The sequence below is a fragment of the Bacillus sp. BS1807G30 genome (assembly GCF_040047675.1).
GTDB lineage: Bacteria > Bacillota > Bacilli > Bacillales > Bacillaceae > Bacillus > Bacillus altitudinis.
In genome coordinates, this window is sequence record NZ_CP157353.1 from 346,029 (window position 1) to 576,714 (window position 230,686).

Genomic DNA, 230,686 nt, shown 5'->3' on the forward strand with positions numbered 1-230,686 from the left:
ACGAACATGAAAAACAATAGAGAGATTCCTGTGAGACAGCGAAATATTGTCCTCATTGGCTTTATGGGCGTTGGGAAAACAACCATTGGGCAGCTGGTTGCCAAAAAGTTATATAGAGATTTTATTGATGTTGATCAGGAGATTGAGAAAAAGTACAACATGACGATTCCAGAAATGTTTCAGCAAAAAGGAGAAGATTTCTTCAGACAGGCTGAAAAGGACTATATCGTCGATTTATGTGAACATACTCAGCTAAAGATCGTGTCTCTTGGAGGCGGTGCGTTTAAACAGGAAGAAATCAAACGATCTTGCTTAAAGCATTGTACGGTTCTTTTCCTTGACCTATCTTGGGAGAATTGGAAACAGCGGCTGGATATTTTAATTGAAAACCGTCCTGTTCTTCATAACCGTACGCTTGACGAGATGAAAGAACTGTTTGAAGAGCGCCGGGAAATTTATTCCCTTCATAACTCAAGAGTGGAAACAGATCATCTAGAAGCTGAAGAAGTCGCCAATTATATTGTCGACACACTCAAGCTTGGCTGGGATTTATATTCGAAATAAAAAAGTCTACCGCTTTAGGGTAGACTTTTTTCTATAGGATCAGTGTTTAATCCCTTGAAGCAGTGCAGCTTTTAGGCAAAAGGATGTTGGCTGACGATGTTCGTCGAATTGCAGTTGAAACAGCTGTTTCGTTTCATCGTCTGCAGCATGAAGGTGGGCAACGATCTCCTTTTGAACATTCTCTGGTGTACGTCCACGTATGATCCAGTCCTGATATTCAATATGCAGATCCCAGTAACGGATATCTTCTTTCGTCAGATGGTTGTCAGCGAAAAGCTCTTTCCATTCTGATAACGAGCTTTCTCGCACATGGGAAGGATCTCTCAGTCTATTTAAATGATTAATAAATGAATCCTGTACAGGGTTTTCGGGTGCATAATGATCGACAAGTAGAAATTTGCCGCCTTTCTTTAAGACTCGGCTGATTTCAGACATGGCTGCCGGGAGATGTGGGAAGTGATGAGCAGCAAATCGGCATGTGACGAGATCAAATGATGCATCAGAAAAGGGCAATGCGTCTGCGGATGCCTGCTCAAACGTAATGTGGTTCAGCTGTCGCTCTTTTGCAAGTGCTGTAGCAACCTCAATCATTTTGTGCGTGACATCAATCCCGATTCCTTTAGAGATGACGTCTGAAAAGGAAAAAACGGTATGACCTGCCGCGCAGCCGATATCAAGTAGGTGCTCATCGCCCTTTGGTTTCGTCGCCGTTTTCATCCATTCAAGCTCTTTTCCAGCTGCAAAGATGGGTGAATCTCGGTAGTTCTCTGCATTTTGTGAGAATTGTTTCTCTGCTTTTGAATATGGATTCATTTCTTTACCCCCTTTTTGTTGTTTCTTTATCGTAGGGTTCTTCTTGTGATTTGTCTAAGACATAAAAGATATGATATGAATAGTTAAAACCTATGAGGTGAGAGAAGTGGATATACGAATGATGGAATATGTCATGGAAGTGTACCGGCAGCAAAGCTTTACAAAAGCAGCGGAAAAACTTCACATTGCACAGCCCTCATTAAGTCAGCAAATTAAAAAACTTGAGGAAGAATTAGATACTCCCCTGTTTATTCGGAAGTATGGACAAGTCACTCCTACACCTCAGGGAAACCGATTGATCAAAAGAGCAGAAACCATTTTGAAGGAACGAGATGATTTATTGCGTGAGATGGGGGAAGCTGCTTATGAGGTGGGGAAAGAACTGATGATCGGTGCGCCAGCTGTTACAGGGGGATATGTCCTGCCAAGTTTATTAAAAACCTATTGTCAAACGTATCCGCATGTTCACGTTCATTTGATAGAAGAATCGCCTCGTGAGCTAGAAAGACGTTTACTCACTGGGAAACTGGATCTGGCGATTCTTTCTTTGCCTGTCGAGCATGAATCATTGAAAACAAAACAAATGCTGACCGAGCCGCTTCTTCTCGCCATTCCGCAAACGGCTCAACCGTGGTTGACAGATGAACTGAATGAAATCATCAATCAAGCGGATCAAGAAGGGTCTGTCCCGTTTCGTCTTCTGGAAGATGCCCCATTTATTATGCTGAAAGAGGGATATGGCTTTCGGCAAGTGGTCACGGAACTGTGCCGTCATCATGGCTTTCGGCCGAGGATTGCATTTGAAACGAGTCATATTCAAACAGCTCAGGCATTGGTTGAAAATGAGCTAGGGGTGACAGTGGTGCCGAAAATGGTGGCACAAGAGGAAAGGAAAGCAGTCACTTATTTACACATTGATTCATGCCCAACCCGCACACTTGTGTTTGCATATGTGGAAGAAAGATATTTAACGAAAGCCGCTCAAGCCTTCATGGACCTTCAACAGAATCAAGGAAAAGCTTAAACAAACGTTTAATCAAACGTAAAAAGCAGGGGAGCCCCCTGCTTTCTAATATAAATCCAGACGCTGATCTGTCATGACGGGGATTTGTTGTCTCACTTCATCTACGAGCTGAAGATCAATGTCTGCATAATAAATGTCTTCTTCATCATTTGTCTCAAGCAGAATGCGTCCGAGCGGGTCAATTACCATGGAGTGACCAGGGAATTCAGTGTCTCTGCTTGTGCCCGTCCGGTTCACCGCAATCACAAATGACTGATTCTCAATGGCTCTTGCGATGAGCAGACTGCGCCAATGGTCCACTCTTGCTGACGGCCATTGAGCGGTATTGATAAGCACCTTCGCCCCTTTGTTCACGAGCGTCCTAGAAAGCTGAGGGAAGCGGAGGTCATAGCAGATCATGGTGCCAATCTTGACATCTTCATCATAGTTAAATAAACCAAGCTGATGACCGGCGGTTAAATAGTTGTGTTCATCCATTAAGCGGAATAAATGAATTTTATCATAATCTAACAAAAGCTCACCTTGACGGTCAAACACATACATCGTGTTGGTGATATCTTCATTTGTTGTCCGCTTATTCAAGACACTCCCTGCGATGAGATATACTTGGTGTTTACGAGCAAAGGAAGAGAAGAGTTGTTTTGTCCGCTCACCATCTGCATCGGCAAGCTCATCCGCTTGTTCCAGCGCATAGCCGGTATTCCACATTTCAGGTAGAATAATCAAATCAGGCTGTTGACGGATGGCTTCTTCTAAAAATGCTTCTGCTTTCTGAAAGTTTACATCAGGTTCTCCTATTTGTACGTCCATTTGAATCAGGGCGATGTTCATGTCGGTCGTCCTCCTTTATTCGTTTCATGCAATGAATGGTTCGGTGATATTGCCTGAAGCATCTAGTCTTCAAGCCAGTTTCTTTATCATAAAGCTTTCAGTCATCTTTGCCAATAGAAATGTCAGAAGGTTTTGTTAAATGACTTTCTCAATCAAGAAATGAGTGGTATGATACTCATAACTAATAAAACAAAGGGGAATAGTATGATATGCAATTGTTCGATTTATCACTAGAAGAGCTAAAAAAATATAAACCAAAGAAAACAGCACGTCCTGATTTCTCAGACTTTTGGAAGAAATCGCTCGAAGAACTGCACCAAGTGGAGGCAGAGCCAACACTTGAATCTTATGACTATCCAGTGAAAGGCGTCAAGGTGTACCGCCTGACGTATCAAAGCTTTGGACATTCTAAAATTGAAGGCTTTTATGCTGTGCCTGATCAAACTGGTCCGCATCCAGCGCTCGTTCGTTTTCATGGCTATAATGCCAGCTATGACGGCGGCATTCACGACATCGTCAACTGGGCGCTGCATGGCTATGCGACGTTTGGAATGCTTGTCCGTGGTCAAGGTGGCAGTGAAGACACATCAGTGACGCCAGGCGGACATGCATTAGGGTGGATGACAAAAGGCATTTTATCGAAGGATACGTACTATTATCGAGGTGTTTATCTAGATGCTGTTCGTGCACTCGAAGTCATTCAGTCTTTCCCCGAAGTAGATGAACACCGTATCGGCGTGATCGGTGGAAGTCAGGGGGGTGCATTAGCGATTGCGGCCGCAGCCCTTTCAGACATTCCAAAAGTCGTTGTGTCAGACTATCCTTACTTATCAAATTTTGAGCGTGCAGTTGATGTTGCCTTGGAGCAGCCTTATTTAGAAATCAATTCATACTTTCGCAGAAACAGTGATCCTGAAGCTGAAGAAAAGGTATTTGAAACATTAAGTTACTTTGATTTAATCAATTTAGCCGGCTGGGTGAAACAGCCAACATTGATGGCGATCGGTCTGATTGATCAAGTGACACCGCCATCCACCGTGTTTGCGGCATACAATCATTTAGAAACAGATAAAGAGCTGAAAGTGTACCGATATTTTGGGCACGAGTTTATTCCTGCTTTTCAAACAGAGAAGCTGTCCTTTTTACAAAAGCATTTGCTTCTATCGACATAAGAGCATGACAAAGAGCTAAAATGACATTCATTTTAGCTCTTTGTCTTTTTTCAGCTATTGGAGCGATCAGCTTAATAACTGGTGTTCTGTCTTGTTTTTTCATCAGGTACTAATGCTGTAACGATGAGGGTAAGGGCTGTGATGATGTGAAGGATGAATCCTAGAATCGGAATCCATGCAAGGCAGGATGTGACAATTCCAATGATACTTCCGATCATTGGTCCCTGGTCTCGCTTCGATAAGACGAGTGTGATAATATGCAGAATAAGCATGACCATGAGCGGTGAATAGCCATTGCTGATAACGAATAGACCTCCGATCACAGGGATAGCAAGGCAAGCTTCAAAAATCCCAGTGATCCATTTCATAATGCGAGATATAGACATCAGATCCAACTCCTTTTTCATATATGTCTTATTCGTATTTTCCCAAAAGGTGAAGAAGTCATGCAGAATTCTATAGAAAGAGTTGATGGACACTTGAGAGAAAGAATTAAGGAAGAGCTGAAAATCATCGAAGAAACGTATGACGTCAAGATTTGCCTCGCCGTTGAATCGGGCAGCAGGGCATGGGGATTTCCTTCAACTGACAGTGATTATGATGTTCGCTTTTTATACGTTCCACGGAAGGAATGGTACTGGGCGATGGAAGAACATCGAGATGTCATAGAACGACCGATTGATGACATGCTTGATATCAGCGGCTGGGAGCTGCGAAAGGCGCTGCGTTTATTCAATAAATCGAATCCATCCATTATGGAATGGCTGTCTTCTGACATCATTTATGCTGAATCCTTCTCTCTAGCCAAGCAGCTGAGAGAATTAAAGGATCGAGCGTTTTATCCCGCAGCATTGATGTATCATTACCTCAATATGGCGAAGCGGAATGAAAGCCGGCATTTAAGAGGAGAGCAGGTGCGAATCAAGAAGTATTTCTATGTGCTCCGTCCACTGCTTGCCTGCCAGTGGATCGAACGCTACCGGACGGTTCCACCCATGGACTTTCATGAATTACTCAAGGAGCTAGTGGAGGAAGGCCCGCTGTTAGCAGAAATTCACGAACTGCTCAAACGTAAAATGGACGGAGAAGAAATGGATGTAGAGAACCGTCTCGCTCATGTCCATCCATTTATTGATCAAGAGCTGGTGCGTTTTGATGAATTGGTGAAAAGCTACAATCAGCCGAAAGACAATCTGATGCAAGAATTAAATGAGCTTTTGCAGTCTACCCTTGATGAGGTGTGGGCGTAGGAGGGGAGAGTCAGCCGGATAGCGGCAGACTCTTTTTTTATCTCTTATTGTGATAAAACCACAAAAAAAGTCAGAATTTTTGTCATCTTCAAATATTGTAGCGGACAGCTCATGAGCCTTACAATAAAGACATAGCTTACAAAGAGTGGGAGGTGCCCTTTATGGAGTCGGTCACAAGAAATTTCTTCTTGTTTTTGTCAAAGAGCAGTCTCTTGAACCATATTGCTCGTAATTGGGGAAGTGCTGTTGCATCAAAGAAAATCATCGGTGGGAAGGATTTTGAGAGCGCTATCCCTGTCATCAAACGATTAAACGATCAAGGTATGGTCGTAACGGTTGATCACCTCGGTGAGTTTGTCACAAAGGCAGAGATTGCAAATGAGCGGACGAATGAGTGTATTCAAACCATTCAGCGAATTGCAGAGGCGGGACTCAATTCCCACGTGTCACTTAAAATGACATCGCTTGGCTTAGATATTGACGATGACCTTGTGTATCGCAATATGAAAAGCATTTTAGATACGGCAGAGAAACACCGTATTATGGTGACAATTGATATGGAGGATGAACAGCGCTGTCAAAAAACGCTGGACATTTTTAAAGAAATGAAATCTCAATATGAGTATGTCAGTACGGTTTTGCAGGCGTATTTGTACAGAACAGAACAAGATCTTGATGACCTAAATGAGTTGCAGCCATTTTTAAGACTTGTAAAGGGTGCCTATAAGGAATCCGCCGAAGTGGCGTATCCAAACAAAAAAGACGTCGATCAGAATTACAAGAAGCTGATCGAAAAGCAGTTACTCTCAGGGAATTATACAGCCATTGCGACACATGACGATCAAATGATCGAATTTACGAAACATATTGTGAAAAAACACAATATACAGACAGATCAGTTCGAATTTCAAATGCTGTATGGCATGAGATCAGAAACGCAGCAAGCACTCGTGAAGGAAGGCTATCAAATGAGGGTCTACACCCCGTATGGACGAGAGTGGTATGGCTACTACATGAGACGTCTTGCAGAACGACCGGCAAACATTGCATTTGCTTTAAAAGGGATGACGAGAAAATAATTTGAAACGGGAGCGTGACAAAGATGACAACACCTTACAAGCATGAACCATTCACGGATTTTAGCCAGGAAGAAAATCGCCAAGCGTTTGAACAAGCATTAGCCAAAGTAACAGAATCGCTTGGGCAAACCTATCCGCTTGTGATTAATGGAGAAAGAATCGAAACAACAGACAAGATTGTCTCGATCAATCCGGCGAAGAAGGAAGAAGTCGTGGGTACCGTATCAAAAGCTGGGAAAGAAGAGGCAGAGCAAGCGATTCAAGCTGCGGCAAAAGCGTTTGAAACATGGCGCTACACGTCTCCAGAAGAAAGAGCCGGCGTCTTATTCCGCGCTGCGGCAAGCATTCGCCGTAAAAAGCATGAGTATTCAGCCCTTCTCGTAAAAGAAGCAGGGAAGCCTTGGAATGAAGCGGATGCAGATACAGCAGAAGCCATTGACTTCCTAGAGTATTATGCCCGTCAAATGCTAGAGCTTGCGAAAGGCAAACCGGTGAACAGCCGCGAAGGGGAACGCAATCAATATGTGTACACACCAACTGGCGTGACGCTTGTCATTCCACCATGGAACTTCTTGTTTGCGATCATGGCAGGAACAACCGTTGCACCAATCGTCACAGGGAATACAGTCGTATTAAAGCCAGCAAGTGCGACGCCTGTCATTGCTGCCCGCTTTGTAGAAGAACTGGAGCAAGCAGGTCTGCCGAAAGGTGTTGTCAACTTCGTGCCAGGTAGCGGAGCAGAAGTAGGAGATTACTTAGTAGATCATCCGAAAACAAGCCTTATTACATTCACTGGATCAAGAGAAGTGGGCACACGTATTTTTGAACGTGCGGCAAAAGTGCAGCCAGGACAACAGCATTTAAAGCGTGTCATTGCTGAAATGGGCGGTAAAGATACCGTGGTTGTAGATGAGGATGCAGATGTCGAATTAGCCGCTAACGCCATTTTCACATCAGCCTTCGGATTCTCAGGTCAAAAATGTTCAGCTGGGTCTCGTGCGGTCGTCCACGAGAAGCTGTATGACCAAGTCGTTGAGCGAGTGAAGGAAATCACAGAAACGAAAACAACAGCGAATCCGTTATCAGCTGATGTGTACATGGGACCTGTCATTGATCAAGCTTCCTTTGACAAAATCACGGAATATATCGAAATTGGCAAGCAAGAAGGCCGTCTAGTCACTGGCGGAACAAGTGATGATTCAGAAGGGTACTTCATTCATCCAACCGTGTTTGCAGATCTAGAGCCAACATCTCGTTTAATGCAAGAAGAAATCTTTGGACCTGTCCTAGCTTTCTCAAAAGTCTCAAGCTTTGATGAGGCGCTTGAAGTAGCCAACAACACAGAATACGGGTTAACCGGTGCGGTCATTACAAATAATCGTGATCATATCAACCGTGCGAAGCAGGAGTTCCATGTCGGGAACCTTTACTTTAACCGTAACTGTACGGGAGCGATTGTGGGTTACCACCCATTTGGCGGCTTTAAAATGTCAGGAACTGATTCAAAAGCAGGCGGTCCAGATTACCTTGCTCTGCACATGCAGGCCAAAACGATCAGCGAAATGTTTTAATATGGAAAAGCATGAACTCGTGCCGGCGAGTTCATGCTTTTTTTACCTGTCTACGACTTGTTTCTATACAAATCTGACTGGAAAGAAGTATGATAAATGTATCACTTAATCAGGGAGCAATCGGGATGGAAGAGATATTAGAAAAGCTTCATACATTTTTTGATGTCGATAAATTAATTGCATTTATTAGTGGTTATTTAAAAAAACCAGTCATTTTAGAAAGTACTGAATGTCAGCTGCTTGCTTATAATTCTTACAGCATCCAGCAGTTCGACCCAGTCAATCAGCAAACCATTTTCTCAAAGGAATGTCCGGGAGCTGTGGTGGATTGGTTAAAAAAAACAGGGGTCATTGAGCAACTATACACAGATTCAAATCCTTTTTATGTGAATGGTCATGAGGAGCTCGGGTTTAATCGACGAGTGGCTGTGAGCGCCAAGCACAAACAAGAGGTTGTCGGCTTTATTTGGGTGCAGGACATTGAAGATTCTCTCTCTCAAGAGGAGCTGCAATTTTTACACGAGGCATCGTTTCAGGTTGGAAAAGTCATTTATAAAAATAAGAAACAGCTGGAGAAAAAGGAAGGCAAGATTGAAGAGTTCTTCAAAAAGGTCATGGATGATCATTTTTATACAGAAGAAGAGCTGAAATGGGAAGCTGAGAATTTAAGCATTCCACTGCCAGCTGTCTTTACTGTGATGGTTGTTCATGCCGCCGATAATAAAAGTGAGACGGCAGAAGATGTGAAGGATGTGATTAGAACCTATTTACAGCTAGAAGACAAGGTCAATCACGTCTACTCTGTGCAAGCAGACATCGTCGTGATATTAGGCAGTTTGTCAGATCGACACTCACCAAAAGCGACCGCTGCGGATGTCGTCGCCCATCTTCAATCGAAAACGCATACACACCCATCTCCTTTATATATTGGGATGGGAAGAGAATATCGAGATGTCATGAAAATGAGCACCAGTCGATTTGAAGCGATAGAAGTCGTGAAAGCAGTGAAGATTGTCGGGGGGCAGGAATTGATTCCATACGATTACGAGCATTTGGGGGTCTTCCGGTTTTTAGATTCTATTTACAGTCACCAAAAAAAGAAAAACGACTTTAATCCAGATTTGTTGCGCCTAAAGGAAAAAGACCGTGACAGCCAAACATCATTTTTAAAAACCTTAGAGGTCTACTTATTGAATAATTGCAAGTTGAAACCAGCTGCAGAGCAGTTGTTTATTCATCAAAATACACTAAACTATCGAATGAAACAAATTTTTGAAATGACGTCTATTGATTTAAGTCATTTTAGCCAGCGATGTGAGTTATTTATTGAATTGATGCTGATGAAAAAAGATCAATAGGCGTGGACTCCGCAGGTGCAAAGGATGACCTGCGGATTTTTATGCGAGATCATAAAATGGCATACAATTGCCTTATTTCGTTGTATGATAGATAAAGATTTTATGAGGAAAGTGAAAGGAGGGCCACCTTTGGGATCAGTCACCTTGGCCATTTTGATTTTCATCATGACCCTCGTCCTTGTCATTTGGCAGCCAGGACGTTTAACCATTGGATGGTCAGCGTGCGGGGGAGCGATTCTTGCTCTTGCTTTTGGGGTCGTTCATTTGGGCGATGTATGGGAAGTTACCCAAATTGTCTGGAACGCCACCTTTGCATTTATTGGAATTATCATCATTTCATTGATTTTAGATGAGATTGGTTTTTTTGAATGGGCGGCACTTCATATGGCAAAAGCCGCAAGAGGGAACGGGGTCCGCATGTTTATTTATTTAACATTGCTCGGCGCTGTGGTAGCAGCTTTTTTTGCCAACGATGGAGCGGCACTTATCTTAACCCCGATCGTTTTATCTGTGGTCAGAGCGTTGAAGCTGGATGAGCGTATGATCCTGCCATTTGTCATGGCAAGCGGCTTTATTGCAGATACGACTTCTTTGCCATTTGTCATTAGTAACTTGGTCAATATCGTATCAGCCGATTATTTTCATATTGGCTTTCTTGAATATACAGCAAACATGTTCGTTCCAAACCTTGTATCGCTTGGCGCTAGTATGCTTGTGCTGTATGTGTTTTACCGCAAACTCATCCCGAAAACGTACGATGTTTCGCAGGCGAAGGAACCAGCTTCGGCCATTCGTGATCTGCGCATGTTCCGGTTATCTTGGTATGTGTTAGGATGCTTGCTTATTGGATATTTTGCTGGGGAATTGGCAGGCATTCCGGTGTCAATCATTGTAGGAGGCATTGCCATTGCTTTCTTATGGCTGGCGAAACGGAGTCCACAAGTAGCGACAAAACGAGTCGTCAAAGAAGCACCTTGGTCGATTGTGTTTTTCTCTATCGGCATGTATGTCGTGGTGTATGGGTTGAAAAATGTCGGCCTGACAGAAATTTTAGCGGCGTGGATTGAACAGGGGGCGTCACACGGTTTACTTGCGGGAACGATGTTTATGGGGGTCCTGGCAGCAGTGCTATCTTCTGTCATGAACAATCTCCCAACCGTTTTAATTGATGCGATTGCCATCGGTCACACAGATACAGCAGGTGTGATGAGAGATGCACTGATTTATGCCAACGTCATCGGCTCAAACCTTGGCCCGAAAATGACCCCAATCGGTTCATTGGCGACATTGCTGTGGCTTCATGTCTTGAAGAAAAAAGGTGTGCATATTTCTTGGGGGGCATACATGAAAGCTGGAATCATTCTAACCATACCGACTCTGATCATCACGTTATTGGGGTTGTATGTGTGGTTATGGCTGATACATTAAAAAGCAGATCCCATGGATCTCAGCGCATAGACAAACCCTCGCATTCTTTGTCAGTCCTGCGTGCTGGTGCTCACGAATGTCAAATTCGCTCCGCGCCAGTACTCGTCCTTCCTAGACTGCAAAGGTTTTCTATCACGCTGAAAAGAAAACAAAGGGCTAAAATCAAGTTCATTTTAGCCCTTTGTTAACAATCTGAGCAGATCCCACGGATCTGTTTTTTGTTGTTATAGATATTTTGCATAGCGTTTTTCCAAAAAGTCTTGGAGCAATGAGACCACACTGCATATGCCCCAGTAAATCAAGGCAACCAATATATACATGGTCATATAATCGAATTCTCTTCCGCCCACAATTTTTGCTTGCTGGAAGAGTTCTGGCACAGTAATCATTGCCGCTAGTGAGGAAGCTTTGATTAAATCAAGCATGACGTTGGTCAGGGGCGGCAGTGCAATGCGCACGGATTGAGGCAAAATGACTCCGCGCATCGTTTGCCAATAGCTGAGACCAAGTGATTTGGCGGCTTCCACTTGACCACTTGGAACAGAGGAGAGGGCCGCCCGGTTAATTTCGGCAATGTATGCAGCACTATTGAAGCTGAATCCAATAATAGCAGCAGTGACAGCTGTAAATTCAATGCCGATGTAAGGGAATCCGAAATAAAGGATAAACAAAATGACCAGAATGGGAACCCCTCGCATGAATGAAATATACAGCCGTGCAGGCAGCCGAAGGAACCATGTATTTGCCATTCTAGCAAGGGCAATAAAAAAGCCTAGAATCGTACCAAAAAACATGCTCACAAAAGAAATGAGCAGCGTCAGCCAGATGCCTTTCATCACAAATGGAAATGACGCTTTTGCCAGTGCAGGATTAAAGATATATTCTAAATGAATATCTCCCACGGCTGCGGCTCCTTATTTAGAAATGTCGACATCTTCGACATCAACATCAATTTTCTTTGAGACGTCAGCATGATTAAAGAATTTCTCCGAAATCTTTTTCATGGTTCCGTCTTTTTTCATCTCTTTTAATACACGATTTAATTCTTTTTGAAGCTCTGTATTGTCTTTTTTCATCACAAACCCTTGTTCATTCGGCATGTATTTTAAGTCTGGATGGATCGTAATATTTAGCTTAGGGAATGCAGCAAGCGCCAGTGTTTGCAAGTAGTAGTCATTTAAAATGACATCTGTACGGCCGTTTGCAACATCCTTTAAATATTGCTCGTTTGTGGCATTATCATAGATGACTTCTTTTGCACCATACTTACGGGCAACATCCATATAAATGGTCGTTGCAGCACCTGCTGCTTTCTTTCCTTTTAAATCCTTTAGCGTTTTAATACCTGACAGATCATCTTTTCTGACGATAGCGGTTCCATATGAGTATTTATAAGGTGTTGAAAAGGCGAACTTATCTTTCCTGTCATCTGTGATGTCGATATCGTTTGCAGCGGCATCCACCTGACCTGAATTAATGGCACTGAGCATACCGTCATAACCCATTTCTTTAAATTCTACTTTTACGTCAAGGCGCTTAAATGCTTCTTTGACGACTTCCACTTCATAGCCAGTCAATTGATCCTTGCCGTTTGATGTATCATGGTAAGACGTAGGATACAAGGTGCCTGAAGTAGCGACCACGATTTTCCCTTTCTTTTGAATCTGATCCCACTTTGATTCTCCAGACTGAGATGAGCCTGATTGATTGCAAGCAGACATGACAAGCATGAGAGCAGACACAACAAGCAGCACCCATATAGGTTTTCTATGATAAAAACGACTCATTTAAGAATCCTCCTCTATTTTTTATACAAAACAAAACATAGCACGCTTTTTCAGTTAGGACAACGTTTTCAGATGAAAAGCGAAAAAGTAAGAATATTATGTGCAATTTGATGGGATGAATAATGTATAAAAAAGGAAAGAGTGCGCAAATTAAAATCGAATAAAGGAGGGAACGACAGAGATGAAAAAAACAAGTGGTTTGATCATACTAACGATGGTGCTATTATTTGGTTTTCAGGTGAATACGGCTCATGGAGAAACACCCCAAATGGAAAAGCGCCCCGTCACGCATCAAGTAAAATTAACGACAGAGCAACAAAAACAAATTGAAGTACTTGAACAGCAAATTTTGTCTAAACGAAAAGAAGTGATCGAAAAATACGTTCAGTATGGTGTGTTAACGAAGGAACAAGGCACGCACATCACAAAACGAATGGATGAACATTACAATCACTTAAAAAATAACGGGTTTGTTCCATTACTAAAAAAACCACAGCACCATCGACCATAAGTTTAAGAAAACCGGCAGCAAGGTGCCGGTTTTTATTGTTTATGTGTTAAAAGGTCAGCGTCTCACCATCTTGAGGGACAAAAATGGCCTGATCTGCATGATTCTCTTGAATGTAAGATTTTAATGCGGCTCTTGTTAATAAACAATGATTCACGGCTTCAAGGTGACAGGCGATGATTTGAGCTTGTGGTTGAGTATGGTGAATGTCTACAATCTCTTCCTTTGTCATCGTAATTGGATCGCCCTCTAAAAATTGGGCAGCCCCACTATTGACCACAATAATATCTGGCTGGCATGTATTCACAACCTCTTTCGGCTCATCACACCAAATGGTATCTCCTGCAATATAAAGAGTAGGCTCATCAGGATGAGAGAAAACAAAACCGCTCACTTGTCCCATCCGTTTAGCGGTTTCTCCTGTCCCGTGCTGCCCGCCAGTTCGTTTGATATGAACACCGCAAACATCCATTTCATCTTCAATGCATGTAACATGCTGAAATCCAGCTTCTTTTACTTCCGTGCGATCTTTCTCTGATTGAGTATAGATCGGCAAAGTTTGAGCTAATCTCTTTTTTGCCTCGTCGTCAAAGTGATCTACATGTAAATGAGTGAGCAGGACAGCATCCGGCTGTAATATCTTGTCCAAATCAATGTTTGCAGGCAGCTCAACAATTGGATTGTTTGCATGTTGATTGGCAGTATGCGGGAATGGTGGATAGGTTCCTTTTGCTGCTAAAAAGGGATCGATTAAAAATGTTGACGAACCATATTGAAGGTATAAAGTAGCATTACGAATGAGTGTTATTTTCATTAGAAAGGCCTCCTTTTTTTCTCATTAAGTTTACAGTATATTAAAAGAGCCTCATGTGACAGAGGATCATGAAAGTCTTTCAGCGGAACGACTTGATTTTTGAAAGAGGTGAGCCAATGCTAGACAAAACAGATATGGATATATTAAAAGAACTCTCAAAGAATAGCCGATTGACGATGAAAGCACTTGGTGAAAAAGTCCATTTAACCGGTCAAGCTGCTAAAAATAGAGTTTTAAAGCTTGAAGAAGAGGGGATTATTGAAGCCTATACCATTTCAATTAACTGGCGGACACAGCAGAACATCCAAACATTTTTGCAGCTCTTTACCCGAAGTCATGATCATGAACCGCTTTTATCGTTTCTCCATCAAAAGGAAGAAATCAAAAACCTGTTTAAAATTAGTGGAGAGGGCTGTTATATGGCTGAAGGACATTTCTCCAGTCATGATGAGCTTGATCAATTTTTAACGGAGCTAACAAAGCATGCAAATTATAAATTGTCTATCGCTGTAAAACGTCTCACTCATCAAGAATAGATGAGGCGCAGGAGGAAATAAACGATGAAAAAATTAATCGAACATCAGGCTGAACCGATCACAAAGGAAAGAATCAAAGCGGATTTGGTTCAACTCGGTGTGAGGCAGGGCATGACCTTATGTGTCCACTCATCCTTGTCATCTATTGGCTGGGTGAATGGAGGGGCCATAGCAGTTATCCAAGCTATGATGGATATTTTAACAGATGAAGGAACACTGATAATGCCGGCACAAACATTAGAGCTGTCTGATCCTGCTGATTGGATCAATCCGCCTGTTCCTTATTCTTGGTGGAAACCGATCAAAGACACGATGCCTGCATTTGATCCGGCTTACACAGCTCCAACAGCAATGGGAAAGGTAGCGGAGACCTTTTGGAAATACCCAGGCGTAGAAAGAAGCAATCATCCTCATTTCTCATTCACCGCCTGGGGGAAAAGGAAACATGAAGTGTTGAACCACCATGCGCTTCCTTATGGTTTAGGAGAAAATTCACCTCTTGGACGTATGTACGATCTTGATGCAAAAGTGCTGCTAATTGGCACGTCATTCGAGAGTGTTACAGCTTTTCACTTAGCTGAATATCGAATCTCACAGCAAGACCTCATGACACGAGGGGCCCCCATTTTAGAGGATGGTTGGAGGGTGTGGAAAGAGTATCAAGATATCATCACAAGAGAAGAACTATTTGAACAGATTGGTCGTGACTTTTTACAATCAGAATGTAGTTATAACCACAGTCAAATCGGGCTAGCCAATTCGTATTTATTGCCGATGAGAGAATCAGTCGATTTTGCAGAAAAATGGCTTGAGCAGTACGACCAGGCGTGATCTAAGCAGTCTGAAAATCAAAATAATAGAGATCTTGATCAGGGTGCTCAGATATATAGCAGGTGAGCTGATAGTCTCCTTTTGGAATGGAGAAAGACAGTACCTGTGCCATGACGCTTGTCAGATAAACCTGATCACTTGAATGAGTAAATGGCACTGTGATGACTCTATTAACGGATGATGGAGGCTCATGGCTGTTTAATGTCACGATAATAGAAGCCTTTCCGTTATTGATACCTTCAAAAGAAATACCTCGATCCCCAGTTGCGAATCCTTGAAGAATATCGTCATCTGTCCAATCAATCACAGGTGGCGTCGTGCTTCCAGTGTATACGGTGATTTGGTGATAGGAGATAGATAGGGGATACGTTTGATTTAAATCATTCATATAGATAACTCCTTTATTCATAAAATTTGTCCAGCTCGCGATCATGTTGAAAAGTGAATGTTTGAAAGTAAGATAATTGAAGAGAATGTTAGGCAGCAAGACGATTGTCGCCGTCTTGCGCTACTGTTTGAGGGATCTAGATGTGAAATTGTGAAACCATTTCTTTTAGGTCTCCTGCTAAATGGGCAAGAGCCTCTGATGAAGCTGTTACTTCTTCCATTGCTGCAAATTGTTCTTCTGTTAAACCTGCTACTTGTTGTGAATGTTCACTCGCCAGTTTAACGCCTTCTGTGATAGAGGCAAAGGTCTGCTTCGCATCATTTGTATAAGCTGCGATTTTTTTGGATGCATCTGATAAATGTTTAATGCCATCTGCCATTTCCTTCATTGACTGCTGAATGTCAATAAATGAATCCTCTGTATGAGAAATAAGAACAGCCCCTTGAGCCGCTTCCTCTCGTACTCGTTTAATGGCACTCGTCGAATGATTCATCTCTTTTTGTATTTCGGAAATGAGATGTGAAATCATGTTGGATGATGTTTGCGATTCTTCTGCGAGCTTCCTCACTTCGTCTGCCACAACGGCAAAACCTTTTCCATGTTCACCTGCGCGTGCTGCCTCAATGGCCGCATTAAGAGCAAGTAGATTTGTTTGGTTAGCGATATCTGTAATCACTTTGGAAATTTGATCAATCTCGGCTGAACGTGTTTCCAGTGCTTGAATTGCTGTACCATTCTCTTCAATTGATTTTGCAATAGATGTCATTTGTGAATTGACTTCACCGATATTTTGTACACCTTTTTGGGCCATTTCTTGTGCGGACTGGCTTCTTGTTGCCATTTGTCCCGCATTTTCAGTGATGTTTACCAGCTCGTTAGATACTTGTCTCATCGTGTGCTCACTAGCTGTCATTTGGGCTGATTGCTGTTCAGACGATTGAGCGACTTCTTGAATGGTATGGGTAATTTTTTCTGATGCTGCACTCGTTTCTTCTGCGCTAGCTGACAGCTCCTCAGAAGAGGTGGCTACTAATTCAGATGTTTTGATTACATTCAAAATGGTGTGATTTAATTTCTCACGCATCTTATTAAAGTGACCTGCCAGCTCAGAAAGTTCATCGCCTGTGTGATCTGTCACGTTGATGGTTAAATTTCCTTCGCCTGCACTCTTAATAGCAGATGCCATATGTTTGAGACGTGTCTGAATCCGCTTTGTGAAAATAGAAATAATGATAACAGAAACAATTAAACTTAACAGTAGAACCGTGACAAATTGAATAAAGAAAGACTGAAGCATTTGTGAAATCATGCTTTGATTTGCACCGGTATAGAAAATACCAATCGTTTCCCCTGTATCATTTTTGATGGGCATATAAGCCGTTTGGTAGTCTTTCCCGGCAACATTGGCTGTTCCGTAATAATTCTCGCCTTTATCCAAAACAGCGGCCTTTACTTCAGGTGAGACTTCGGTTCCTACAGCTCGTTTCCCGTTTAACATGACATTTGTGGCAACACGGGTATTTCCTTGGAAAATCGTGATTGTATCACCAGTATATTCGGCTAATTGATCAACCAATGTGTCATGGTTATTGATTTGAGTATTTCCTTTGTAAAGCTTGCCATCTTTTATCTGCCACGAGCCAGCAACCTTTTCAGTTAGGTAAGCGTATCCTAGCTTTAGATCGCCTTTTGCTTTTTCGGTGGCCATTTGCTTAATGTTCTCTGTCATTTCGCGGTTCACTACATAACCAACAACTGCTGAAAATACGATGAGGACACTTAAAAAGATCAGCATTATTTTGGCGCCAAGCCTCAGTTTTCCTTTTTTCTTCATGCTTTTTACTCCTTTAGGTATAAGGTAGGGGTATCCCTCCTTAAGGATTATCGGCATGAAAAAAATGTTTGATATACGTGAATGCACTTACACAGAAATTTTTGTTGTGAAAAAAGGAAAGATAGTGCTACTCGATAATAAATTGGATTCTTGTGCCATCAGGATCATCTGATAATTGATGACTTACCCAAGAGCCTGCCCCCCTATTATCCGAAGGACGTACATATTTGACAGAAGCCCCTGCTCCACCTTCTTTACACATCGCCATTGGCCATTCATCACGATCATAACCACGCTTTGTTGGAATGCCATGAAGTGATTTGTCTCTTTGCTCATCACTATTTTTTCGATCAATGGTGCAAATGGAAGAATGACCTTCGTCAATAGCTTCTTCTATGTGCTTCGCGGTTTCTGGATATCGATCTGATGGAAAGTGAATGGTTTTGTCATAAGAAGAGTTTGTCGTCTCTTGTTTATGTTGCCCTAGTTGGACATAGCCTGTCGCTATACCAATGACAATCAATAAAAGCAAGAGAATGGTTTTAAGAAGTTTCATAGATGCTAGCTCTCTTTCTCTTTAGCGTATTTTGTAAACAGAAGTATAGCAGAATTACTTACCAATTTCTCCTCGTTTTGAAAAAACGTCTTTTAAAGTTCGAAAAACGGTTTTTACCTGTTTATGCTCTTTTCATCGTTGTACAAACTCATAAAAATTTAATTTTGCTGCTCAAAAAACATATATGCTGATGCAAAATGGCTTTATGATTGGTTTTTGGGCTAATTTCAAGATTTTAACACACAGAAATTTCAAAAAAATAAAATTGACTAGACCGATATGCTTTAATAATATGGAGTCAAATATCAAAAAATGTCGTAATTTATCAAAATATGATTCTAATTACATTGCAGGAGGGAAGTACAAATGGCGGATGTCTCTTATCGGCTCGGAATAGACATAGGTGGAACATTTACTGATTTATCGCTGATGAATGAAGCGACAGGGGAGCTGACTGAACTCAAGACACCTACAGTGACAGATGACCCAGCTCAAGGAATTATCAATGGGCTGAAACTTCTAAAAGAAAGAGGTGTCGATTTATCCAAAATACAATATCTCGTACACGGGATGACAATCGGTCTTAATACATTATTGCAGAGAAAGGGAGCAGATTTAGCCCTTTTTGTAACAGAAGGTTTTCAAGACATTTTGTCATTACAGCGTTTACGTCTACCCATCCCTTATGACTTCAATTCTCAATTGCCAGAACCATTGATACCACGAAAACATGTATATCCAATCTCTGAAAGGCTCATACATGATGGTTCGATCAAAAAACCTCTCCAACTGCAGCAATTAGATGATGCTGTCCAGCAGGTCATGTCTAAAAAACTAGCAGGCATTGTCATTTCTTTTTTACATAGCTATCAAAATCCAGTTCATGAATTACAAGCTAAAGCCTATATTCATCACCATTACCCACAGTTAGAAGTCCTGACGTCTTCTGAATTATGGCCCCAAATGAGGGAATATGAACGGACAGTGATGTCTGTTGTCAATTTGTACATTCAACCAAAGGTGAAACAATATTTACAAACGTTGAAAAGCCGCTTGAAAGAAGAAGGTGTACCAATTTCTCCATACATTACCCAATCAAATGGTGGTTTAATGGATGCAGAAAGTGCAGCCACTTCACCCGTTAAAACACTTTTTTCTGGCCCGGCAGCTGGTGTAATTGGTGCGGCAAGAATTGCAACTTCTGCAAAAGAACCCAATTTAATTACGTTTGATGTTGGTGGCACAAGTGCAGATATCTCGATCATTCAAAATGGGCAGCCTACAATGGCTCAATCGAATCAGCTTTCAGGATTTCCGATCATTCTTCCATCTGTTGCAATGTATTCGATAGGGGCTGGCGGAGGTTCTGTCGCATGGCTTGATCAAGGCGGGCTTCTTAAAGCAGGACCGGAATCAGTTGGCTCGCAGCCTGGACCTGCTTCGTATGGAAAGGGAAAAAAGGCTGCTTTAACCGATGCATTTCTCATATGCGGTTACCTCAATCAAGATCGGTTTGCCGGAGGACATTTACAATTGCAGCGGTCTGCAGCGGAAATAGCCTTTCAGCCAATTGCTGATCAGCTTCATAAAACGGTCGAACAGGCGGCTGACCAGTTGATTCAAGTGGCTGTTGCCAATATGTACACAGAACTAAGCAATGTCATGGAGCAGCAAGGGTTTGATCCTAGAGATTTTAGTTTGTTGGCATTTGGCGGGGCAGGGCCTGTTGTTGCGAATTTCCTTGCGAGAGAAATTCATGCAAAAAATGTGGTCGTCCCTCCAAGTCCAGGAACATTATGTGCGCTAGGTGCACTTACAGCCGATTTTATCCATGATGCTGTGTTGTCTAAGAAAATCTGCTTACAAGACTATACGATTGGCGAATTAAAACTAGATTATGAAATGCTTTCTCGCAAAGCAACGGATTGGTTCAGCCAGCAAAACATTCAACATATCAAACAAACGTCCATTTTGTTATTAGCAGATGCCCGCTATCAAGGACAGGCATTTGAGATTGAATTGCCATTATCGGTGGATTGGCTAAAGCAGGAACAAGACGTCTATCACCTGATTGAAGCTTTCCACAACCTGCATGAGCGTCAATATGGCCATAGAGATGATCAGGCGAACATTGAATTTACTCATTTGCGAGTTCGGGTTATAGGTGAAACGCCTCCACTGCCTTTCTCTCCTGTTGATGAAAGCAGCGGACAGCCTTTAATACCACAATCATACAGACGAATCTTTATAGAAGAAAAAGAGTACGAAGCATCTGTTTACAATCGGAGTACTTTGTCATTAGGTGCTGTTGTGAAAGGACCTGCCATCATTGAGCAAGATGATACGACAACATTGATTTTGCCAAACTGGGCAGGCAGCATAGACCATTCAGGAAACTTGGTGATTTCAAGGGAGGCGGCTTTACATGGGAACTGATCCAGCAAAGCTTGAGATGATGAGGAGTTATTTTAATGCGATTGCATCAGGCATGGGACATGTCATTGAGCGGACATCCTTTACAACATTCGTAAAAGAATCGGCGGATTTTGCCACAGCATTAGCCACGCCTTCTGGGGATTTCTTTGTTTACCCAAAAACAGTCGGTGTCACGATCTTTTTAGGGCTGAGTCTCAAAAAAGCGATTGAAGAAAGCGGACCGATGCAGCCGGGTGACATTATCATCACAAATGATCCTTATACGACAGACGGTTTAGCGACTCATTTGCCAGATGTCCATATCATCAAACCCATTTTTATAGAAGATGAAATTGTCAGCTATGCCTGGTCTTTTGTTCATGTAAGTGATGTGGGAGGTCTTGTCCCTTCAAGCATTTCTCCAACTGCAACAGATGTTCATCAGGAAGGATTAAGAATTCCACCAGTGAAAATCTATGAAGGTGGAAAAGAGAATCAGGTTGTTCGTACCTTTTTAAGAGCTAATAGCCGGGCGAGTCATTTAAATGATGGCGATATTAATGCGATGATTGCCGCTGTTAATACAGCAGAAATCAGACTAAAAGAAATGATCGAGAAATTTGGAAAAAACGAAGTGAAGCAAGGAATGATTGATCTGCTGAAGCAAGCAGAGGATCGCGCAGGCAAAGTAATTGAAGCCATCCCTGATGGAACGAGTGAATTCGCTGATTACTTGGATGATGATATGATTTCGGACGTGCCGATCCGATTAAAGATAAAGCTGACGGTCAAAGGGAAACAGCTGACACTGGACTTCTCTGAGTGTGACCCGCAAGTTAAGACAGCTTTTAATCTTGTCACCAATGGTCAAAAGCACTCCTTCTTGTATCAAGGGTTGATCAATTACATCATTAGTAAAGATCCTTTTATTCCGATTAATGGTGGGATTACGTATCCGATAGACGTGATTTCACCTAAAGGAACGCTTGTCCATCCAGAATATCCGGCTTCTGTCGGTATTCGGCATTCCATTACAATGAGACTGTATAATGTCGTGCTAGGTGCTATTGGTAAGCTGTTGCCTGAAGCAGTGCCGGCGGCAGGTGCAGGTCAATCTGCTATCGTCGTTCTCTCTGTTCCTGATGATCAAACAGGAGGCAGAAAAATGTCTGTGGTCGAACCGTTAGGCGGAGGCGGCGGTGCTCAAAAAGGGACTGATGGAGTAGATGGAATTGATCATTCGTCAGGATTTTTAAAAAATACACCCATTGAGAGCTTGGAACAGCATATTGATATTCATGTACACCGATATGAACTGCTGCCAAACACAGGTGGAGCAGGGGAACATAGAGGGGGACATGCAATTGGTTTAGAATTTGAAATGATCAAGCCAGAATCGATGGTGACGGCACGAGGAATGGAACGAATGAAGTTTCAACCTTGGGGGTTAATGGGCGGACGTGCAGGAGCAATTGGTGAGGTGAAATTGACCAAACCAAATGGGGAGACACAAAACCAGCCGAAAATTGATGTCATGCGTCTTGAAAAAGGCGATATTGTTCAATTGGTTTCACCAAGTGGAGGAGGATGGGGGAATCCATTTTCTAGAACGAAAGAAAAAGTCCTTCATGAAGTGGAAGCAGGGCTATTAAGTGAAGAAAGAGCACTTCAGCAATATGGCGTCAAAGTCTATCGAGATCATAATGAATGGAAAATTGATGACGAACAGACGAGCAGGCTTCGTGAAAAGATGAATGATGCTGATGCTGTCGCTTGGGATTTTGGAAAACAAAGAGCAGCTTATGAGAAAGTGTGGACGGACGAAGCCAGCAGTGAGCTTGCTGTGCAGCTTCGTTCATACCCAGCAAATGAGCGTACGCACTATAAACATGCGGTTCATTCTCATTTTAGTCATAGACAGGAACCATTAACAAAGATGGATATTATTCAAGCACTTCATCAGTTGAATCAACAAAAAGGGGGAAACGAATTATGAAAAGAAGATTAATGACCATATTTGCAGGTGTCCTATCCATCATGTTACTGCTGTCTGCATGCGGTGGAAATGGGCAGGACCAAAGTAAACAGCAGCAGACTGTGATCGTTGGTGTCTACGGAGGGGATTGGGAAAAGAATATTAAGCCAATCCTCGAAAAGTTTGAAAAGGATACAGGCATTAAAGTACAAACGGTCTCTGGGGCAGATTCTGAATGGTTTACAAAATTAAAAGCATCTAATGGTAAAAATCCACCGTATGATTTGCTTATTTTACAGCCTGATACGATTCAAAGAGGTATTGCGGCAAACGTTCTTGCGCCTATTGATGAAGATCAAGCACCGAATGTGAAAAAGCTTTATCGTTCTGTTCAAAAGAAACTCACTGTTGATGGAAAACAATATGCAGCAGGCTTTAGTATGGGACAGCTTGGAATTGCTTATAGAAAAGATCTTGTCAAACAGGAGCCAAACAGCTGGACAGATTTATGGAGCGATCAGCTGAAAGGGAAAGTGGCGATTTCTTCCCCAACTTATTCAGCGGGCTTACAATTTTTCTCTGCACTTGTCCATGCTCAAGGAGGGACAGAATCAAATCCTAAGGATATTGATAAAGCATTTAAAAGCCTCGCACAATTAAAAGGGCGTGTAGCTGCTTTTCCTGATAACCCAGGGTCTATTCAAACGCTGTTAGAACGTGGTGACGTGACGGCAGTTCCATATTGGGATGGCCGAGCATTTGCACTTGAAGAAGAAGGGATGGATATTGGATTCTCATATCCGAAAGAAGGCGCTGTGGCAGCAGTTGCGAGCTGGGCGTTAACAAAGGGAAGTCAGCATGAGGAAGCGGCTTATAAGCTATTAAACTACCTTAGCGGGAAAGAAGCTCAAGAAGCCTTCTCAGAAAAATCTTACTATGGCATGTCGAATTCTGATGTGAAATACGGAGACAAAATTAAGGGGAAAGTGAAGGTTGGCGAAAATTATTATAGCAAGCTGACTTGGGTAGATTACGAAACAGCGACTTCGGAGCTCGGTCAATGGACAAATCGATGGAATGAAGTATTAGGCGGAGGAAAATAGGTGATCGCATGAGTGGAATCAATTTAGAACATATCAGCCAGCATTTTGGCGAGCAGATTGCTCTTGATAATGTCAGTCTTACGGTAAAAGAGGGAGAGTTTTTCTCCCTTCTTGGCCCTAGTGGCTGCGGAAAATCAACTTTACTCAATATCATTGGTGGTTTTTTAGAACCGACAAAAGGAGTCGTCTATATTGGTGATCAGGATGTGACGACTTTACCTCCTTATCAAAGAAAAACGGGGATGGTCTTTCAAAGCTATGCACTTTTCCCACATCTCACCGTATTTGATAATGTTGCATATGGGTTAAAGGTTCAAAAGAAAAAGAAAGCGGAAATCAAGCAAAAGGTGATGGAGAGTTTGTCTCTTGTTCAATTAGAGTCATTTGCCAAACGTATGCCGCACCAATTAAGTGGAGGTCAGCAGCAACGGGTCGCCATTGCACGGGCACTTGCCATCCAGCCTGCCGTTCTTCTTCTGGATGAACCACTCAGTAACCTAGATGCAAAACTAAGAAAAAATATGCAGACGGAGCTGCGAAATATTCAACGGAATGTCGGGATTACGACTATTCTTGTGACGCATGATCAGGAGGAAGCCTTAAGTCTTTCCGACCGAATTGGGATATTAGGTGAGGGGAAAATTCAGCAGATTGGGACACCTTTAGAAGTATATCGTCAGCCAAATAATCGTTTTGTTGCTGAATTTATCGGACAGGTCAATCTATTTGAAGCGGAATATGATGAAGTTACTTCCACATACACTGTTCCACATTTCATTCAATCAAACGGGAAGCAAGTTCAGCTAAAAGTTGCCGCATTTAAAGAGAAGAGCGAGAAGCATTTACTCATGCTGCGTCCTGAGAGAATCAAGTTATCTTCTGTCGGGGAGGAAGTTCAGCCAAATCATGTCACAGGCGTGTTGGCAGATGTCAGTTATATTGGGCACTCTTTACGTTTGGTCGTTGGGCTTAATCAAGGTGAAATCATTGTCCATGCATCAGACGCAGCGTTTCCCGAGCTGCCTCAAGTTGGAGAAACTGTGCATATTCATTGGCAGCCTGAAGATATTGTGTTCTTAGATTCGAAGGTGCATGTGTGATGCGAATCAAAAAAAAGAATCAGCGCTTTCATTGGTTTATGCTGCTGCCAGCTTGTTTGTTTCTAGTTGTATTCCTTCTTGCTCCGCTTGTGATGATGTTTGTCCTCAGTTTTCGTGATGTGGATTCGATGATGAATACGTTACAATCCTATAGTTTGTCTCAATATTTACATGTATTTACGACAGATGCATATGTGAAAGCAATTGGAAGTACTGTGTGGGTGGCCTTACAGACAACGGTGATTTGTTTATTGATGGCATATCCAGCAGCTTATGTGCTAGTGAAAGCACCTCACCCAAGGTTGCGGGCTTTTTTCTATATCTTACTTGTATCGCCGCTTTTGACGAGTGTCGTCATTCGGACATTTGCATGGATCGTGCTTCTTTCGCAAAATGGCTTGATCAATGGCATGCTGATCGATTTACATCTGATTGAGAAACCGCTATCGATGCTGTGGAATATGAATGCGGTCATTATTGCTTATGTTCAAGTGATGCTGCCTTTTGCAGTGCTGCCTATTGCAACGAGCTTAACTGATATGGACCGTCACTTAAGACCGGCTTCTATGAGTCTTGGTGCTGGTCGTATTCGGACATTTTTTCATGTGACCTTGCCGCTTACGATTCCAGGCATGATCACCGGAGCAATTATTGTCTTCTCACTTGCAGCAGGAAGCTATATTACTCCTTTGCTAGTCGGCGGACGGATGCAACCGCTCTTGCCACTGTCCATTTATCAGCAGGTCATGCAGGTGTATAATTTGCCTCTTGCCGCTGCGATGTCCTTTACTTTATTGATTTGTGTGCTAGCGGTCGTCAGTCTATTAAGCTATTTATTGAAGCGTTGGGAGGCGAGGATGCATGCGTAAAAAATCAATAGGTGACCGTTTGCTTTCGGTTCTGATATGGACCGCAGGCTCACTCGTTTATCTCTTTTTAACCGTACCTGTTCTTGTCATTGTTCTTTCTGCTTTTAGTCCGAATGCTTTTCCTGAATTCCCGCCGACTTCGTTTTCCGTTCGCTGGTTTCATGAGGTCGTGTCGAATCCAGAATGGATGGAATCTTTGCGTATCAGCGTGATTCTGTTATTGATTGTGACGCCACTTACTGTTCTTTTAGGAACGATGGCTTCTTATGCTTTAGCAAGGCTTTCCTTTAAGGGAAAGGAAGCTGTTCAAGCCTTTATTTTGTCACCTCTTATGATTCCTCAAGTGGTATTAGGGATTGCGATGCTGTATTTGTTTACAGCTATGGGCTTTACAGGGTCTTTGTGGGCATTAGTCATTGGGCATGTCATCATTGGTTTTCCTTATGTGGTACGAACCGTGGGTGTCAGTGTTTCAAATCTTGATCCACGTCTTGAGCTAGCTTCCATGAATCTTGGTGCAGGGCCCATACGTACTTTCTTTCGTGTGACACTGCCCTTGATCAAGCCTGGTATTATCGCAGGTGGGGTGTTTTCTGCTGTGACATCATTTGGTGAAATCTCGATTAGTTTGTTCGTTTCTTCACCTCAAACCATTACGATTCCCGTGAGGACGTTTAATTACATTGAGCAAACTTTTGATCCGAGTGTCAATGCGATATCTGTCATATTTATTATCATTTCTATCATTGCGTTGCTCATTATTGAGAAAACGATTGGTCTGTCTAAGGTGATGTAAATATAATGAAGAAACAAGGAGCTGTCATTTGAAATGACAGCTCTTTTTGTATTGTTTTTTATGGTAAAAATATTCAAAGTTTTATGGAATATAGTTCTTAAGGTTTAAGAAAATGCGAGGCGTGATAGGAGACCTCTCTCCTACATTTTCGGTCATATTTGAAAAATTTAAGGAAAAACATGAAATTTTTGCGGTAATTGGTCATTTATTTTCGGTGGAACGCAACTATTATTAGTTATTTTCGGTAAATATCGTAAATTATGATGTGATCCCTTCGGCATAACGCATGAATCTTTACACCCATTTTTCGGTGAAAAAAACAATAATTTCATATAAAGTGGACGTAAATAGAAAATATCTAAAAGAAAAGAAGAAAAAGGCAAATCTATGGAAACATAGAGACGCAAAGCCATGTCCTAAGGTAAAAGTTGCTTTTTTACTATGGTCGGCAGGTTACCGAATCAAAATGGGAGTCCCTCCGTTTTATTCGGGGTGGGCTCCTTTTTTGTTATTCCGTCTATTTTAATGAAATAGACTTGGTTCTTTTGATATAGAGGGTGCAGGGTATCACAGTTGGTGGAGAAAACATAGAAGAGCGGAGGATGAGAATGAGTACAGTTTATTACCCCTTAACACATGCGCAAAAGCGAGTATTCTACACGGAAAGATTTTATCCAGGCACAAGTATTTCTAATTTGGGTGGGTTTGCCAAGTTAAGATCGGTATCAGGTCTAAATCCTTCTTTGATCGTCGATGTGCTTCAAGCGTACATTCGTGAAACTGATTCTCTTCGTTTAAGGCTGGTGTATCGACATGAGCAGGAGGAGCCCGTTCAATATATCAAACCATATGAAAAACAGCCGATTCGTTTGGTGAAAGGCTGGAGTGAAAAGGAAGTCAGAGCGTGGGCGAACGAGGAGATTCGTGAGCCGATGGAACTGATTGATCGTTCCTTAATTGAATTTACGGTCTTTCAAATCAGTGATCAAGAGTGCTGGCTGTTCTGTAAAGCACATCATATTGTGGCTGATGGTATTTCAATTATCTTGATGGGAAACCGAATCATTGATCTATACCATGACATGCTGCAGGGGACAGACATCTCCCCAATTGAAGACATTTCCTTCGTTGATCACATCATGAGTGAGCAAACGTATGAATCTTCTAAACGTTTTCAGAAAGACCAAGCTTTTTGGAACGAGCAATTTTCCAATATTCCAGATTTCGCTTCTTTAACACCGCATAAAGGTTACGAGATGAGCTTACATGCGGAGAGATTTTCAGGGGATATTCCTGATTCTTTAAAGGAGAAGCTTCGAGTCTTTTGTGAAGAAGAGAAAGTCAGTATGCTTTCTATGTTTATGTCCGCTGTCTATATTTACTTGCACCGATTTAGCGGCATGGAGGATGTGGTCCTTGGAACTTTTATGGGCAATCGGACAAATGCAAAGGAAAAAAAGATGATTGGGATGTTTGTGTCGACCATTCCGATGCGCGCATCTGTGCAAGGATCCCTCACGTTTCTTGATTTCGTGAAGCAGGTCATGGCGGATCAGATGAAGATCTTGCGTCATCAAAAATATCCTTACAATGTGCTCATGAATGATTTAAGGGAAAGAGATGGATTTACAGGACGCCTGTTTGATATTTCTTTAGAGTATCAGGTCATGCAGTGGCAGAAAAAAGAGAATCTTTCGTTCATTACGGAGCCGATTTTTAGTGGAAGCGGTATGAATGATATATCGATTCATGTGAAAGACCGCTGGGATACAGATACATTGACCATTGATTTGGATTACCGTACAGATCTATTTAGTGAAGACGATATGAGTAAGCTGTTTGATCGATTGATTATTTTGCTGGAGGCGGCAGTCTCTCAGCCAGATCAGCTGATTGGGGCTCTCTCTTTACTGCCAGCAGATGAACAAAAGCAACTGCTTCAATTATCTAAGGGAAAAGCATTTGATTTACCAGAAGCGAAACCAGTTCACCACTTATTTGATGAGGTAGCTAAAACGTATTCAGAACGGGCAGCTGTGGTAGCGGAAAATGGAACGTTCACTTATGGAGAGCTGTATCAAAAAGCGGACAAACTGGCACGATTTTTACAGATGAAAGGTGTCTCGCGTGATGTACCAGTTGCCGTTTTAATGGAACGGACGGCAGATGCGATGGCTGCCATTTTTGGGATATTAAAAGCTGGCGGTGCATATGTACCGATCGATCCGGCATTACCTGAGGAACGCATTCAATTTATTGTAGAAGATTCTGGTGCTTCTATCGTTTTAACAGAAGAATCGTTTGTTCAGCGATATTCATCCATTGCGGAAAAAATGATTGTCCAGCAGCATATGGAATTAGAAGATCGTCCGCTGCCTGAGCTGATCGATCAGACGACATCACAGGATTTGGCTTATCTCATTTATACATCGGGTACGACTGGAAAGCCGAAGGGAGTGATGATCGAGCATCTTCAGCTGCATCATTTGGTTCATGCCCTGCATCACGAAGTGTATGAGGGGGCAAATCAGCTTCAAGTGGCACTTCTTGCACCATTCCATTTCGATGCATCTGTTAAACAAATCTTTGCTGCTCTTTTATTTGGACATACGCTTCATATTGTGCCAAGAGAAACGACACGAAACGGTGTACAGCTAGCGACTTATTACAAAGAACATCAAATCAAAGCAACAGATGGAACGCCAGCACATGTGCAGCTTTTACTTGCAGCGGAGTTGGATGGGCTTGCACTGACTCACATGCTGATTGGGGGAGAAGCACTCCCTGCGAAAGCAGCGCAGGCGCTGATTGAAGCTGTGCGTGTCAGCCAGCCCGATTTTGCATTGTGGAATGTGTATGGTCCGACAGAAACGTGTGTTGATGCGGCGGTTCACCGTCTAGATCTCAGTGAGCTGCAGAAGTCAACAGAACAGCGCTATGTGTCAATTGGAAAGCCACTGGGCCATCACCGGATTTATATTTTAAATGAACATGAACAACTACAGGTGCAGGGAGCTGTGGGAGAACTATGCATTGCGGGAATAGGAGTTGGTCGGGGCTATGTGAATCAGCCTGAATTGACGGAGAAGGCATTCAGACGAGATCCATTTTTTCCTGAAGACCGGATGTATCGCACAGGTGATGTAGTGAGATGGCTTCCAGACGGCACAATTGATTACCTTGGAAGAATAGATGACCAAGTAAAAATAAGAGGTTACCGCATCGAAACAGGTGAAATTGAGGCAGTCATGGAGCAGGTAGACGGAGTCGATCAGGCTGTCGTCCTTGTCGTGGATGAACCGGACGGTGGAAAGGCTTTAAGTGCTTACTATCAAGCACGACAAGAATTTCTTTCCGTGGACACCCTGCAAGCCGCTATCAAACATCAGCTGCCAGCTTATATGATGCCGCTTTATTTCAAGCAGCTTGAGGCATTTCCACTGACAGTTAGCGGAAAAGTCGACCGGCGTGCGCTTGCTGCATTAAAAGGAGATAAGGCTGTCAGTGCTGTTTATGTAGCGCCTAGAAACGATGTAGAAACGAAGCTTGTTCGTTTGTGGGAAGACGTTCTTCATCAAGAGAACATAGGTGTGTACGACTCATTCTTTGACATAGGCGGGCATTCACTCAAAGCGATGAAAGTTCTTACACTCGTTCAGCGGGTTTTTCAAGTGGAGGTCCCTTTATCTGTTTTATTTGAACAGCAAACGATTGCAGCACTTGCTGTTTATATTGAACAAGCGGAAAAGTCTTCACAAGTGGTCATACCGAAAGCACCGACTGCCGCCGATTATCCACTGTCACCAGCGCAGCAGCGTGTTTATATGGTGACTCAACTGGAGCAGAGCATCGCCTATCATATGCCTGCCGTTGTGAAATTAAGAGGAACGCTGCAACGAGAGAAGTTGGAGGGAGCTTTTGAAAAACTGATCGCACGTCATGATGTGCTGCGCACTTCTTTTCATACAGTCAAAGGAGTCCCTCGTCAGCGGGTAGCTTCATCCGTCCCATTTCAAATAGAACAGGTGACAGGCAGCACGATGGAAGAGAACATGCGTCAATTCGTCCGACCTTTTCATCTTGAGCAGGCTCCGCTTTTGCGTGTTGGGCTACAGTCTTTACATGACCAGGAGCATCTTCTCTATTTCGATATGCATCATCTGATTTCAGATGGTCTTTCAATTGATTTGATGCTGCGTGAGCTGTCTGACGCATATGAGGGATTAGTGAAAGCGCCATTGAAGCTTCAATATCAAGATTATGCTGTTTGGCAAGAACAACAGGCAGAGCAAGGCGGTCAAATCGATGAAGCATTCTGGCTGAAAGAATTTTCAGGAGATATCCCTGCTTTGCAGCTGCTAACTGATTATCAGCGTCCGGCTGTCCAGTCTTTTGCTGGAGATCGCGTTCTCAGGAACATCGATGAGACGTTAACAGGCCGTTTGCAGGAGCTTGCAGCGAATCATCATACGACGCTGTATACCGTGTTGCTTTCTGCTTACTATACATTGCTTGCGAAATACACAGGTCAAAAGGAGTTTGTGGTGGGGACGCCAACAGCAGGCAGGGTGCATGCAGATTTGAATGACATGATCGGCATGTTTGTCCAAACACTTGCTTTACGTTCAGAGGTAGATCCGAACGGTTCAATGACGCAGTTGATTGAGCAAGTAAAGGAAAAGACGATGAGGGCGTTTGAGCATCAGCAATATCCATTCGAGCGGCTGCTTGAAAAGCTAAATGTGCAAAGAGATTTTAGCCGCCATCCATTATTTGATACGGTCTTTACTCTAACGCCAGATCATTCAACAGCCCAGCATATTGGAGAGATGAAAGTCGAAGTTGAGGAAACCAATTTCCATATTGCAAAGTTTGATCTCACACTTCAAGCGATGGAGTCAAGTCATGGTCTTTCCTTCGTCCTCGATTATAGTACGGCGTTATTTAAACGAAGTACAGCCGAGCAGCTGCTCAAGCATTATGTTTATCTTCTGGAGCAGATGGTCGAAGTGCCGGAGCAAGCGATTCAATCATACCGCTTACTGTCTGAACAAGAGGCAGAGGCTCAATTGAAGATGTGGAACCCGTTACCTACGCCTTATCCTGTGGAAGAAACCATTGTGACGCAATTTGAATCGCAAGTAGAGCAGCACGGTCATCAGCCTGCTTTGCAATATAAAGACGTGGTTCTTTCTTATCAAGAGCTGAATCACAGAGCGAACCAGCTGGCTCATTATTTACGTGAACATGGTTTTGGAAAAGGGATGACAGCGGCTTTATTCTTTGAACGTTCCAATGAGATGGTGTTGTCGGTTTTAGCTGTGCTAAAGGCTGGCGGTGTATATGTGCCAATCGATCCTGACTTCCCTGATGAGCGCATCAAGCACTTTTTGACAGACAGTGGTGCACAGTTTGTCCTGACCCATCAGGTGCTGCGTCATCGTTCTGTGCTTACTGCGTTTGAAGGGAAAATCATAGAAACAGAAGATCAAGCCGTTGATCAGCAGTCAGAGAGCAATCCAGTTGTATGTGTTTCGCCTTTGGACTTGGCGAATTTAACCTATACATCTGGTACGACAGGCAAACCTAAAGGGAACATGGTGACGCATCGGAACATTTTGAGAACAGTGAAGCAGTCGAATTATCTTACCATTCATCATGAAGACACGGTGATGAGCCTTTCAAACTATGTATTTGATGCATTTATGTTTGATGTGTTTGGCGCTTTATTGAACGGAGCGAAACTCATTGTTTTGCCAAAGGATAACATCTTAAATATGAATGAGCTTTCTGGCGCGATTGAGAAGGAAAAAGTCAGTATTTTAATGATCACGACCGCTCTATTTCACTTACTGATTGATATGAAAAAAGGCAGCCTGAAAAACGTCAGAAAAGTGCTGTTTGGCGGGGAACGTGCTTCTGTGCCGCATGTTGTGGCAGCCCTTGAAACGGTTGGAGAAGACAAACTTATTCATATGTATGGACCTTCTGAAAGCACGATTTTTACAACGTATTATCCGGTCAATCACATTGAAGAACAAGCACTGTCGATTCCGATCGGAAAGCCGGTGAGTCAAACGGCTGTTTATATTGTCGATGAGTTTGGACATGTGCAGCCGCCGGGAGTAGCTGGAGAGCTTTGTGTCGCAGGTGACGGACTGGTCAAGGGGTATTATCGCCAGCCAGAATTAACGAGCGAAAAGTTTGTTGAAAATCCTTTCCGATCTGGTGAAGTCATGTACAAAACGGGCGATCTCGCACGATGGCTGTCAAATGGAGATATTGAATTTATTGGGCGAATAGATCATCAAGTCAAGATTCGAGGTCAGCGTATAGAGCTTGGCGAAATTGAACACCAGCTATTGCAGCATCCGCAAGTGAAGGAAGCCGTTGTCATTGCGATATCAAATGATACATTGTGTGCATATTTCACAGCAGAAGGTGCTGTTCCACTGTCGGATTTACGTGAGCAAGCAGGACGAGAACTCCCTGTTTATATGATGCCAGCTTTCTTCATGCAATTAGACGAGCTGCCACTAACGGGGAATGGCAAGGTAGATAGACGGGCATTACCGGTACCTGATGTAAGTGAGCAGGCGGCAAATGAATACGTCCCTCCTCAATCAGATACAGAGCGTATATTGGCACACATTTGGGAGGAAGTTCTTGAAGTGCCGAAAATCGGCAGACGTGATCATTTCTTTGAATGCGGAGGTCATTCACTGCGTAGCATGAAAATGTTGAACAGGCTCTATGAAGAGATGCATGTGGAATGTACGTTGAAAACTTTATTTGAATCACCCACTTTAGAGGCGTTTGCCCATGCGGTGGATCAAACAGATCGAACTGAAATCAGACGAGTGGAAAAAGCGGAAGAAGCGGCTTTTTATCCTGTGACATCTGCCCAGAAAAGATTGTTTGTTCTGCAAAAAATGACAGATGCCGAGCAGAGCTATCATATGCCAGCTGCTTTAAAGCTTGAAGGTGTATTTGATGAAAAACGATTTAAAAAAGCCATTGACCAGCTTGTTCATCGCCATGAAGCATTCCGTACGAGTTTTGACTTCGTTCAGGGTGAACCTGTTCAGCGAATTGAAACGAATGTTTCTGTGAACATTGAAAACATCGAAGGGGAAGGCCGAGACATTCAGCAATTAATGAATGATTTTATCCGTCCATTTGATGTAGAAAAAGCGCCGCTGCTTAGAGTGGGACTTGTGTCTGAATCGGAGAGTGTTCATTATCTGTTGATTGATATGCACCACATCATTTCAGATGGTGCGTCTGTCGGTATTTTAATTGAAGAGCTATCGATCTTGTATCGAGGAGACGAACTTGATGAATTGCCTATTCAATATAAGGATTATGCGGTCTGGTTAAACAGTGAAGAATCTCTTGCGAAAAAAGAGGCTGAAGCGGCGTTTTGGTTGGAACAATTACAAGGAGAACTGCCTGTTTTGGCGTTGCCTGAGGATCTTCCGAGACCAAAGGTTCAGACGTTTGAAGGGGGCCGCGTCGAATTCTCTATAGACGGTGCGCTTAAATCGCAATTGGATGAGCTGGTTAGATCACTCAACAGTACAACGTATACAGTACTGCTTGCTTGCTACAGTACGCTTTTAAGCAAACTTTCGAGACAAGAAGACATCATGATCGGTTCTCCAGTGGTGGGCAGAACCCATCCTGATATTCAATCAGTCATCGGCATGTTTGTGAATACGCTGGCACTCAGAACAAAACCAGAAGGACACCAGACATTTTCTCAATTTGCGTCAACAGTTCATGAGCTTGTGTTAGCGGCAAATGAACATCAACTTTACCCATTTGAAGAATTGGTGGACCAAGTACAAACGGTTCGCGACACAAGCCGCCATCCAATCTTTGATGTGGTGTTCTCGATGGAAAATGCAGATATTCGTGACCTGTCGATGGATGGACTTGATATCATTCCACAGCCGTTCAATGAGAACATAGCCAAATTTGACTTAACCTTAACTGGAAACGAATCTGACGATCAAATCGAGCTTGTGTTTGATTATAATTCTTCTATCTTTGAACGGTCGTCGATTGAGAAGTGGAAGGAGTATTTCCTTTACTTGATCGAACAAATGGTGTCAGCACCAGATCAATTATTAGATCAGATGCAATTATTATCACCAGCGCAGCAGCGACATCTGCTTGATGAATGGTCCGGACCTGTCCTAAATGTCCCGACAGATCAAACGGTTCATGCATTGATTAAGGCGAAGTCACAGGAAGTACCTCATCAAAAAGCTGCAACTTTCTGCGGCACAAGCTGGACGTATGAAGAGCTGAACAACCGGGCGAATACAGTCGCCGCAAGACTCATTTCCAGCGGCACAAAACCGGGAGACCGCATCGGCATTCTCACGCGTCCATCGCTCGAGATGACAGCCGCTGTTCTCGGTGTGCTCAAGGCAGGTGCGGCATTCGTGCCGATTGATGCCGATTATCCAGCGCAGCGCATTGCCTACATGCTGGAAGATTGCGGGGCAGAGGTCCTTCTGATTCAGAAAGAGCTCACTGCACCACCTTCTTTCACAGGTCATACCCTCTTCATAGAAGAGGCAGTAGAAGGAGAAGCGCACGAGATTCAGGTTCCTATCAAACCAACGGATCTCGCTTATATGATTTACACATCTGGAACGACTGGACAGCCGAAGGGTGTCATGGTCGAGCACCAGTCTCTTGTCAATCTGGCCTACTGGCACAATGATGCCTTCCAGGTGACGAAACAAGACCGAACCGCCAAATATGCCGGCTTTGGCTTTGATGCCTCCATTTGGGAGATGTTCCCGACGTGGATCGCCGGCGCAGAGCTCCATATCATCGACGAAGCGATTCGCCTCGATATGATCAAGCTCAATTCGTATTTTAATCACGAAGGCATCACCATTGCGTTCCTGCCAACACAGCTATGTGAGCAGTTTATGTCGATGGACAATCATTCTCTCCGTTACTTACTGACAGGCGGGGACAAGCTGAAACAGGTGAAGCCCGTTCCATACAAACTCGTCAATAACTACGGCCCAACAGAAAATACGGTCGTGGCGACAAGCGGGATCATTGATCCAGATCAAGGCACGCTTCCTATCGGAACAGCGATTGCCAATACTCGTTTTTACATTATGGGTTCGTTATATGACCTCTCGCCGCAAGGCGTACCGGGTGAACTTGTGATTGCGGGGAAAGGACTGGCAAGAGGCTACTGGAATCTCCCAGAGGAAACGGACAAACGGTTTGTCCCAGATCCGTTTTATCCAGGAGAGCGCATGTACCGTACAGGTGATTTGGTGAAATGGACAGAGGATGGCGAGCTGATCTACCTCGGCAGAAAAGACCATCAAGTGAGCATCCGCGGATTCCGTATTGAGCTGTCAGAAATTGAAGCGCAGCTCCTTGCGCTGGATTCAGTCCAAGAAGCCGTCGTGACAACGGTCAAAGACGCAAGTGATCAAGACGCTCTTGTCGCTTACGTCATCACAGATAAAGAAACGGGCACTTTGAAAGAAAGCTTAAAGCGCACCTTGCCAGAATATATGGTGCCATCATGGATCATTAAGCTAGACCAACTGCCGATGACGGCAAATGGAAAAGTGGATCTCAAAGCACTGCCAGCACCTGATATGGAAGCGAATCAAACAGCATACGAAGCGCCAAGAGATGAAGTGGAAACACTGCTTTGCGGCATTTGGGAAGATGTGCTTGGCGTCAGCCAAGTTGGTATTCACGACCATTTCTTCTTCCTTGGCGGAGATTCGATTAAAGGCATTCAAATGGCAAGCAGACTTACGCAAGCGGGCTGGAAGCTCGATATGAAACTGCTTTTCCAATATCCAACGATTGCGGAGCTCCGCCCATATATCGAAGAAGCGGATCTTCTCACAGCCGATCAGTCAGCTGTCGAAGGAGAGGTGATTTTAACACCGATTCAGCGCTGGTTCTTTGAACGGAACTTTGATCACCAGCACCACTGGAATCTCTCAATGATGCTTCATGCACCAAAAGGGTTTGACTTGGCTGTCACAGAACAAGTTCTGCAAAGGCTGCTCTCACATCATGATGCACTGCGCATGGTGTTCAGACAGGAGCACGATGACATTCTGCAATACAATCAGCGGGAGCTGACAGAACCATTTTCAATTATTTCTTGTGATGTTTCAAAAGCGCAAGATGTGAAACAGGCGATTTCCACATACGCCAATGAGTATCAGCGTCAACTGAATCTTGAAAAAGGTCCGTTGATGAAAGTGATTTGTTTCCATACAGAAAACGGTGATCACTTACTCATGATCACACATCATCTAGTGATTGACGGCGTTTCATGCCGGATTTTACTAGAAGACTTTATGTCTCTTTATCATCAGGCAGAAAAAGGAGAAGCGATGGTTCTGCCGCCAAAAACGCACTCTTTCAAAGAATGGGCAGAAGCGGTTGAACGATACGCGCAGTCACAGCTGCTAAAAAACCAAAAGGAGTATTGGGCAGCGATTGAAAATAGACCGTTTACGACTTTACCTGTTGACCATGAAGTAAAAGAAAGAAAAGTCGCGGATACGAAAGCGGTCAAAATGCAGCTGACAGAAGCAGAAACCGAGCATCTGTTAACGAATATCCATCTTCCGTACACAACAGAAATGAATGATATTCTTTTATGTGCGCTCGGGCTGGCCGTTCAGGAATGGACAGGTCAATCTCATGTACATGTACAGCTTGAAGGTCATGGAAGAGAGGACATTTTATCAGGATTAGATATATCCCGCACAGTTGGCTGGTTTACGAGCATGTATCCAGTCGTTCTTGAAGCGAAACCAAATCAGACCATTGCAGACGCTATCAAAGGAACGAAAGAGATGCTGCGGCGTGTACCGAATAAAGGGATTGGTTACGGTATTTTAAGATACATGACACCATCCGAACCGTCAGTCAAACACGTGCAGCCTGAAATCAGCTTGAACTATCTCGGGCAGATTGATCAGGAAGTGACGACAGAACTCTTTGGGCCCTCAACCTATGATATGGGCCGTCAAGCAAGCCCTGAATCTGAAGCTGTTTATAAGCTGAACCTCAGCGGTCTTGTTCAGCACAATCAATTCATTCTGTCGTGCTCATATTGTGCAAGTGAATATGAAGAACAAACGATACAGCAGTTCATCGCATTGTTGAAGGAGAAAATCAGATCCATCATCACCCATTGCTTAGCGCATCAAGAGCGAGAATTTACGCCAAGTGACTTCTCGGCTGTAGACCTTGAAATGGATGAAATGGACGATATCTTTGACATGCTCGAGGAGAAATTGACCTAACACCACTAGATCAGTCATGAAAAAGGGAAAGGAGGAATGAAATAGATGAGTCAATTTAAAAGGGATCAAGTTCAAGATATGTACTATCTGTCACCGATGCAAGAAGGAATGCTGTTTCATACCCTCCATCATCAAGAAAAAGGCTTTTATGTAGAACAACTGGATATGAACGTGAAGGGCACACTTCGGCATGATTTGCTTGAGAAAAGCATGAATATCATCGTGGAACGGTACGATATTTTTCGTACCGTGTTCCTCCACGAAAAAGTGAAGCGCCCTGTCCAAGTTGTATTAAAGAATCGACCTTTCCAGCTTGATGTTGTGGACATACAGGACCTTTCTGAAAGTGAACAGCTTGAACGTATTGATCGTTTTAAACAAAAGGATCAGCTGAGAGGATTTGATCTCTCAAAGGATCTGCTCATGCGGGCCTCTGTTTTTCAAACGGGTCCTTCAAGCTATCGCTGGATATGGAGCTATCACCATATCCTTCTAGATGGCTGGTGTTTTGGTCTAGTTGTGCAGGAATTGTTTGCGATTTATCATGCACTTTTGCATGACATCCCTTACAGGCTGGAGCCAGTCAAGCCATATAAAGAATATATTCATTGGCTGGAAAAACAAGATAAACAAGCCTCACTTGAATATTGGACGCAATCTTTGGCTGGCTTTGAGGGGCAATCGACTTTTAAAGAACAGCGAAAGCAAACAAATGAGCATGAATTAGGCGAAATCGAATGGGCCATGAGTAAAGAAGAAACAGCTGCTTTATCAGAGTTAGCCTTGCAGCAGAATGCCACGTTAAGCAGTGCGCTTCAATCGGCTTGGTCCATTTTACTAAGCAGGTATCAGCGCTCAAACGATGTGTTGTTTGGAACAGTTGTGTCAGGACGTCCGGCAGATTTGGCTGGTGTGGACCGGATGGTGGGGTTGTTCATCAATGTCATTCCAAGACGAATCCAGCTGACAGACCAAATGACGTTCCGTTCTCTATTATCAGAGACGCAGCAGCAGTCTTTAGCGGCTGAACCGCACCAATATATCCCGATTTATGATATTCAGGCTAAGGCGGGTCAGCAGCAGCTCATTGATCATATTGTGGTGTTTGAGAATGTCCCTGCTGCAAAGAAAGACGAGCAGGAGTCACTGCTTGGCTTTACAGTAGAAGACATGAATGTCTATGAGAAATCGAACTATGATCTCAATTTACTGGCGTCGCCCGGGGAACAATTGCAGCTGAAGCTGGCCTTTAATCAGCGTGCATTTGATCCTGCATTTGTTCATAAATTAAAGGATCAGCTGACCCTTTTGATCAAAGGGGCCATCAAACATCCAGATCAGTCAGTTCATACACTGACACTTGTGACAAAGCAGGAAAAACAGCGAATGTTAGAGGAATGGAATGCACCTGAGCTGGAGCATGATCAGCTTTATTTGACAAAGTGGTTTGAGCATAATGTCCGAAAACAGCCGAATGCAGTGGCATTATCAGCAGGTGATCACACGATGACATATGCGGAGCTGAACGAACAAGCAAATCGACTGGCAAGGCATTTACAAAAAAATGGGGTGGGTCATCAAACGGTGACCGCCATTTTAGCAGAGCGGACACCTGAACTCATTGTTAGCTTACTCGCTGTCTTAAAAGCAGGTGCCACCTATGTGCCGATTGATCCAGATTATCCAGAAAGCCGTATCCAATATATGCTGAAAGACAGCGGAGCGACGCATCTTCTGACTCATTCATCCTTTATCAGTCAGACGAGGTCACTCGCATTTGATGGCACGTATCTTTTTGCAGATGATCAAGAAATTTTACTGATGAGCTCAGAGAATCTGCCACTTGAAGCAGGTTTAAATGATACGGCATACATCATGTATACATCAGGAACAACCGGACAGCCAAAAGGCATCATGACGACCCATTCCAATATTGCCCGGGTGGTCAAAAATACGAATTACTTAACCATTTTAGAAACAGATACATTGCTGTCGTTATCAAATAGCGTATTTGATGGCTTTACATTTGATGTATATGGTGCGCTTTTAAACGGAGCAAAGCTTGTCCTGCCGCAAAAAGAAACCATTTTAGATATGGGGAAGCTCACTGAGCTGATAAAAGGAGAGCATATTTCTGTCATGTTTGTTCCAACCGCTTTATTCCATCTTCTCGTTGATGAAGGAACAGACTGGATGCGCAGTGTGCGTAAGGTGCTGTTTGGGGGAGAGAGGGCATCGGTTCAGCATGTGAGAAAAGCCTTTGATGTGATGGGAAAAGGCAGATTGTTGAATGTATACGGACCAACCGAATCAACGGTTTTTGCCACGTATTATCCGATAGATGAAGCGATCCCTTTAGAGGCACATTCTATTCCAATTGGGAAGCCGCTCAACCAGACGGGCGCTTATATATTGAGTGAGCACAGACAGCTTCAGCCGATTGGAATGGTTGGAGAGCTTTGTCTGAGCGGCAAAGGACTGGCAAAAGGGTATTTGAATCGTCCTGATTTGACAAAACAAGTCTTTATCGCCCATCCATTCGCTGCGGGTGAGCGCCTGTATCGCACGGGGGATTTAGCTTACTTTCGAGAAGACGGTCTGATTGAGTATGCAGGCAGAGTCGATGATCAGGTGAAAATTCGCGGGCACCGAATTGAATTGACAGAAATTGAAGCCAACCTTCTCATGCATCAAGGTGTAAAACAAGCTGTACTCCTAGCGGATCATGATGAAACAAATCATACAAGACTGCTTGCCTACATCACGTGTGATGATGCATGGAAAGGGAAACTCGATGACATCAAATCAGGGCTGAAAGAGCGTCTTCCAGCTTATATGCTGCCTCATGAGCTGATTGAACTGGAGAACCTCCCACTTACGCCAAACGGGAAGGTTGATAAACGCCAGCTACCAAAACCAGAGGCGCCGCAAGGAAACCGCCGTGTGAAACTGCCCGCAAATGAAGTGGAACAAAAGCTGCTTTTGATGTGGCGGGAAGTACTTGAACGAGAGGATATTAGCACAGATGACCATTTCTTTGAGCTTGGCGGACATTCTTTAAAAGCGATGTCTCTATTGTCCAAAGTATCAAAAGAGTTTGAGGTTCAGGTGCCGATCCATTTGTTGTTTGAGACCCCGACGATTGAAGCGCTTAGTCGTTATATTCAGCATCAGGACGGGGAAACCGCTGGCTATCTTGTATTCAATGAATCTCAAACATCAACAGTCTTTGCTCTTCCGCCATTACCAGGCTACGGCTTTATCTATCAGGAAGCAGCAAAAACGCTTGATGATGTTCGGTTGATCGCCTTTGATTTTATTGAAACGAATAACCGAATGGCGCAGTACGTTCAGCATATTCAGCACCTTCAGCCAAAAGGGCCGCTGACGTTGATGGGGTACTCAGGCGGATGTTACCTCGCCTTTGAGCTTGTTCAAGCGCTTGAACAAGTAGGGCGGACAGTCGAGAAGGTCATCATGATCGATTCCTATAAGAAAATTGGAGAAAGTGATTTAGAAGGACGATCCATTGATGATGATATTGAAGCGATTGTTCATCAAACGAAACAAAGCGAACTTGCTCAAGGGGAGATCGTTCAAGAAGCGCTTGCCCAAAAGACGCGCGCCTACTATGAAACGTTTGTTAAGGGGGTGAATCAAGGCAAAATACAGGCAGATATTACGTTCATCCAATCTGAAGAACAAATAGCGATCCCGGACTGGATGGAAGAGTGGACACAGGCAACGGCCGGATCTTTTACCCAATACCAAGGCTATGGCCGGCATGCTGATATGTTCAAACATAAAGAATGTGCAGCTCAAAATGCACAGCTGATCAAACATATTGTCAATCAAACAAATAGAGAACGAGTCTTGTAAACTTTAGATTAGGCAGGATGCAGCCTTGCAGTCCTGCCTAACAAAAAAGGAAAGGAACTCATATGAAACCATCAACCATTAACCAAACGAGTATACATGAATCAATGGATGCGATTTTACAAGATGTAAAAACAACCATTTTACAAACCAACGAAATCGAACGCTTCGCTGTTTTTTCACGTGAAAAAACCATTCGACCGCGGCCGTATCACCTCTCTCATTTATTTCTCGACAAGCACATTGAGCAGGAGGCCGCAGCGGAAACGATACAGACGAAAACGGCTGTACCTGCTTTGGCCGACATGCCGCCCGCTCTTTCCTATGGAGGGGATCTCGACGTCACACAAGGCGCACAGACCTTACAGGACGTCTTAACAGAGGCTGCAAAAACGACAAATGGGCTTACGTATATCGTGAATAGCAAGAACGAACTCACACAATCTTATGCGCAGTTGAAAGGAGACGCCGAGAGGGTTCTGACTGGGTTAAGGGCACTGGGGCTTAAGGCAGGCGATCCTGTTTTCTTTCAATTCTCATCGAATCATGCCATGGTCACTGCCTTTTGGGCATGTGTATTAGGCGGATTTGTTCCAACGCTTGTGTCGGCTGCCCCAACCTATCGGGAGATGAATGCTGCAGTGAAGAAGCTTCATCACGCTTGGAAGCTGCTCGAGCATCCGCTCATCCTAACAGATGACTCACTGATCGAGGAGGTGCAAGGGTTAGCCTTCCTGTGGCATACAGACCAATTACGTGTCGCAGCAGTTGAGCCGATGCTGACATTAGAAAGAGATACAGCCGCTCACCCTGCCGCGCCGGATGATTCCGTCTTCTTTATCTTAACGTCTGGAAGTACAGGGATGCCAAAGTGTGTAGAGCATTCCCATAGAAGTGTGCTGGCGAACGTCAAAGGAACAGTGGCAGCGAATCAATTTACACAAGAGGATGTCTCGTTAGACTGGATGCCTTTAGATCATATTGGCGGCATCGTGATGTTCCACCTTGTCAATGTGTACACAGGCTGCGAGCAGATTCGGGCAAGAACAGATGACTTTATCGCTCAGCCGTTGCGGTGGCTTGACTGGATGGACCGCTACCGTGCAACGAAGACGTGGGCACCTAACTTTGCATTTGCGATGATCAATGATTATGAGAAAGAGATTTCATCAGGGTCTTGGGATCTGTCGGCGGTGACCTGCATGATCAATGGGGCAGAGGCGGTCGTTCCAAAAACCATCCACCGATTTCTACATTTGCTTGCTCCGCACGGCTTAAAGGGAGATGTGATCAGACCGGCTTTCGGCATGTCTGAAATCTCATCAGCGGTTGTGTTTTCCTTTGCGATTGAGCGTGGAGATGAAAACAGCGGGGTTCTGACTTTTGAGGAAACGTCGCTGACAGAGCAGCTAAGACCAGCAGAAGCACGTGAGACAGGAACCGTCAGCTTTACAGAGCTGGGCAAACCGATTCCAGGTATCACGATACGCATCGTCAATCATCAGCATGAGCTTCTTCCAGAAGATCATATTGGCCGTGTGCAAATAAAAGGTCCAACCACCATGAAGGGTTATTACCGGAATGACGAAGCGAATCAAGAAGTATTTCAAGCGGATGGCTGGTTTCACACGGGTGATTTAGGTTTCCTGCACGAAGGAAGGCTGACACTAACCGGTAGAGAAAAAGACATGATTATCATCAACGGGAAAAACTATCACAACTATGAAATTGAAGCCATAGCAGAGGAAGTACCGGGAGTAGAAACGAGCTTTGTGGCTGCTTGTTCTGTCCGAATGGAGGCTTCTGCATCCGATGAACTGATTCTCTTTTTTACACCGAAGCTGTATGAGCCGGCTTATATTATGAGGGCAAGTCAACACATTAAATCCCATATTGCAACAAAAATGGGCTTGTCTGCATCTCGAATCATTCCTGTCCAGAAGCATGCATTTCCCAAAACAAGCTCTGGAAAAATAGAAAGGGCACAGCTCAAGACAAGATGGCAAGAAGGCGAATTTGATGAAATGATCATGGAAATGGACATGAGACTTGAAAATGAACATACCTTGCCTGATTGGAGTTATCAAAAGAAGTGGATACCTGCTCCACTTGATGCAGCTGACAAGCAGATCATAGGGGACGTTGTGATCTTTGCAGATCCATTAGGACTGGCAGATCAATTGAAATCTTTTGCAAACAGTGAACAAACATACATTACGGTTGAACCGGGTCAAGCGTTCAAACAACTCACACACACTCACTTCATCATCCACCCGAATCGGCCGTCTGACTACGAACAACTCTTTGAGACGCTCCGTTCGTATGGCGTTTCGGTGAAACACATCATTCACCTTTGGAACTATACAAACCAAGAAGACAAGCTTTATGTGGACAAGGCAAAACAAGCGCAGAAAACGGGCAGCATGAGTGCATTATTTTTAACAAAAGCCATTTCCGTCTATGAGGAGCAGGTGGCCATCACTTTTGTCTCAGCCCATGCGATGAATGTGCCGGAGGATCAAATCCACGATGTAGAAAAAGCAACGACAGTAGGACTGATGACAGCAATTCAGCATGAATGGCCGTTTATCAAGGTGCAATGTCTTGATTTTTCTCTAGCAGAATCGGTATCTAGTCATTCCCATGCAATGGCGATAATGGCAGAACTCACACATGACCAAAACCGTCATGTCGCTGCTTATCGTCAAGGTGTTCGTTATATTCCCTTTTTAGCACCTCTTCATTTGGAAAAGGAACAGAAAAGGAAAGAGCCGCCATTTGAATCATCTGGGCTTTATGTCATAACAGGCGGGCTAGGCGGAATTGGCCGTTTAGTTAGTGAACACCTGCTGACATCTTATCAAGCACATCTCGTGCTGCTTGGAAGAAAAGAGAGAGAGGCACTTTCTAGTGACCAGCAAGAGACATTGTCTTTGCTAGAAAAGCAGGCAAAATTGCATGGCGGCAAGGTTCTTTATGAGAAAGCAGACATCACGGCTGAAAAAGAGGTGGAAGCGATCATCTCTAGACATGAGGTCGCTGGAAATCGAAGGCTGGATGGCATCATTCATTTCGCAGGTATCATTCAAGAAGAACTGCTTGCTGATATGACATCTGTGTCTCTGAATGACATGTACGAAGCGAAGGTATATGGAACGATTGCGCTTCATGAAGCTGCCTCCAAACGCAGGAATGTTTTATTTCTTTCCAGCTCGTCAGCCCGAACGCTAAAGGGCGGTATGACTGTCGGCGCCTATTGCGCTGCCAATGAGTTCGTGGAACAATTTGCTCATTATCAGAAGCTGACATCTACAGTGAAGCCATATTGCTTTAGTTTCAGCATGTGGGACGAGATTGGAATGAGTGAAGGCTCCATGATAAAAGGCATGTTAAAAGAAAGAGGTTATCTCCCAATTTCAAAGCAGGCAGGCTTCCAAACGATGCTCGCATGTCTGATGACAGATGCTCCGCTCATTTATACGGGATTGGATCGATCGAAGAAAGAGATTCACGAGATGGTCCATGCGGATGCGGAGATGCAAACAGAGCAGACCTTTTACGTCTTTTTCAAAACTGATCAAACAAAGGCGGTGGAAGAGCGGCTTTATCAATCGATTCATACATGTTTACAGTCCCGTCTATCTGGTGAATATGCCGTGCATTTGTTTCCTGAGGAATATTGGAAAGAAACAGAAGATGGAACGCCAGATGAGGCATATTTTCATGAATTAATAGAGGAAAGCGGAATGGATTCAGACAACAGAGCACCTCACACAGAAACGGAGAAACTGCTCGCACACATTTGGTCAGAGTTGCTCGATGTCTCGGATGTCAGCTGCGGCGATCATTTCTTTTTACTAGGAGGTCATTCGCTGAAGGCGACGCAAATGCTGTCTGCGGTTAGACAAAAAACAGGGTTTGACGTACCGCTTGCTGTGTTGTTTGAACATACGAGACTCGGAGAATTAGCAGACTGGATCGATTCAAATGCCAAAGCAGATGAAGTGATTCCGATGAGAAAAATGGAGAAGGGTCAGGAAATTCCGATGTCTTATGCCCAGCAAAGACAGTGGTTCCTCTATCAATTAGAGCCGGATCTGCCATTTTACAATAATACGATTTCTTTTCGGATGAACGGGCCTTTAGATATCAAGGTGCTTCAGGAAAGTCTACATCATATGGTGGAAAGACATGAATCGCTCAGAACGTCCTTTACGATGAGCGGGGATGAACCGGTACAGGTCATTCATGAACAGATGGCCCTTCCAGAGCTTGAGGTGATGGACCTTTCAGGCATAGCGTCACAGGAAGAGAAAGAACAAAAAGCGGCTGAATGGGCGAAAGAAGAGGCATCCACACCTTTTCAATTAGAACACGAAGCGCTCTTTCGAGTAAAGCTGATTCGACTTTCACCCGCAGAGCATATCTTGCTTATGTCCATTCACCACATCGTGTCAGATGGCTGGTCGATCGGCATTGTTGCAAGAGAATTATCCGAGTGGTATACAGCGGCGATCGAAGGGCGGGAGCCTCACTTGCCGGCACTGCCAATTCAATATGCGGATTACGCACTGTGGCAGAAGGAGTATTTGACAGGAGAACCACTAGGTAAGCAGCTTGCCTATTGGAAGGAGCAATTTGCGGCACCTGTTGAAGATTTGGTATTGCCGTATGATCATCCGCGGCCGGCCGTTCAATGCTACAAAGGGAAGACGAAAACATATCAGCTGTCGAAGTCACTGTCTAAAAAGATTGAGGCGCTATCCAAGAAAACAGACAGCACACTGTATATGACCTTGCTGTCGGCTTTCTCTACTCTATTACATCGATTGTCTTCACAGGACGAGTTTGTCATTGGCTCGGTCATTGCTGGGAGAAATCGAACGGAAATGGAGCATTTAATCGGATTTTTCGTGAATACATTGGCGCTTCGGATCGACCATAGCGGGAATCCAGCCTTTACGGAATTATTAGAGCGAGTGAAGGAGACAACCGTCGGTGCTTATGCACATCAGGATGTGCCGTTTGAGATGGTGGTCGATGAATTGAATATTGTGCGTGATGCCAGTAAGCAGCCGCTGTTTCAGGTCATGTTTGTTCTGCAAAACCTACCGCTTGAAGCTTCTCCAATGGGAGAGGCGACGTCGGTTTTAGCCATTGAAGATAATGATACAGCGAAATTTGATCTATCCCTGTTTGTGTTTGAAGGAGCTGAAGGTCTTCAGTTAAAACTTGAGTATCATGCGGATTTGTTTTCTGATGACACGATGGAGCGATTCCTCGCATACTACGAGCACCTGCTTGAAGGAATTTGTGAAAATCCAGCGCAGCCGATCAGACAAGTGAATTTCCTGCCAGAGAAAGAAAAGCATCAATTGCTCTATGAATGGAGCGGAAAGACTGATCAACCAAAAGGTCCGCTACTCATGACGGAACGATTTGAAGCGCAAGTGAAAAAGACACCTCATGCAGTGGCGCTTGAGTTTCAAGGAGATGAGTGGACGTACCAGGAGTTACACGAGAAAGTCAATCGTCTAGCAGGCTATTTGCAGCAGCGAGGCGTGACGCCGCATGAACCAGTTGGACTGCTCATCGACAGATCGCCTGAAATGATTCTTGGGGTGCTGGCCATTGTGGAAGCAGGCGGGGCTTATGTGCCAATTGATCCTGAATATCCAGATGCCCGCATTGATTATATGCTGAGAGATACAGGTATTCAGCTTTTACTGACAAAAAATGAATGGCTGAAAAAAGTATCCATCAATCAAACGGAACTCATTTGTCTTGATCAAGGGTATGAAGAATTTTTACCAGAAGCAGAAGTCATGCCCGCTGTACTAAGACCTGATGGACTTGCTTATATCAATTACACATCGGGGTCAACTGGACAGCCAAAAGGAGTACTGATCCCGCATCAAGCGGTCGTCCGGCTTGTGTGTGAAACAGACTATGTCACCCTTGATGAACAAACGCGCATTTTACAAATCGCCAGCTTCTCTTTTGATGCTTTTACGTATGAAATATGGGGAGCCCTTTTAAACGGGGGAAGGCTCATACTGACGGATCGAAATACCATTTTATCAATGGATACATTAGCGGAAGCACTAAAAACTTATCAGATTACAACAGGGTTCCTGACTGTGCCGCTGTTCAACCGTTTAACAGAAGAACATCCAGAAGCTTTATCTGGACTTCATGCATTATTGGTCGGCGGAGATGCCTTATCAGCTGCTCATATCCGAAAAGCACTACCGTATTTGCCTGAAGGGCTTTTAAATGGTTATGGACCAACAGAGAATACAACATTCTCCTGTGTGCATCACATTCGAGCACTGGAAGAAGATCAGGCGACGGTCCCGATTGGACAGCCTATTGCTTATTCACAAGCTTATGTATTAGATGACCAAATGCAGCCAGTTCCGCAAGGCGTCATCGGCGAAATTTATGTTGGCGGCACAGGGCTAGCACTTGGTTACCTTGGAGATGAAGAAAAAACAGCATCATCATTTATCCCGCATCCTTTCCAAGAAGGAGCGCGTTTATATAAAACAGGCGATATGGGCCGCTGGCTGTCAAATGGCATCATTGACTGTCTTGGAAGAATCGATCATCAAGTGAAAATTCGTGGACACCGCGTGGAATGTGGAGAAATTGAAGCCGCTATGCTGACATTTGATGACATCACAGAATGTGCCGTTATCCCGCATCAGCATGAGAGTGGTCATAAGCGATTGATCGGTTATTTTGTCCAAAAAGGCGGCATGACTTCGCAAGACATTCGCCAAAACTTAAAAGACATCCTGCCAGATTATATGGTGCCAAGCCTATTAATAGAGCTGGATGAATTACCGCTCACGCCAAATGGAAAGGTAGACCAAAAGCGTCTTCCGCCGCCAGAGTGGAGACAAGAAGAAGTAGAAACAGCCATTGATAAAGCAGCTACTGAGGAAGAACGTGTGTTAGAAAAAGTGTGGTCTCAGCTGCTAGGCGCTCCTTCTATTGGCGTCCATGATAACTACTTTGAGCTTGGCGGAGATTCCATTATTGTCATACAAATGGTGGCACGCTTAGCACAGGAAGGCTACGTCATCCAGCCGAGAGATGTATTTGAAAAACAGACCATCTCACAACTCGCACAAGCGATGAGAAAGGCAGAGGTCTCTACGGTCTATGATCAATCACCTGTGACAGGAGAGGTTCGTCTTCTCCCGATTCAATCATGGTTCTTTGAGCAATCGATGACCAATCAAGATTATTGGAATCTATCGGCGCATATTGAAATGAAGCGATCTGTTCCACATGAACAGTTAACACAGGTTCTTTCAAAACTGGTCGATCATCACGATATGCTGAGAGCTATATATACAAAAGAGGCAGATGGCACATGGATTCAAACCATTCGTGAGCCTGGTGTCACACCTTGTGTCACATTCTTTGATGTGACGGATGTGTCTCAAGAGGAAGCACGGGAACAAATCCGCTTGGAGACAAGTGCCTGTCAAGGAACATTGTCATTAGAGCGAGGAGAAGTGATCAAAGCGATTCTTTTCCATACAGGTGAAGACACGTCTGAGCTCTTTATTGCTGCACACCATCTCGTCATGGATGGCATATCATGGCGCATGATACAAGAAGATGTACTAAATGGATTGAAACAGCTTGCTACGGGGCAGGACATCATATTTGCGAAAAAAACCGCCTCCTATAAGCAGTGGGCAGATGCCTTATATGAATATGCACAAACCGATCAATTACAAGCGCAGGCCTCTTTTTGGCAAAAAATCAAGGATCAAGAGGAAGAAGGTTCTCCTTTCCAACTGCCTGAGCTTTCTAATATAGAAGAACATGCAGAGATCCTGTCGGTTCAGCTCACAAAGGAACAAACAGATAGGTTACTTAGACAGGCCTCACAAGCATACCGAACAGAGATTAACGATTTACTGTTATCAGGACTCACGCAAGCCATTGGAAAGCCAATGCTCATCACGTTAGAAGGGCATGGACGCGAGGATTTATTTGAACAGATGGATTTGTCACGGACAGTCGGCTGGTTTACAAGCTCTTATCCTATTTTTATTCCTTTTATTCAAACCGATGTTGCAAGACAAATCAAAGACGTCAAAGAAACCTTACGAGCTGTGCCGCAAAAGGGAATCGGCTACGGTTTGCTTCAATATATGACAGAATCTCGTTTACTCAAAACGGTAACGCCGCAGATGAGCTTTAATTACCTTGGTCAGTTAGATCAGGCAGATGGCGAAGCCAAGCTTTATATAGCAGACGAACGAAATGGACATGTTCACGATCCGAAAGCAGAAAGACAGCATTTGATCGATGTGTATGGATATGTGACAGATGGTCAGTTGCAGATGAATTTTATGATCAATCGAGAACTGCTGCAAGATCAAGAGGTGCGGTTGTTACCTGAGCGTTTTAAAGAAAAAATGGAGATCATCTTGACGCATTGTGTTGAAACGAGCGGCGGCTTTACACCATCTGATTTTCCGATGGTTCAGCTCACGCAAAAGCAAATAGATGAACTTCCAGACAATGTAGTCGATGTGTATCCGCTGTCTCCAATGCAGCAAGGAATGCTGTTTCATGCACTGCTAGATCAAGCCTCACAAGCTTATTTTGGTCAGGTGCATATGACACTCGAAGGCTTAACAAACGGCGATGCCTATGAACAAGCTTGGAATCTTCTTGTAGAACGTCATTCCATTTTGAGAACAAAATTCGCTTGGGAAGGGCTGAAGGAGCCTGTTCAGTTCATTCAATCAGAAGGAAGCATCCACCTCACTCAGCACGATGTGCGCCACCTGAGTGACGAGGAGCAAGAAGAGACAATCGAACACTTTTTAGTATCTGATCGTTCAAAGGATTTCAATTTAGACCATATAGATGAACCGCTGATTCGGATTGCTTTATTCCGTTGTGATGAGGAAAGATGCACGTTTGTCTTTAGTTTTCATCACATTTTAATCGATGGCTGGAGTTTGTTCAGCTTTATTCAGGAATCCTTTGCGCTGTATCGCTCTCTTGTGGACGAACGAGAGATCAGTCTTTCTACAGTCCGTCCATATAAAGATTTTATCGAATGGCTGCAAAAGCAGGATCAAGAGAAGGCGCAAGAATTCTGGCAACGTTATATGTCAGGCGTAGAGGAAGCGACACCGCTTCCAGGAGACGGCGACGGACATGCTTCAGACCAAGAAGCAAGCATGGCGCAGTCCAGCGTCAAATTGACGCCAGAGATGCAACTGAAGCTGGAGAAGATGACAGGCAAGCAGAAGGTCACGTTGAGCACACTGATTCAATCAGCGTGGGGACTGCTCTTGCACCTTCATTCAGGCGCAGAGGATGTCATATTTGGGGTGACCGTATCTGGCCGGCCAGCCGACTTACCAGAAGTGGAAAGCATGACAGGGCTCTTTATTAACACATTGCCGCTTCGTCTGCCGATCCATTCGGACTGGACGATTGCGCGATTGCTCGCCTATACACAGGAAACCGTTTTTCAGATGAGAGAATACGAGTATACTGTACTGCCAGATATTCAGCAGATGACGGAAATTCCAAATGGAGAGGCATTGTTTCACAGCATTGTCGTGTTTGAAAACTATCCGATTGAATCCATTGAGCCGTATGGCGTACGCATTTTAGACATCGCCAGTCATGAAGAAACAAATTATGACTTAACCCTTGTCGCAGTGCCGGGAGATACGCTGGAGCTTCGGATCACATACAACTTACATCAATATACAGAAAAGCAAATACAAACGCTGATGCAACAGCTGATTCACACACTTGAAGCCATGACAGAACAAGTGGATACGCCGCTATCTTCCTTCACAATTGTGACAAATGAGGAAAAAGAGCGGATGATCAGTGATTGGGCGAAAAACGCACATGTCAGCGTGCTATACCCAGACCAAGAAGAAATATATGCAGGCGTACATGATTCTACCTATGAAACGGAAATATATGTCCTGAATGAAGAACATCAGCTCATGTCGGTTGGATTTCCTGGAGATATTTTTATCGGCGCAAAAGAGATCAAAGCACTTTTTGGAGAGCTAGCCGATTGGATGGAGGCGCATAAAATTCCGCATCCATTCAAACATCAAACAGGCGAATACCTTTATCCGACAGGGGATGTCGGCGTTTGGACGGAAGAAAGCAAGATTCAGATTTTGGATTGGATGTAGGAGGAGAAGAAGAATGCTAGTTAGTAGACGAAAAGGAAATGCAGCAAATCATATTGTCAGGATCAATGGAAAACGAATCGATCTCAAAGCATTAGAGAAAGTCTTCATGCTTCACTTTCCACTAAAGGAATGTGCGCTCATCCCGAAGAAAAATCAAGAAGGAGGCCTATCGCTTGTGCTTTTTGCACAGGCGAAGGACCCTTCGCTCACAAGAGAGGATTTGATGAAAGGCCCGCTTCATCCTGATGAAGTGCCAGCCACACTCGTCCTAGTCCCTTCCTTGCCGCGAAAAGAAAGTGGAGCGGTCGATACCGAGGCACTGCTTGCCATTGATGTACTAGATGAAGAGGAACGAAGAAAGATAGAAGAGCGCACGAAAGCCATAGATGGAGTAGAGGAAGCAGCCGTTTTGATAGAGAGTCAGACAGAAAAACAAACACCCTATCATTTAGATGACCTCTTCCCAGATAGACAGCGTACAAATGGAAACGAATCGTTTTCAAAAGATGAAGTCAGCCAAACCATACAATCCTCCGCACAAGAAAAACCACCAGCTCTTGTTTATGGAGGTGATGTGATCAGAAAACCTGGTACACCAGTCACATTGACAGAGGTACTGATCCGAGCCGCCTTTATGTCACCAAATCGCGGAGTCACGTATCTCAAAGAAGGCGGTCATGAGGTGATCCAGACTTACCCGGAATTGCTCACAGGAGCGGAACGTGTCCTATCTGGATTAAGGGCAGCCGGACTTTCAAACGGCGATCAAGTGCTGCTTCAATTGAAAGATCATCAAGATTTTATCACAGTATTCTGGGGCTGTATTCTCGGTGGAATCATTCCAACCCCAGTCTCTGTACCGCCTGTGTATGATGAAATGAATCAAGGCGTGAACAAGCTCAAGGGCGTGTTTCAGCTGCAAAATGAGCCATTCATTATTACAAACGAAGCGAGTGCTGAGGACATTGCAGGACTGCGTAAAACATTTGAATCAAAAGCGATTCCGATTTTAACAATCGAAACATTACTTGCCTGTGATCCAGATGAACAGCATTATGAGCCAGAGCCGGATGAGCCTGTGCTTCAGCTGCTGTCCTCAGGAAGTACGGGTGTGCCAAAGTGTATCCGGCACAACCATCAAAGCATTTTATCTAGAATCATTTCCTTTGAGCAGGCAAATGGTTTCACGCATGAGGATGTATCCATGAACTGGATGCCGCTTGATCATGTAGGGGGCATTGTCATGTTTCATGTACATGATGTCTACCTCGGCTGCCAGCAAATTAGTCCATCCATTGATCAATTTATCGAACGGCCGATGGTGTGGCTGGATTGGGTAGAAAGATACGGTGTCACAAGGACGTGGGCGCCAAACTTTGCCTTTGCGATGATGAATGAATATGAAGACGACATTCGCAAAGGGAGCTGGGATCTCTCCACCTTGACCTATATCATGAACGCCGCCGAAGCAGTTGTTCCTAAAGTGACGCAGCGTTTCATGCACATCATGGGTGAGCACGGATTAAGCCGCCATGCGATGGTGCCGGCTTATGGCATGTCAGAAACATCATCAGCCATTGTCCAGTCAAAAGAATTCATGCGTCATGATGATCAGGGTGGACAATTGACCATTGATCAGACCTCATTAACAAGTGAGATTCAATATGTGACGCACGATCATCCGCACAAGATGACCTTTACAGAAGTCGGTGCACCCATCCCTTCTGTATGGATTCGGATTGTAGATGAGCATCACCATGTGCTGCCAGAAGATCAAGTCGGCCGCTTGCAGGTGAAGAGTCCAACGATTATGATGGGCTACTATCAAAATGAGGAAGCGAATGAAGAAGTATTTGCGGAAAACGGCTGGTTTCATACAGGAGATTTAGGATTTATTCATGAAGGGCGCCTAGTCCTCACAGGGCGAGAAAAGGATATCATCGTCATCAACGGAGCGAACTATTTGAATTACGAAATTGAAGCCGTTGTGGAAGAGGTTGAGGGGGTTGAAGTCACATTTGCCGCTGCGTACGGCATTTACAATCCCGAATCAAGTAATGACACACTCGCCGTCTTTTTTGTTACGCAGAAGGATTCGATAGAGGATCAAATCACAATGATTCAGCAGATTAGAGAGAGCATCATTCGCAAAATGGGAATCGAACCTGATCATATCATTCCGGTGAAAAAAGACCAATTTCCGAAAACAGAAAGCGGAAAAATCCAACGTGCCCAACTAGGTGCGGCACTGAAAGATGGGGTATTTCATGACATTGAACGTGCACTTGATCTTGCTTCGGAAAATGAACAAACCCTCCCAGATTGGTTCTTTAAACGTATTTGGGTAAAAGAGAATATCGGTCCATCTCAGCCGATATCCACTGATCATGTACTCGTATTTGAGGATGAAAAAGGGCTTTATCCATCGCTTTATGCCCAATTTGAACAAATGAACCTGCCTTATGTTTCTGTGAAAAAGGGTCATGAATTTTTACGCCTGTCAAAAGGGATGTATCAGATGAACCCTCGAATCAAGGGGGATTACGTCAGGCTTGTGGCGGCGCTTGAAGCCGATGAATTAAAAATTGACCGTATGCTCCACTTGTGGAATGTGTCAGACAAGGAGATGATTGCCAGCCCTGCGCAGTTCAAAGAACTGAATGCAAGCACCAGCCAATCCATTTTGTATTTGTATCAAGCATTGAGACAAGAAAATAAAGAGCCGATGCGTCTCGTTGTTGTCACAAAAGGTGGTCAATTTGTAAAACCGCAAGATGAGCTTCATGTGGAGAAAACGTCTCTTGCTGGATTATTAAAAACCATCCCGCAAGAATGGGAAGGGGCAGAAGTGTCTCACCTTGATATTGAAGCGGAGAATGTGGAACAGGATGCCAAGCATATTGCGGACGAACTAGGTGCGATTCATTTAAAAGCAGAAGTGTCTTACCGGCATGGCCAGCGCCTCGTACCAAAGCTGGAAAAAGTGAATATGATGACGGCACCTCAGACAGAAGGGTTTTTAGAATATGAAGGCTTGTACTTGCTGACTGGCGGGCTTGGCGGTATTGGATTTGAACTGTCTAAGCAAATGCTCCAATTTGGCTTGAAGCTCGTGTTAATTGGACGGACATCCCTTGAAGAAGACAGAGAAAAAGAGGCGTCATTCTCACAACTTAAAGATCTGGGAGACGTCCTTTATGTACAAGCCGATGTGACGAATTTATGTGACGTCGAGCAGGCGATTTATGAAGCAGAAAAGCATTTCGGACAGTCGATCCGAGGAGCGCTTCATTTAGCCGGTGCTGGCAATGTATCTGAGCACTTTCAGCATGTGGATACGTACACACTGGCTCATACAACAGAAGAAGATTTCGTCAAAGAACTTTCAGGGAAGGCAGACGGTGCTTGGGTGCTGCAGGAAGCTTTCAAGCATGATCCGTCAGTGCCACTCGTCTTTTTTGGATCAGTGAATGGCTTTTTTGGTGGTACCACATTTGGCGCATATTCTGCGGCGAACAGCTTTTTAGATGGACTCGCACATGCCCTTACCTATCATGAGGGAAGAAGAGCGATTTCGTTGAATTTCAGTATGTGGGATAATCTTGGTTTGTCTAAGGGACATACTGGGGCTGCGCTAACCGTTCGCAAGGGCTTTCAATTGATTGGAAAAAAACAAGGACTCCATTCATTATGTCTAGGTGTTCGGCTGAATGAAGCGCATCTATTTATCGGCCTAGATGGGGCCAATCAAGAAATTGCTGAACATCTTCAACCAGCACCAATCCCACATTTTGAAAAGAAACTGTACTATACGGTGCAATCAGGCAAAGAAGTGGATGCTGACAAGATCACAGGCATCATAGAGGGGAAATGGGACATCAGGCAAGTGGAAGATATACCGAAAAAACAAGATGGCTCTATTGATCACGAAGCCCTCAAACAGTTCCATCACAAACACGCACAGCCGTTTGAAAAGCAATTGCCAGAAACGAAGACAGAGCAGGTGCTTGCGGCCATATGGGAGGATATTTTAGAAGTCGATCGTGTGTACAAAGAGGATCAATTCTTTGACCTTGGTGGACATTCATTAAAGGCCACTCAAACGATTTCACGTATTAATCATGAGTTTTCACTAAAGGCGCCGCTAAAAATATTGTTTGAAAGCAAGAATCTAGCACACTTGGCACAAATGGTCGATGACATCAATGAAGCACCAGCCATTCAGGAAGCCAGCATTCCAAAGATGGAAAAACGAACAAGCTATGAGCTGTCACACGCTCAAAAGCGGATTTGGTTCTTATCTACATTAGAAAAGAGCCATCATTACAATATATTAGGTGCTTGGAAGCTGATGGGCCAATTACACATCCAAACGTTAACAAAGGCGATCGGTCTCTTAACAAAACGTCATGAAGCACTGCGCGCAACATTTCAAACCATTGGCGGCAAGCCGGTTCAAGTCATCCGTGAAGACCTTCCGCCATCAGTAACCGTTGCGAATTTCTCATTATTTAATGAAAAAACAAGAGCGAGAAGATTGGAACAGCTGATTCAGCAAGAGGCGAACCGCATCTATGACTTAGAACGGGGACCGCTTGCACAGTGGACAATTGTTGATATGGGGAAAGAGGAATATTACTTGCTTTGTGCGCAGCATCATATCATTTCCGATGCATGGTCGCTCAGCCTGCTTATTCAAGAATTAGAAGTCGTGTATGGTGCGCTATTATCAGAGGAAACGCCTGAGCTACCTGCACTTGAGGTTGAATGGACCGATTATGTTCATTGGGAGAATGAGCAATTAAAGAACCACCAGAAGGCTCAGAGCTATTGGCTTGAAACGTTACAAGGAGAGTTGCCGGTATTAGAGCTCCCGTTTGACCGTCCTCGTCCGCCGGTTCAAACATTTAATGGGGCTACAGAGCAAATCGTGATAGATGAACCGCTTGTTCGTCGTTTACATGCCTTGTCGAGGCAGCAGGGGACAACACTATTTATGACGATGTTGTCAGCCTATTATGTCCTGCTTCACAAGTTGTCTGGACAAACAGATGTCATTGTTGGATCGCCGATCGCTGGCCGTGATGTCGAACAATCAGAGAAGCTCGTCGGCATGTTTGTCAATACGTTGGCGCTGAGACAGGACGTTTCAAAAGCCGATACCTTTGCCGATTTACTGGCAAAGGTGAAAGAAATGACGTTAAAAGCCTTTGAGCATCAGCATTATCCATTCGACAAGCTTGTGGATGACCTTTCAATTGATAGAGACCTAAGTCGTTCACCAATTTTCCAAGTCGCCATGGGGTATGTCACTGATTCGCTGGATATCAACCTAAAAGGACTGACATCGGAACAAGTGATGGTCCATCATACCGTCTCTAAATTTGATCTCACCTTGCATGTATTTGAGCAGGAGGACAAGCTGTCTATCCATGTGGAATATAATACGGATTTATTTGAGCAAGAAACGATCCACCGTATGATGAATTATTATCTCAATCTGTTAGATGGCATGACGGCTCAGCCTGAACGGACATTCGCTGACTTTTGCGTCATGGACAAAACAGAACAGGATGCCATGATCATAGGGAAAAATCAAACTGACACGCCTTATCCAAAGCGTACGCTGCAAGAATTATTTGAAGAACAAGTGGAGCGTGACCCGCACCGGATTGCTGTATTTTATATGGAAGAGCATATGACGTATCAAGATTTAGACGAGAAGGCGACAAAACTGGCTGCCTATTTACAATCAAAGGGCGTTGGACCCGGTTCACTTGTCCCGATGCTGTTTGATCGTTCGTTTGACATGATGGTCTCAGTTCTAGGGATCGTCAAGTCGGGTGCTGCTTATGTACCGATGTCACCTGAGTATCCAGATGCCCGCATCGGTCTGATCGTTCGCGATACACAAAGCGATATCATCTTAACCCAGTCGCATCTGATCAATCGTTTAGACGGTCTGAGCGGCACAAAGATTGAAATGGACAAGCCGTTACCAGAAACAGACGCAGTGTATCAAAGGGAAAAATCGATTGTAGGAGAAGACCAGCTTGCCTATGTTAACTACACTTCAGGCTCAACAGGCACACCAAAAGGCGTGATGCTTCCTCATGCAGGTGTGGTCCGCTTAGTGAAAGAAACAAACTATATTGAGCTTGGTTCAGAAGATAAAATGCTTCAGCTGTCTAACTATGCATTTGATGCCTTTACCTTTGAATTATGGGGAATGCTGCTCAATGGCGGTCAGCTGGTTCTGATCCCGAAATATGCTGCTCTGAATATGGACGAATTAACTCGGTTAATCAAAACGCATCAAGTCACAGCCAACTGTTTGCCAACTGCATTATTCAACCGGCTGATTGAGCATGATCCAAAAAGTGTAGCTGGATACCGTACATTACTTGTTGGCGGAGAAGCCATGTCTAGTGAGCATGCACGAAAGGCATTGCCGCATATGAAGGGTGTGCTGATCAATGCTTACGGTCCAACAGAAAACACAACATTAGCGACCACTTATCAAGTCACACACGTACCGGAGGATGCTAGATCAGTGCCAATCGGTGTGCCAGTCGCCAACTCAACGGTTGTCATACTAGATGATCATCTCAATCCAGTACCAACAGGCGTAAAAGGAGAAATCTATATCGGCGGAACAGGGCTGGCGAAAGGGTATCTGCATGACCCAGAGCGTACGGAGGAGCGGTTTATTGACAATCCATTCCCGGCATTAAAAGGCGACAAACTGTATCGTTCCGGTGACCTAGGGAAATGGCGGTCTGATGGCAGTATTGAATACCTTGGCCGAAAAGACAACTTGGTGAAAATTAGAGGCTACCGAATTGAATGTGGAGAAATTGAGACAGCCCTGCTCAAACACCCACAAGTAAAAGAATGTACCGTCATTGCCAAAACGTACGGCAGCTCAAAACGGCTGGCAGCCTACCTTGTCACAGATGGAGGAGAGCCTGTTCCCGGATGGAAAGCATTTTTACAGGAAAGCCTGCCAGGCTATATGATTCCAAGTTACTTTATCGTACTTGACGCAATTCCCGTCACAACGAATGGGAAGGTCGATCAAAAAGCATTGCCGGAGCCGACAGACGCAGTCTCATCCTCACATGAAGACGATCAACCGGTAACAGAAACACAGCAGCTGATTGTGACAGCTTTCAGTGAAGTGCTTGGTGTCAAACGAGTAGGAATTCATGATTCATTCTTTGATTTAGGCGGAGATTCGATTATGAGTATTCAAGCCGTTGCCAAATTAAAAGAAAAGGGTGTCCGTGTTGATCCGAAATGGATTTTCATGCACCCAGCGCCAGTGCAGTTAGCGGCATATTTGGACACCGTGCCAGAAACAGGCGAGCCTGTCGAAAGAGCGCCGAAAGACTATGTGATCGAGTTGAAAAAAGGGGATCCGGCTGAACCGAGAATTTTCTTTGCACCGCCTGCTGGTGGAACGGTGATGGGGTATATCGATGTGGCCAAGCTCATGACACATGAAGGAGCTGTTTACGCCTTGCAGTCTCCAGGCTTGTATGAGGATGAAGAACCACAATTCCTTCATTATACAGAGCTTGTCACCATTTTTATTGAAGCCATTGAAACATTCTATCGACCAGGCATTGATTATTTGGCAGGGCATTCCATGGGCGGACATCTTGCTTACGGAATGAATCAGAGACTCTGTCATGCAGGAAAAGCGCCAAAAGGATTGATCATTTTAGATACGGTTCCGGTATTAAGAGATGAGGCAGATCAAGCGCTTCATGCCGATATGAACGAAGAAGAAGTGAAAATGCTTGCCCTCGTTCTGGGTATGGGGAACCTCGTCGGCATCAAACCAGAAGCATTACAAGGGCTCAGCTTCCAAGAAGTGAAGCAGAAAATCCTCAAAGAAGCAGAAAAGGATGAAGTCGTTCATCAATTTATGAATGATCACTATTTAGATAAATACTTGCAAATGCAGACACATAATACCATCATGTCTCAAGCCATTGAATTAGAAAAAGACCCATTCTCTGTGCCGTTTTATATTATACAAAGCAGCGATCACGCCACAGATTTCCAGAAGAAATTTGCCGATTGGGAAGCTTACACGAGAGAAACGTGCTCGTATTTTCAGATAAAAGGCGACCATGTGACCATGATGAAAAGACCGCAGGCAGATCAACTTGCGCAGATTCTTGAAACGATCGTAAAGGGGTAAGGACGTATGAACCAATTATTTAAAACCTTTGAAAAAAAATCAGATATGATTCAGCTTATTTGTTTTCCTTTTGCAGGCGGATATTCCGCCTCTTACCGTCCGCTCTTTGAAAAGCTGAAGGACACGGCCGAAGTGACAGCAGCAGAGCCTCCGGGTCATGGAACGAACCTCATGCCGCTTGAGTCAAGCATTGACCGGTTGGCTGAATTGTATAAAGAAGGGCTGACAGGTAAATTAAACCGTCCATTTATTTTGTTCGGACATTCCATGGGCGGACTTGTGGTGTACAGACTAACTCAGCTACTAGAAAAGGAAGGCATCGATCCGGCAGCAGTTGTCATTTCTGCCATTCAGCCGCCACAAACAAAAAGACAAATATTGACCCATTTATCGAATGAAGCATTTGTTCAGCATATCGCTGAAATGGGCGGGATTCCAAAGGAATTGTTAGAGAACAAGCCAATGATGGATTACTTTACACCATCCTTACGTGCCGACTATCAAGCATTAGAATCCTTCCAGCATACAGACAAAACAATCATTGAATCACCCGTTTATTTATTGAACGGAAAGCAAGATAAAAAATGTATGGAAGACGCAGCCGGCTGGCTAACATGGGCAAACGCCATCGAACGCACTGATTTCGAAGGAGGCCACATGTATATCAACACACACCTCGAGCAGTTCGCAGAACATATGAGGCATGTCATTGAGCAGACAACAAAAAGGCAATTCATCAGCCAATAAAAGAAAACAACGGCCCCGTCAAACGAGGGCCGTTTTCTTTATGAATTCCCCTTCCTCACCACATTCCCGCCAATCACTCCGCCAATGACGAGCACAGCTCCGATGAGGTGAACCATATCAATCGTTTCATGTAAAATAAGCACGCCAGCGGCAATGGTAATGAAAGCAGAAAGATTGTTAAAGATACTCACCTTTGCTGCTTCAAGGTGGGAAAGAGCATAGTTTGATAAATACGCTGTGAGCAGTGATGAGAGAATGCCTAAAAAGAGCATAGACCATACAAAGGATGGCTGCGTAAACGGACTGAAAAACTGCGGTAGTGTAGCATGTACCGAGTGCCGAATGAGAGCAGCAGCATTAAAGAAGACAAATCCAAAGAATGTCATCACGAAAGTCAGTTCAATGACATGGAATCGCCGTGTCATCACCCTGGCAAATACGCTATAGGCACTGGATGATAAGGCTGAAAGTAAGATTAGCACATAACCAATGAGATGAGAATGTTTCACATCAATTCCCTTCACCACAAAGAGGAGCATCACCCCGGACACAGAAAGAATGGTAAACAGCACCTGAATCGAGGTAGGACGTTCTTTTAAACACCATGCTGCAAGCACCATTGTCAAAATGGGGATGGTCGCCTGAATAATGCCAGCCTCTGATGAAGAGGTGAACATCAGCCCCCACACTTGAAATGCAAAAAACAACACAGGATAAAGCAAGGAAAATGGCACAATGTAAATAAGATCACGCCATTGAATGGAAAAACGGTACTTTTTTCGTAAAAATGGAAATAACAAAAGAGCGGCTGCGAAAGAAACGGTAAATCGGTGTGCCAATACATCAATCGGATTCGCTGATGCTAAAGCCACTTTGACAAACAAGAATGAAAAACCAATTATACAGGCGTATGCGATCGAGGCAGCATACGCTTTTTGTTTTGACATATCCATCAGAATTCTCCTTACAAGAGCATGCATGCTTCAGTTGAATTGACCGGTTCTGTCTTTTTATCGTAAACGGATCAAGTAAAGTGTACAATAAGAGTTATTGATATCTGTACCGGTACAAGGAGGGTAGTACTGTGAGGAAATATGATCAGCTTGTGTTGAATATAAAAAACAAAATCGAGAGCGGTGAATACAATGCTGGAATGAAAATCCCATCCATTCGTCACTTAGCGGCTCAATATGCTGTGAGCAAAAGCACTGTCATAAAAGCACTAGACACGTTAGAGCGTGAACACTTGCTGTACTCTGTAGAAAGAAGTGGCTATTTTGTCGTAAAAACCAATCAGTCAGCCGTTAAGAAGGGCAGCACATGGATTGATTTTGCTTCCTCTGCGCCTGATCCCATTGTGTTTCCGTATGTCGATTTTCAGCACTGCATCAATCAAGCGATTGATCTGTATCAAAATGATTTATTTATCTATGGCACCACCAATGGATTACCATCTTTACTGCCAATCATTTCAAAGCGTTTAACGGATTATCAAGTGTTTGCCTCTCCAGAACAGATCGTTATGACCTCTGGTATTCAGCTGGCTTTATCGATTTTAAGCACCATCCCGTTTCCAAATGGAAAACAGACCATATTGGTCGAACAGCCAGGCTATCACCTATTCCTCCAATACTTAGAGAAAAACCAGCTGCCTGTCCGGGGGATTCAGCGTACGGAAAAAGGACTCGATCTTCAGGAATTGGAGCGTATCTTCCGAGAGGAGGATATTCGCTTTTTCTATACGATGCCAAGGTTTCAAAACCCGCTTGGAACGAGTCTGTCGAAACAAGAAAAAATAGCGATTGCAGCCCTTGCCGAAGCATATGATGTCTATATCGTTGAAGATGATTATTTGGCTGATTTAGAATTCGATACAAAAAGAGACCCGATCTATTCATATGATCAGGCGGGGAAGGTCATTTATTTAAAAAGCTTCTCAAAAATCATTTTTCCAGGGCTTAGAACAGGTGCTGTCGTCTTACCAAACGAGCTGATTGGCCCCTTTAGTGAACATAAACGGCTGATTGATATCGACAGCTCGATGCTGTCGCAGGCTGCTTTAGAAATTTATTTGAAAAGCGGGATGTTTGAGCGTCATAGAGAAAGGATGCAGGCGACCTATAGAGCTCGATCCAAACAACTTGTGGCCTGTTTGAAACATGATGAAGGCGCTTATGAGCTGGGAGAAGAGGAGCCAGCGACCCATACCCACATTCGTGTCGACCGGTCCATTCCGATGAATCAGCTCATTCAGCAGCTAAAAAAGGCTTCTGTGATGGTTCAGCCGATTGACCGCCATTTCATTTCTACTTATCAAAAGGAGCCTATACTTCAGCTGAACATTTGGCATGTAAAAGAAGAGGAAATCGCACGAGGCGTCGATTTGCTAAAGTCATCACTTCAACAAATCACACGTTATTAAGGCGAGACAGCATGTTCTCACAAGTGAGTATCTCGACGTGCTCAGCCGCAGCGGGTTTTCTTGTACAAACTGCCATTTGGTAGGCAGGATCAAGTGAATATGTTTGGACAACGCAAGGGTCTTCGTGATCAGGTAATCTCAAAGTAGCCTGTCCATCCTCTGACAAGCGAGCGGTAAAGGATGAAAGACCATAGGATATTCCCTTCCCTGTCAGCTTGATAAAAGCCTCCTTCATGGACCATAGATGAAAGAAATAGGCTTCCTGCCGTTCTACCGGCTGTGAGAGTAAATCTTGATATTCGTCAGCTGAAAAAAATCGTTTGGCAATGGCTAAATCAATCGGTTTGATCTCTTCAATATCAATGCCAACAGGCGCATCATCTACTGCGCCCACGACCCAATCACCAGAATGAGAAAGATTAAAATGAAAAGAAGGAATTTGCCGGACAACAGGCTTTCCGTTCCCTTCTGTTTCAAAAATGATCTGTTCCATTGGCAGTGCGTACATCTCATGAATGATGTGACGAATCAGTACCTCACCTAACAGCGTTCTTCTTGCATCGATCAAAAAACGAAAGCGCTCAGCGGCGGCGCGTTTTTCAAATGACACAAAAGGCTTCAGCTGTTCTATTTGTTTTCGTGCATTTTTATCATCTAAAGGTTGTAATTGAATAGCGAAAATCTTCATAACGGACCTCAATTTTTTACATTTATTGTACCATTGGATGAACACCTTGCGAAGCATCCTTTTCAATAGAAGGGTAAAGTTGGTCTGCACAAGAAAAGCCATTCTTTTCATAGAATGGCTTGTTCTTATCGGGTAAGGGTTTGAACAGGTTTCTCCGCTGTTTTTGTAATGAGCAGCTGCAGAAGCCGAGTTGATTGCGGCAAGGAAAAGCGAAGGACGAGTCCTGTAAAGATGGCGGTCAGAATCGTTCCAATGCCAATCGGTCCGCCGAGCATCCATGCAAATAGAAGCACGGTTAACTCAATACCATTTCGAACCCACTGTACGTTCAGCCCCGTTTTTGCTGAGATGAGCAGCATTAATGAATCCCTTGGCCCAGCGCCAAGATTAGCTGAGACATAAATGCCAACGCCATACCCAGACACAATCACGCCCGTAATAAACACATATAAAGCAGGTAAATACCCATGTGGTGCAGGTAATACTGCATTAAAGAAATCAATAAACACGCCGATCAGCACCATATTGAGCAGTGCGCCGATCTTTGGAAAAGATTTCGTGAAAACAGATGTCAGTGTCACAATGAGTGCACCAATAATGATGGACCATTGTCCAATGGTTAAACCAAAATGCTGAAACAGTCCATAATGAAAAGCGTCCCAAGGACCAATGCCAAGGATCTTTCCTTTCACTGTCAGCGATAGTCCAAAAGCAAGTACAATCAATCCAACAAAATAAAAAAACCAACGTAAAAGATGTTCCCGCTTCAAAAGCTTTCCCTTCTTTCTTAAACACTCGATTTCAATCGTAACATACTCGCACGCCCCTTTAAATGGCTTTGCTCAATTGTAATCGCTTACTCGATAAAAAGAATTTTTTCCATAAAAAGAGCAGAAAACATCAAATGTTGGAGCAAGACTTTTGAATTGTTTTTTTTAACAAAGCGAACCAATAATTAACAATTTTTATGAAAATAAGAAAAAAATTCAATATAAAATGACAAAAAAACAACCCTTATCCAATTAAAGAATATTCAAGATAAAATAGAATAGATTGTATGTAAATTGCGTCGTTAGGCCTGTTTTTATTGATAGATAAAATATTTGATACACGATAAAAAAACTTGTTTTATTGGAAAAAACATAGATGGATCAGATGTCGAAAGCTGTATATGACCAAAGGGCTATTTTTGTCGAAAATAGTCTTTTGGTCATGTTGAGGGTTCTGAAATGTTACTGATATTCTTTACCAAAGTGTGGGAGGTGAACTGGTACATACCATTATGATTTAGAGCAGGGAAAAGGGGATGTTAAAAAAAATGAACATAATAAAAAGAACGAGTCAATTATTTCTTATATTGGTGCTGATTGCTGGGAATTTATTAACAGTTTCGCCACCTGTTACGAAAGCCGCTGGGACGGTGGTTGTCAATAACGCAGATTCCTACATGATTGGAAATGGGAAGTTAGTTCTTTATCAGCTTGATGGGCAAAATCCAACAAACGTAAAGGCTAGTGTACAGGTGAAGGGAATTAATTCGACTGTAGTGAACGGTGTTGCTGTGAATGACCAAGAAAACACTGTGTATGCAACTACGACAGCAAGTGGAGAGCCAGTTCTTTATAAAATAAATGCGACCACTGGACAAGCAGAGCGTGTAGGTGTTTTAGGCGGAAGAGCGCCTAATGCCGTTGTTTATAACGGTAAATATATTCATTCGTATGAGGTTGGTGGAGAACCCTACCTTGCAACGTACGACTTAGCAACTGGTCAAAAAACGGCCAAGAAAATTGTTGGTTATGACGTTGGCCCTGGCATTGGCGGAGACATTGGCGGAGACCTTGTAGTCGATAAGGATGGCTATCTTTGGTTCGCATCTAATACCAGTGGGTCCATTGCGCAAATGAATCCTGAAACAGCTGAAGTCATTCGAGTGATTCCAATCACAAATGCAGATGGTAAACCTATTGAGGGAGGAGTACGAGGAATTAGCTTTTTGCCAAATGGGCAAATGCTATTACAATCAGGAAAAGATGACTCTATTGGTCATTCCACTCTTTTTACACTTGATGCGAAAACATTAAGTACAACATATTTAGGCATTGCAGGTGATTCATTATCTTACGACTTAGCTTCACGTGTGAAGCCCGAATTCGATCCATATCCGCCTAACCTTGAATCAGAAAAATCGGTTGCTTTACAGAAAAAAGCAGAAGGCAACACAGATGAAAAGAATCCAGAAGTAGGCGACACTTTGCTTTATACAATTAGAGCAAAAAATACGGTGCAATACGGCGTTCTTAAGAATCTGACCATATCAGATAATCTTCCGAGTAGTTTAACCTATGTTTCTGGATCTCTTAAGGTAGACGGTACAAGCGTAACTGATGCCAAAGATCAAGACAAAGGTGATTATACAAACGGCACTGTGACAGGTCAAATAGGTGATGTGAAAGACACTGATTGGCACACCGTGACATTTGAAGCGAAAGTAGCAAAAGGTCAAGCTGGCAAGGATATTCAAAATACAGCGAATGTCGAAGGGGATAATACACCACCAGACAAACCAACAACAAACATAGAAATTTATCCTCGTGATCCAAAGCTTGAATCAGAAAAATCAGCGGTCTTACAGAAAAAAGCAGATGGTAATACAGATGAGAAGCATCCAGAAGTAGGCGACACATTGCTGTATACCATTCAAGCCCGTAACGCTGTTGAAGATAGTGTAATAGAAGACCTTGTGATTTCTGATAAGTTACCTCAAGGATTATCTTATGTACCAAATTCTCTACAGGTAGATGGGAATCCAGTCACAGATACAAAAGATGACGACAACGGTGATATGACAGATGGAACTGTCACTGGAACGTTCGGTGAAGTGAAAGATGTGAAATGGCATACCGTGACGTTTGAAGTCACAGTTGAAAAAGGTCAGGCAGGCAAAGACATTCAAAATACAGCCAATGTCACAACCGGCAATACACCGCCAGACAAGCCGACAACGAATATAGAAATCTATCCTCGTGACCCGAAGCTGACTTCTGAAAAATCAGCCGTCTTGCAGAAAAAAGCAGATGGCAATACAGATGAGAAGCATCCAGAGGTCGGTGATACCCTTCTTTATACGATTAAAACAAAGAATACGATAGAAGACAGTCTCGTTGAAAATTTAGTGATCTCAGACGAACTGCCGGAAGGATTAGCGTATGTGCCGAATTCCCTTGAGGTAGACGGACAAGCGGTCACAGATGAGAAAGATCAAGACAATGGTGATGTCACAAACAGAACCGTCTCAGGACAATTCGGTGACATTAAAGATACAGACTGGCATACAGTGACCTTTGAGGTCACGGTTGAAAAAGGACAATCTGGTAAAGATATTCAAAATACAGCCAGTGTCACAGGTGACAACACACCTCCAGATGATCCGACAACAAAAACAGAAATCTATCCTCGTGACCCGAAGCTGACTTCTGAAAAATCAGCCGTCTTGCAGAAAAAAGCAGAAGGTAACAAAGATGAGAAGCATCCAGAAGTGGGAGATACCCTGCTTTATACAATTAAAACAAAGAACACGATAGAAGACAGCCTTGTGGAAAATCTAGTGATCTCAGATCAATTACCAAAAGGGCTGAAGTATGTCGCTGGGTCTCTTGAAATTGATGGAGAATCCGTTACAGATGTGAAAGACGACGATAGCGGTGACTACACAGATGGAAAGGTCACCGGTTATTTTGGTAATGTGAAGGACACAGACTGGCATACCGTGACGTTTGAAGTGACAGTTGAAAAGGGACAGGCTGGTCAAGACATTCAAAACACTGCCGAAGTAACTGGTGAAAACACGCCGCCAGATGATCCAACAACGAAGACAGAAATTTATCCTCGTGATCCAAAACTAGCATCAGAAAAGACAGCGAGCATTCAGAAAAAAGCAGAAGGGAACACAGATGAAAAAACACCACAGGTAGGCGATACCCTTCTTTATACGATCAAAACAAAGAATCTTGAAGAGGACAGCATCGTCGAAAATCTCGTGATTTCAGATAAACTGCCAGAAGGTCTTGAATACGTCGAAGGGTCATTAAAAGTAGATGACCAAGCCGTCACAGACGCAAAAGATGCCGATAACGGAGATTACACAAAAGGTACAGTCACCGGACAATTTGGTGATATCAAAGACACGGACTGGCATACTGTGACGTTTGAGGCGAAAGTAGCCAAAGGACAAGCAGGTAAAACCATTCAAAACACAGCGAAAGTAACAGGCGAAAACACGCCGCCAGATGAGCCGACAACCGAAACAAATATTGATCCAAGAGATCCAAAGCTTGAATCAGAAAAAACATCTGAGATCTCTCAAAAAGCAGAAGGCAATACAAATGAAAAACAAGTTCAGGTAGGCGACACCCTTCTTTACACCATCAAAACAAAAAATAGTGTAGAAGACAGTATCATCAAAGATTTAGTCATCGCAGATCAACTGCCAGAAGGTCTTGAATACGTCGAAGGGTCACTAAAAGTAGATGGACAAGCTGTCACAGATGCAAAAGATGATGACAACGGAGACTACACAAAAGGCACAGTCACCGGTCAATTTGGTGATATTAAAGACACAGACTGGCATACGGTTACTTTTGAAGCGAAGGTTGCTAAAGGCCAATCAGGTAAAAGCATTCAAAACACAGCGAAAGTAACAGGCGAAAACACGCCACCAGATGAGCCGACAACGGAAACAAACATTGATCCAAGAGATCCAAAGCTTGAATCAGAAAAAACATCTGAGATCTCTCAAAAAGCAGAAGGCAATACAAATGAAAAACAAGTTCAGGTAGGCGACACCCTTCTTTACACCATCAAAACAAAAAATAGTGTAGAAGACAGTATCATCAAAGATTTAGTCATCGCAGATCAACTGCCAGAAGGTCTTGAATACGTCGAAGGGTCACTAAAAGTAGATGGACAAGCTGTCACAGACGCAAAAGATGACGACAACGGAGACTACACAAAAGGCACAGTGACCGGTCAATTTGGTGATATCAAAGACACGGACTGGCATACGGTTACTTTTGAAGCGAAGGTCACGAAAGGATCTGAAGGTAAAACCATTCAAAATATCGCAGTTGTGAAGGGTGATAATGTTGACGAACCAGACAAACCTGAAAACTCAACAGCGGTAGTACCGCCGCCGCATGTGCCAGGGGTGCCAGCAAATCCAGAGCAGCCTTCTCATTCAGAACCGGATACACCTGGTCATCATCTTCCGAACACTGCAACAGAGATGTACAACCTTTTACTAGCAGGATTTGCACTTGTACTAATAGGTGCATCCCTTATTGTATGGAAAAGAAGAAAAAGAAACGGATAATCGTCCATGTTTCAAAAAATCATCTCAGCTCTATTGATTACAGCAGGTATTTGTCTTGTGATTGTAGGATATATGAAAATCGTTGATGGACAAAGACAAGTAGATCAGTCATTCCAGTCTGCACAAGCAGCCATCCAGCAAAAGGGGAAAGCGGATTCCCCTTTTGTGCCGAAGGCTGGTGAAACCATTGGGCTCTTGCACATTCCAAAGTTAAAAGCTGAGTTACCAATTGTAGAAGGAACAGCGGCGGAGGATTTGGCAAAGGGAGTTGGTCATTATCACGAGAGCTATTTTCCTAATGAACAGGGACAAATCGTTTTATCTGGGCATCGTGATACTGTGTTTAGACGAACAGGAGAACTTGTGAAAGGGGATCAACTCGTTATTGAGCTTTCATACGGTCGATTTACCTATGAAATTGAGAAAACAAAGATTGTGAAAAAAGATGATCAAAGTATTATTACACTACAACAGGAAAAGGAAGAACTTATCCTCACCACATGTTATCCTTTTTCTTTCATTGGTCCTGCACCAAACAGATATATCATATATGGGAAGCGTGTTTAGCCATTGGATCAGCCTGCAGCTCCTTCTTTCATTAACCGATTAGAGCGCTTAATCCCTGGATAAACAGGGAATCGTCTATATCATATCTAGAGATGCAGGGGGGGTCAATTTGTTAAGTAAAGACTATGTAAAGTATATAGATAACGTCGGAAGAATTGTCCTGCCAACAGATATAAGAAAAAGGTTGAAAATTCATCCCCGAGATATGGTGGAGATCTATCAAGAAGAAGGTCACATTGTGATGAAGCCGTATTGGCAGGACAAGCCCTGTATCGTCACAGGAGAAGTGACAAACTCCAACAAAGTGCTATCGGGTGGAGTGGTCATCAGTCCAGAGGGAGCGAGACTGCTCCTTCAAGACTTATTGGCGCTTCGCCTGAAAAAAGAGATATAAAAAAAGGCTGTTCTCATCAAGTGAGAACAGCCTTTTTGATCATACTGGATTCAAAATCCGGTTTAAAAATTGCTTTGTTCGTTCTTCCTTTGGTCGTTTGAAGATTTCTTCAGGAGGACCTTGTTCGACGATCACGCCGCCATCAATAAAAATCACTTCGTCCGCCACTTCTTGGGCAAACTTGATTTCATGTGTGACAACCGCCATCGTCCAGCCTTCTTTCGCTAAATCTTTCATGACCTTTAAGACTTCCCCGACAAGCTCAGGATCAAGCGCAGAGGTTGGTTCATCAAAAAGCATAAGCTCTGGCTGAATGGCAAGTGCACGGGCAATGCCGACACGCTGCTTTTGACCGCCTGACAGCTGGAAGGGATACAAATCTTTTTTATCCTCAAGTCCTACCTTTTGCAGGAGCTGAATCGCTTCTTTTCGCACCTCTACTTTTGGCCGGCGCTGGACTTGGACTGGACCTTCCATCACATTCTCAAGAACAGTACGATGCGGGAACAGATGATAATCTTGAAACACCATGCCTGACTTCCGGCGAAGCTTGAGCAAATCAGCTTGTTTATTTTTTTTAGAAAAATCAATCGAGAAATCATCGAAGGTAAAGGAGCCGGCATTTGGAATTTCAAGTGCATTTAAACAGCGAAGCATCGTTGTTTTCCCTGAACCTGATGGACCAAGAATCGCCACAACCTGCCCTTTGTTGATCGTAAAATCAATCGACTTTAAAATCTCATTTTCACCAAAGGATTTGTTTAAGCCTTTGACTGTTAGCATGTCGTTCCCTCCTTACCTTGCGACATATCGATCAAGTCGTTTTTCAATTTGGTGTTGAACGAGCGATAGAATGAAGCAGAATACCCAATAGATCAGGGCTGCTTCCATATAAATAAATAAAATTTGATCCAAGTTCGCCGCAGCAATTTCCTGTGATTTACGGAACATCTCTGCCACAAGGATTTGGGAAGCAAGCGATGTATCTTTCACCAAACTAATGAAAGAATTAGACAGCGGCGGAATCGATACACGCACTGCCTGCGGTAAAATCACGCGGACGAGCGTTTTGCGATGGGTCATCCCAATCGAATACCCCGCTTCCCATTGTCCTTTTGGAACAGATAGGACGGATGCACGGATAATTTCCGAAGCATACGCACCTACGTTTAAAGAAAAAGCGATGATAGCACTTGGATATGGATCAAGTGTGATATTAAATGTCGGAAAGAAATAGAAAATAATAAACAATTGCACAAAAAGCGGCGTTCCGCGAACGGCCGACACATAGATGGAGAAAATCCATCTGAGGGCTTTGATTTTAGACATTCTAGCAAGAGCTGTCACAAGCGCGATAAAAAGACCAATAATGAAGGCAATGATGGCAAGGGGGATTGTATAATAAATCCCCTGCATCACCATTGGCCAAAAAGATTGCTGAAGAAGATCCCAAGGAATGACGACTCCTAGGGTATTACTTTGTAACATCTTCACCAAACCATTTCTTAGAAATCTTAGCAAGTGTACCGTCTTTCTTCATTTCTTTTAGTGCGCCATTCACTTTGTCAACGACTTCGCCGCTGCCTTTTCTGAAGGCAAAATACGTTTCTTGTGGATCTCCTGTTTCAAATGCAACTTTTAGGTTTTTGTTACCGCTTGTTTTCAAGTAATTCAAGACAGCCAATTTATCATTGAACGTCAAATCAGCACGTCCTTGCTGAATCAATTGAATAGATTGTGCAAGACCTTCAACGCCTTCAATCTTAGCGCCAGCATCTGTTGCTAGTTTATTGTAGTTACTTGTTAACGATTGTGCTGCTTTTTTGCCTTTGACATCAGATAGTTTCTTGATGTCGTTGTTATCTGATTTTGTCACAACAATAGCTTGAGATGTCGTGTATTTATCAGAGAAATCATATTGATTTTCACGTCCAGTTTTACCAACTTGGTTCGCTACCACATCAAAACGTTTAGAATTCAGACCAGCAAACATGCTGTCCCATTGTGTTTCTTTGAATTCTGGTTTTAAGTCAAGACGTTTTGCGACTTCTGTGATGACCTCGACATCATAGCCAGTTAGTTTATCTGTCTTTTTGTCATGGAAGGTGAAAGGAGCATATGTACCTTCTGTACCGATGGTTAATACGCCTTTATCCTGAATGGATTTCCAAAGGTCACCTGATTCCTTAGACCCAGATTGTTTATTTGCGCTGTCGTTTGCAGCTGATCCGCATGCCGTGATCAATGCAACACAAGCGCCTAAAATAATGGCAAAGAACATTTTTTTCATTTTATTCCCCACTTTTCTTGTTGGTATTTACAACATATGATCTTACAGAGAAGCAACCTAAAAGTAAAGCATTTGAAACTAGCTTGAGCGAATCTCACCAACTTTATGCCCGCAACCCATTTCTTTCAAACCTAAAAAGTCATTCATCTTATTTGTGCGAACATTACTAAAATAAAGACTTTGAGACAGTGACCATAGAAGGAAGCATATTTATTATAAAAGATGTATAATTAGTAGGTTGTTTTGAAAATGGAATAATCACATGGAGACATGTTTTGATAACAGAACATCTTAGAAGAAGGAGGGCATCATTGTGGATGTTGGACAAAATCAGCCCGAACAATTGAAAAGGGCGATGACCTCCCGCCATTTATTTATGATTTCTCTTGGCGGTGTCATTGGGACAGGCTTTTTCCTTGGAACAGGCTATACGATTGGACAAGCAGGGCCAGTTGGAGCCGTTCTTTCCTATATAGTGGGCGGATTGATCATGTATTTAACCATGCTGTGTCTTGGAGAGTTGTCAGTCGCGCTTCCTGTGTCGGGGTCGTTTCATACGTATGCGACGAAATTTGTGAGTCCTGCAGCAGGATTTGCTGTTGGCTGGATTTATTGGCTTGGCTGGGCAGCCACCGTGGCGCTGGAATTTTTATCAGCAGGGCAGCTGATGAGACGCTGGCTTCCACAAGTGGATGTGTGGATATGGTGTCTCATATTTGGGCTGTGTTTGTTCTTATTAAATGCCAGGTCAGCGAAAGCGTTCGGGGAGTCGGAGTTTTTCTTTTCAACCATTAAGATTGTCGCCATCTTACTATTTATTGGCGTAGGCGGAGCGGCGATGTTTGGTTTTATTCAAACGACGAGCGGGGAACCAGCTCCTTACTTTAGTCATTTTGTGAGTGACGGTCTGTTTCCGAATGGCTTGCTCGCAGTAGTCGTCACGATGATCACGGTGAATTTTTCGTTTCAAGGAACGGAGCTGATCGGGATTGCGGCAGGAGAAAGTGAAAATCCAGAGAAAACCGTGCCTCGCTCGATTCATCAGACGGTTTGGCGCACACTTGTCTTTTTTGTTTTATCTATTTTTGTCTTAGCGGGTATGGTGCCTTGGAAAGAAGCGAGTGTGCTGCAAAGCCCATTTGTCACTGTGTTTGAGAGAACGGGCATTCCTTATGCGGCAGATATCATGAACTTTGTCATTATCATTGCTTTATTATCTGTGGCGAACTCTGGCCTATATGCCTCTACGAGAATGCTGTACTCTTTGTCGAAGGAAGGAATGGCAGGCAAGGCGTTTAGACGAGTCAATCAGCGGGGCATCCCGATGAATGCCTTACTGCTCACTTTCCTGTTTACAGGTATTTCATTATTATCAGGCTTCTTTGCAGAGAAAACCGTTTTTGCTTGGATCGTGTCTATTGCAGGCATGAGCGCCCAAACCGGCTGGATTACGATTACATTATCACAACTGCTTTTCCGCAGAAGATATTTGAAAGCAGGCGGGAAGCTGGAAAACCTAAAATTTAAAACCCCTCTTTATCCGGTACTGCCGATCATTGCGATCACGCTGAACTCGATTGTGCTAATCAGTCTTGCCTTTGATGCGGAGCAGCGGATTGGGCTGTATGTCGGCGTACCGCTCATGATCATTGGATATGTTGTCTATCACCGCTATGTGAAAAAACATCAGGTGAAAAGTGAACCGCTCCAGTTGCAAATCCACGGAGATGATGAGATTCGGTTTTAATTCAAAAAAAGAAGCCTTCCCATTTGGGAGGCTTCTTTTTCAAATTAATGCACGCCTTTCATCGCTTTCTTAATCACCGGTGTAAGCAGAAGCATAACGCCACATAAAACGATGGCGAGCATGCCGATGATCCCGAAATAGACGGTTTCTGGCACTTTATCAAACAGCTTGACCACTTGCGCATTAATCGCCTGTGCCATTGCATTCGAAAGGAACCAAAGGCTCATCGTTTGCGCTGAGAAGGCAGCAGGTGCCAGTTTTGTTGTCGCTGAAAGCCCAACTGGTGATAAGCAAAGCTCTCCGATGACGACAAGGAAGAAGCTTAGAACGAGCCATAATGGACTCACAAGTGTATTCGGACCAGACATGTAGGCAGGAATGATCATGATGATGAAGGATAATCCTGCGAACAGAAGGCCAAGTGAGAATTTAATCGGGGTAGACGGCTGTTTCTTACCGAGTCTGACCCATAACCAAGCAAATACTGGTGATAGGAGCACAATAAAGATTGGGTTCAATGATTGGAACCAAGAAGAGGCTAATGTCATGCCAAGGAAATTCAAGTTTGTTCGCTGATCTGCATATGTGGCTAAAATATTTGAGCCTTGTTCTTGAATGGCCCAGAACATCACCGCAGCTAGGAACAATGGAATATAAGCGAGGACCCTCGACTGCTCCACTGCACTCGTTTTTTTACTAAAATACATCACAATAAAATAAACAATTGGAATCAGCACACCAAGGACACTGACAAACCAAGTGAATAGATTAATCGTGAGCGCTCCTGTTTGAATGCCGATGACAGCAAAAACAGCAAGTACAATCACGATCAATGTACCGAAAATTTTGAAGTTCTTGCGTTCAGCAGCTGATAGTGGATTTGTGACATAAGTGCCGGCAAGTCCAAGATTCGGCTTTTTCGTGATGACAAACGTAATCAGTCCAACAAGCATACCAACGGCAGCGAGTGAGAAACCAAGGTGGAAATTCACTTTTTGACCGAGTGTTCCGACAATTAATGGGGCGATAAAACCACCCATATTGATCCCCATATAGAAAATACTGAATCCAGAATCCCTGCGAGGGTCTGTTTTTGTATACAGGTCACCGACTATGTTTGATACGTTCGGCTTTAGGAGGCCTGTCCCAATAATAATCAGCCCCATACTAATAAAGAGCGCTGTTGCTCCGCTAGGTAGTGCCAAAATGACATGACCAAGCATAATGAATACCCCGCCATAAAAGACCGTATTGGACGAACCAAATACTCGGTCGGCAAGCCATCCGCCAATAATGCCTGACATATAGACAAGCGCACCATAGACAGACATGATCGAATTAGCGGTTGTCTGGTCGAAGCCAAGACCGCCTTTTGTCACCTCTGTGTACATATAATAAATAAGCAGTGCACGCATGCCATAATAAGAAAAACGCTCCCAAAATTCAGTGAAAAACAGTGTGTAAAGTCCTTTAGGATGTCCAAAAAACCCTTTTTGAGGAACACTTTTAACAATTTTATCGTGGTCAATTGTAGACATGGCATAGATCCTTTCTTAAAAAAAGAGATATGAGAAAAATGATATTCTTGTATAGTTCTTGTGTCAATATAAAACTATTCTAAAACAGGAAAATGTTAGTTCAATAGGCGTAAAGACTCAAAAAAATGAAAAATTCGCTCAAGTGAAAATCATCGGAAAGTTATTCCAGAAGAATTTATATAAAATTTGAAATATCGTACAAGCAAACCTTTTCCACATGCATAGGATGACAAGAGGACATGTGTAAAAAGGAGGGGTTTTCATTGGGGGATGTAAATGAATCTGATCTGAAGAAACCCATTGTCAATGTATTAGACTTTGGCGTGATTGCTGACGGGAAAACGGACTGTACAGCGAAACTGAACGAATGCCTGGAATGGACAAAAGCACAGGGCTACTCCCACGTCTGGCTGCCGAGTGGAACGTATGTCATAGATGCGGTGTATAGGGGAGATCGATTTTTCCCTTTTCGTAATGCCGGTATACGAGTGCCAAGTCATATTTGTATTGAGATGGCATCAGATGCCGTCATCAAAGTGAAACCAAATGATTCGTGGGGATATGCAGCCTTTTATATAGGAGAGGTAGAGCATGTGACCATTCGGGGTGGACGGATTGAAGGCGACCGTGATGAGCATGTGTACAAGTCACTCCCGCCAGAAAGAAAAACACATGAATGGGGCTTCGGGGTGTGTATTGAAGGTGCTTCCCATGTGAATATCGATCGTGTTCAAATAATCAATTGTACGGGAGACGGTATCATTGTCAGTCCTCACGGTTTATTGACCCATATCGAATCGTACTCGCCTGCTTCGTCTATTCATATTTCTGGCTGCACCATCACTGACTCAAGGCGAAACAATATGTCTATTACAGGCTGTGATGGTGTCATTGTGGAAGACTGTTTGCTTGAAAGGGCAGGGGTAAACGGGGTCGAGCCAAAAATGGGCATTGATATTGAAGGATACGGGGAGAATACGACCAACCTGGAAGAGCCGCTAAATATTCAGATTCGAAACAACATTGTCAGAGGCGGCGCAGCAAGCTCTATCTATAATTTCAACGGCTATGGTGTGATCATTGAAGGCAATCAAACGGACAGCAGTATCTCCTATGGCTTCGCCACTGAAACGATCATTGCAAATAATTTGATTCGTGCAGTGGGAGGGGGCGTGACAAAAGCAGGGATTACGAGTTTAGGAGTGCCGCTTGATCAATCGGAAAACAATGTGATCATTATTGGCAATATGATTGAAGGATTTGAAAAGGGGATTGATGTGAGGGGAGACAGCGTGCACATCACAGGTAATAAAATCAGTCTTTTTGAAGATGCGGCTGTGTCTGTCTATATGGCCAATCGTATTTTAATAGAAGGAAATCATATTGAGTCAGGGACAAACACACGGCTTAGAAGTACATCGCTGCGTATTTATCAATCAGACAGCATTGTTTTTTCAAACAATACCGTCTACTCTGTCATCGATGCGGCGATGGTCAGAGGAACGAATATCTTAATTCAACATAATCAATTCAAGGAATTCAGCCGAGGGATATGGGTGCAGGAAGGAGAAGCGGGGATCAACGGCAATCACTTTATTCAAGAAGGACATTCACAGCTCGCATCTTCGTATACGATCAGCGTGACAGGAAATGCAAAGGCTTTCATATGGCAGAATCGTTTTAAGCATTATCAAAACTACGCTGTCTACAGCAATTCGACCGCTCCTTTAGAGATTAAAGACAATTCCTTTGAAGAAACGTCCTTATATGTGGTGATGTATATTAAAAATGGCTCACCTCAAATTGGAGATAACCGCTTTTATTTAAATCGTTCGATCGGACAGCCGACAGCCGTTTTTCTTGATGAGGTTGTCTCAGCACGTGTGCTGCGGAATAACATCATTAATCTCTCTCCTCAAAAAGCGATTGCCGTCCGCACCGTATCTTCCACTCATTCGGTGATTGCCCATAATGTACTGGAGCGCAGTCAATTGATGACACACTCCACGGACCGGCTCATCGGAAATATTGAAATTGATCCGCCGTAAACGCCTGTAAATCCCTTTTTTTGGAGGTTCAGAAGGCGGTTGACAATCATGTAAAAAGGGCATATAGTAATAATTATTTTTCATTTTTCACAACATTTGCCCTTTTTTTATGGATAAAACCGATTAATTCAATCAGAAAAATGTATCTTGTAAAAAGAACTGCTTGATACAGGAAGATATAGAAAGGATGAAGAACAAGTGTCACAGCCGAAACGGAAGCTCAAGCTAGGCGTATTCATCGCAGGAACTGGACATCATGTCGCCTCTTGGAGACATCCGAAAGCAGTACCAGACGCAGCCATGAATCTTGATTACTTTAAACAATTAGCGAAAAAGGCCGAGGAAGGGAAGCTGGATTTGCTCTTTTTAGCCGACAGCTTATCAATTAATCATACATCTCATCCAAATGTATTAACGAGATTTGAACCGCTCACCCTGCTTTCTTCGATTGCAGAGTCTACCTCAACAATTGGTTTAGCAGCAACAGCATCAACTACATACAGTGAGCCATTCCATATTGCGAGACAGTTTGCCTCACTCGATCATTTATCAGGCGGACGAGCGGCATGGAATGTGGTCACATCTTCTATTGAAGAAACAGCGAAAAATTTTAGCGGAGAAGAGCATTTAGCGCACCACAAACGATACGAGCGAGCTGAAGAATTCGTCGATGTCGTCAAAGGTCTGTGGGATTCTTGGGAAGAGGACGCACTTGTCAGAAACCAAGAAACAGGAGAATTCTTTGAGTCTAGTAAGCTTCATGAGCTGCAGCACAAAGGTGAATTCTTCTCCGTAAGGGGTCCGCTTAACGTATCACGCACCCCTCAAGGACAGCCGGTGATCATTCAAGCAGGGTCTTCTGAAGATGGTCAAAAGCTTGCAGCTAAAACGGCTGAGCTTATTTTTACGGCACAAAACGATCTCGACAAAGCGAAGGAATTTTACCAAAGCTTGAAGGGAAAAGTAGAGGCTGCTGGACGAGCTAGAGAGGATGTCAGCATCATGCCGGGCATCTTCCCAATCATTGCCGATACAGTAGAAGAGGCAAAAGCGAAGTATGAAGAATTACAAGAGCTGATTGTTCCAGAGATCGGCCTTAGCATTTTACAAAACTACTTAGGGGGTATTGATCTTTCGCAGTATCCACTAGACGGACCGCTTCCAGAGATTGATCCAAGCGCATCAAATGCCGTGAAAAGCCGCTTTGACCTTGTGATGAATATGGCGAGAAAGGACAACCTGACCATTCGCCAGCTCTACCAATCTGTTGCAGGTTCCCGTGGGCACCATATCTTCATTGGAACACCAGAGCAGCTAGCAGATGTGATGGAGACATGGCTCGTTGAGGAAGCAGCCGACGGTTTTAACGTGATGCCGCCATTATTGCCAGAAGGACTTGATGCCTTCGTAGATCGCGTCGTTCCGATCCTTCAGGAAAGAGGCCTGTTCAAAACAGAATACACAGGACAAACTTTACGAGAAAATCTCGGATTAAAACAGCCAAAAAATCGCTACACGACATAAAGGTGAGGTGACTAACGTTGGGATATACGTTTCGTCTGGCAACTGAGGAAGATATAGAAGCGCTGCTTGAACTGACAACAAGAGCCTACGAGCCAATTCGTGAGCTCGGCATCCAGTTCCAAGCAGCACATGCAGATATCGCCCTCGTTCAGAAAAATGTACAAAAGAACCTTTGCTATGTAATGGAAGAAAACGGAGAGCTTCTCTCGACCTTATCACTCCGTATGCCGTGGGGAGAACAGCCAGGACCATTCGGCGTTCCGCATATATGGTGGTTTGCTTCAGAACCAGCGGCAAAAAAAGGCACAGGCTCAGCCTTGCTTGAGTGGGTTGAAACTGAAGTGCTAAGGGACACACTAAAGGTACCGTATGTCTCTCTCGGTACAGCTGATAAGCATCCGTGGCTCATGGACATGTATGAGCGTAAAGGCTATGTCAGAGCAGGTGAAAAGGATTTAGGCAAAGGTCATATCACCATTTACTTTAAAAAACAATTAAGATCAGATATTACACAACCATAATAGGAAAGAAGGGTGTACGAACATGAAAAACAAAAAGTGGCTAGTTGTTTTATTTGCGGCAATGCTTGCGGTGTTAGCAGCATGCGGCGGGGGCAATCAGAGTGAAGGCAAAGACGAAAAAGTGCTTAAAGTGGGCGCTACAGGCCAAAGCTATCCATTTGCTTATAAAGAAAACGGCAAACTAGTAGGATTTGATGTCGAAGTCACAGAAGCCATTGCGAAAAAACTAGGCTACAAACTAGACTGGCAGCTGAGTGAATTCAGCGGACTCATGGGTCAGCTGACATCTGGGAAGCTGGATACCGTATCAAACCAAGTTGCGATTACAGATGAGCGTAAACAAACGTTCAATTTTACAGATACGTATGCATACGCAGGAACACAAATCATTGTCAAGAAGGACAACAAGGACATTAAAGGACTTGATGACTTAAAAGGAAAAACGGTGGCGGCTGTTCTTGGCTCAAACCATGCCAAAAACCTAGAGAGCAAAGACCCAGACAAGAAAATCAACATCAAAACATATGAAACACAAGACGGTGTATTAAATGAAGTCGCAAATGGCCGTGTAGATGCTTACGTCAACGGACGCAGTGTCTTGTTAGCTCAAATTGAAAAAACAGGACTTCCACTCAAAATCGTCGGCAACCCAATCGTATATGAAGAAGTCGGCTACCCATTTGCCAAAGATGAAAAGCACGACAAGCTAAGAGAAGAATTCAATCAAGCGATCAAAGAATTAAGAGAAGACGGAACACTGAAGAAATTGTCTGAGAAATATTTCAAAGACGATGTCACAGTGCCAATTAAAAAATAACAACAGCGGCGGTGAAAAGCAGACATGAATCACATTGATTGGCAGTATATGGTGACGGTTTTTCCAACCTTGATTCAATACTTGCCGATAACGATCTTCATGGCGATTGTCTCCATGGTATTTGCCATTATCATTGGTGTGGTATTCGCTCTTATAACGAAAAACCGGATACCTGTCTTATACCAATTTGCCAAGCTGTATATTTCTTTTTTCAGAGCGGTTCCAACTTTGGTTCAGCTCTTTCTCATTTATTTTGGTCTTCCGCAGCTATTCCCTGCGATGACCTCAATGGATGCCTTAACAGCGGTCATTATCGGTTTAAGTATTAAAAACTCAGCGTACTTAGCAGAAATTTTTAGAGCGGCTCTTAATTCAGTGGATGAAGGGCAGCTTGAGGCCTGTTTATCTGTCGGCATGACAAGATGGCAGTCTTACGTCAGAATTATTTTCCCGCAGGCCGTCAGAAATGCCATTCCAGCGACGGGGAATACCTTTATTGGTCTTTTAAAAGAAACATCGCTTGCCTTTACCATTGGGGTGGCAGAAATGTTTGCCCAAGGAAAAATGATTGCATCGGCCAACTATAAGTACTTTGAAACGTATTTAGCGGTTGGAATTGTGTATTGGGTGCTCACCATCATTTATAGTTTCCTGCAAGACCTATTTGAACGAAAAATCAGCAAACCTTACCGGAATTAAGGAGGTGTGGACATGATCAAGCTCACTAATTTGAAAAAATCATTCGGCGACCTTGTCGTCTTAGACGGAATTAATCTTGACGTGCAAAAAGGGCAGGTTGTGGCCATTATCGGACCTTCTGGCTCCGGTAAATCAACATTGCTGCGCTGTCTAAATCTATTAGAAACGCCAGATGAAGGCACGATTGAAATTGGCGATGCGAAGCTGAATGCGTCTAAATATACACGTAAAGAAGCCCATCACCTGCGTCAGCAAACGGCCATGGTGTTTCAAAACTATAATTTATTCAAAAACAAAACAGCCCTGCAAAACATTACAGAGTCACTGCTTGTGACGAAAAAAATGACAAAACAGCAGGCAAATGAGATCGGCATGGAGCTATTGAAACAAGTAGGGCTAGAACAAAAAGCTGACAGCTATCCGGTTACACTATCCGGCGGTCAGCAGCAGCGAATCGGGATTGCCCGTGCGTTAGCGGTCGATCCACATGCGATTTTGCTGGATGAACCAACGTCAGCACTAGATCCAGAGCTTGTCTCAGGTGTGCTTCAAGTCATTAAATCCATTGCCATTCAAGAAACAACGATGATCATCGTGACACATGAAATGGCGTTTGCAAGAGAAGTAGCAGATCATGTGATTTTTATGGCAGATGGTCATATCATTGAGCAGGGAACGCCAACCGAACTATTTGACGAAACGAAGAATGAACGAACAAAACGATTTATCCAAAAAGAAGCAGCGGCTGAAGAAGCATAAGCTGCTTTTTACTCTTTAGAGGGGTGAGTATCAGTGAAATCATTAGGAAATCAAGCTTTAAACAAACGTTTAATTAACATACGCCGAGCGCTTCATGAGCATCCAGAGCTGGCATTTGAAGAATATGAAACGACAAAAAAACTACGAGGCTGGTTACAAGAGGAAGGGATCACTGTACTCGATTTTCCAGATCTTCAAACAGGGGTCGTTTGTGAAATCAAAGGAGAACAAGAGGGACCAACGATTGCTCTGAGAGCCGATATTGACGCACTTCCAATTGAAGAAGCATCTGGCGAACCATTTTCTTCAAAGATACAAGGGAAAATGCATGCATGCGGCCATGATTTCCATACCGCTTCGATTTTTGGTGCGGCCGTCCTATTAAACGAACGGAAACATGAGCTCAAGGGAACAGTGCGCATTTTGTTCCAGCCGGCTGAGGAAGTGGCGCAAGGAGCGAAACACGTCATAGAGGCGGGCGTCTTAAATGGAGTGGATGCGATATTTGGTATGCACAATAAACCTAACCTGCCAGTTGGCACCATCGGGATAAGAGAAAAAGCATTAATGGCGAGCGTCGATCGGTTTGAAATTGACATTAAAGGGACGGGTGGTCATGCTGGAATTCCAAATCACACAATTGATCCGATTGCCATCAGCGGTCAGATCACAAGCGCCCTACAGCAAATTGTCAGCCGCCGCATTAGTTCTTTGCATCATGCGGTTGTCAGCATCACACGTATTCAAGGCGGCACATCATGGAATGTGATACCTGATCGCGTCGAGATGGAAGGGACCGTTCGGACGTTTGAACCTGAAGTGAGAGCGATGATTCCAGATCTCATGAAACAAATCGTGAGCGGTATCGCAGAAGGGTTTGGCGCAAAGGCAGAAGTGAAATGGCATCCGTATTTGCCTTCTGTGATGAATGACGAGCGTTTGACAAAGGTTGTGGAAGAAACGGCAGGAGCGCTTGATCTCGCAGTAGTAGAGGCAGAGCAGTCACCAGGCGGAGAAGACTTTGCTCTTTACCAAGAACGCATTCCAGGCTTTTTCGTCTGGATGGGGACGAGCGGTACCGAGGAGTGGCATCATCCTGCCTTTACGTTAAATGAAGAGGCAATCCCAGTCGCTGCTGCTTTCTTCTCCGAGCTTGCGGTTCGGGCGTTGGAGTCAAGAACATGGAACTAACGAAACAGCTCGCAGAGGCAGTGCTCTTTGCTGATCCGCTGCAAGATCAACAGGCCGTTCAAATGGCTCGAAACGGTCTGTTAGACGCTGCGGCAGCAGCGCTTGCTGCAAAAGAGGATGAAGGGATTCAGAAGCTCATGGCGCTGGTGGAACAAGAAGGCGGCGCGGCTCAAATTCCCGTCATTGGACAAGGGAAGAAGGTCAGCCGTCAATCCGCAGCCATGCTAAATGGCTACTTGATTCACGCCCTTGATTATGATGATGTGCATTCTGATGTGAGAGGACACCCAAGTGCGGTGATCATTCCGGCCTTGCTTTCCCAGCTGACCAACGGGGAGGCGTACGGTGATCGATTTCTAGCAGCCTACATTACTGGCGTCGAAGTGATGGCAAGGCTAGGTGAATCCATCGGCAAATCGCATTATGAGCGGGGCTGGCATAATACCGGAACTCTCGGAGCCATTGCAGCGGTCTGTGCGATTGGTTATTTGAAACAAGTTTCACAGAAAGAGCTGGCGAAAGCGATCGGCTTTGCAGGTGCGCAATCAGCTGGAATGCGAAAGCAGTTTGGGGCTGATATGAAACCATTACAAGCTGGCCTCGCCGCTCAAACCGCCGTATGGTCCATGGATTTAGCTTGCTCAGGTTTTGGCGGGAGTGAATCGCTTCTGGATGGAGAGCTGGGCTTCTTTTCTCTCTATGGGGATCAGAAACTAGCGGAAAGACGTTTGCTAGAAGACTATGGCACTGCGTGGCGTATCGTGTCGCCAGGTCTATGGTTTAAAGTGTATCCGTTCTGTTCAGCGGCACATCATGCAGCCGATGCGATCGAGTCATTAGTACAAGAATACAATTCCTTACAGGAGAAGATCGAACAGGTCGACGTCATGTTTCCGCCTGGCGGTGATGCCGCACTCACGGAGCGGGCACCTTTGACGGGAGAAGAGGGACGATTTAGTGTCGAGTATGTCATCGCACTAGCGGTGTTTGGACAACCTTTATCACTGGATGCTTTTACGAAAAAAGCCATTTCACCAGAGCTGCGGACATGGATGAAGCGGGTAAATAGAGTATATGATCAAACGATAAAACCCCATCCAGACGCAGTGCCAAAAGGGCGATTTACGATTGTAAAGCTCAACTTATCTGACGGGTCCACCATCAGCAAACGGGTCGATATCCCTCGGGGAGCACCAGGCTGTGCGTTATCGACAGAAGACATCATACAAAAGTTAAGCAGCGTCACCAGCACATCTCAGGCAAAGCAGCTTTTACAGGCGGTTGAAGAGGGGAATGACGCTGCTTACTTGCAACTGCTGGCATGACAAGGAAAAGGGCTCATCAATCAGATGAGCTCAGCGTGTAGACAAACCCTCGCATTCGCCCGCAGTCCTGCGTGCTGGTGCTCACGAATGTCAAATTCGCTCCGCGCCAGTACTCGTCCTTCCTAGACTGCAAAGGTTTTCTATCACGCTGAAAAGAAGACAAAGGGCTAAAATCAAGTTCATTTTAGCCCTTTGTCAACAATTTGGGCTCATCAATAAGATGAGCTTTTTTTCATAACAAAAATCAATGAGGTTCACCTCGACACCCAGCTCCATCAAAAAGTATGAATAAAAGATGACCAAAGCATGATAAGTTCATGAAATCGTATCAATCCAATTGAGATTTGAGAAGGAACATGTAAAATAAAGCTACATAAAGAAAAACAAAGGCAACAGCGGAGGCTGATGATGAAAATATTAATGATTGAAGATAACCAGAGTGTTTGTACAATGACGGATATGTTTTTTCAACGAGAAGGATTTCAAGCGGAATTCGTCCATGATGGATTAGAAGGATTGAATCGATTTAAGCAAGAGGAGGATTGGGATCTGCTCATCTTAGATGTCATGCTTCCTTCAATGGATGGTCTGACCATTTGTCAAAAAGTCCGCCAGATCAGTGATGTTCCAATTATCATGCTGACAGCAAAGGAAACGGAATCTGATCAGGTGCTGGGCTTCGATCTTGGGGCTGATGATTATGTGACAAAACCCTTTAGTCCGCTCACCTTAATGGCAAGAATCAAAGCAGTGAAACGACGTTTTGCTCAAACAACATCTACTCAAGAAGGAGCGAAAGAGGATAAACGGCTGGAGACCGAACATTTTCAGTTAGATAAAAAAACGAGAGAAGTGTTTCTAGAGGGGAAACGGATCGAAAATTTAACGCCAAAGGAATACGATTTGCTGTGCTTTTTTATACAGCATCCTCGGCAAGTATTTTCACGAGAACAATTGCTTGAGCAAATTTGGGGATACCAATTTTATGGTGATGAACGAACGGTTGATGTTCATATTAAGCGGTTGCGCCAAAAAATCGGAGACGGGCCTAAGCCCTTTCTGTATACGGTATGGGGCGTAGGGTATAAGTTCGATGAAGATTAAATATTTTTACCAGTTGCTGATTAGTCACCTTGGGTTATTGCTCATTGCCATCATTATTATCAGCACCCTCATGTCTCATTTTGTAAAAGATATTGCCTATCAAAACAGAGTAGATGAAATGAGTTCTTATGGGAATGAAATTTTGCAGAATTTTAAACAGCTGCCAAAAACCGAGATGGTTTTCCGCCTGCGTCCATTTGAAGATATTCTCTCGACAAGACAAATTCGCTTTTTCGTGTTTGATGAGAAAGGGGATGTTTTGTCTCAGCAGCAAGGGATGCCACCGCATGAAGCTTTGTTGACAAAAGATTTATGGGCCAAGCTCTCAAAAGGAGAGCAAATCATTGTCAAGCGGAGTGATTCACGCCGTCTTGATCAAGAAGCATCGCTTGTGGCACTTCCTGTGATGGAGGACGGAGAGCTAAAAGGCGGTGTCGTTCTCATTGCCCCTATCCAAGGAGCGGAAGAGCTGGTTGCTCAGATGAATCGTTATCTGTATATCATTGTGTTTGTGGCACTGACAATTACCTTTATTCTCAGTCTGTTTTTGTCTAAATTTCACGTGAACCGAATCAAAAAACTGAGAGAGGCAACAGAGAAGATCGCTCAAGGCGATTACAACATCAATCTTGAAAACAAACACCTTGATGAAATTGGTACACTCAGTGAGGATTTTAATATGATGGCCAAACGCCTCCAACGATCAAGAGAGGAAATTGACCGGCTCGAAAAGCGTAGGCGACAATTCATTGCGGATGTGTCTCACGAATTGAAAACACCGCTGACGACCATTCGAGGATTGGTCGAATGGCTGAATACTGCCGATGTGCCGGCAGAAGAGAAAGAGAAATGCTATGCGCTCATCACTGATGAGACAAAACGAATGCTGCGCCTCGTCAATGAAAATATGGATTATGAGAAAATCAGGTCGAATCAAATCACCCTTCAAAAATTTCACTATCCACTCATTGATACGTTTGAAGTGATTAAGGAGCAGCTGAGCCGAATGGCTGAAGAGAAAAACAATCAGCTCATTGTAGAGGTTCACCCTGAACAAAAGGTATACGCAGATTATGACCGGCTCATTCAAATCCTCGTCAACATCACAAAGAACGCCATTCAATTTACAGAAGGCGGCCGTATTTCTTTGAGAGGGAAAGAAGAGAATGGGGAAACGATCATTGAAGTAGAAGACACGGGAATCGGCATTGCACCTGAAGAAGTCAAACACATTTGGGAACGTTTTTATAAAGCGGATATTTCGAGAACGAATACACCATATGGAGAATACGGACTTGGCTTGTCTATTGTCAAGCAGCTTGTGGACTTGCATGAAGGACATATCGATTTAAAAAGCGAAAAACATAAGGGAACAACATTTATTATTCGTTTACCGCTACCACAAGAAAAGGGCTAAACTCCGTTTAGCCTCAGCGTGTAGACAAACCCTCGCATTCGGTGTCAGTCCTGCGTGCCGGTGCTCACGAATGCGAAATTCGCTCCGCGCCGGTACTCGTCTTTCCTAAACTGCAAAGGTTTTCTATCACGCTGAAAAGAAGAAAAAGGGCTAAACTCGGTTTAGCCCTTTTTGGTGTATCATCACTTATTCTGTTTTGGAGAACGTTAAGCCGATATGAGCAAGTGCCTGCGGTAAATCCTTACGAATGGTGATGTCTTTAAATGAAATATTCGATTGAATCGCACTCAGCGCAAGGTCTTGCTTAATTCCTGTTAAAACAGCTGAAATGCCTAAAAGTCTTAACGTTTGCGCATAGCTGACCAAGTATTGAATGCTTTGTTCATTGAGTCGTTTTGTCCCTGAAACATCAATGACCAAATGAGAGAGCGACAGCCTGTAGCTTTCCTGTAAAATGGTTTCTAAAATATGCTGCGCACGTGTCTCTTCGATATCACCAAGAAGAGGGAGCACAGCGACACCGTCAACAACAGGTACGATCGGTACAGATAATTGCTGAATCTGCCGATTGGCCTGGTCGAGTTCTAAGACGTAACTCAACAAAGATGCCATCGTTTCAAACATATGAACATGCTCTTCTGTAAATTGCTGCGGCCTTAGATCAAGTCCACAAATGGTTCCATAGTTCGTACCATCAGTAAAATCGATGGGAACCCCAATAAATGATCCGCCTTGCAGCTGTTTCGTGACGTCTAAGTTTTTTGAACGCTCGTCCAAGCGGATATCAGGGATCAACAGCGTATCGCGATGATCGACCGCCAGCTTGCAAAATGTCTTCTCGTAAGGATTTTCTTCCCCTTCTTCAAGAAGCTGCTCGTCGTGATTTAGCACCTTCACAATCTGATTGGTGTTTTGATCATTTTTAGCAATAAACAGTGTATTCACATGAATGAATTGACTCATCATGTTTAAAATACTTGTAGAAGCATCATGAAAATTGCGAAACTGTTTTAATAGTTGTTGACGAGGCATGGATTAGGACTCCTTGTAGCTCCGATCAATGTCCGGAACAATAGTTGATTTGTCTCTATCATACAAAATCAAACGAGAAATAGATATACTTTAATGCGCAAATCAGCTCGAATCATGCGAGATCAAAAAGACTGCCGATCCGGAGATCTGACAGTCTGCTGATTAAATGGAGACGGGCACCGTGGACATAGAGAAAAATTCCTCATATAAGGCTTGAACGGCTTCTTTTTCTTGAGCTGCTTTGACGCCAAACATCATGCTCACCTCTGAAGATCCTTGATTGATCATTTCAATATTCACTTTGGCTTTTGACAGCGCTTTTGCCGCTCTTGCTGTTGTACCAACATTATGACGCATCGCTTCTCCTACGACCATAATAAGCGAGAGGTTCCGCTCTAAAACCACTTCATCTGCATCAAGTACAAGCTTTAATCGGTCTAAAAGCTCTTGTTCAATCTGCTGCGCCTCCAGCTGATCCTGCCTTAAAATAATGGTCATATCATCAATGCCAGAAGGCACGTGTTCATACGTAAGTCCATATTCCTCTAACGTTTGCAGCACCTTACGTCCAAAGCCTACTTCTCGGTTCATCAAATACTTACTGATATAAATACTGCAAAATCCATTGTCTGATGCGATTCCCACAACAGGGCCATTCGTATGATCCCGTTGATTCACAATTTTCGTGCCTTTGGCCGCTGGATTATTGGTGTTCTTAATCTGAACAGGAATACCTGCCCGAAAGGCTGGAATAAGTGCTTCATCATGAAATACAGAAAAACCCGCATAGGACAATTCACGCATTTCACGATACGTCAGCTCTGTGATTTCCTTTGGCTCATGAACGATTGTTGGATTGACGGCGTAGACTGCATCCACATCCGTAAAGTTTTCATACACATCTGCCTTCAGTCCATTTGCCAAAATGGAACCGGTAATGTCTGATCCACTGCGGGAAAAAGTGACGATATCACCCGCTAGACTAAAACCGAAAAACCCAGGGAACACAATGATGCCAGAGCGTTCTCTTAATTTGTACAAATGATCATACGATTCTGGGAGGACTTGCGCTTGACCAGGCTCGTCGCTGACAAATAGACCGGCTTCTTTTGGATTCACATAGTGCGCTTCGACGCCTTGATGCTGAAAGTAGGCTGCAATCAGCTTTGCGTTATTATCTTCACCGCTTGCTTTGATCGCATCAAGATAACGCTCAGGATGAGAAGAATCAGCCTGTAATAACGTGTTTACATCTTGCCGGATGGTGTCAATAATGTCATCACCTAACCCCAGCTCATCCGCAATCGAGGCATATCGCTCGATGACAGCTTCTTGTAAATCGTGTGCTTCACCTAAACGTAAATATTGTTCACCGCAGCTAATTAATAGATCGGTGACCTTCGTATCCGTTGAATGCCGTTTTCCTGGTGCGGAAACAACGACTGCTTTTCGAGCTGGATCTGCTGTGACAATGTCAAATACCTTTTGCAGCTGCTTGCCAGAAGCAAGAGAACTGCCACCAAATTTAACGACCTTCAATGCATACATCTCCTATAGTAAAAATTTTCTCACAAATTGAATAGTTTCTATTATCAACTCTTTTCTTCAAATTATCAAGGTTTTTCTTCTCTATATGAACAAATGTGTTTTTAGGGAGGACGTTATGTGTGAATATATGAAAAAAGAGCCGGCGATATGCCGAGCTCTTTATCTTTATGAAGAAGAGGACGAAGAAGATAGCTCCTGCTTCATCACTTTGTTTTCACGTTTTTCTTTTAAGAAGAATGAGAGGACAAGTCCAATCACCGCAATAGCACCAGACACGATAAATGACGTATTCATGCCATGAACGGCTGACTTCATTGGATCGGATAATGCTGCATTGGCAGCAGAGCTGCTCATAATGGAGACAAGCACAGCCGTCCCGATAGAGCCGCCCATTTGTCTCATCGTATTATTCATTGCTGTCCCATGCGGAATCAGATGCGGTGGTAAAGAGTTAATACCGGCTGTTGTCAGCGGCATCATGATCATCCCAACCCCGATTAAGCGAAGCGTGTAGGCCACTGTAATGAGGGTAATCGATGAATCAAGACTGAGCATCATAAATGGCAGGGAAGTGACAGCTAATATCGTAAACCCGCCTAGAGCCAGCCCTTTACCGCCTACTTTGTCAAAAATTCGTCCGATAATCGGTGATAGGAATCCCATAAAGAGAGCCCCTGGCAATAAGATCAGCCCTGTATCAAGGGCAGATAACCCTCTGACATTCTGCGTATAGAGCGGCAGAATCGTCTCTGTTCCAATGAGTAAAGCAAAGACGAGCATACCGAGGAAGGTCGTTAAGCTAAAGATCGCAAACTTAAAGACGCCAAACTCAAGCATCGGTCTTTTCAAATTCGACTGACGCAGGATAAAGAAGAACAAGCTCACAGCGCCGACAATGAGTGAAATAAGAACGGTCGCACTCGTCCAGCCATACGTTCCAACACTTGAAAATCCGTACAGCAGTCCGCCAAATCCGAAGGAAGACAGGATAACCGATAAGACATCGATACGAGTGTCTCTTTGCTGTGTGACATTTTTCATTAAGAAGAAAGCAAGAATGAGATCAATGATACCGATTGGTAGAACAATATAGAATAAGAACTTCCAGCTAAAGGAATCGACAATCCAGCCGCCAAGTGTTGGTCCAAGCGCCGGTGCGAATGAAATCACTAGTCCGACCATACCCATGGCTTGCCCGCGTTTTTCTTTTGGGAAAATGGTTAAAAAGATCGTTTGCATGAGCGGCATCAAAATCCCTGCGCCAGCTGCCTGCACGATACGTGCTGCAAGTAGCACCGGGAAATTCGTGGCGAACGAAGCAAGAATGGTACCTGCTGTAAAAATGCTGAGAGCCGTTAAGACTAAGGAACGGCTTGAAAATTTCTCAATTAAAAAGGCCGTAATTGGGATGAGAATCCCGTTTGTCAGCATAAAGGCTGTGGTCAGCCATTGGCCTTTACTGACATCAATATTGAACTCTTCCATGATATGTGGGATCGCTGGAATGAGAAGCGTTTGGTTTAAGATTGCAACGAACGCCCCAACGAGGAAAATCCCAACAATCACAGACCGGTTATACGATGTTGTTGATTGGTTCATATTATCCCTTCTTTATCTATAAAATAATGCTTTTCAGCTGTGACACGTTTTGTGATAAAACGCTGTGTTTGCCTAAATAATCAAGCAATGAGCTGATTAAAAAGGTTCTCGGTTGGTCCTTTGACAGTTCTTGACTCAGCAGCTCAAACGCAGAGAGGAGATCGTCCTTTTCTTCTCCGTTTGAGAGTGTGTGAAGCTCTTGTTTCATCTTTGTTAAGTACGAGATGACAAGCTTTTCTTCATCATATTCTTCCTGTGTGGAAAGCAAATAAGAGTCCATCAGCTGATCTGTTAGCACAGGCTTAATGGAGCAAGGCTTTATTGATACACGGTCCATTACACCGATGATCATTTCGGCGGCATTTTCTAATTGGATGTTCTTGTGCTCAATCGCCAACATCAAGATGAATTCTCTCATTAATCCGTTGAGGACAATCACAAGATCCCACACATAAGGCGCAACAGATTCACCATATGTGCTTAAAATCATGTCTCTGTGCCGCTGCATGATAATGGAGCGTGTCTCACGTAAATGCTTAATGACGATGGGCGAATGCTGTGAAAAAGCTTCAAAGGACAGCATATTCAAAAATTTATGATTCTCTTTAAACTCTTCAAGCTCAAGCTTAATCTTTTTTGTGAATTTTTCCTTTTTGGACAGCGTCGTTTCGGAATGAATGATCTGAGAAATCTCTCTCATTTTGCGCTGATTGTATTTAATCAGTTCCAATAGAAGAGCTTCCTTTGAATCAAACAGTTTATAAATAGACGCTTTTGATATTTTACAGGCATCAGCAATTGACTGCATGGAGACACTCATATAGCCTTTTTGAGAAAATAATTTCTTCGACACCCGCAAAATCTCTTCTTGCTTTTCGTTCATCTTCATAAGTCCTTTCCGAATCGGCAAAACCATATGGTCACAATGGAAACCGAGTGGTCACTTTTGCTATGATAACAAAACCAATGGCACATGACAAGAAAATGAACTTAAAAAAATACATGTCTCAATGACATGTATCCGATTGTTGACACAGGGCTAAAATGAACTTGATTTTAGCCCTGTGTCTTTTTTGTCATAGGCGAGTAACGAGATTGTATGTTAGAACAAAATACGATACATTTATCGTATGAATAATCCAAACCATCCAACCCAAGAAAACATGAGACTCATTTCTGTGCTGCAAGCATTGGCTGACCCTGTTCGGCTGGAGATTGTCCGCTGCTTAGCGGAAGCGGGTGAGAGAACATGCGGTACGTATCATATGAACATTGCCAAGTCCACGCTGTCGCATCACTTTAAAGTACTAAGAGAGGCAGGCATCGTGAAAGTGAGAATTGACGGGAAGCACCGTTACTACTCTCTCAGAAAGGATGACATTGATACCGCTTTTCCAGGCCTCTTGTCATCCGTATTAGCTGTAGACAAGGAGCGGTGGTAAGAGAATCTTGCATCAACAAATGACAAATCCCCAAGGCATTGTAACCTTGGGGATTTGTGATGCGTCTCGTGTAAAACGGAATTAGGCCATTGAATGAGCCATAGACAGATGGACAATGTCATAAATGTGAATCTGCTGCTCTATATTCTCTGGTAATGAGTCCAGAAAAGAATATTTGACGCATTTCCATTTATCGGGGTTATATACGATGACTTCACCCTTATTGTCGTTAAAATGGGAAAAGAGATGGGAGATATCTAGGTTTTCCAGGCAATCAGTAGGATGAATCGTCACATACTCTTCAAGAACGAATGTGCTACGATGAAAATCATCTGTTAAATGAACGGAATACGTGATGCCAATATTAATTTGTTTCCAGCCAAAAGAACGTAAAATATGATCAAATGACCCCTTAAACACAAAATCCGTCATCCCCTCAGATTGTTTCCAAATATACAATGGGCAATAGCTGTTGTGTAAACTCCTATGTTTGTCTTTTTCAGTGATCAAATAAGCTTTAAATAATAAATCCTGATATCCATCTGTTTTCCATCCATTGTTTCGTACTCTTTTTCTAATGATATTCATATCATAATCCGCAGGCAGATCCACATGATATTGCATGGCATGCATTGAAACACTCCCTTTCAATAGCCATCATAATGGACTTCAAACCAGTTGAATAATACATATTTGTGTTATTGTTATCACAAAAAGTGATAGGTGATCATGATGAATATAAATGATTTGATTATTTTTATAGAGGTGTATCAAAAAGAATCGATTAATCAAGCGGCTAAAGCTTTAGGGTATGCGCAATCCAATATTTCTCAAAGAATCAAAGCGCTTGAAACTTTATATGATTCAACATTTTTTATCCGGCATCATCATGGAATCAGTTCAACAGGACAGGGGGATTTATTTTATCAATACGCTCAAAAAATCGTAAAAGAAACGAAGTCCATTCAACAAAAATTGACTTCAAAGAAAAAGACCGTTTTATGCTCCGAACTTCTATTTAACGTTTTATATGAGCAACATGTTTTAGAGGATATTCAAGCCACTGATTTTATCATTGCTTCATCAAGTACGATCAACAAAAAGTTAACAGAGGATGTGTATGATCAAATTATTTCTTTTAATCAAATGGAAAAAGCGGAATATCAATTAAAAGAGGTAAAGAGCTTGGCATTGAACGTATATGGAAAATCCAAAGAGATATACGATGATGATATTTCATTGGTCGTGAATCGTGATCAGCTTTGCCCATTAAGACATGAGGCCACGCGTATGCTGGGTGATCGAACCCTATTTGAGTTAGATTCGTTTGAAGGAATGATCAAAATTGTTGAACAGGGAGATGGTATTGCGTTACTGCCAACAAACTTAAAAAGCCTTCAAACACTCGTGAAATTGCTAGAAAAAAATATTCACATCAACTATTACGTTTATGAAAGAATGTGATCGTAACACTCCTCTATGGGTATAGTTCCGTCAAAGGAGTGCCACGATTCATCTACATGAGCTGTTTTATTTCCCATAAATCGAGTCATACAGACGTTTCACCGCTGGCTTAATATCCTCTGGCCGCATATGAGAGAAACCGAGGACAAGCGGGACAAAGCCTTCTTTGTGACCAGGCACATGCTCATCAAGGGTAAAACGGTCCATCCCATACATTTTCAGCTTTCGGTCTTTGGCACGCTGTAAAATCTCATGCTGCGTCCGATCTGAGCGGAATTCTGCAATAAAATGCAGCCCTGCATTTTCCCCGATAATCCGTACGTTGTCACGAAAGACAGTTTCGAGCTCCCCAATGAGCTGTTTTCGTTTTTCCTCATATAGCCCATTCATTCTTTTAATATGCCGCTGATAGGCGCCATCTTTTATAAAATAAAGAAGGGTGTATTGTGTAAAAAGGTTGGCCGTTTGGATGAAAAAGTGCTGTTCTTCCTTATAGCGTCTTAATAAATGCTGTGGCAGCACCATGTAGCTTATCCTTAAGCCGGGCAGCAATGATTTCGAAAAGGTCCCCATATAAATGACTTTGTCATATCGATCAAGGCTTTGTAGCGCCGGTATGCTGTCTGTGCCGTACTTAAATTCACTGTCATAATCGTCCTCAATGATATAGCGGTCTGGCTGATCAGCTGCCCAGTTTAACAGTTGTATCCGCCGGGAAATTGGCATGATCACACCTGTTGGAAACTGATGAGAAGGTGTAATGATCAAGACATTCGGCTTTTTTTTGTGAATGTCGCTCATCCGCACCCCTTTTCGATCAATGCCAATCGTTTCAATGCGGTGATGATTGTTTTTCAGCATTTGATACAGTCTGCGGTAGCCGGGGTTTTCTAATCCGTATATTTGATCAGCTGGAAGAATGCTTGATAACGAATGAATGAGCGACTGTGTACCCGCACTTAAAATGAGCTGCTCAGGGTAGCATTTGACCCCTCGTGCAAGTCCAATTAGCCGGGCAATCGTTTCCCGCAGCTCATAGACGCCTTGTGGGTGCGGCAGCTCACCAAAGGCTTCTTGGTGGAGATGAATCGCTTTTTGTTCACTTTTCAGCCAACTTTTAAAAGGAAAATTGGCTGTATCAACAGAAATATGTGAAAAGGAATACCAGTCATTTCGCTCAATCGAATTCTCTTTTAAATCCGCTGGAAGGGAAGAGGGTTTCAGTTGACCTGATTCATGAAATGTTTCAAGTGATTCCACAAAAAAACCTTTCCGTTCAACTGAATATAAATATCCTTCGGCAAGCAGTTGTTGATAGGCGCCATTCACTGAATTGACGCTGACATTTAAGGTATCGGCTAACTCTCGTTTAGACGGTAATTGATCGTGCGGCTGCAGGTTGCGGTTTAAAATTTCCTCTTTAATTTTTGTATAAATTTGATGATAAATAAATCCGTTTTCCCCTGATTGATCTAGTTGAATTGTCAGCATCTCGCCATGTCATCCTCTCTGATACCATGAAAAAAATGATATTGGTACTTTCTATCATACCAAAAAATATTCAGAATAATAAAAAAGACATAAAGGGGATGGATGACAATGAGTCAAACGACAACAAACCGTTTTTCAACAGAGGAATGGCAGGGGAAAAGAGATCAATACGTCGCAAGAGGCGTAAGTAATGGCAACCGTCATCTTGCAGCGAAAGGGAAGGGAGCCGAGCTTTTCGATATCGACGGCAATCGTTTTATCGATTTTGCAGGGGCCATCGGTACATTAAATGTAGGACACTCCCATCCAAAGGTTGTGGAAGCAGTCAAAGCGCAGGCAGACAGCCTGATTCACCCAGGATTTAATGTCATGATGTACGAATCCTATATCGAATTAGCAGAAAAGCTATGCCACCTCACACCAGGCGACCACGACAAAAAAGCCATTTTCTTAAATTCAGGTGCAGAAGCAGTTGAAAATGCAGTGAAAATTGCCCGTAAATATACGAAAAGACAAGCGGTTGTCTCATTTACAAGAGGGTTCCACGGAAGAACGAATATGACGATGAGCATGACAAGCAAGGTCAAGCCTTATAAATTTGGATTCGGCCCATTTGCATCAGAGGTCTATCAAGCGCCGTATCCTTATTACTATCAAAAACCTGAAGGATTAAGCGATGCAGCCTACGACGAATACATCATTGATCAGTTCAATCAATTCTTTGTCGCAACCGTTGCACCAGAAACGGTCGCTTGTGTGGTCATGGAGCCAGTCCAAGGGGAGGGCGGATTCATTGTACCATCGAAGCGTTTTGTACAACACGTCGCTTCATTCTGCCAGCAGCATGGGATCGTATTCGTGGCAGATGAGATCCAAACAGGATTCGCAAGAACAGGGAAATACTTTGCGATTGAACACTTCGATGTGGTGCCAGACTTAATCACTGTGTCAAAATCACTTGCAGCTGGCCTGCCGCTGAGCGGTGTCGTTGGCAGAAAAGAATTACTGGATGCAGCGGACCCAGGGGAGCTAGGGGGAACGTATGCTGGCAGTCCATTAGGCTGTGTTGCAGCTTTGGCTGTACTAGATATTATTGAAACAGAACAACTGAATGAACGATCTGAACACATTGGACAAGTCATTGAGGACAAAGCGAATGAGTGGAGAAGTAAGTACTCATTCATCGGGGAAGTCCGGCGATTAGGGGCAATGGCGGCCATTGAAATTGTGGAAGATCAAAAAACGCGTACACCAGATAAGAAGACAGCCGCAGCGATTGCAGCCTATGCAAACAAGCACGGACTACTCTTATTAACGGCAGGGATCAATGGGAATATTATTCGCTTTTTAACACCACTTGTCATCACAGATGAGCTGCTGCAAGAAGGACTAGGGATCATCGAAGACGCCTTCACAGCACGCTAAACAACAAAGGGGGATGGTTGTATGCAAAAACAACAAATGGCTAAAACCATGTCGCAGTCAGACGTACTGTTTTTATCCATTGGTGCAATGCTTGGCTGGGGCTGGGTTGTACTTTCGGGAGATTGGATTTTAACAGCTGGATTTTTAGGAAGTGTGATTGCCTTTGTCATAGGGGGCATTCTCGTCATCTTTATTGGACTAACGTATGCAGAGCTTTCCTCTGCGATTCCAGAAACAGGCGGAGGACTCGTCTTTGTCCAGCGGGCATTTGGGATCAAATCAGCGTTTGTCTCCGCATGGGGCGTATTGTTCGGTTATGTGTCCGTGATTACGTTTGAAGCTGTCGCACTTCCGACAGTCATTGACTATGTCATTCCAACACAGCATGTTGGTTTCCTATGGAATATAGGAGGATGGGATGTTTACTTTACATGGGTATTGATTGGATCTGGCGGTGCGTTGTTTTTAACAGCTCTCAACTACATTGGCGCAAAGCCTGCTGCTATTTTTCAATCGGTGTTCACAGTGGCCATTATCCTGACAGGTTTTCTTCTATTAGGCGGAGCTACATTTAATGGAGATTTTGCAAACCTTGAGCCGATGTTTCAAGGCGGGGTTGGCGGTCTGATGGCTGTGTTAGTGATGATTCCCTTTTTATTCGTTGGGTTTGATGTCATCCCGCAGGTAGCGGCGGAGATTAACGCACCGAAGAAGATCATCGGGAGAATTTTGATTATCTCCATTGTGAGTGCGGTTGTATTTTATCTGCTCATTGTCTTTGGAGTAGCGGCAGGGTTGTCAAAAGGTCAGCTTGAGGCTTCATCACTAGCAACAGCAGATGCCATGGTACAGCTTCTTGGTCATCAGGCGTTTGGGACTGTGCTTGTCATTGGTGGTGTAGCAGGCATTGTGACGAGCTGGAATGCATTTATCATTGGTGCAAGCCGTATCCTATACGCAATGGCGGAAAGAGGCATGATTTCCAAATGGTTTGCGTATATTCATCCGAAGTATAAAACACCGACAAATGCCATTTTGTTCTTAGGTGCATTGGCCTTTTTTGCACCATTACTTGGCCGCCCTGCCCTCGTGTGGATTGTCAATGCAGGCGGTGTGGGCATCATCGTTGGGTATTTGATTGTGTCCATTGCCTTTATGAAACTTCGCAAGACAGAACCTGAGCTTGAGCGTCCATACCGCATTAAATATTGGCGGACGACCGGCGTTTTAGCCATTGGCCTTAGTTTCCTTTTTCTTTCATTTTATTTTCCAGGGATGCCGGCTTCCTTATCATGGCCAGCTGAATGGATATTGCTTTTAGGTTGGGCACTCATTGGGTATATACTATATGTAATGAATCCAAGAACGAAGGAGAAGGTAGAGCATGACAAACGAACTCAAAGTGTATAATCCTGCAACCGGAGAAGAAATTGCCTCAGTTGCTCAGCATACAAAAGAACAGATTGAAGATGCGATCACTCGCTCACACAAAGCATTCAAAACATGGGCAAAAACGTCAGCCCATGAACGTGCAAATATCATTCGCAAGTGGTTTGATCTCATGATCGAGCATAAAGAAAGACTTGCAAAAATCATCACAGAAGAAAACGGGAAGCCGTATCAAGAAGCATTAGGGGAAATCGTCTATGCCGCTGGATATATTGAGTGGTACGCAGAGGAAGCAAAGCGGATTTACGGCAGAACGATCCCGTCTCATACGACAAACAAACGCCTATTTGTCACAAAGCAGCCAGTCGGTCCTGTTGCGGCCATTACACCGTGGAATTTCCCTGCGGCGATGATTACAAGGAAGGCGGCACCAGCGCTTGCGGCGGGCTGTACGTTTATCGTGAAACCTGCTGAAGACACGCCGCTTACGGCCATTGAGCTTGTGAAATTAGGCCATGAAGCCGGAATTCCAGAGGATGCCTTGCAATGGGTGATTGGAGATGGAAAAGAAGTGGGGGAAATCTTCACAGATAGTCCATTGATCCGCAAGATCACATTTACTGGCTCAACACCAGTTGGAAAACATCTCATCAAAAACAGTGCGAGCACGGTTAAACACGTTTCTATGGAACTTGGCGGTCATGCCCCGCTGATCGTAGATAAGGACGCCAACCTTGAATTGGCTGTGAAACAAGCAGTGGCATCTAAATTCCGTAATGCAGGTCAGACGTGTGTTTGTGCCAATCGCTTAATCGTCCATGAAGAAATTCATGAAGCATTTGCGCAAAGCTTTAGCAAAGAAGTGGAAAAGCTGAAAGTAGGAAATGGGTTTGAGGAAGGAACGTCCATCGGACCGATTATTAATAAGCGAGGTTTTAATAAAATTGTCGACCAAATTCAAGATGCTGTGGATAAAGGGGCGAAAGTTCTTGTCGGCGGCGATACACATTTTGACGATGAGAAGTCGTATTATTTTGTTCAGCCGACGGTGCTAACTCATGTCGACCCTTCCATGAACATTATGCATGAAGAGACGTTTGGTCCAGTTGCACCAATTACGACATTTAGCACTTTAGATGAAGCCATTGAATTAGCAAATGATACACCTTTTGGACTTGCGGCTTATTTCTTTACAGAGAATTACCGCAATGGTCTCTATATATCTGAGAATCTAGATTACGGGATTATTGGCTGGAATGACGGGGGACCATCCGCTGTGCAGGCACCTTTCGGCGGTATGAAAGAGAGCGGTATTGGCCGTGAAGGCGGCATCGAAGGCATCGAGCCTTATTTAGAAACAAAATATGTGTCAATTGGTTTAGACGAATAACATGTGAAAAAGACTGTCCGAGAAGCCTCGGCAGTCTTTTTTATGTTAAACAGCCGGTGGGAAAAGTTGATCCACCGTTTCTTTTGTTTCTTTGAGAATCTCGTGGATGTCGTCTGCAGATGCTTGTTCCATGCTGCTGAACAAGAGCCGTTCGACTGGCTCAACGCCGATCAGATCGAAGGCGGCTGTATCTGTCGTCATGTGATGGCTGGGGGTGATGATCATATTTGAATCAAGAAAGGTCCTCGGTGCATCATGCGTATTAATAATGACCCCTTTTTTGTCTCGAAGCAGATTTTTCACCACTCCGTTTTCATTGATCTCATACGCAAACCCCTCTGAAAAAACGCGCTCCACATAACCCTTTAGCATCGCCGGCAAGCCTGTCCACCATATTGGAAAGATAAACGTGAGGACATCAGCTTGTTGAATCAGCTTTTGCTCTCTTTGAATCGGTGCCGGCACATGTCCGTTTCTCATGGCAACCTTTTCTGCTGTTGTCAGCTCTGGCGGAAAGCCAATGCTATACACATCACGAACCGTCACATGATGACCATTGTTCAAAAGAGTGCTTACAACAAGATCTAATAGGGTTTGATTTAAGCTTTGCTGGGGATGAGCAAATATGATTAGATGGTTCATCTCATAGCCTCCTAGGTGGTCATGTGTCTCATTATGGCACGCACAAGTATCCTATTCAATCCTATATTGGAAATGATAGGTTGGGAAAATAAAAAGCGACCGCTTGAAAAAACGATCGCTCATGTAAGGTTTATTTCTTTCTAAAAGTAAGTCCAAGTGCAATCAATGCCACAACTAAGCCTGCAATGGACAGACCAAGAACAAGTGGTGAAGAAGAAGCAGAGGCTGTTTCAGATGCCTTTTCTTCTTTTGGTTTTTCTTGACCATGTGAATCCGTTACGGTATTAGACGCAACAATGTTTGTGATCGAATGAGGCTTATCAGCGTCCTTGTCGCCAGTCCATTCAACTACTGTTCCATCCTTGTAATATTGATAGGCATCCCATGCCGCTTCGCTGGCTTTTTCAGGGTTTTTTGCGACAAACACGAATTGCTGGAACTGGCCAGCAAGGACACCATCGCCAGTTGCTTCCCAAGTGACTCTTGTGACTTTTCCGTTTTTCTCTTCAGTTGTTGTTTTCCAGCCAGGCACTGGCTCGTATTGCTGGAATTCTACGCCTTTAGGCATCGTGATGACAACCTTTGTTGTCGGACTGTCGCTTTCAGAAGGTACTTTTAACGTATAGGTTTCCCAAGCATTCGTTGCAGATGTATCAGGTTTGACTGTCACGTGTGCACTCACAGGAATCGCCAGTAAAAATGAAGCGAGAAGCATTGGTAATAAAGCTTTAACGTATTTTTTCATATGATATGAACTCCTTTTAGTTTCTTCTAATGAATGTCGTATCGATGTTGTCAAAAGAACCAGTTAATGCATGAATCTCAATTTTCCAAGTGCCTTTTTCATTTAGTAAGAGGTTTTCAGCCGAGAAGTGTCCATTCTTTAATCGCTGCAGCTGAAATTCGTTTGGCGTTTCATCACCGAACAAGGAGACTTTGTGGATCTTAGCTGTCACAGATTGAATGTCTGTGATCGTTTGTCCATCCTTCTTCGTAAATGCCACCTCGAACGTGTTTTTACCTGGAGCATTCGGGGTAATGCTCAAAGACACAAGGTCACGATGCTCCACCTGATTGGCTCCAAAGAATGGCTCTGGTGCAGGCGGCGGAGGGCTTGGGATATTGGTGAATACGGCTGTTAATAGTAAAATAGCGATCCCAATGATCCACTCTGCTCGTAAAGATACGTTTCGTTTCTGCTTCTTTTCCCATCTCAGCATCAAATAATGGACGAGCCCAAGGAGACCCATGATGATAAATAAACCAAGTTTGATTAAGAAGGTGCGTCCATAAGCTGATTGGAAAAGGGCATCAAATGATTGCAGAATAAAAATCGCATTCACAAACCCAGAAAACACAATCAGTCCAACTGAGAGCAGTGCCCACGGATGAAAAGCTGTCAGGGTGCTGCGTATGAGCGGCTGATCTTCATTCGGCAGTTTCTTCATCAAAAGAAGGACAATGGCTGTTAAGCCGCCGACCCAAATAGATGCAGAAATGAGATGAATGAAATCAAGTGACGTTGTCAGTATTTTATTATCTGTAGCGGCTGGATGACCGATTTGTGCTTTCAGCCAAAGAAGCACGATGAAAATGAGCAGTGGAAACAGCCATACCCGGAAGGAAGTGAAGTTTCCTTTTTTCATCGCCACAATTGTCCAGATCGTCAGTAGAACAAATGACGCCATTAGCATCATCCACAGACTCCCACCCGAAGTCGACGCAATGGTTTCTTGTAAAAGCGATGGTTGAAATGCCCCTAAAAAGGACACGTCTGCCGCTGATTTTGTTTGAATCGGCAGCTGGAACAAGAGTGCTCCGCCCATCATGATCAGTGAAACAGTCAAAAGTCGCTTCATTCGCCGGGCTAAAACGTCGGTTATGGGCGCTTTAAACCATAGAAGCCCAAATAAAATGGTTCCAAGAAATAAGCTAAATGACGTATACAGAAAGGCTTTGTCAATGGTTGAAGCCATATCAATGGATTCACTTGATTGTCCTTGATCTAATTGATCAAATCCTCCATCCGCTTTTCCGATACTAAATGGAATCATGCCAGACACAGAGTGCCCATCGGCTGATACCGCATTCCACTGAATGGTGTAAATGCCTTTTGGTAAATTCTTTTTTAAAGCTGCTTCCATGATCTTTTGCTCTTTGATGACCGTATCTCCTTGATCCACACGATCCCCTTTTGCATTAAACACCTTAATGGCATGAAATCCGCTTTCGATTCCTTCACTAAAGGTGATCGAGACTGCAGAAGGCTGCTGATCCAGCTCTTCATTTGCTACTGGATTTGAGCTCACCACATATGCATGAGCAAATGCTTCTTTTGGCATGAAAAAGGAGAACATGAAGATGAGCAGCAGAAGCCACTTACTATATTTCAACAATGTGAATAACCGCCTTTCTACCTATGAAAATGTCTCATGTATCAGAAAGAAAGCGGCAGTAAACTGTGAGTCACAGAAAAACCGCTCTTTCTATTGTACCGCCCACTCTAAAAGGTAAACGAAACAAATAGCAAGATGGTTCACTTTTTCTGTGTCATGTCTGCGCAGACGTTTCTTGAATGTTTGATCAATATAAGCCTATTCGATTTAAGTAGAGGAAACAAGAAGTGACCATTTAAAAGTTGTGAAATTCCAATGAATTTTGCGCCAAAACAACAGTAGATTCAACTTTTACCCCGCTATCATCTATGGTATGCCGAGAGGTGTCACATTATTTTTCAATTTTGTCACACACTAAGTGACAAAGTGACATTTAGTTTCAATTGAAGGAAAAGTGAAAGCGTTTTACGATAGGTATAAGGGCTTCACTGACTCTTGTTCTTATATCTTTTGACCTATAAAGCCCGAAATAAAGGGAGAGAAGAAAGGGGTTTTCACAGATGCAGGAAAAAAGCGGATTCCGCGTGAAAGTACAGCGCTTTGGAAGCTATTTAAGCGGCATGATTATGCCGAATATTGGTGCATTTATTGCATGGGGACTTATTACAGCTTTGTTCATTCCAAGTGGTTATCTTCCGAATGAGCAATTAGCTACACTCGTTGGACCGATGATTAACTACTTACTGCCGCTCTTAATTGGTTACACAGGCGGTAAACTCGTCTATGACCATCGAGGCGGAGTGCTCGGTGCTACGGCTACGATTGGGGTCATTGTTGGCTCAGACATTCCAATGTTTTTAGGTGCCATGATCATGGGGCCGCTGGGCGGTTATCTTATTAAGAAAATCGACCAGCTGTTCAAAGACCGAATCAAATCTGGCTTTGAAATGCTTGTGAATAACTTTACGGCAGGTATCCTCGGTGCCATTCTTGTTGCCATTGCATTCTATGCTATCGGCCCAGTGGTACTAGGTCTGAATAAAGCCCTTGCGGCAGGTGTAGATATCATTGTCAATGCTCATTTACTACCGCTGGCAAGTATCTTCATTGAACCTGCAAAAGTATTATTCTTAAACAACGCGATTAACCAAGGTATTTTAGGTCCGTTAGGGGTCGAGCAAGCAGCGAAGACAGGGCAATCTGTTCTGTTCTTGCTTGAAACAAACCCAGGGCCAGGCTTAGGTGTTCTTCTTGCGTATATGTTCTTTGGAAGAGGAAATGCGAAACAGTCTGCACCAGGTGCCATTGTCATTCAGTTCTTAGGAGGAATCCATGAAATTTACTTCCCGTACATCTTAATGAAACCAAAACTCATTTTGGCTGTCATTGCAGGGGGAGCAAGTGGTGTCCTGACGTTCACATTATTAAATGCAGGATTAAAAGCTGTGCCGTCACCAGGAAGTATTATTGCGCTTATGCTGATGTCTCCAAAAGGCGGTCACCTTGCCGTTTTAGCAGGGGTTGTCGTAGCAGCTATCGTATCGTTCCTTGTTGCATCTGTCATTTTGAAAGCGTCTAAAGAAGTTGACGAAGATTTAACAGCAGCAACAGAAAAGATGCAGGACATGAAAGGCAAGAAAAGTGCAGCAGCCGCTGCTCTTACGGCACAAAAAGAAGACTCTCAAGCAAACGAGCAAGCAGCATCTCCAAGTGATGTCAATCCAGATGACGTGAATAAAATCATCTTTGCCTGCGATGCAGGGATGGGTTCAAGTGCAATGGGTGCGTCCATTCTGAAAAACAAAGTGAAAAAGGCAGAGCTTGATATCGATGTGACAAACACATCGATCAGCAACATCCCAGACGATGCGGATGTGGTCTTTACTCATAAAGATTTAACAGACAGAGCAAAGGCAAAGCTGCCAGGCGCTGTGCATATCTCAGTGGATAATTTCTTAAACAGCCCGAAATATGATGAGCTGATTGAGAAATTGAAAAAATAACATGACGAAACGGGTTGAGTCCAATTTTTCCTAATTGAACTCCCCGTTTTGGTTGTTTTCCTGATTTTTATTCTAAAAAAGGTGTGTGATCATGTATGAAACAAGTACTTTCTAAAGACAATATTTTTCTAAACGAACAAGCAGGTTCTAAAGAAGAAGCCATCAAAAAAGCAGGCGAAGTCCTCGTAGCAAACGGCTATGTCACAAGTGATTATGTCGACAAAATGTTTGAAAGAGAAAACATCTCTTCTACATTTATGGGGAACGGTATTGCGATCCCTCATGGAACAGAGGATGCGAAAGCGGCTGTCCTTCATTCAGGGATTTCCATTATCCAAATTCCAAATGGTGTGGAATATGGTGAAGGAAATGTGGCGAAAGTCGTCTTTGGGATCGCTGGGAAAAACAACGAGCATCTTGATATTCTTTCTCAAATTGCGATTGTCTGTTCAGAAGAAGAAAATGTAGAACGGATCATTCATGCAAAGGATCAGGATGAACTGATCGCCATCTTTAACGAGGTGAACTAACATGAAGGCACTTCATTTTGGAGCAGGGAATATTGGCAGAGGGTTTATCGGATCTTTGTTAAAGACATCAGGCTTTGAGCTTGTCTTTACCGATGTGAATGAAGAGGTCATCAATGAGCTGAATGAAAGAGGAGAATACACGGTTGAACTCGCAGCACCAGGGCAGAAGCAAGAAGTAGTCGGGCCAGTATCAGCGATCAATTCTTCGCAAAACCCAGCGGCATTAACAGAGGCCGTTGCCACAGCCAATTTGATTACAACAGCTGTTGGACCAGCCGTATTGAAGATCATTGCCTCATCGATTGCTGAAGGATTAAAACAAAAAAAGCCGGACCATATCATCAACATCGTGGCATGTGAAAATATGATTGGGGGAAGTGCTCATTTAAAAGAAGCGGTGTTCTCTCATTTAACAGCAGATGAGCAAGCAGCGATATCACAAACCGTTGGCTTTCCGAACGCTGCGGTTGACCGCATTGTTCCGATTCAGCACCATGAGGACATTCTCAAAGTGTCGGTTGAACCATTTTTCGAGTGGGTCATTGATGAGACGGGCTTTATTGGAGATGTTCCTCAAATTGACGGAGCGAATTTTGTCCAAGATTTGACGCCGTATATTGAACGGAAGCTCTTCACCGTCAATACAGGACATGCACTAGCGGCTTATGTCGGGTATCAGCAAGGCGTAAAAACCATTAAAGAAGCTGTTGATACACCAGACATTCGTCAGGTAGTCGAAGGTGCCCTTCATGAAACGGGCAGTTATTTAATTGACGCATATGGCTTCCGAGAAGAAGAACATGATGCGTATATTCAAAAAATCATCAAGCGATTTGAAAATGCTTTTATTTCCGATGAAGTGACTCGTGTCGCACGCTCTCCGATTAGAAAGCTGGGAGCAGATGACCGTTTAATCGGTCCAGCGAAAAAGATCAAGCAGCCAGTGTACTTAATCAAAGGGATCGCTGCTGCTTTGGCTTACGACTTTGCAGAAGACGAAGAAGCGGTTCGCTTGCAGGCATTAAGGAAAGAAAAAGGCATTGAAGGTGTGCTTCAAGAGGTATGTGGACTCAAACCTGAAGACGATCTCTATCAAGACATCCTCAAAGAAACCGAGCGATAATCAAAAAATCCCTTTCTAACGTGAAAGGGATTTTTCTATGACTTTTTTAATACTTTCCCCTGCATGACGATATATGTAGTAAGGGGGAATTAGAACATGAAAAAGAAAGCGTTTGCTTCGAGAAGTGTCTTTTTTCAATTGATGTCAGCCATTATCGTTATTACAATTTTAACAGGCGGACTTGTAGGAACAACGGGGTATTTTTTAGCGAAAAATGTCTTAATTGATGCAGGGAAAGCAGATTTAAAACACATCGTAAATGGAGCGATGGCCACTCTTGAACAATTGAACGACCGTGTGGAGAACAAAGAACTGACGCTTGAACAGGCGCAGGAACAAGCCCGTATTTACTTGAGCGGGCCTAAAAATGACAACGGCAAAGGGTACCAATTTCAAAAATCAGATTTTATCTATAAAAATAAAGGCTACCTTGTCGCATATGGAGCCGATTATTCATCACAGGTTCATCCGGTTAACGACATTGGCGTCATCCCAGATGATACGACAAACCGTCAAAAAATGGTCGCTGGAGCCACAGCAAAAGGCGAGGATGCACACTATATCACCTATATGGATAAAGACGATGCCACGGGGGAAGAAAAGCAAAAACTCGCTTATATGAACCAGTTTACACCGTGGAATTGGAGTATAGGAATCGCCGTATTTCAGGATGAATTTTATAAAGAACTAGAGCAGATGAAGCTCTATATTATTCTCATTACAGCAGGTGTCGCTCTTTTAAGTATGGGTGTCTTTTATTTGGCAGCCCGAGGTAAAGTGAGACTGCTTAAGCAAGTCACGGCTGCTTCAAAAGAAATTGCGGCGGGCAATCTTGAACGCACCAGCTTAAAAGAAACCTCGGATGAAATTGGGCAGTTGGCAAAAGGCTTTAATCATATGTCAGGAGAGCTTAGAGCACTTGTGAGCGGTTTGCAGGAAACGAGCAGCCAGCTCGTCGAATCTGCGACAGATCTATCCGCCATCTCTGAAGAAACATCCGCCAGCAGTGAAGAAATTGGCCGAGCAATTGGAGATATCTCAACTGGGACCCTTCATCAGGCATCAGACCTTGAGGTAGCCAATCAACAAATGACTCAGTTCAATCAATCCATTGAAAACGTCAAAGAACAAAGCGACCAGATCAAACGAATTTCAGACCAGTCGAACCAATCTTCCCAGCAGGGTCAGCAAATTGTCCAGCAATTAAAACAATCAAATGAGCAATCCATTCAGGCATCTCAAGGCATTCGATCAGGGATTGAGCAATTAAGTACAAAAGTACAAGATATTTCACAAATCACAGATACCATTGAAAGCATTTCAAATGAAACGAACTTACTGGCCCTGAATGCGAGCATTGAAGCAGCTCGTGCAGGAGAGCATGGCAAAGGATTCTCGGTTGTGGCGAGTGAAGTGCGGAATTTAGCTGAACAGACAAAGCAATCAGCTGTTCAAATCCAGCAGATGATTCAAGGCATTAAAGAAGAAACGACGTCTACAGCTGGCATGATGTCCAAAACAATGGATCGTTTTGCCGAGCTTGATGAAGCGGTTCACGCAACAGAACAAGAATTCAATTCCATCTCTACATCGATTTCACAAACCATCGTTGAAACGAATACGATGGCAAAAGAGCTGAACACATTACTGGAACAAAACGACCTCATCACAAAAGCGATGCATGGTGCAGCGCATATTTCTCAAGAAAATGCCGCTGCGATTGAAGAAATCACTGCATCTACTGACGAACAAGTCACCGCCATCTCCAATGTGGCGAAGGCAGCAGAAAGGCTCAATGAGCTAAGCATGCGATTGAATCAAGATATTGCACGTTATCGTTTATAAGGTATGGTCAAACGGACGTCGAAAAGTCGATGTCCGTTTTTTATTTAGACGACTTTCGTCCGTATTGCCCGTCGCTTTTGATTTGTTTGGTACGTTCGATAGGCTTTCCAAGCATTGGCACATAAAAGCCCTGTGAGTAAGTAAGATAAGCTGTTAAATAAATAGAAGTCCACACATGAAACGACAGCACACAGGATACCAAAGATGATTTGATCACGATTCTTTGCGGGTGAAGTAGGTGGATCAGTCAACATAAAGAACGCAAGGAACAAGACGGCATTCAAGTAGGGCGTCATAAAAGCAGATGAAGCATCCGTTAAGCCAATGAACCCCAATATGAGGTGAATAAGGCCGTATGCGGCTAGAAAGGCGAAAACTTGCGGGAACTTTTGTACGCGGCTTGTCACCAAATAACCGCCGACCATCACAAGGATTATGGTCCACCAAGGTAGAAGAGACATACCGCCCCACCAGCTTTGATTGGAAGAAAATAAAATGACTGAGAGCCATAAACCAAATGCGGCTGGATTCAAAATTGGTTTCTTTTGATAAGTGATGACATGCTTAGATAAAATGGCCGCTGTGGCTGTGAAAACAGATACAGCAAAAGAAGTGGCTGGACTTAGAACAATGCCAATAATCAGCCCTGTGAGCAGAGCTCCATCAGGGAATGTGTGTTTATTGTTTTTCAAAATCACTCTTGAAATAAAAACGTCAAGAATCAGTGCTGTCCCAATGCTAGTGGCAACTGTAGTGAGACCACTAAGAAATCCAGTGTGCAGACTCCCGGCGGCTAGAAGAATCAAAAGAATGGCGATGGCATACCGTTTCGGCGTCCGAATGTAAGTTTTTAGTGAAGGCGATGATTTCAACAGTGTTTGGTCTGTGGTTGATGCTGGCTGTAATTCCATGATTGAACCTCCTTCATCTCCGGTGTTAGGGTCATATCAGCATCTTGATCCACCATTACGGCAGGTATTTCATGTTCGGCTAAAAATGAATAACCCTCTTCTCGACCTAATAAAAAAGCAGCTGTCGATAGACTATCGGCGAGCATACCGAGTGGTGCAATGACGGTACAGCTTAACAAACTTTGTTCAGACTGTTTCGTTTGAGGGTGAATCAAATGGTGCGTATGAGGATCATAACGGCTGATCCGTTCATAGCTGCCAGATGTACAAATCGCACAATTAGTCGTTTGAATGACCGAGATGTTGGTCTGTTTGTGAATGGGATGCCGAATCCCAATTGTCCACTCTTCTTGTTGTTCGTTAAATCCAGATACCAACACATCTCCGCCAGCATTCATCATAAAGCCTTCCCATGCTTCAAGTTCTTTTGCTGCAAGATCGCATGCGAATCCCTTTGCAATAGAACCAAAATCCAAAATAAGCGGTTTGTTCAAATAAATCGTCCGATTCATCTCGTTTAACTGGACGTCACGGTAATGAACAGCTGTATGTGGTACGTCATGTGATGAAAAAGTTTTTCCTGTCGTATATAAACGATCGAATCCTTTTTGTTCCATGATTTTTCCGATGGTTGGATCATACTTGCCATTTGTTAACTCGGCTAACTCTAACGCATAGGCTGTTAAATCGAAAAGCATTTCACTGACAACTACCTCTTGCTTTGAACGATTGGCTAACTTCATGACTTCAGAATCAGAGCGGAAACGGCTAAAACGATGCTCGATATCGTAAAAAATGGAAAAGGCACGGTTGATGTCTTCTAAAACAGCCCGTCGATCTTCTTCATAGGCAACCACTTGAATATTGATAACAGTTCCCATAGCCAGCATGGATTTTTGAAAAGTAATGAGTTTTTGTTGTCCTAACCATTTCATCATAGTGTCTCCTCTCTATGCCTTTGCCTGCTCTAAAGCCTGAGCAACGGCTGTTTCAAAATCCTGAGTACTTAATGTTGCGCCGCTCACCGTATCTACATCAGCACTTTGTCTAATGACCACTTCATTGGGTAATGATGAAATGGAGCTTTGTCCGTATCTAGTGTTATCACTCGTAATCTCGACAGAAGTGATATTTCCTTGTTTGATGGTAACAGATACACTGATAGAGCCAATCTCATTTGATCCAGTACCAGAGAAAGTACCATCCTTGAGTTCAGTTTCTGAAGTGGTATCTTCTGTTTGAGTGGCGGTAGTATCTGATGTGAGAGATGTATCGTTTGAAGAAGCGTCTGCTTGTGTATTTGATTGTGCTGTCTGAACGGCTTGCGCGTGATGGGTAGTTGCATAACCAGTGATGTATAAGCTGCTGATGGCTGCGGTGCAAAGACTAATCATTTTCTTATTTATTTTTGCCATGATGTATCCTACCTCCTATTACGATCTACTATATAGAAGAAATTTGAACAAACCATGAACAAGAAAAGAACGATTTTAGATAATAGGCAATAAGAATCAAGATATTACACGTTATCATTTATTTTTGACTGTGGTTCATTTATCAGGTAGGATGAAATAAATCTAAACCTTGCTCACGCAATCAAAAGGAGTGTTTCGGCCATGAAAAAGAAAATATTGATGTTCTTACCTTGTGGCTACGGATACTCCACTGCTGTTTTCTTTTAGAATAGACAAAAATTGGTGAAGTCTGTCTACAGGAGGAAAAACACGCAGAAAAATCATAGTGAGTGAGGGATTTACATGGAAAAAATCACGAGAAAAAACCCGGAAAGTATGCCGAAACCCGTTGGCAACTACAGTCATATCACAAGGGTGCCAAAGGGTGCGGGGTTATTTGTGACATCAGGTCAAGTAGGGACAGGAGCGGATGGACAGATCCCATCAAGCTTAAACGACCAAGTCACCAATACGTTTGAAAATATAAAGAGAATCCTTGCATCAGAAGGATTGAATGAAGAACACGTCATCAAAGTCAATATTTGGGCAACAGAAGAAATTGATTGGGATCATCTATATCCACAGTGGGATGCAATCTTCAAAACGGCATATCCATCAATGACCGTTGCCTATGTGACTGCATTAGGGTGGCCAGAGCTGAAAATCGAAATAGAGCTATGGTGTGCAGATATTTAATCAAAAAAAGAACAGTGCAAACTGTTCTTTTTTTGATGAGTATTTATGAAACAACTTGGAATCGCTTTGTAATGAATGCACCGAGAAATGCACAGGCTGTGTAGATGATGACCCAAATGAGAAAGGTTTTATTTCCACCAATAGAGGTGAACATTAGAATCACACTCGCTACCAGCACAATCAATGTAGGAAACCAAATGTTCTTTAAAAACAATGTGCCGAAAATGCCAATCAGCACAGAGATCATAGGTAAACCAAATATAACGAATAAGACAAAAACAGCCATGTTGATCACTCCTTTGAACCAAATCAACTATTTACATAAAAACATATAATAGTGCAGCACCCATATGCGGAAGGGCAAAGATGATGAAAAGAAACGCCGTATCAAGACGAAACATCCGGTGTTCTTTTGTTTCAGAGTGATAGGCCGCTCGTGCCTCGTCCCCGTTGGTCCATGCACCCATAAGAAATCCAGACACGACGAATGCAATAATAGAGATTCCACCACTGACAAACCCAATCCATTCATGGTGCTGTAATATGAGCGCCGCACTGCAAATCACCAGCATGGAGCAAACACCAACAAAAAAAGCATGTTTCTTTCTCATTACGCTTCACTCCTTCGGACAGCTATTAGGAGACCGCATCACATATTTCAATGAAATGTCCATCAGGATCAGACACATAACTGACCGTTTGTCCCCACGGCTTCTTAGCAGGTTCCTTGATGACAGGTACCCCTTTTTCCTTCAAAGACGCAATGGTTTCATTCACATCATCCACAACAAAGCCAATCTCAAACGTTTGTGATGAGCTGACTGCCTCTGGAACAGGCAGCCCAAGTGCCTCTTTCACATCTTGGCGTGAATTAATCGATAGGGTGACTTCTCCTGTATCAAACTCAACATAGGATTCAACCCTCAATTTAATCGGGAAACCGAGGATATGATGGTAGAACTGAATACTTGCTTCAACATCGTTTACATATAGAATGGTATATTTCATTTTCATGTGGAAAGCTCCTCTCTTCATATACGTGTCAAAACCGGAAAGGTTTCCCACTCATTTTACCACATAGGTCATAAGATTCATTGAATTCCAAAAAAACCAATATTTTCACCTCAATCGTCTTGAAAAACAAAATGTGGTGACATATGATAAAAATGTAAAATGAGAAAAAATAGGGGGAACTTACATGTTAAAAAAAATCATGGTCACTGTCTTGTCTTTCGGTCTTTTACTTAGCTTTACACAAGTTGACACACACACAGCGGATGCAAAGACAGTCAAGTACAAAAACTGCAAAGCACTCAACAAAGTATATAAAGGCGGCGTGGCAAAAAGCAAAAATACGAAAAACAAAGGTGGAAAAACGAAGTACAAGCCTTATGCATCAAAAGCACTTTACTTAAAAAATAAACACCTTGACCGTGATAAAGACGGCATTGCGTGTGAACGTTAAAAAGACCTGTCACAAGGTCTTTTTTCTATGGGATCAAACTCGTCCCTTTGTGCCATCTTCATCTTTATATTAAAATAAAGATAGATTCAAAAAATGATACAAAGTGGGGTACTCAATTTGTCAACACAAGCTGATAAGAAAGACATCCGATTGATTGCCATTGATATGGATGGCACGCTGTTAAACAGTGAGCACGTCATTCCTGAGGAAAATAAACAAGCCATTAAAGAAGCAGAAGCCAAAGGGGTCCATGTGGTGATTAGCACAGGACGTACGCTGATGACATGCCGAGAGCTGGTCGAGCCGCTGAAACTCTCTTCCTATCTTGTCACAGCGAACGGAAGTGAAATTTGGGATTCAAACTTCCAGTTGATCGAACGAGAACTACTGCATCCCGATCACGTTCAGATGATGTGGGATCTAAAAAACAGATACGAAACCGATTACTGGGCATCTACTGTGGATAAAGTGTGGAGAGGAGAATTCCCAGAACGCATTCATGACCACGAATGGCTGAAATTTGGTTTTGATATTCATGACGATGCTGTTCGTGAGGAAGTCCTCCATACATTGAAAACAAATGGACAGCTAGAAATCACGAATTCCAGTCCAACCAATATCGAAGTCAATGCAGCAGGCATTAACAAAGCGGCAGCTCTTGCAAAAGTTGCAGAACGCATTGGCTGTACAATGGACAACGTCATGTCACTTGGCGACAGCCTGAATGATATGGCGATGATTCAAGAAGCCGGATTAGGCATCGCAATGGGCAATGCACAAGAAGTTGTGAAAGAAGCGGCTGATTGGATTACGGCTCCTAATACAGAGCATGGGGTAGCAAAAGCCATCCAGCATTGGGTGCTGTCTAAATAAATGAGTAGAAAAAGTGAGAGGATATGACCTCTCACTTTTTTTGTTTTCTACTAGTTCTATTGTTATATTTTCTGACAATTTCATGTGCAGTCTATCCAAAGTTGGTATAATCAATATAAATTCGAATATTCGGACTTTCTATTCCGCAATTCGGAACGACAAGGAGGGGTTCTATGTATCAAGTGGATATTAACTGTGATTTGGGAGAAAGTTTTGGTCAATACACGATCGGTTCAGATGAACAAATTCTTGAATATGTTACCTCAGCCAATATTGCATGCGGTTTTCATGCGGGAGATCCAACTGTGATGAGAAAGACGGTTAAAATGGCACTGGATAAAGGGGTCCAAATTGGTGCACATCCAGGTCTGCAAGATTTAGTCGGTTTTGGCAGACGTCCAATCGCGATCTCAGCAGAGGAGGCCTATGATCTTGTGATCTATCAAATTGGTGCACTATCAGCCTTTCTGAAAGCAGAAGGCGGTACGATGCAGCACGTCAAACCACACGGCGCCCTTTACAACATGGCGGCTAAAAATACTGAATTATCTGAATCAATTGCGAAGGCTGTGTATGATATTGATCCTAACCTTGTGTTATTTGCGCTGTCAGGCAGTGAACTTGCGTCAGCAGGGGAAAGAATCGGTCTTCAAGTGGCACATGAAGTTTTTTCTGATCGGACGTATCAACCAGACGGGACATTGACATCCCGCCGTGAACCTCATGCACTCATTGAAGAGGATGAAAGGGCAGTTCAGCAGGTCATCCGTATGGTAAGAGAGGGGAAAGTGCGGACAGTGCAAGGGGAAGATGTTCAGCTCAAAGCAGATACGGTGTGCATCCACGGAGATGGCAGTCACGCGCTTCAATTTGCAAAAACCATTACAGCGAAGCTAAAAGAAGCCACTATTCAACTCAAGGCCTTTCGATAAATCGTCATCAAAGGGGGAAACAGCATGAAAAGAGAGAAAGCCAAACAGATGAAAGCTCCAAAAGGGAACCGTTCTATGCTGATGGGCGCAGCCTTTTTAATGGCAACGTCCGCCATTGGACCGGGATTTTTAACACAAACAACGGTGTTCACACAGCAGCTCGCAGCTAGCTTTGGGTTTGTCATCTTGATTTCTATTTTGCTAGACATTTTTGCGCAAACAAATGTATGGCGTATCATTGCCGTCTCGGAAAAAAGAGGACAGGACATTGCCAATATGGTTCTGCCGGGTCTCGGATATGTGTTAGCCTGTTTGATTGTCATTGGGGGTCTTGCCTTTAATATTGGAAATATCGCTGGTGCGGGTCTCGGTTTTCAGGTCATATTCGGCGTCGATCCCCGCATAGGGGCTGGGGTCAGTGCAGTCATTGCCATTCTCATTTTTGTCATCAAAGAGGCAGGAAAAGCGATGGACCGATTCACACAAATCGCTGGTTTTGTCATGATTGGTCTGATGCTGTATGTGGCTATTTCCACAGCACCGCCAGTTGGAGAAGCGGTCATGAGAACTTTCGTGCCAGAGAAAATTGACATGTTATCAATTGTCACACTTGTCGGCGGGACAGTTGGTGGCTATATCGTTTTTGCTGGTGGTCATCGTCTGCTGGATGCTGGCATTAAGGGGAAGGATGCATTGCCGCAAGTGACGAAAAGTTCCATTTTCGGTATTTTGATCACATCCGTGATGCGTGTGGCTTTATTTTTAGCCGTTCTAGGAGTTGTCTCAAAAGGCTTACAGATTGATCCATCGAACCCGCCTGCGTCTGTTTTTCAATTAGCATCTGGAAATGTTGGATATAAAATGTTCGGGATTATTATGTGGGCTGCCGCCATTACCTCAGTCATTGGAGCAGCATACACCTCCGTTTCCTTCTTTAAAACCTTCTCACCAAAAATCGAGAAAAATCAACGAGGCATTATCGTTGGATTCATTGCGCTCTCGACCATTTGTTTTATCACGATTGGAAGACCTGTGAACATATTGATTTTGGTTGGGGCCATCAATGCATTGATCTTGCCGCTTGCACTCGGAACATTGCTGATTGCTGCCTATAAAAAAGAAATTGTCGGTGATTATCGCCATCCATTCTTTTTGACAGCAACAGGTGCGTTTGTTGTTGTCATCATGGCAATCATGGGCGGATATACCATCATGAATGAAATTCCAAAACTATGGAGCTGATCACATGAAAGCATATCAAACCTATAAGCCGTCACAAATAAGGGAATTGATTCGTAAGCAGAAGATCACAGGACCAACGGCTGGCTTTGCTGAGGGATTTGCGCAAGCCAACTTAATGATCGTCAAAAAAGAGCTGGCCTTCGATTTTCTTTTATTTTGTCAGCGGAATCCGGCTTCGTGCCCTTTGCTTGATGTGCTCGACCCAGGTGATCCAGTGCCAAGGCGTTCAGCACCTGATGCGGATATTCGAACGGATTTCCCTAAATATCGTGTTTACAAAAAAGGGGTTCTTCAAGAAGAGGTAACAGATATTTCTTCCTATTGGGAGGATGATATGGTGGGCTTTCTCATCGGATGCAGCTTTACGTTTGAGCATGCACTGATGCTGAATGACATTCCTGTCCGCCATATTGAAGACGGTCATAATGTACCAATGTATCAAACGAACATTCCATGTGAAAGGGCAGGTGTATTCCATGGTCCGATGGTTGTCAGTATGAGGCCGATCCCAGCGCATCAAGTCACAAGAAGTGTTCAGGTGACGTCTAGATTCCCATCGGTACATGGCGGTCCTATCCATATAGGTGATCCAGCTGTGATTGGCATTGAACATGTAGATCAACCAGACTTTGGAGAACCATCTGTGATCAAAGAAGGTGAAGTCCCGGTGTTTTGGGCATGTGGTGTGACGCCGCAAGCCATTGTCATGCACACTAAGCCAGACATTGCGATCACCCATGCACCCGGTCATATGTTTATCACAGATGTAAGAGATCAAAAGCTCGGTGTCCTGTAGAAAGAGAGGTGTCATAAGAGTGGCATTTTCAACGATAAAAGATACGATCACGTTCCACCCGCTAGGAGACGCAGCCATTGTCATCCAAGCCGGGACTGACATAAGTGAAGACATTCATGAGCGTGTGAAGCAGCTGTTTTCATGTATTGAACAGCATCCATTTGACGGATATGTGGAAGCTGTTCAAGCCTTTACAAACGTGACCGTCTTTTATGAGCCCTATAAGGTGTATCAATCTGCTCAGCTTAAGCAACGTGCAATCTCTCCGTATGAATGGGTCAAAGACTATATTGAAAACCTCCTTGAAGACAACTGGCAGGAGGGGAATCAGGCAAAGCGCCGGATCGTCGACATTCCTGTATGTTATGGAGGAGAGCTCGGTCCTGACTTAGAAGAAGTCGCCCGTATCAATGGTTTGACGCCTGAAGAAGTTGTACGTATTCACACATCCGGGACGTATCTTGTCTATATGATTGGGTTTGCTCCTGGGTTCCCGTTTTTAGGCGGACTTTCTGAAAAAATTGCAGCTCCGCGTAGAGAAACACCAAGAATGTCGATTCCGAAAGGGTCTGTGGGTATTGCGGGGAAGCAGACAGGGGTTTATCCGATATCTACACCCGGAGGCTGGCAGCTCATTGGACAAACCCCTTTATCCTTATTTCGGCCGAATGCTGAGAGACCTAGTCTACTAAAGGCAGGGGACGAGGTTCGATTTGTTCAACTGTCTGAAAAGGAATTTTTCAGCATGAAGGAGGAAGATCGTTGAGTATGCATGTCATCAAGCCAGGAATGTTCACCACCATTCAAGATAAAGGGAGAATAGGCTATCAGAAGTACGGTGTTTTAACGAGCGGCGGCATGGACCCGCTCTCGCTCCGAATCGCCAACATCCTCACTGGGAATCAAGAAAACGAAGCGGTGCTGGAAATCACATTAATGGGGCCCGGTCCAGTGTTGACATGTCAGAAGGATCAGCTGATCGCCGTGACCGGTGCTGATGTGGAGGTTGAGATTGACGGGGAACAAGTGCCTCTATGGAAACCGCTCTTCATTCGAGCAGGAAGCACGATCACCTTTGGCCCTTGTAAGAGGGGATGCCGCTCCTACCTCGCTGTAGCCGGTGGATTTGATGTTGAGCCGGTGATGAAAAGTAAAAGTACGTACGTCAGAGCGAAGATAGGCGGGGTAGAAGGGCGTCCGCTAGAAAAAGGAGACGTCCTGCCGATTGGAGAACCGTCACCACTGGCGGTGAGCCTCGTTCACATGTTAAAAAGCAAAGGGGAACGTGCGCCAGACTGGACAGTCAATCATGCTCATTTTTTGCCTCTCGGGAAATCACCAGTCATTCGGGTGCTGGCAGGCAGACATCTATCTCATTTTCAGGAAGAATCGCAGCAAGCTTTTTTCGAACGGTCTTATCAGGTCACTCCCCAATCTGATCGTATGGGATGCAGATTGAAAGGAGAACCGATACGTTTAAAGCAAAAGCTTGAATTGATTTCAGAAGCGGTTGCTTTTGGCTCTATTCAAATTCCTCCTGACGGCCAGCCGATTATTCTGCTCGCAGATCGCCAGACGACAGGTGGATATCCCCGTATTGGTGAGGTGGCAACAGTCGATTTGCCGCTCATTGCGCAGGCGATGCCTGGAGCGAATCTCACGTTTCAACAAATTGACCGCCAAGAAGCAGAGCAAGCCTTATTCACACAAGAAGCAGAAATGAAGGACCTGACGGCAAGATTAAAACTCGAAGCATTTTCGTTTTAGAAAAGGTGAGAAACATGCAGAACACAAATAAAACCGTTGTGAAATCAATGGAGATATTACGGCTTTTTATCACACACGAACAATTAACGTTAAATGACATGATTGAGCTCTCGAGCATGCCCAAAACATCTGTACACCGAATGGCCAACTCGTTAGCCGATATGGGATTATTAGAAAAGCATCCTTCAGGTGTTTACCGATTAGGATTGATGTTCCTTGAATACGGTCAGCTTGTCGCCGATCGCCTCGATATCCGTAGAATTGCAAGGCCCTTTATGGAAAACTTGCGTGATGAGGTAGGTGAGGCTGTTCAGCTCATTATTCGTGAAGGAGATGAAGCCATTTATGTGGAGAAAATGGAAGGAACGCAGCCTGTCCGGCTCTATACCGCTGTCGGAAGAAGATCCCCATTATATGCGGGAGCTTGTGCGAGAAGTATTCTTTCCTTTTTGCCAGAGGAAGAGAGACTTGCCTATATTGATTCGGTAGAGCTCGGGAAAATCGGGATCGGAACCATTACCGATAAAGATGTCCTGCGAAACATGATCGAAGAATCAAACAGGCGCGGATATACGTTAAGCTATTCAGAGCTTGAAAACTATACTGCGGCTATTGGAGCGCCCATTTTCAATCATCACGGAGAAGTGGCAGCAGGCATTAGTATTGCGGGGTTTGAGGCAGGCTATCAAAAGGAACGGCTTCCTTATTTAATTGAGCAGGTCAAAAAAGCGGCCAGCGGCATTTCAAAAGAATTAGGTTTTGCATCTGAACAAATAAAAAGCCAATGACCGTTAAAGATCATTGGCTTTTTGCGTGTTCATGATTAGAAAGTTTTACCTAAAGCTTTTGCACGTTCGATCGCATCTGCTTTAATTTGTTCTGCTTTTGCAGGCTCAGCATTGTGACCTTCAACAATAAGACCTTCGAAAGAAGGAATACCGAAGAAGTTTGCAATTGTTCCAAGGTAACGGTGACCTGCTTCTAGTTCAGCAGCAGGACCTTCAGTGTAGTATCCGCCACGTGCTTGGATGTGTAGCGCTTTTTTGTCTGTTAGTAATCCAACAGGACCTTGCTCAGTGTATTTGAATGTTTTACCAGCTACAGCAACAGAGTCGATGTATGCTTTAAGAACTGGTGGGAATGAGAAGTTCCAAAGTGGTGAAACAAATACGTATTTGTCAGCAGAAACGAATTGATCGCTTAATTCGTTTAGGCGAGCAACTTTCGCTTGCTCTTCAGCTGAAAGTGTATCGAAGCCAGCACCAGATTGAAGCTTGCCCCATCCAGCGAATACATCTGCATCAATGTGAGGAATGTTTTCTTTGTACAAATCGATATGTACAACCTCGTCACTTGGATTTGCTTCCTTATAAGATTCGATAAATGCTTTAGCAGTAGCCATACTGTAAGAAACTGTTTCATCATGCGGATGTGCAGTGATGTATAAAACTTTTGCCATGTTCATTCAATCCTTCCTGTTTCAATGATTTTTTTAGCGTATCCCAAAGATACACTGAATATGTGGCATCTTTAATCATATTGGAATGCTATGAAAAAGATGTAACAAGCACAGTTACATAAAAACTGATATTTTCATTGTAATCACTATATAGTTTGAAGTCAAGGTATAAAGTCTTGAAATCAAGATAAAAAGTTTGTAAATTTTTCTGAAACGCTTCAAAGCTGCGATTTAAGCAAAAAAACCCTACTCCCATTGAACAAAAAATGGATCGATATCGCAAGTAAAGTGTTTGTAAATGCGCCCATCCTGCGTTTTTGAAAAAAAGGTGGATGCCTTTAAGCCATCTGCTACAAGCATTTGTTCTTCTTTTTCGTATATATAAGAGAAGGCAGGAGAGAGTGAGGGATAAGAGTGGGACGATCCTATGTTGCGATTGGAGATTCCTTAACGGTTGGGGTGGGGGCACGTTTATTTGGCGGCGGTTTTACGGAGCGATATGCGGCGAAGCTTGAAAAGAAGCTGCATATACCGGTGAAACTGTCCGTATTTGCGAAATCAGGGTTAACAACGGAAGAGATCTTGCAGCTTTTTCAGCGGTCTGATGTAAGACGGGCGATTGCTCATGCTGACATCATCACCATCACAGGCTGCGGGAATGATCTTGTTCAAGCTGTTCTGCAGTATGAAAAAGGGGAAGATGAAAAGACACTGCTGCAAGCGTCTATGCATTGTCAGGCGAATTTTAGCAAAATGGTTCAAGAAATCGCTCTGATAAAAAGAGGGCAGCATCATCCATACTGCGTATATTTATTGAATTTATATAATCCTTTTCCTGAGATTCCGATCGCCGAGAGATGGCTGAAGCAATACAACCATCACCTTCGCCAGCTTGCTGCGAATCCACATGTAGAAGTGGTGGATATTTACGGTGTATTTGAAGGACATCAAAGCGCATACTTATCGATTGATCAATTTCATCCAAACCACAAAGGATATGAAGCAATGGCAGAAGCGCTGTTTCAACAATCCGCTAAGCAACTGTGATCCCTCGGGATTGCAGTTTTTTCATTCTTTTAAATGAAGGGCTGTTTCGATATGATAAAAGAAACAAGACAAAAGAGGTGGATGCATGCAGGAGATGAGTGCGTATTTTCATGAATTGAAAGGAACAGCTTATGAGGTAGGAAAGCAGCAGGCTATTTGGCTGAAGGAGCGCCCTTTGCTTAAGAAACAATACATTCAATCAGAACCGTTATCAAAAGAGGCTGTGAAGGAAACAAAGCAGCTAATTCGACCGTTTCTTCCTCAGTTAGAGGAAGAACTCACGGGATTTTGTGATGAAATGCAAATGGATGAAAGCAATTTGACCTTTTTCTATTCTTCGCATCTTCAGCCAGGCTGTTCCCATTGTGTGATGCAGGGAAATGAGGCTGCCAATCAACAAACGGTGATGCTACGCAACTATGATTTTTCTCCGCTGTTTGATGATATGCGTCTTGTATCTACACATGTGAAGGGCTCAGCAGTCCATACAGGCTCATCATTAATCTTATTTGGCAGATCTGATGGGATGAATGAGCATGGTCTATCGGTCACATTTTCTGCATGCGGTCCGCCTATTGGCAACGAACCAGGCTTAAAGCCGCCGGCTGTTGCTGGCTTGCAAGTATATCATGTCATTCGTGCTGTGCTAGAGTCCTGTAAAATGGTGGAGGATGCCGTACGTTTTGTACAGGAAATGCCCGTCGCGTCAAATGTTCACCTAATGCTTGCCGACCGGCAGGGAGAGGCGGCTGTGATTGAAATGATTGATGGGCAAAAAAAGGTGAGAAGGCCGGAGCGTGGATTTATTGCGGCTACGAACCATCCGCTTGCTGATCACACGGCAAAAGGGTTGACGAAACATCATTCTGTTGTCAGGTACGACATGTTAATTCAAGCTTTAGAAGAACAGCCGTCAAGCGAGTCTCTTACGGAACTATTTCAGGCAGAATACCCTGCTGGTCTGACTGTGCACAATTATGAAGAGCTGTTTGGGACGATGCGAACCGTCATGTTTCGGCCGGAGGAAGGGACGATGGAGTATTGCTTTGGCTCTCCCATCTATAATCCTACCTATTCATTAAAGGTCGGGGGCACACTGCCATTTCATGAACAAACGATTCAATTTCATCAAAAGGATTATGGACCATCATTTTGGAGAAACGTGTGAGTCTTTCATTTTGTCACAGCCTGTGTGCCAAATTTAGATCAACTTCAGGTTGCATCAATTAGTGAAAGCGTTTTATATTAAAGTGTGACAATAGACCTATTTAAGCAGAAGGAGGCATTTCATGTACATAACGGCACGAGAACAGAAAGTGATCAAATATATGATTCAGCAAAATCGTTATGTCACCATTCGTGAGATCGCCGATTCTGTTCAGGTAAGTACAAGAACCATTCATAGAGAACTTAAATCCATTAAACCTATTTTAAAGAATTACAACCTATCACTTGATAAACAGCCGGGGAAGGGCTTGAAGGCGGTCGGTGAACAGGAAGACAAACAGCGGCTTCTGTCTCATATTTCAAATGAAGATCAAATTGAATATAGTTCTGATGAACGGAAGCTCTTAATCCTGTGTGCCCTGCTCGAAGCAAAGGAACCGGTGAAATTATATACACTTGCAGCCGACTTGCAGGTTACAAATGCGACCATCAGCTACGACTTAGATGAACTGACGGACTGGATCGCTCCTTACGGTTTACTGCTCATCCGCAAGCGCGGGTACGGCATTGAATTAAAAGGACCGGAGGAAGCCAAGCGGAAAATTGTCGGGAACCTGATCGTCGACCGTCTCGACATTCAATTATTTCTCGAAACGATTGAGATGAATATTAAACATCGAACGAAAGCGACTGAAAAGGTGTTTGGGGTAGTCAGTCGAGGACAGCTGCTCAAGGTAGAAAGGCTGCTCTTTCATTTGAAAAACAGACTCTCTCTCTCGTTGTCAGATAGTGCCTATATTGCACTTGTCGTTCACTTAACCTATGCCATTGAACGCATTCAAATCGGTGAAACCATTCGGATGGAAGAGGAAGAATTGCTTGAATTAAAGCGGACGAAGGAATTTGAATCTTCACTCAGAATCGCACGAGCATTAGAACGCATGTTTAATGTAGAGATTCCTGAAGCTGAGGTTGGATACATGACCATCCATTTGCGCAGTGCAAATCGAAGCTTTACGGCAGAATACCGCATTGATGAGATTGAGTTAGATATCGCGCTGAGAACGAAGAAACTCATTGACTTTATTTCTCATAAAACAGGCTATCATTTAAATGAAAACGATTCATTGTATGAGGGACTCGTGTCTCATCTTGAACCAGCTATGAACCGATTAAAAGAAAAGATGCGGATTTACAATCCGCTCACACAACAAATAAAAAAAGACTACTTCTTGCTGTTCATGGCGATTGAAGAAGGTGTGGAGCGCTTCTTTCCTGAGATCGAATTTCCAGAGGATGAAATTGCCTTTATCGTGCTTCATTTTGGTTCGGTGCTTGAAATTAAAAAAGAAGAAACAAAGATTCATGCATTGGTCGTTTGCTCAAGCGGCATCGGTTCGTCCAAAATGCTCGCATCACGATTGAAAAAAGAATTGCCTGAGATCGCCAAATTCGATCTATCTTCCTTAATGGAGTTAAAGGAAATCGACGCTGCGAGCTATGACATGATCGTATCAACCGTTCCGATCCCCTATGAGCATATTGATTACATTATGGTCAGCCCGCTCTTAAACGAGGATGACGCGGTGCGGGTCAAGTCTCATATTAAACGAAAAATTCCTTATCTGATTGAGAAAAAAAGAGCGCAGGAATCTGCAAAAGAATCGGTGGAGGAAACGGTTGATATGATAGGAATGGCAGAGCAAATCACGAATTATATGTCAGTGATTCGCAGCATCTTGTCCCATTTTACAATAGAAAATAAGAAGACGACGGAGCAGCATGAGTCAACAATGAGAGAGCTGATGCGTCAGGTTGAAAGTCAAGGCTATTTAGAACGTGCAGACGAAGTGACAGCCGGTTTACTTGAGCGTGAGCAGCAAGGTGGTTTAGGCATTCCAGGAACCGAGTTTGCTCTTTTTCACTTAAAGCATGATCTCATTAAGAAACCGGTCTTTCATATCTATGATCTTGATGAGGCATACGAGATCAAAAGCATGGATGGCGGGCAGCAGCTCATGTCCAGAATGCTCCTCATGCTGGCCCCGCTAGAGCTTGGCAAAGAAGGGTCTGAAATGTTTAGCCTGATCAGTTCATCCATCATTGAAAGCGAAGAAAGCATGGCACTTTATGGACAAGGAACAAAGGAAGAGATTGAACAGAAATTACATCAACTTTTTTATCAATTTGTCAAAGAGGCAAAATGGTAAGAAAAAGCCGAGAGCTTATTCGCTTCTCGGCTTTTTTGCTGTGACACAGACAGCGAGGGTGGGACGAATCTCCTCATATTCAACAGAAAACTGATCAAATCCAGCAAATTCTAAGTCATTGAGGATGCTTTCGCCCATTTCTTTTGTTCGATTGGCGTCCGCTCCTTTTTCTCTTGGCTGCATCACAATGACGAGTTTTCCGCCAGGTTTCAAGGTGTGATAAAGGTTGAGTGCGCCAGCCTTTGGGTCATCCCAAATCGTATAATTGTTAACAGAAAGTACTTTGTCATACTGATCTGCCGGGAGGCGCGTTTTTTCAATTTTCCCGACATACAGCCGGACCTGCTTCTCTTTGGATCGTTTCTTTATACGCGAATGCGCCTGTTCCTTCATAGTTGAAGAAGCATCTAGTCCATCAATGTGAAGATCGTCATAATGCTTGAGCATATGTTTGATGCTATAGCCGGGGCCGTAGCCTATTTCCAAAATGTTTTCACCATCTGATAAATCTAAATGCTGGATCGCCCATTGATTCAGTGCCTTGTTTTCATTTGCCATAATAAAACCTGCGATGCTTCCGAGCCAGCCTTTTGGTCTGCTAAAGGTTTTAGAAATGGTTGATAGCATGTGAGAACGCTCCTTTTTCATGTTTATGTAACCGATTTTTCCCACCCTGAAACCTGTCAGTTTTCAAAACGCATTGATGACGCATAGGGATGTTTGAGTAAAAAAATGAAGTGGTAATGAAAGGATACATCAACAAATCAAGGAGGAGCTTACACATGGATTTACGTGAATACTTAACAAATGGCATTCCGCGCCAAACGCAGGATCAGCAGCCGGGCAGTGAAAGAGAAATGAATCCTGCGCCGATCTATGAGGATGAATCGTATAAAGGGTCTGGTAAGCTAAAAGGAAAAGTAGCGCTGATTACAGGTGGAGACAGCGGAATTGGACGTGCCGTTTCTGTCGCGTATGCCAAAGAAGGAGCTCATGTCGCGATCGTATACTTAAATGAACATGAGGATGCAGAGGATACGCAAAAACGTGTAGAACAGGAAGGCGTTAAATGTTTAACGATTGCAGGGGATGTCGGGGACGAAGCCTTTTGCGAGAAAGCGGTAGAAAAGACAGTTGAAGCCTTTGGGAAGCTGGACATATTAGTCAATAATGCGGCCGAACAGCATCCGAAAGAACGTATTCAAGATATTTCTAGTGAACAGCTTCACCAAACCTTTAGAACCAATTTCTATTCTTATTTTTATTTTACGAAGAAGGCACTCGATTACTTAAAACCGGGAAGTTCCATTATTAATACAACATCTATTAACCCGTATCGAGGCAACAAAGTGCTCATTGATTATACGGCGACAAAAGGGGCCATCAACGGCTTTACTCGTTCTATGGCACAGTCGCTTGTGAAAGATGGTATTCGGGTAAACGGTGTAGCGCCCGGCCCAATTTGGACGCCGCTCATTCCATCTACATTTGATGAAGACAGTGTCGAAAGCTTCGGGGCCGAGACGCCAATGGGAAGACCAGGACAGCCTGTGGAGCATGTAGGCTGCTATGTACTGCTTGCTTCGGACGAATCGTCTTATATGACGGGACAGACACTTCACGTCAACGGCGGTTCCTTTATGAATACATGATCAATAAACACGCCGCCCAGCTTTGATTGGGCGGTGTATTTAGTATTTCTTCCGATTCTTCTGTACAGATGAGACAGACCATATGATAATGCCCACAACAACCGCTGCAATAACAAGTGAACTCAAATGGAACATCGTTTCATGATGCATGTTCAACTTCCCCTTTCAATGTGTCCGTTTTTTATAGCATCAGCTAGAAGATGTCTTTTTATGAAAAACACATTTCTTTGTTTAATGAATGGATTGTCGTGGAAACCTAAGAGTACGGATGACATTTTGAAGGAGTGAAGATACATGTCACAAGAAGAGTTAAAGCAAAAGGTAATGAACTTATTAGACGAACAAAAAGTTGGAACATTGGCGACTGTTGAACAAGATAAGCCGCATACCCGCTATATGACTTTTTTTCATGAAGGGCTGACATTATATACACCAACAAGCAAAGAAACACATAAAGCTGATGAGATTGAAAAAAATCCGAATGTTCATATTCTCATTGGTTATTCAGGTGAAGGATTTGGGGACACATATGCAGAAATTGCAGGTAAAGCCACATTAACTGATGATCCAGAACTGATCGACCGCCTTTGGTCTGATGAGATGGAGAAATGGTTTAAAGGAAAAGATGATCCAAACCTAGTAATCCTTAAGATTGACCCAACCTCCATTCGTTATATGAACGAAGGAAACCGGACACCAGCAGAATTATCACTTTAACACTTGCGTAAGTTGGGGGAACGTGTTATAGTTTTATATTAAGTGTTGAAATAGCAAATAAATAAAGAAAGTAAACTTTCTTTTTTCTATGACATAATGAGAAGCAATAGAGCTTCTACTTGATAAGAACGAGACGCTGTCAAAGCGAACAAACTTATTCTTTTCCTTCTGCAACCGCCCCCCTATAAAAGCGGAAGAATGGAAAAAAGACGTTTTGATTTACAATTCACACTGGCACGGCTTCGGAGCCGTAAGGACGAATGAGAGGTAGGGCTTTCGTTGTCTTGTTATCCAGAACTTCCATGGCGTTTACTTTCAAACGTAGGTTCACTCGGAACACATATGACACACTGATATGATCGAATCTTAATTCATACACTCCGTGACGGAGATTAAACATTGATTATTTATTTGCATGAAAAGAGTAAGAAACGGGCTGCCATCTATTTGGCAGCCTTTTTACGTTTTAAACAATAAAATAGGAAAAAGGAAGAAAAAAAGCGGACACCATCCGCATGACATCCCCTTCAAAAAGATTCGCCGCTAACAATAGAACAACGAACACTCATCGACAGAAAGAGGAAATGCTTCATCATCACTCACTTCGCCCTTTCTTCTGATACCTCCAAATCCGGCCAATAAAAAAGAACATCACCGTAAACAAAATAGAGAAGATCAACATGTCCAGCAGTGTCACGCCTCTATCTGGATGCACAACCCCAAACCAAACCCATTGAAGAACAAAAGAGATAGCAAAATAAAAGATGGATTCTTTCATGAAATTCTCCTTTTTACTTGTTTTTTTGACTGTTTAGCCACACCATCCAGATGAGAAAGGAACAAATGGCGCATGCGAGCAAAGTGACAGGCGGCAAGGTGTACCAGCCAGTCAGCCCCTTTACAAAGCACATATAAAAAAAGAAAATGGTAATAGATACGAGCACCCCTTGCTTGAACCAACGGGGAACACGCAGCCAAGCCGCTAGAATGATCGATGATAGCTTATCCATTGAGATAACATCCTTTTTTTTGAATCTGATTGGATTTTATCGTAAACAATCAAATATGTAAAATATGGATTTAGAAAGTTGGAATGGTATTCTTCTAGCATGAAACATTCTCGCTGCACTGACGTATAAGAAAAAGGAACTCCATGAAAGGAAGCGATCAAGTGAAAAGAATACCAGTGATTTTCCTCAGGTATATAGTCTTCTTTATTCCAGCGATCATTCTTAGTGTCTTGGTGTGGAACCATTACCAAGATGATTTGTCCGCAGGGAAAGTAACAGAGTATGACATCAAACGAATGTTTACATTCGATGAAGGAAAACGAGTGGTGAGTGCTGTATCAAAAAACCAGCAGCTCCATTTTGCAATGTATGATCCTCAATCAGGAAAAAGAATCAGTGAATGGACCACAGCAAGCGATTCGTTTAATGAAATGCTGCCATCCATTCAAGGGAACCATCTCTTAGTTGCTTTAAAAAATAAAGACGAGCAGTTGTTGATCGAAAAACTGTCTCCAAGCGGAGCAAAGAAAGAACTCGTCAAGCAAAACTTACAGATTCCCTCATTTTTAAAAACGAATACATATCAATGGAATGGACGTCTTGTGTTTACAGGAGAAATGGAAGGCGCTGCTGCGGTCCTCGGTGAGCTAAAGAATGGTCAGTTTCATGTCCACAATCTCAACGAGCTGAAGCTGCCAGCAAGACCTGTTTCCATCGATGTCGTCATGAATTCTTTTAGAGGGCAGACCCCATTCCCTATGTTTGAATTGACTTTGAAAAATGACCAAAAGGCGTATGTCAGCGGAATCTCAAATGAGAAACATCAGCTTGGGGTCTATGTCTCCAAAAGTGCAGAACCGTTCAGCCTCATCGAAGATAAAGTCGTGCAGCAGCTGCAAAAAACGATCGGATCATCACAAAACGTGGCTGTCGCTGTCGAATCCAACTATCCAAAAAGACCAAGGAAAGTGGATGCAGAGGGAAGGCTTGGGGAAGTCGTCCCAACACCAAAACCGATGTACCAAACTTTTATCTACCAGCTGAATGAAGAAGAAATTCTTCTTTTAGGCTCTACAGCAAAGGACGAAGCAAAAGGCAAGCTGACTGGTTATATTTATAATCATCGCACGAATAAGGCGACGTCTGCCAGCAAGCTGTCTCAGTCGTTGTCATATGAATCTTTACAAAAAGAAGATCTCTCTTTTCATAAAAATGTGAAGAGCAATTGGCTCTATTATTCACTTGGCAACCAATTAACGGGGGCATTTGAGACGAAAAGCAAACAGCTAAAGGAATTTCCTTTGCAAAAGGTCATCTCAATCGAAAATGCCAGTCCAGCCCACCAAACGTCTGTTGACACCTTTATGCAATATGTCATGAAGGGCGGACCACTCATTCTCAACTGGGCGATATGGCTCTTTATCCCACTGCTGTTATTTGTGCTAGCGATCTTCCTGCCACCGATTTTGAGACTGGTGAGAAAGAACAAGATAAAAGACAGTGTCACATTAGAAGCCGATATTGTATCAGTCAAAGAAACGGGTACCTACATCAACGAACAGCCGCTGGTCAACATGCAGCTTCAATTTCAATATGATGGGAGAAATATCGAGAAGGCGGTTAAAACGGTTGTATCCTATACTCAGATACCGCAACCGGGTCAGCGTATCGCCATTCTCTACAATCCGAAAAAGAAAAAAGCGATGCTCTTAAAAGAAGGTGACTTCTCGCAGCCAAGCGAGCCAAAGTTCATCAAAGGCGCTATTTTAAGAAACATAGAATCATATGGAACCGTAGGACGAGGCACCGTCTTATCACTTACATTTGAAGCAGATCAGAAAAGGTATACCATTCCGATGATTCAAGCCGCTGGTTTTGAGTTTAGAACAGGAGAAAAAGCCGATCTCGTTGACATCAGCGGTCAGTTGAAAATGGCAGCCTATGGGCATGAAGTGCGGAATCGTTCGGGTAAAGACGTGACATTAACAGGAACGATCCAACGGGTGAAGCAATATCCAGTCACAATTCATGATCAGAAGTCTATTATGCTGGATGTGACGGTTTCTAGCGGAGATCAATCCATCACAAAAACGGTCAGCCAATTCATCCCTGATCATATGGAGGTCGCGCCAGGAACTCAAATCACGATGCAGACAAAAAAAGAAGAGTTGAATAGAGAAATGGGACTCATGCAAGAGAAACAAGGAAGTGCAAAAGTGACCGAAGTGTCGTTTGTCGGGGTCATCGGCAACCTTCCGTTAGCGATCATTCAAGTCGAAAGAAATGGTGTGCAGTATGAGATCAAGCAGCCAATCGATCCAATTACTAGCGTATTGCCTGATGATGAATTATGGATAGCGTTTAACGATATGACACGTCAAGCAGCCATTGTGAAATATGCATCGATATAAAAAAGCGTTCCATTATCAGAACGCTTCAACATAAAGACAAAGGGCTAAAACGACATTCGTTTTAGCCCTTTTGATTAAGCTTTTGTATCATACTGGCGAAGCACCTTGTCATAGGCGAAGTTGCCGAAAGGAATGAATGCCGCAAAGAATCCGGCGATGGACCATTTCAAATGCCAGCGAACTTTAAATGTCACATATGCCAAAATGAGCATATAGATCACAAACAATGCGCCATGAAGAGAGCCCACAATGGTGACCGCCATCGGAATATCCGCAAAATATTTTAGAGGCATGGCAATTAAAAGAAGGGTTAAAAGAGACATACCCTCAATAAAACCCGCCTGTCTCAGACGGCTGATACTTGTATGCATATACAAATCCTCCTGTATAAAAGCTAGTTTCTCATCTTCTAATATAAACGAAAGATCGCCTGAACATGCGATAATCTACGAAAAATTCAAAATATGTTCAACGAATGCTTAAAAAATGGGAAATGACACGCGTTACTTTTCGGTTGTTTCAGAGAGTACTTGCTTTAAATGCGCCACATCATGTATGAGGTGGTCTGTCATCGCCTGAACGGCTTCAGCAGCCCGGCGTTCTTTTATTTGAGTGAAAATGGCCGTATGCTCTTTTTGAATCGTCTCGGCCCGAGGCCCGCCGCTAAAATGAAAGATGCGGCAATAATGAATGAGCGCATTCACGTGATTTAATTGTTTAGATAAACGGTGATTGTGACTGGCTTGAATGATTGTTTGATGAAACGCTTCGTGTAACTGAACGATATCCTGAGATGGCAGCTGCTGTTTGATCGCTTCGTCTGCCTTCGTGAGCACCTGTCCAATGTCATCTATTTCTCTATCTGTGGCTTCTTTGCAGGCAAGCTTAACGGCAAGCGTTTCTAAAGCCATTCGGACTTGATAGAGTTCCTCGACATCCCGCTCTGTTAACGTATAGACGGAATAGCCTGATCGATGATCCGCGATTAAAAGCTCGTCTTTTTCTAACAGCCTCATCGCCTCTCTGACCGGTGATCGGCTTACGCCAAATTGTTTGGCAAGCTGTGTTTCATTGATGCGCTCTCCTGGCTGAAACTGGCCATCAAAAATCATTTGCTTCAGCTGTTCATAAAATTGCATGTGATACGGTGCTGGTCTTTCCATCTCGAATGAATTCATCCCATCATTCCCTCTTTTGTACATCATCTTTTGTCTCATGTTATCCAAGTTCTTCCCTCTAGGCAAGCCTGCATCGAAAAGTCAATATCGTACAATCCAAGAGAAAAAGGGTGTGCTACACTAATGATCAGCTCAGTGAAAAGAGGGGATCGACATGAGAATACTAGAGGAACGAACAGTCCATTTTGACCAGGACTTGCAAATAGAGGCGTATCGCTTTCATGCCATCATCAAAAAGTTCCCAAAACATTTTCATCCATACTATGTGATTGGATTTATTGAAGGCGGTCAAAGACGTATGTTCTGCCAAAATCAAGAATACATCATTGAAAAAGGAGATATCCTTCTTTTCAATCCGTACGATAACCACGCATGTGAACAATTTGATCACATGCCGCTAGATTATCGCAGCTTAAATATTGAACCAGAGGTGCTGGAGAAGGTCTTTCAGCACAAGCCGCATTTTAAAGCCCCTGTGGTTTCACAAAGTGAACTAGCAAAGCAATTATATGATCTTCATCAAATGATCACAGAAGAAGCTCCTGCTTTGAATAAACAGGAAGCCTTTTACTTTTTGATGAAGCAGTTGATCGAAACCTATTCTGATACACCAGAGGAAAAAGCATCAGCAGCCAATGCCAATGAACAAAAAGTCCAAGACGTACAGCAATATATTGAAACACATCTCACGGAAAATATATCGTTAGATGACTTAGGTGAGCTTGTGTCCATGAACAAATATTCATTGCTGCGTGCTTTTACAAAGTTCAGAGGAATTACGCCGTATCGTTATTTACAGACAATCAGGGTGAACTATGCGAAGGAACTTCTCGCCCAAGGAATGAAGCCAATAGATGTAGCTGCTGCCGCTGGATTTTCTGATCAAAGTCATTTGACTCATTTCTTTTCGGAATTTATTGGGCTTACGCCAGGGCAGTATCAGCAAATTTTTGCAAAGCAGGTAACAGCAAAATGAAAAATAAACAGCTTCTTGGTCATCTAGCAGCCATGCTCACCATTTTTTTATGGGGATCTACCTTTATATCAACCAAAATATTATTAACGGCTTTTTCTCCAACAGAGATTTTATTTTTTCGTTTTTTCCTTGGGTACCTTGCCCTGATGATCATTTATCCAGTCACCATGAAGGTGCAGCATAGAAAGCATGAAGGGATGTTTGCGCTCGCAGGGTTATGCGGTGTGGTCTTATACTATTTTTTAGAAAATGTTGCACTTACCTATACGTTCGCTTCGAATGCAGGTGTTATCAGCTCCGTTGTCCCATTTTTCTCTTTTCTATTGTCTTATTTTTTATTAAAAGATGAGCCGCTACATAGCCGGTTTTTTATCGGTTTTTTCATTGCGATGACGGGAATTGTGCTGATTAGCTTGAACGGGATGACGACATTCCAATTGAATCCACTCGGCGATGCTTTAGCATTTATGGCTACCATTGTCTGGGCATTTTATTCCATTTTATCGAAAATGATCAATCAATATGGCTACCATATTATTCAGGTGACAAGACGTGTCTTCTTTTACGGGCTGTTATGGATGATTCCACTGATCTGGCATTTTAAGATTCGTTTAGACTGGGAGCGGTTGACGAATCCATCGTTTGCCTTCCACTTGCTGTTTTTAGGCGTCTTTGCATCTGCTATTTGTTTTCTGACATGGAGCTTTTCCGTGAAGACGATCGGTGTGGTGAAATCGAGTATCTACATTTATGGCGTTCCAATCATCACGATGGTCATTTCAATGATCGTTCTCCATGAGAGATTGACCTTCATGTCACTGCTCGGAACAGCTCTGACTTTGGGAGGATTGCTTCTTTCAGATAAAAAAGGAGCAGGTAGAAAAAAACAGCCAGTCCCATTACAGTTGCAGAACAAAAAGGCGCTTTGATCAAAAAGCGTCTTTTTGTTTATTGAAAGAACATGAACTCTTTAGTAAACTCAACTTAATCGGTCGACGGTCGACCATTCATAAGGGGGAGAATACAATGAAACACTTTTCGATTGCGACGATACCTGGTGATGGGGTAGGAAAAGAAGTTGTACCAGAAGCAGTACGTGTTTTGAAAGCGATATCAGAGGTGCATGGCGGTCTGACTTTTTCTTTTCAGGATTTTCCGTGGAGCTGTGAATATTATTTAGAGCATGGCGAGATGATGCCAAAGGATGGATTGGAACAACTGAAAGCCTTTGACAGTATTTTCTTAGGGGCTGTCGGTGATGCCAACTTAGTGCCTGATCATATCTCGCTTTGGGGACTGCTCATTAAAATTAGACGGGAATTTGAACAGGTGATTAACGTAAGACCGGCAAAACAGCTAAAGGGCATCCGTTCTCCGCTTGCTCAGCCAAAAGATTTCGATCTACTAGTTGTAAGAGAAAATGGAGAAGGCGAATATAGTGAAATTGGGGGTCGGATTTATCAAGGGGAGGATCAGCTTGCGATTCAAAATGCCGTCTTCTCTAGAAAAGGGACAGAACGTGCGATGCGTTTTGCTTTTCAATTAGCAGAAAAGAGACGAAACCATGTAACAAGTGCAACAAAGTCAAACGGCATCGTGCATACCATGCCATTTTGGGATGAAGTGTTTCAAGACGTCTCAAAGGACTACCCTAATGTGGCGGCAGATTCTCAGCACATTGATGCGCTCTCAGCCTTCTTTGTCACAAGACCAGAGAAATTCGATGTGATTGTTGCCAGCAATTTATTTGGTGACATTTTGACGGATCTTGGTGCCGCTATAATGGGTAGTATTGGTGTCGCACCAGCAGCCAATATCAATGTAAATGGCAAATATCCATCCATGTTTGAGCCAGTACATGGATCAGCACCAGATATCGCTGGAAAAGGGATCGCAAACCCTATCGGACAAATCTGGACCGCTAAACTCATGCTTGATCATTTCGGAGAGGAAGAATTAGGCACACATCTTCTCGATACGATTGAATTTGTCACAGCAGACGGCTTTTTAACGGCAGACATCGGCGGGGCTTATCAAACACAAGAGGTCACAAACGAAATCATTAAACGATTGAAGAAATAATCCGTCATTAGAACCGCATCTCCACGTCTGCTATAATAAAAGGATGGATAGAAGAAAGAGATGTGAAATCTAGTGTCAAAAACAGTTGTATTAGCAGAGAAACCTTCGGTAGGACGTGACCTTGCACGTGTGCTGAAGTGTCATAAAAAAGGAAATGGTTTCTTAGAAGGAGATCAATACATCGTCACGTGGGCGCTTGGCCACTTGGTGACACTGGCTGATCCAGAAGGCTACGGGAAAGAATTTCAATCATGGCGTCTAGAGGATTTACCAATTATTCCAGAACCACTCAAGCTTGTCGTGATGAAAAAGACAGGGAAACAGTTTCAAGCGGTTAAAGCGCAGCTGGCGAGAAAAGATGTAAAAGACATTGTCATTGCAACAGATGCAGGACGCGAAGGGGAGCTTGTGGCAAGGTGGATTCTTGAAAAAGCACATGTGAAAAAGCCTCTAAAACGTCTATGGATTTCGTCTGTTACAGACAAAGCCATTCAAGAAGGATTCAAACGATTAAAAGACGGCAGAGAGTATGATAACCTGTATCGCTCGGCGGTTGCGCGTGCAGAGGCCGACTGGATTGTAGGGATCAACGCAACAAGAGCGCTGACAACGAAGTTCAATGCGCAGTTATCCTGTGGACGTGTGCAAACGCCAACGATTGCTATGATCGCCAAGCGAGAGGAAGACATTCAGCAATTCCAGCCGAAGCCGTTCTTTGGGCTGACTGCACAAGTAGACGGACTGACGCTGACTTGGCAGGATGCAAAGACAAAACAAAACCGTACATTCCAAGAGGATGTAGTGAAGGAGCGCTTGGCAGCCTGTAAAGGAAAACCTGCAGTGATTGATGCACTGAAAAAAACAGCGAAAAAATCCTTTGCTCCAGGATTGTATGACCTGACAGAATTGCAGCGTGATGCCCATAAACGCTACGGTTTTTCAGCAAAAGAAACACTGTCTACACTTCAGCGTCTGTATGAACAGCATAAGCTTGTGACGTACCCGCGTACAGATTCACGTTTTATTTCGGCAGATATCGTTCCCACATTAAAAGATCGACTCAAAGGAATGAACGTTAGACCTTACGCGCAGCATGTGAATCGCATTCTACAATCAGGCATTAAAGCACATAAAGGTTTTGTCAACGATGCCAAAGTGTCAGATCACCATGCGATCATTCCAACCGAGGAAGAGCTGTATCCGGGTGCATTAAGTGATAAAGAGCGTAAATTATATGACCTCATTGCCAAGCGATTCCTCGCTGTACTGATGACCCCTTTTGAATATGAGGAAACCACAGTGATCGCCAAGATCGGCAGTGAGACATTCACAGCGAAAGGAAAAATTGTGCAATCAGCCGGCTGGAAAGCCGTGTACGATGAGTCCTATGAAGACGAGGAATCAGCCGAAGCAGATCAGCACTTGCCGGCATTAACAGAGGGGCAGTCACTTGACGTACGCCAATTAAAAGAGACAAAAGGCGAAACGAAACCTCCTGCTCGTTTTAACGAAGCGACCCTTTTATCTGCCATGGAGAACCCGTCTGCATTTATGCAGAACAAGGAAAAGGACTTAGTGAAAACCCTTGGCGAAACGGGTGGATTGGGGACAGTGGCAACTCGAGCTGATATCATTGAGAAACTGTTTAACAGCTTCTTAATTGAGAAAAAAGGCAAAGACATCTTCATCACATCGAAAGGGAAGCAGCTGCTTTCTTTAGTACCTGAAGATTTAAAGTCACCTGCGTTAACAGCGGAATGGGAACAAAAGCTTTCTAAAATTGCGAAAGGCCAATTGAAAGCTTCTCAATTCATGAGTGAAATGAAGTCATATGCAAAACAAGCCGTATCTGAAATCAAACAAACGAACCAAACCTTTAAGCATGACAACATGACAGGCACACATTGTCCTGACTGCGGAAAACTCATGTTAAAAGTGAACGGGAAAAACGGCACCATGCTTGTTTGTCAGGATAGAGAATGCGGACATCGAAAAAATGTGGCAAAGAAAACAAATGCACGCTGCCCGAACTGTCATAAAAAGCTTGAGCTGCGCGGGGAAGGCGATGGCAAAATATTTGCCTGTGTTTGTGGTCATAGAGAGAAACTGTCTGTCTTCGAAAAACGTAAATCACAATCCAATCAAAAACGAGCCAGTAAGCACGATGTGTCTAAATATATGAAGAAACAAAAGAAAGTGGAAGAACCAATCAATAACGCACTTGCAGAACAATTAAAGAAACTAAAATTAGATCAATAGTTGTGTAAAAACCCATGTAAATTCGCATGGGTTTTTTGTTTGTTCGAGTATTTTGACATGTTGTTTTTCTGTAAATGGGAATATGTAAGCGAAAAGACTCGTAATTTGGTATAAAATATTTATTTTCATTTAAACAGAAACGCTCTATAATAAATCGTTAGATGCTTAGAGAGAACAGGGATTGAAAGGGGACACGAATGGATAAACCCATACATCGTACAGCTATCGCTATACTCATTGTCATTCTACTAGGCGGATGTACCTGGAAACAGCAGCAACATTCAGCTCAACCAGAACCTGCAAAGCCAGTATTGTCAGGAGAGTACTTTATGACTCACCACTTAATGACAAACCAAGGCATGATTCAGACCTCGCTTGCGGAACAGCCTACTTACTTATCAGAATCGCTCGGACTTTGGATGGATTATCTTGTTAGAAAAAAAGATCAAACATCTTTTGATCAACAGGTAGACGTCCTGCGCACTCAATTCTTACTGGAACATGATCTTCTTAGCTGGCAAATCGAATCTCATCAAAAAAGCAAAGTCAATGCTTTAGTTGATGATTTACGTGTAGTAACAGCGCTTCAAAAAGCAGATCAATTGTGGCAGAAGTCAGTGTATCAAACCACAGCCAAAAAAATCGCAAAAGCGTTAAAAGACAAAAACATGTTCAAGGGTATGTTGACCGACTATTATGATGCATCGACAAAGCAAACTTCACATACAATCACACTTTCATATCTTGACCCAAAAGCAATCAAAGAACTAGTATCCCTCCACCTATTCACAGAACAAATGATGAACAACCAATTGGCCATTCTAAAAAATGCACCGAGACAAAAAGGGTTTTTTCCAAAATTCTATGACATAGCGAAGAAAGTCTACTCATTTGATCAGGAAATCAACTTGATCGACCAGCTTTATACGGCTCTTTATGCTGAACGTGCACAGGTTGATACATCAGTCATCATGAAATGGCTGAAAACCAACTTCCAAAAGGAAGGAAAACTGTACGGACGATATAAGCTGAGCACATTGCAGCCAGCAGTGACGTATGAATCGCCTTCAGTCTATGCACTGGTGATCTTATATGCACTCAAACAAGGAGAAGATGATTTTGCAAAAGACGTCTATCACCGAATGAAAGAGCTGCAAATCCAAGATCCTCTCAAGCCTTATTACGGAGGCTATATGAACGAAAAAGATACACACTCATTTGATAATTTATTGCCTCTAATTGCAGAAAGGGAGCTTCTAAATGAAAAGGTTATTCAGTAACACCTATCGCACGTATTTTACGCTGCTCCTCACGTTTGCGGGACTCATTTTATTTATGGGCTACTTGAATGGACGTGATGCGGAGAGTGTCATGATCATCACACTCACATTTGTCGTGATAGGATGCGGCATTTTATTTGGTATTTTGCCAGCATTGGTTTTTACTTTGTTGATTTTGTTCTTTATAGGAAGCGGGATGTTCTTTACAGAGCTTGGTCACACAAATTCACTCTTTTCTAATCAAACGTTGCAAGATGTCGTGATATGGGGCGTGGCGCTTCTCTTTTTTGCTATTTCTGCTGGAAACGTGCATGAGCGAATAAAAACGATGCGTTACACCATTGAACAACAAAAGAGGGCCATCAAACAATTTGTAGCGATTGACTCAACCACAGGCTTTGACAATGCAGAGCGGATGAGGCTCGAATTGTCTGAGGAAATGAAACGAGCAGAACGATACAAACAGCCATTCGTCTTTATCCTTCTTCATATGCACTACTCAGCGGAATTCAAAACATTATATGGAGAAAAAGAAATGCAGCATCTTTTCCAGCAACTCAGTATGAAGATTCGCGAAAGTGTGAGAGAAACCGATAAGAAATTTCGATTATCCGAAGAACGAATCGGGCTGCTGCTCACTCACACACCTGCAGAAAACGTCTCGATCGTTCTTGAAAAGCTAAAGGATAAACTGAAAACGCATGTTCTGCTAAATGGTCGTGAAGTGACCTTAACTTTTCATGTCTGTCATTTAACAAGCAGCGCGGATTATCGGACACCAGAGCAATTTTTAGAAGAACTAGAAAACGAGATGATGATGAATGAACTTTAATGTTTTGACGAAATGTTGTTTGTTATTCGTTCTTTTCTCTATGCTTTCGATCAAAGACAGTACATCAGCCGGTGCACTTGAGAAAGAGTCCAGGACCCTCATCGTCTATTCCACACAATCAGGTGAGGCAACTCCAACTGTTCATATGCTTGATGTACTTGTGGGGCATTTTTCCACACGAACGACCATTTTATCTGATGAACAAATAACTGAAAAGAACCTCAATGACTTTCAGCAAGTTATCTATATAGGTGAAGAAAAGAGAACGTTGAAAGCACAAACCGTACGTCTCATAAACGAATCAAAACGTTTAATCGCAATAGGATACAATGCGGAACAGCTTCGCCCATTCTCTAAGCTTACTTTTCACAAACAAGATCACATCAGTCAAATCAAAGAGACCGATGATCAAGAATACCGTCAGCTAGAGAGAGGAATCACAGCTCAGGCGGTTCAAGGGACAGATCTGCAAAGTAAATTCTTAATGAAGAAAAATCAAGCTGAGCAGCCATTTGTGATTCAAACAAAAGAAGGTGCGGCATATGTCGGAATGCTAAATATCCTTCAGCACGACAAGCTGCTTGCAGAGGTGATGGAAAGTCTCCTGCCGGCTTCTAATCAAACGACGACAAAGTACTTACAAATTGGGAAGATTAACCCCGTCACGGATGAGAAGAAGTTACTTGAACTTGGGCGATACGTAACAGCTCGCCATATCCCTTTTCTGCTGGCGGTGACCCCTATATGGATTGATCCAGCAACAGGGGATGAAGTGACGCTCAGTGACCGGGCTAAACTTGTCCACGTGTTAAAACAATTGCAAAGCAATGGAGCTAGTGTCGTTCTTCATGGGTTTAGCCGTACGTATCGAACGGAGGAGTCGGGTAAAGGCTTTGAATTTTGGGATGTAAAGTACGATCAGCCCGTTACGTCAAATGAACCAGAGAAAGCTGATCAGCAGCTGAACAAAAGCTTTTTTCCGAATGAAAAAGATTTTAATGTGTATATCAAATCCAATCAACATCAAGAAGCCATCTATACAGAAGAAAAGCTGACAAAAGGCATTGAACTGCTCACGCAGCAGGGGTTATATCCACTTGCATTTGAAGTGCCGAATGACGCCATATCCCTGCAAGGCTATGAAGTGATTTCCCGCCATGTGTCCAGTCTATTTGGACAGGTGCAGCTCTCAGACCGTACATGGAAAACAAGAAGTGCATCACCGTTTTTGTCGACACCCGCCATGCTTCATGGCATGACTTTATATCCTGAACAGTCTATAGATACAGCGTCTGACCAAGAAGGTGCAAACATACTGGCTGAGCAGACAATTCAATCCATGCAGCATATCCAATCCGCCGCCATTGGGTTGTCCTATGATGTGGAAGCGGGGATAGATGGGCTGCAAGATTTAATCACACAAATGGATGCGATCCCTTCTAGTGAATGGCTAGATTTAAAGAAAACAAAACAGACTGTTCAAACTCAGAATGTCCAGATCAAAACAACAGGAAATGGACATATTCAAATAGAGCAATCCAATATAGCTGAACCAAAAACACACAAACGAAGCGGGATGGAAAATATGCTTCGAATGCTCACAATGGTGGTGCTGCTCTTTATTGTGGCATTTGCTTTTTACACATTGTATTTAAGGCTGACGATGAAAAAACGGATCTTTAAGGAGAGAAAATCAGGTGGCTGATATCTTATTTTACCTATCATTAATACTGATTTGGATCATGCTCCTATATCATATGTTTCTGATGCAGGGAGGCTTTCAGCACTATTTAACTTACGAAAAAGTGCTGCCTAAATGGACGAAACAAGGGAAAGATCTGCCGACCGTCAGCATTCTCATTCCAGCACATAATGAAGAAGTGGTCATTCGGCAGACGCTAAAAGCCATGGTCCAGTTATCCTATCCCAAACACCTTCTTGAAATCATTGTGATTAATGACAATTCCTCTGATTGTACAGGGGAGATTGTGCAATCATTTAGTGAGCAATACGATCATGTCCATATGATTGAAACAAAGCCGCCATTTGCAGGGAAGGGGAAATCTACTGCACTGAATGAAGGCTTGAAGGCTTCGACAGGAGACGTTATTTGTGTATACGATGCAGATAATATGCCTGAAAAGAAAGCCGTCTACCATTTGGTTCTTGGATTATTGAATGATCCTAAAGCAGGTGCTGTTGTCGGGAAATTCAGGGTCATCAATGCAGCCAAAAACCTCCTGACAAAATTCATTAACATAGAAACGATCTGCTTCCAGTGGATGGCGCAAGGCGGGAGATGGAAATGGTTTGGCATTGTGACAATACCAGGCACCAACTTTGCGATCCGTCGGCACATTTTAGAAGAGCTTGGCGGCTGGGATGTCCATGCACTAGCTGAAGACACTGAATTAACAATTCGTGTGTATAATCTGGGCTATGTGATTCGATTCTTTCCTGCTGCGATTACATGGGAACAAGAGCCTGAAACATGGAAAGTCTGGTGGCGGCAACGAACACGCTGGGCTAGAGGCAACCAATATGTTGTGCTTAAATTTTTAAGGCAGTTTATGAAATTAAAACGAAAACGAATGATTTTCGATTTATTTTATTTTTTCTTTACGTATTTCTTATTTTTCTTTGGTGTACTGCTCTCCAATGGCATTTTTATCGTAAACTTATTCGTTGATCTTCACTTATCTGTGGGAGCTGTGGCACTCATTCTATGGGGCTTAGCCTTCTTCCTCTTTTTAACAGAAGTGATGATTACGTTAAGCATAGAGAAAACAGAGCTGACCAAACAAAACATTCTCATTGTGATTCTCATGTACTTTACCTATTCCCAAGTATGGATTGCGCTTGTTGTGTACTCCTTATGTGTAGAGGCGAAAAGCCGATTATTGAAACAAGAAGTGAAATGGTACAAAACCGAGCGTTACAATCAACAACAAAAGAAAAGCGGGTGACATATTGAAATCGTTAAAATGGTTGATTTATATATTAGGATTATCCTTAGCGATCCAGCCTTTTTTCATGGCAGGTCAAGCAATGGCGCAATCCAACCGAGTTCAAGTCAAAGATGATTGGGTTCATTCTTCAAAAGAAAGCAAAACAAAAACGCAGCATCTATCAGAAGACGTAGTGACCTTATATGGACAAGAAGACCGCACTGAATTTACCTATCAAGTGGATCAGGAAAAAACAGAGTCAAGCACATTGACGTTAAATATAGAGGCTTCACCATTATTGATTTCACCTTCTTCATTCACTGTTATGATTGATGGAGAGATCGAAAAGACCATCCCTGTATCAGGGAAAAACCAGAAGAAGTCGATTCAAATCAAGTTGAACAAAGCACAATTGAAAAAAGGTACTCACCGCATTCAGGTCATATTTTATGGTGTTTTAAAAGACGGCGTGTGTATCAACCAAGAGACACCTGCCAATTGGCTAAAAGTGTATCCTGAAAGTGAACTTGTATTCAAAGGAATTCAGACGGAAGGCCTCACATTAGACAATTTTCCATCACCTTTTATTCAAACGGGTGATCAGAAAGAACAGACAGACATTGTCATTCCTAATTCACCGGATGGAGCTGAATTAGAAGCAGCCATCAAAGTATACCGTACGTTGAAAAACAAAGATCGCCAAAAAGAGATCAAACTTATCCAAGAAAAGGACATCAAGCAAGTGACGCACCCAACGATTGCTGTGGGAGCTAAAGGAAGCTGGGATGGACGGATGAAAACGATTGAACAAGGTGCAGGAATTAAAACGAAAAGCAGTCATCTTACGTTAGCGATGAGAACTTTGACAGCAAAGAAAACAGAACAGCCCATTTTATTTGTGACAGCGGAAAAACCTGTGACAATTGCTGAAAAAATCAACGTTCTAACTCAGTCAGCATTAACGGGTCAACTGACTGGAACGGACTTACTGATTCAAAAGACTGCAGCTCAAACGTCTAAACCATCTCACAAGATTCGTTTGAAAGATTTTGGCGGAGATGATGTCACGGTTGGGACCAACAAGACGGCATCCGACCACTACTATTATCCGAAAGCGCTACTGGCTAACCAAAAATCTGGTGCAAAGCTCAATCTTTCATTCAAAAAATCTGATACAGCAGCAAGCAAAACAGAACGGTTAACTGTTATGATCAATGACGAACCGCACGACGTACCATTAACAAAACTAGGCAACAAAGATGCGAATGGATTCTATCATGTCTCGATTCCAGTAGATTCAAAGATACTTCAAAAAAATGAATATATTGATTTGCAATTTGTCACAAGTGGTTTTAAAAACATGGAATCCTGCAGACATACGGATGAAGAAGGCTGGATATTCATTGACAAAAATAGCTCTCTTCAAATACCAGAAGGAACAATGAGTGAAAAGCCAGATTTAGCCGCTTGGCCGCTCCCGTTCAGTTCGAAAAATACATTGATCATCATACCAGATCAAATCAAACGTGAAACAATCAATCAAATGACCATGTTGACGGAATCTTTTAGTCAGCCAGAAGTAGCTCAATATCATTTAATGAAAGCTTCTCAAGTCACAAATGAACAATTGAAAAATCACCCTCTCATTTTCATCGGAGGCATTCAAACATTCTCTCTTCTGAAAGAAAACGCAGCCGATCTCGTTGTTCCGGTGAAAAAGGATCAGTATGATGTATCTTCTTTCGGCATGATCAACGAAACAACGGCTCGAATTGTATGGACGCAGCCATCTGTTTGGAATAAAGAACAGACAATGACAGTCTTTTCAGGAATGACTGCAGCTGAAGCTAACGTGTCAAATGAAGTGATGCAATTTCTTCAAACAAATACAGAAAAAGCAACAGTTGCAATAGAGAGTAAAAACAAAGGCGTGTTTTCTAATCATCAATCCGTCAGCAGCACATCGAGCAGTCTGAAAACAAGTGAAAAACAAAGCAGCAGCGAGTCTTGGATTTACTTTGCGTGTATCGCTGCACTCATCCTTTTTGTGCTTGTGATGATTGTCTATTTCGTACGAAAAAACCGTAAAAAGACTGAGTTCTAAACGATCAAAAGACCTTGAAAAAATCTCTTTACTTTGGTGTCAAACGGGAGTATGATCTCTTTTATAAAAGACCAATCGCTGAATCATTTCGATGAGCGGGGGAACCAATTGTGGTGGTATAAAACACCACGTGGGGTGAATCCTTTTAAGGTAGGGCAAAATCTCATGCGCCCGAATCCGTCAGCTAACCTCGTAAGCGTTAAAGAGAGCAAAGACCAACCTGTGATCTAAACAATAGGCACAGGGGCATTCTATTGCCTCTGTGTCTTTTTGGCGATCCAAAATTTTGTAACTCAAATCGTTTGACACTAAAGGAGCGGGCAACACATGTACAGTTTGATGAAGCGTATTTTAATTGGTAAACCATTAAAATCACAGGCAGCAGGAGAACAAAAACTATCAAAAATCAAAGCTTTGGCATTATTGTCATCAGACGCATTGTCGTCAGTCGCATACGGTACAGAACAAATCTTGATTGTTCTATCAGTTGTCAGTGCGGCAGCGTTTTGGTACTCACTCCCGATTGCAGGTTGTGTATTAATCCTTTTAATGGCGTTAATTCTATCTTACCGCCAGATTATTTATGCTTATCCAGAAGGCGGCGGGGCGTATGTCGTCTCCAGCAGAAACTTAGGTGAAAAACCAGGGCTGGTTGCTGGTGGATCATTACTCGTCGATTACATTTTAACCGTAGCAGTGAGCATTTCTGCTGGGACCGATGCGATCACATCGGCTTTTCCAGCTCTATATCCATATCATGTCATGATTTCAATCGTATTAGTTCTAGTGATTATGGTGTTAAACCTTCGTGGACTGACAGAGTCGGCATCTATTTTGGCTTATCCTGTGTACCTATTTGTCTTTTCATTGCTTATTTTAATTGGAGTGGGCGGGTTTAAACTATTAACAGGGCAAGTGCCGCCAGCACCTGAACATACAGCATTTGGCACACATGTATCAGGCATCACGTTATTTCTTTTATTAAAGGCATTTTCGTCTGGCTGTTCTGCTTTAACTGGTGTTGAAGCGATTTCTAATACAATTCCATCCTTTAAAAAACCAGCTGCACAAAATGCAGCGAGAACTTTATTGATGATGGGGGGATTACTGGCCGTTCTATTTGTAGGAGTGACATTGCTTGCGTTTGGTTTTGGCATCTCGCCAAAGCCAGAAGAAACGGTTGTGTCACAAATTGCATCAGACACATTTGGACGGACGTTTTTCTACTATGTCATTCAGGCTGTCACAGCTTTAATTTTAATATTAGCGGCAAACACAGGCTTTTCAGCTTTTCCATTATTGGCTGTCAACTTAGCAAAAGATAAATATATGCCGCGCATGTTTACAGTGAGAGGAGATCGGCTCGGTTATTCCAATGGCATTATCTTTTTAGGTGTAGCTTCTATGCTGCTCATTTGGCTATTTGATGGGAAAACGGAACACCTCATTCCACTTTATGCTGTCGGTGTGTTTATTCCATTTACCTTGTCTCAGACAGGTATGTGTGTAAAGTGGATTCGTGAAAAACCACAGGGATGGAAAGTGAAAATGCCTATCAATATCGTGGGAGCACTTATTTCATTTACGGTTTTCATGATTCTCATTTTGACCAAGTTCCATCTTGTATGGCCAGTATTTGTTTTCATGCCAATTGTTCTATTTATTTTTCATTCTATTAAGAAACATTATCTGTCTGTTGGAGAACAATTACGTTTATTGAATGAAACCGAGCCTGTCGAAATCAAAGGAAATGTGGTCATCGTCCCAATAGCAGGTGTCACACGTGTCGTCGAACAATCTGTGCAATATGCAAAATCCTTATCAGACCAGGTCATAGCGGTTCATGTATCGTTTGATAAAGAGAAAGACAAGAAAATTGAAGCTGATTGGGAAAAGCTGAATAGTGATGTGCGTCTTGTGATTTTACATTCGTCTTATCGAAGTCTCATTCACCCGCTTGATAAATTTCTTGAAACGATTGAAGCGAAAGCAAATGCACATCAATATAGAGTGATGGTGCTCGTCCCTCAATTTATTCCGAAAAAAAGATGGCATACCATTTTGCACAATCAATCTGCTTTCTTATTAAGATTCCGTTTATTATGGAAACGGGATATTGTTGTCGCCACTCTTCCATATCACTTTAAAAAGTAGCAAGAGCAAGTTGAAACGTTTGATCAAAAGGGTGCGGTGGTATGGAGTAAGAAAAAAGGAGTTTTCTCACATGCCGCAAAGAACCGCAGGAAAAGAAGTAACAGCGCTACTGGAAGAGTGGGGCGTGAAACATATTTATGGAATGCCCGGCGACAGTATTAACGAATTAATCGAAGAACTAAGGCATGAATCAAGCAAAATTCAATTTATACAAACAAGACATGAAGAAGTGGCAGCACTTTCAGCAGCAGCAGATGCGAAACTAACAGGCAAACTTGGTGTTTGTTTATCAATTGCTGGGCCAGGTGCTGTCCACTTATTAAATGGACTATACGATGCAAAAGCGGATGGTGCACCTGTATTAGCGATAGCAGGGCAGGTTGCCTCAACTGAAGTAGGTAGAGATGCATTTCAAGAAATCAAATTAGAGCGGATGTTTGACGATGTTGCTGTCTTTAATCAGCAAGTACAAACAGCAGAAGCTCTGCCTGACTTATTGAATCAAGCCATCAAAGCTGCTTATACCCATAAAGGGGTGGCGGTTCTCACTGTCTCAGATGATTTATTTTCTCAGAAAATTAAGCGGAGTCCCGTTTATACATCTCCTCTTTACGTAGAGGGAGACGTGCGGCCCAAGAAAGATCAACTGCTAAAGGCTGCTCAACTCATTAACAATGCGAAGAAGCCAGTCATCTTAGCAGGAAAAGGATTAAGAAATGCAAAAGAAGAGCTTCTTTCGTTTGCAGAAAAGTCAGCTGCGCCTATCGTCATTACACTTCCTGCAAAAGGTGTTGTTCCAGACAGGCATCCATACTTTTTAGGGAACCTAGGTCAGATCGGGACGAAGCCTGCATATGAAGCGATGGAAGAGTGCGATTTATTAATCATGCTTGGAACCTCCTTCCCATATAGGGATTACTTACCGGAAGACACACCTGCCATTCAATTGGATATCAAACCGGATCAGATCGGTAAAAGATATCCAGTAGAAGTGGGGATTGTAAGTGACAGTAAAAATGGTCTTCATGAACTAACCTCTTATATTGAATATAAAGAGCAGCGCGGTTTCCTTGAAGCTTGTACAGAGCATATGATGAAGTGGCGAGAAGAAATGGATAAGGAAAAATCTATTGCCACATCACCGCTTAAACCGCAGCAAGTCATCGCTAGATTAGAAGAAGCGGTAGATGATGATGCCATTCTTTCAGTTGATGTCGGTAATGTGACGGTATGGATGGCACGTCATTTCGAAATGAAACAGCAGGATTTCATTATTTCCAGCTGGCTTGCCACAATGGGCTGTGGTTTACCTGGCGCAATATCAGCTAAATTAAACGAACCAAACCGCCAAGCCATTGCTGTCTGTGGTGATGGAGGCTTCACAATGGTGATGCAAGATTTTGTGACGGCGGTAAAATATAAACTGCCAATTGTCGTTGTGATCTTAAACAACAACAACCTTGGTATGATTGAATATGAACAACAGGTAAAAGGCAACCTCAACTATGGTATAGAGCTGGAAGATATTGATTTTGCAAAATTTGCAGAAGCATGCGGTGGTAAAGGAATCTCGGTGTCATCACATGAAGAACTAGCACCAGCCTTTGATCAAGCACTTCAAGCTGAGAAACCTGTGATCATTGATGTTGCGGTGACCAATGAACCACCGTTACCTGGGAAAATCACATACACACAAGCAGCAGGCTTTAGTAAATATTTATTGAAAAAATTCTTTGAAAAAGGTGAGCTGGATATCCCTCCACTCAAGAAAAGCCTCAAACGCTTTTTCTAAACAGCAGGTAGTCGGTCCTCCAATTAGGGGGACTGACTTTTTTGTTGAACAAGGAAAAACATTTCAATTGTCACTTGTTTTCTTTTGTATAAAAATATCCATACTGGATTTTTGTAACTTAAAGCCTATTTTTCCAATTCGATGAGAAAGGTAAAATAGACTTTATGATCAATAATGGAGGGAGTGGATTTTTCTGGGTAAGATACTTGATGCAAAAGCACTAACCAGTGCCATGGATACAAGGGCGAAACACTATCAGGCACTCCGTGAAGAAATGTTTGATTTAAAAAAAGCGCTACAGGGCGTGGCGAATCTAGGTGATGACTTCACTGGAAAAGGTGCCGATAATATTAAAAGCTTCTACAAAGAGCTCGCAGGAAATGTGGACATGTTTATTAGCTTCATTGATAAACAAAAAGCCTTTCATGAAGGTGTTTCTGGAACGCTTGATGATACAAACTTTGGCGGTGACACCTTTGTAGAAGAACACTTTTTAGACAACACTGTACATATGGGAATCAAGAATGCCAAAAGCATCGTGAAGGATCAAAAAAAGGCACTCAAAACAATTTTTCAAGATATTGATGACCTCATTTCTCTGGAGGTATTTGATAGTAAAACCTTTGACGAAAAGATTGCAGATGCGGAAGATGAACGGAAGAAAACGGTTAAAGATTTAATAGAACTTGATCAAAATCTAAAAGATGAATATGCTTTGTCAGAAACGGAGCAGCAAGCTACAATGGCATTGTACGCTGAAATGAAGAATGCGACAAATGACGGAAAATCCATTTCGCCTATGAATTTTGACAAGAAAGCGTATCAAAATAGCGAAATCTACAAGGCAAAAAGCGATATTGAGAAGCAAACTTCTGAATATCTAAAAATCAAAAAAGATCAAGAAGAAGCCCGCGAGATCGCAAAGGAACAAGAAGCGCTCGCCAACCGTCCTTGGTATGAAAAAGCTCTTGATTACGGAGGAAATATCGTCAATGAACTGACAGGCGTGAACGATGCAAAACGTGCCGCAACGGGCGTTGATCCGATCACAGGTGAAGAACTCACCGCAGGACAGCGAGTCGCCGCAGGTGGCATGGCAGCAGCAGGCTACATCCCGATTGTCGGCTGGGCAGGACGCATTTTCAAAGGCGGAAAAGCCGTTTGTAAAACGACTCAAGCCACGTCAGCCGCAGTCAGAGCAGTCGACATTTACAAGACATCACAAATATCCTTTGACGCCCTGAAAACATCACAAAAAGGCTTATATGGCCTCACCGCAACAAACGGCTTCAGCGAAGCGATTACGGGTCGAGACATGTTTGGAAATAAAGTCTCGAAAGAACAGCAAGAAGCCAGTATGAATGCGGCTCTGGGGATGCTTTTGCCGTTTGGGGCGAAAGGGTTTCAAGGGAAGATGGGGATTAAGGGTGCTGAAAAATATAATACCCATACGATGAAACACATTTATCATGGTGAAATTAATAAAAGAGGAAAAGCAGTTGGTTATCATCATGAAAGTATGCAAGGTGGTAAGATTATTCCAGGAAGTGAAAGTTTACCTGATAAAAACGGTATTTATAGAGCTAAAGTTGAAATTGAAGGAGTTGAAAAAGTAGCTAAATCAAGTTTCTTTCCTAAGGAATGGAACCGCATTGATGTGTTAAAAGCTATCGATGAAGCTTACCAAAATAAACAACAGATAGGTCCTAATAAATTTAAAGGTATAACATCATCAGGAATTAAAATAGAAATGTATTTGAAAAAAGATGGATCAATAGCTACAGCATATCCATTATATAAAAAATAATATGAAGGTGATTAACTTATATGAGATATCCATATGAATTTAAGGAAGACCAATTTGGTGATTTAGCAATCATACTTCCCGAAGAAATAAGTATTTTCTCAGATTTTATACAAGATATTTCATCGATAGAAGAAGTGGATGAATATATAGGATATATTCAAAATGTTATAGATGGAGTATATGAGAAATTTGAAATTACATTGAATGCTACCAGTGTAAATATTAAAAAAGATGAGACAGTAGTTGAACATCATTATAGGATTGAAGAACCTCTTGAAAATAAAATTGAAACGAAGGAATTCATAGAATTGTTGTTAATTTGGAGAGAGAAAATACCGGAAATATTCGAAGGTTAAACATCATTGTCGAGACTGAAAAATAAAAAGCACTTTATTGTTATTCAAGGCAAAAAGTGCTTTTTGTTATGAAATAAAACTTTAGATAATTGTCTAAAAAAGAAGTTGCCAAAAATGATCCCAAAAAGAATAACAAGAAGCTCAGTCTACCGTTTTTGGTATGAAAAAGCACTCGATTTATGGGAAATAATTTTAGATGACTCCGTGGAGACAGCTTACTACCATTAATAAAGAATGCTGTGTATATGCCTTGAAAGGAGACATGATGATGTTAAGAGTAACAGAATATAAAGACAGTCAGCCTATAAATATTGAAAATGATCTTTATACACCGATTAATATAGAGTTCGGTAGTTGGAATATATCAAAAGAGCCAACGATATATTGGAAAACTGAAGATTTTAAGAAATTCCTAATTAAAATAGGCATAATGAAGGGTCTCTGTGCTTAAAGCAAACAGAATATTTTATCAGAACGCTCTAAAATAATAAATATGAAAGTTATAAAATGAAAGGGGTTTACATGATGGATGATATTCTGACAAAAAAAATAATTACAGAAAGTGGTACGGAGTTTGAAAAATCTCTAGAATATGGAGGGTCCTACGAGCTAGCAATTGTAGAATTTACTAAAGAAGGAGAAGAAAAACTTTTTACAGGACTAGCCTATGATTTGTATGAAAATGGAAATGTAGAAAGTTATTTCTATGTAGAGCAAGGTGTTAAGCAGGGAAAGTATGTTGAATTTTACTCAAATGGAAATGTGAAAAAAATAGGTAATATGAATAAAAGTGCTGCAGACGGATATCAAGTCGAGTTTTTTGAAAATGGAAATAAAAAGTATGAATCTGAATATATAGCTGGTCGGAAAATGACTTATATAAAGTACGATGAAAACGGAAGTATTGTAGATCAAAAAACAGAGCCTGATGAATCTGATTTAAAATACGTCGAAAAATTCAATGGTTAGTAAGGAAAAATAAATTCGAATAATGATTGAAATAATTGGAGTAATATTAATCTGTCTCAAAATAAAGAGAAGGCTTATACATAAAATGTGATAAAATTTATTAATCTTGACTACCAATCCCTGTGAGATATGCAGATATCGAGACACACATTATTCGAAATGAGTTATGAACAAAAAAGGGTGAAATGTGAAGTGCTCATTTTTTAAGATTTAGAAAATGAAACTATCGAAACCCAATCACCAAAAAAAAGGGGAATAAACCATGCTATGGATTTTCACACAAAACGAACAAAGTTTCGTTAATGTTCACGAAGTCACAGTAACCGGTAAAAAGATTGAAGGGTCTATTGCTGGCAGTGATTCTTGGGTCAAGACGCTCGGCAAGTATGACTCAAATGATCGAGCGTCAGAGATCCTTCAAGACATTGTGAAAGTAATTGAAAAAAACCCAAATGGTACGATGACCTATCGAATGCCTCAGCAGTAAAAAAGAAACCACCTTTCCATCGCGAAAAGGTGGTTTTGTTTATGAAGGTGTTTTGGTAAAGGCTAAAAATAACGGAATGCCTGTGCCGACAAGTGTTGTGGCAAAAAGGAACATACCGCAAATGAATAGAAAATGACTGGCTGAAAAGACGAGTGCCAGAATGAGAAATACGATGCTGAGTCCTGCCATGCTATATGATGGGACAAAGCGGCGTTTGTATGTGGCTTTCTTTGTTAGGAATGAGAAGAAAATGCCAAATAATAAAGGGACAATCCATAAGTAAAATAAAATAATAAGAGACATACATCATACCTCGATTTTTTCCTTCTATTTTATCAGATGCCAATCACAACGGATACTACAAAGCTTCACTTTGTAAAATAGTTCATGCAATCGACACAATTAAGTGGGCTGATTGATCGAATTCGTTTTTTGTTTCATATACTCAGGCTGTAAAAGTGCATACACACAGTGATCGGCAAAGTGGTCGCCCAGCCATTCACATTGTCTTAAAATGCCTTCAAGTGAAAAAGATAAACGCTCTGCAATGCGTCTGCTTTTTTGATTATCGACAGCGGCCCTGATTTCAATGCGGTGCAGACCGCACTCTTCAAATAAATAGTGAATGACTGCTTTACATGCTTTTGTCATGATGCCTTTTCCTTGATAGCCTTCCCCGAGCCAATAGCCAATGGAAACCGTCCGGTTAATCCAATGAATTTGGTGGGTGCCAATGATACCAACGAGTTCTCCATGTGACCAGATTCCAGCCTGAAAACCATTGTTTTGCAAAGCTTGCTGCATGGCACCTTGAATAAACGCCATGCTATCTTCTTCTGTCTGCGTCGAATCGACCCATAGCATCCATTCACGTAAGTGCTCTCTTGAGCGTTGGATGAGCAGATACAGACTTCTCGCGTCTCTTGGTTCAAGCAGCCGCATGGATAGATCTTGATCCTGATAAAAAAACATGTGATCACATCCTCTCAAGGGAAATTCTACCACAACCCGATATAAAAGACAGCATGATCACTGTCTTTTACATAAACGTATCCACAATTAAAAACAGATTAAGTGCGACAACAAGAGCTGCTATCACCCAAGATATTCCTGTCACCCAGCGAGCATTCGTCAAATCGCCCATAATTCGTTTTTTACTTGTAAACAAAATGAGCGGAATTAAAGCAAACGCAATGCCAAATGATAAGACCACTTGACTCATCACAAGCGCAGAAGTCGGATTGACCCCAGATGCAATGATCGCAATAGGAGGAATGATGGTAATCAGCCGGCGGACATAAAGCGGAATGCGGTATTGAATAAAACCCTGCATAATAATATCGCCTGACAGTGTACCGACAGAAGAACTGGAAAGTCCGGCTACAAGCAGACCTACACCAAATAAGATCGCTGATACAGGACCTGCGAGAGTTCCAAAATGCTGAAATGCTACATCTAAATCCTCAACAAAAAGACCATTTTTAAAAAATAAAGCAGCTGCTACAATCAACATGCTGGCATTGATGGCGCCAGCAACTACCATCGCAATGAGGATGTCTAAAAACTCAAAACGAAAAATCAGCTTTTTCTCTTTTTCCGTTCTGCCGACGACTCTTCTTTGCGTTAAGGCTGAATGGAGATAGATCGCATGCGGCATCACCGTAGCGCCTAAAATACCAGCGGCAAGCAGTACGCTGTCTGTCCCTTCAAACCTTGGAATGAACAGTCCACCGGCGACACTTGCAAGATCAGGTTTAGCCACAAAGGTTTGTACAGCGAAAGCAATCACGACAACAAACAGCATGCCGGTAATTCCTGCTTCTAACGCTCGATAACCTCGTCTTTGGAGCTCTAAAATGGCAAAAGAACCGATCGCTGCAATAATCGATGCTTCAAGCAGCGGGATACGAAAGAGTAAGTATAAACCAAGGGCAGCTCCGATAAATTCGGCTAAATCTGTGGCGATAATGACGAGTTCGCCCTGAATCCATAAACCAATCGAGACTGGTTTTGGAAACTCTTCTCGAGCAATTTCAGGTAAATTTTTCCCTGTTGCGATCCCAAGCTTTGCAGACAAAGACTGGATGAGTAAGGCCATGAGATTGGATATGAGAATGACCCATAACAGAAGGTAGCCATATTTCGAGCCAGCCGCAATGTTCGTCGCAAAGTTTCCTGGATCAATATAGGCAATGGCTGCGATAAAAGCAGGCCCGAGAAAAGGAAGGAGCCTTCTAAATCCTTTCACCTTTCCTTCAAGTGCACGCTCCGCTGCCACTGACATGTGGGCTTGTGCCTCGATGTATTTGTTTGTCATATGTCATCACCTAGATTCTACAAAGTTTTGCTTTGGCACAAAAAGTTTCCTCGATGCAATTTTTAATCATCATATGCCCATCTACATGAAAAGTCAACTATCTGAACTAATAGGTTTGTTTATCATATGTAAGTGAAAAAAATAGATACCTTGTCAATCAACACATAAAAAACACCGCCTCTGATCTTAGGCGGTGCATCCTCTACTTCCTCTTCTTTTGTATCGTTTTTTAAGAAACCCTTGATCCAACGCTGCGGAAGATCAGGCTTAAAATAATGACAAAAATGGCTGCTCCTAAGATCGCTGGAATGATCGCAAATCCTGCCAGACTAGGACCCCACGTTCCAAGTAATCCATGACCAATCCAAGCACCTGCAAGCCCGGCAATCATTGAACCGATCCAGCCTCCTGGTACACTGCCTCCAGCGAGTGCACTCCCAATGAGACCAATGACAATCGCCACAACTAATGAAATCAGAAATCCTAACATGTTGATCACTCCTCTTTTGTTTGTTTACTAAGCAATAACCGTTTTAAAAGAGATTAAAACCTTTCGGAACCGCTTCAATGTTCGATACGTATGATGGACAAGGATTGTGTATAATAACAGACATATACTTGAACGGCATCTAAGGAGGCAAATGGCATGGAGGAAAGAGAGTGGCTAAAAGCACAATTAAAAGAGATTGAAAAATGGGAGAAAGACCAGCAAAAGGTATGGTTTTGGGAGAAACTTAGCCGGCTTCCATTTCAAATGCTGGACAAGCTGACCCCTGCCTTTATTCAAAAGAAAATCGGTGTGTTATTAGATGAGATGGGGCACTACATTCAATCAGGCGGTGTCTATTTGACGTCAGAGAAAGGCATTATTCATCAATTTCAAAAGAAATGTGCCGATGAATCGATTCAGCGTATTGAAGATATTGAGGCGGCTCCGATCGAGGTCATGGATGCCATTAGTGATCAGATGGGGAAAAACCGAACAAACCTCGCCACTGTGCAAGGTGCGACAACAGGTGTCGGAGGTATGTTTACATTAGCGGCAGATATTCCGGCTGTCCTCGGTCTCTCTTTAAAAACATTACAGGATATCGCCGTCACCTATGGCTATGATCCGAAAAATAAAGAAGAACGAGTTTTTATCATTAAATGTTTACAGCTGAATTCTGCTGACGTTGTTGGGAAAAAATCAATATTAAAAGAGCTGAAGAGCTATCATGCATCAGAAGGGAAGCACGAAAACATGATCTCTCAAATTCAAGGATGGCGTGAGGTCGTATATAACTACCGTGATTCGTTTGGCTGGAAGAAGCTGTTTCAACTTGTCCCAATTGCGGGGATTTTGTTTGGTGCAGCGTCCAACCGCTCACAGTTAAAAGGAATTGCCGAAACAGGCATCATGCAATATCGAAAGCGCAGAATATTATCAAGATTAGAGGAGCTCGCTCAGCAAGAACAGCGTGACTCCGGCGCATAAAAAAATCCCTTTCTAAAGGGATTTTTTATTTGGTCTCAGCATCTTCTTCAAACGCTTGAATCGGAGAATATTCATAGCGTGCCCGGAGCTCGCGGATTTGTTTGATCAAGGTGGAACCTATGATCCTTTCTGCTTCATCATATAAAGGATCGAGCGCCTTCATCCATTTTTGCCGCTCTGCTGGTGTTAATTCGTGTATGGCAATTGGAGATTCGCGTTTAATATCCTCCAGCTGATCCTTGTTCATTTGTTCGGCATGTTTTTCGTTCCATGCCGTTGTTTCTTCCATCGCTTCGAGTAAAATTCGCTTCGTCTCAGGTGTTTGACGATCAAAAAAGGATTGATCTGTTAAGACGACATACCCTAAATACCCGTGATTACTGATCGTCATATAGTCTTGTATATGATAGAATTTTTTTGAATAAATATTTGAAATTGTATTTTCTTCACCGTCTACTTTTTTTGTTTCTAGCAGTTGAAATGTTGAATTAAACGATTCCTGATAGGGTTTTGCGCCAAGAAGCTTGAATTGCTTTTCAATCATGTCACTTTGCATAATACGGAGAGATTGTTTTTTTAAATCACTAGGCTGCTTGATTGGGCCTTTATTCGAAGTGATTTGCTTAAAGCCATTTGTCCAGTAGGCCATTCCCTTTAGTCCGTCTTTTTGCAGTGTGCCGAACAGTCTCTGTCCAATCGCACCATGTAACCCTTCTTGGACAGCATCGTAGTTAGAAAAGGCAAAGGGCAGATCAAGAGCCAGCCATTCAGGAGACAGCATGCCGAGCTTTGACGTAGACGGAGCAATAAATTGAACTTGATTCTCTTTTAGTGCATTAATTTCTTCGATATCAGAATAAAGACTCCCGTTTGAAAAGATTTGAATGCTGATCCTGCCGTCGGATTTTTCGTGAACAAGCTCAGCAAATTTCTTTGCAGCCAGCCCTTTTGGGGTATTATCTGCGACAACATGGCTGAATTTGAACACAAGCTGATCCTTCAGCCCAGTCTGTTCATCGTCGAAGGTGGTCGCTGATTTAGGCATCATATGATAAAAACCAAAGTATAAAGCGGTTATAAAACCGATGATGAGCAATAGCGTATAGGCGAGTAAATTCTTCATGCGTCAGATCCCCCTTATGTCAAGGATACTTGACAGAGGAAGAATTCGTAAAGATACAGGTGAAAAAATGATGAGAAATCGACTGAAATTACAACAATTATCTATTAGATGGAAGCTCACCATCCTCACATATTTCGTTGTCATTTTTGCCCTTTTAATCGGAGGAATTGTTCTGGTCGGGGGGATTCAGCAAACAGAGGAACGAGAACTTCGAAAAAGGCTCATGAACACGGCAAGAACAGTAGCTGAGATGAATGAGGTAAAGCAGGCGTTGGATGATCAGACAAAGGAGCGTGCGCGGTTGCAGCATGCCATTGAAGAGATTCGGATTATCCAAGATGCTGACTACATTGTTGTCATGGATATGGATCACGTGAGATTGACACATCCAGTGAAAACAAGGATTGGCCAGCGCTCTGAGGGGACAGATGAAGAACCTGCCTTTGCAGAGCATATCTATTTCTCAGAAGCACAGGGAGAGCTTGGCACAGCCATTAGAGCCTTTTATCCAGTAAAGGATGAAAAATTTAACCAAACAGGGGTTGTACTAGTCGGAAGAACACTGCCGAGTATGGCAGATATATTAGGAGAAATGAAGCAGGATATCCTTATGATCCTTCTGCTCACGCTCAGCTTCGGGCTTGTCGGTTCATTTTTGCTTGCCCGCCATATTAAACAGCAAATGTTTAAGCTGGAGCCGCATGAGATTGTCAGAATGCTAGAGGAACGCACCGCTACCTTTCATTCAATTAATGAAGGGGTCATTGCCATTGATAACCAGCACATGATCACCATTTTTAATGAAAAAGCGAAGCAAATTTTCAGCGTGACAGGTGATGTAGTGGGTCGAAATATTTGGGATGTGCTGTCAGATACAAGGCTTCCAGAAATCATTGACCGCGCAGAACCCGTCTACAATGAAGAAATTCATATGAGCGGAAAGCGGATCATGAGCAGCCGAATTCCAATTGTGATGAAAAAGAAAATCATCGGAGCGGTTGCGATTTTTCAGGACCGGACAGAGGCGGCCAAATTGGCGGAGGAATTAACCGGGGTGAAGAACTTCGTTGATGGCCTGCGGGTGCAAAATCATGAACATATGAATAAGCTTCATACAATTGCGGGATTAATTCAGCTGGGGAAAGCCGATCAAGCACTCGATTTAGCGTTTCAAACGACCGAAGAGCAGGAGCATGTGACGGACTTTCTCCACCGTGTGATACAGCATGATGCAGTTGCCGGTTTATTGATGAGCAAGATAAGAAGGGGCAAGGAGCTAGGCATAAAGGTTGAAGTAGATGAAAATAGCAGTCTGCGCGATTTCCCAGAGCGGCTGGATCAGCATGATATGACGAAGCTACTTGGCAACCTGATCGAGAACGCCTTTGCCGCGTATGATACTGTAGAAAGAGACACAAAACTCATTTCTATTAGTATTGATCAAACAGAGGATGTCCTCGCGATCTTAATTGAAGATTATGGATCTGGAATAGAAGAGGACATGATTCCTCATATTTTCGACAAAGGCTTTACTCACGGTAAAGAAGGCGGAACAGGCTACGGGCTGTATATTGTAAAAACGATTATCGACAAAGGAATGGGAAATGTAGAAGTCACATCAAGCATCGGCATTGGTACCACCTTCTCAATCGAATTCCCAATGACAATAGAGGAGAGAGACAGATGACTCAGATTAAGGTGCTATTAATTGAAGATGATCCGATGGTGCAAGAAGTCAATAAAGAGTTCATTAAGAGTGTCCCTGGCTTTCAAGTTGCGGCTGTAGCAGGAAATGGCGAGCAGGGCATCCAGCTGATCAAAGACATTCGCCCAGATCTTGTGGTGCTCGATGTGTATATGCCTAAAAAAGATGGCGTCAAAACACTGCAAGACATCAGAAAGCAAAAGATGCAGGTGGATGTGATTGTGATTTCGGCAGCAAAGGACAAAGAGACGATCGGCACCATGCTTCAAAATGGTGCCCGAGATTATATCATTAAGCCATTTAAGTTCGAACGGATGAAAGAATCTCTTGAAAGCTATAAAGCGTTCAAATCAAAAATTCGTACCGCAGCAGAATTTTCTCAAGAGATGCTCGATGATATCATACGAAAGCCTGCAGTTAAGCAGGAAGAGACATGGCTTCCTAAGGGGCTGAATGTGCATACGATGAATGAAATTAAAGCCTATATGCGTCTGCAAGAAGGAGCGCAGTCTGCAGAGGAAGTCGCCAATGCACTTGGGATTGCACGTGTCACGGCACGCCGTTATTTAGACTTCCTTGTAAAAGAAGGCGAGCTGAAATTAGATATGCAATATGGCGGGGTCGGACGCCCTGTGAACAAATATATCGTACATTCTGACTAAGAGACCAAAAAGACCAAAATGTACGATATGTCCATAAGCTTCACAGCCTTTGATGAAATCGCTATCATTTATCTACAGATAACAGTTAAGCGTTTACATCAAAGGGTGAGGGAGTTGATTTTTTATGAAGAGGCTATTGAAGAACCTGACATTTCAGGTCGTTGCAGCTGTCATTATCGGGATCATTGTTGGGATGGTTTGGCCAAACGTCGGGAAAGAAATGAAGCCGCTTGGTGACACATTTATTAATGCAGTGAAAATGGTCATTGCACCCATTATTTTCTTAACCATTGTTCTTGGAATTGCCAAGATGGGGGATATGAAAAAGGTTGGAAAAGTTGGGGGAAAAGCTTTTATCTATTTTGAAGTTGTGACGACGCTTGCGCTTGTCATCGGACTGTTTGTGGTCAATATCATGAAGCCAGGAGCGGGTCTTGACTATAGTAAGCTTGAAAAAGGGGATGTCTCGCAATATACCCAAAATGGGGGACAGGGTATCGACTGGATGGAGTTTGTCACACACATTGTGCCATCTAACATGGTAGATGCCTTTGCAAAGGGAGATATTTTACAGGTCTTATTCTTCTCTATTTTATTCGGTGTTGCGCTCGCTGCACTTGGCGAGAAGGGGAAAGGCATCATCGAATGGCTTGATAAGCTGTCGCTTGTCTTCTTTAAAATCATTGGTTACATCATGCGTGCCGCGCCATTAGGGGCATTTGGAGCAATGGCTTATACAATCGGACATTTCGGTTTAGCTTCAATTAAACCACTGGCTAGTCTGATGCTTTCCGTTTATATGACGATGTTCCTGTTTATTTTCGTCGTGCTGAACATCATTTGTAAAATGTATGGCTTCAGCCTGTTCGGTTACCTCCGTTTTATCAAAGATGAAATTTTAATTGTTCTTGGCACAAGTTCTTCAGAATCTGTCCTGCCAAGAATGATGGATAAAATGGAACGCTACGGGTGCTCTAAGTCAGTCGTTGGACTTGTCATTCCGACAGGCTATTCCTTTAACTTAGATGGAACCTCAATCTACTTGTCCATGGCCGTGGTCTTCTTAGCGCAAGTGTTTGGGGTGGACCTATCCATCGGACAGCAAATCACGATCATCCTTGTTCTGATGCTCACATCAAAGGGAGCAGCTGGAGTCACAGGAAGCGGATTTATCGTGCTGGCTTCTACACTTGCTGCACTTCAGGTTATCCCGCTAGAAGGTCTTGCACTGCTATTAGGGGTCGACCGTTTCATGAGTGAAGGAAGAGCGATTACGAACCTGATTGGAAATGGAATTGCTACAATTGTTGTAGCGAAAAGTGAAGGGGAATTTGACGAAGCGAAGAGTAAAACAGCGCTACAGGAAATGCGAAATATCAAGCAGGCTGTTTAGTATAAAAACATCCAAAAACCGAAACCTTATGTTCTACATGGGGTTCGGTTTTTTCTTGTGTAAAAAAGAAAAAACATAAAAGCTTGATAAATTTAGGACGAATCGTAAGACCTCATTGACCTTTTGTTATATAATTTACAGAAAGATCCGATATAATGAATATGAGATCCAACGAAAAATAGACTTTAGTCCTGGCAGGTGTGTAACGTATGGCGGCATTTTTTAAATTGTTCGAAAAACCTGGTGTCAAGAGGTTTTCAGTATTTGTAGTATTAGCCACAGCATTATATCTATTAAGAGGAATGATGAATTTAATCCTTTTGACCTTCATTTTCACCTTTTTAATGAATCGGTTAGAAGAGGTCATAAGAGGCTTTTTAAATCGCTTCCTGAAAATAGGACAGAAATCAGTCATCACCATTTTGTACATCCTTCTAGCTGGTGGATTGACGTTTGGCGGCTTTGTGTTTGTGCCCATCATCGCGAAACAGGTGGAACAGTTATTTCATTTAGGGAAAAAGATTGCAGATCATCCACAAGATTTACCCTTCTTTGACGTCGTCACCAATGTGTTCGGAGATTTCAAAATATCTTCTTTCTTCGAGAAAGGGTTTAATTTCCTCTATACATACTTAACAGATTTCAGCACGTTCAGTATCCAGGTCATTATGTCCTTAATATTAAGCATGTTCTTCCTGTTCGAAAAGGAACGCCTCATTCAATTCATGAATAAGTTCAAAACGAGTAAAATCTCCGTGTTCTATCATGAAATTGCCTTCTTTGGACGTAAGTTTTCCAGAACATTTGGTAAGGTACTTGAAGCACAGTTCATCATTGCAACAGTTAACTGTGTGTTAACGACAATTGCGCTTGGCATTATGGGCTTCCCGCAATTATTTGGATTAGCGGTCATGGTCTTCTTGTTAGGTTTAATTCCGGTAGCGGGTGTGGTCATCTCCCTCGTTCCACTCAGCATCATTGCGTATACACTTGGAGGCGGAATGTACGTCCTATATATTGTGCTGGTGATCGTGATCATCCATGCCATTGAAGCCTACTTCTTAAATCCGAAGCTCATGTCAGCTAAAACAGAGCTCCCTATTTTCTTCACGTTTATTGTCCTGATCTTCTCTGAACACTATATTGGCATTTGGGGACTGATTATCGGCATCCCAATCTTTGTGTTTATCTTAGATATCTTGGAGGTCACGAATAAGGAAGAAAGTAATTAAAAAGTTCATATGAACCTGTTTACAATTTTCTAAAAATAAGGTATAAATAGTATGAAAATATCATATTACCACACGCTTAATCCTTCTAAAGGAATGGGGGACCCAAGTTTTTGGGGTGAATTTTTCTTATTTTAAGAAAAAAGGACATCTCTTCGTCCTAACCCGTCAGCTAACCTCATCAGCGTGAAGAGAGTAGACAGTGGTACACGTATGGACACGCAGGCCCACGAGAAGACTCTCTCGTGGGCCTTTTTGACGAGGAAGGGGAGATTTTATTGAAGCTTGCGACGAAAATTATTATTGCTTTAATTGTAGGTGCAATCACAGGACTACTACTCAACATTTTTGCTCCAAATGTATTCAAAGTGTTAGACCCTTATCTATTTACACCTCTAGGTCAAATCTTCTTAAACCTGATTAAAATGTTAGTTGTGCCGATTGTCTTCTTTTCGATCACACTTGGTGTAGCAGGCCTTGGCGATCCGAAAAAACTTGGCAGAATCGGCGCAAAAAGCATCTCTTATTTTCTACTGACAACAACATTCGCTATTATCATTGCAATGGCTTTAGCCTTATTGATTAAACCAGGTTCCTTTGGTTCATTCGATACAAAAGGGGCAGAATACAAACCTCAAGAAGCACCATCTACAGCAGAAACATTACTAAACATCATTCCATCAAATCCAGTTCAATCTTTAGTCGAAGGCAATATGCTACAAATCATTGTATTCTGTGTTTTCTTAGGACTAGGAATTGCAGTGCTAGGTAAAAAAACAGAAGGATTACTCAAAATATTAGAACAAGGCAATGAACTCATGATGTACCTTGTGGGCGTGGTCATGAAATTTGCTCCGTATGGAACATTTGGCTTAATTGTAACGGCTATTGGAAGCCAAGGTCTTGCTGCCATTAAAGCCATGGGGCTGTACTTTACAGTCGTTCTAGTAGCGCTGCTGGTTCATTTCTTTCTCACCTATGGTTCCACATTGGCGATATTTGCAAAACGGAATCCTTTTACATTCTTTAAAGACTTTTCACCTGCAATGGTCGTGGCATTTAGTACATCAAGCAGTAATGCTGTTCTTCCCGTATCAATGGAAACCGCTCAAAAGAAATTGAAAGTACCTGAGCCGATCTCTAGTTTCGTGCAGCCGTTAGGCGCGACGATCAATATGGATGGGACAGCGATTATGCAAGGGGTTGCAACTATTTTTATTGCACAAGTGTTTGGTGTGGAGCTAACGCTCATGCAAATGCTCACCGTTGTATTAACCGCTGTATTAGCCAGTATCGGGACTGCTGGCGTACCGGGAGTTGGCTTAATTATGCTGGCCATGGTACTGAATTCTGTCGGTCTTCCTGTTGAAGGCATTGCGCTGATCCTTGGGATAGACCGTTTATTAGACATGGCAAGAACGGTTGTCAATATTACAGGTGACGCAGCGTGTGCAGTGATTGTCGCAGAAACTGAGAAAAAACATGAGAAAGATGCATCATCACCTCATGTATCAATGTAATGTTTAAAAGGGCTGACTGGATCAGCCCTTTTTTTCGTGGAACGGCTTGTCTAGCGTGATATACTTTTTACAGGATGAGCGGCCGTAACTGCCGCCATAGGTTTTACATAGAAGGAGGAACCACTTTGCAGTCTGCTGTTTTACACATAGAGAACGTCGATAAACAAATTGGCCGGCATCAAATTTTGCAACATATTTCGTTGGACATTAGGCAAGGGGAAATTGTCGGTTTACTTGGACCAAATGGGTCTGGAAAAACGACCTTGATTCGATTGATCGTTGGCTTGATGAAAAAAAACAACGGCCGGATCATCATGAATGGATATTCTCAAGATGATGATCATCAAAAGGCGATGTCATCTGTTGGGGCGATCATAGAAAATCCGGAATTTTATTCATATTTAACAGGTTTTGAAAACCTTGAGCTGTATGCATCTATGCATGATGGAGTTTCAGAAGAACGCATTTTTGAAGTGGTAAAAAGAGTTCGTCTGGAGCACGCCATTCATCAGAAGGTCAAAACGTATTCACTAGGGATGAAACAAAGGCTCGGGATTGCACAAGCCATTTTGCATAAGCCCAATCTGCTCATTTTAGATGAACCAACAAATGGGCTTGATCCCGCAGGAATGAAGGAGTTTCGAGAGCACTTGCAACTGCTTGTACAAGAAGAAGGTGTCTCTGTGTTATTTGCTACACATCTTTTGCATGAAGTAGAAGAGCTTTGTGACCGCATGATCATCATCCAAAAAGGACAGATCAAAGCCAATACAAACCTTCGTGACATGGAAGGAAAAGAGCAGGTGCTGATGAATATTCAGCCAGTAGAAAAGGCAGTTTCATGGCTAGATACGCAAGGATATACATATGAACAAAGGGATCAGCATGTGCTGGTTCAACTGAAAAAAGACCGTGTGCCGGAGCTGAATAAACAGCTTGTCTTAGCAGAATTTGATGTACTTGAAATGACGCCTCAAAAACAATCAATTGAAGAGGCCTTTATGAAATGGACGGAAGGCGGGACGGCAGATGCTTCAACTCATCAAGAATGAACATAAAAAAATCACGAGACAAAAGATCACATTCATTGCACTTGGACTGATTGTTGTCTTTCAATTGACGATGGCTCTAGCATTGAAACGAGTCATTTCTGGGCTTGGCGGGCAAGATACAGTTGCGAACTATTTTGCTTATTCCACGAATGTTGTGTTTATTTTACAAGTGTTCGCTGTCGTGATTGGCGCCACATTGATCTCAACAGAGTTTCAAAAAAGAACCATCAAGTTCTTGTTGATCCGGCCGAAGACAAGGCTTCATATTTTTTTGTCAAAATACATCACTCTTGTGCTGATGGTCCTTTACCTGTTTGTTTTTTATTATGTGTTCGCTTTTCTTTTTGGCCTTATTTTCTTTGGTACTGATTTTGATGAAAGCACTGGGCGGTTATTTCTGCACACATTTGCTGTGATTGGATCACAGTGGGTGGAAGTGGTCATGATGGCAAGCTTTGCTTTTCTGTGCTCAAGTTTGTTTAGAAACAGTCTGATTGCACTTGTGACTTCATTTTTCGTCTTATACGCGGCGAAATCACTAGTGTCGATCATGTCTCTGTTAGAAAATCAGTGGGGGAAGATTCTACTTTTCGCTAATACGGACTTCACACAATACAGTTTTCAAGGTCCGCCGCTCTTTCAGGGCATGAGCCCTCTGTTTTCGCTATTCATTGTAGGGGCGCATTTTGTTTTCTTTGTTGGTGCTGCTTGGCTCCTTTTTTGGAAGCGTGATGTAAATGTGTAAAAATTGTGTCAAATAACGAGAAAAATTCGTGACATCTTTGTGAAAACGAATCTGTATTTCACGATATCCGGCTGATTTTGTCTTATAATAAGACAGAGTCATGGAGGTGGCACTATCGTGAAAAATTTTATTACGGCTTTACCCATTTTGTTGCTGTTGTCGTTTTCGTTTGTGTCTTTTGCCTTCCAGTTTGATCATCTTGTTTATTTCAGACTAGCGCTAGGGATCTTTTCATTAGCGGGTCTTTTCTTTCTGTATACACTTAAAAGAAACATGAAATGGTTCATGGTCTATTTATATGCGAGCTGGATCGTGCTTGCTGCCGTTACGACATTTGAAGAACCCGTGTTTTCACAATTCTTCTTCGGTGGTTTAACGATGACAATGGGTTATCTAACATATATGCTCATCTATTTAGGAATGAAGCAAGACCGTGTAGCGAAATCACATTAAAACAAAAGCCGATAAAATCGAAGAATAGATTTTATCGGCTTTTTCTTTTCTTCGGGCAAATAAAAAAGCAGCCATCTGTTTGACTGCTCTTCTTGTGTTTATGATTCACGTCCAGCAGCGGCAAGCTGCTTCTGGTGCTTTTTGTCGATGGTTTCGTATATACTTTCCATCATTTTAGGGTCTTGCATGATTGCTTCCTTGTTTTCTTCGATCAATTGCTGATACGTTTTGATTTTCTTCTTAGACATGTAACTCAACGCTCCTTTGGTAGAATGGACTCTATAAGATTTCACACAGATGAAATTGATAATCATTTTCAATTAGCAACTCCATTATACAAAGCAGAATGTCATAAGTAAAGATTCAATTCAGAAAATTCACGTAACCGACATATTCCCATCCATATCGACGATGAATTCTTTCCCAGGAAATAATCCGCTGTCAAACCTTGTCATAAAATCAGATCAAACATTCCTGCCTATGTTGAAACGTTTTAGCCGCACATCTCGTCTTATGAAGAGATTTGATTTAAAAGGATATAAAAAAGACACCAGCATGAGTTGGCTGATGTCTCCATTCAAATGAGTTATGAAACGTGTTCTTGAAGAAACTCTGTTACTTCTTCAGGTGATTTAGCGTTGGCGCTGTGTAAATGACCTGTTTTTTCGCCATTTTTGAAAATTAACAGGCTAGGAATTCCCATGACCTGATACGTTTCCGCTAACTCAGGAAAGTCGTCTTTATTTATTTCAAACCATTCATTCTGAGCATAAGCCTCTAAGATGTCTGGAATGAACATGTCCATTCTAGTGCAATCAGGGCACCATGTCGCAAAGAATTTAACGATGACCTCTTTGTCTGATTGAATGATTTCGTTGAATTGTTCAGTGCTTGTAATTTTTTTCAATTTGTCACAACTCCTTTTCAATGTCATTTTAATATAAAATAAAGGCGAATGACATACAAATGCTCGGGGGGCGCTTACAACCTTTACAAATCATTTCAATTCCGTAACAACAAAAATTAATTAGAGCATTTTTGCTTGAAAGTGATAAGATAGTAAAGATGAATTTTAGTGGGGGGAGTATCCATTGAAAATAAGTTTAGGATTGGTTTACGGCGGAAAGTCAGCCGAACATAATGTATCACTGCAAACAGCCCTTGCAGTTACAAAAGCACTTAACACTGAGAAGTTCGATATACATCCAATTTATATTACAGAAGAGGGCGAATGGCTAAGAGGAGAAAAACTCACTGAACCAGTATCAAACGTCAAAATGCTTCAATTTGAACAAAATGCAAAGACGTTTTTACCAACTTCTTTAAATGAAAGCATGTTTCCACAGCCTGCATCTGCTGATGAAAAGATTGATGTTGTCTTTCCATTGCTACATGGGCCAAATGGTGAAGATGGGACCATGCAAGGGTTACTTGAACTATTGAATATCCCGTATGTCGGTAACGGCGTTCTCGCGTCTGCTGCGGGTATGGATAAAGTCATGATGAAAGATGTGTTTGCTCAAGCTGGGCTTGCGCAGGCAAAGCATCTTTCCTTTAATAAAAAGGATTATGAGAAAGCCATATCAGACAGTCTAGAACAGGTAGAAGCAGTACTCGGGTATCCTTGTTTTGTGAAACCTGCCAACATGGGATCAAGTGTCGGAATTAGTAAATGCCGCAGCAAAGAAGAGCTTCAAACAGCATTTGATTTGGCTTTCCAATATGATCGTCGTGTTGTTGTGGAAGAAGGCGTTGTAGGACGAGAAATTGAAATTGGTGTATTAGGAAATGACGAGCCGAAATGCTCAGTCGTTGGTGAAATTGCACCTAAAACAGATTTTTATGACTACAAAGCAAAATATGAAGATGGCGATACAGATTTGATCATTCCTGCGAGTGTGTCAGAGGAAGAGTACAAGACGATTCACGATATGGCGATTAAGGCATTTAAAGCCATTGATGGATCTGGCCTCGTACGTGCAGATTTCTTCCTAACAGAAGAAGGCGAAGTGCTGATCAATGAAGTGAATACAATGCCAGGGTTCACACCTTTTAGCATGTTCCCGCTGCTTTGGAAACATACTGGTGTAGAGTATCCTGAGCTGATTGAGAAGCTGGTGTCACTTGCAATTGAACGCCATCAAGAAAAACAAACCATTAAAACCACTTTTTAATGTAAGAAGCAAGCAGACACTATCCTACAGGTAGTGTCTCTTTTCCTTCAAACGTGAAATGAGAAAGAGAGGCGAAAAAACATGATCAAACGTACAGTGAAACAAGTCGCCCAAATGGCTGGTGGCACATTATCGAATGAAGCTTTTGGCGAAGAACAGATACACGGAGTGACAACAGATACACGAAAAGTATCAAAAGGCGCACTATTTATCCCACTTATCGGGGAACATTTTAACGGTCACACTTTTGCTTCAAAAGCAGTGGAGCTTGGAGCGGCAGCTGTTCTTTGGAATGAAACAGAAGCGAACCCACCGTTCGGTGTACCTGTCATTCTTGTAGAGGATACTCTGACAGCACTCCAACAGCTTGCAAAATCATACTTAAAAGAGGAAAACCCTCAAGTTGTCGGTATTACTGGAAGTAATGGCAAAACAACGACGAAAGACATGATCCATTCTGTCCTACAAACGACATACAGAGTCCATAAAACAGATGGCAACTTTAATAATCATATTGGACTTCCGCTGACCATCCTTGCAATGCCAGAAGGAACAGAGATTGCTGTATTAGAGATGGGCATGAGTGCAAAAGGAGAAATCGAATTTTTATCTAATCTCGCTGAACCTGATGCAGCTGTCATCACCAATATTGGAGAATCTCATATGCAGGATCTAGGATCAAGAGAAGCCATTGCAGATGCAAAATGTGAGATCACAAAAGGGTTAAAAGAAGATGGGACTTTTTATTATTTAGGAGACGAGCCTTTACTCCGCCAAAGAGCAAATGCCCTGGCACGTAGCGTAAAAACATTTGGGGAATCAGAGGACTGTGATATCAAGGTGATTCACATCCACCAACTCGCTGAAGGCACTGAATTTCAAGTGGAGGGATACGCTCAAGGGTTTCTCATTCCTGTATTAGGGAAACACAATGTAAAGAATGCTCTTGCAGCTATTGCAATCGGCCAGCATTTCAATCTGAATGAAAGACAAATTGCCCAAGGGCTGATGCAAACGAAATTGACAGGCATGCGTTTAGAACTGTTTAAAACAGATAAGGGCATCACGGTTATCAACGATGCGTATAATGCGAGTCCTACGTCGATGAAAGCAGCGATTGATCTTGTAGGAGATATGGATGGCTTTGCTAACCGCATACTCGTTCTCGGAGATATGCTGGAGATGGGCAGTGAAGAAGAGACCTATCATTTTGAAGTAGGGGAATACATTAAGCCTGAGTTTATTGATCATGTTTTAACGTTTGGCCGTCTTGGCGCATTCATTGCTGAAGGAGCGAAGAAAGCATTTGGAGACGACCGCGTGTCTTCTTATATGGACAAAGAAGAACTGAAGAAAAAACTAGCGGATGTGGCAGGACCTGACGATGTCGTTCTTGTCAAAGCTTCCCGTGGCATGAGATTGGAAGACGTGATTACTGCACTATAAATCAGATCGGCAAAGAAGGTGACAGGGTGATTGGCTGTCTATGTATACACGGTTTTACTGGTGCCCCGTATGAAGTAGAGCCACTTGCAGAATATTTAAAGCAGACGACAGATTGGACGGTACAATCTGTCACGCTTCCGGGGCATGGGGAGGAACTTCAGCTCAAAGGCATTCTCTATCAGGAGTGGATTGCCACCGCTGAATTAGAACTCTTATCCCTTTACCGAACATGTGACACCATTTATTTGGTCGGCTTTTCTATGGGCGGGATGATTGCCTCATATTTAGCAGCGAAGTATCCAGTGGCCCGTCTTGTTCTGTTAAGTGCTGCTGCTAAATATGTAAACCCAAAACAAATGATTCAAGACACAAGGCAGATGGTGAAGGAATCCTTGTCTGGTTTGATTGATACAAACCCATTGTATGATCGATATCGTCATAAGCTGACGAGTACACCGCTATCAGCTGCTGTAGAATTTATGAAATTGGTGAAGCAAACGAAAGGCTCTCTTGAAAAGCTGCATTTACCTGTCTTAATCGTTCAAGGTGAAAGTGATGGGATCGTACCCGCTTCTAGTGCGGAATTCATTTATCATAAAATCCCGTCCCGTCAGAAAGAAATGTTCTATTTACCTGATTGTAAACATCACGTTTGTCATGAGCCTTGTGCACAGCAATTGTTTGAGAAAGTCGAACAATTTCTAAAAAAAACAATTTAATCTATAGAAAAGCTAAAATGTGGCTAAACTAATATAAATTGAATCCCACTTGTTAAAAATTGCATCATTTTTGTCGAATGAGTGACAGGCCTATGTTACAATAGGTAAGAAAAGGTGGTCGATTCGGTTGTTTCAATATGACGGAAAAACCTTTGTCCCGCAGTCTAATTCGAGCAATGGGGAAGTATCGGAAGGAACCATTTTTCAATATCGTCAGGACGGGAATATTTTAACGGGCACATATCAAGGCGGCAGTATTCAATCTGGCGTACTTGTAGGAACTGTGTATAAAGACGGAGCACTTCATTTTAGATATCACCATGTAAGCAAGGATGGCAGCATGAGAAGCGGTTCATGTCATTCCACTCCTAAGCAGCTGGATAACGGGAAAATCCAACTGTTCGAAAAGTGGAAATGGATGGACGGAGATCAAAGTGAAGGTGAATCTGTCATTGTCGAGCAGTAGATATATCCATTTCTGTCTTGTTGAAAAACAAATAGTGTAATGGTAAGATATAAGGTAGGGTAATTCGGGCTTTGTATATAATGGACCTGTCCTTTCATACAAAGGGCAGTTTTTAATGATCATTCACGAGATTACTGAAACAGCAATTAGAAGGAGTTTGAATAATTTGACTATAACGTTTCAAGATTTTCAATTAAGCGAAAGTCTCATGAAAGCTATTAACCGCATGGGATTTGAAGAAGCAACACCGATTCAAGCGGAAACAATTCCTCTCGGTCTTCAGAATAAAGATGTCATTGGACAAGCACAAACAGGAACAGGAAAAACTGCAGCGTTTGGTATTCCTCTTGTAGAAAAAATCGACCCAGCGTCTCCAAATATCCAAGCGATTATCATTGCGCCAACAAGAGAATTAGCGATTCAAGTATCTGAAGAGCTATACAAAATTGGCCAAGACAAGCGTGCGCGTGTACTTCCGATTTACGGTGGACAAGATATCGGTCGCCAAATCCGTTCGCTCAAGAAAAATCCTCATATCATCGTAGGGACTCCAGGACGTTTACTCGATCACATTAACCGTCGTACAATGCGTCTTCAAAATGTTGAAACAGTCGTGCTTGATGAAGCAGACGAAATGCTAAACATGGGTTTCATCGAAGACATTGAATCGATCCTTTCAAATGTACCAAGTGAACACCAAACACTTTTATTCTCTGCGACAATGCCTGCACCAATTAAGCGCATTGCAGAACGTTTCATGACAAACCCAGAACACGTAAAAGTAAAAGCGAAAGAAATGACTGTCTCTAACATCCAGCAGTTCTACTTGGATATCCATGAGCGTAAGAAGTTTGATACTTTGACTCGTCTTCTTGACATTCAATCACCTGAGCTTTCAATTGTCTTCGGTCGTACAAAGCGCCGCGTTGACGAATTGACTGAAGCACTTAACCTTAGAGGTTATACAGCTGAAGGAATTCATGGTGACTTGACTCAAGCGAAACGTATGGTTGCGCTTCGTAAATTCAAAGAAGGTTCAATCGATGTGCTTGTAGCAACAGACGTTGCAGCACGTGGACTTGATATCTCAGGTGTTACACACGTGTATAACTTTGACGTACCACAAGATCCAGAAAGCTACGTACACCGTATCGGACGTACTGGACGTGCTGGACGTACAGGTATGGCGATGACATTCATCACACCACGTGAAAAAGATATGCTTCGTGCGATCGAACAAACAACTAAACGTAAAATGGATCGTATGAAAGAACCAACACTAGATGAGGCAATCGAAGGACAACAGCAAGTAACCATTGATCGTCTGCGCACAATCATCAGTGAAAACAACTTGAACTTCTACATGACAGCAGCAGCTGAATTGTTAGAAGATCATGACTCTGTCACAGTGGTTGCGGCTGCTATCAAAATGATGACAAAAGAGCCGGATGCAACGCCTGTTCGTTTGACAGATGAAGCACCAATGATTTCAAAACGCAATCGTAACAACCGCAGCTCTTCTAAACGTAGAGACGGCGGCGGTGGCGGAGGCTACCGTGGAAAAGGCAAGAGCACTCGTTCATCTTATGGTGATAAAAAGCGTTCTTCAAATGACCGCAATCGTTCTTCTAACGATCGTCGTCAAAAGAAATCTTATAACAGCTAACATACAAGAGCGAATCCTTTGCAGGGTTCGCTTTTTTTAACAGGCTTAATGAAACTTTTTAGGCTTTCTTTCGTAATATATTGATAGAAAAGTAAGAGAATGGGGGAAGAATGTGAGAAAACAGCCGCAACGTCAAATTAGCTTAAATGGATTAAAAGTATGGCGTCTTCAAAATGGAATTATCTCATTGATTTTCTTATTCATCATCATTGGGGTATTTGTTGCTAGTTATTATTTTCAATGGCCATATTGGATTGGAGCCATCCTCATCGGTTTGTGGATTTTACAGGTCATCTTCGGAATCTGGCTCATACCGAAAATCCGCCATCACATCTGGCGCTACGAAGTATTTGAGAACGAAATCGAAATACAGCACGGACTGATTCGTGTCACACGTGTCATTGTACCAATGGTACGTGTTCAGCATGTGGATACATCTCAAGGACCGCTTTTAAGGCGCTACCGGTTGGCATCTGTTCAAATTTCTACTGCTGCGACAGTACATGATATTCCGGCACTGGAATTAGAAGAGGCAGATGAGCTTCGTGATTACATATCTCGATTAGCAAGGGTGACGGAAGATGATGTCTGAACCAAAACGTGTACATCCAATCTCGATGTTCATTGATTTTATATCAGATGCCGTATCCATGATCAAAAACTTCATCATCCCTTTTTTCGTGCTTATTTTTGTGAACTCGAATTCAAGTATTCGTTTTTATGCGTTCATCATTCTTGGTGTACTTCTATTATTGAAAGCGATATTAACCGTTTTAGCATGGAGACGATTCACCTACCGAATGGAAGACGATGAATTTCGAGTGGAATCAGGTGTCATCACCAAAAAGAAAAAGTATATCTCGTTAGAACGAATTCAAACGGTGAATACAAGTGAAGGCATCTTCCAGCGGATCTTTGGTTTAGTGCGGGTTCAAATCGAAACAGCTGGCGGAACAGACGGCCCGGAAGTGAGTCTGACGGCCATTACAAAAGCAGAAGCGGAACAATTAAAGCAATCGATTTTCAACCGGAAGAAAAGCTTGCAACAAGAAGAAATGAATGATGAAAATTTAGATCTCCCTGATCCTCTGACAGCGCAACAGCCTGTAGAAAAAGAAATCAGTGTTTCCTACCGAATGGGTATACCAGAGCTGCTTTTGGCTGCGACCACTTCAAGCGGAATCGGAGTCATTATTTCTGGGTGTCTTGCCATCTACACACAAATAGATGAAATTCTGCCTTTGGACGGCTTCGTCAAGCAATTCTCTTTTTTAAGTCATGCGAGTGTTGAGATTTATGCGATTCTCATATTTATTGCCGTATTGCTTGCGTGGATTCTTAGTGTTGGGGTAACAGCCCTTCAATATGCGAATTTTAACGCAAAACGAAAAGGGAAAGACATCATCATCACAAGAGGACTCATCGAAAGGCATCAAATGACCATTCCGCTTGCGAGAATTCAAGCAGTGAAAATCAAAGAAAATATTCTGCGTGAACCATTTGGTTTTGCGACGGTCATGCTTGTCAGCGCAGGAGGTTCAATTACAGAAAAAGAGACCTCTTCTGTCTTATTTCCACTCATACGGAAGAAAAAAATCAATGAATTGTTAACTCAATTTACAGATCAATATCAGCTGGCACCAGAAAGTGAATTGAAAAAAGTGCCGAAGCGTTCACTGAAACGTTATCTGATATCTTACGGATTTGTTCCATTACTTGTAGGTATAATCCTTTCTGTACGTTTTCCACCATGGGGATATTTGGCGCTGATTCCATTACCATTTGCCTTGTTCTTTGGGTATTTAGCCTATAAACAATCAGGATATGTGATCAAAGATCAGCTGATTCAGTTAACGACAAGAGGTATCGGCAAGACCACCGGAATTGTTTTAAGAAAACGAATGCAAAACTATACGATGACCCAATCCTATTTTCAAAAGAAAGGGCGGGTGGCAAGTATTCACACCTTTGTGAAGTCCTCTGCCTTGCTTGATTCTTTTGGTGTGCATCACCTTGAAGAGGAAGATGCTGCACGTGTATGCGATTGGTATTCCTATGAAACGAATCAATCATCTTAAACCAAAAAATGTCGATCAGCTCCCGTTAAACGGAGTGATCGACATTTTTTATGAGCTTAATAGCGTCGTTTTTTTGAATGGAAGAATAGAGTGATCGGTGCTAGGATCATGCCGCCTATCAATCCAAATAAGTGGGCCATGATGTTGATGTTCGAGTTGACGAACGTCATAATAACAGAGACGCCGAGAATCGTTAAGATCACCTGAGAATTACCACGGTCCATCATATGCGGTTTAAATAGGACAAGATAAAGATAGACGCCAAATAAACCAAATATCGCACCAGAAGCCCCGACATGTACGTACTCTAAAGGCTCCACCCAATAGGTTCCGAGATTGCCAATGAATCCTGCACCCAGATAAATCACAAGAAATCGAATCTTCCCAAGCAAATATTCAAGTGCTGGAGCGAATAGGAAGAGCGACATGGAATTGAACAGAATATGTGTCAGACTTCCGTGAAGAAAAATAGGCGTTAAAAGCCGCCACCATTCTCCTGCTGCAACACCATAATTAAAACCAACGAGATGGTCCTGCCCAAGCTGGATCATTGGAATAGGGATCGCAAATAAAAGCCATAGGCCGATTTGCAAAGCAAGGATCGCTGTTACGATTGGATACGATCTAATAAATTGTTGAAAGCTCTCCGTTCGAATAAACATAACAAACCCCTTTTGACTAGATAATGGTAAGTTTATAGTAACACGTTTATGAAGCGAACATCCAAATTAGTACGAGTATTATAGGAGGTACCTCATGATTAAAGGAATCGGTATGGATATTGTAGAGATCGGCCGGCTGTCACGAGTTCTTAGCAGACAGCCCCGTTTACCAGAACGAATTTTGACTTTACGTGAACAGGAAGTCTTTCACACACTAAGTGAAAAGAGACAGCTGGAGTTTCTGGCAGGGCGTTTTGCGGCGAAGGAAGCATTCGCAAAAGCATACGGTACGGGAATTGGTCAGTATGTAAGCTTTCACGACATCGAGATACAAAAAGATGCAAACGGAAAACCTCTCATCAAAAGTGAGAAAACAAAAGAAGACTACGTTCATGTGTCCATTACCCATACAAAGGAATATGCTGCAGCACAAGTTTTAATTGAAAGGTTGTCAAGCTAGTCTGCATATTGTTTGTCCCCCCTTCATATATTGGGTAGTGCGATAAGGAAGGGCGAGTTGCTAACAGGCTTTGATGGTTCGCGGTACGCAGTTAACTCTTGAGGCGTACTGTTAAAGTCAAACAAGCGGTTTCTTCCTTTTAACACAATTAACGAAGGGGTTGAAAAGGGTGAGAAAAAGCTTTGTTTTGCTTGTAACGGGGATCCTTTTTGTACTGATTCTCTCCGCATGCGGTCAAAAATCTCAACAAGATATCGTTGGAGATTTAAACAAAAAGGCAGAGGAAATGACATCATACAAAGCCAAAGCAAAAATGACCATTGAGACAGGAAATGATCCGCAGGAATACCACGTGGAAATTTGGTACAAGAAGCCGGAGCTTTACCGTGTCTATTTAGAAAATCCGAAGAAGGATCAGAGTCAAGTCATTTTAAGAAATGGCAATGGTGTATTTGTGCTGACACCTTCATTAAACAAAAGCTTCCGCTTCCATAGCGATTGGCCGAACAACAGCAGTCAGGTGTATTTATTTGAATCACTTGTGAAAGACATTAAAAATGACAGTGCAGCTCAGTTCAAAGCAAAAGAGTCGAAGTACGTTTTTGAGACAAAAACCAACTATCAGCACAACCAAATGCTGCCGACCCAAGAGATTACCTTTCATAAAAAAACAATGGCGCCTGCCAGTGTGAAAGTACTGGACAGCGACAAAAAGCCAATGGTGAAAGTAGAATTCTCTCACTTTGAATTCAACAAATCCTTTGACAAAGACGCCTTTGATGAGAAGAAAAATATGACACTTTCTCAAATGGATGTTGCCACAAGTGCAGATCCATCTGACAGCTTTGCTGTGAAAACGCCTGTGGATATGCCAGAGGGCGTGAAGAAAATGGAAGAGAAAGAAATGACAACAGATGCTGGGAAACGGTATGTGATGACGTATGGCGGAAAGAAATCCTTCACGCTCATTCAGGAAAAAGCGCGGGTAGCAGAAGCGTCTACGCCTGTGACGATGAATGGCGAGCCAGTCGATCTTGGCATGACAGTGGGTGTTCTGACAGACAAATCTCTTTCTTGGACATCTGATGGGGTTGACTACTTAATTTCTTCAAGTGATTTATCGAAAGAAGAACTCTTAATGGTCGCCAAAAGTGTAGAAGGACAGTCAGCGAAATAGGCGAAATTCTTAACATAACAACAAATCAGCCCTGTGCAGGGGCTGATTTTCTTTGAGTTGTTTCACATTATTCTGGATTTTTAGTATCATAATGAAGTATTGAATCATTCAATAGGGAAGTGTGATGAATGGACACAAATGCCTTTTATAGAGACACATGGGCAGAAATTGATTTAACAGCAATCAAGCATAATGTTTCACATATGAAAGACCATATTGGTCAAAACGTTCAACTAATGGCTGTTGTGAAAGCCAATGCATATGGACATGGAGATATAGAAGTGGCAAGAGCTGCCCTCGAAGCAGGAGCAGACCTGTTAGCCGTCGCTTTTTTAGATGAAGCCATTTCTTTAAGAAATAAAGGCATCAAAGCCCCGATTCTTGTGCTCGGCGCAGTACCGTCAGAGTATGTCAAAGTCGCCGTTAGATACAACGTCATCATGACTGCTTACTCTATCCAGTGGCTGAGAGAAGTCGTCAAAGTGATGAACGGGCAGATGGGACAACCTATTCGTTTCCACTTGAAAATCGACAGCGGCATGAATCGGTTAGGTGTGAAAACAATCGAGCAGGTGAGCGAAGTAAAAGAGCTTGTCCACGATCATTCTTTTTTACAGCTGGAAGGAGTATTTACTCACTTTGCCACAGCGGATGAAAAAGATGAAAACTACTTCGGTATGCAGGTTGATACGTTTAAAACATTGCTTCAACCGCTTCATACGGACAAACTGCTCATTCATTGCGCCAACAGTGCAGCAGGTCTAAGGTTTAAAGACACTTTATTTAATATGGTTCGTTTTGGCATCAGTATGTACGGGCTGTCGCCGTCGGAAGAAATCAAAGATGAATTGCCGTTTAAACTGGAAGAAGCATTATCTCTTCATACAAAACTTGCACATGTAAAGCCCATTCAAAAGGGTGAGAGCGTGAGCTATGGTGCAACTTATACAGCGAATCAAGATACATGGATTGGTACGATTCCAATCGGGTATGCAGACGGCTGGATTAGGAAGCTTGCCGGAACAGAAGTGCTAGTTGGCGGAAAACGCCGAAAGATTGCTGGAAGGGTGTGTATGGATCAATTCATGGTTGATTTGAAAAAGGACATTCCGGCAGGGGAGCCAGTCGTGCTCATCGGGACACAAGGCGAAGACAAGATATCCGTCGATGAAATAGCCAAGCGGCTTGAAACCATTAACTACGAAGTCACATGTTCTGTTGGCTATCGCGTCCCAAGAGTCTATATAGAGGACGGCGAAAGGGTTCATGTACGAAATCCGCTGCTTCAAGGCGGTCCAAGCTTTTTATAAACAGCATCCACGGGAACGATGTTCAAACTGACATCGTTCTCTTTTATTCTACAAAGGCATCATAAACATTCTCCCTTTTTTAGAGATTTTGGAAATACCGTATGATTTTCGGAAAAAAGCGTATAATGGGAAAGAGGAACTCCATTATCATCTTGATTTACGGGTGGCGAGCCGCTTCATGTTCTAATAAGAAATCATGAAAAAACAGCTTTGCTTGTGCATTGAATAATGGTATGATTAGTCTTGGAATGGATCGAAACGGTATCCGTAAGTTTTGTGGAGGTGTATGTTTTTTGTCTGAATCCAGCGCAACAAACGAAATGAAGATTCGACTGCCGGAGGCTTTGATGTCTGAAATCGAACGAGTAGCAGAGCAGGATAAGGTAACAAGAAATGAATTGATCTACCGAGCGACAAAAACGTATATTCGTGAACGTAATATTCGACAAAATCGTGAATCGATGAGACGCGGCTACATGGAGATGGCGAAAATTAATCTGAATATCTCTTCAGAGGCACAATACGCAGAATTTGAGGCTGAGAATACAGTTGAGCGATTAGTCAGCGGGGGTTAAACATTTGATTGTTAAACGCGGTGATGTTTACTTTGCTGATTTATCTCCTGTTGTTGGCTCCGAGCAGGGCGGGGTTCGCCCGGTATTGGTGATTCAAAATGACATTGGAAATCGCTTCAGCCCGACTGCTATCGTTGCAGCCATAACAGCCCAAATACAAAAAGCGAAATTACCGACTCACGTCGAAATTAATGCAAAGCGATACGGCTTTGAACGAGATTCTGTCATTCTTTTGGAACAGATTCGTACGATCGATAAACAAAGATTGACAGATAAAATCACACATCTTGATGATGAGATGATGGAGAAGGTTGATGAAGCCTTACAAGTTAGTTTGGCTCTTATTGATTTTTAATATGGTGAGATTTGGTTGCTCTCTTGTGAGCAACTTTTTTTTGTGTTCAATTTTTATTAACGTTATAATGAAGAAAGACTAAAAGAAGTGCTTTTTATGTACGCAGGGGGTAAAACATGTCGAATCATATCGTGTTAGCATTCGCAAGAGAGCATCAAAAGGAATTAGAAAAAGAGTGGACGGACATTTTTAAACGACTCGGTGAAGAAGAAACGGACATGATGCTGAACGACAAAATGTATGAAACCATCTGTTCGGAATATGTTCAGCTCATTATTGCCTCTCTTTCTGAGGGATATGCCGAAGATTTTGAAGAAAAAATGCAAACTTTTGCTTTAAAAATTGTTCAAATGGGTATATCACTTAAGTTACTGGCAAATGGTCTAACAGAAATCCGTACTCATTTATATCAAAAAATGAACAACGACAAAGATACAGCAGAAGAGAGCAATGACCTCATCTGGCAAATTGATCGATTCATCACACCGATTCATAATGAAATTTTGAATCAATATTCCATCTCATGGGAAAAAACCGTGAACCTTCAAAAAATCGCGCTGCAGGAACTGTCTGCCCCGCTGATCCCAGTATTTGAGCATATCACCGTCATGCCGCTTGTTGGAACAATTGATACAGAACGTGCGAAAAAAATTATGGAGAATTTACTGAATGGTGTCGTAAAGCATCGTTCACAGGTTGTCTTGATCGATATCACGGGTGTTCCTGTTGTTGATACGATGGTTGCGCACCACATCATTCAAGCGTCCGAGGCTGTGAGATTAGTAGGTGCGAAATGTTTGCTGGTCGGTATTCGCCCCGAAATTGCTCAAACGATCGTTAACCTCGGAATTGATTTATCTCAGGTTACAACAAAGAATACCCTTCAAAAAGGAATTCAAACTGCTTTGGAAATGACAAATCGAAAAATTGTTTCATTGGAGGGATAACCTAGTGAGAAATCACCCGAAGATTCCAATCTTAAAACTATATAACTGTCTTCTGATTTCGATTCAGTGGGAGCTTGATGATCAAACAGCTCTTCACTTTCAAGAAGACTTGCTGAATAAAATTCATGAAACAGGAGCAAACGGTGTTGTCATCGATCTAACGTCCGTCGATATGATTGATTCATTTATCGCCAAGGTATTAGGTGATGTCATTACCATGTCTAAGCTCATGGGGGCAAAAGTTGTATTAACAGGAATACAGCCGGCAGTTGCTGTGACGCTCATTGAACTTGGCATTTCGCTGGAAGAAATTCAGACAGCACTAGATCTTGAACAAGGGCTTGAGACACTGAAGCGGGAATTGGGGGAATAGATATGAAAGACCAATCCTGTGTAAAAATATTGACGGAATGGGACATAGTCGCAGCAAGACAATTGGGGCGCAATGTTGCAAAAGAACTTGGTTTTGGAACAGTTGACCAAGCAAGAATTACGACGGCCATTTCAGAATTAGCTCGTAACATCTATTTATACGCTGGTAAAGGTCAGATTTGTATAGAAGAAGTAATGGAGCGCGGAAAGCGTGGACTCAAAGTCATCGCAGCCGATGAGGGGCCTGGTATTACGGATATACGCAAAGTGATGGAAGATGGATTCTCAACATCAGGCGGACTCGGAGCAGGTCTTCCGGGAGTCAGAAGGCTGATGGATGATTTCACATTAGATTCTGCACCAGAACAAGGAACTGAGATACAAGCTGTCAAGTGGCTTCGCTAGGAGGGAAACCATGGATTTTAAGGAGGTAATGGAGCAGCGGTATCATCAGCTGCTCAGTCGTTATATCAGTGATTTAACTGAAACATCGCTTTATCAAGCTCAAAAATTTAGCCGAAAAACCATTGAGCATCAAATACCTCCTGAAGAAATAGTGAGTGTTCACCGAAAAGTGATTCAGGAGCTTTACCCTGATTTGCCGGAAGATGTCTTTCATTCACTAGACTTCTTAATTGAAGTGATGATTGGATATGGCCTTGCCTACCAGGAGCATTTAACACTAAGAGGCATCCAGCAAGAAATTAAGTCGGAAATTGAAATTGCTGCAAATGTTCAGCAAACCCTTCTGGAAACGAAAATTCCAGAAGGAGACACATTTGATATCGGAGCCATCAGTGTGCCGGCAAAACAGATGAGTGGGGATTATTACCATTTCGTAACAGATCACGATACAATCAATATCGCGATTGCAGACGTCATTGGGAAAGGAATTCCAGCTGCGCTCTGTATGTCGATGATTAAGTATGCGATGGATTCCTTGCCAGAGTCAGGCAGCGGCCCAACAAAAGTGCTCAAAACCCTTAATCGTGTGGTCGAGCAAAACGTAGACCCAAGCATGTTTATCACCATGTTTTATGGCAGCTATAATAAAGAAACACATGAATTTAAGTACGCATCGGCTGGACATGAGCCGGGCTTTTTCTATTGCAAAAAAGAGAATCAATTTTACGATTTAGATGCAAAGGGTCTTGTCCTTGGAATCGCACCAGACTTTGATTACAGGGAATATGAGCAGCATTTGGACGTAGGAGATATGGTGATCTTATTTTCAGATGGGGTCACCGAATCCAAGTCAGAGGACGGCTTCTTAGAGCGCGAAGATATCAAAGCGCTCATAGCAGAGCATCTTTCCTATTCAGCGCAGGAAATGGTCGACGCTATCTATGCAAGCTTACTCAAATTACAAGATTTTCAGCTTCACGATGACTTTACTTTACTTGTCCTTAAAAGAAAGGTTTAGAAAGTGAATATGCGGGTATATAAAACTTTAGGAAACAAGAATTTCGAGGTGAATGCATAATGAATATGTCTGTAAAAGAGCATCAAATAGATCATAAGACGAAAATTAGTGTCAGCGGAGAAATCGATGTGTACTCTGCTCCTGAGCTGAGAGAAACCCTTATGCCCAAAGCAGAGCAAGGAGAGCATCTTGACATTTGTCTGAAGGATGTTACTTACATGGATAGTACAGGTTTAGGTGTGTTTGTTGGGCTGTTCAAAGCGGCTCAAAAAGCAGGAGGATCATTAAAGCTTGAGAACTTGTCGGATCGGCTTGTCAGATTGTTTGAAATCACTGGACTAAAGGACATCATTGACATTTCTGCAAAGTCAGAGGGTGGGGTACAATGAACGAATCAGTAGATCTAATCGAGATGAAAATACCGGCGAAACCAGAATACGTAGGCATCATTCGTCTGACTCTTTCAGGCGTTGCAAGCCGGATGGGCTATGCCTACGAAGAGATTGAGGACTTGAAAATTGCCGTCAGTGAGGCGTGTACCAATGCAGTTCAGCATGCCTATAAAGGTGCAGATGGCGAAGATGGAGAGGTAGCGGTTCGCTTTCTTGTCTATGAAGATCGTCTAGAAATCATTGTCGCTGATAAAGGCGGTAGCTTTGACTTTAAGCAAAAGCAGGAAGACCTAGGGCCGTACACATCTGCTCATACGGTGGATCAATTGGCAGAAGGAGGTCTTGGTTTATACTTAATGCAAACATTGATGGATGAAGTCGAGGTGCAAGCAAACTCCGGAGTTACCGTGGCAATGACAAAGTTTTTAAACAGGGAGCGAGTTGACCATGACACAACCATCCAAAACTATGAAACTAACTAAAGATGAAGTGGATCGCCTCATTCAAAGCTATCAATCCAACCAAGACGAGCAGGCGCAGCTGACACTAGTTGAGTGTTATACAAACCTTGTGGATATGCTCGCGAAGAAATACTCCAAAGGAAAAAGCTTTCATGAGGATTTAAGACAAGTTGGAATGATTGGTCTACTCGGCGCAATTAAGCGTTATGATCCACTTGTCGGTAAATCATTTGAGGCATTTGCCATTCCAACCATTATCGGGGAAATCAAACGCTTTTTACGTGATAAAACATGGAGTGTCCATGTACCAAGACGAATTAAAGAGCTTGGACCAAGAATCAAGATGGCAGTTGATCACCTGACAACGGAAACGCAAAAGTCACCTAAAGTACAAGAAATTGCAGAATATCTAGATGTAACAGAAGAAGAAGTTCTTGAAACAATGGAGATGGGCAAAAGCTATCAAGCGCTGTCTGTTGACCAAGGCGTAGAGGCTGATTCTGAAGGAAGCACTGTGACGATTTTAGACGTCGTCGGCTCACAAGAAGAAGGGTACGAACGTGTAAACCAAAAAATGATGCTTGAAAGTGTGCTTCACGTTCTGACAGATAGAGAAAAAGAAATTATCAATCTCACGTATTTGCAAAATAAAAGCCAGAAAGAAACAGGCGATTTACTCGGCATATCTCAAATGCATGTATCAAGGCTGCAGCGGAAGGCAGTTAAAAAGCTACGAGATGCATTGTCAGAAGATGCGTCTATGGAGCTAGGGTAATGAAGCAGATTGAACAGCATGAGCATGTAAACGCCATTATCTATCAATCGAACAAAGAAGGAAAATCATGCTGCGGGGACAGTTTTTTTATTAAAGCAGATGATGAAGAACTAATTTGTGCTGTAGCAGACGGATTAGGCAGCGGCCAGTTCGCCAATGAATCATCTTCTTTAGTCAGCGAAATTGTCGAAGAATATGGACATGAGGATGTAACAACCCTCATCGATAGATGCAATCAGGCCATGAAAAATAAACGCGGGGCCACTGTAGCCATATTAAAGGTGAATTTTTCCCAGCAGCAGTTTACCTATTGTTCGGTTGGCAATATCCGATTTATCTTGAATGCACCTTCTGGCGACTATATTTATCCACTTCCGACATCAGGATATCTATCAGGTAAACCTAGAAAATATAAAACATACACCTATTCCTACGAAAAAGGATCGACATTCATTATGTATTCCGACGGACTGAATGTGCCAAACATGCGAATGTGTTTAAAGCATAGCCATTCAGTTGCAGACATCGCCAAACAACTTGAAACATACACACAAGACAAGAAGGACGATCTCACCTATGTACTTGGTCAGCTTACATGAAATAGCTGACCTTTTTTCTGTTTTGCCGGTTTTTTTGATACACTAAAAGAGAAGACACAGTGAGGGGATGCAAAGTATGAAGACATCTGACTTTTTATTGAAACAAATTGCGACAGAATTAAAGCTTTCAACAAAACAAATTGGAAGTGTGATCCAGCTATTAGAGGATGGCAACACCGTCCCGTTTATTGCACGTTACCGGAAAGAGCAGACAGGCTCACTAGATGAGGTGCAAATTCAAACCATTTCTGAACGCTATACATATATCCAAAATGTGATGAATCGAAAAGAAGAAGTGATTCGCTTAATCGCTGAACAAGACAAATTAACTGATGAATTAAAACAGAAGATCGAGCAGGCGCATAAGTTGCAAGAGGTCGAAGATTTATACCGTCCATTTAAACAAAAGCGTAAAACAAAGGCAAATGTAGCCAAAGCAAAAGGACTTGAGCCGCTGGCAGAGTATTTACTGAAGCTGCCAAACGATGAGATCGAAAAGAAAGCATCGGCTTTTATCAATGAAGAAAAAGAAGTCACAACAGCAGAAGAAGCACTGGAGGGCGCCCAGCACATCATTGCTGAACAGCTTGCGGATGATCCTGATATGCGGAAATGGATTCGCAGTGAGACGTACCAAAAGGGAAGTCTTGTCACAGCAGGAAAAGACGTTGAAAACGATGAGAAAAACGTCTATGAAATGTATTACGACTATCAGGAGCCGATTAAAAAAATTGTGCCTCATCGTGTGCTCGCGGTCAACCGAGGCGAGAAAGAAGGGATTTTGAAAGCAGCCATCGAACCACCTGCTGAAAATATTCGTTTCTACCTCGATAAACAAGTCTTAAAAGGCAAGCAAACGACGGCGAGACCTTACATTGAAGCGGCCATTGATGATGCATATAAACGCCTGATTCAGCCATCAATCGAACGAGAAATACGAAAAGAGCTGACAGAAAAAGCAGAGGAACAAGCCATTCATATTTTCGCTGAAAACTTAAGAAAGCTCCTGCTTCAACCGCCGATGAAAGGGAAACGTGTACTTGGGGTGGACCCTGCGTTTCGTACAGGCTGTAAATTAGCCGTCGTGGATGATACAGGAAAAGTCCATCATATTGGCGTCATTTATCCGCACCCGCCTGTGCAGAAAAAAGCGGAAGCCAAACAAAAAGTGAAAGAAATCATTCAATCATCCAACATTGAAGTCATTGCGATCGGAAACGGAACAGCTTCAAGAGAGACCGAACAATTCATCGCAGACTTGATCCAAGAGCTGGACCAGCCAGTTTCATATTTGATCGTGAATGAAGCAGGGGCAAGTGTATACTCTGCATCTGCACTGGCAAGAGAAGAGTTTCCAGACTTGCAAGTGGAAGAAAGAAGTGCCATTTCCATCGCCAGAAGGTTGCAGGACCCATTAGCAGAGCTTGTCAAAATAGATCCAAAATCTGTCGGTGTGGGACAATACCAGCACGATGTGAGTCAAAAGCAATTAAACAGCTCGTTAACTTTTGTGGTAGAAACGGTAGTCAACCAGGTCGGTGTGAACGTTAATACAGCTTCACAGGCACTGCTGCAATATGTGTCAGGTCTTTCAAAAGCCGTCGCAGGGAACATCGTCAATCGCCGCGAAGAGATTGGCAGATTCACAAGCAGAAAAGAGCTGAAGGATATCCCAAGGCTTGGTGCAAAGACTTATGAGCAGTGTATCGGCTTCCTGCGCATCACAGATGGACAAGATCCACTTGACCGCACAGGTATTCACCCTGAAAGCTATAAAGAAACAAAACAGTTTTTACGCATGATTAAGATGACGCCAGACGATCTTGGTACAGAGCAGTTAAAAGAGAAAATCGCAGAGGTCAAGCTAGACGAAGCCGCACAGCAGCTTGACATTGGTCCAATTACACTCCAGGATATCATCGATCAGCTGACAAGACCTGAGCGTGATCCGCGCGATGAAGTACCGAAACCTCTTTTGAAAACGGATGTGTTGAAATTAGAGGATTTAAAGCAAGGAATGGAGCTGCAAGGAACGGTAAGAAACGTCGTAGACTTCGGCGCATTCGTTGATATTGGTGTCAAGCAGGATGGACTTGTCCACATTTCGAAGCTGAGCAACCGCTTTGTGAAGCACCCACTTGACGTCGTGTCAGTTGGTGACATTGTGACCGTATGGGTAGACTCCGTTGACCAGGCAAAAGGCCGAGTGGCTCTTTCGATGCTAAAACCAGAGTAAACAAAAAACGAGGCGCACCTTAGGATGGGGTGTGCCTTGATGTGACTGAATGTTTTTTTCTATAGAAGTACCAGCATTGATTAAGCAATTTGATTTGATAATGATTTTTCTCATAAAATGCTTTCTGCATCTGATTTTTCAGCCAGTTGGGCATCGCCCATTCCTCCTTTGATCAAAACAGTGGGTGTACCTTCAATGTATGCAAAGGGGAAATTGTCCCGTTCGAGGTTTTTATAGAAAGGAACGATCTTGATTGAACGAAAGAGAGTTACAGCAGTTAACAGAAGACATTTCAAAGCAGTTCTTTGGTAAGGCATTCCGTCATCAAGCGGTTTTCAACCCCCGTTTAAAAACGACAGGCGGGAGATATTTACTTACAACACACCATATTGAGCTAAATCGCCGATATCTTGAGGAGCATGGCAGAAACGAATTGATCGGTATCATTAAGCATGAACTATGTCATTATCACCTGCACCTTGAAGGGAAGGGCTATCAGCATCGGGACAGGGATTTTCGTGAACTCTTGCAGCAAGTAGGAGCCCCGCGCTTTTGTACCCCGCTGAAGACCGTTCAAAAGAAAAAAAGAGTGGTGACGCTTCATTATTATGTGTGCACAGGATGCGGAAGACGTTATACGAGGAAGCGCCGATTTGACACCACGCGATATGTCTGCGGGATTTGTCATGGGAAGTTAAAAAAGGAAGGGGAAAAGGCTTGACTGTTATATTAGTATATGTTAAATTATAAAAGCCGTCGCAAATGGAGCAGGAATGAAACGTTTAAAAATTCTTGACACATTTTTCTGGCATAGATATAATGAAACATGTCTTATTATTCCGCAGTAGCTCAGTGGTAGAGCTATCGGCTGTTAACCGATCGGTCGTAGGTTCGAGTCCTACCTGCGGAGCCATAATGGAGAAGTACTCAAGTGGCTGAAGAGGCGCCCCTGCTAAGGGTGTAGGTCGCGCGAGCGGCGCGAGGGTTCAAATCCCTCCTTCTCCGCCATTATGATATGGCCCGTTGGTCAAGCGGTTAAGACACCGCCCTTTCACGGCGGTAACACGGGTTCGAATCCCGTACGGGTCATGTTTTATTTTTTATGTTGATTCGTTGGGCTATAGCCAAGCGGTAAGGCAACGGACTTTGACTCCGTCATGCGTTGGTTCGAATCCAGCTAGCCCAGCCATTTTTTTATATATGTTTTTCTGCATAGCAGATGAGCCATTAGCTCAGTTGGTAGAGCATCTGACTTTTAATCAGAGGGTCGAAGGTTCGAGTCCTTCATGGCTCACCATTGTCACGCGGGTGTGGCGGAATTGGCAGACGCGCTAGACTTAGGATCTAGTGTCTTTATGACGTGGGGGTTCAAGTCCCTTCACCCGCATTGTTTTTTCAAACAGTGCACTTATGAATATATGAGCACATCATACACGCGGTCGTGGCGGAATGGCAGACGCGCTAGGTTGAGGGCCTAGTGGGTGAATAACCCGTGGAGGTTCAAGTCCTCTCGGCCGCATCTAAGAAACCAAAGGTTGTAGACCTTTGGTTTTTTTGTATTATCTAAATGTAGCTGGCAGGATAGCTCAAGCTTCACCAAAAGCAAAAAATAGAGTATCAAATGAATGAGGGCGTATTAGGTGCGTTCTTACATTAATGCTAAGTTCTCCATCTCACAATCAATAATGGATGCTTTACATGATGATGAGAAAGGAAACTTTGGTGTCGTTTTTACATTTGACGAACCGGGTGAAAGGGAAGATGCTTGAAATAGATGAATCTTGAACCAAGTGAAGAAGATCAAAAGATGCTTGGATCAATGTTTCAAAGCCAATGCCTGATTAAAGATATTTACGGGCGTACCTCTAAAATCTTAATTGAATGCCTGTTTGAAGAGTGGATGGGGACTTTCGAGACCAATAAAAGTGAAGTGGCCTATGTTGAAGAGATGTATTTTTAAAATTTCGTTCATAATTGAGCGGCTTTTTTATTTGTATAAAATCAACTTTTGGGAGGTTTGGTACAATACATAATTTCTAGGTTGAAGGTCTAGTGAGTGGATGAATAACCTATAGATGTTAAATTCTTCTCAACCGTATTTAAAGAAACCAAAGGTTTATGAACCCTTGGTTTCTTCTTATCGATGGCTTCTTTGCATTTTTGTATCAGAAGCTTAATATAAAGAGCATTGTTTAATTTTACTTTTCATAATATGTGTCATACAATCCTTGATAGTGGTTTTTTAAATTTTGTATTAGATTTTGGTCATAAGAGATAAAGTCGATCACATCTTCGCTAATATAGACAAGATAGTTCTCATTATAAATAACAATATAGGATGAACGCATTCCTTTCACAACACTTTTAATATATTGATACACTTCCTCAAAACGAATGTTTTTAATAGTTGTAAATATGACATTAGCATCTATTTCATCGTGATAAGTAATGGTTTCAGACCAATTTTTGATCTTTATATACTTGCCTATATTTGTTTTTTCTCGATACCTGCGATCATTTTTAATATAACCCGAAATAAAGGTAACATTAATTTCTTGTTGATGATCCAGTGTCTCGGATAATATATCTTTTAGTAAACTAAGTTTCCCATTGTCAAAAAGTTCAACTCCAAATCGAACTCTTAATTGGGGTGAAACTTGAAAAAAAGGAATTTCCATATTTTTTGTAAAATTTATGTGGAATTTTTTGATTTTATCCATGATATTTAATCTCCTATTCTTCTTAATTCAGCATCATAAGTCCCTGATCTAGTCTTTTTACTTGCTAAATTCTTTACTGTTGAAGCGCCTTTCCAAGTACCACCATTATGCCCATCATTATCTCTAGTAATATATTTAGGTCCTTTTCCTTTTCCACGTTTATAAACTTTGGCACCTTTAGAAATATAATTTGTTGCAGAGTAACCCAATTGTTTTGCAACAACCTTAGCTACTGTTTCTGAACTTTTTACCATAGTTCGGATAACGTTAGGTCCCCATTTTTTTATTGCTTGTTTTAGTCCTTGCTTTGCAATAAAACCTACAAGTACTCCGACAAGAGGTAAGATTGAAGCAGTCATTTGATCAGTATCGACAGTATATTGTTCACCAGTTTCTTGATCAATAAAAATCGCTTTTAAATCAGAACTATTCGCACTTAATATAATAATAGAGAAATCTTTCTCTATATCGTTACCATATTTATCTTTCAATAATGCATTAGCAGTAATCAAACCTGTTTCATTATTATAATCGATAACACTTTTTAAATAAATTTCTTTAGTATCTAATGTTGAAACAAAAGTATCGATATTGTCTTCTGTGAATTGTTTAGTTGCTACATTATCGTTAGAAAAATCTTTGCTTTCATCTTTCTCTAAATAAATTTGATCTGTATTTTTATGTGTTCCCGCTATGTTATCTGACATTTTTTCTAAATCATGTGCAATTACGAAACCTGTTGGAATATAAGCTGTAAATAAAGCTAAAACAATAAGAGAGATAAAATATTTTTTCATTGTAATTCCTCCTAATTTTTGTATTGAATAAGACCGTTTCCGTATATAGAAATTTCCCCTAACTTTTCAGCGCTATTTATGATCTCCTCCTTGTTTTTAAGACCATTCTGTATGAATAATGAAATCACTCCAGAAGCATAAGCAGTTGCAAAGGAAGTTCCACTTTGTATTTCAATAGAACCTTCTGTGTTAATTACTGGTACATTAACACCAGGGGCGACAAAATCAATTTTACCTTGCCCAGCATAAGCAAAAATTTTTTTGTTTTTATCAACGGCAGAAATAGATAAAACATTTTCATATTTTGCAGGATAGTCTGTTGACAGTCCTAAGTTATTACCAGCTGAAGCAACAATAAGAATTCCTTTTAAATGTGCTTTTTCAATAGCAGCTTTTAAACGCGAATCATCTTTAGCAAAACCAAAGCTTAAATTAATTATATCTACACCCTGTTTAATACTCCATTCTATGCCTTCTATAGTATCAGAAGGCTCGCCTTTTCCGTGTTCATCCAAAACTTGAATATCATATAAATTGGTATTCTCGGTAATTCCTATTTTTGTATTTTTAATTTGAGTATTAGTAAGTATGCTTGCAATCATTGTTCCATGTGGAAAAAATGGCTTAGTTTCTGAAGTGCGATCAATTGCATTGTATGTATTTTTAATATGTTTTTTTATTTGGGGTATGTTTTGTTCAATTCCACTATCCAGTACTGTAATTTTTACTGGTTGGGTTTTTGTTATTTCTATTTTCTTATTAGGTAAAGTCATACAAATTGCCCAATTATTATCACGATGTTCTTTTGATAATTTAAATTTCGTGGTCTCATGTTTTTCACAACCTACAATGTATAAAAGACATAAACAGATCAATATATATTTTTTTATCACCAACTATCACTCCAAATTAAAAATACATGATTTTCTATTGTATATATAAATAATGTGATTTTTAATAAAATATGGGTAAAAAAACATTATATAACAAATAATATAATGTTTAAATTCAACTTTGTTAAATATTTATTATTGATATTTATGTTATCGTTCTTTAATATACTTAAATATTTTTAAAACTAATAGGAAGTCTGATTTTTATATAATTGAAATAAACGTTTTGTGTAATGAATTTCGAGTTAACATATTAAAAAATTGCAATAATTTCCGATTCATGTTACAATAAGAATAATTATTTTTGTTCGGCGTAAAGGATAGCATGAAGAAAGACTTTTCGTCTTGAGGATACTTTGGGCAAGGATAGTATAATACATTGTGTGGTAACGCACTAGGAGGCAACAAACATGGAACAAGGTACAGTAAAATGGTTTAACGCAGAAAAAGGTTTTGGATTTATCGAACGTGAAGAAGGCGACGATGTATTCGTACATTTCTCAGCTATCCAAGGTGACGGATTTAAATCTTTAGACGAAGGTCAAAAAGTAACTTTTGACGTAGAGCAAGGTTCTCGTGGAGCTCAAGCTGCTAACGTTCAAAAAACTGCTTAATCTTCATTTTTAAAACAGGTTCTCTGTAGAGAGCCTGTTTTTTTGTGTTTTCATTTATTTCTGCAATAAAAAACCCTACTCAACGTACAAGTAGGGAGATGTTACAAGGTAATCGTAAAAAAATTCATGCTTCAAAGGTTTATCAACAGTATAGCATATTGGATTTACAATATGCGGAATTTGCCTAAATAAATTCTTTTTTCTTTACTGGTCGAAGATAGAGGGATTTGTTCGTAGAGAAAATGTATTCAAAAAATGGGGAAGCAGGTAGACAATATTAGCAGAAACTCTTGATTTGTTTTTCAGTGATTCCTTTGATGACTTCTAGCTCACTAAGCAAATAACCATGAGCATCGTCAAGCATTTTCTTTTCGCTGGCATTCAGTTTTTTTTCTTTCTTCATCCGCATGAGATCACGTACCACTTCAGCGCCTTCTAGTATGTGGCCCGTTTTTATTTTGTCTGTGTTGATTTTATATCTCTCTTTCCATGGCAATAACTTATCTGATGTTCCATTTTGGAAAGTGTGTATGATGTTCTTTAAGGCAAGTATATCTGTAACAGGTCTTATCTTTGACCTTGACATCTTCCTTGTAGGAATCATCACTTTCATATGGCTAACGGCCATCTTAATGACATAATACGATTGTTTTTCATCAGAGAATTCTTTTTCTTCTATGGCTTCAATTATACCTGCTCCGTGCATTGGATAAACAATATTATCACCAATTTGAAACATATCATCCGCCTCCATATCATGTATCTACTTTAAGGGTACCACATTTAGAGGTAAAATAATCAAATTTTTAATAATAACATGTTTATTTATTTTCTGTCAATAAATTTGGTTCTAAAAAAGTGAGATTTTTTCATGAAAATTTCGGGTGGTTTTTGATCATATCCTCAAGAATCCTTGCTACAAGAAAAACAGAATATCCATCATTAAAAAAAGACCAGACATTGAGCTGGTCTTTCCAAATAGAATCCGATCATAATGTTGAAATATCAATCACAAATCGATAACGCACATCACTATTTAGCACACGTTCATATGCTTCATCGACTTGGTTTGCGTTGATCACTTCAATTTGTGGTGCGATATTGTGAGCAGCTGCGAAATCGAGCATTTCTTGTGTTTCTTGGATGCCACCAACGAGTGAGCCGGCGATGCTGCGACGCCCCGTAATTAATGAAAACACATGGAAGTTGTCTGGCTTTGGTGGTGCACCGACGTTCACTAATGTTCCGTCAACACGAAGTAAGGACAAATAGGCATCCACGTTGATATTGGCAGAGACGGTATTGAGAATGAGATCATATTGACCGGCTAGTGTCTTAAACGTATCAGGGTCACTTGTAGCAAAATAGTCTTTTGCACCAAATGACAGGGCCTCTTCTTTTTTATTCAAAGAGCGGCTTAATACAGTCACTTCAGCGCCAAGTGCGCGTGCAAATTGAATGGCGACATGACCTAGACCGCCCATTCCGACAATCGCCACTTTTTTGCCAGGCCCAGCCTTCCAGTGTTTTAACGGAGAATACGTTGTGATGCCGGCACAGAGAAGAGGGCTGGCGACATCGAGGGAGAGCTGGTCAGGAATATTGACAACAAATCGTTCTGTCACAACAATTTTCTGACTGTAGCCGCCGTAAGTTGGTTCTCCATCATAATCGAGGTTATTATAAGTTTGAACGACTCCTTTCTTGCAATATTGCTCATCTCCATTTTGGCAATATTCACATGTACCGCAAGAATCGACAAAACAACCGACGCCTACACGATCACCAATGTTGAATTTCGTGACAGCATCCCCTACAGCTGAAACAACTCCAGTAATCTCATGACCCGGAACCATTGGGAAAATACCGCCGCCCCATTCATCAAAGGCACTGTGGATATCTGAATGACAGATCCCGCTAAACTGAATATCAATTAAAATATCATGTGGACGAAGTGCTCTTCGTTCAATGGTTGTCCGTTCAAAGTTTGCTTTTGCATGGGAAACACTTAAAACGTTTGATTGGTGCGTCTGACACATTCTTGATCATCCTTTCAAAAGTAAGATTCGGTCCTTCCTCTATACTGTACGTCTTAAAGTGAACTTTAAGTCAACATGGAACCTTCTGATCGCCTGAATTCAGGCTTTAGTATCAGCCTTGAATCAAGATTTGAGCCAAAAGTATCTTGTCTTCTCGATTAAAATGGAGATGATGGGAAAAGGGAGATCGTCAAGTAAGAGAAAGAAGAGAAGGGTGAAAACAATGAAAATAGCACAAGCCGCCAAGCAGCTCGATTTATCTACTGCTACGCTCAGGTATTATGAGAATATAGGTTTAATTAGACCGATCAGGCGTGATGAAAATGGTGTTCGTGATTATACAGAAGAAGATATTCAATGGATAGAATTTATTAAATGTATGAGAAATGCGGGTCTGTCAATTGATGCTCTTAGAGAATATACGGCTTTATTTATCGAGGGAGAGGATCGTACATTGTCCTCAAGGAAGCGTATTTTGGTCAATGAGAGAGAAAGACTCGTAGACAAACAAAAGGAAATCGAAGAAACGATTAAACGGTTAGATTACAAGATTGAAAGTTATGAAGATATTATCCACAGTTACGAACAAAAACTAGTTCATCAATTAAAAACGAGCTCTATTTAAATGAAGAAAAACCTGTGACTTGTCACAGGTTTTGTGATGTGGTTATCTTTTTGTGTAACGTACCCAATTGTAATGAGCGTAAAGTGGAGTAACACCGTTGTAGGAGCCGAGCCATTCATCGACACCTGCACCATTCCATAAGTTCATCATAATCTTTCCTGGTGTTTGAGGGATTTGAGTAGTAGCCGTATGTTTTAATTGACCGTCCACATACCATTTAATCGAGTTAGGCTGCCAGTCGAACGCATATGTGTGATAAGAGTTTGCTGCATCAAAACCAAGGTTGACGATTTTTTCATGATTTCCGACACCATTGGTATAATAGTTAAATTGTACCTTCGTGGTATCTTTTCCGAGAAACTCAATGTCAATCTCATCCCAAGGTGTACCATCCGTCGGTCCAGTATAAGTAAAGAACGAAGATACGATCCCAATATTTTTGGCTGGTTTCATGCTGACTTCATAAAGTCCATAGCCATATGTTTGAACGGAGCGGTTTTCCCCACAGTCAAACTTATTATACGAAGGACTAGTGAGCGATAATCGCATTTCCCCTAACGACGTCATGGAGACATTGTTTGCGCGCCACGTACAGTTAAACATATTTCCATTCGAGTACCCATCAGCTTTTTGCCATAACCCGGTATTGTAATTGTTAAAGGGTTCATAGAATGATCCACCAGTTTGTGCCGAGGCGCCAGCTGTAAATGTGGACAAGCTCAAGCATAACCCAGCGACAAGCAGCATCAGCATCCGTTTTACACGATAAGACATATAAGCATTCTCCTCTCCTTTTTTGGAAGCGCTTTCTTTATTGATCATACATGATTCTTGTAAAATGGAAAATCGGTCTAATTTCTGATATTAAGCAGTTGAGTTTGATAGAATCTTCTCTTATTTCATGGGAATTGAGGTATCAATAGAAAAGGATCAAAAACGCCAGTAGTGTTGATTGGGTTTTTCATCCTTTACATATGTTTTCTCTTTTTCATCCCAAAATATTTATCTTATGCTGTTTACTATCTTTCTGTAACTGCGATATCTAATAAACAGTCCACAAGCTCTTTTTTTCTAGAATAGAAAGGGAAATGATCGGCATCAAGGGTATAGATGCGCTCAAAAGGTTTAGTGGCATACATTTGTCTTTGCAAGTCAATCGGAATGGAGCGATCATTTGTTGTTTCAATATAGACACTGGGCACTCTTCCAAATCTTTCATTGGTTAATGAAACTTGATCTTCAAAAGGCTGAACAGGCTGTGGACGTATTTTCTTTTTAAACAATTGCAGATCTTCCTCCGAACTTTCGTTGAGCATATCCTTCGCAATGAATTCTTCCATTAATGTGATGGTCTGATTCTTTTCGTCAAACGTTGCTTTAGGACCGCCTGATGCGATATCACTAATAGCTTGTCCGTTTTCAGGAACAAATGCACAGACATATACTAGTTTTTTGATCTTGTCTGGAATGTTCTCAGCTACTTGTGAGATCACCATCCCGCTCATACTGTGTCCAACTAAAATGACGGGTTCGTCTATTTTTTCAATCGTTGTGACGACTTTGTTTACATAGCTCTCTAATGATACGTCCTGTGGAGGCGTGGCGTCTTCGCCACTGCCAGGTAAATCAATTGCTATCACTGTATGACCTTTCTGTTGAAGAGAAGGTTTTATTTGGTCCCAGCACCAGCTTCCTTGGAATGCACCATGAACGAATAGGAATGTATTCAATCCAATCACCTCAATCACTTTTTGTAACCATTATAGTTACAACAGGTGGATCAGTCAAATGATAGTAAAAATCGCCAGAAAAGAATGATTGACAAAGCGGACAGTTGTCCGTAAGATAATACCGGGACAATTGTCCTAAATGAAACCTAAAGAGCCTTGATTCAAAACATACAAATAGATGTGATGTGGATGAAGCTAGAGAAGGTGAGATAGCATGGAAAAGGATATTGGAAAGGAAATTGAAGAGGTCGCTTTCTCTTTGTTTCAAGAGTTTGGTGTAGAGAATGTCAGCATGCATAAAATCGCAAAAACAGCTGGTGTTGGTCAAGGGACCCTTTACCGCCGCTATGCAAATAAAAGTGATTTGTGTCTCTCTATTCTTGGTGAGAGATTTGAACAGCTGATCCCTGCTTTGCATCTTTACTTAAATAAAATAAGTGATCAGCCAGTTCAAGATCGTTTGCAATATGTTCTCGAGGAGATCCATCTCATCGTTGGTCATCACTTAGACTGGATTCGGATGCTGACGATCTCTGGAAATTTAGAGCAGACAAGTAAGGTGTATGATTCTCATTACAGTCAATCACTCAAACAAATCATTCGTGATTTGCTCGAGGAAGCGAAAGAAAAAGGAGAAGCGAACATACAAGACATTGAGTTGACGACATTATGTATGTCCTCTCCAATGACGCCTGAACTCATGTTTTATATTCATGAATCCGGCTACTCAATCGAAAAAATTGCACAATTCGCTGCAGAAAGACAGGTTTTGTCTGTCTTTTCCTAGACATTGAAGTGGCTCATTTCTGTCCAGTCTAACTACTTATGGTTCATCAAAATTGAAAAAGAAAAGGAGCCAACTTAATATGAATAAACAGCAAACAGCAGCTTCCGACATTCGAACGCTGCCCATTATTATTTCATTTATCACAGCTGGATTTATTGGACTGTTCAGTGAAACGGCATTAAACATGGCGCTGAGAAGTTTAACATTAGACTTTGGTATTGAAGCAACGACTGCTCAGTGGCTGACCACCGGCTATTTATTAACACTGGGGATTCTCGTTCCGATTTCTGGCCTCATTCTTCAATGGTTTACAACAAGACAGCTTTTCATAACCTCACTGGTCTTTTCGATCATCGGTACATTTATTGCCGCAGTTGCACCAGTCTTCAGTATTTTAATGGTGGCACGTGTGGTGCAGGCAGTAGGAACAGCCTTGCTCCTTCCATTGATGTTTAATACGATTTTGGTCATCATTCCGCCTCATAAAAGAGGTAGATCAATGGGGATTATTGGTCTTGTCATTATGTTTGCCCCAGCAGTTGGTCCAACGGTCTCTGGTCTCATTCTTAAATCGTTAACATGGCATTGGATTTTTTGGATTTCGCTTCCGTTATTAGTTGCTGCACTCGTATTTGGGTATATTTTTATGCAAAATATTACGGAACCCACAAGACCGAAAATCGACATTTTATCGATTGTGCTATCAACCATCGGTTTCGGTGGAATTGTGTATGGCTTTAGCAGTGCCGGTGAAGGCGGCGGCTGGAGCAGTATGCATGTGATTGTGGCGATTGTTGTAGGTGTCATTGGCATTCTTGTGTTCTCCCTAAGACAGTTAAATATGAAAGAACCGATGTTGAATTTAAGCCCATTTAAATATCCAATGTTTGTGATCGGGTTACTTCTGATCTTAGTGTGTATGATGGTGATGCTGTCTGCTATGATGATTTTGCCATTATATCTGCAAACGTCCTTGGCACTGTCTACATTTACAGCTGGTTTAATGCTATTGCCAGGTGGAATTATCAATGGACTGCTATCGCCAATCATGGGTGGGCTTTTTGATAAATTTGGGCCGAAATGGCTTGTCATCCCAGGTCTTGTCATCGTTGCAGCGACCATGTTTGGCTTCACGAACTTAAGTATGAATACGTCAATCGGTTATATCGTGACGCTTCATATTACGTTAATGGTTGGGATTGCGATGATCATGATGCCTGCCCAAACAAACGGTTTGAATCAGCTGCCGCCAGAGCTATATCCGCACGGTACAGCGATTATGAATACATTGCAGCAAGTGTCAGGAGCGATTGGGACTGCGGTTGGTATCTCGATCCTTTCATCAGGAGCTCGCAGTTTTATGCAAAATGTGGCTGATCCCGCAAATCCAGTCAATCAGCTGCTCGCCTTTACAAATGGCGTCCAGCATGCCTTTATCTTTGCTGTCATTATGACAGTGATTGGCTTGGTGATTGCTTTCTTTATTAAACGAGTGAAAGTAGAACAACAAGTATCATAATATATGAAAAGCACTGAGGACTTAGCGCCGCAGTGCTTTTTTTATTCATAGGGGTGAATGCTTGTTTCAAAGGAGCTGAAAATGGGGAGATAGATAAAAAGCAACGACTCTCTGACGACATTGAAGGAAAAGGCGAAATTCGTAACGAATGGATAGAGATAAAAGAATAAGATAGGAGCTGAGATCATGAACTTAGACGAACAAATCAAAATGGCTGAGTCATTACGCCAACCGCCTGAAGATTCATTAGCTGGTCAATCAGAACTAAAGCCAGTCCACCCTCCTGAAGTGAACAAAATGGAATATGATATCCCAACGGGTGCTGGTGAAACAAAGGTGTGGGTATTTAAACCTGTGAAAACATTGAAACAACCCCTACCTGTTTTCGTGAATTTGCATGGGGGCGGTTTTATACTTGGAAGTGCTGAAATGGATAATCACTGGTGTCCGGTCATAGCAGATCGTGCGGAGTGTATCGTCGTCAATGTGGAGTATCAACTGGCACCGGAACACCCTTTCCCGGCCGCTCTTCATGAATGCTACGATGTGCTGAAATGGTTATATGAACATCCTGATGAACTACAAATAGACCCAAATCGATTAGCCATTGGTGGACATAGTGCAGGTGGGAATTTGGCAACAGCGGTTTGTCTGCTTGATATCCAAAAAGGGAACAAACTTCCGATTGTCTATCAAGTGCTTGACTATCCGCCGCTTGATTTAGCTACTGATCCAGCACAAAAGCCAGCGTTTGAAGAAGCAATTCCAGTTGAAATGGCGAGACTGTTTAATGCCTTCTACCTGCAAGGTCAAGATCCGCACAATCCGCTCGTTTCTCCAGTCTTTGCAGAGAGAGAAGTGTTAGCACAAATGCCCCCAGCTCTTGTTATCACAGCTGAGAAGGATTCACTAGCTGAAGAAGCTGAGCATTATGCGGACAAGTTAAAAGAAGCAGGGGTAGATGTCACATACAAACAATTTAAAGGAGTCCCTCATGCGTTCACTCATGCCGGAGATTTAGAGATAGCTGAAGAGGCTTGGCATTTGATGAGCGATCAGCTTAAGAAGGCGTTTGAATAAGAAATATTCGGATATCAGTAAAAAGCACAGACCTTTATTTCTGTGCTTTTTTTGTGTTCTTGCTGACGTCTTGAAAAGAAGTATAGATACAACAATCGCAGCTGTCGATATAATAGAAAGATAGAAGACATCTAAAAAGGAGCTAATAGAATGAAAAAAGAGACACTACAGGCATTTTGTCTTTCTTTACAAGGAGCAACCCACGACTATCAACCTGAGTGGCAGGCAGATCGTTATCATATAGGTGGAAAGATGTTCGCCATGATGGGGGGAGATGTCGATCGCAAGCCAGTCATCACTTTAAAATGTGATCCGCAACGCGCTGAAGAATTAAGAGAAATGCATGAAGGAATTATTCCCGGCTATTACATGAATAAGACGCATTGGAATTCTATTTATCTTGATGCAGATATTCCATCTTCATTTGTCGAAGAGCTAATTGAACATTCCTATCAACTGGTTTTTCACAAATTAACAAAAAAAGCTCAGCAGGCTATCCTCCAACATGATTCAAAAGAAACCGATTAAAAGCTGAACGTTCAGTTGTTCATGACTCTTTGAATCTCTTCAAAATTGACTAGAGTCACATGCTCTCGCTATACTTTAAACAGCTAGAAGATACGAATAGGGGGATATACAATGGGCTATACAGTCATTACAGGGGCAAGTTCAGGTATTGGGTATGAAACGGCTTTGGCCTTTGCAGCAAGAGGAAAAAATCTGATCTTAGCTGCACGCCGGCTTGATAAACTCCAAGAACTGAAAGAAAAGATTCTAGAAAAATATCCCGATATTCAAGTGAAAGTCCAGTCTGTTGATTTAACAGACAGAGAGCAAGTGTATTCTTTCTATGAGTCATTAGCTGGTGATGAGCTGGATACGTTCATTAATAATGCCGGGTTTGGCCATTTTGGTTCAATAGGAGAGCAGGATGTGAAAAAAATTGGGGACATGCTTCATCTCAATATTGAAGCGTTAACAATTTTATCCACTCTATTTGTCCGTGATTATGAGCAAAAAGAGGGGACGCAGCTAATCAATATCTCTTCAAGAGCGGGTTATACCGTCGTCGGAAATGCTGTCACTTATTCAGCCACGAAATTTTATGTGAGCGCCTTTACTGAAGGGCTGGCCCTAGAATTGAAAGAAAAAGGAGCCAAATTACAGGCAAAAGTATTAGCGCCTGCTGCGACAGAATCGGAATTTGCAAAGCGTTCATTAGATGTCGATCAATTCGAATATGAAGGCACTATCAAGAAATATCACACATCAAAAGAAATGGCAGCGTGCTTGCTTGAGCTTTACGCCAGTTCAAAAACAGTTGGTATCGTTGATGGGAAGACATTTGATTTTGAATTGAAGGACCCCATTTTTTCACACGCTGGCACAAGCATGAAATAAAAAGTTCCAATCACTGAGGATAGATTCTCTTAGCGACTCTTATTCATCATTCAAAACCCATGATCACATCAGTAGGTCACCGCGCCGAAAAATGTCTTGGATAATGTGGAGCACTGTCAACACATACTAGAATCGATAAAAACACCTACACATTAGGTGTTTTTTTATGCATTCTTTGATGAATGAAAGAATCGCAGGTCCAGTAGATGAGACTGCTGACAATCATGATCGGAAGGGATGTTGAGCTCTCAATTCCATCCATAACAAAAAGCATGACAATCATTGCTATCAGTAAGTAAGCCGCTAAATAAAGAGGATGAAAAGCCTTGGGCTGTAAAGAAAACAACAACTGTAAAGGTACCGCAAAGATGAAATAATAAACAAAAAAGATGGGAGTGTAAAGCATCATAAACGCAGGCTCGCCCTGAATCGGTGGATATAAACATACGAACAAGCTGAGTAAAATGGAACTGAAGAATAGTGTGAGTAGGATTTTGTAAAATGGTTGAACGGAACGCACTGTATGTACTCCTTTTTTGTAAGATTTCCTATATTTTATCATAAATGGGTCGAGAACAATTTCTGAAGTCAATTTAGGTATTAAGATATAAATAAATTTTGATAATAGTGTCCTTTTTCCTTTATTTGGTTCTGTGACTTTCACCTCATGCTGATGAATGAAGGAATGGTATAAAGTAAACCCTATAGACAGATAATTATTCATCACATTTAAGAAAAGAGATGATCTTATGAACGTAACAAAATGGTTTGGTGCTGCCCTTCTTACTGTTTCACTATTGGTGACCGCAGCTTGTGCGAACGATAGCACTCAAGAGAAGAATCAAAGTAATCAAGAAAGCACTACCAGTGAAACAAAAGAAAAAAACACGGCTGTTGAGACAGGGAACAAGTCTTTATCCAATATTAAGGTGCTGGCAACAGGCGGAACGATTGCCGGTAGTTCAGACAGTAATACGGATACGACTGGATATAAATCTGGTGCACTTGGAATCGATAAAGTCATTGCTTCCGTACCACAGCTGAAGGATATTGCAAATGTCACGGGTGAGCAAGTAGCGAACGTCGGCAGTGAAAATGTGGATAACGCTCTCCTTTTAAAATTAGCGAAACGAGTCAATCAGCTTTTAAATGATGATCAAGTGGATGGCATTGTGGTGACACATGGTACAGATACGTTAGAAGAAACGGCCTATTTTTTACATTTGGTTGTAAAAAGTAATAAGCCAGTGGTGGTCGTGGGTTCCATGAGGCCGGCATCTGCCATTAGTGCGGATGGCCCGCTTAACTTGTATCATGCAGTGAAAATTGCTTCGACAAAAGAAGCCAAAGGCAAAGGTGTAATGGTGACATTAAATGACCGAATTGCCTCTGCTCGTTTTATTACGAAGACAAATACCACCACAACCGATTCGTTCAAGTCTCTTGAGCAAGGGTACATTGGAGAAGTGGCGGGTGAAGTTGTCTCTTTTTATAACGAACCGACAAGAAAACATACAGCTGACAGTGAATTCGATATTTCAAAGCTAAAAGAGCTGCCGCAAGTGGATATCTTATACGGCTATCAAAATGATCAAAAGTATGTGTATGATGCTGCCGTTAAAGCAGGAGCGAAGGGTATTGTCGTTGCCGCCGCAGGAAATGGAACGATGTCAACAGAAGCGATCAATGGGGCAACAGATGCTGTGAAAAAAGACGTGGTGATTGTGAGGTCAAGCCGTGCAGGAAATGGCATTGTCACACATGAAAAAATGGATGATGAACATCATTTTGTCTCATCGGATTCATTAAATCCACAAAAAGCACGCATTCTACTCATGCTGGCTCTGACGAAAACAAAAGATCCAGATAAAATTCAATCCTATTACGAGCAGTATTAAAAAGAAAAAGACCCGACGTATCATTGGGTCTTTTTTATATGTGTACCTGATGTTCAGCCCGTTTTTTTAAAGAGAGTAAAATGTCTCTCCAAACATCATCTATATCAGTCAGAAAATGTCCTGCTTGCTCGATATAGTGCGTTTTGGCGTTTGGAATGTTGGGAGCCATTCTTTCTATCTCTGCAAAAGGGGCCATCTGATCCTCTTTTCCATGCCAGACATCCACAGGGATTTGTATATCTTTCATATCGAATGCCCATGACCGTGAGAGTAAATCTGGTTCATGAATACATTCATCAACCGATTGACGAGTAGCTTCGTATAAATGCCGCATCATCAGCTCCAGTTGCTCATCGGTTTGAAGAAATTGCCGATCCGATGGATGTAAATGTTTGTTCCCTTTTTTCGTTAGTTTCTTGAATTTCTCTGGTTTCTTTTCAATTAGTTTTTTTTGAGCGCGATAACTTGCCTTTAAGAGCCAAGGCATTCTTTTACTGAGGAAAAAGGCAATCTTGTTCTCCTTTAGCATACTTTTAGGCGGTTTACCATCCTGAAATGGGGTGGTACTTGAGACGAGAGCAGCTGAAAGAATGCGGTCTGGCAATTGATAGGCACAACCAGCAGCGAATGCCCCGCCTCCAGAGACACCAATCACTGAAAAATGGGAGATGTCAAGATGATCGGCCACTTCCTGTACGTCTTTTGCCCAGTCTAAAATGGTACGGTCAGGTTGCGGATCAGATAAACCAAAACCAGGTCTGTCTAAAGAAATGAGACGAATGCCAAGCTCTTTTGAGATTGGATCATCATCTAAAAACATCACTCTCGATCCAGGTGTCCCATGAAAAAAGAATACTGGGAATCCTTCAAGATCACCGTATTGAGACAAACCAATATGACGTCCATCTTGCAAATGAATCCTGTCCATTTGATCATCCCTTTCATCGTTTATCTAACTTACATATTCATGCATGAAACGCCGAGTTAAGGCGTTTCTTTCGCAATTTGATAGATTTTTTCGTAAAGCGATAATAATGTTTTTAGATCTTCTTTTGAAAGCTTGGCATAGTATTTTTGAATAAGATGCAGCTGAATTTTTTCAATATCTTTATGATAGTCATGGCCCTTTTGAGCAAAATCAACAATGATTTCTCTACGGTTATGTGGGTTAATCTCTCTTTTCACATATCCAAGCTGTTCAAGCTTTGATATGAGCTGGCTAGCGGCACTAGATGAAATGGAGAAATAATCAGCTAGTTCATTGATTGTTCTCGTCTTCGACCGCAGCAATTCAAGTGTCAGTTCTTGTTTGCTTGTTAAATCTGCATACTCATTTTTTAAGAATCGTTGATACTCTTCTACATAGATAGAACCTAGTGCATTTGAGTACTCAATGATTTTTTTGCTGTAATGAATGATATCCTCATCCAATGACATCACCTCTTTTCTCCTATATTATATGTGATCTTAATATTTAAGTGAAGTTAAATGTTAAGAAAAATTAAATAAAAAAGAGAATAAACTTGATGAGAAAATGACCTCTATCTCCACTTTTTCATCAACAATGGACAAAGAATACTTCCTGTCATCCCTAAGCATTCATAAAACATAGTTGGTTTGATTTTAAACAGGTAATAGACCAAGGTGGCAATGAACAGGTCATAAAAGAAAAACAAGTATACGTCCTTTTTGGTGATGGCAAAAATGATCGTTTTGTTTGTTTTCACTTAGATTCACTCCTTTGGAAGTAGAGGACTTTTTCATTGTATTACGGGCGATCTCCATTTATAATAAAAAAATAAACCAACTGGTCGGTTTTATTTGTCCATGTGAAGAAAAGCAAGGTAGAAGGGATTGTTCATAGATGACAAGTGCACAGAGCGGGGCTGGAAAAAGTGAAAAGACGAAGCAAAAAATTGTCACCGCTTCACGTGATTTATTTGCAAAAAAAGGATATTCTGAAACATCCGTACGAGATATTCTAGAGGCGGCTGAGATTAGTAAAGGCAACCTTTATCATCATTTTAAAGGAAAAGAGTTTTTGTTCCTTCATATTATGGAAGAGGATCATCGATTCATGATGGAGACGTGGCATGAAGAGAAACAAACGCTGCACCGGGCCATTGATAAGCTCGCAGGGTTTGCAGAGCTGCTTAGTCAAATGGGGATTAACTATCCTCTAATGAGAGCGAGTGAAGAATTTTGCGCCAGTGCATTTACATCAGATGAAGTCATGGAGCGTCTGAACAAGATTGATGTAGACTTTGATGATGTGATGAGAGACATCCTGCTTGAAGGAAACGAAGATGGTAGCTGGTCGATTCAGCATGTTGAATCAAAAGTGAAAATATTACTTTCTGTATTCTATGGATTAGACGTGTTATATAAAAATGACACGATGCAGCAGAAAAAGGAATTACAAAAAGAGGCGATCTCATTGTTTATTCACGGAATCAACCATCATGAGTAACAAGTGAGTCAGTAAAGGGGAAACAAACATCATGCAAAAACCGATTCGTGAGCAAAAAGCGGTACTTGTTATTTTATTAAGTAATATATTTATTGCGTTTTTAGGCATCGGTCTGATCATACCTGTCATGCCGCTCTTTATGAATGTCATGCACTTAACGGGCAGTACGATGGGATATCTTGTGGCGGCGTTTGCCGTTGCACAGCTCATCGCATCACCTATTGCGGGAAGATGGGTAGACCGATACGGAAGAAAGATCATGATTGTGTCAGGCCTTTTTCTATTTGCGTTATCAGAACTCGTTTTTGGCTTAGGAACACACGTATATGTTCTGTATTTTGCAAGGGTTCTTGGCGGTATTAGTGCAGCATTTATCATGCCGGCTGTCACTGCCTATGTCGCTGATATCACAACCGTTCAAGAAAGATCAAAGGCAATGGGGTATGTATCCGCTGCTATTAGTACCGGATTTATCATCGGCCCGGGAATTGGCGGATTTATTGCAGAATATGGCGTTCGTCTGCCGTTTTTCTTTGCAGCAGGGATTGCATTTATTGCCGTGATTTCGTCTATGTTTATGCTGAAGGAACCATTAACAAAAGAAGAGCGAGAGAAACAAATGGATCAAGTGAAGGATTCGACCTTCTTTAAAGACTTGAAAAAATCAATCCATCCAAGCTATCTCATCGCCTTCATCATTGTGTTTGTGCTGGCGTTTGGACTATCTGCATATGAAACGGTCTTTAGCTTGTTTACAAATCACAAGTTTGGATTTGGTCCAAAGGATATTGCGATTATCATTACCGTCAGTTCAATTGTAGCCGTCATCATCCAAGTACTCGTGTTTGGTAAAATGGTGAATGCGCTTGGGGAGAAACGAGTTATTCAACTATGCTTGATTGTTGGAGCAGTTCTCGCTTTTGTTTCCACGGTCGTGTCAGGCTTTATGGTTGTGCTGATCGTGACGTGTGTGATTTTCCTTGCGTTCGATTTATTGCGCCCTGCACTCACGACCTTCTTATCAAAAATCGCTGGCAATCAGCAAGGATTTGTCGCAGGGATGAACTCTACCTACACAAGCCTTGGTACGATTTTTGGCCCGGCACTTGGCGGTATATTATTCGATCAAAATATTCATTTCCCATTCCTGTTTGCAGGTGTTGTCTTATTTCTTGGATTGGGCTTAACCCTTATTTGGAAGGGGAAGGGGACAGAAGAGGCATCAGCAGAATAATAGAAAAGAGACCTTTCAAATAAGGTCTCTTTTTTTAAGGCTGCGGCTTCAGGTGATTCAGTGCCTGCGCCATTTTTTGATTTTGCTGCTTTTTGTAAAATAGAAAGGCGATGATATGGCCTACTAATGTGAGAAAGGCAATACCGATAAAATAAGGCATGATCCATTCGAGCAGTGCAGTCGAATATAAAGCGACGGCTCCTACTTGAAATCCTAAATTGACGACAGTGGAGATCAGAATGTTGATGGGTGCTGGAAAGGTAAAGTAGTTCCATAGTAAAGGATACATGACCCCAAAGACGATGCCTGCCAGAGTACCGATGGCAATGATGTGCCACACGTAATGAAAAGGGATAGAGGATGACCATTGAGTGATGGACAGGATGAGTGTCAGCCATACGATAGAGACAAAAGCTGTTTGCATAAATTGATGTTTTAGTTCCTTGATCATTTGAATCGCTCCTTTATATATTTGGCGTAATGACGACTGACGGTGTAACTGTTTTTCGAGATGGTTTCGACCTCTAAGCGAGCGTACGTACCAGCGACAAAGCTGTCGACTTGCGCTAAATTGAGAATGACTGCATTGTTGATACGATAGAAATGTTCACGCTCTAACGACTTCAGATCCTTCAGCCGTTTGCTCAGAAAATACGTCATTCCTCCGGTTGTGATCACCTTTGACATATGTCCAAGCGCAGAGATCGCTTCAATTTGTTCTAATGGTAAAAGAGACTGCCGATCATTTTTTGGATCTTTGACCGTTAGAGATGTACTAGTCTCCAGCATTGATACAATTTTTTGTAAACGTTCTTGATTATGTGGATGGCTGATGACGTCTACTTCCGTCACATCCTTTTCTTGATTCCAGATCAAACGAAATTTCATCCATAAACCTCCTCTCACAATGAGCATAGCAATAGATGAAAGCGAATGCGATGGAATGTTGCTTTGATGCAGAAGAATTCTTTTTGTTGCAAAGATTCACCGCGTGTCTACGGCTTTCCTTTATAATGAAAAGATACTCGTTCGTGAATGGAGGAATGATGTTGTATCTGGTAGATCAACAAAGGACAGGAGCGGTGAAAGAGGAAATTCTGCGGATTGATCCTGCCTATCCAGTGTTCGTAGATGCGATACTCGATGGCGTGATACAAGGAGATTTATATGTGGATCACCGAGATCACCCGTGTGTCTATTTTGCAGGGACGACAACCGGCATTTATTATGTCGCAGGCAGGACAGAAGCAGCACTCTCATTATGTTCAACGTTCATTGTGGATGTTTATAAAAAGCAGAAAAGAGAGAACGGACGTTTCACTTTGTTTTCAGCAAATCCACCCTCAGATGAGATGATGAAAAAATGCTTTGGTTCCCAACTGAATGAAATGCAAAGACATGCGTATTCTTATGACTTGACCTCTCCTGATCTGATTGTGCCTGATCAAGATGAAATGATTAAACCCACGAATGAACAAGTCATTGCCGCTAGCAAAGTATTCCCATCCAGCTATTATGAAGCATATTGGGGAGGAGTAGATCACTTTTTATCTAATGGCGTCGGAGTTGCCATCTTAAATGGTGAAGACGTGGTCAGTGAATGTATCTCTATTTTTTCAAGTGAAAAACGTGTGGAAATCGATATTTGGACAGATGAAGCCTGCCGTGGAAGAGGGTTGGCTTTATTAGCAGCTCAGCAAATGATCAGCATCTGTGTTGAAAAAGGGAGGACACCGCATTGGGATTGCGATGTCCATCACGCAACCTCGGCCAAATTGGCAGAGAAGCTAGGTTTTCAGTGGACAAAGACGTATCGCTTATTTTATGCCTCACGCTGAAAAGGTTTTGAGATACCAAGCATCCATGGCAGAATGCTCTGAGCCTTCAATCGGTGCAGGAAGAAGAGAAAAGTCATACCGTTGATAAAGGCCAGTAGCAGCTGTTAATTCACTGCGGGTTTCTAAATAACAAGCATCGTAGTATGTAGCAGCATATTGGAGGGCCATATCCATCAGTTTCTTGCCCGCACCTTTGCCTTGTGCTTTTGGGCTTAAATAAAGCTTTTGCAGCTCACAAATGCCATCTGTGAAAGGGGCAATGCCAACGCCACCAACAATTTCACCATGTTCTTCGGCAATCCAATAGGCTGCATGAGTCAATGATTGATAGTATTCGAAAAGCTGATCAAGGTGTGGGTCTGTGTAGGCTGTACCTTCAATCGCAAGATTCGCTGATTCTAATGACTGGCGGATAATGGCCGCAATAAAAGGATTGTCCTGCTTTTGAATCGGTCTAATATTCATTGGAAAAACCTCCGTTGTCATAGGATAAAAAAGAAAAGGAGTTGATGCGATATGTTCTGGCTGCAAACCGCTATTTTTACTGTCATTGTGCTCTGTCTCTCGTGGTGGGCGGGAAAAAGACGTAGGCATCGCCATGCCAGGCTGATTGTCCCGATATGTATCACTATGTTTGGATTGCTCTTATTGATCGGCAGTTTCTTCATTGGCAGATGGGAAGGGATGGCGCTCAGCATATCAAGCGTCTCTATCGTTCTCTCTTCTATCATTTGTTTGATCATCGTTACAGGGCTTCATTTGTTAAAAAAAGATGACCCTTCGTAGGCTGGGACATCTTTATGATTTGATTCTATCGTATTCCTCACGAAGGATGCCCATCATGATGACATCCGAATAAGCACCGTTGAAATAGAGCGCTTGACGTCTTTTTCCTTCATATTGAAATCCGGCTTTCTCATAGCTTCGAAAGGCTCGTGGGTTATGGGAAAAAACTTCAAGCTCAAGCCGATTAAGTTCTAACGTCTCAAAGGCAAATGTTTGAACCATCCGAACAGCCTCAGTGCCATACCCTTTGTGAAAATGCTCTGGACCATGCAGCGCAATGCGGAAACTTGCCGTATGGTTCATCGGATCAATATCCACAATCGCCGCATCCCCGATCATTTCTTTCGTGTCTAGCAGACAAATAGCAAAGTCTCGTCTACTGTCATCCTGCAGAAAACGGGTATAGGCTGAACGAATTTCTTCTAGTGTGAACGTTTTTCGTGTGCCAGTCATATAAAGTGTTTCTGCATGCTGGCATCCTCTATGAATACCAGGATAATCTTGCTCTTCAATCGGTCTCAAAAATAATCGAGTCATGATGGATCAGCCTCCTCTATATATCGGGAGATTTCAATTAAGTTCATATCAGGATCACGGATATAAATGGATTCAATCGGACCTAATGCACCAGACCGTCTGACCGGACCTTCTTCAATTGGAACAACCTGCTTTCGAAGATGAAGCAATAAACTGTCTATATCTAAATCGGTGATAAAACATAAGTCAGCAGATCCAGGCTGGGGATGAGCAGCTTTTGGTTCAAATTCATGACCCGCTTCATGAAGGTTGATCTTTTGTAAGCCAAAACGAAGGGCTTTACGGCCTTCTCCAAAAGTTTCTTCCTTCATTCCTAATACGTTTGTATAAAAGCGAATGGTTTCCTCCATATGTTGAACAGTCAACACGATATGATCAAGTCGTCGTATCATCAGTCTCTCCTCCAAGTATGATCATTGTTTGAACTGCTTCTATTATATCATCCCTTGAAGAAGATACCTTATTTGATCACGGTTTTATAACTCCAGCTTGCTAGGGACATGTCTTCTCCGTGCAGTACTCTCTCATCAAACTCCGTCCACCCATTTTTTCGATAGAAATGACGATTGGCCTCGTTGTGTGTAATCAGTGTGAACAGTCCACCGCCTTGCCGGGCGATAAAAGGGAAAAGACATTGCTTTAACATACGGCTTCCAAGTTTTTTTCCTTGTTGGTCTTTTGCAACGACAAGAGCTTCTAAATACCAGTAAGGTTTCTTTAAGGAAGAACACGCTTTTTTTGCCTCCTTTAACATACGGAACACATGCTGAATCGCCGATAAGCCACCAGTAAAGAGCAGCTTTAACCCACCTGACAACACATAATCCATGAGTCCTGGTTCAGGAAGGCGTGGATGTTTTAACAGGGCGGCAGACACAATTTTCTCATTCTCAACCCCGACCAAACAGATTTGATGCTGAAAATATACCTTTGTGTTGACCAAATGCAGCTGACGGGCGAAAGCAGAACGCTTGGTCACCTTTTCGCATAATAAATCAAAAAATGAATAGTTCTGAAACGAATCATCTAACAACGCTGCCACTTGAGGCAGTTCATCCTCTCTGGCAAGTCTGAAATGAAGCATATGATGGTCCTCCTTTTTTGAACAGATATAGATTATTGGACATGTGTCTATTATAATAAGAGGAAAACAAACCGAACATCGGCAATGAATGATCTCGTGTTCATAAATAGACAGGTAAAGCCATATTGTTCAAAAACGGAGGGTGTTTCATGAAGGACAGACGAACAATCAAAACCAAAAAGGCGATACGAGAAAGCTTTCTTGAGCTTTTAATGGAAAAAGATGTTCAACAAATTACAGTATCAGAGCTATCTAGAAGAGCGGATTTAGGAAGAGGGACCTTTTATTTGCACTATCAAGATGTGTTTGATTTGCATGAACAGCTTGAGAAGGAACTATTCGATCAGCTTGGCGGACTATACGATGAATCGTTTCCTAGTCAGGACCCGCTTGATATGCTGTCCTTTTTAAACAAAACAACTGAGTATTTAAAAGAAAAACAATTCATGATGACGTTATTTGTCAAACCGAATAGCCCAACGACGAATCAATTTAAAGCGTTTTTTAAAGAAAAAATCATGAAAGAGTGGCAGCTTGATCAGCGTCAGATTACGGAGCGTGAACAGATTGAGGCCTCTTTTGTCGTATCTGGTGCTGTTGGTGTACTGGAAGAATGGATTCATGAAGGCATGACAATCGAAGCGGCAAAGCTTGCGCACATATTGTACGAGCTTCTCATGAAGGTAGAACAAGAATCGCAAGAAACGAATTGATCATATATCCTTTTTCTATTCTTTCTGTTAAAATGGGAATATATGTTCTTATTCAAGGTGGGGAGTGGTGAGATTGAAAAGGAAATTACTATTTTATGGGGCAATGAGCATTGATGGATATTTAGCAAGGGATGATCACCGTCTAGATTGGCTCATAGGAACAGAGGGCGAAGAGGATACGAGATATGAGGAATTTTATGCATCAGTCGATACGCTGATCATGGGACGGAACACATATGAGCAGGTTCTCAAACTTTCACCTGATGAGTTTCCTTATGAAGACAAGACATGTTATATCGTTTCTCGCACTTTACAAGACAGTCATACAGGGACCCATATCATTCGTGAAGATGTTCTCTCGTTTATCCACAACTTAAAAAATGAAAAGGGGCAGCATATCTGGATAGTAGGAGGCGGGGAACTGCTTCAAGCATTATTAAAAGAAAGATTAGTCGATGAGCTGTATCTCCAAATCGCACCTGTCATGATTGGAAAAGGAATCCCTCTTTTCCCTCCAACTGAACAGGAATCTAGATTTTCATTACAACAAGTGCATCAATACAAGCAAATTGCTGAAATGCATTTTGTGTTAAAAGAAGACCACTGAATCACAGGGGTCTTTTTTTGATCAAACAAACACATTGACAAGAAAATATCCTAGTGTTAGGATAAATTTATCCTAGTTTTAGGATTTATTGAAAAAGGAGTAGTTGCCATGGTGCAGCAAGAACAGGAATTAGACTTAAGGCTTTTCCGAGTATGGATGAAAGCCTACCATGCCCTTTTTGCAAATATCCAAAAAGACATTGAACGTTATGATATCGGATTTGAAAACTTTCAAATTCTTGAATTACTGTATAGTAAGGGACCACATCCCGTTCAAAAAATTAGTGAGATTTTATCCATTCCAAGTGGGAGCATCACCTATGTGGTCAACAAATTAGAAAAACAAGAATTAGTCAAAAGACAATGTGCACCTTCTGATAAACGTGTATTCCATGTATTACTGACAGATAAAGGGAAGCAGCTATTTGACGATATTTTTCCAAAACATACAGATGTCATTTCACAAAATCTGTCCTTTATCGAAACAGAGGAAAAAGAGCAGCTCATTGAATGGTTGAAAAAAATCGGTTTAGGTGCAAAACAACTTCACGAAAAGGGGAAACAAGATGACACACAGCTTTGATACATTGGTACGTGAAAGACGATCAGCATCAAATTTTTTGCCAAATATCTCGATTTCGAGAGAAGAGCTTAATAGTATCTTTGAAGAAGTGAAGTTGGCACCTTCAGCCTTTAATTTACAGCATACGCAATATGTCGTCGTTCAATCAGAAGCGCTTAAAGAGCAAGTAAGAGATGCTGCATTTGGACAATATAAGGTGCATTCCGCTTCAGCAGCGATCATTGTGCTCGGCGATCCGAAAGCTTATGAGCAAGCAGGAAACATTTATGAAGGCCTAAAAATGCTCGGCATCTTAAATGCGCAACAATATGAGGAAATGGTCAGAGAGACGATGAGTTTTTATGAGCAGAGAGGATCAGACTTTCAGAAAGAAGAGGCGATTCGCAATGCTTCATTATCTGCCATGCTATTGATGCTTGCCGCCAAAAACAAGGGATGGGATACTTGCCCGATGATTGGCTTTGACCCCGAAGCAATGAAAAAGGTGTTAAACATCGAATCAGATTTGGTTCCTGTATTAATGATTACACTCGGAAAAGAAAAAGTAGAGAGCAGACAAGCGAGAGGCTATCGCAAGCCGGTCTCTGAATTTGTGACATATTTATAAGATAGGGGGTTCCATTCATGGAACTAGGAATTAGTACATTTGTAGAAACAACACCTGATTTTCAAACAGGAAAAACAGTCAGCCACGCACAGCGTATTCGTGAAGTAGTAGAAGAAATTATATTAGCAGATCAAGTGGGTCTCGACGTTTTTGGTGTAGGGGAGCATCATCGTGAAGATTTCGCCGCATCAAATCCAGCAGTCGTATTAGCAGCTGCGGCAACGCAAACAAAGAATATTCGTCTGACAAGTGCCGTAACTGTTCTTTCATCGGCAGATCCTGTTCGTGTGTTTCAAGATTTTGCGACATTAGATGGCCTTTCTAATGGGCGTGCAGAGATCATGGCTGGCCGCGGATCATTTATTGAATCGTTCCCGCTTTTTGGCTATGACTTAGATGATTATGAAGAATTATTTGAAGAAAAACTAGATTTACTGTTGAAATTACAGCAGTCAGAGCGTGTGACGTGGAGCGGTAAGCACCGTCCAGCCATTCAGGATGTCGGCGTATACCCAAGACCTGTTCAAGATCCGCTTCCCATCTGGATTGGCAGTGGAGGAAACAGAGAATCTGTCGTACGTGCTGGATTATTAGGATTACCACTTGTCCTTGCCATTATTGGCGGCAGCCCTAGACAGTTCGCACCGCTAGTGCAGCTCTACAAGCAAGCTGCGATTCACGCTGGACATGACCCTGAGAAATTAACGGTGGCATCCCACTCACATGGATTTGTTGCGGAGGAAACAGAATTGGCAGCAGATCAATTCTTCCCTTCTACACAGCATGTCATGAATACATTAGCAAGAGAACGAGGCTGGGGACCTTATACCCGTTCTACATTCGATGCAGCAAGAACATTAGAAGGTGCATTGTATGTAGGAGATCCAGATGCCGTGGCAGAGAAAGTGATTCATCTGCGAAAAAATGTAGGCATTACGCGCTTCATGCTGCACGTACCGGTCGGTTCGATGCCGCATGATCAAGTGCTGAAAGCTATTGAGTTATTTGGAAAAGAAGTGGCTCCTAAAGTAAGAGAAGAGGTTGCCCGCTGGGAAGCCGAACAAGCATAACAAAAAAGTCGATCAAGGGAATAGGCTTGATCGACTTTTTCTTATGCTTAAGGATCAATAACACATGGTTTCACTGTAGGGCATGAAGCAGCAGAAGCAAATGGTGTGGCCGTCAAGGTGAAGAGGAAAACAAGTTGAAAACAGATAAGCCATTTTTTCATGAAATCACCTCCGTTATCAATTGTTTCACTAGAAACGAGATGAGGATAAAAGCATAGAAGTATGTAACACCCTCTATCCAGCATAAGACAATCATATCATAATTTTCAAAAAAATGAAAAAATAACTTACGAAAGTTCTAAATTATGGTATGGTTAATATGTTCAACAAAAAAAGGGAGGGATTTTTGTATGAAAAAGGTCATAACTTCTGTTTTGGTTGGAGCAATTGTTTTAACGGGTGCGGGTGTCACCGCTGTCCCGGTAGAAGCGAAGGGGAAAGTAAACAGTGAAGTTACGGTACAAGCAAGTCGAACCGTCTCGGAAACGAGAACATATACGACGTCAAACATCCCATCAAGTATTACATATGCAAAGGATGGATGGGTCGGTATTCTCTATCAATCGTCAATTGAAGAGTTAGGTTTAGGAAAATATAGAGTTACCTTTACTGGAACGGTTGTACGCGATCCAGGATTTAATTAAATAAAATGTAAAGCTGACAGGTGGACAAGCCTGTCAGCTTTTTTTAATGGGGATAATAAAGAATCATTTGCAGCCGGACCATCTGTTCTCCTGATTGTTTATACTCATGGGCACGGTCAGCTTTAAACCGAATCGAGTCGCCAGCTTGTAATGTGTATTGCTCATCACCGATCGATAAATCAAGTGCTCCCTCAAACACGGTAATCAATTCCTCTGTACCGCCGATATGTTCTTCCGCACTTAACGACCCATGAGGATCAATTTCTACCTGATAGACTTCAAATTTTCTCAGGTCATCAAATGGGAACGTCGTATATACCCGATACCTTCCCTCGTCCTCTGTTAAAACTTGTCCTTCTTCTTTTCGCACAAACTTAATCTCAGGCTGCGGTGCGTAAATAAGTTCACTAAAAGACACCTTCAACCCATTGGCGATTTTCCACAGAGTGGTGATGGTCGGTGTGGATTCTCCTCTTTCGATTTGTCCGATCATCGTTTTACTCACATTTGTTACCTCAGCCATCTTTTCTAGGCTTAATTTCTTTTGCTCTCTTAGCAGTTTTACATTTCTAGCAATAATCGATTGTACATCCTCCATCAAAAAAACTCCTTTCTGCATTTACTTTATAACGACTGAATAGTACAATAAAACGTAATATATACGCAATAAAGACTTTTAAGTCTAAATAACGTATGAAAAAGGAGGTAACAGTTTGATTGTTTCCATGTTGATTTATGCTTTTGTTACCAGCTTTACCCCTGGACCGAATAATATCATGGCGATGGTCTTTACGAATAAATATGGGGTCAAGCAAACATTTCGATTTTGTTTAGGGGTTGGGATCGGATTTTTGGTCATTTTATGTTTGAGCGGTTTCTTCAATATGATTCTTTATCAAGTCATGCCGAAAATAGGCTGGGTCATGGCTTTCATTGGAGCCAGTTACATGATCTATTTGGCTGTTAAAATCATGAAAAGTAAAGGCGGAGATGACGAAACCCTAGACCGATATAATCATTTTATCCCAGGTATGCTACTGCAATTTATTAATCCGAAAGCCATCTTGTATGGATTAACCGTCATTTCCACTTTTGTTCTGCCGTATGGACAGTCCAATATGCAATACATGTTATTGACACTGATTCTTGCCATCATCGGTTTTTTAGGCACATTTAGCTGGAGTCTATTTGGCTCGTTATTCAAGCGTTTTTTGACTCTTTATCAGCGGCCGTTCCAGTTCGTCATGGGACTTCTACTTATCTATAGTGCGATTTCGATGATCTGGGGTTATGTCATGTAAGCGGTCAGGAGACTGGTCGCTGCCTGCCCATCACAACCGTATCATAATACATGCCGTCCGCCAGTCGTTTATCTTTTTTTAACAAGCCTTCAATCTCAAAGCCATAGTGTTTATATAAACGAATGGCTTTTTGATTGGTTTCCATTACTTGAAGTGACATCTTTTGAATGCCTTGCTGATCTGCCCAGTCAATCGATGTAGCTAAAAGTTCTTTCCCGATGTGATAGCCCCAAGCGGCCTTCTGTACGGCGACGCCAAACGTTACTTTGTGAGCAGAGCGCTTAAGAGAATGCCCTTCGCATCTTGAAAAACCGACAATGTCTCCTTCACTATCTGCAACTAAAAAGAGATGACGGCATTCCTTGGAATCCTCTTGAATCAACGCCTCGAACCCTTTCTCATCAATAAAAGCTTCACCCGGTTCACGATCTAAATATTCGGTTTCACCATCGATTTTCAGTCTGAGAGCTGATAACTGTTTGGCATCTGCTAATGCAGCAGAGCGAATACGATAAGTCACACCACGTACAGTGAACGTACTTTCAGAAATGATCATTGAACAGACCACCAACCTTTCATTCGACTATGTCTATCATACCTGAAACGCACACACAGCACACTCAGATGTTTTGTCATGTGCAAAAAGGCTAAATAAACAGTATGAAACGTGGAGGTGGAACAAATGAGTGAACAAAATGGACATATGGATAAAGCGAAAGGAAAAACAAATCAAGTCAAAGGTCAAGTGAAAGAAAAACTGGGCGAAGCGACAGATCATGAAAACCTGAAAGCAGAAGGAAAGAAAGATCAAGTAAAAGGAAAGCTTCAAGATAAAAAAGGTGACGTGAAAAATAAGCTGAATCAGTAGTTTGCACATACTTACAGGTACTTGCCCCATGTATCCATCATCCCATTCCTTTCATCAATAAAATGAATAGGTGTGTGAAAAGAATTGATTATAAATTCTCGCTTCCGTCATGTAGACTTTAAATAGAAGACATGAACAAGGGAGATGGATGACTTGGAGCAAGTATGGGGGAAAGTTGACGAGTATATCAAAGACAAATTGATTGCTAAAGATGACGTATTGGAGCAAACTCTTATCAAGAATAAGCAAGCCGGATTACCAGAAATAGATGTGTCGCCGGCCCAAGGAAAACTGCTTTATTTGTTAGCAAAAACCAAGGGTGCAAAGCGCATTTTAGAAATCGGTACACTTGGCGGTTATAGTACCATTTGGCTTGCCCGTGCACTTGAAGCGGATGGAGAACTCATGACATTAGAGGCTGTCAGTCATCATGCAGAAACAGCACAGCAAAACATAGACAGAGCAGGCCTAGCAGAACGTGTCACCATTTTACAAGGAAAAGCGTTAGATACTTTATCTCAGTTAAAAGAGCAGGATACGCTCCCGTTCGATTTGATTTTCATTGATGCAGACAAACCAAACAACCCGCAATATCTGAAGTGGGCGTTACACTTCTCAAAAAAGGGAACAGTCATTATTGCAGACAATGTGGTCAGAAATGGAGCAGTTCTTCATGCCTCTGATCAAGATGAGCGAGTGAAGGGAACTCGTGAATTCTTCGATTTACTCAAACAAGAGTCGAGAATTGAGGCAACCGCTATTCAAACTGTTGGCGAAAAAGGCTATGACGGCTTTGTATACGGTATCGTAAAATGAAAAAAGCTTAACCGCATCCGGTTAAGCTTTTTCTATTAGAAAAACCATCTAGCTGTGCCCATCAGCATGACGCCTACTAGAACGGTGAGGGACAAGCTTTTTGTCCAAACAGCGATTAACACAGTTGGAACCAAGACAGCAAGGTACATCCAGTGAATGGTGACGCCTGCTGTAGTATGTATGAATAGATGCTCTGCAATCAAAGCGGTAAATATACAAATGGGGATAAATGATAACCATTTGAGCACCACTTCTGGCATCTGTATACTCCTTACAAATAAAAATGGAACGACTCTTGGGATGATGGTCACAATCATACAGCCAAGAATGAGCCATAACATAAAACTGCTAATCATTTATCTGTCACCACCCCAATAGTGGCAACAAGCACAGTTGCCAACAAAACAGCCACGTGTGAAGGAACAAAATGAAGCAGCACAAACATCGCAACAAACATATATAAAACAAGTGATAAGCGATGGGTGAGCTTATTTTTTGGCACCGTCTGTAAAGAAAGAATGAGCAGCGCAGCAAACATCGCGGATAGGGCAAAATCAAGACCAAGCGCCTCTGGATTTGAAATCCAGTGTCCGAATATTCCGCCAAGTGTACACGCAGCAATCCAGCATAAATAAGCTGTAATGTTCAGTCCATGCATCCATCTGTTATTCAATTTTCCTTGCTGTGCTAATTTATTCATCGCTACGCCAAAGGATTCATCAGTAAGCAGAAGACCAAATCCGATGTTCTGCTTTACAGAGTAGCGTGTAAAATGGGGGGCAAGCGTAAGGCTGAGTAACAAATGCCGTAAATTGACAATGAACGTGGTGAAAATAATAGCGGAAAGAGGGCTTCCTGTCACAAGTAATGCACAGATGATAAACTGTGAAGCGCCAGCATAAATAAAGATAGATAACAGCGCGATTTCCCATATACTTAACTGCGAACTAATGCCAACAATTCCAAAGGCAAACCCAATGCTCATATAACCAAGCAAGGTTGGCACACAATCTTTTATTCCCTCAAGAAACGGTTCGTTTCCGGCAGTGGGAATGTGTTTCCTAGCTTCAACATCCAAATACCTCTACTCCTTTTCTATGTAAACATCAATTGTTTTACTTACTATAAGAAAACGAATTCATCATGTCAATCCTATTGAACTTCTATTATATGAAGAAACATGGCGATAAAAAGGATTGAAGTGAACCAGATTTTGTTATAAAGTAATCAGAAAATAAACACAATTGGGGTGACTGATATGCAATGGAAGCCTTTATTTGAACATGATGTACCAAATCACCTCCGTCCATAACGGAGAGTGATCTCCGTTTGTGGATATCGCAGTGAATATATCCAGTAACGGAGGGGAAAAAATGAATGGAAAATATATAGGAGCCCTCTACTTAGCGTTAGCTGCTAGTATTTGGGGCGGTATGTATGTAGTGGTCAAAGTAACAGTTGCGGTTGTCCCGCCACTTGAGCTCGTCTGGATGAGATATGCAGTAGCTGGAGTCGTTCTTGTGTTCACGATTTGGCGTTTGGGCTACTCTTTTCGGTTAGACAAAAAGGATATCCCGCTGATTGTGTCGATTGGATTGATTGGCAACTTTCTTTCGATCGTGACCCAAGAAATTGGCACAATGTATACGTCTGCACAAATGGGTGCCGTCATCACATCGGCCACACCTGCTTTTATGGTGCTTTTCGCTTTCTTTCTATTAAAAGAATCTTTCACAATGAGAAAGTGTGTCTCCATTCTGCTTGCTACAGTAGGTGTGCTGACGATGATTGGGCCTGTCGCTGTTCAAACGGATGAGTTTGTTGGTGGTCTTTCACTGGTTATTGCTGCATTAACATGGGCACTCATGTCTGTTCTTTTGAAACGAGTTCCAGGAAAGTATCCTCAAGTAGTGACGACAACATATGCGATCATTGTGGCCTTTATCGTATTAACACCACCTGTCTTGTTTCGTTTGCCTCATCTGGATGTGCATCAAATGGCAAGACCGGAAATATGGGGCGGCATTCTGTATCTAGGTATCATCTCAACGGCCCTTGCTTTCTTTTTGTGGAATAGAGGGCTTCAACTGATGGACGCTTCAAGCGGTGGTCTGTTTTTCTTCTTTCAACCAATCGTTGGTACGGTCCTTGGATGGCTGCTTCTAGGTGAAGAGATGGGCTTACGTTCGTTTGTTGGGATTTTGTGTATTTTCGCAGGTGTATATACTGTCCTGCGTCAGAGAGAGTAAGATGAGATTCCCCTTGAAGAAGGGGAATTTTCTTTACAATGAATAGATGAGAGATTCATAGAAGGTGGAGGTGAGCAGGATGATCCAGTATCCATTTTTGCAAAAAGGACAAACGATTGGGGTGACAGCACCGTCCTCAGGTGTGCAACCCTCTTTGCATGAGATGTTTCAACTGTCTTGCGATCGGATGAAAAAAAGAGGCTATGAAGTCATATGTGGAGAGACAGTATGGCAGCAGGAAAAAGCGAAATCAGCCCCTGCAATCAAGCGAGCAAATGAGTTACAGCGGATGATGACTTGTCATGAGATTGACCACATCATCCCGCCATGGGGCGGACAGCTGCTTATTGAAGTGTTAGAGCATCTTGATTTCTCAGTGATGCAAAAAAAGTGGATTCTTGGTTACTCAGATACAAGTCTCCTTCTATTAGCTTTGACATTAAACACAGGCATTGCGACAGCGCATGGACCGAACCTTGTGGATCTTCAGGGGGAAGAGCTTGATCAGGTGACGGCTATGTGGGAACAAATACTTTCCACTCCAGAGAAAAAGGACGTTACTCAATTTTCTTCTGATATGTATCAAAAGGAATGGCAGTATGACCATCCAAGTATACATGTCTTTCATTTAACCGAACCAACCGCATGGCGTACTGTTGATCACTTAGAGACGACGATGAAGGGAAGGCTGATGGGTGGCTGTATTGATGTGATCCGGCACTTAGCTGGCACGCCTTTTGGAGATGTCAAAGCTTTTCAAGAAACATACCTGAAAGGTGAACCCATTCTATGGTATTTTGAAAACTGTGAATTAAATGCTGCGAGCATGAAGAGGTCTCTTGTTCAATTAAAACTAGCAGGCTGGTTTGATCAGTGCTCTGGCATCATGTTTGGCAGGAGTGCAGTGGACACTCCTGTGGAAGGATATGAATATACGGATCTATATGAAGAATTGCATAAGGAATTACAAATACCGATTGTTTACGATATTGATTGTGGACACGTACCGCCTCAAATGACCCTCATTAACGGAGCATATGCGGAGGTGCAGTTGCAACAAGAAGGTAAAGCCGTGCTGAAGCAGACATTTTTGCCATGAAAAAAGGAAAGGGCGACCCCTTTCCTTCATAAAAAACATTACATTCCTTTTGTTTCTTCACCTGCTTTTGGAACTTCCCATGCAGACTCTCGGAATACTTTTTCCCATTTAGAGACGACAATACAGGCAACCGCATGTCCAGGAACATTCACGCCTGTTCGAGCCATATCCATAATCCGGTCGACCCCGGCGATAATAGCGACACCTTCTGCTGGCAGACCTACTGCATGAGCTGTTGCCAAAAGAACGACAAGTGAGCCAGACGGGACAGCTGCAATGCCTTTACTTGTTAAAACAAGGACAAGCATCATGAGGAGCTGCTGTGATAAACTCATATCGACACCAAACGCTTGTGCAAGAAACACACAGGAAACCGATAAATATAAACTTGAACCATCGCAATTAAGAGAAAGACCTGACGGGATGACGAAGGAAACGATTCTTTTTGGACAGCCGTATTTCTCCATCCGTGACATGAGCTGTGGAAGAACAGTTTCTGTACTTGTAGTAGAAAAGGCAACCAAAAACAAATCCCAAATCATTTTCAACACTTCGAAGTAGTTAAAACGGAAGATCAGTGCGACAAGAGGGAACAAAACAAATAGAATAATAAACAATCCTAAGAAGACAGTGCCAACAAGTTTCATCATAGGAATTAGTAAAACAATGCCGTATTGTCCGACAGAAGCTGCCATTAATGCTAAAACTCCAATAGGAGCTGTCACCATGACCATTTGTGTGAGCTTAAACATAATTTGTGCTACTGATTCAAAGAAGGTAAGGACAGGAGCGGAAGCTTTCCCAATTCCGCTTGCGGCTACACCGAATAAAATAGCGAAGAAAATCACTGCTAGTAAATCATTCTGAGCCATGACATCGATGATATTGGTTGGAATGATGTCTAAAACCATCTGTTTAAAATCGACGACCTTTTGAGTATAACCATCGAGTTCCCCAATATCTTTCTTAGCTAATTGAGAGAAATCGAGTCCAACGCCTGGCTTTAACACGTTGGCCAATAAAAGTCCGATTCCAAGAACGATGGTCGTAATGACCTCAAACCAAATGATTGTCTTTAATCCGAGACTGCCCATTTTCTTCATTCCACCGCTGCCAGCTGCGCCGATGACAATCGTAGAGAAAACAATAGGGACTACAATCATTTTAATCAATCGGATAAAGCCATCCCCAATGGGCCGAAGTGCCATTCCGAAATCAGGGAAGAAGTGGCCGATAAGAGCTCCTATCACCAAAGCGATCATGATTTGAAAAGCGACAAACTTTTTCATCATCTCCTACCTCCTTTAAATGCATGGAAAATATTAAGAATTTTCCAATAAATAAAAATTCTAGGTGACCATGTTTTGTCCTCCTTTGGATTTAGAAAGATTTTATTTAAGAATCATTAGAATTATGAAGAAAGAAATGAAAATAGGGCGATTGAAACTCTATTTATCTAACAAAAGAGCACTTCTTAAAAAACATTAAACTTTTTTAGAAAAATGTATTGACCCTTTTGTATGATCCATGGTATATTTTTATTCGTCGCTGATGACGCATCTGAAACACTGATGCTCAGACAGATACGACAAACAAACTTCAAAAAGATGTTGACTTAATAAAAACGATATGTTAAGATAATTAAGTCGCCTGATTAAGCGCCCGTAGCTCAATTGGATAGAGCGTTTGACTACGGATCAAAAGGTTAGGGGTTCGACTCCTCTCGGGCGCGCCAATAACATTTAACCACGCGGGTGTAGTTTAGTGGTAAAACCTCAGCCTTCCAAGCTGATGTCGTGAGTTCGATTCTCATCACCCGCTCCATTTTTAAAAATGATCTTTGAAAACTAAACAAGACAAAACGTACCTGTTAATTCGAGTTTTTATAAAAAAATCCTATGATACATCATAGGTAGTCAGTCAAACTGGCGAAAAACAAAACTTCGGTTTTGAACTTTTCGGAGAGTTTGATCCTGGCTCAGGACGAACGCTGGCGGCGTGCCTAATACATGCAAGTCGAGCGGACAGAAGGGAGCTTGCTCCCGGATGTTAGCGGCGGACGGGTGAGTAACACGTGGGTAACCTGCCTGTAAGACTGGGATAACTCCGGGAAACCGGAGCTAATACCGGATAGTTCCTTGAACCGCATGGTTCAAGGATGAAAGACGGTTTCGGCTGTCACTTACAGATGGACCCGCGGCGCATTAGCTAGTTGGTGAGGTAACGGCTCACCAAGGCGACGATGCGTAGCCGACCTGAGAGGGTGATCGGCCACACTGGGACTGAGACACGGCCCAGACTCCTACGGGAGGCAGCAGTAGGGAATCTTCCGCAATGGACGAAAGTCTGACGGAGCAACGCCGCGTGAGTGATGAAGGTTTTCGGATCGTAAAGCTCTGTTGTTAGGGAAGAACAAGTGCAAGAGTAACTGCTTGCACCTTGACGGTACCTAACCAGAAAGCCACGGCTAACTACGTGCCAGCAGCCGCGGTAATACGTAGGTGGCAAGCGTTGTCCGGAATTATTGGGCGTAAAGGGCTCGCAGGCGGTTTCTTAAGTCTGATGTGAAAGCCCCCGGCTCAACCGGGGAGGGTCATTGGAAACTGGGAAACTTGAGTGCAGAAGAGGAGAGTGGAATTCCACGTGTAGCGGTGAAATGCGTAGAGATGTGGAGGAACACCAGTGGCGAAGGCGACTCTCTGGTCTGTAACTGACGCTGAGGAGCGAAAGCGTGGGGAGCGAACAGGATTAGATACCCTGGTAGTCCACGCCGTAAACGATGAGTGCTAAGTGTTAGGGGGTTTCCGCCCCTTAGTGCTGCAGCTAACGCATTAAGCACTCCGCCTGGGGAGTACGGTCGCAAGACTGAAACTCAAAGGAATTGACGGGGGCCCGCACAAGCGGTGGAGCATGTGGTTTAATTCGAAGCAACGCGAAGAACCTTACCAGGTCTTGACATCCTCTGACAACCCTAGAGATAGGGCTTTCCCTTCGGGGACAGAGTGACAGGTGGTGCATGGTTGTCGTCAGCTCGTGTCGTGAGATGTTGGGTTAAGTCCCGCAACGAGCGCAACCCTTGATCTTAGTTGCCAGCATTCAGTTGGGCACTCTAAGGTGACTGCCGGTGACAAACCGGAGGAAGGTGGGGATGACGTCAAATCATCATGCCCCTTATGACCTGGGCTACACACGTGCTACAATGGACAGAACAAAGGGCTGCGAGACCGCAAGGTTTAGCCAATCCCACAAATCTGTTCTCAGTTCGGATCGCAGTCTGCAACTCGACTGCGTGAAGCTGGAATCGCTAGTAATCGCGGATCAGCATGCCGCGGTGAATACGTTCCCGGGCCTTGTACACACCGCCCGTCACACCACGAGAGTTTGCAACACCCGAAGTCGGTGAGGTAACCTTTATGGAGCCAGCCGCCGAAGGTGGGGCAGATGATTGGGGTGAAGTCGTAACAAGGTAGCCGTATCGGAAGGTGCGGCTGGATCACCTCCTTTCTAAGGATATATGGAGCAGCGTGCGTTTTCGTCTTGTTTAGTTTTGAAGGATCATTCCTTCAAACATGTCTCTAGCGAGACAGGATTGTTCTTTGAAAACTAGATAACAATAAGTAATACATTCACATTGAATGCAATGCAAAGTTCATCACACATAGTGATTCTTTCTAAAGTAAGAAATGGTTAAGTTAGAAAGGGCGCACGGTGGATGCCTTGGCACTAGGAGCCGATGAAGGACGGGACGAACACCGATATGCTTCGGGGAGCTGTAAGCAAGCTTTGATCCGGAGATTTCCGAATGGGGAAACCCACTGCTCGTAATGGAGTAGTATCCATACTTGAATACATAGAGTATGAGAAGGCATACCCGGGGAACTGAAACATCTAAGTACCCGGAGGAAGAGAAAGCAAATGCGATTCCCTGAGTAGCGGCGAGCGAAACGGGAACAGCCCAAACCAAGAGGCTTGCCTCTTGGGGTTGTAGGACACTCTATACGGAGTTACAAAGGAACGATATAAGCGAAGAGGTCTGGAAAGGCCCGCCAAAGAAGGTAACAGCCCTGTAACTGAAATGTTGTTCTCTCCAGAGTGGATCCTGAGTACGGCGGAACACGTGAAATTCCGTCGGAATCCGGGAGGACCATCTCCCAAGGCTAAATACTCCCTAGTGACCGATAGTGAACCAGTACCGTGAGGGAAAGGTGAAAAGCACCCCGGAAGGGGAGTGAAATAGATCCTGAAACCGTGTGCCTACAAGTAGTCAGAGCCCGTTAACGGGTGATGGCGTGCCTTTTGTAGAATGAACCGGCGAGTTACGATCCCGTGCAAGGTTAAGCAGAAGATGCGGAGCCGCAGCGAAAGCGAGTCTGAATAGGGCGCATGAGTACGTGGTCGTAGACCCGAAACCAGGTGATCTACCCATGTCCAGGGTGAAGTTCAGGTAACACTGAATGGAGGCCCGAACCCACGCACGTTGAAAAGTGCGGGGATGAGGTGTGGGTAGGGGTGAAATGCCAATCGAACCTGGAGATAGCTGGTTCTCTCCGAAATAGCTTTAGGGCTAGCCTCAAGGTAAGAGTCTCGGAGGTAGAGCACTGATTGGACTAGGGGCCCCTACCGGGTTACCGAATTCAGTCAAACTCCGAATGCCGATGACTTATCCTTGGGAGTCAGACTGCGAGTGATAAGATCCGTAGTCGAAAGGGAAACAGCCCAGACCGCCAGCTAAGGTCCCAAAGTATACGTTAAGTGGAAAAGGATGTGGAGTTGCTTAGACAACCAGGATGTTGGCTTAGAAGCAGCCACCATTTAAAGAGTGCGTAATAGCTCACTGGTCGAGTGACTCTGCGCCGAAAATGTACCGGGGCTAAACGTATCACCGAAGCTGCGGACTGTTCTTACGAACAGTGGTAGGAGAGCGTTCTAAGTGCAGTGAAGTCAGACCGGAAGGACTGGTGGAGCGCTTAGAAGTGAGAATGCCGGTATGAGTAGCGAAAGACGGGTGAGAATCCCGTCCACCGAATGCCTAAGGTTTCCTGAGGAAGGCTCGTCCGCTCAGGGTTAGTCGGGACCTAAGCCGAGGCCGAAAGGCGTAGGCGATGGACAACAGGTTGATATTCCTGTACCACCTCCTCACCATTTGAGCAATGGGGGGACGCAGGAGGATAGGGTAAGCGCGGTATTGGATATCCGCGTCCAAGCAGTTAGGCTGGGAAATAGGCAAATCCGTTTCCCGTGAAGGCTGAGCTGTGATGGCGAGCGAAATTTAGTAGCGAAGTTCCTGATTCCACACTGCCAAGAAAAGCCTCTAGCGAGGTGAGAGGTGCCCGTACCGCAAACCGACACAGGTAGGCGAGGAGAGAATCCTAAGGTGATCGAGAGAACTCTCGTTAAGGAACTCGGCAAAATGACCCCGTAACTTCGGGAGAAGGGGTGCTTCTTAGGGTGTTAAAGCCCCGAGAAGCCGCAGTGAATAGGCCCAGGCGACTGTTTAGCAAAAACACAGGTCTCTGCGAAGCCGTAAGGCGAAGTATAGGGGCTGACGCCTGCCCGGTGCTGGAAGGTTAAGAGGAGCGCTTAGCGTAAGCGAAGGTGCGAATTGAAGCCCCAGTAAACGGCGGCCGTAACTATAACGGTCCTAAGGTAGCGAAATTCCTTGTCGGGTAAGTTCCGACCCGCACGAAAGGCGCAACGATCTGGGCACTGTCTCAACGAGAGACTCGGTGAAATTATAGTACCTGTGAAGATGCAGGTTACCCGCGACAGGACGGAAAGACCCCGTGGAGCTTTACTGCAGCCTGATATTGAATGTTGGTACAGCTTGTACAGGATAGGTAGGAGCCTTGGAAACCGGAGCGCTAGCTTCGGTGGAGGCATCGGTGGGATACTACCCTGGCTGTATTGACCTTCTAACCCGCTGCCCTTATCGGGCAGGGAGACAGTGTCAGGTGGGCAGTTTGACTGGGGCGGTCGCCTCCTAAAATGTAACGGAGGCGCCCAAAGGTTCCCTCAGAATGGTTGGAAATCATTCGCAGAGTGTAAAGGCACAAGGGAGCTTGACTGCGAGACCTACAAGTCGAGCAGGGACGAAAGTCGGGCTTAGTGATCCGGTGGTTCCGCATGGAAGGGCCATCGCTCAACGGATAAAAGCTACCCCGGGGATAACAGGCTTATCTCCCCCAAGAGTCCACATCGACGGGGAGGTTTGGCACCTCGATGTCGGCTCATCGCATCCTGGGGCTGTAGTCGGTCCCAAGGGTTGGGCTGTTCGCCCATTAAAGCGGTACGCGAGCTGGGTTCAGAACGTCGTGAGACAGTTCGGTCCCTATCCGTCGCGGGCGCAGGAAATTTGAGAGGAGCTGTCCTTAGTACGAGAGGACCGGGATGGACGCACCGCTGGTGTACCAGTTGTTCTGCCAAGGGCATCGCTGGGTAGCTATGTGCGGACGGGATAAGTGCTGAAAGCATCTAAGCATGAAGCCCCCCTCAAGATGAGATTTCCCATTCCGCAAGGAAGTAAGATCCCTGAAAGATGATCAGGTTGATAGGTCTGAGGTGGAAGCGTGGTGACACGTGGAGCTGACAGATACTAATAGATCGAGGACTTAACCTATATTCTAATGTGAAAAATGAACATTGTTATCTAGTTTTGAGAGAACATTCTCTCCATCAGGTTTGGTGGCGATAGCGAAGAGGTCACACCCGTTCCCATACCGAACACGGAAGTTAAGCTCTTCAGCGCCGATGGTAGTTGGGGGTTTCCCCCTGTGAGAGTAGGACGCCGCCAAGCTTGTTATTTTATATCGTCGCGGGGTGGAGCAGTTCGGTAGCTCGTCGGGCTCATAACCCGAAGGTCGCAGGTTCAAATCCTGCCCCCGCAACCAAATTATTTTACCTATTAAATAGGGAGTACTCATTGAGTACAGCCAAAATGGTCCGGTAGTTCAGTTGGTTAGAATGCCTGCCTGTCACGCAGGAGGTCGCGGGTTCGAGTCCCGTCCGGACCGCCATTTTTATAACTTGTAAACGAAAACGTATAGTTTCGTTTTTTTTTATGTCTTTTTCTTTCAATAAGTATCCTAGATGCAATGAAACTCCTTGTGTTTGGCTACACTAAATGTGATAAGAAAAGATCATGACTTCAACAAACAACGCCTGGTTTTTTTATACCAGGCTTTCTTTATATCATTTTTAGTTGGAACCGAGGCTCATATTCGCTACACTAATACTAACTGTGTCTGACATCATGTTTGCTCAATCAGTTGATTGTATGAAGGGGCTGTCTTTTATGGATGAATTTGATCTTATTCGCCGAATTACACCAAAAGAAACGCATCAGCGTTCTTTGGTCATGGGCATCGGTGATGATGCTAGTGTTTATCAACCTCATTCACATTGTGAAGAGGTCGTTTGTGTTGATACAATGGTAGAGCATGTCCATTTTCGATTTGATTTTTCCACACCCTTTGAGGTTGGATTTAAAGCGCTGGCAGTGAATATCAGTGATATCGCAGCCATGGGAGGAACCCCTAAGTATTATCTTGTATCAATCGCGATCCCGCCTCATGGGGATAAAGCAATTGTCGCAGCTTTTTACGAGGGAATGAAAGCATTGGCTGACACATATCATATGGATTTAATCGGTGGAGATACAGTAGCCACCCGCAGTGACTTTGTCATCACAGTAACGGTCATTGGTGAGATTCCAAAGGGAACAGCCTGTTACCGTCATAGTGCTCAGACAGGAGACGTTGTCTTTGTCACAGGTGAACTAGGTTCATCAGCTGCTGGGCTATCCCTTTTAATGAATGAAGTAAATGCTGCACATTCGATTGACACTGCTTTTTTTCTAGAGCGACACAAAATGCCGCAGCCGCATATTGCTGCTGGCCTTATTTGTTCAAGCTTCCCCCGGGTGACCTTGAATGATGTGAGTGACGGATTAGCGAGTGAGTTAAACGAAATAGCGGAAGCCAGTCGTGTGACGATTGAAATTGAAACTGATCAGCTCCCAAAACATCCACATCTACCGTTGTTACATAAAGAGTGGCTTGAATGGGTCTTGTTCGGTGGAGAGGATTTTGTCTTAACTGGTACGATCCCTGAAACGGATTGGAAGCGATTTGAGACGCAATGTAAAAAAGAACACATTCAGGTCACGCGTATTGGACAAGTCAAAGATGACCGAGCGTCCAGCGTTATTTTAAAAGACCATGATCAACAAACAATTTTAATGAAAAAAGGATATAATCATTTTAAGAAATGAGGTGACTCCACCATGAAGTTAACGTGGACAACAAAAGGTGCGGATGAGACGAAACGAATTGCTGCTGCCTTGGCTACACTTGTGATGCCCGGCGATGTCTTAACATTAGAAGGAGACTTAGGCGCAGGTAAAACGACTTTTTCAAAAGGTTTTGCAGAAGGCTTAGGTATTACCCGTATCGTCAACAGCCCTACTTTTACAATTATTAAAGAATATACGGATGGCAGACTGCCACTTTATCATATGGATGTGTATCGTATGGAAGATGCGGAAGAAGATATTGGACTGGGCGAATATTTTGAGGGGGAAGGTGTGTGTTTGGTTGAATGGGCACATCTCATTGAACCTCAATTGCCTTCATCGTATTTAAAAATTGAAATGCTGAGAACAGAACGTGAAGAAGAACGTCATCTCACGTTTTATGCAAAAGGGGAGCGCTATGAGGCCCTTTGTAAGGAGATGAAAGACATTGACCATACTGGCAATTGATACGTCAAACCATACACTCGGAATAGCTCTTGTCCGTGATGACACTGTGGTTGGGGAAAGTATTACGTACTTAAAGAAGAATCATTCAGTACGTGCAATGCCGACAGTTGAAGCACTGATGAAAGAATGCGGCGTAGCACCGAACGAATTAAGCAAAATTGTTGTAGCCAAAGGACCCGGTTCTTACACTGGCGTTAGAATCGGTGTGACCATTGCAAAAACACTTGCTTGGACGCTGTCTATTCCGATAGCTGCTATTTCAAGTTTAGAAACGCTGGCGGCAAATGCTCGATATTTTGATGGAATGATTTCTCCTATATTTGATGCAAGAAGAGGACAAGTTTATACAGGGTTATATACATTTGAAGGTGGAAAGATAAAAGAAGTGAAACCTGATCAAAATATCCTGCTCACTGATTGGCTTCAAGAGCTGAAAAAGGAAGGGAACCCTGTTTTATTTCTTGGACATGATGTGCATCTTCATCAAGAGAATATACTCTCCATACTTGGAGAAACCGCCGTTTTAGCAGACGAGGCATTTCACAACCCAAGACCTTCAGTGCTCGCATTTTTGGGGGCAGACCGCCCAGCTGAAGATGTCCATCAGCTTGTTCCTAATTATATTCGTTTGGCAGAAGCGGAAGTGAAATGGCTTGAAGGACAAAAATAATCTCAACACAGTAGAGATGCGAAGAATGACAGTAGAGGACATCCCAGAGGTATATACGATTGAAGTGCATTCGTTTACAGCGCCTTGGAAAAAAGAGTCGTTTGTCTATGAAATTCTCCATAACCAATACAGCCATTATTTCCTCATTGAAGAAGATGGTCAGCCTGTTGGGTATTGCGGCGTTTGGATTGTCATGGATGATGCACAAATTACGAATATTGCGATTCTCCCTGAGCACCGGGGAAAAGGATACGGGGAAGCGCTGCTTCGATATGTCATGGAATTTTGCAAAGAAAAAAAGACAGATCATCTTTCACTAGAAGTGCGGGTATCAAATACGCCAGCACAATCCCTTTATGAAAAGCTAGGTTTTAAACCAGCTTCTATTCGAAAGAATTATTATACGGATAACGGGGAAGATGCATTAGTCATGTGGGTGAAGATAAATGAGTGAAAAAAAAGATCGATTCATATTAGGTATAGAAACAAGCTGTGACGAAACAGCTGCGTCCATTGTGAAAAATGGGAAAGAGATCGTAGCGAATGTTGTCGCCTCACAAATAGAAAGCCATAAACGATTTGGCGGCGTGGTACCAGAAATCGCTTCAAGGCATCATGTGGAACAAATGACGATCGTATTAGAAGAAGTCATGACGCAGGCCAATATGACCTTTCAGGATTTAGATGCCATTGCTGTGACAGAAGGTCCAGGCTTAGTTGGTGCACTTTTGATAGGTGTCAATGCAGCCAAAGCACTGAGTTTCGCACATCAAATTCCGCTTGTAGGTGTTCATCATATTGCTGGACACATTTATGCGAACCAGCTCGTTGGTGAACTGGTGTTTCCTTGTTTAGCTCTAGTCGTCTCTGGTGGGCATACTGAGCTTGTTTTGATGAAAGAGCATGGGTCTTTTGAGGTTATTGGTGAAACGTTGGATGATGCGGCTGGAGAAGCGTATGACAAAGTAGCTCGGACAATGGGTCTGCCATATCCA

205 protein-coding genes, 11 tRNA genes, 3 rRNA genes and 3 riboswitches (1 of these 222 running past the window's edge) are annotated in these 230,686 nt (G+C 42.7%); of the genes, 151 read left to right on the plus strand and 68 right to left on the minus strand.

The features are described from left to right. The first annotated feature begins 6 nt into the window (after positions 1–6). The gene (locus tag ABG082_RS01840; RefSeq protein ID WP_025206715.1) at positions 7–564 is read left to right on the plus strand and encodes a shikimate kinase; all 558 of its coding nucleotides are present in this window, start codon (positions 7–9) and stop codon (positions 562–564) included. A gap of 39 nt (positions 565–603) precedes the next feature. On the opposite strand, the gene ABG082_RS01845 is transcribed toward ABG082_RS01840, so the two are convergent. After that, positions 604–1,377, minus strand: coding sequence for a class I SAM-dependent methyltransferase (locus ABG082_RS01845; RefSeq protein ID WP_348936463.1), 774 nt, complete (start codon positions 1,375–1,377; stop codon positions 604–606). A gap of 118 nt (positions 1,378–1,495) precedes the next feature. Here ABG082_RS01845 and ABG082_RS01850 point away from each other — a divergent pair, with 118 nt between their 5' ends. Next, entirely contained in the window at positions 1,496–2,401 is a 906-nt protein-coding gene (locus tag ABG082_RS01850; RefSeq protein WP_249670464.1) for a LysR substrate-binding domain-containing protein, read from the plus strand. Between the two features lie 45 nt (positions 2,402–2,446). Here ABG082_RS01850 and ABG082_RS01855 read toward each other — a convergent pair whose 3' ends face one another. Continuing rightward, positions 2,447–3,232 carry a carbon-nitrogen family hydrolase gene (locus ABG082_RS01855; protein ID WP_129548074.1) on the minus strand — a complete coding sequence of 262 codons (786 nt, stop codon included), beginning with the start codon at positions 3,230–3,232 and terminating at the stop codon, positions 2,447–2,449. 209 nt (positions 3,233–3,441) lie between these two features. Between ABG082_RS01855 and ABG082_RS01860 the strand changes: the two genes are divergently transcribed. Continuing rightward, complete coding sequence (locus ABG082_RS01860) at positions 3,442–4,404, plus strand: acetylxylan esterase (protein WP_348936464.1); 963 nt, start codon at positions 3,442–3,444, stop codon at positions 4,402–4,404. 71 nt (positions 4,405–4,475) lie between these two features. Here ABG082_RS01860 and ABG082_RS01865 read toward each other — a convergent pair whose 3' ends face one another. Next, positions 4,476–4,790, minus strand: coding sequence for a hypothetical protein (locus ABG082_RS01865; RefSeq protein WP_348936465.1), 315 nt, complete (start codon positions 4,788–4,790; stop codon positions 4,476–4,478). Positions 4,791–4,850: 60 nt separating this feature from the next. Between ABG082_RS01865 and ABG082_RS01870 the strand changes: the two genes are divergently transcribed. From ABG082_RS01870 to ABG082_RS01890, 5 genes are all read left to right on the plus strand, one after another. Continuing rightward, on the plus strand, positions 4,851–5,654 hold the full coding sequence (locus ABG082_RS01870) for a nucleotidyltransferase domain-containing protein (RefSeq protein ID WP_081832181.1): 804 nt from the start codon (positions 4,851–4,853) through the stop codon (positions 5,652–5,654). 161 nt (positions 5,655–5,815) lie between these two features. Further along, positions 5,816–6,733 (plus strand): proline dehydrogenase, encoded by a 918-nt coding sequence (locus tag ABG082_RS01875; protein WP_348936466.1) that lies wholly within the window; start codon positions 5,816–5,818, stop codon positions 6,731–6,733. Between the two features lie 23 nt (positions 6,734–6,756). Beyond that, on the plus strand, positions 6,757–8,304 hold the full coding sequence (pruA, locus tag ABG082_RS01880; protein ID WP_007498254.1) for an L-glutamate gamma-semialdehyde dehydrogenase: 1,548 nt from the start codon (positions 6,757–6,759) through the stop codon (positions 8,302–8,304). 125 nt (positions 8,305–8,429) lie between these two features. Further along, positions 8,430–9,662 carry a helix-turn-helix domain-containing protein gene (locus tag ABG082_RS01885; protein ID WP_017358555.1) on the plus strand — a complete coding sequence of 411 codons (1,233 nt, stop codon included), beginning with the start codon at positions 8,430–8,432 and terminating at the stop codon, positions 9,660–9,662. A gap of 129 nt (positions 9,663–9,791) precedes the next feature. Further along, on the plus strand, positions 9,792–11,090 hold the full coding sequence (locus ABG082_RS01890; RefSeq protein WP_348936467.1) for an arsenic transporter: 1,299 nt from the start codon (positions 9,792–9,794) through the stop codon (positions 11,088–11,090). 224 nt (positions 11,091–11,314) lie between these two features. Here ABG082_RS01890 and ABG082_RS01895 read toward each other — a convergent pair whose 3' ends face one another. Beyond that, complete coding sequence (locus ABG082_RS01895; RefSeq protein WP_008347854.1) at positions 11,315–11,992, minus strand: amino acid ABC transporter permease; 678 nt, start codon at positions 11,990–11,992, stop codon at positions 11,315–11,317. A gap of 12 nt (positions 11,993–12,004) precedes the next feature. Next, the gene (locus ABG082_RS01900; protein ID WP_008347852.1) at positions 12,005–12,877 is read right to left on the minus strand and encodes a transporter substrate-binding domain-containing protein; all 873 of its coding nucleotides are present in this window, start codon (positions 12,875–12,877) and stop codon (positions 12,005–12,007) included. A 181-nt stretch (positions 12,878–13,058) separates the two neighbouring features. On the opposite strand from ABG082_RS01900, the gene ABG082_RS01905 reads away from it, so the two are divergent. After that, the gene (locus ABG082_RS01905; RefSeq protein ID WP_017366586.1) at positions 13,059–13,388 is read left to right on the plus strand and encodes a YckD family protein; all 330 of its coding nucleotides are present in this window, start codon (positions 13,059–13,061) and stop codon (positions 13,386–13,388) included. Positions 13,389–13,434: 46 nt separating this feature from the next. Here the strand turns inward: ABG082_RS01905 and ABG082_RS01910 are convergent, their stop codons facing one another. Continuing rightward, positions 13,435–14,199: an MBL fold metallo-hydrolase gene (locus ABG082_RS01910; protein ID WP_348936468.1), complete on the minus strand. Its 765-nt coding sequence runs from the start codon at positions 14,197–14,199 to the stop codon at positions 13,435–13,437. A gap of 116 nt (positions 14,200–14,315) precedes the next feature. On the opposite strand from ABG082_RS01910, the gene ABG082_RS01915 reads away from it, so the two are divergent. Together ABG082_RS01915 and ABG082_RS01920 are read left to right on the plus strand one after the other, a co-directional pair. Next, on the plus strand, positions 14,316–14,735 hold the full coding sequence (locus ABG082_RS01915; RefSeq protein WP_026050043.1) for an Lrp/AsnC family transcriptional regulator: 420 nt from the start codon (positions 14,316–14,318) through the stop codon (positions 14,733–14,735). Positions 14,736–14,759: 24 nt separating this feature from the next. Continuing rightward, positions 14,760–15,566 (plus strand): AAC(3) family N-acetyltransferase, encoded by an 807-nt coding sequence (locus ABG082_RS01920; protein ID WP_348936469.1) that lies wholly within the window; start codon positions 14,760–14,762, stop codon positions 15,564–15,566. Position 15,567: 1 nt separating this feature from the next. Here ABG082_RS01920 and ABG082_RS01925 read toward each other — a convergent pair whose 3' ends face one another. The 3 genes from ABG082_RS01925 to ABG082_RS01935 form a co-directional block, all read right to left on the minus strand. After that, positions 15,568–15,954 (minus strand): competence protein ComJ, encoded by a 387-nt coding sequence (locus ABG082_RS01925; RefSeq protein ID WP_348936470.1) that lies wholly within the window; start codon positions 15,952–15,954, stop codon positions 15,568–15,570. A 136-nt stretch (positions 15,955–16,090) separates the two neighbouring features. Beyond that, complete coding sequence (locus ABG082_RS01930) at positions 16,091–17,788, minus strand: methyl-accepting chemotaxis protein (protein WP_348936471.1); 1,698 nt, start codon at positions 17,786–17,788, stop codon at positions 16,091–16,093. Positions 17,789–17,915: 127 nt separating this feature from the next. Beyond that, complete coding sequence (locus ABG082_RS01935) at positions 17,916–18,344, minus strand: NucA/NucB deoxyribonuclease domain-containing protein (protein WP_007498233.1); 429 nt, start codon at positions 18,342–18,344, stop codon at positions 17,916–17,918. Between the two features lie 366 nt (positions 18,345–18,710). On the opposite strand from ABG082_RS01935, the gene ABG082_RS01940 reads away from it, so the two are divergent. The 11 genes from ABG082_RS01940 to ABG082_RS01990 all read left to right on the plus strand — a co-directional run bounded on the left by ABG082_RS01940 (position 18,711) and on the right by ABG082_RS01990 (position 60,972). Continuing rightward, entirely contained in the window at positions 18,711–20,780 is a 2,070-nt protein-coding gene (locus ABG082_RS01940) for a hydantoinase/oxoprolinase family protein (RefSeq protein ID WP_348936472.1), read from the plus strand. Then, positions 20,770–22,755, plus strand: a complete 1,986-nt coding sequence (locus tag ABG082_RS01945) for a hydantoinase B/oxoprolinase family protein (RefSeq protein WP_035703172.1) — start codon at positions 20,770–20,772, stop codon at positions 22,753–22,755. The genes ABG082_RS01940 and ABG082_RS01945 overlap by 11 nt, the downstream gene beginning before the upstream one ends. Beyond that, a complete protein-coding gene (locus tag ABG082_RS01950) occupies positions 22,752–23,837 on the plus strand; it encodes an ABC transporter substrate-binding protein (RefSeq protein ID WP_224559191.1) in 1,086 nt (361 codons plus the stop codon). Before ABG082_RS01945 ends, ABG082_RS01950 begins: the two co-directional genes overlap by 4 nt. An 8-nt stretch (positions 23,838–23,845) precedes the next feature. Further along, a complete protein-coding gene (locus tag ABG082_RS01955; RefSeq protein ID WP_281215654.1) occupies positions 23,846–24,937 on the plus strand; it encodes an ABC transporter ATP-binding protein in 1,092 nt (363 codons plus the stop codon). Beyond that, positions 24,937–25,806, plus strand: coding sequence for an ABC transporter permease (locus ABG082_RS01960; protein ID WP_008347830.1), 870 nt, complete (start codon positions 24,937–24,939; stop codon positions 25,804–25,806). The genes ABG082_RS01955 and ABG082_RS01960 overlap by 1 nt, the downstream gene beginning before the upstream one ends. Beyond that, positions 25,799–26,602 carry an ABC transporter permease gene (locus ABG082_RS01965; RefSeq protein WP_007498221.1) on the plus strand — a complete coding sequence of 268 codons (804 nt, stop codon included), beginning with the start codon at positions 25,799–25,801 and terminating at the stop codon, positions 26,600–26,602. The genes ABG082_RS01960 and ABG082_RS01965 overlap by 8 nt, the downstream gene beginning before the upstream one ends. Before the next feature lie 368 nt (positions 26,603–26,970). After that, positions 26,971–27,063: riboswitch (cyclic di-GMP riboswitch) on the plus strand. A gap of 147 nt (positions 27,064–27,210) precedes the next feature. Continuing rightward, complete coding sequence (locus tag ABG082_RS01970) at positions 27,211–37,929, plus strand: amino acid adenylation domain-containing protein (protein ID WP_348936473.1); 10,719 nt, start codon at positions 27,211–27,213, stop codon at positions 37,927–37,929. 45 nt (positions 37,930–37,974) lie between these two features. Beyond that, entirely contained in the window at positions 37,975–41,808 is a 3,834-nt protein-coding gene (locus tag ABG082_RS01975) for an amino acid adenylation domain-containing protein (RefSeq protein ID WP_348936474.1), read from the plus strand. 62 nt (positions 41,809–41,870) lie between these two features. After that, entirely contained in the window at positions 41,871–52,013 is a 10,143-nt protein-coding gene (locus ABG082_RS01980; RefSeq protein ID WP_348936475.1) for an amino acid adenylation domain-containing protein, read from the plus strand. A gap of 13 nt (positions 52,014–52,026) precedes the next feature. Next, complete coding sequence (locus ABG082_RS01985) at positions 52,027–60,225, plus strand: amino acid adenylation domain-containing protein (protein ID WP_348936476.1); 8,199 nt, start codon at positions 52,027–52,029, stop codon at positions 60,223–60,225. Between the two features lie 6 nt (positions 60,226–60,231). Then, positions 60,232–60,972, plus strand: coding sequence for an alpha/beta fold hydrolase (locus tag ABG082_RS01990; RefSeq protein WP_348936477.1), 741 nt, complete (start codon positions 60,232–60,234; stop codon positions 60,970–60,972). A 38-nt stretch (positions 60,973–61,010) separates the two neighbouring features. Here ABG082_RS01990 and ABG082_RS01995 read toward each other — a convergent pair whose 3' ends face one another. Next, positions 61,011–61,925 (minus strand): DMT family transporter, encoded by a 915-nt coding sequence (locus tag ABG082_RS01995; protein ID WP_008347299.1) that lies wholly within the window; start codon positions 61,923–61,925, stop codon positions 61,011–61,013. A 131-nt stretch (positions 61,926–62,056) separates the two neighbouring features. Here ABG082_RS01995 and ABG082_RS02000 point away from each other — a divergent pair, with 131 nt between their 5' ends. Next, entirely contained in the window at positions 62,057–63,394 is a 1,338-nt protein-coding gene (locus ABG082_RS02000) for a PLP-dependent aminotransferase family protein (RefSeq protein WP_008347297.1), read from the plus strand. On the opposite strand, the gene ABG082_RS02005 is transcribed toward ABG082_RS02000, so the two are convergent. Continuing rightward, positions 63,381–64,082, minus strand: a complete 702-nt coding sequence (locus ABG082_RS02005) for a 4'-phosphopantetheinyl transferase superfamily protein (protein ID WP_008347295.1) — start codon at positions 64,080–64,082, stop codon at positions 63,381–63,383. The two genes, ABG082_RS02000 and ABG082_RS02005, sit on opposite strands and share 14 nt — an antisense overlap. A gap of 125 nt (positions 64,083–64,207) precedes the next feature. After that, the gene (locus ABG082_RS02010) at positions 64,208–64,852 is read right to left on the minus strand and encodes a YitT family protein (protein ID WP_007498187.1); all 645 of its coding nucleotides are present in this window, start codon (positions 64,850–64,852) and stop codon (positions 64,208–64,210) included. A 548-nt stretch (positions 64,853–65,400) separates the two neighbouring features. On the opposite strand from ABG082_RS02010, the gene ABG082_RS02015 reads away from it, so the two are divergent. The 3 genes from ABG082_RS02015 to ABG082_RS02025 all read left to right on the plus strand — a co-directional run bounded on the left by ABG082_RS02015 (position 65,401) and on the right by ABG082_RS02025 (position 70,414). Beyond that, entirely contained in the window at positions 65,401–69,453 is a 4,053-nt protein-coding gene (locus ABG082_RS02015; protein ID WP_348936478.1) for an isopeptide-forming domain-containing fimbrial protein, read from the plus strand. Between the two features lie 6 nt (positions 69,454–69,459). Beyond that, the gene (locus ABG082_RS02020; RefSeq protein WP_008347291.1) at positions 69,460–70,020 is read left to right on the plus strand and encodes a class D sortase; all 561 of its coding nucleotides are present in this window, start codon (positions 69,460–69,462) and stop codon (positions 70,018–70,020) included. Positions 70,021–70,129: 109 nt separating this feature from the next. Beyond that, positions 70,130–70,414: an AbrB/MazE/SpoVT family DNA-binding domain-containing protein gene (locus tag ABG082_RS02025; protein WP_008347289.1), complete on the plus strand. Its 285-nt coding sequence runs from the start codon at positions 70,130–70,132 to the stop codon at positions 70,412–70,414. 39 nt (positions 70,415–70,453) lie between these two features. On the opposite strand, the gene ABG082_RS02030 is transcribed toward ABG082_RS02025, so the two are convergent. From ABG082_RS02030 to tcyA, 3 genes are read right to left on the minus strand one after another with little or no spacing between them, the layout of a single operon-like run. Next, positions 70,454–71,197, minus strand: coding sequence for an amino acid ABC transporter ATP-binding protein (locus ABG082_RS02030; RefSeq protein ID WP_348936479.1), 744 nt, complete (start codon positions 71,195–71,197; stop codon positions 70,454–70,456). Between the two features lie 12 nt (positions 71,198–71,209). Then, on the minus strand, positions 71,210–71,902 hold the full coding sequence (locus ABG082_RS02035; protein WP_017366604.1) for an amino acid ABC transporter permease: 693 nt from the start codon (positions 71,900–71,902) through the stop codon (positions 71,210–71,212). Next, the gene (tcyA, locus tag ABG082_RS02040; RefSeq protein ID WP_007498178.1) at positions 71,889–72,704 is read right to left on the minus strand and encodes a cystine ABC transporter substrate-binding lipoprotein TcyA; all 816 of its coding nucleotides are present in this window, start codon (positions 72,702–72,704) and stop codon (positions 71,889–71,891) included. The genes ABG082_RS02035 and tcyA overlap by 14 nt, the downstream gene beginning before the upstream one ends. A 355-nt stretch (positions 72,705–73,059) precedes the next feature. Between tcyA and ABG082_RS02045 the strand changes: the two genes are divergently transcribed. Beyond that, the gene (locus tag ABG082_RS02045) at positions 73,060–74,451 is read left to right on the plus strand and encodes an amino acid permease (RefSeq protein WP_046527513.1); all 1,392 of its coding nucleotides are present in this window, start codon (positions 73,060–73,062) and stop codon (positions 74,449–74,451) included. Between the two features lie 44 nt (positions 74,452–74,495). Here the strand turns inward: ABG082_RS02045 and ABG082_RS02050 are convergent, their stop codons facing one another. Beyond that, the gene (locus ABG082_RS02050) at positions 74,496–75,989 is read right to left on the minus strand and encodes a peptide MFS transporter (RefSeq protein WP_348936480.1); all 1,494 of its coding nucleotides are present in this window, start codon (positions 75,987–75,989) and stop codon (positions 74,496–74,498) included. 263 nt (positions 75,990–76,252) lie between these two features. Here ABG082_RS02050 and ABG082_RS02055 point away from each other — a divergent pair, with 263 nt between their 5' ends. The 10 genes from ABG082_RS02055 to ABG082_RS02100 all read left to right on the plus strand — a co-directional run bounded on the left by ABG082_RS02055 (position 76,253) and on the right by ABG082_RS02100 (position 87,394). Then, positions 76,253–78,037 carry a right-handed parallel beta-helix repeat-containing protein gene (locus ABG082_RS02055; protein ID WP_348936481.1) on the plus strand — a complete coding sequence of 595 codons (1,785 nt, stop codon included), beginning with the start codon at positions 76,253–76,255 and terminating at the stop codon, positions 78,035–78,037. A gap of 198 nt (positions 78,038–78,235) precedes the next feature. Next, the gene (locus ABG082_RS02060; RefSeq protein WP_060832081.1) at positions 78,236–79,561 is read left to right on the plus strand and encodes an LLM class flavin-dependent oxidoreductase; all 1,326 of its coding nucleotides are present in this window, start codon (positions 78,236–78,238) and stop codon (positions 79,559–79,561) included. A 17-nt stretch (positions 79,562–79,578) separates the two neighbouring features. Beyond that, positions 79,579–80,082: a GNAT family N-acetyltransferase gene (locus tag ABG082_RS02065; RefSeq protein WP_113747490.1), complete on the plus strand. Its 504-nt coding sequence runs from the start codon at positions 79,579–79,581 to the stop codon at positions 80,080–80,082. 22 nt (positions 80,083–80,104) lie between these two features. Beyond that, entirely contained in the window at positions 80,105–80,899 is a 795-nt protein-coding gene (locus ABG082_RS02070) for an amino acid ABC transporter substrate-binding protein (RefSeq protein ID WP_007498164.1), read from the plus strand. Positions 80,900–80,923: 24 nt separating this feature from the next. Next, positions 80,924–81,598 (plus strand): amino acid ABC transporter permease, encoded by a 675-nt coding sequence (locus ABG082_RS02075; RefSeq protein WP_007498163.1) that lies wholly within the window; start codon positions 80,924–80,926, stop codon positions 81,596–81,598. 12 nt (positions 81,599–81,610) lie between these two features. Next, entirely contained in the window at positions 81,611–82,357 is a 747-nt protein-coding gene (locus tag ABG082_RS02080; RefSeq protein WP_008347264.1) for an amino acid ABC transporter ATP-binding protein, read from the plus strand. Between the two features lie 33 nt (positions 82,358–82,390). After that, positions 82,391–83,548 carry an amidohydrolase gene (locus ABG082_RS02085; RefSeq protein ID WP_348936482.1) on the plus strand — a complete coding sequence of 386 codons (1,158 nt, stop codon included), beginning with the start codon at positions 82,391–82,393 and terminating at the stop codon, positions 83,546–83,548. Further along, on the plus strand, positions 83,539–84,873 hold the full coding sequence (locus ABG082_RS02090; RefSeq protein WP_348936483.1) for an MmgE/PrpD family protein: 1,335 nt from the start codon (positions 83,539–83,541) through the stop codon (positions 84,871–84,873). The genes ABG082_RS02085 and ABG082_RS02090 overlap by 10 nt, the downstream gene beginning before the upstream one ends. A 408-nt stretch (positions 84,874–85,281) precedes the next feature. After that, on the plus strand, positions 85,282–85,977 hold the full coding sequence (locus ABG082_RS02095; protein WP_144740451.1) for a response regulator transcription factor: 696 nt from the start codon (positions 85,282–85,284) through the stop codon (positions 85,975–85,977). Continuing rightward, the gene (locus ABG082_RS02100; RefSeq protein WP_008347251.1) at positions 85,967–87,394 is read left to right on the plus strand and encodes a HAMP domain-containing sensor histidine kinase; all 1,428 of its coding nucleotides are present in this window, start codon (positions 85,967–85,969) and stop codon (positions 87,392–87,394) included. The genes ABG082_RS02095 and ABG082_RS02100 overlap by 11 nt, the downstream gene beginning before the upstream one ends. Before the next feature lie 186 nt (positions 87,395–87,580). On the opposite strand, the gene ABG082_RS02105 is transcribed toward ABG082_RS02100, so the two are convergent. From ABG082_RS02105 to ABG082_RS02120, 4 genes are all read right to left on the minus strand, one after another. Beyond that, the gene (locus ABG082_RS02105; protein ID WP_008347249.1) at positions 87,581–88,426 is read right to left on the minus strand and encodes a GAF domain-containing protein; all 846 of its coding nucleotides are present in this window, start codon (positions 88,424–88,426) and stop codon (positions 87,581–87,583) included. Between the two features lie 162 nt (positions 88,427–88,588). Then, on the minus strand, positions 88,589–89,965 hold the full coding sequence (locus tag ABG082_RS02110; RefSeq protein WP_073414896.1) for an aspartate kinase: 1,377 nt from the start codon (positions 89,963–89,965) through the stop codon (positions 88,589–88,591). Between the two features lie 174 nt (positions 89,966–90,139). Beyond that, the gene (locus tag ABG082_RS02115; protein WP_047946163.1) at positions 90,140–91,573 is read right to left on the minus strand and encodes an MDR family MFS transporter; all 1,434 of its coding nucleotides are present in this window, start codon (positions 91,571–91,573) and stop codon (positions 90,140–90,142) included. 16 nt (positions 91,574–91,589) lie between these two features. Further along, positions 91,590–92,456, minus strand: a complete 867-nt coding sequence (locus ABG082_RS02120) for a TetR/AcrR family transcriptional regulator (RefSeq protein WP_224562798.1) — start codon at positions 92,454–92,456, stop codon at positions 91,590–91,592. A 247-nt stretch (positions 92,457–92,703) separates the two neighbouring features. Here ABG082_RS02120 and ABG082_RS02125 point away from each other — a divergent pair, with 247 nt between their 5' ends. Beyond that, positions 92,704–93,015 (plus strand): metalloregulator ArsR/SmtB family transcription factor, encoded by a 312-nt coding sequence (locus ABG082_RS02125; protein ID WP_007498144.1) that lies wholly within the window; start codon positions 92,704–92,706, stop codon positions 93,013–93,015. Between the two features lie 81 nt (positions 93,016–93,096). Here ABG082_RS02125 and ABG082_RS02130 read toward each other — a convergent pair whose 3' ends face one another. After that, complete coding sequence (locus ABG082_RS02130; RefSeq protein ID WP_342494497.1) at positions 93,097–93,648, minus strand: DUF4865 family protein; 552 nt, start codon at positions 93,646–93,648, stop codon at positions 93,097–93,099. Positions 93,649–93,747: 99 nt separating this feature from the next. On the opposite strand from ABG082_RS02130, the gene ABG082_RS02135 reads away from it, so the two are divergent. Beyond that, on the plus strand, positions 93,748–94,479 hold the full coding sequence (locus tag ABG082_RS02135) for a LysR family transcriptional regulator (RefSeq protein ID WP_317328628.1): 732 nt from the start codon (positions 93,748–93,750) through the stop codon (positions 94,477–94,479). A gap of 66 nt (positions 94,480–94,545) precedes the next feature. Here the strand turns inward: ABG082_RS02135 and ABG082_RS02140 are convergent, their stop codons facing one another. Beyond that, positions 94,546–95,970: a PLP-dependent aminotransferase family protein gene (locus ABG082_RS02140; protein ID WP_317328629.1), complete on the minus strand. Its 1,425-nt coding sequence runs from the start codon at positions 95,968–95,970 to the stop codon at positions 94,546–94,548. 108 nt (positions 95,971–96,078) lie between these two features. On the opposite strand from ABG082_RS02140, the gene gabT reads away from it, so the two are divergent. Genes gabT through ABG082_RS02155 form a run of 3 tightly spaced genes read left to right on the plus strand, consistent with a single transcriptional unit; the run spans position 96,079 to position 100,174 of the window. Next, a complete protein-coding gene (gene gabT, locus ABG082_RS02145) occupies positions 96,079–97,395 on the plus strand; it encodes a 4-aminobutyrate--2-oxoglutarate transaminase (RefSeq protein ID WP_008347230.1) in 1,317 nt (438 codons plus the stop codon). A 21-nt stretch (positions 97,396–97,416) separates the two neighbouring features. Then, positions 97,417–98,805: an APC family permease gene (locus tag ABG082_RS02150; RefSeq protein WP_008347228.1), complete on the plus strand. Its 1,389-nt coding sequence runs from the start codon at positions 97,417–97,419 to the stop codon at positions 98,803–98,805. Further along, on the plus strand, positions 98,780–100,174 hold the full coding sequence (locus ABG082_RS02155; RefSeq protein WP_017358511.1) for an NAD-dependent succinate-semialdehyde dehydrogenase: 1,395 nt from the start codon (positions 98,780–98,782) through the stop codon (positions 100,172–100,174). The genes ABG082_RS02150 and ABG082_RS02155 overlap by 26 nt, the downstream gene beginning before the upstream one ends. A 45-nt stretch (positions 100,175–100,219) precedes the next feature. Here the strand turns inward: ABG082_RS02155 and ABG082_RS02160 are convergent, their stop codons facing one another. The 3 genes from ABG082_RS02160 to ABG082_RS02170 all read right to left on the minus strand — a co-directional run bounded on the left by ABG082_RS02160 (position 100,220) and on the right by ABG082_RS02170 (position 103,212). Next, entirely contained in the window at positions 100,220–100,816 is a 597-nt protein-coding gene (locus tag ABG082_RS02160) for an NAD(P)H-dependent oxidoreductase (RefSeq protein WP_050826954.1), read from the minus strand. 130 nt (positions 100,817–100,946) lie between these two features. Further along, positions 100,947–101,561: a DUF1775 domain-containing protein gene (locus tag ABG082_RS02165; RefSeq protein ID WP_008347220.1), complete on the minus strand. Its 615-nt coding sequence runs from the start codon at positions 101,559–101,561 to the stop codon at positions 100,947–100,949. Between the two features lie 16 nt (positions 101,562–101,577). Next, positions 101,578–103,212: a copper resistance protein CopC gene (locus ABG082_RS02170; protein WP_342494499.1), complete on the minus strand. Its 1,635-nt coding sequence runs from the start codon at positions 103,210–103,212 to the stop codon at positions 101,578–101,580. Positions 103,213–103,712: 500 nt separating this feature from the next. On the opposite strand from ABG082_RS02170, the gene ABG082_RS02175 reads away from it, so the two are divergent. The 4 genes from ABG082_RS02175 (at position 103,713) to ABG082_RS02190 (ending at position 108,653) form a co-directional block, all read left to right on the plus strand. Further along, entirely contained in the window at positions 103,713–105,155 is a 1,443-nt protein-coding gene (locus ABG082_RS02175) for a PTS mannitol transporter subunit IICB (RefSeq protein ID WP_342494500.1), read from the plus strand. A 95-nt stretch (positions 105,156–105,250) separates the two neighbouring features. After that, positions 105,251–105,685, plus strand: a complete 435-nt coding sequence (locus ABG082_RS02180) for a PTS sugar transporter subunit IIA (RefSeq protein WP_173407761.1) — start codon at positions 105,251–105,253, stop codon at positions 105,683–105,685. Position 105,686: 1 nt separating this feature from the next. Further along, positions 105,687–106,808 carry a mannitol-1-phosphate 5-dehydrogenase gene (locus ABG082_RS02185; protein WP_342494501.1) on the plus strand — a complete coding sequence of 374 codons (1,122 nt, stop codon included), beginning with the start codon at positions 105,687–105,689 and terminating at the stop codon, positions 106,806–106,808. A 96-nt stretch (positions 106,809–106,904) separates the two neighbouring features. After that, positions 106,905–108,653, plus strand: coding sequence for a methyl-accepting chemotaxis protein (locus ABG082_RS02190; RefSeq protein ID WP_342494502.1), 1,749 nt, complete (start codon positions 106,905–106,907; stop codon positions 108,651–108,653). 44 nt (positions 108,654–108,697) lie between these two features. Here ABG082_RS02190 and ABG082_RS02195 read toward each other — a convergent pair whose 3' ends face one another. From ABG082_RS02195 to ABG082_RS02205, 3 genes are read right to left on the minus strand one after another with little or no spacing between them, the layout of a single operon-like run. Next, positions 108,698–109,564, minus strand: a complete 867-nt coding sequence (locus ABG082_RS02195) for an RnfABCDGE type electron transport complex subunit D (protein ID WP_342494503.1) — start codon at positions 109,562–109,564, stop codon at positions 108,698–108,700. Next, on the minus strand, positions 109,522–110,499 hold the full coding sequence (locus ABG082_RS02200; RefSeq protein WP_342494504.1) for an FAD:protein FMN transferase: 978 nt from the start codon (positions 110,497–110,499) through the stop codon (positions 109,522–109,524). Before ABG082_RS02200 ends, ABG082_RS02195 begins: the two co-directional genes overlap by 43 nt. Positions 110,500–110,514: 15 nt before the next feature. Next, complete coding sequence (locus tag ABG082_RS02205) at positions 110,515–110,979, minus strand: FMN-binding protein (protein ID WP_007498114.1); 465 nt, start codon at positions 110,977–110,979, stop codon at positions 110,515–110,517. Between the two features lie 342 nt (positions 110,980–111,321). On the opposite strand from ABG082_RS02205, the gene ABG082_RS02210 reads away from it, so the two are divergent. Continuing rightward, positions 111,322–111,714, plus strand: coding sequence for a RidA family protein (locus ABG082_RS02210; RefSeq protein ID WP_007498112.1), 393 nt, complete (start codon positions 111,322–111,324; stop codon positions 111,712–111,714). 43 nt (positions 111,715–111,757) lie between these two features. Here ABG082_RS02210 and ABG082_RS02215 read toward each other — a convergent pair whose 3' ends face one another. The 3 genes from ABG082_RS02215 to ABG082_RS02225 are packed head-to-tail and all read right to left on the minus strand — an operon-like array spanning position 111,758 to position 112,728. Beyond that, the gene (locus ABG082_RS02215) at positions 111,758–112,000 is read right to left on the minus strand and encodes a DUF2651 family protein (protein WP_019743142.1); all 243 of its coding nucleotides are present in this window, start codon (positions 111,998–112,000) and stop codon (positions 111,758–111,760) included. Between the two features lie 31 nt (positions 112,001–112,031). Continuing rightward, on the minus strand, positions 112,032–112,325 hold the full coding sequence (locus tag ABG082_RS02220; RefSeq protein ID WP_019743141.1) for a DUF5316 family protein: 294 nt from the start codon (positions 112,323–112,325) through the stop codon (positions 112,032–112,034). A gap of 25 nt (positions 112,326–112,350) precedes the next feature. Continuing rightward, positions 112,351–112,728, minus strand: coding sequence for a VOC family protein (locus tag ABG082_RS02225; RefSeq protein WP_008347199.1), 378 nt, complete (start codon positions 112,726–112,728; stop codon positions 112,351–112,353). Positions 112,729–112,912: 184 nt separating this feature from the next. On the opposite strand from ABG082_RS02225, the gene ABG082_RS02230 reads away from it, so the two are divergent. The 8 genes from ABG082_RS02230 to ABG082_RS02265 all read left to right on the plus strand — a co-directional run bounded on the left by ABG082_RS02230 (position 112,913) and on the right by ABG082_RS02265 (position 119,577). Next, a complete protein-coding gene (locus ABG082_RS02230) occupies positions 112,913–113,179 on the plus strand; it encodes an excalibur calcium-binding domain-containing protein (RefSeq protein ID WP_019743140.1) in 267 nt (88 codons plus the stop codon). 117 nt (positions 113,180–113,296) lie between these two features. Then, positions 113,297–114,052 carry a Cof-type HAD-IIB family hydrolase gene (locus ABG082_RS02235; RefSeq protein ID WP_008347194.1) on the plus strand — a complete coding sequence of 252 codons (756 nt, stop codon included), beginning with the start codon at positions 113,297–113,299 and terminating at the stop codon, positions 114,050–114,052. Positions 114,053–114,225: 173 nt separating this feature from the next. Then, positions 114,226–114,984, plus strand: a complete 759-nt coding sequence (locus ABG082_RS02240; RefSeq protein WP_008347192.1) for a 5-oxoprolinase subunit PxpA — start codon at positions 114,226–114,228, stop codon at positions 114,982–114,984. A gap of 24 nt (positions 114,985–115,008) precedes the next feature. Then, positions 115,009–116,226 carry an NRAMP family divalent metal transporter gene (locus tag ABG082_RS02245; protein WP_008347191.1) on the plus strand — a complete coding sequence of 406 codons (1,218 nt, stop codon included), beginning with the start codon at positions 115,009–115,011 and terminating at the stop codon, positions 116,224–116,226. 4 nt (positions 116,227–116,230) lie between these two features. Further along, positions 116,231–117,022, plus strand: coding sequence for a putative hydro-lyase (locus ABG082_RS02250; protein ID WP_136944935.1), 792 nt, complete (start codon positions 116,231–116,233; stop codon positions 117,020–117,022). Positions 117,023–117,041: 19 nt separating this feature from the next. Beyond that, entirely contained in the window at positions 117,042–117,788 is a 747-nt protein-coding gene (pxpB, locus tag ABG082_RS02255; RefSeq protein ID WP_050826965.1) for a 5-oxoprolinase subunit PxpB, read from the plus strand. Then, positions 117,785–118,789 carry a biotin-dependent carboxyltransferase family protein gene (locus ABG082_RS02260; RefSeq protein ID WP_144740434.1) on the plus strand — a complete coding sequence of 335 codons (1,005 nt, stop codon included), beginning with the start codon at positions 117,785–117,787 and terminating at the stop codon, positions 118,787–118,789. Before pxpB ends, ABG082_RS02260 begins: the two co-directional genes overlap by 4 nt. A 14-nt stretch (positions 118,790–118,803) precedes the next feature. Beyond that, the gene (locus ABG082_RS02265; RefSeq protein ID WP_007498093.1) at positions 118,804–119,577 is read left to right on the plus strand and encodes an IclR family transcriptional regulator; all 774 of its coding nucleotides are present in this window, start codon (positions 118,804–118,806) and stop codon (positions 119,575–119,577) included. 35 nt (positions 119,578–119,612) lie between these two features. On the opposite strand, the gene ABG082_RS02270 is transcribed toward ABG082_RS02265, so the two are convergent. Then, entirely contained in the window at positions 119,613–120,248 is a 636-nt protein-coding gene (locus tag ABG082_RS02270) for an FMN-dependent NADH-azoreductase (protein WP_024720223.1), read from the minus strand. Between the two features lie 414 nt (positions 120,249–120,662). Between ABG082_RS02270 and ABG082_RS02275 the strand changes: the two genes are divergently transcribed. The 3 genes from ABG082_RS02275 to ABG082_RS02285 all read left to right on the plus strand — a co-directional run bounded on the left by ABG082_RS02275 (position 120,663) and on the right by ABG082_RS02285 (position 124,672). Further along, entirely contained in the window at positions 120,663–121,295 is a 633-nt protein-coding gene (locus ABG082_RS02275) for a GDSL-type esterase/lipase family protein (protein ID WP_017358492.1), read from the plus strand. An 85-nt stretch (positions 121,296–121,380) separates the two neighbouring features. After that, positions 121,381–122,463: a C45 family peptidase gene (locus tag ABG082_RS02280; protein WP_348936484.1), complete on the plus strand. Its 1,083-nt coding sequence runs from the start codon at positions 121,381–121,383 to the stop codon at positions 122,461–122,463. Positions 122,464–122,584: 121 nt separating this feature from the next. Further along, positions 122,585–124,672 (plus strand): BglG family transcription antiterminator, encoded by a 2,088-nt coding sequence (locus ABG082_RS02285; RefSeq protein ID WP_099496322.1) that lies wholly within the window; start codon positions 122,585–122,587, stop codon positions 124,670–124,672. 15 nt (positions 124,673–124,687) lie between these two features. Here ABG082_RS02285 and ABG082_RS02290 read toward each other — a convergent pair whose 3' ends face one another. Then, entirely contained in the window at positions 124,688–125,299 is a 612-nt protein-coding gene (locus ABG082_RS02290) for a class I SAM-dependent methyltransferase (protein ID WP_017358489.1), read from the minus strand. A 155-nt stretch (positions 125,300–125,454) separates the two neighbouring features. On the opposite strand from ABG082_RS02290, the gene ABG082_RS02295 reads away from it, so the two are divergent. Continuing rightward, positions 125,455–126,324 carry an SDR family oxidoreductase gene (locus tag ABG082_RS02295; protein WP_035390424.1) on the plus strand — a complete coding sequence of 290 codons (870 nt, stop codon included), beginning with the start codon at positions 125,455–125,457 and terminating at the stop codon, positions 126,322–126,324. Between the two features lie 294 nt (positions 126,325–126,618). Continuing rightward, positions 126,619–127,041: a pyridoxamine 5'-phosphate oxidase family protein gene (locus ABG082_RS02300; protein ID WP_008347166.1), complete on the plus strand. Its 423-nt coding sequence runs from the start codon at positions 126,619–126,621 to the stop codon at positions 127,039–127,041. A gap of 595 nt (positions 127,042–127,636) precedes the next feature. On the opposite strand, the gene ABG082_RS02305 is transcribed toward ABG082_RS02300, so the two are convergent. Beyond that, the gene (locus tag ABG082_RS02305) at positions 127,637–127,819 is read right to left on the minus strand and encodes a hypothetical protein (RefSeq protein WP_008347162.1); all 183 of its coding nucleotides are present in this window, start codon (positions 127,817–127,819) and stop codon (positions 127,637–127,639) included. A gap of 13 nt (positions 127,820–127,832) precedes the next feature. Then, positions 127,833–128,051: a hypothetical protein gene (locus tag ABG082_RS02310; protein WP_144610469.1), complete on the minus strand. Its 219-nt coding sequence runs from the start codon at positions 128,049–128,051 to the stop codon at positions 127,833–127,835. 161 nt (positions 128,052–128,212) lie between these two features. Between ABG082_RS02310 and ABG082_RS02315 the strand changes: the two genes are divergently transcribed. Further along, positions 128,213–130,462, plus strand: coding sequence for a hypothetical protein (locus tag ABG082_RS02315; RefSeq protein ID WP_348936485.1), 2,250 nt, complete (start codon positions 128,213–128,215; stop codon positions 130,460–130,462). Between the two features lie 74 nt (positions 130,463–130,536). Here ABG082_RS02315 and ABG082_RS02320 read toward each other — a convergent pair whose 3' ends face one another. Together ABG082_RS02320 and ABG082_RS02325 are read right to left on the minus strand one after the other, a co-directional pair. Beyond that, the gene (locus ABG082_RS02320) at positions 130,537–130,833 is read right to left on the minus strand and encodes a DUF3817 domain-containing protein (protein ID WP_008347156.1); all 297 of its coding nucleotides are present in this window, start codon (positions 130,831–130,833) and stop codon (positions 130,537–130,539) included. A 132-nt stretch (positions 130,834–130,965) separates the two neighbouring features. Further along, a complete protein-coding gene (locus ABG082_RS02325; RefSeq protein WP_348936486.1) occupies positions 130,966–131,640 on the minus strand; it encodes a GntR family transcriptional regulator in 675 nt (224 codons plus the stop codon). 154 nt (positions 131,641–131,794) lie between these two features. Here ABG082_RS02325 and ABG082_RS02330 point away from each other — a divergent pair, with 154 nt between their 5' ends. The 16 genes from ABG082_RS02330 (at position 131,795) to ABG082_RS02405 (ending at position 151,686) form a co-directional block, all read left to right on the plus strand. Then, complete coding sequence (locus ABG082_RS02330; RefSeq protein WP_046342692.1) at positions 131,795–132,616, plus strand: AraC family transcriptional regulator; 822 nt, start codon at positions 131,795–131,797, stop codon at positions 132,614–132,616. Beyond that, positions 132,613–133,545: a DMT family transporter gene (locus tag ABG082_RS02335; protein WP_286108751.1), complete on the plus strand. Its 933-nt coding sequence runs from the start codon at positions 132,613–132,615 to the stop codon at positions 133,543–133,545. The genes ABG082_RS02330 and ABG082_RS02335 overlap by 4 nt, the downstream gene beginning before the upstream one ends. Positions 133,546–133,642: 97 nt before the next feature. Then, a complete protein-coding gene (locus tag ABG082_RS02340) occupies positions 133,643–134,698 on the plus strand; it encodes a tartrate dehydrogenase (RefSeq protein ID WP_348936487.1) in 1,056 nt (351 codons plus the stop codon). Between the two features lie 72 nt (positions 134,699–134,770). Beyond that, entirely contained in the window at positions 134,771–136,957 is a 2,187-nt protein-coding gene (locus tag ABG082_RS02345; RefSeq protein WP_348936488.1) for a DNA topoisomerase III, read from the plus strand. 197 nt (positions 136,958–137,154) lie between these two features. Beyond that, on the plus strand, positions 137,155–138,237 hold the full coding sequence (locus tag ABG082_RS02350; RefSeq protein WP_348936489.1) for a glycosyl hydrolase family 8: 1,083 nt from the start codon (positions 137,155–137,157) through the stop codon (positions 138,235–138,237). Continuing rightward, positions 138,218–139,069, plus strand: coding sequence for a GGDEF domain-containing protein (locus ABG082_RS02355; RefSeq protein WP_348936490.1), 852 nt, complete (start codon positions 138,218–138,220; stop codon positions 139,067–139,069). Before ABG082_RS02350 ends, ABG082_RS02355 begins: the two co-directional genes overlap by 20 nt. Beyond that, entirely contained in the window at positions 139,059–140,774 is a 1,716-nt protein-coding gene (locus tag ABG082_RS02360) for a DUF2334 domain-containing protein (RefSeq protein WP_348936491.1), read from the plus strand. The genes ABG082_RS02355 and ABG082_RS02360 overlap by 11 nt, the downstream gene beginning before the upstream one ends. Beyond that, positions 140,767–142,035, plus strand: a complete 1,269-nt coding sequence (locus ABG082_RS02365; protein ID WP_348936492.1) for a glycosyltransferase family 2 protein — start codon at positions 140,767–140,769, stop codon at positions 142,033–142,035. The genes ABG082_RS02360 and ABG082_RS02365 overlap by 8 nt, the downstream gene beginning before the upstream one ends. A 4-nt stretch (positions 142,036–142,039) precedes the next feature. Beyond that, positions 142,040–144,121: a cellulose biosynthesis cyclic di-GMP-binding regulatory protein BcsB gene (locus ABG082_RS02370; protein ID WP_348936493.1), complete on the plus strand. Its 2,082-nt coding sequence runs from the start codon at positions 142,040–142,042 to the stop codon at positions 144,119–144,121. A 66-nt stretch (positions 144,122–144,187) separates the two neighbouring features. Next, positions 144,188–144,335: riboswitch (cyclic di-AMP (ydaO/yuaA leader) on the plus strand. 113 nt (positions 144,336–144,448) lie between these two features. Further along, positions 144,449–146,275 (plus strand): APC family permease, encoded by a 1,827-nt coding sequence (locus tag ABG082_RS02375; RefSeq protein WP_007498061.1) that lies wholly within the window; start codon positions 144,449–144,451, stop codon positions 146,273–146,275. Positions 146,276–146,345: 70 nt separating this feature from the next. Continuing rightward, positions 146,346–148,067 carry a pyruvate oxidase gene (locus ABG082_RS02380; protein WP_348936494.1) on the plus strand — a complete coding sequence of 574 codons (1,722 nt, stop codon included), beginning with the start codon at positions 146,346–146,348 and terminating at the stop codon, positions 148,065–148,067. 193 nt (positions 148,068–148,260) lie between these two features. Beyond that, positions 148,261–149,874, plus strand: coding sequence for a T7SS effector LXG polymorphic toxin (locus ABG082_RS02385; protein WP_348936816.1), 1,614 nt, complete (start codon positions 148,261–148,263; stop codon positions 149,872–149,874). A gap of 20 nt (positions 149,875–149,894) precedes the next feature. Further along, positions 149,895–150,230: a hypothetical protein gene (locus ABG082_RS02390; protein ID WP_046342710.1), complete on the plus strand. Its 336-nt coding sequence runs from the start codon at positions 149,895–149,897 to the stop codon at positions 150,228–150,230. 268 nt (positions 150,231–150,498) lie between these two features. Next, positions 150,499–150,681 (plus strand): hypothetical protein, encoded by a 183-nt coding sequence (locus tag ABG082_RS02395; RefSeq protein ID WP_017366650.1) that lies wholly within the window; start codon positions 150,499–150,501, stop codon positions 150,679–150,681. A 71-nt stretch (positions 150,682–150,752) separates the two neighbouring features. Further along, the gene (locus tag ABG082_RS02400) at positions 150,753–151,199 is read left to right on the plus strand and encodes a hypothetical protein (protein ID WP_348936495.1); all 447 of its coding nucleotides are present in this window, start codon (positions 150,753–150,755) and stop codon (positions 151,197–151,199) included. A 262-nt stretch (positions 151,200–151,461) separates the two neighbouring features. After that, positions 151,462–151,686, plus strand: coding sequence for a hypothetical protein (locus ABG082_RS02405; RefSeq protein WP_046342716.1), 225 nt, complete (start codon positions 151,462–151,464; stop codon positions 151,684–151,686). Between the two features lie 39 nt (positions 151,687–151,725). Here the strand turns inward: ABG082_RS02405 and ABG082_RS02410 are convergent, their stop codons facing one another. The 4 genes from ABG082_RS02410 to ABG082_RS02425 form a co-directional block, all read right to left on the minus strand. Further along, a complete protein-coding gene (locus tag ABG082_RS02410; RefSeq protein WP_008346966.1) occupies positions 151,726–151,989 on the minus strand; it encodes a hypothetical protein in 264 nt (87 codons plus the stop codon). A gap of 99 nt (positions 151,990–152,088) precedes the next feature. Further along, the gene (locus ABG082_RS02415) at positions 152,089–152,658 is read right to left on the minus strand and encodes a GNAT family protein (protein WP_008346964.1); all 570 of its coding nucleotides are present in this window, start codon (positions 152,656–152,658) and stop codon (positions 152,089–152,091) included. A 67-nt stretch (positions 152,659–152,725) separates the two neighbouring features. Beyond that, positions 152,726–154,003 carry an Nramp family divalent metal transporter gene (locus tag ABG082_RS02420; RefSeq protein WP_008346963.1) on the minus strand — a complete coding sequence of 426 codons (1,278 nt, stop codon included), beginning with the start codon at positions 154,001–154,003 and terminating at the stop codon, positions 152,726–152,728. A 229-nt stretch (positions 154,004–154,232) separates the two neighbouring features. Beyond that, positions 154,233–154,493, minus strand: a complete 261-nt coding sequence (locus ABG082_RS02425) for a GlsB/YeaQ/YmgE family stress response membrane protein (protein ID WP_003214275.1) — start codon at positions 154,491–154,493, stop codon at positions 154,233–154,235. A gap of 156 nt (positions 154,494–154,649) precedes the next feature. Between ABG082_RS02425 and ABG082_RS02430 the strand changes: the two genes are divergently transcribed. Further along, the gene (locus ABG082_RS02430) at positions 154,650–155,480 is read left to right on the plus strand and encodes an EcsC family protein (protein WP_007496524.1); all 831 of its coding nucleotides are present in this window, start codon (positions 154,650–154,652) and stop codon (positions 155,478–155,480) included. Between the two features lie 25 nt (positions 155,481–155,505). Here the strand turns inward: ABG082_RS02430 and ABG082_RS02435 are convergent, their stop codons facing one another. Beyond that, complete coding sequence (locus tag ABG082_RS02435) at positions 155,506–156,603, minus strand: TRAP transporter substrate-binding protein (protein WP_348936496.1); 1,098 nt, start codon at positions 156,601–156,603, stop codon at positions 155,506–155,508. Between the two features lie 82 nt (positions 156,604–156,685). Between ABG082_RS02435 and ABG082_RS02440 the strand changes: the two genes are divergently transcribed. The 8 genes from ABG082_RS02440 to ABG082_RS02475 all read left to right on the plus strand — a co-directional run bounded on the left by ABG082_RS02440 (position 156,686) and on the right by ABG082_RS02475 (position 165,362). Beyond that, entirely contained in the window at positions 156,686–158,290 is a 1,605-nt protein-coding gene (locus ABG082_RS02440; protein WP_162837050.1) for a sensor histidine kinase, read from the plus strand. Then, the gene (locus ABG082_RS02445; RefSeq protein ID WP_039166112.1) at positions 158,287–158,970 is read left to right on the plus strand and encodes a response regulator; all 684 of its coding nucleotides are present in this window, start codon (positions 158,287–158,289) and stop codon (positions 158,968–158,970) included. The genes ABG082_RS02440 and ABG082_RS02445 overlap by 4 nt, the downstream gene beginning before the upstream one ends. Before the next feature lie 124 nt (positions 158,971–159,094). Then, complete coding sequence (gene dctP / locus ABG082_RS02450; RefSeq protein ID WP_008346948.1) at positions 159,095–160,363, plus strand: C4-dicarboxylate transporter DctP; 1,269 nt, start codon at positions 159,095–159,097, stop codon at positions 160,361–160,363. A gap of 209 nt (positions 160,364–160,572) precedes the next feature. Then, positions 160,573–161,595: an AI-2E family transporter gene (locus ABG082_RS02455; RefSeq protein ID WP_007496515.1), complete on the plus strand. Its 1,023-nt coding sequence runs from the start codon at positions 160,573–160,575 to the stop codon at positions 161,593–161,595. 63 nt (positions 161,596–161,658) lie between these two features. After that, positions 161,659–161,793, plus strand: a riboswitch (cyclic di-AMP (ydaO/yuaA leader). 77 nt (positions 161,794–161,870) lie between these two features. Then, positions 161,871–163,112, plus strand: a complete 1,242-nt coding sequence (locus ABG082_RS02460; protein WP_058214413.1) for a dicarboxylate/amino acid:cation symporter — start codon at positions 161,871–161,873, stop codon at positions 163,110–163,112. Between the two features lie 125 nt (positions 163,113–163,237). Further along, positions 163,238–164,164 carry an ABC transporter ATP-binding protein gene (locus tag ABG082_RS02465; RefSeq protein WP_282834121.1) on the plus strand — a complete coding sequence of 309 codons (927 nt, stop codon included), beginning with the start codon at positions 163,238–163,240 and terminating at the stop codon, positions 164,162–164,164. Further along, the gene (locus tag ABG082_RS02470) at positions 164,142–164,909 is read left to right on the plus strand and encodes an ABC transporter permease (protein WP_024720482.1); all 768 of its coding nucleotides are present in this window, start codon (positions 164,142–164,144) and stop codon (positions 164,907–164,909) included. The genes ABG082_RS02465 and ABG082_RS02470 overlap by 23 nt, the downstream gene beginning before the upstream one ends. A gap of 117 nt (positions 164,910–165,026) precedes the next feature. Beyond that, positions 165,027–165,362, plus strand: coding sequence for a hypothetical protein (locus ABG082_RS02475; RefSeq protein WP_017366657.1), 336 nt, complete (start codon positions 165,027–165,029; stop codon positions 165,360–165,362). Positions 165,363–165,460: 98 nt separating this feature from the next. On the opposite strand, the gene fbpB is transcribed toward ABG082_RS02475, so the two are convergent. Further along, positions 165,461–165,610 carry a Fur-regulated basic protein FbpB gene (gene fbpB, locus ABG082_RS02480; protein ID WP_065461547.1) on the minus strand — a complete coding sequence of 50 codons (150 nt, stop codon included), beginning with the start codon at positions 165,608–165,610 and terminating at the stop codon, positions 165,461–165,463. A gap of 338 nt (positions 165,611–165,948) precedes the next feature. Then, positions 165,949–166,269: a thioredoxin family protein gene (locus ABG082_RS02485; RefSeq protein WP_008346934.1), complete on the minus strand. Its 321-nt coding sequence runs from the start codon at positions 166,267–166,269 to the stop codon at positions 165,949–165,951. 184 nt (positions 166,270–166,453) lie between these two features. Between ABG082_RS02485 and ABG082_RS02490 the strand changes: the two genes are divergently transcribed. The 7 genes from ABG082_RS02490 to ABG082_RS02520 all read left to right on the plus strand — a co-directional run bounded on the left by ABG082_RS02490 (position 166,454) and on the right by ABG082_RS02520 (position 173,911). Further along, positions 166,454–167,536: a D-alanine--D-alanine ligase gene (locus tag ABG082_RS02490; protein WP_019744208.1), complete on the plus strand. Its 1,083-nt coding sequence runs from the start codon at positions 166,454–166,456 to the stop codon at positions 167,534–167,536. Positions 167,537–167,617: 81 nt separating this feature from the next. Then, on the plus strand, positions 167,618–168,982 hold the full coding sequence (gene murF / locus ABG082_RS02495) for a UDP-N-acetylmuramoyl-tripeptide--D-alanyl-D-alanine ligase (protein WP_282834122.1): 1,365 nt from the start codon (positions 167,618–167,620) through the stop codon (positions 168,980–168,982). A gap of 26 nt (positions 168,983–169,008) precedes the next feature. Continuing rightward, positions 169,009–169,701, plus strand: coding sequence for an alpha/beta fold hydrolase (locus ABG082_RS02500; protein WP_008346929.1), 693 nt, complete (start codon positions 169,009–169,011; stop codon positions 169,699–169,701). A 127-nt stretch (positions 169,702–169,828) separates the two neighbouring features. Then, positions 169,829–170,167, plus strand: a complete 339-nt coding sequence (locus tag ABG082_RS02505) for a hypothetical protein (protein WP_008346926.1) — start codon at positions 169,829–169,831, stop codon at positions 170,165–170,167. Between the two features lie 166 nt (positions 170,168–170,333). Further along, positions 170,334–171,833 (plus strand): DEAD/DEAH box helicase, encoded by a 1,500-nt coding sequence (locus ABG082_RS02510; RefSeq protein ID WP_019744210.1) that lies wholly within the window; start codon positions 170,334–170,336, stop codon positions 171,831–171,833. 112 nt (positions 171,834–171,945) lie between these two features. Further along, positions 171,946–172,425, plus strand: a complete 480-nt coding sequence (locus tag ABG082_RS02515) for a PH domain-containing protein (RefSeq protein WP_008346922.1) — start codon at positions 171,946–171,948, stop codon at positions 172,423–172,425. Next, entirely contained in the window at positions 172,415–173,911 is a 1,497-nt protein-coding gene (locus ABG082_RS02520) for a PH domain-containing protein (RefSeq protein ID WP_282834124.1), read from the plus strand. Before ABG082_RS02515 ends, ABG082_RS02520 begins: the two co-directional genes overlap by 11 nt. A gap of 56 nt (positions 173,912–173,967) precedes the next feature. On the opposite strand, the gene ABG082_RS02525 is transcribed toward ABG082_RS02520, so the two are convergent. Further along, positions 173,968–174,573 (minus strand): rhomboid family intramembrane serine protease, encoded by a 606-nt coding sequence (locus ABG082_RS02525; protein WP_060832102.1) that lies wholly within the window; start codon positions 174,571–174,573, stop codon positions 173,968–173,970. Positions 174,574–174,667: 94 nt separating this feature from the next. On the opposite strand from ABG082_RS02525, the gene acpS reads away from it, so the two are divergent. The 14 genes from acpS (at position 174,668) to ABG082_RS02595 (ending at position 185,655) form a co-directional block, all read left to right on the plus strand. Continuing rightward, positions 174,668–175,033: a holo-ACP synthase gene (gene acpS / locus ABG082_RS02530; RefSeq protein WP_007496490.1), complete on the plus strand. Its 366-nt coding sequence runs from the start codon at positions 174,668–174,670 to the stop codon at positions 175,031–175,033. A 160-nt stretch (positions 175,034–175,193) separates the two neighbouring features. Then, entirely contained in the window at positions 175,194–176,210 is a 1,017-nt protein-coding gene (locus ABG082_RS02535; RefSeq protein ID WP_007496489.1) for an outer membrane lipoprotein-sorting protein, read from the plus strand. A gap of 128 nt (positions 176,211–176,338) precedes the next feature. Continuing rightward, a complete protein-coding gene (gene alr / locus ABG082_RS02540; protein WP_249670509.1) occupies positions 176,339–177,520 on the plus strand; it encodes an alanine racemase in 1,182 nt (393 codons plus the stop codon). 293 nt (positions 177,521–177,813) lie between these two features. Next, complete coding sequence (locus ABG082_RS02545) at positions 177,814–178,095, plus strand: hypothetical protein (RefSeq protein ID WP_003214273.1); 282 nt, start codon at positions 177,814–177,816, stop codon at positions 178,093–178,095. Positions 178,096–178,099: 4 nt separating this feature from the next. Beyond that, entirely contained in the window at positions 178,100–178,450 is a 351-nt protein-coding gene (gene ndoA, locus ABG082_RS02550; RefSeq protein WP_003214169.1) for a type II toxin-antitoxin system endoribonuclease NdoA, read from the plus strand. A gap of 116 nt (positions 178,451–178,566) precedes the next feature. Then, the gene (locus tag ABG082_RS02555; RefSeq protein WP_008346908.1) at positions 178,567–179,397 is read left to right on the plus strand and encodes an RsbT co-antagonist protein RsbRA; all 831 of its coding nucleotides are present in this window, start codon (positions 178,567–178,569) and stop codon (positions 179,395–179,397) included. Positions 179,398–179,401: 4 nt separating this feature from the next. After that, a complete protein-coding gene (gene rsbS, locus ABG082_RS02560) occupies positions 179,402–179,770 on the plus strand; it encodes an RsbT antagonist protein RsbS (RefSeq protein WP_003214235.1) in 369 nt (122 codons plus the stop codon). 2 nt (positions 179,771–179,772) lie between these two features. Beyond that, on the plus strand, positions 179,773–180,174 hold the full coding sequence (locus ABG082_RS02565) for an anti-sigma regulatory factor (protein ID WP_019744214.1): 402 nt from the start codon (positions 179,773–179,775) through the stop codon (positions 180,172–180,174). Between the two features lie 10 nt (positions 180,175–180,184). Further along, the gene (locus tag ABG082_RS02570) at positions 180,185–181,192 is read left to right on the plus strand and encodes a PP2C family protein-serine/threonine phosphatase (protein WP_008346904.1); all 1,008 of its coding nucleotides are present in this window, start codon (positions 180,185–180,187) and stop codon (positions 181,190–181,192) included. A 59-nt stretch (positions 181,193–181,251) separates the two neighbouring features. Next, a complete protein-coding gene (locus ABG082_RS02575) occupies positions 181,252–181,581 on the plus strand; it encodes an anti-sigma factor antagonist (protein ID WP_019744215.1) in 330 nt (109 codons plus the stop codon). Continuing rightward, entirely contained in the window at positions 181,578–182,066 is a 489-nt protein-coding gene (gene rsbW, locus ABG082_RS02580; RefSeq protein WP_007496471.1) for an anti-sigma B factor RsbW, read from the plus strand. Before ABG082_RS02575 ends, rsbW begins: the two co-directional genes overlap by 4 nt. Next, positions 182,032–182,820 (plus strand): RNA polymerase sigma factor SigB, encoded by a 789-nt coding sequence (sigB, locus tag ABG082_RS02585; RefSeq protein ID WP_012009000.1) that lies wholly within the window; start codon positions 182,032–182,034, stop codon positions 182,818–182,820. Before rsbW ends, sigB begins: the two co-directional genes overlap by 35 nt. After that, complete coding sequence (locus ABG082_RS02590) at positions 182,820–183,419, plus strand: PP2C family serine/threonine-protein phosphatase (RefSeq protein WP_008346897.1); 600 nt, start codon at positions 182,820–182,822, stop codon at positions 183,417–183,419. The genes sigB and ABG082_RS02590 overlap by 1 nt, the downstream gene beginning before the upstream one ends. Positions 183,420–183,495: 76 nt before the next feature. Next, positions 183,496–185,655, plus strand: a complete 2,160-nt coding sequence (locus tag ABG082_RS02595; RefSeq protein ID WP_348936497.1) for a Tex family protein — start codon at positions 183,496–183,498, stop codon at positions 185,653–185,655. 19 nt (positions 185,656–185,674) lie between these two features. Here ABG082_RS02595 and cmpA read toward each other — a convergent pair whose 3' ends face one another. After that, complete coding sequence (cmpA, locus tag ABG082_RS02600) at positions 185,675–185,809, minus strand: cortex morphogenetic protein CmpA (protein WP_008346893.1); 135 nt, start codon at positions 185,807–185,809, stop codon at positions 185,675–185,677. Positions 185,810–185,908: 99 nt separating this feature from the next. Between cmpA and ABG082_RS02605 the strand changes: the two genes are divergently transcribed. From ABG082_RS02605 to ABG082_RS02645, 9 genes are all read left to right on the plus strand, one after another. Continuing rightward, positions 185,909–186,376 (plus strand): SprT family protein, encoded by a 468-nt coding sequence (locus ABG082_RS02605; RefSeq protein WP_348936498.1) that lies wholly within the window; start codon positions 185,909–185,911, stop codon positions 186,374–186,376. Between the two features lie 117 nt (positions 186,377–186,493). Continuing rightward, positions 186,494–186,568: transfer RNA gene (locus ABG082_RS02610), tRNA-Asn, on the plus strand. 4 nt (positions 186,569–186,572) lie between these two features. After that, positions 186,573–186,663: transfer RNA gene (locus ABG082_RS02615), tRNA-Ser, on the plus strand. Between the two features lie 9 nt (positions 186,664–186,672). Beyond that, positions 186,673–186,744 (plus strand) — tRNA-Glu (locus ABG082_RS02620). A 25-nt stretch (positions 186,745–186,769) separates the two neighbouring features. Continuing rightward, positions 186,770–186,844 (plus strand) — tRNA-Gln (locus ABG082_RS02625). A gap of 32 nt (positions 186,845–186,876) precedes the next feature. After that, positions 186,877–186,952, plus strand: a tRNA-Lys gene (locus ABG082_RS02630). Between the two features lie 7 nt (positions 186,953–186,959). Beyond that, positions 186,960–187,042 (plus strand) — tRNA-Leu (locus tag ABG082_RS02635). A gap of 48 nt (positions 187,043–187,090) precedes the next feature. Beyond that, positions 187,091–187,174: transfer RNA gene (locus tag ABG082_RS02640), tRNA-Leu, on the plus strand. 255 nt (positions 187,175–187,429) lie between these two features. Further along, positions 187,430–187,615, plus strand: a complete 186-nt coding sequence (locus ABG082_RS02645) for an ATP-binding protein (protein WP_057078423.1) — start codon at positions 187,430–187,432, stop codon at positions 187,613–187,615. Between the two features lie 238 nt (positions 187,616–187,853). On the opposite strand, the gene ABG082_RS02650 is transcribed toward ABG082_RS02645, so the two are convergent. From ABG082_RS02650 to ABG082_RS02660, 3 genes are read right to left on the minus strand one after another with little or no spacing between them, the layout of a single operon-like run. Continuing rightward, positions 187,854–188,375, minus strand: a complete 522-nt coding sequence (locus tag ABG082_RS02650) for a hypothetical protein (RefSeq protein ID WP_272512002.1) — start codon at positions 188,373–188,375, stop codon at positions 187,854–187,856. Between the two features lie 5 nt (positions 188,376–188,380). Next, on the minus strand, positions 188,381–189,172 hold the full coding sequence (locus ABG082_RS02655; protein ID WP_142154130.1) for an SAR2788 family putative toxin: 792 nt from the start codon (positions 189,170–189,172) through the stop codon (positions 188,381–188,383). An 11-nt stretch (positions 189,173–189,183) separates the two neighbouring features. Further along, complete coding sequence (locus ABG082_RS02660) at positions 189,184–190,065, minus strand: S8 family serine peptidase (protein WP_348936499.1); 882 nt, start codon at positions 190,063–190,065, stop codon at positions 189,184–189,186. Between the two features lie 410 nt (positions 190,066–190,475). Between ABG082_RS02660 and ABG082_RS02665 the strand changes: the two genes are divergently transcribed. After that, positions 190,476–190,679: a cold-shock protein gene (locus ABG082_RS02665; RefSeq protein WP_003214229.1), complete on the plus strand. Its 204-nt coding sequence runs from the start codon at positions 190,476–190,478 to the stop codon at positions 190,677–190,679. A gap of 277 nt (positions 190,680–190,956) precedes the next feature. Here ABG082_RS02665 and ABG082_RS02670 read toward each other — a convergent pair whose 3' ends face one another. Further along, positions 190,957–191,418: a CarD family transcriptional regulator gene (locus tag ABG082_RS02670; protein WP_050826994.1), complete on the minus strand. Its 462-nt coding sequence runs from the start codon at positions 191,416–191,418 to the stop codon at positions 190,957–190,959. Between the two features lie 250 nt (positions 191,419–191,668). Further along, positions 191,669–192,718 (minus strand): NAD(P)-dependent alcohol dehydrogenase, encoded by a 1,050-nt coding sequence (locus ABG082_RS02675; protein WP_050826995.1) that lies wholly within the window; start codon positions 192,716–192,718, stop codon positions 191,669–191,671. A 223-nt stretch (positions 192,719–192,941) separates the two neighbouring features. Between ABG082_RS02675 and ABG082_RS02680 the strand changes: the two genes are divergently transcribed. Further along, positions 192,942–193,343, plus strand: coding sequence for a MerR family transcriptional regulator (locus ABG082_RS02680; RefSeq protein WP_017366673.1), 402 nt, complete (start codon positions 192,942–192,944; stop codon positions 193,341–193,343). Between the two features lie 42 nt (positions 193,344–193,385). Here the strand turns inward: ABG082_RS02680 and ABG082_RS02685 are convergent, their stop codons facing one another. After that, positions 193,386–194,117 carry a glycoside hydrolase family 16 protein gene (locus ABG082_RS02685; protein ID WP_348936500.1) on the minus strand — a complete coding sequence of 244 codons (732 nt, stop codon included), beginning with the start codon at positions 194,115–194,117 and terminating at the stop codon, positions 193,386–193,388. A 245-nt stretch (positions 194,118–194,362) separates the two neighbouring features. Beyond that, a complete protein-coding gene (locus ABG082_RS02690; protein ID WP_202734685.1) occupies positions 194,363–195,073 on the minus strand; it encodes an alpha/beta fold hydrolase in 711 nt (236 codons plus the stop codon). Between the two features lie 214 nt (positions 195,074–195,287). On the opposite strand from ABG082_RS02690, the gene ABG082_RS02695 reads away from it, so the two are divergent. The 5 genes from ABG082_RS02695 (at position 195,288) to ABG082_RS02715 (ending at position 199,860) form a co-directional block, all read left to right on the plus strand. Continuing rightward, positions 195,288–195,860: a TetR/AcrR family transcriptional regulator gene (locus ABG082_RS02695; RefSeq protein ID WP_007496442.1), complete on the plus strand. Its 573-nt coding sequence runs from the start codon at positions 195,288–195,290 to the stop codon at positions 195,858–195,860. A 79-nt stretch (positions 195,861–195,939) separates the two neighbouring features. After that, the gene (locus ABG082_RS02700) at positions 195,940–197,379 is read left to right on the plus strand and encodes a DHA2 family efflux MFS transporter permease subunit (protein WP_019743363.1); all 1,440 of its coding nucleotides are present in this window, start codon (positions 195,940–195,942) and stop codon (positions 197,377–197,379) included. 186 nt (positions 197,380–197,565) lie between these two features. Beyond that, complete coding sequence (locus ABG082_RS02705) at positions 197,566–198,459, plus strand: alpha/beta hydrolase (RefSeq protein WP_348936501.1); 894 nt, start codon at positions 197,566–197,568, stop codon at positions 198,457–198,459. Between the two features lie 150 nt (positions 198,460–198,609). Next, positions 198,610–198,987: an MmcQ/YjbR family DNA-binding protein gene (locus ABG082_RS02710; protein WP_019743360.1), complete on the plus strand. Its 378-nt coding sequence runs from the start codon at positions 198,610–198,612 to the stop codon at positions 198,985–198,987. A gap of 111 nt (positions 198,988–199,098) precedes the next feature. Continuing rightward, positions 199,099–199,860 (plus strand): SDR family NAD(P)-dependent oxidoreductase, encoded by a 762-nt coding sequence (locus tag ABG082_RS02715; protein WP_342494518.1) that lies wholly within the window; start codon positions 199,099–199,101, stop codon positions 199,858–199,860. A 145-nt stretch (positions 199,861–200,005) separates the two neighbouring features. On the opposite strand, the gene ABG082_RS02720 is transcribed toward ABG082_RS02715, so the two are convergent. Beyond that, the gene (locus ABG082_RS02720) at positions 200,006–200,584 is read right to left on the minus strand and encodes a UPF0715 family protein (RefSeq protein ID WP_317328699.1); all 579 of its coding nucleotides are present in this window, start codon (positions 200,582–200,584) and stop codon (positions 200,006–200,008) included. Between the two features lie 25 nt (positions 200,585–200,609). Here ABG082_RS02720 and ABG082_RS02725 point away from each other — a divergent pair, with 25 nt between their 5' ends. After that, positions 200,610–201,758, plus strand: a complete 1,149-nt coding sequence (locus ABG082_RS02725) for a type II asparaginase (protein WP_255233615.1) — start codon at positions 200,610–200,612, stop codon at positions 201,756–201,758. Between the two features lie 34 nt (positions 201,759–201,792). Here the strand turns inward: ABG082_RS02725 and ABG082_RS02730 are convergent, their stop codons facing one another. From ABG082_RS02730 to ABG082_RS02740, 3 genes are all read right to left on the minus strand, one after another. After that, complete coding sequence (locus tag ABG082_RS02730) at positions 201,793–202,686, minus strand: alpha/beta hydrolase (RefSeq protein WP_348936502.1); 894 nt, start codon at positions 202,684–202,686, stop codon at positions 201,793–201,795. 56 nt (positions 202,687–202,742) lie between these two features. Continuing rightward, the gene (locus tag ABG082_RS02735) at positions 202,743–203,195 is read right to left on the minus strand and encodes a MarR family transcriptional regulator (RefSeq protein WP_019743356.1); all 453 of its coding nucleotides are present in this window, start codon (positions 203,193–203,195) and stop codon (positions 202,743–202,745) included. A 104-nt stretch (positions 203,196–203,299) separates the two neighbouring features. After that, positions 203,300–203,485: a hypothetical protein gene (locus tag ABG082_RS02740; protein WP_008346727.1), complete on the minus strand. Its 186-nt coding sequence runs from the start codon at positions 203,483–203,485 to the stop codon at positions 203,300–203,302. A gap of 137 nt (positions 203,486–203,622) precedes the next feature. Here ABG082_RS02740 and ABG082_RS02745 point away from each other — a divergent pair, with 137 nt between their 5' ends. Together ABG082_RS02745 and ABG082_RS02750 are read left to right on the plus strand one after the other, a co-directional pair. Then, positions 203,623–204,228, plus strand: a complete 606-nt coding sequence (locus ABG082_RS02745) for a TetR/AcrR family transcriptional regulator (protein ID WP_017358446.1) — start codon at positions 203,623–203,625, stop codon at positions 204,226–204,228. A 31-nt stretch (positions 204,229–204,259) separates the two neighbouring features. After that, entirely contained in the window at positions 204,260–205,462 is a 1,203-nt protein-coding gene (locus ABG082_RS02750; RefSeq protein ID WP_348936503.1) for an MFS transporter, read from the plus strand. A gap of 34 nt (positions 205,463–205,496) precedes the next feature. Here ABG082_RS02750 and ABG082_RS02755 read toward each other — a convergent pair whose 3' ends face one another. Both ABG082_RS02755 and ABG082_RS02760 read right to left on the minus strand, forming a co-directional pair. Continuing rightward, positions 205,497–205,913, minus strand: a complete 417-nt coding sequence (locus ABG082_RS02755) for a hypothetical protein (RefSeq protein WP_019743578.1) — start codon at positions 205,911–205,913, stop codon at positions 205,497–205,499. After that, positions 205,910–206,350 (minus strand): LytTR family DNA-binding domain-containing protein, encoded by a 441-nt coding sequence (locus tag ABG082_RS02760; RefSeq protein WP_282834135.1) that lies wholly within the window; start codon positions 206,348–206,350, stop codon positions 205,910–205,912. The genes ABG082_RS02755 and ABG082_RS02760 overlap by 4 nt, the downstream gene beginning before the upstream one ends. A gap of 161 nt (positions 206,351–206,511) precedes the next feature. Between ABG082_RS02760 and ABG082_RS02765 the strand changes: the two genes are divergently transcribed. Continuing rightward, complete coding sequence (locus ABG082_RS02765; protein WP_317328704.1) at positions 206,512–207,300, plus strand: GNAT family N-acetyltransferase; 789 nt, start codon at positions 206,512–206,514, stop codon at positions 207,298–207,300. Here ABG082_RS02765 and ABG082_RS02770 read toward each other — a convergent pair. After that, entirely contained in the window at positions 207,292–207,765 is a 474-nt protein-coding gene (locus ABG082_RS02770) for a GNAT family N-acetyltransferase (RefSeq protein ID WP_017366687.1), read from the minus strand. The two genes, ABG082_RS02765 and ABG082_RS02770, sit on opposite strands and share 9 nt — an antisense overlap. A gap of 51 nt (positions 207,766–207,816) precedes the next feature. On the opposite strand from ABG082_RS02770, the gene ABG082_RS02775 reads away from it, so the two are divergent. Beyond that, positions 207,817–208,086, plus strand: a complete 270-nt coding sequence (locus ABG082_RS02775) for a YesK-like family protein (RefSeq protein WP_017366688.1) — start codon at positions 207,817–207,819, stop codon at positions 208,084–208,086. Between the two features lie 12 nt (positions 208,087–208,098). On the opposite strand, the gene ABG082_RS02780 is transcribed toward ABG082_RS02775, so the two are convergent. The 3 genes from ABG082_RS02780 to ABG082_RS02790 form a co-directional block, all read right to left on the minus strand. Further along, positions 208,099–208,623 carry a GNAT family protein gene (locus tag ABG082_RS02780; protein ID WP_017366689.1) on the minus strand — a complete coding sequence of 175 codons (525 nt, stop codon included), beginning with the start codon at positions 208,621–208,623 and terminating at the stop codon, positions 208,099–208,101. Beyond that, positions 208,620–209,015 (minus strand): VOC family protein, encoded by a 396-nt coding sequence (locus tag ABG082_RS02785; RefSeq protein ID WP_008346708.1) that lies wholly within the window; start codon positions 209,013–209,015, stop codon positions 208,620–208,622. Before ABG082_RS02785 ends, ABG082_RS02780 begins: the two co-directional genes overlap by 4 nt. 68 nt (positions 209,016–209,083) lie before the next feature. Next, entirely contained in the window at positions 209,084–209,707 is a 624-nt protein-coding gene (locus tag ABG082_RS02790; protein ID WP_017366690.1) for a GNAT family N-acetyltransferase, read from the minus strand. Between the two features lie 149 nt (positions 209,708–209,856). Here ABG082_RS02790 and ABG082_RS02795 point away from each other — a divergent pair, with 149 nt between their 5' ends. From ABG082_RS02795 to ABG082_RS02820, 6 genes are all read left to right on the plus strand, one after another. Continuing rightward, positions 209,857–210,420, plus strand: coding sequence for a TetR/AcrR family transcriptional regulator (locus ABG082_RS02795; protein WP_017366691.1), 564 nt, complete (start codon positions 209,857–209,859; stop codon positions 210,418–210,420). A 67-nt stretch (positions 210,421–210,487) separates the two neighbouring features. Beyond that, positions 210,488–211,027, plus strand: coding sequence for a dihydrofolate reductase family protein (locus ABG082_RS02800; RefSeq protein ID WP_282834137.1), 540 nt, complete (start codon positions 210,488–210,490; stop codon positions 211,025–211,027). A 108-nt stretch (positions 211,028–211,135) separates the two neighbouring features. Further along, complete coding sequence (locus ABG082_RS02805; RefSeq protein WP_017358433.1) at positions 211,136–211,609, plus strand: MarR family transcriptional regulator; 474 nt, start codon at positions 211,136–211,138, stop codon at positions 211,607–211,609. Then, positions 211,593–212,216: a nitroreductase family protein gene (locus ABG082_RS02810; protein WP_282834138.1), complete on the plus strand. Its 624-nt coding sequence runs from the start codon at positions 211,593–211,595 to the stop codon at positions 212,214–212,216. Before ABG082_RS02805 ends, ABG082_RS02810 begins: the two co-directional genes overlap by 17 nt. A gap of 17 nt (positions 212,217–212,233) precedes the next feature. After that, positions 212,234–213,286: an LLM class flavin-dependent oxidoreductase gene (locus tag ABG082_RS02815; protein WP_017358431.1), complete on the plus strand. Its 1,053-nt coding sequence runs from the start codon at positions 212,234–212,236 to the stop codon at positions 213,284–213,286. Positions 213,287–213,636: 350 nt separating this feature from the next. Further along, positions 213,637–213,930: a hypothetical protein gene (locus ABG082_RS02820; RefSeq protein WP_008346693.1), complete on the plus strand. Its 294-nt coding sequence runs from the start codon at positions 213,637–213,639 to the stop codon at positions 213,928–213,930. Positions 213,931–213,973: 43 nt separating this feature from the next. Here the strand turns inward: ABG082_RS02820 and ABG082_RS02825 are convergent, their stop codons facing one another. After that, positions 213,974–214,528 (minus strand): XRE family transcriptional regulator, encoded by a 555-nt coding sequence (locus ABG082_RS02825; protein ID WP_017358429.1) that lies wholly within the window; start codon positions 214,526–214,528, stop codon positions 213,974–213,976. Between the two features lie 115 nt (positions 214,529–214,643). On the opposite strand from ABG082_RS02825, the gene ABG082_RS02830 reads away from it, so the two are divergent. Further along, the gene (locus ABG082_RS02830; protein WP_272511991.1) at positions 214,644–215,231 is read left to right on the plus strand and encodes a LysE family transporter; all 588 of its coding nucleotides are present in this window, start codon (positions 214,644–214,646) and stop codon (positions 215,229–215,231) included. Positions 215,232–215,235: 4 nt separating this feature from the next. On the opposite strand, the gene ABG082_RS02835 is transcribed toward ABG082_RS02830, so the two are convergent. Further along, positions 215,236–215,787 carry a GNAT family N-acetyltransferase gene (locus ABG082_RS02835; protein WP_282834140.1) on the minus strand — a complete coding sequence of 184 codons (552 nt, stop codon included), beginning with the start codon at positions 215,785–215,787 and terminating at the stop codon, positions 215,236–215,238. A 126-nt stretch (positions 215,788–215,913) separates the two neighbouring features. Here ABG082_RS02835 and ABG082_RS02840 point away from each other — a divergent pair, with 126 nt between their 5' ends. Together ABG082_RS02840 and ABG082_RS02845 are read left to right on the plus strand one after the other, a co-directional pair. Next, positions 215,914–216,099: a CsbD family protein gene (locus tag ABG082_RS02840; RefSeq protein ID WP_008346686.1), complete on the plus strand. Its 186-nt coding sequence runs from the start codon at positions 215,914–215,916 to the stop codon at positions 216,097–216,099. A 153-nt stretch (positions 216,100–216,252) separates the two neighbouring features. Beyond that, a complete protein-coding gene (locus ABG082_RS02845; protein ID WP_348936504.1) occupies positions 216,253–216,915 on the plus strand; it encodes an O-methyltransferase in 663 nt (220 codons plus the stop codon). A gap of 35 nt (positions 216,916–216,950) precedes the next feature. Here the strand turns inward: ABG082_RS02845 and ABG082_RS02850 are convergent, their stop codons facing one another. After that, the gene (locus ABG082_RS02850; RefSeq protein ID WP_008346681.1) at positions 216,951–217,271 is read right to left on the minus strand and encodes an AzlD domain-containing protein; all 321 of its coding nucleotides are present in this window, start codon (positions 217,269–217,271) and stop codon (positions 216,951–216,953) included. Then, positions 217,268–217,993, minus strand: a complete 726-nt coding sequence (locus ABG082_RS02855; RefSeq protein WP_007496390.1) for an AzlC family ABC transporter permease — start codon at positions 217,991–217,993, stop codon at positions 217,268–217,270. The genes ABG082_RS02850 and ABG082_RS02855 overlap by 4 nt, the downstream gene beginning before the upstream one ends. 295 nt (positions 217,994–218,288) lie before the next feature. Here ABG082_RS02855 and ABG082_RS02860 point away from each other — a divergent pair, with 295 nt between their 5' ends. Both ABG082_RS02860 and ABG082_RS02865 read left to right on the plus strand, forming a co-directional pair. Then, positions 218,289–219,164, plus strand: coding sequence for a DMT family transporter (locus tag ABG082_RS02860; protein WP_017358425.1), 876 nt, complete (start codon positions 218,289–218,291; stop codon positions 219,162–219,164). Positions 219,165–219,243: 79 nt separating this feature from the next. Beyond that, complete coding sequence (locus tag ABG082_RS02865) at positions 219,244–220,263, plus strand: S66 peptidase family protein (protein WP_348936505.1); 1,020 nt, start codon at positions 219,244–219,246, stop codon at positions 220,261–220,263. A 38-nt stretch (positions 220,264–220,301) separates the two neighbouring features. Here the strand turns inward: ABG082_RS02865 and gltP are convergent, their stop codons facing one another. Then, positions 220,302–221,552 (minus strand): glutamate-aspartate/proton symporter GltP, encoded by a 1,251-nt coding sequence (gene gltP, locus ABG082_RS02870; RefSeq protein ID WP_024719154.1) that lies wholly within the window; start codon positions 221,550–221,552, stop codon positions 220,302–220,304. 369 nt (positions 221,553–221,921) lie between these two features. On the opposite strand from gltP, the gene ABG082_RS02875 reads away from it, so the two are divergent. From ABG082_RS02875 to tsaD, 12 genes are all read left to right on the plus strand, one after another. Next, a tRNA-Arg gene (locus tag ABG082_RS02875) sits at positions 221,922–221,998 on the plus strand. A 15-nt stretch (positions 221,999–222,013) separates the two neighbouring features. Beyond that, positions 222,014–222,087 (plus strand) — tRNA-Gly (locus tag ABG082_RS02880). 131 nt (positions 222,088–222,218) lie between these two features. Further along, positions 222,219–223,767: ribosomal RNA gene (locus ABG082_RS02885) — 16S ribosomal RNA — on the plus strand. Between the two features lie 181 nt (positions 223,768–223,948). Further along, positions 223,949–226,879: ribosomal RNA gene (locus ABG082_RS02890) — 23S ribosomal RNA — on the plus strand. Between the two features lie 61 nt (positions 226,880–226,940). Then, positions 226,941–227,056 (plus strand): 5S ribosomal RNA (rrf, locus tag ABG082_RS02895). Together the 16S, 23S and 5S rRNA genes with 4 tRNA genes alongside form the textbook arrangement of a ribosomal RNA operon. 17 nt (positions 227,057–227,073) lie before the next feature. Next, positions 227,074–227,150: transfer RNA gene (locus ABG082_RS02900), tRNA-Met, on the plus strand. 49 nt (positions 227,151–227,199) lie between these two features. Further along, positions 227,200–227,276: transfer RNA gene (locus ABG082_RS02905), tRNA-Asp, on the plus strand. A 278-nt stretch (positions 227,277–227,554) separates the two neighbouring features. Then, positions 227,555–228,532 carry a thiamine-phosphate kinase gene (thiL, locus tag ABG082_RS02910; RefSeq protein ID WP_348936506.1) on the plus strand — a complete coding sequence of 326 codons (978 nt, stop codon included), beginning with the start codon at positions 227,555–227,557 and terminating at the stop codon, positions 228,530–228,532. Positions 228,533–228,544: 12 nt separating this feature from the next. After that, positions 228,545–229,021: a tRNA (adenosine(37)-N6)-threonylcarbamoyltransferase complex ATPase subunit type 1 TsaE gene (tsaE, locus tag ABG082_RS02915; protein WP_007496038.1), complete on the plus strand. Its 477-nt coding sequence runs from the start codon at positions 228,545–228,547 to the stop codon at positions 229,019–229,021. Continuing rightward, positions 229,002–229,691, plus strand: coding sequence for a tRNA (adenosine(37)-N6)-threonylcarbamoyltransferase complex dimerization subunit type 1 TsaB (tsaB, locus tag ABG082_RS02920; protein ID WP_348936507.1), 690 nt, complete (start codon positions 229,002–229,004; stop codon positions 229,689–229,691). The genes tsaE and tsaB overlap by 20 nt, the downstream gene beginning before the upstream one ends. Positions 229,692–229,716: 25 nt before the next feature. Further along, a complete protein-coding gene (rimI, locus tag ABG082_RS02925) occupies positions 229,717–230,145 on the plus strand; it encodes a ribosomal protein S18-alanine N-acetyltransferase (RefSeq protein WP_008344382.1) in 429 nt (142 codons plus the stop codon). Continuing rightward, positions 230,138–230,686, plus strand: the 5' portion of a protein-coding gene (gene tsaD, locus ABG082_RS02930; RefSeq protein ID WP_019743791.1) for a tRNA (adenosine(37)-N6)-threonylcarbamoyltransferase complex transferase subunit TsaD. Its footprint extends 480 nt past the window's final position; the window shows 549 of its 1,029 coding nt (coding positions 1–549); it begins with the start codon at positions 230,138–230,140; its stop codon lies beyond the right edge, outside the window. Before rimI ends, tsaD begins: the two co-directional genes overlap by 8 nt.

What these genes read in the sequence shown, in the direction of transcription:
- ABG082_RS02305 (WP_008347162.1), bottom strand. Translation starts at nt 127,819, where the DNA reads ATGAAAGAATCCATCTTTTATTTTGCTATCTCTTTTGTTCTTCAATGG.
- ABG082_RS02120 (WP_224562798.1), bottom strand. Translation starts at nt 92,456, where the DNA reads ATGAACGAAAAGCAAGAAGAGATTTTGCGGGTGTCGAAGAAATTATTT.
- ABG082_RS02665 (WP_003214229.1), top strand. Translation starts at nt 190,476, where the DNA reads ATGGAACAAGGTACAGTAAAATGGTTTAACGCAGAAAAAGGTTTTGGA.
- ABG082_RS02220 (WP_019743141.1), bottom strand. Translation starts at nt 112,325, where the DNA reads ATGAGAAAGAAACATGCTTTTTTTGTTGGTGTTTGCTCCATGCTGGTG.
- ABG082_RS02380 (WP_348936494.1), top strand. Translation starts at nt 146,346, where the DNA reads ATGCCGCAAAGAACCGCAGGAAAAGAAGTAACAGCGCTACTGGAAGAG.
- ABG082_RS02770 (WP_017366687.1), bottom strand. Translation starts at nt 207,765, where the DNA reads ATGAATATTAGACCGATTCAAAAGCAGGACAATCCTTTTATTGCGGCC.
- ABG082_RS01930 (WP_348936471.1), bottom strand. Translation starts at nt 17,788, where the DNA reads ATGAAGAAAAAAGGAAAACTGAGGCTTGGCGCCAAAATAATGCTGATC.
- ABG082_RS02595 (WP_348936497.1), top strand. Translation starts at nt 183,496, where the DNA reads ATGAAGACATCTGACTTTTTATTGAAACAAATTGCGACAGAATTAAAG.
- ABG082_RS02310 (WP_144610469.1), bottom strand. Translation starts at nt 128,051, where the DNA reads ATGGATAAGCTATCATCGATCATTCTAGCGGCTTGGCTGCGTGTTCCC.
- ABG082_RS02520 (WP_282834124.1), top strand. Translation starts at nt 172,415, where the DNA reads ATGATGTCTGAACCAAAACGTGTACATCCAATCTCGATGTTCATTGAT.
- ABG082_RS02590 (WP_008346897.1), top strand. Translation starts at nt 182,820, where the DNA reads ATGAAGCAGATTGAACAGCATGAGCATGTAAACGCCATTATCTATCAA.
- ABG082_RS01925 (WP_348936470.1), bottom strand. Translation starts at nt 15,954, where the DNA reads ATGAATGATTTAAATCAAACGTATCCCCTATCTATCTCCTATCACCAA.
- ABG082_RS02335 (WP_286108751.1), top strand. Translation starts at nt 132,613, where the DNA reads ATGAAAAATAAACAGCTTCTTGGTCATCTAGCAGCCATGCTCACCATT.
- ABG082_RS02795 (WP_017366691.1), top strand. Translation starts at nt 209,857, where the DNA reads ATGAAGGACAGACGAACAATCAAAACCAAAAAGGCGATACGAGAAAGC.
- ABG082_RS01910 (WP_348936468.1), bottom strand. Translation starts at nt 14,199, where the DNA reads ATGAAAATAACACTCATTCGTAATGCTACTTTATACCTTCAATATGGT.
- ABG082_RS02705 (WP_348936501.1), top strand. Translation starts at nt 197,566, where the DNA reads ATGAACTTAGACGAACAAATCAAAATGGCTGAGTCATTACGCCAACCG.
- ABG082_RS02850 (WP_008346681.1), bottom strand. Translation starts at nt 217,271, where the DNA reads ATGATTAGCAGTTTTATGTTATGGCTCATTCTTGGCTGTATGATTGTG.
- ABG082_RS01950 (WP_224559191.1), top strand. Translation starts at nt 22,752, where the DNA reads ATGAAAAGAAGATTAATGACCATATTTGCAGGTGTCCTATCCATCATG.
- ABG082_RS02265 (WP_007498093.1), top strand. Translation starts at nt 118,804, where the DNA reads ATGCAGAACACAAATAAAACCGTTGTGAAATCAATGGAGATATTACGG.
- ABG082_RS02100 (WP_008347251.1), top strand. Translation starts at nt 85,967, where the DNA reads ATGAAGATTAAATATTTTTACCAGTTGCTGATTAGTCACCTTGGGTTA.
- ABG082_RS02755 (WP_019743578.1), bottom strand. Translation starts at nt 205,913, where the DNA reads ATGATCAAGGAACTAAAACATCAATTTATGCAAACAGCTTTTGTCTCT.
- ABG082_RS01985 (WP_348936476.1), top strand. Translation starts at nt 52,027, where the DNA reads ATGCTAGTTAGTAGACGAAAAGGAAATGCAGCAAATCATATTGTCAGG.
- ABG082_RS02720 (WP_317328699.1), bottom strand. Translation starts at nt 200,584, where the DNA reads ATGAATAATTATCTGTCTATAGGGTTTACTTTATACCATTCCTTCATT.
- ABG082_RS02650 (WP_272512002.1), bottom strand. Translation starts at nt 188,375, where the DNA reads ATGGATAAAATCAAAAAATTCCACATAAATTTTACAAAAAATATGGAA.
- ABG082_RS02005 (WP_008347295.1), bottom strand. Translation starts at nt 64,082, where the DNA reads ATGAAGATTTTCGCTATTCAATTACAACCTTTAGATGATAAAAATGCA.
- ABG082_RS02150 (WP_008347228.1), top strand. Translation starts at nt 97,417, where the DNA reads ATGCAAAAACAACAAATGGCTAAAACCATGTCGCAGTCAGACGTACTG.
- ABG082_RS02565 (WP_019744214.1), top strand. Translation starts at nt 179,773, where the DNA reads ATGAAAGACCAATCCTGTGTAAAAATATTGACGGAATGGGACATAGTC.
- pruA (WP_007498254.1), top strand. Translation starts at nt 6,757, where the DNA reads ATGACAACACCTTACAAGCATGAACCATTCACGGATTTTAGCCAGGAA.
- ABG082_RS02245 (WP_008347191.1), top strand. Translation starts at nt 115,009, where the DNA reads ATGAAAAGAGAGAAAGCCAAACAGATGAAAGCTCCAAAAGGGAACCGT.
- ABG082_RS02805 (WP_017358433.1), top strand. Translation starts at nt 211,136, where the DNA reads ATGGTGCAGCAAGAACAGGAATTAGACTTAAGGCTTTTCCGAGTATGG.
- ABG082_RS02780 (WP_017366689.1), bottom strand. Translation starts at nt 208,623, where the DNA reads ATGACTCGATTATTTTTGAGACCGATTGAAGAGCAAGATTATCCTGGT.
- ABG082_RS02340 (WP_348936487.1), top strand. Translation starts at nt 133,643, where the DNA reads ATGAAACACTTTTCGATTGCGACGATACCTGGTGATGGGGTAGGAAAA.
- ABG082_RS02645 (WP_057078423.1), top strand. Translation starts at nt 187,430, where the DNA reads ATGAATCTTGAACCAAGTGAAGAAGATCAAAAGATGCTTGGATCAATG.
- ABG082_RS02095 (WP_144740451.1), top strand. Translation starts at nt 85,282, where the DNA reads ATGAAAATATTAATGATTGAAGATAACCAGAGTGTTTGTACAATGACG.
- ABG082_RS02555 (WP_008346908.1), top strand. Translation starts at nt 178,567, where the DNA reads ATGTCGAATCATATCGTGTTAGCATTCGCAAGAGAGCATCAAAAGGAA.
- fbpB (WP_065461547.1), bottom strand. Translation starts at nt 165,610, where the DNA reads ATGTCTAAGAAGAAAATCAAAACGTATCAGCAATTGATCGAAGAAAAC.
- ABG082_RS02425 (WP_003214275.1), bottom strand. Translation starts at nt 154,493, where the DNA reads ATGTTAGGATTTCTGATTTCATTAGTTGTGGCGATTGTCATTGGTCTC.
- ABG082_RS01885 (WP_017358555.1), top strand. Translation starts at nt 8,430, where the DNA reads ATGGAAGAGATATTAGAAAAGCTTCATACATTTTTTGATGTCGATAAA.
- cmpA (WP_008346893.1), bottom strand. Translation starts at nt 185,809, where the DNA reads ATGCCCAACTGGCTGAAAAATCAGATGCAGAAAGCATTTTATGAGAAA.
- ABG082_RS02140 (WP_317328629.1), bottom strand. Translation starts at nt 95,970, where the DNA reads ATGCTGACAATTCAACTAGATCAATCAGGGGAAAACGGATTTATTTAT.
- ABG082_RS02695 (WP_007496442.1), top strand. Translation starts at nt 195,288, where the DNA reads ATGGAAAAGGATATTGGAAAGGAAATTGAAGAGGTCGCTTTCTCTTTG.
- ABG082_RS02680 (WP_017366673.1), top strand. Translation starts at nt 192,942, where the DNA reads ATGAAAATAGCACAAGCCGCCAAGCAGCTCGATTTATCTACTGCTACG.
- tcyA (WP_007498178.1), bottom strand. Translation starts at nt 72,704, where the DNA reads ATGAAAAAAATGTTCTTTGCCATTATTTTAGGCGCTTGTGTTGCATTG.
- ABG082_RS02250 (WP_136944935.1), top strand. Translation starts at nt 116,231, where the DNA reads ATGAAAGCATATCAAACCTATAAGCCGTCACAAATAAGGGAATTGATT.
- ABG082_RS02240 (WP_008347192.1), top strand. Translation starts at nt 114,226, where the DNA reads ATGTATCAAGTGGATATTAACTGTGATTTGGGAGAAAGTTTTGGTCAA.
- ABG082_RS02420 (WP_008346963.1), bottom strand. Translation starts at nt 154,003, where the DNA reads ATGACAAACAAATACATCGAGGCACAAGCCCACATGTCAGTGGCAGCG.
- ABG082_RS02445 (WP_039166112.1), top strand. Translation starts at nt 158,287, where the DNA reads ATGACTCAGATTAAGGTGCTATTAATTGAAGATGATCCGATGGTGCAA.
- ABG082_RS02215 (WP_019743142.1), bottom strand. Translation starts at nt 112,000, where the DNA reads ATGGCTGTTTTTGTCTTATTCGTTATATTTGGTTTACCTATGATCTCT.
- ABG082_RS02295 (WP_035390424.1), top strand. Translation starts at nt 125,455, where the DNA reads ATGGATTTACGTGAATACTTAACAAATGGCATTCCGCGCCAAACGCAG.
- ABG082_RS02200 (WP_342494504.1), bottom strand. Translation starts at nt 110,499, where the DNA reads ATGAAATGGTTAGGACAACAAAAACTCATTACTTTTCAAAAATCCATG.
- ABG082_RS01935 (WP_007498233.1), bottom strand. Translation starts at nt 18,344, where the DNA reads ATGAAACTTCTTAAAACCATTCTCTTGCTTTTATTGATTGTCATTGGT.
- ABG082_RS02175 (WP_342494500.1), top strand. Translation starts at nt 103,713, where the DNA reads ATGCAGGAAAAAAGCGGATTCCGCGTGAAAGTACAGCGCTTTGGAAGC.
- ABG082_RS02035 (WP_017366604.1), bottom strand. Translation starts at nt 71,902, where the DNA reads ATGTTACAAAGTAATACCCTAGGAGTCGTCATTCCTTGGGATCTTCTT.
- ABG082_RS02575 (WP_019744215.1), top strand. Translation starts at nt 181,252, where the DNA reads ATGAATATGTCTGTAAAAGAGCATCAAATAGATCATAAGACGAAAATT.
- ABG082_RS02080 (WP_008347264.1), top strand. Translation starts at nt 81,611, where the DNA reads ATGATCAAGCTCACTAATTTGAAAAAATCATTCGGCGACCTTGTCGTC.
- ABG082_RS02670 (WP_050826994.1), bottom strand. Translation starts at nt 191,418, where the DNA reads ATGTTTCAAATTGGTGATAATATTGTTTATCCAATGCACGGAGCAGGT.
- ABG082_RS02455 (WP_007496515.1), top strand. Translation starts at nt 160,573, where the DNA reads ATGGCGGCATTTTTTAAATTGTTCGAAAAACCTGGTGTCAAGAGGTTT.
- ABG082_RS02745 (WP_017358446.1), top strand. Translation starts at nt 203,623, where the DNA reads ATGACAAGTGCACAGAGCGGGGCTGGAAAAAGTGAAAAGACGAAGCAA.
- ABG082_RS02115 (WP_047946163.1), bottom strand. Translation starts at nt 91,573, where the DNA reads ATGAACCAATCAACAACATCGTATAACCGGTCTGTGATTGTTGGGATT.
- ABG082_RS02300 (WP_008347166.1), top strand. Translation starts at nt 126,619, where the DNA reads ATGTCACAAGAAGAGTTAAAGCAAAAGGTAATGAACTTATTAGACGAA.
- ABG082_RS02400 (WP_348936495.1), top strand. Translation starts at nt 150,753, where the DNA reads ATGATGGATGATATTCTGACAAAAAAAATAATTACAGAAAGTGGTACG.
- ABG082_RS02375 (WP_007498061.1), top strand. Translation starts at nt 144,449, where the DNA reads ATGTACAGTTTGATGAAGCGTATTTTAATTGGTAAACCATTAAAATCA.
- ABG082_RS02825 (WP_017358429.1), bottom strand. Translation starts at nt 214,528, where the DNA reads ATGGAGGATGTACAATCGATTATTGCTAGAAATGTAAAACTGCTAAGA.
- ABG082_RS02775 (WP_017366688.1), top strand. Translation starts at nt 207,817, where the DNA reads ATGTTCTGGCTGCAAACCGCTATTTTTACTGTCATTGTGCTCTGTCTC.
- ABG082_RS02050 (WP_348936480.1), bottom strand. Translation starts at nt 75,989, where the DNA reads ATGTCTACAATTGACCACGATAAAATTGTTAAAAGTGTTCCTCAAAAA.
- ABG082_RS02840 (WP_008346686.1), top strand. Translation starts at nt 215,914, where the DNA reads ATGAGTGAACAAAATGGACATATGGATAAAGCGAAAGGAAAAACAAAT.
- ABG082_RS02835 (WP_282834140.1), bottom strand. Translation starts at nt 215,787, where the DNA reads ATGATCATTTCTGAAAGTACGTTCACTGTACGTGGTGTGACTTATCGT.
- dctP (WP_008346948.1), top strand. Translation starts at nt 159,095, where the DNA reads ATGAAGAGGCTATTGAAGAACCTGACATTTCAGGTCGTTGCAGCTGTC.
- ABG082_RS02735 (WP_019743356.1), bottom strand. Translation starts at nt 203,195, where the DNA reads ATGTCATTGGATGAGGATATCATTCATTACAGCAAAAAAATCATTGAG.
- ABG082_RS02090 (WP_348936483.1), top strand. Translation starts at nt 83,539, where the DNA reads ATGGAACTAACGAAACAGCTCGCAGAGGCAGTGCTCTTTGCTGATCCG.
- murF (WP_282834122.1), top strand. Translation starts at nt 167,618, where the DNA reads ATGATCAAACGTACAGTGAAACAAGTCGCCCAAATGGCTGGTGGCACA.
- ABG082_RS01945 (WP_035703172.1), top strand. Translation starts at nt 20,770, where the DNA reads ATGGGAACTGATCCAGCAAAGCTTGAGATGATGAGGAGTTATTTTAAT.
- ABG082_RS02785 (WP_008346708.1), bottom strand. Translation starts at nt 209,015, where the DNA reads ATGATACGACGACTTGATCATATCGTGTTGACTGTTCAACATATGGAG.
- ABG082_RS02350 (WP_348936489.1), top strand. Translation starts at nt 137,155, where the DNA reads ATGGATAAACCCATACATCGTACAGCTATCGCTATACTCATTGTCATT.
- ABG082_RS02075 (WP_007498163.1), top strand. Translation starts at nt 80,924, where the DNA reads ATGAATCACATTGATTGGCAGTATATGGTGACGGTTTTTCCAACCTTG.
- thiL (WP_348936506.1), top strand. Translation starts at nt 227,555, where the DNA reads ATGGATGAATTTGATCTTATTCGCCGAATTACACCAAAAGAAACGCAT.
- ABG082_RS02655 (WP_142154130.1), bottom strand. Translation starts at nt 189,172, where the DNA reads ATGAAAAAATATTTTATCTCTCTTATTGTTTTAGCTTTATTTACAGCT.
- ABG082_RS01915 (WP_026050043.1), top strand. Translation starts at nt 14,316, where the DNA reads ATGCTAGACAAAACAGATATGGATATATTAAAAGAACTCTCAAAGAAT.
- ABG082_RS02330 (WP_046342692.1), top strand. Translation starts at nt 131,795, where the DNA reads ATGAGAATACTAGAGGAACGAACAGTCCATTTTGACCAGGACTTGCAA.
- ABG082_RS02715 (WP_342494518.1), top strand. Translation starts at nt 199,099, where the DNA reads ATGGGCTATACAGTCATTACAGGGGCAAGTTCAGGTATTGGGTATGAA.
- ABG082_RS02570 (WP_008346904.1), top strand. Translation starts at nt 180,185, where the DNA reads ATGGATTTTAAGGAGGTAATGGAGCAGCGGTATCATCAGCTGCTCAGT.
- ABG082_RS02290 (WP_017358489.1), bottom strand. Translation starts at nt 125,299, where the DNA reads ATGCTATCAACCATTTCTAAAACCTTTAGCAGACCAAAAGGCTGGCTC.
- ABG082_RS02180 (WP_173407761.1), top strand. Translation starts at nt 105,251, where the DNA reads ATGAAACAAGTACTTTCTAAAGACAATATTTTTCTAAACGAACAAGCA.
- ABG082_RS02320 (WP_008347156.1), bottom strand. Translation starts at nt 130,833, where the DNA reads ATGCATACAAGTATCAGCCGTCTGAGACAGGCGGGTTTTATTGAGGGT.
- ABG082_RS02285 (WP_099496322.1), top strand. Translation starts at nt 122,585, where the DNA reads ATGTACATAACGGCACGAGAACAGAAAGTGATCAAATATATGATTCAG.
- ABG082_RS01955 (WP_281215654.1), top strand. Translation starts at nt 23,846, where the DNA reads ATGAGTGGAATCAATTTAGAACATATCAGCCAGCATTTTGGCGAGCAG.
- ABG082_RS02225 (WP_008347199.1), bottom strand. Translation starts at nt 112,728, where the DNA reads ATGAAAATGAAATATACCATTCTATATGTAAACGATGTTGAAGCAAGT.
- ABG082_RS01855 (WP_129548074.1), bottom strand. Translation starts at nt 3,232, where the DNA reads ATGAACATCGCCCTGATTCAAATGGACGTACAAATAGGAGAACCTGAT.
- ABG082_RS01875 (WP_348936466.1), top strand. Translation starts at nt 5,816, where the DNA reads ATGGAGTCGGTCACAAGAAATTTCTTCTTGTTTTTGTCAAAGAGCAGT.
- ABG082_RS02430 (WP_007496524.1), top strand. Translation starts at nt 154,650, where the DNA reads ATGGAGGAAAGAGAGTGGCTAAAAGCACAATTAAAAGAGATTGAAAAA.
- ABG082_RS02280 (WP_348936484.1), top strand. Translation starts at nt 121,381, where the DNA reads ATGCAGGAGATGAGTGCGTATTTTCATGAATTGAAAGGAACAGCTTAT.
- ABG082_RS02070 (WP_007498164.1), top strand. Translation starts at nt 80,105, where the DNA reads ATGAAAAACAAAAAGTGGCTAGTTGTTTTATTTGCGGCAATGCTTGCG.
- ABG082_RS02195 (WP_342494503.1), bottom strand. Translation starts at nt 109,564, where the DNA reads ATGGAATTACAGCCAGCATCAACCACAGACCAAACACTGTTGAAATCA.
- ABG082_RS02160 (WP_050826954.1), bottom strand. Translation starts at nt 100,816, where the DNA reads ATGAACCATCTAATCATATTTGCTCATCCCCAGCAAAGCTTAAATCAA.
- ABG082_RS01860 (WP_348936464.1), top strand. Translation starts at nt 3,442, where the DNA reads ATGCAATTGTTCGATTTATCACTAGAAGAGCTAAAAAAATATAAACCA.
- ABG082_RS02125 (WP_007498144.1), top strand. Translation starts at nt 92,704, where the DNA reads ATGAATAATCCAAACCATCCAACCCAAGAAAACATGAGACTCATTTCT.
- ABG082_RS02415 (WP_008346964.1), bottom strand. Translation starts at nt 152,658, where the DNA reads ATGTTTTTTTATCAGGATCAAGATCTATCCATGCGGCTGCTTGAACCA.
- ABG082_RS01905 (WP_017366586.1), top strand. Translation starts at nt 13,059, where the DNA reads ATGAAAAAAACAAGTGGTTTGATCATACTAACGATGGTGCTATTATTT.
- ABG082_RS01990 (WP_348936477.1), top strand. Translation starts at nt 60,232, where the DNA reads ATGAACCAATTATTTAAAACCTTTGAAAAAAAATCAGATATGATTCAG.
- ABG082_RS01940 (WP_348936472.1), top strand. Translation starts at nt 18,711, where the DNA reads ATGGCGGATGTCTCTTATCGGCTCGGAATAGACATAGGTGGAACATTT.
- gltP (WP_024719154.1), bottom strand. Translation starts at nt 221,552, where the DNA reads ATGAAAAAGTTTGTCGCTTTTCAAATCATGATCGCTTTGGTGATAGGA.
- ABG082_RS02015 (WP_348936478.1), top strand. Translation starts at nt 65,401, where the DNA reads ATGAACATAATAAAAAGAACGAGTCAATTATTTCTTATATTGGTGCTG.
- ABG082_RS02700 (WP_019743363.1), top strand. Translation starts at nt 195,940, where the DNA reads ATGAATAAACAGCAAACAGCAGCTTCCGACATTCGAACGCTGCCCATT.
- ABG082_RS01960 (WP_008347830.1), top strand. Translation starts at nt 24,937, where the DNA reads ATGCGAATCAAAAAAAAGAATCAGCGCTTTCATTGGTTTATGCTGCTG.
- ABG082_RS02105 (WP_008347249.1), bottom strand. Translation starts at nt 88,426, where the DNA reads ATGCCTCGTCAACAACTATTAAAACAGTTTCGCAATTTTCATGATGCT.
- ABG082_RS02725 (WP_255233615.1), top strand. Translation starts at nt 200,610, where the DNA reads ATGAACGTAACAAAATGGTTTGGTGCTGCCCTTCTTACTGTTTCACTA.
- gabT (WP_008347230.1), top strand. Translation starts at nt 96,079, where the DNA reads ATGAGTCAAACGACAACAAACCGTTTTTCAACAGAGGAATGGCAGGGG.
- ABG082_RS01865 (WP_348936465.1), bottom strand. Translation starts at nt 4,790, where the DNA reads ATGTCTATATCTCGCATTATGAAATGGATCACTGGGATTTTTGAAGCT.
- ABG082_RS02325 (WP_348936486.1), bottom strand. Translation starts at nt 131,640, where the DNA reads ATGAATTCATTCGAGATGGAAAGACCAGCACCGTATCACATGCAATTT.
- ABG082_RS01850 (WP_249670464.1), top strand. Translation starts at nt 1,496, where the DNA reads ATGATGGAATATGTCATGGAAGTGTACCGGCAGCAAAGCTTTACAAAA.
- ABG082_RS02395 (WP_017366650.1), top strand. Translation starts at nt 150,499, where the DNA reads ATGTTAAGAGTAACAGAATATAAAGACAGTCAGCCTATAAATATTGAA.
- ABG082_RS02675 (WP_050826995.1), bottom strand. Translation starts at nt 192,718, where the DNA reads ATGTGTCAGACGCACCAATCAAACGTTTTAAGTGTTTCCCATGCAAAA.
- ABG082_RS02730 (WP_348936502.1), bottom strand. Translation starts at nt 202,686, where the DNA reads ATGGACAGGATTCATTTGCAAGATGGACGTCATATTGGTTTGTCTCAA.
- ABG082_RS02815 (WP_017358431.1), top strand. Translation starts at nt 212,234, where the DNA reads ATGGAACTAGGAATTAGTACATTTGTAGAAACAACACCTGATTTTCAA.
- ABG082_RS01995 (WP_008347299.1), bottom strand. Translation starts at nt 61,925, where the DNA reads ATGGATATGTCAAAACAAAAAGCGTATGCTGCCTCGATCGCATACGCC.
- ABG082_RS02135 (WP_317328628.1), top strand. Translation starts at nt 93,748, where the DNA reads ATGAATATAAATGATTTGATTATTTTTATAGAGGTGTATCAAAAAGAA.
- ABG082_RS01870 (WP_081832181.1), top strand. Translation starts at nt 4,851, where the DNA reads ATGCAGAATTCTATAGAAAGAGTTGATGGACACTTGAGAGAAAGAATT.
- ABG082_RS02405 (WP_046342716.1), top strand. Translation starts at nt 151,462, where the DNA reads ATGCTATGGATTTTCACACAAAACGAACAAAGTTTCGTTAATGTTCAC.
- ABG082_RS02155 (WP_017358511.1), top strand. Translation starts at nt 98,780, where the DNA reads ATGACAAACGAACTCAAAGTGTATAATCCTGCAACCGGAGAAGAAATT.
- ABG082_RS01920 (WP_348936469.1), top strand. Translation starts at nt 14,760, where the DNA reads ATGAAAAAATTAATCGAACATCAGGCTGAACCGATCACAAAGGAAAGA.
- ABG082_RS01975 (WP_348936474.1), top strand. Translation starts at nt 37,975, where the DNA reads ATGAGTCAATTTAAAAGGGATCAAGTTCAAGATATGTACTATCTGTCA.
- ABG082_RS01845 (WP_348936463.1), bottom strand. Translation starts at nt 1,377, where the DNA reads ATGAATCCATATTCAAAAGCAGAGAAACAATTCTCACAAAATGCAGAG.
- ABG082_RS01970 (WP_348936473.1), top strand. Translation starts at nt 27,211, where the DNA reads ATGAGTACAGTTTATTACCCCTTAACACATGCGCAAAAGCGAGTATTC.
- ABG082_RS02810 (WP_282834138.1), top strand. Translation starts at nt 211,593, where the DNA reads ATGACACACAGCTTTGATACATTGGTACGTGAAAGACGATCAGCATCA.
- ABG082_RS02710 (WP_019743360.1), top strand. Translation starts at nt 198,610, where the DNA reads ATGAAAAAAGAGACACTACAGGCATTTTGTCTTTCTTTACAAGGAGCA.
- ABG082_RS01980 (WP_348936475.1), top strand. Translation starts at nt 41,871, where the DNA reads ATGAAACCATCAACCATTAACCAAACGAGTATACATGAATCAATGGAT.
- rsbW (WP_007496471.1), top strand. Translation starts at nt 181,578, where the DNA reads ATGAACGAATCAGTAGATCTAATCGAGATGAAAATACCGGCGAAACCA.
- ABG082_RS02185 (WP_342494501.1), top strand. Translation starts at nt 105,687, where the DNA reads ATGAAGGCACTTCATTTTGGAGCAGGGAATATTGGCAGAGGGTTTATC.
- ABG082_RS02860 (WP_017358425.1), top strand. Translation starts at nt 218,289, where the DNA reads ATGAATGGAAAATATATAGGAGCCCTCTACTTAGCGTTAGCTGCTAGT.
- ABG082_RS02230 (WP_019743140.1), top strand. Translation starts at nt 112,913, where the DNA reads ATGTTAAAAAAAATCATGGTCACTGTCTTGTCTTTCGGTCTTTTACTT.
- ABG082_RS02205 (WP_007498114.1), bottom strand. Translation starts at nt 110,979, where the DNA reads ATGGCAAAAATAAATAAGAAAATGATTAGTCTTTGCACCGCAGCCATC.
- ABG082_RS02410 (WP_008346966.1), bottom strand. Translation starts at nt 151,989, where the DNA reads ATGTCTCTTATTATTTTATTTTACTTATGGATTGTCCCTTTATTATTT.
- acpS (WP_007496490.1), top strand. Translation starts at nt 174,668, where the DNA reads ATGATTAAAGGAATCGGTATGGATATTGTAGAGATCGGCCGGCTGTCA.
- ABG082_RS02820 (WP_008346693.1), top strand. Translation starts at nt 213,637, where the DNA reads ATGAAAAAGGTCATAACTTCTGTTTTGGTTGGAGCAATTGTTTTAACG.
- ABG082_RS02270 (WP_024720223.1), bottom strand. Translation starts at nt 120,248, where the DNA reads ATGGCAAAAGTTTTATACATCACTGCACATCCGCATGATGAAACAGTT.
- ABG082_RS02435 (WP_348936496.1), bottom strand. Translation starts at nt 156,603, where the DNA reads ATGAAGAATTTACTCGCCTATACGCTATTGCTCATCATCGGTTTTATA.
- ABG082_RS02390 (WP_046342710.1), top strand. Translation starts at nt 149,895, where the DNA reads ATGAGATATCCATATGAATTTAAGGAAGACCAATTTGGTGATTTAGCA.
- ABG082_RS02165 (WP_008347220.1), bottom strand. Translation starts at nt 101,561, where the DNA reads ATGAAAAAATACGTTAAAGCTTTATTACCAATGCTTCTCGCTTCATTT.
- ABG082_RS02760 (WP_282834135.1), bottom strand. Translation starts at nt 206,350, where the DNA reads ATGAAATTTCGTTTGATCTGGAATCAAGAAAAGGATGTGACGGAAGTA.
- ABG082_RS02360 (WP_348936491.1), top strand. Translation starts at nt 139,059, where the DNA reads ATGAACTTTAATGTTTTGACGAAATGTTGTTTGTTATTCGTTCTTTTC.
- alr (WP_249670509.1), top strand. Translation starts at nt 176,339, where the DNA reads ATGGACACAAATGCCTTTTATAGAGACACATGGGCAGAAATTGATTTA.
- ABG082_RS02685 (WP_348936500.1), bottom strand. Translation starts at nt 194,117, where the DNA reads ATGTCTTATCGTGTAAAACGGATGCTGATGCTGCTTGTCGCTGGGTTA.
- rimI (WP_008344382.1), top strand. Translation starts at nt 229,717, where the DNA reads ATGACAGTAGAGGACATCCCAGAGGTATATACGATTGAAGTGCATTCG.
- tsaE (WP_007496038.1), top strand. Translation starts at nt 228,545, where the DNA reads ATGAAGTTAACGTGGACAACAAAAGGTGCGGATGAGACGAAACGAATT.
- ABG082_RS02030 (WP_348936479.1), bottom strand. Translation starts at nt 71,197, where the DNA reads ATGCTAACAGTCAAAGGCTTAAACAAATCCTTTGGTGAAAATGAGATT.
- ABG082_RS02210 (WP_007498112.1), top strand. Translation starts at nt 111,322, where the DNA reads ATGGAAAAAATCACGAGAAAAAACCCGGAAAGTATGCCGAAACCCGTT.
- ABG082_RS02790 (WP_017366690.1), bottom strand. Translation starts at nt 209,707, where the DNA reads ATGCTTCATTTCAGACTTGCCAGAGAGGATGAACTGCCTCAAGTGGCA.
- sigB (WP_012009000.1), top strand. Translation starts at nt 182,032, where the DNA reads ATGACACAACCATCCAAAACTATGAAACTAACTAAAGATGAAGTGGAT.
- ABG082_RS01900 (WP_008347852.1), bottom strand. Translation starts at nt 12,877, where the DNA reads ATGAGTCGTTTTTATCATAGAAAACCTATATGGGTGCTGCTTGTTGTG.
- ABG082_RS01840 (WP_025206715.1), top strand. Translation starts at nt 7, where the DNA reads ATGAAAAACAATAGAGAGATTCCTGTGAGACAGCGAAATATTGTCCTC.
- ABG082_RS01965 (WP_007498221.1), top strand. Translation starts at nt 25,799, where the DNA reads ATGCGTAAAAAATCAATAGGTGACCGTTTGCTTTCGGTTCTGATATGG.
- ABG082_RS02130 (WP_342494497.1), bottom strand. Translation starts at nt 93,648, where the DNA reads ATGCATGCCATGCAATATCATGTGGATCTGCCTGCGGATTATGATATG.
- ABG082_RS02865 (WP_348936505.1), top strand. Translation starts at nt 219,244, where the DNA reads ATGATCCAGTATCCATTTTTGCAAAAAGGACAAACGATTGGGGTGACA.
- ABG082_RS02020 (WP_008347291.1), top strand. Translation starts at nt 69,460, where the DNA reads ATGTTTCAAAAAATCATCTCAGCTCTATTGATTACAGCAGGTATTTGT.
- ABG082_RS02045 (WP_046527513.1), top strand. Translation starts at nt 73,060, where the DNA reads ATGACCTCCCGCCATTTATTTATGATTTCTCTTGGCGGTGTCATTGGG.
- ABG082_RS02355 (WP_348936490.1), top strand. Translation starts at nt 138,218, where the DNA reads ATGAAAAGGTTATTCAGTAACACCTATCGCACGTATTTTACGCTGCTC.
- ABG082_RS02750 (WP_348936503.1), top strand. Translation starts at nt 204,260, where the DNA reads ATGCAAAAACCGATTCGTGAGCAAAAAGCGGTACTTGTTATTTTATTA.
- ABG082_RS02470 (WP_024720482.1), top strand. Translation starts at nt 164,142, where the DNA reads ATGCTTCAACTCATCAAGAATGAACATAAAAAAATCACGAGACAAAAG.
- ABG082_RS02190 (WP_342494502.1), top strand. Translation starts at nt 106,905, where the DNA reads ATGAAAAAGAAAGCGTTTGCTTCGAGAAGTGTCTTTTTTCAATTGATG.
- ABG082_RS02525 (WP_060832102.1), bottom strand. Translation starts at nt 174,573, where the DNA reads ATGTTTATTCGAACGGAGAGCTTTCAACAATTTATTAGATCGTATCCA.